198 protein-coding genes, 4 tRNA genes and 1 pseudogene (1 of these 203 cut by a window edge) are annotated in these 210,301 nt (G+C 70.1%); 88 read left to right on the forward strand and 115 right to left on the reverse strand.

The features are described from left to right. A protein-coding gene (locus tag CLV46_RS15585) for a putative RNA methyltransferase (RefSeq protein ID WP_100365619.1) crosses the window boundary here: on the reverse strand, positions 1-764 show its 5' portion. 70 nt of this gene lie to the left of the window's left edge; 764 of the gene's 834 nt are visible here — the first part of the coding sequence; its start codon is at positions 762-764; its stop codon lies beyond the left edge, outside the window. 82 nt (positions 765-846) lie between these two features. On the opposite strand from CLV46_RS15585, the gene CLV46_RS15590 reads away from it, so the two are divergent. Next, a complete protein-coding gene (locus CLV46_RS15590) occupies positions 847-1,464 on the forward strand; it encodes a DnaJ family domain-containing protein (RefSeq protein WP_100365620.1) in 618 nt (205 codons plus the stop codon). 227 nt (positions 1,465-1,691) lie between these two features. Here the strand turns inward: CLV46_RS15590 and CLV46_RS15595 are convergent, their stop codons facing one another. The 13 genes from CLV46_RS15595 to CLV46_RS15655 all read right to left on the reverse strand — a co-directional run bounded on the left by CLV46_RS15595 (position 1,692) and on the right by CLV46_RS15655 (position 13,219). Beyond that, complete coding sequence (locus CLV46_RS15595; RefSeq protein ID WP_100365621.1) at positions 1,692-3,728, reverse strand: hypothetical protein; 2,037 nt, start codon at positions 3,726-3,728, stop codon at positions 1,692-1,694. Between the two features lie 42 nt (positions 3,729-3,770). Beyond that, positions 3,771-4,832 carry a glycoside hydrolase family 130 protein gene (locus CLV46_RS15600; protein ID WP_100365622.1) on the reverse strand — a complete coding sequence of 354 codons (1,062 nt, stop codon included), beginning with the start codon at positions 4,830-4,832 and terminating at the stop codon, positions 3,771-3,773. A gap of 2 nt (positions 4,833-4,834) precedes the next feature. Then, the gene (locus CLV46_RS15605; protein WP_100366108.1) at positions 4,835-5,590 is read right to left on the reverse strand and encodes a carbohydrate ABC transporter permease; all 756 of its coding nucleotides are present in this window, start codon (positions 5,588-5,590) and stop codon (positions 4,835-4,837) included. Positions 5,591-5,682: 92 nt separating this feature from the next. Continuing rightward, a complete protein-coding gene (locus tag CLV46_RS15610) occupies positions 5,683-6,633 on the reverse strand; it encodes a carbohydrate ABC transporter permease (protein ID WP_100365623.1) in 951 nt (316 codons plus the stop codon). Positions 6,634-6,643: 10 nt separating this feature from the next. Beyond that, positions 6,644-7,948 carry an extracellular solute-binding protein gene (locus CLV46_RS15615; protein ID WP_100365624.1) on the reverse strand — a complete coding sequence of 435 codons (1,305 nt, stop codon included), beginning with the start codon at positions 7,946-7,948 and terminating at the stop codon, positions 6,644-6,646. Between the two features lie 37 nt (positions 7,949-7,985). Continuing rightward, a complete protein-coding gene (locus tag CLV46_RS15620; protein ID WP_100365625.1) occupies positions 7,986-9,011 on the reverse strand; it encodes a LacI family DNA-binding transcriptional regulator in 1,026 nt (341 codons plus the stop codon). 227 nt (positions 9,012-9,238) lie between these two features. Further along, entirely contained in the window at positions 9,239-10,165 is a 927-nt protein-coding gene (locus CLV46_RS15625; RefSeq protein WP_100365626.1) for an AEC family transporter, read from the reverse strand. 65 nt (positions 10,166-10,230) lie between these two features. After that, a complete protein-coding gene (locus tag CLV46_RS15630; protein WP_100365627.1) occupies positions 10,231-10,557 on the reverse strand; it encodes a DUF1048 domain-containing protein in 327 nt (108 codons plus the stop codon). Position 10,558: 1 nt separating this feature from the next. After that, positions 10,559-10,915: a DUF1048 domain-containing protein gene (locus tag CLV46_RS15635; RefSeq protein WP_100365628.1), complete on the reverse strand. Its 357-nt coding sequence runs from the start codon at positions 10,913-10,915 to the stop codon at positions 10,559-10,561. Positions 10,916-10,929: 14 nt separating this feature from the next. Further along, positions 10,930-11,691, reverse strand: coding sequence for an ABC transporter permease (locus CLV46_RS15640; protein ID WP_100365629.1), 762 nt, complete (start codon positions 11,689-11,691; stop codon positions 10,930-10,932). Positions 11,692-11,700: 9 nt separating this feature from the next. Further along, complete coding sequence (locus CLV46_RS15645; protein ID WP_425430414.1) at positions 11,701-12,498, reverse strand: ABC transporter ATP-binding protein; 798 nt, start codon at positions 12,496-12,498, stop codon at positions 11,701-11,703. Beyond that, on the reverse strand, positions 12,495-12,875 hold the full coding sequence (locus CLV46_RS15650) for a DUF1048 domain-containing protein (RefSeq protein ID WP_100365630.1): 381 nt from the start codon (positions 12,873-12,875) through the stop codon (positions 12,495-12,497). Before CLV46_RS15650 ends, CLV46_RS15645 begins: the two co-directional genes overlap by 4 nt. A 2-nt stretch (positions 12,876-12,877) precedes the next feature. Then, the gene (locus CLV46_RS15655) at positions 12,878-13,219 is read right to left on the reverse strand and encodes a PadR family transcriptional regulator (protein WP_100365631.1); all 342 of its coding nucleotides are present in this window, start codon (positions 13,217-13,219) and stop codon (positions 12,878-12,880) included. A gap of 116 nt (positions 13,220-13,335) precedes the next feature. On the opposite strand from CLV46_RS15655, the gene CLV46_RS15660 reads away from it, so the two are divergent. From CLV46_RS15660 to CLV46_RS15700, 9 genes are all read left to right on the forward strand, one after another. Next, positions 13,336-13,932, forward strand: coding sequence for a gamma carbonic anhydrase family protein (locus CLV46_RS15660; RefSeq protein ID WP_100365632.1), 597 nt, complete (start codon positions 13,336-13,338; stop codon positions 13,930-13,932). Positions 13,933-14,016: 84 nt separating this feature from the next. After that, on the forward strand, positions 14,017-14,832 hold the full coding sequence (locus CLV46_RS15665) for an alpha/beta fold hydrolase (RefSeq protein WP_100365633.1): 816 nt from the start codon (positions 14,017-14,019) through the stop codon (positions 14,830-14,832). A gap of 103 nt (positions 14,833-14,935) precedes the next feature. Beyond that, the gene (locus CLV46_RS15670; protein WP_100365634.1) at positions 14,936-16,369 is read left to right on the forward strand and encodes a DUF6421 family protein; all 1,434 of its coding nucleotides are present in this window, start codon (positions 14,936-14,938) and stop codon (positions 16,367-16,369) included. A 4-nt stretch (positions 16,370-16,373) separates the two neighbouring features. Beyond that, entirely contained in the window at positions 16,374-17,066 is a 693-nt protein-coding gene (locus CLV46_RS15675) for an SDR family NAD(P)-dependent oxidoreductase (RefSeq protein ID WP_100365635.1), read from the forward strand. Between the two features lie 28 nt (positions 17,067-17,094). Beyond that, entirely contained in the window at positions 17,095-18,366 is a 1,272-nt protein-coding gene (locus CLV46_RS16885; RefSeq protein WP_100365636.1) for a sensor histidine kinase, read from the forward strand. Then, on the forward strand, positions 18,363-19,025 hold the full coding sequence (locus tag CLV46_RS15685) for a response regulator (RefSeq protein WP_100365637.1): 663 nt from the start codon (positions 18,363-18,365) through the stop codon (positions 19,023-19,025). Before CLV46_RS16885 ends, CLV46_RS15685 begins: the two co-directional genes overlap by 4 nt. 274 nt (positions 19,026-19,299) lie before the next feature. Then, positions 19,300-20,181, forward strand: a complete 882-nt coding sequence (locus CLV46_RS15690) for an ABC transporter ATP-binding protein (protein WP_100365638.1) — start codon at positions 19,300-19,302, stop codon at positions 20,179-20,181. Continuing rightward, positions 20,178-21,266: an ABC transporter permease gene (locus CLV46_RS15695; protein ID WP_100365639.1), complete on the forward strand. Its 1,089-nt coding sequence runs from the start codon at positions 20,178-20,180 to the stop codon at positions 21,264-21,266. Before CLV46_RS15690 ends, CLV46_RS15695 begins: the two co-directional genes overlap by 4 nt. A gap of 341 nt (positions 21,267-21,607) precedes the next feature. Beyond that, the gene (locus CLV46_RS15700; RefSeq protein ID WP_100365640.1) at positions 21,608-22,681 is read left to right on the forward strand and encodes a threonine aldolase family protein; all 1,074 of its coding nucleotides are present in this window, start codon (positions 21,608-21,610) and stop codon (positions 22,679-22,681) included. Between the two features lie 47 nt (positions 22,682-22,728). On the opposite strand, the gene CLV46_RS15705 is transcribed toward CLV46_RS15700, so the two are convergent. Genes CLV46_RS15705 through CLV46_RS15715 form a run of 3 tightly spaced genes read right to left on the reverse strand, consistent with a single transcriptional unit; the run spans position 22,729 to position 25,202 of the window. Then, positions 22,729-23,529: an ABC transporter permease subunit gene (locus CLV46_RS15705; protein WP_100365641.1), complete on the reverse strand. Its 801-nt coding sequence runs from the start codon at positions 23,527-23,529 to the stop codon at positions 22,729-22,731. Next, positions 23,522-24,454: an ABC transporter ATP-binding protein gene (locus tag CLV46_RS15710; protein WP_100365642.1), complete on the reverse strand. Its 933-nt coding sequence runs from the start codon at positions 24,452-24,454 to the stop codon at positions 23,522-23,524. The genes CLV46_RS15705 and CLV46_RS15710 overlap by 8 nt, the downstream gene beginning before the upstream one ends. A 37-nt stretch (positions 24,455-24,491) precedes the next feature. Then, positions 24,492-25,202 (reverse strand): TetR/AcrR family transcriptional regulator, encoded by a 711-nt coding sequence (locus CLV46_RS15715; RefSeq protein WP_425430415.1) that lies wholly within the window; start codon positions 25,200-25,202, stop codon positions 24,492-24,494. 117 nt (positions 25,203-25,319) lie between these two features. Here CLV46_RS15715 and CLV46_RS15720 point away from each other — a divergent pair, with 117 nt between their 5' ends. The 4 genes from CLV46_RS15720 (at position 25,320) to CLV46_RS15735 (ending at position 29,065) form a co-directional block, all read left to right on the forward strand. Further along, entirely contained in the window at positions 25,320-25,793 is a 474-nt protein-coding gene (locus tag CLV46_RS15720) for an SRPBCC family protein (protein ID WP_100365643.1), read from the forward strand. 78 nt (positions 25,794-25,871) lie between these two features. After that, complete coding sequence (locus tag CLV46_RS15725; RefSeq protein WP_100365644.1) at positions 25,872-27,554, forward strand: long-chain-fatty-acid--CoA ligase; 1,683 nt, start codon at positions 25,872-25,874, stop codon at positions 27,552-27,554. Positions 27,555-27,624: 70 nt separating this feature from the next. Next, positions 27,625-28,155 (forward strand): MarR family winged helix-turn-helix transcriptional regulator, encoded by a 531-nt coding sequence (locus CLV46_RS15730; protein ID WP_100365645.1) that lies wholly within the window; start codon positions 27,625-27,627, stop codon positions 28,153-28,155. Between the two features lie 124 nt (positions 28,156-28,279). Beyond that, the gene (locus CLV46_RS15735) at positions 28,280-29,065 is read left to right on the forward strand and encodes an SDR family oxidoreductase (protein WP_100365646.1); all 786 of its coding nucleotides are present in this window, start codon (positions 28,280-28,282) and stop codon (positions 29,063-29,065) included. A 62-nt stretch (positions 29,066-29,127) separates the two neighbouring features. Here the strand turns inward: CLV46_RS15735 and CLV46_RS16750 are convergent, their stop codons facing one another. Continuing rightward, a complete protein-coding gene (locus tag CLV46_RS16750; protein ID WP_157802361.1) occupies positions 29,128-29,505 on the reverse strand; it encodes a nuclear transport factor 2 family protein in 378 nt (125 codons plus the stop codon). A gap of 235 nt (positions 29,506-29,740) precedes the next feature. Between CLV46_RS16750 and CLV46_RS15745 the strand changes: the two genes are divergently transcribed. The 3 genes from CLV46_RS15745 to CLV46_RS15755 all read left to right on the forward strand — a co-directional run bounded on the left by CLV46_RS15745 (position 29,741) and on the right by CLV46_RS15755 (position 33,404). Continuing rightward, positions 29,741-30,730 (forward strand): LLM class F420-dependent oxidoreductase, encoded by a 990-nt coding sequence (locus tag CLV46_RS15745; protein WP_100365648.1) that lies wholly within the window; start codon positions 29,741-29,743, stop codon positions 30,728-30,730. Between the two features lie 11 nt (positions 30,731-30,741). After that, positions 30,742-31,332: a TOPRIM nucleotidyl transferase/hydrolase domain-containing protein gene (locus tag CLV46_RS15750; RefSeq protein WP_100365649.1), complete on the forward strand. Its 591-nt coding sequence runs from the start codon at positions 30,742-30,744 to the stop codon at positions 31,330-31,332. Positions 31,333-31,469: 137 nt separating this feature from the next. Beyond that, positions 31,470-33,404: a S16 family serine protease gene (locus CLV46_RS15755; protein ID WP_100365650.1), complete on the forward strand. Its 1,935-nt coding sequence runs from the start codon at positions 31,470-31,472 to the stop codon at positions 33,402-33,404. A 197-nt stretch (positions 33,405-33,601) separates the two neighbouring features. Here the strand turns inward: CLV46_RS15755 and CLV46_RS15760 are convergent, their stop codons facing one another. The 4 genes from CLV46_RS15760 to CLV46_RS15775 form a co-directional block, all read right to left on the reverse strand. Then, a complete protein-coding gene (locus CLV46_RS15760) occupies positions 33,602-36,349 on the reverse strand; it encodes a DUF11 domain-containing protein (protein WP_170028606.1) in 2,748 nt (915 codons plus the stop codon). A gap of 301 nt (positions 36,350-36,650) precedes the next feature. After that, complete coding sequence (locus tag CLV46_RS15765; RefSeq protein ID WP_100365652.1) at positions 36,651-37,904, reverse strand: MFS transporter; 1,254 nt, start codon at positions 37,902-37,904, stop codon at positions 36,651-36,653. Between the two features lie 188 nt (positions 37,905-38,092). After that, complete coding sequence (locus CLV46_RS15770) at positions 38,093-39,142, reverse strand: zinc-dependent alcohol dehydrogenase family protein (RefSeq protein WP_100365653.1); 1,050 nt, start codon at positions 39,140-39,142, stop codon at positions 38,093-38,095. Positions 39,143-39,206: 64 nt separating this feature from the next. After that, complete coding sequence (locus CLV46_RS15775) at positions 39,207-39,899, reverse strand: type 1 glutamine amidotransferase domain-containing protein (RefSeq protein ID WP_100366111.1); 693 nt, start codon at positions 39,897-39,899, stop codon at positions 39,207-39,209. A gap of 115 nt (positions 39,900-40,014) precedes the next feature. Between CLV46_RS15775 and CLV46_RS15780 the strand changes: the two genes are divergently transcribed. Both CLV46_RS15780 and CLV46_RS15785 read left to right on the forward strand, forming a co-directional pair. Beyond that, a complete protein-coding gene (locus CLV46_RS15780; RefSeq protein ID WP_100365654.1) occupies positions 40,015-40,914 on the forward strand; it encodes a LysR family transcriptional regulator in 900 nt (299 codons plus the stop codon). 141 nt (positions 40,915-41,055) lie between these two features. Continuing rightward, positions 41,056-42,657, forward strand: coding sequence for a hypothetical protein (locus tag CLV46_RS15785; protein WP_100365655.1), 1,602 nt, complete (start codon positions 41,056-41,058; stop codon positions 42,655-42,657). An 88-nt stretch (positions 42,658-42,745) separates the two neighbouring features. Here the strand turns inward: CLV46_RS15785 and CLV46_RS15790 are convergent, their stop codons facing one another. Continuing rightward, the gene (locus CLV46_RS15790; protein WP_100365656.1) at positions 42,746-44,212 is read right to left on the reverse strand and encodes a sugar porter family MFS transporter; all 1,467 of its coding nucleotides are present in this window, start codon (positions 44,210-44,212) and stop codon (positions 42,746-42,748) included. 106 nt (positions 44,213-44,318) lie between these two features. On the opposite strand from CLV46_RS15790, the gene CLV46_RS15795 reads away from it, so the two are divergent. Beyond that, complete coding sequence (locus CLV46_RS15795; protein ID WP_157802362.1) at positions 44,319-45,557, forward strand: MFS transporter; 1,239 nt, start codon at positions 44,319-44,321, stop codon at positions 45,555-45,557. Here CLV46_RS15795 and CLV46_RS15800 read toward each other — a convergent pair. Both CLV46_RS15800 and CLV46_RS15805 read right to left on the reverse strand, forming a co-directional pair. After that, positions 45,554-45,958: a GlcG/HbpS family heme-binding protein gene (locus CLV46_RS15800; RefSeq protein WP_100365657.1), complete on the reverse strand. Its 405-nt coding sequence runs from the start codon at positions 45,956-45,958 to the stop codon at positions 45,554-45,556. The genes CLV46_RS15795 and CLV46_RS15800 overlap by 4 nt on opposite strands. Before the next feature lie 49 nt (positions 45,959-46,007). After that, positions 46,008-47,006 (reverse strand): zinc-binding alcohol dehydrogenase family protein, encoded by a 999-nt coding sequence (locus tag CLV46_RS15805; protein WP_100366113.1) that lies wholly within the window; start codon positions 47,004-47,006, stop codon positions 46,008-46,010. A gap of 110 nt (positions 47,007-47,116) precedes the next feature. On the opposite strand from CLV46_RS15805, the gene CLV46_RS15810 reads away from it, so the two are divergent. Next, positions 47,117-48,043, forward strand: coding sequence for a LysR family transcriptional regulator (locus CLV46_RS15810; RefSeq protein ID WP_100365658.1), 927 nt, complete (start codon positions 47,117-47,119; stop codon positions 48,041-48,043). A gap of 7 nt (positions 48,044-48,050) precedes the next feature. On the opposite strand, the gene CLV46_RS15815 is transcribed toward CLV46_RS15810, so the two are convergent. Beyond that, positions 48,051-50,207: an ATP-dependent Clp protease ATP-binding subunit gene (locus CLV46_RS15815; RefSeq protein ID WP_100365659.1), complete on the reverse strand. Its 2,157-nt coding sequence runs from the start codon at positions 50,205-50,207 to the stop codon at positions 48,051-48,053. Positions 50,208-50,414: 207 nt separating this feature from the next. Between CLV46_RS15815 and CLV46_RS15820 the strand changes: the two genes are divergently transcribed. From CLV46_RS15820 to CLV46_RS15835, 4 genes are all read left to right on the forward strand, one after another. Next, positions 50,415-52,262, forward strand: a complete 1,848-nt coding sequence (locus tag CLV46_RS15820; protein WP_100365660.1) for a carboxypeptidase-like regulatory domain-containing protein — start codon at positions 50,415-50,417, stop codon at positions 52,260-52,262. Positions 52,263-52,480: 218 nt separating this feature from the next. Further along, a complete protein-coding gene (locus tag CLV46_RS15825) occupies positions 52,481-53,362 on the forward strand; it encodes an LLM class flavin-dependent oxidoreductase (RefSeq protein WP_100365661.1) in 882 nt (293 codons plus the stop codon). 37 nt (positions 53,363-53,399) lie between these two features. Then, entirely contained in the window at positions 53,400-54,239 is an 840-nt protein-coding gene (locus tag CLV46_RS15830) for a helix-turn-helix transcriptional regulator (protein WP_100365662.1), read from the forward strand. A 175-nt stretch (positions 54,240-54,414) separates the two neighbouring features. After that, complete coding sequence (locus CLV46_RS15835) at positions 54,415-55,260, forward strand: helix-turn-helix transcriptional regulator (protein ID WP_157802363.1); 846 nt, start codon at positions 54,415-54,417, stop codon at positions 55,258-55,260. On the opposite strand, the gene nhaA is transcribed toward CLV46_RS15835, so the two are convergent. The 3 genes from nhaA to CLV46_RS15850 are packed head-to-tail and all read right to left on the reverse strand — an operon-like array spanning position 55,221 to position 58,674. After that, the gene (gene nhaA, locus CLV46_RS15840; RefSeq protein WP_170028608.1) at positions 55,221-57,089 is read right to left on the reverse strand and encodes a Na+/H+ antiporter NhaA; all 1,869 of its coding nucleotides are present in this window, start codon (positions 57,087-57,089) and stop codon (positions 55,221-55,223) included. The genes CLV46_RS15835 and nhaA overlap by 40 nt on opposite strands. Continuing rightward, complete coding sequence (locus tag CLV46_RS15845) at positions 57,086-57,871, reverse strand: SDR family oxidoreductase (RefSeq protein WP_100365665.1); 786 nt, start codon at positions 57,869-57,871, stop codon at positions 57,086-57,088. The genes nhaA and CLV46_RS15845 overlap by 4 nt, the downstream gene beginning before the upstream one ends. Then, positions 57,871-58,674 carry an SDR family oxidoreductase gene (locus CLV46_RS15850; protein WP_100365666.1) on the reverse strand — a complete coding sequence of 268 codons (804 nt, stop codon included), beginning with the start codon at positions 58,672-58,674 and terminating at the stop codon, positions 57,871-57,873. Before CLV46_RS15850 ends, CLV46_RS15845 begins: the two co-directional genes overlap by 1 nt. A 216-nt stretch (positions 58,675-58,890) precedes the next feature. Between CLV46_RS15850 and CLV46_RS15855 the strand changes: the two genes are divergently transcribed. Next, on the forward strand, positions 58,891-59,637 hold the full coding sequence (locus tag CLV46_RS15855; RefSeq protein ID WP_170028610.1) for an ABC transporter ATP-binding protein: 747 nt from the start codon (positions 58,891-58,893) through the stop codon (positions 59,635-59,637). Between the two features lie 3 nt (positions 59,638-59,640). Then, on the forward strand, positions 59,641-61,542 hold the full coding sequence (locus CLV46_RS15860) for an ABC transporter permease (protein ID WP_100365667.1): 1,902 nt from the start codon (positions 59,641-59,643) through the stop codon (positions 61,540-61,542). Positions 61,543-61,551: 9 nt separating this feature from the next. On the opposite strand, the gene CLV46_RS15865 is transcribed toward CLV46_RS15860, so the two are convergent. The 3 genes from CLV46_RS15865 to CLV46_RS15875 all read right to left on the reverse strand — a co-directional run bounded on the left by CLV46_RS15865 (position 61,552) and on the right by CLV46_RS15875 (position 64,153). Beyond that, positions 61,552-62,235, reverse strand: coding sequence for a TetR/AcrR family transcriptional regulator C-terminal domain-containing protein (locus tag CLV46_RS15865; protein WP_211282213.1), 684 nt, complete (start codon positions 62,233-62,235; stop codon positions 61,552-61,554). A gap of 74 nt (positions 62,236-62,309) precedes the next feature. Then, the gene (locus CLV46_RS15870; protein ID WP_100365669.1) at positions 62,310-63,743 is read right to left on the reverse strand and encodes an amidohydrolase family protein; all 1,434 of its coding nucleotides are present in this window, start codon (positions 63,741-63,743) and stop codon (positions 62,310-62,312) included. 113 nt (positions 63,744-63,856) lie between these two features. Next, positions 63,857-64,153 (reverse strand): DUF1330 domain-containing protein, encoded by a 297-nt coding sequence (locus CLV46_RS15875; protein WP_100365670.1) that lies wholly within the window; start codon positions 64,151-64,153, stop codon positions 63,857-63,859. A 66-nt stretch (positions 64,154-64,219) separates the two neighbouring features. On the opposite strand from CLV46_RS15875, the gene CLV46_RS15880 reads away from it, so the two are divergent. The 7 genes from CLV46_RS15880 (at position 64,220) to CLV46_RS15910 (ending at position 69,227) form a co-directional block, all read left to right on the forward strand. After that, on the forward strand, positions 64,220-64,531 hold the full coding sequence (locus tag CLV46_RS15880; protein ID WP_100365671.1) for an ArsR/SmtB family transcription factor: 312 nt from the start codon (positions 64,220-64,222) through the stop codon (positions 64,529-64,531). 102 nt (positions 64,532-64,633) lie between these two features. Next, positions 64,634-65,485: a helix-turn-helix domain-containing protein gene (locus CLV46_RS15885; protein WP_100365672.1), complete on the forward strand. Its 852-nt coding sequence runs from the start codon at positions 64,634-64,636 to the stop codon at positions 65,483-65,485. A 152-nt stretch (positions 65,486-65,637) separates the two neighbouring features. Next, complete coding sequence (locus CLV46_RS15890) at positions 65,638-66,078, forward strand: MmyB family transcriptional regulator (protein WP_157802364.1); 441 nt, start codon at positions 65,638-65,640, stop codon at positions 66,076-66,078. Positions 66,079-66,238: 160 nt separating this feature from the next. Further along, positions 66,239-67,015 carry an SDR family oxidoreductase gene (locus CLV46_RS15895; RefSeq protein WP_100365674.1) on the forward strand — a complete coding sequence of 259 codons (777 nt, stop codon included), beginning with the start codon at positions 66,239-66,241 and terminating at the stop codon, positions 67,013-67,015. Between the two features lie 10 nt (positions 67,016-67,025). Further along, a complete protein-coding gene (locus CLV46_RS15900) occupies positions 67,026-67,592 on the forward strand; it encodes a flavin reductase family protein (protein WP_100365675.1) in 567 nt (188 codons plus the stop codon). 46 nt (positions 67,593-67,638) lie between these two features. Then, the gene (locus tag CLV46_RS15905; protein ID WP_211282214.1) at positions 67,639-68,433 is read left to right on the forward strand and encodes an SDR family NAD(P)-dependent oxidoreductase; all 795 of its coding nucleotides are present in this window, start codon (positions 67,639-67,641) and stop codon (positions 68,431-68,433) included. Positions 68,434-68,492: 59 nt separating this feature from the next. Continuing rightward, the gene (locus CLV46_RS15910) at positions 68,493-69,227 is read left to right on the forward strand and encodes a glucose 1-dehydrogenase (RefSeq protein ID WP_100365676.1); all 735 of its coding nucleotides are present in this window, start codon (positions 68,493-68,495) and stop codon (positions 69,225-69,227) included. Positions 69,228-69,348: 121 nt separating this feature from the next. Here the strand turns inward: CLV46_RS15910 and CLV46_RS15915 are convergent, their stop codons facing one another. Beyond that, the gene (locus CLV46_RS15915) at positions 69,349-70,221 is read right to left on the reverse strand and encodes an enoyl-CoA hydratase/isomerase family protein (protein WP_211282215.1); all 873 of its coding nucleotides are present in this window, start codon (positions 70,219-70,221) and stop codon (positions 69,349-69,351) included. Positions 70,222-70,280: 59 nt separating this feature from the next. On the opposite strand from CLV46_RS15915, the gene CLV46_RS15920 reads away from it, so the two are divergent. Continuing rightward, positions 70,281-70,847 carry a TetR/AcrR family transcriptional regulator gene (locus tag CLV46_RS15920; protein WP_100365677.1) on the forward strand — a complete coding sequence of 189 codons (567 nt, stop codon included), beginning with the start codon at positions 70,281-70,283 and terminating at the stop codon, positions 70,845-70,847. A 214-nt stretch (positions 70,848-71,061) separates the two neighbouring features. After that, positions 71,062-72,432 carry an HNH endonuclease signature motif containing protein gene (locus CLV46_RS15925; RefSeq protein ID WP_100365678.1) on the forward strand — a complete coding sequence of 457 codons (1,371 nt, stop codon included), beginning with the start codon at positions 71,062-71,064 and terminating at the stop codon, positions 72,430-72,432. A gap of 178 nt (positions 72,433-72,610) precedes the next feature. Here CLV46_RS15925 and CLV46_RS15930 read toward each other — a convergent pair whose 3' ends face one another. Continuing rightward, positions 72,611-73,114 (reverse strand): DUF4396 domain-containing protein, encoded by a 504-nt coding sequence (locus CLV46_RS15930; RefSeq protein ID WP_100365679.1) that lies wholly within the window; start codon positions 73,112-73,114, stop codon positions 72,611-72,613. Positions 73,115-73,238: 124 nt separating this feature from the next. Next, positions 73,239-78,479 (reverse strand): lamin tail domain-containing protein, encoded by a 5,241-nt coding sequence (locus CLV46_RS15935; RefSeq protein WP_100365680.1) that lies wholly within the window; start codon positions 78,477-78,479, stop codon positions 73,239-73,241. A 199-nt stretch (positions 78,480-78,678) separates the two neighbouring features. Between CLV46_RS15935 and CLV46_RS15940 the strand changes: the two genes are divergently transcribed. Next, positions 78,679-79,530 (forward strand): alpha/beta fold hydrolase, encoded by an 852-nt coding sequence (locus tag CLV46_RS15940; RefSeq protein WP_100365681.1) that lies wholly within the window; start codon positions 78,679-78,681, stop codon positions 79,528-79,530. Here CLV46_RS15940 and CLV46_RS15945 read toward each other — a convergent pair. From CLV46_RS15945 to CLV46_RS15970, 6 genes are all read right to left on the reverse strand, one after another. After that, positions 79,520-80,134, reverse strand: coding sequence for a hypothetical protein (locus CLV46_RS15945; RefSeq protein WP_100365682.1), 615 nt, complete (start codon positions 80,132-80,134; stop codon positions 79,520-79,522). The two genes, CLV46_RS15940 and CLV46_RS15945, sit on opposite strands and share 11 nt — an antisense overlap. Then, positions 80,134-80,976 (reverse strand): NAD-dependent epimerase/dehydratase family protein, encoded by an 843-nt coding sequence (locus CLV46_RS15950; RefSeq protein WP_100365683.1) that lies wholly within the window; start codon positions 80,974-80,976, stop codon positions 80,134-80,136. Before CLV46_RS15950 ends, CLV46_RS15945 begins: the two co-directional genes overlap by 1 nt. Positions 80,977-80,988: 12 nt before the next feature. Then, a complete protein-coding gene (gene argG, locus CLV46_RS15955) occupies positions 80,989-82,419 on the reverse strand; it encodes an argininosuccinate synthase (RefSeq protein WP_100365684.1) in 1,431 nt (476 codons plus the stop codon). 41 nt (positions 82,420-82,460) lie between these two features. After that, positions 82,461-82,985, reverse strand: a complete 525-nt coding sequence (locus tag CLV46_RS15960) for an isoprenylcysteine carboxyl methyltransferase family protein (protein WP_100365685.1) — start codon at positions 82,983-82,985, stop codon at positions 82,461-82,463. A 36-nt stretch (positions 82,986-83,021) separates the two neighbouring features. Beyond that, positions 83,022-83,675: a GntR family transcriptional regulator gene (locus CLV46_RS15965; protein ID WP_100365686.1), complete on the reverse strand. Its 654-nt coding sequence runs from the start codon at positions 83,673-83,675 to the stop codon at positions 83,022-83,024. A 91-nt stretch (positions 83,676-83,766) separates the two neighbouring features. Beyond that, positions 83,767-84,693 (reverse strand): NAD(P)/FAD-dependent oxidoreductase, encoded by a 927-nt coding sequence (locus CLV46_RS15970; protein WP_157802365.1) that lies wholly within the window; start codon positions 84,691-84,693, stop codon positions 83,767-83,769. A gap of 108 nt (positions 84,694-84,801) precedes the next feature. Here CLV46_RS15970 and CLV46_RS15975 point away from each other — a divergent pair, with 108 nt between their 5' ends. Next, a complete protein-coding gene (locus CLV46_RS15975; protein WP_100365688.1) occupies positions 84,802-85,161 on the forward strand; it encodes a Fe-S protein in 360 nt (119 codons plus the stop codon). A gap of 3 nt (positions 85,162-85,164) precedes the next feature. On the opposite strand, the gene CLV46_RS15980 is transcribed toward CLV46_RS15975, so the two are convergent. The 4 genes from CLV46_RS15980 to dnaK are packed head-to-tail and all read right to left on the reverse strand — an operon-like array spanning position 85,165 to position 89,185. Beyond that, positions 85,165-85,581, reverse strand: a complete 417-nt coding sequence (locus CLV46_RS15980) for a heat shock protein transcriptional repressor HspR (RefSeq protein ID WP_100365689.1) — start codon at positions 85,579-85,581, stop codon at positions 85,165-85,167. A gap of 45 nt (positions 85,582-85,626) precedes the next feature. Then, complete coding sequence (locus CLV46_RS15985) at positions 85,627-86,607, reverse strand: DnaJ C-terminal domain-containing protein (protein WP_100365690.1); 981 nt, start codon at positions 86,605-86,607, stop codon at positions 85,627-85,629. Between the two features lie 36 nt (positions 86,608-86,643). Further along, complete coding sequence (locus CLV46_RS15990; RefSeq protein ID WP_245866957.1) at positions 86,644-87,315, reverse strand: nucleotide exchange factor GrpE; 672 nt, start codon at positions 87,313-87,315, stop codon at positions 86,644-86,646. Positions 87,316-87,319: 4 nt separating this feature from the next. Further along, complete coding sequence (gene dnaK, locus CLV46_RS15995) at positions 87,320-89,185, reverse strand: molecular chaperone DnaK (protein ID WP_100365691.1); 1,866 nt, start codon at positions 89,183-89,185, stop codon at positions 87,320-87,322. A gap of 199 nt (positions 89,186-89,384) precedes the next feature. On the opposite strand from dnaK, the gene CLV46_RS16000 reads away from it, so the two are divergent. Both CLV46_RS16000 and CLV46_RS16005 read left to right on the forward strand, forming a co-directional pair. After that, entirely contained in the window at positions 89,385-90,482 is a 1,098-nt protein-coding gene (locus tag CLV46_RS16000) for a GntR family transcriptional regulator (protein ID WP_100365692.1), read from the forward strand. 340 nt (positions 90,483-90,822) lie between these two features. Further along, positions 90,823-91,206 (forward strand): hypothetical protein, encoded by a 384-nt coding sequence (locus tag CLV46_RS16005; RefSeq protein ID WP_100365693.1) that lies wholly within the window; start codon positions 90,823-90,825, stop codon positions 91,204-91,206. A gap of 218 nt (positions 91,207-91,424) precedes the next feature. On the opposite strand, the gene CLV46_RS16010 is transcribed toward CLV46_RS16005, so the two are convergent. From CLV46_RS16010 to CLV46_RS16030, 5 genes are all read right to left on the reverse strand, one after another. After that, the gene (locus tag CLV46_RS16010; protein ID WP_100365694.1) at positions 91,425-92,489 is read right to left on the reverse strand and encodes a glycoside hydrolase family 76 protein; all 1,065 of its coding nucleotides are present in this window, start codon (positions 92,487-92,489) and stop codon (positions 91,425-91,427) included. A gap of 2 nt (positions 92,490-92,491) precedes the next feature. Next, complete coding sequence (locus CLV46_RS16015; protein WP_100365695.1) at positions 92,492-93,745, reverse strand: ABC transporter substrate-binding protein; 1,254 nt, start codon at positions 93,743-93,745, stop codon at positions 92,492-92,494. Between the two features lie 65 nt (positions 93,746-93,810). Beyond that, positions 93,811-94,743: a carbohydrate ABC transporter permease gene (locus CLV46_RS16020; protein WP_100365696.1), complete on the reverse strand. Its 933-nt coding sequence runs from the start codon at positions 94,741-94,743 to the stop codon at positions 93,811-93,813. Continuing rightward, positions 94,740-95,708 (reverse strand): carbohydrate ABC transporter permease, encoded by a 969-nt coding sequence (locus CLV46_RS16025; RefSeq protein ID WP_100365697.1) that lies wholly within the window; start codon positions 95,706-95,708, stop codon positions 94,740-94,742. The genes CLV46_RS16020 and CLV46_RS16025 overlap by 4 nt, the downstream gene beginning before the upstream one ends. Further along, on the reverse strand, positions 95,705-97,012 hold the full coding sequence (locus tag CLV46_RS16030) for a glycoside hydrolase family 125 protein (protein WP_245866961.1): 1,308 nt from the start codon (positions 97,010-97,012) through the stop codon (positions 95,705-95,707). Before CLV46_RS16030 ends, CLV46_RS16025 begins: the two co-directional genes overlap by 4 nt. A 161-nt stretch (positions 97,013-97,173) precedes the next feature. Here CLV46_RS16030 and CLV46_RS16035 point away from each other — a divergent pair, with 161 nt between their 5' ends. After that, on the forward strand, positions 97,174-98,703 hold the full coding sequence (locus tag CLV46_RS16035) for a glycoside hydrolase family 76 protein (RefSeq protein ID WP_100365699.1): 1,530 nt from the start codon (positions 97,174-97,176) through the stop codon (positions 98,701-98,703). Between the two features lie 145 nt (positions 98,704-98,848). Here CLV46_RS16035 and CLV46_RS16040 read toward each other — a convergent pair whose 3' ends face one another. Then, the gene (locus CLV46_RS16040; protein WP_100365700.1) at positions 98,849-106,978 is read right to left on the reverse strand and encodes an SdrD B-like domain-containing protein; all 8,130 of its coding nucleotides are present in this window, start codon (positions 106,976-106,978) and stop codon (positions 98,849-98,851) included. A gap of 186 nt (positions 106,979-107,164) precedes the next feature. Here CLV46_RS16040 and CLV46_RS16045 point away from each other — a divergent pair, with 186 nt between their 5' ends. Further along, complete coding sequence (locus CLV46_RS16045; RefSeq protein WP_100366119.1) at positions 107,165-108,562, forward strand: MFS transporter; 1,398 nt, start codon at positions 107,165-107,167, stop codon at positions 108,560-108,562. Positions 108,563-108,595: 33 nt separating this feature from the next. Here the strand turns inward: CLV46_RS16045 and CLV46_RS16050 are convergent, their stop codons facing one another. Further along, the gene (locus CLV46_RS16050) at positions 108,596-110,146 is read right to left on the reverse strand and encodes an MFS transporter (protein WP_211282216.1); all 1,551 of its coding nucleotides are present in this window, start codon (positions 110,144-110,146) and stop codon (positions 108,596-108,598) included. Positions 110,147-110,244: 98 nt separating this feature from the next. Further along, a complete protein-coding gene (locus tag CLV46_RS16055) occupies positions 110,245-111,108 on the reverse strand; it encodes a class I SAM-dependent methyltransferase (protein ID WP_211282217.1) in 864 nt (287 codons plus the stop codon). Between the two features lie 47 nt (positions 111,109-111,155). Between CLV46_RS16055 and CLV46_RS16060 the strand changes: the two genes are divergently transcribed. Then, positions 111,156-111,749 (forward strand): helix-turn-helix domain-containing protein, encoded by a 594-nt coding sequence (locus CLV46_RS16060; protein ID WP_100365702.1) that lies wholly within the window; start codon positions 111,156-111,158, stop codon positions 111,747-111,749. An 83-nt stretch (positions 111,750-111,832) separates the two neighbouring features. After that, positions 111,833-112,621, forward strand: coding sequence for an isocitrate lyase/PEP mutase family protein (locus CLV46_RS16065; RefSeq protein WP_100365703.1), 789 nt, complete (start codon positions 111,833-111,835; stop codon positions 112,619-112,621). Here the strand turns inward: CLV46_RS16065 and CLV46_RS16070 are convergent. Then, on the reverse strand, positions 112,615-113,460 hold the full coding sequence (locus CLV46_RS16070) for a helix-turn-helix transcriptional regulator (RefSeq protein ID WP_100365704.1): 846 nt from the start codon (positions 113,458-113,460) through the stop codon (positions 112,615-112,617). The two genes, CLV46_RS16065 and CLV46_RS16070, sit on opposite strands and share 7 nt — an antisense overlap. 101 nt (positions 113,461-113,561) lie before the next feature. Between CLV46_RS16070 and CLV46_RS16075 the strand changes: the two genes are divergently transcribed. Together CLV46_RS16075 and CLV46_RS16080 are read left to right on the forward strand one after the other, a co-directional pair. Then, a complete protein-coding gene (locus tag CLV46_RS16075; protein ID WP_100365705.1) occupies positions 113,562-114,242 on the forward strand; it encodes an SDR family NAD(P)-dependent oxidoreductase in 681 nt (226 codons plus the stop codon). Positions 114,243-114,284: 42 nt separating this feature from the next. Then, entirely contained in the window at positions 114,285-114,713 is a 429-nt protein-coding gene (locus CLV46_RS16080) for a transcriptional regulator (RefSeq protein WP_100365706.1), read from the forward strand. A 27-nt stretch (positions 114,714-114,740) separates the two neighbouring features. On the opposite strand, the gene CLV46_RS16085 is transcribed toward CLV46_RS16080, so the two are convergent. The 7 genes from CLV46_RS16085 to CLV46_RS16110 all read right to left on the reverse strand — a co-directional run bounded on the left by CLV46_RS16085 (position 114,741) and on the right by CLV46_RS16110 (position 120,227). Next, complete coding sequence (locus tag CLV46_RS16085) at positions 114,741-115,118, reverse strand: hypothetical protein (RefSeq protein ID WP_157802366.1); 378 nt, start codon at positions 115,116-115,118, stop codon at positions 114,741-114,743. A gap of 119 nt (positions 115,119-115,237) precedes the next feature. Continuing rightward, the gene (locus CLV46_RS16090) at positions 115,238-116,095 is read right to left on the reverse strand and encodes a prenyltransferase (protein ID WP_100365708.1); all 858 of its coding nucleotides are present in this window, start codon (positions 116,093-116,095) and stop codon (positions 115,238-115,240) included. Further along, positions 116,092-116,412 carry a lycopene cyclase domain-containing protein gene (locus CLV46_RS16095; RefSeq protein ID WP_100365709.1) on the reverse strand — a complete coding sequence of 107 codons (321 nt, stop codon included), beginning with the start codon at positions 116,410-116,412 and terminating at the stop codon, positions 116,092-116,094. Before CLV46_RS16095 ends, CLV46_RS16090 begins: the two co-directional genes overlap by 4 nt. Next, positions 116,409-116,750 (reverse strand): lycopene cyclase domain-containing protein, encoded by a 342-nt coding sequence (locus CLV46_RS16100; RefSeq protein ID WP_100365710.1) that lies wholly within the window; start codon positions 116,748-116,750, stop codon positions 116,409-116,411. The genes CLV46_RS16095 and CLV46_RS16100 overlap by 4 nt, the downstream gene beginning before the upstream one ends. Further along, the gene (crtI, locus tag CLV46_RS16820; protein ID WP_170028612.1) at positions 116,747-118,297 is read right to left on the reverse strand and encodes a phytoene desaturase family protein; all 1,551 of its coding nucleotides are present in this window, start codon (positions 118,295-118,297) and stop codon (positions 116,747-116,749) included. The genes CLV46_RS16100 and crtI overlap by 4 nt, the downstream gene beginning before the upstream one ends. Then, positions 118,294-119,160: a phytoene/squalene synthase family protein gene (locus tag CLV46_RS16825; RefSeq protein ID WP_170028614.1), complete on the reverse strand. Its 867-nt coding sequence runs from the start codon at positions 119,158-119,160 to the stop codon at positions 118,294-118,296. The genes crtI and CLV46_RS16825 overlap by 4 nt, the downstream gene beginning before the upstream one ends. Further along, on the reverse strand, positions 119,157-120,227 hold the full coding sequence (locus CLV46_RS16110) for a polyprenyl synthetase family protein (RefSeq protein WP_100365711.1): 1,071 nt from the start codon (positions 120,225-120,227) through the stop codon (positions 119,157-119,159). Before CLV46_RS16110 ends, CLV46_RS16825 begins: the two co-directional genes overlap by 4 nt. Before the next feature lie 36 nt (positions 120,228-120,263). Here CLV46_RS16110 and idi point away from each other — a divergent pair, with 36 nt between their 5' ends. Further along, complete coding sequence (gene idi, locus CLV46_RS16115) at positions 120,264-120,785, forward strand: isopentenyl-diphosphate Delta-isomerase (RefSeq protein WP_100365712.1); 522 nt, start codon at positions 120,264-120,266, stop codon at positions 120,783-120,785. 18 nt (positions 120,786-120,803) lie between these two features. Here idi and dcd read toward each other — a convergent pair whose 3' ends face one another. Beyond that, the gene (gene dcd, locus CLV46_RS16120; RefSeq protein ID WP_100365713.1) at positions 120,804-121,403 is read right to left on the reverse strand and encodes a dCTP deaminase; all 600 of its coding nucleotides are present in this window, start codon (positions 121,401-121,403) and stop codon (positions 120,804-120,806) included. A 46-nt stretch (positions 121,404-121,449) separates the two neighbouring features. Between dcd and CLV46_RS16125 the strand changes: the two genes are divergently transcribed. Both CLV46_RS16125 and CLV46_RS16130 read left to right on the forward strand, forming a co-directional pair. Continuing rightward, positions 121,450-121,523: transfer RNA gene (locus CLV46_RS16125), tRNA-Gly, on the forward strand. Between the two features lie 180 nt (positions 121,524-121,703). Beyond that, complete coding sequence (locus CLV46_RS16130) at positions 121,704-122,786, forward strand: GDSL-type esterase/lipase family protein (protein ID WP_157802367.1); 1,083 nt, start codon at positions 121,704-121,706, stop codon at positions 122,784-122,786. A 53-nt stretch (positions 122,787-122,839) separates the two neighbouring features. Here the strand turns inward: CLV46_RS16130 and CLV46_RS16135 are convergent, their stop codons facing one another. The 6 genes from CLV46_RS16135 to CLV46_RS16160 all read right to left on the reverse strand — a co-directional run bounded on the left by CLV46_RS16135 (position 122,840) and on the right by CLV46_RS16160 (position 128,564). Beyond that, on the reverse strand, positions 122,840-123,466 hold the full coding sequence (locus CLV46_RS16135; RefSeq protein ID WP_100365715.1) for a TetR/AcrR family transcriptional regulator: 627 nt from the start codon (positions 123,464-123,466) through the stop codon (positions 122,840-122,842). Positions 123,467-123,496: 30 nt separating this feature from the next. Beyond that, positions 123,497-124,162 (reverse strand): hypothetical protein, encoded by a 666-nt coding sequence (locus CLV46_RS16140; RefSeq protein ID WP_100365716.1) that lies wholly within the window; start codon positions 124,160-124,162, stop codon positions 123,497-123,499. A gap of 149 nt (positions 124,163-124,311) precedes the next feature. Continuing rightward, complete coding sequence (locus CLV46_RS16145; RefSeq protein WP_100365717.1) at positions 124,312-125,418, reverse strand: mandelate racemase/muconate lactonizing enzyme family protein; 1,107 nt, start codon at positions 125,416-125,418, stop codon at positions 124,312-124,314. Continuing rightward, complete coding sequence (locus tag CLV46_RS16150; protein WP_170028508.1) at positions 125,415-126,332, reverse strand: 5-dehydro-4-deoxyglucarate dehydratase; 918 nt, start codon at positions 126,330-126,332, stop codon at positions 125,415-125,417. The genes CLV46_RS16145 and CLV46_RS16150 overlap by 4 nt, the downstream gene beginning before the upstream one ends. Beyond that, positions 126,325-127,224: an NAD-dependent epimerase/dehydratase family protein gene (locus CLV46_RS16155; protein WP_100365719.1), complete on the reverse strand. Its 900-nt coding sequence runs from the start codon at positions 127,222-127,224 to the stop codon at positions 126,325-126,327. Before CLV46_RS16155 ends, CLV46_RS16150 begins: the two co-directional genes overlap by 8 nt. Beyond that, positions 127,221-128,564 (reverse strand): Gfo/Idh/MocA family protein, encoded by a 1,344-nt coding sequence (locus CLV46_RS16160; RefSeq protein WP_245866964.1) that lies wholly within the window; start codon positions 128,562-128,564, stop codon positions 127,221-127,223. The genes CLV46_RS16155 and CLV46_RS16160 overlap by 4 nt, the downstream gene beginning before the upstream one ends. 152 nt (positions 128,565-128,716) lie before the next feature. Here CLV46_RS16160 and CLV46_RS16165 point away from each other — a divergent pair, with 152 nt between their 5' ends. Together CLV46_RS16165 and CLV46_RS16170 are read left to right on the forward strand one after the other, a co-directional pair. Beyond that, entirely contained in the window at positions 128,717-129,115 is a 399-nt protein-coding gene (locus CLV46_RS16165) for a RidA family protein (protein ID WP_100365721.1), read from the forward strand. A 64-nt stretch (positions 129,116-129,179) separates the two neighbouring features. After that, positions 129,180-129,668: a DUF1697 domain-containing protein gene (locus tag CLV46_RS16170; RefSeq protein WP_245866967.1), complete on the forward strand. Its 489-nt coding sequence runs from the start codon at positions 129,180-129,182 to the stop codon at positions 129,666-129,668. 6 nt (positions 129,669-129,674) lie between these two features. Here the strand turns inward: CLV46_RS16170 and CLV46_RS16175 are convergent, their stop codons facing one another. Beyond that, positions 129,675-130,310 carry a dihydrofolate reductase family protein gene (locus CLV46_RS16175; RefSeq protein ID WP_100365722.1) on the reverse strand — a complete coding sequence of 212 codons (636 nt, stop codon included), beginning with the start codon at positions 130,308-130,310 and terminating at the stop codon, positions 129,675-129,677. Positions 130,311-130,495: 185 nt separating this feature from the next. Next, positions 130,496-131,560, reverse strand: a complete 1,065-nt coding sequence (locus tag CLV46_RS16180) for an alanine racemase (protein WP_100365723.1) — start codon at positions 131,558-131,560, stop codon at positions 130,496-130,498. Between the two features lie 158 nt (positions 131,561-131,718). Between CLV46_RS16180 and CLV46_RS16185 the strand changes: the two genes are divergently transcribed. Together CLV46_RS16185 and CLV46_RS16190 are read left to right on the forward strand one after the other, a co-directional pair. Next, positions 131,719-132,135, forward strand: a complete 417-nt coding sequence (locus tag CLV46_RS16185) for a DUF4383 domain-containing protein (RefSeq protein WP_100365724.1) — start codon at positions 131,719-131,721, stop codon at positions 132,133-132,135. A gap of 43 nt (positions 132,136-132,178) precedes the next feature. After that, positions 132,179-132,733, forward strand: coding sequence for a hypothetical protein (locus CLV46_RS16190; RefSeq protein WP_157802368.1), 555 nt, complete (start codon positions 132,179-132,181; stop codon positions 132,731-132,733). A gap of 45 nt (positions 132,734-132,778) precedes the next feature. Here the strand turns inward: CLV46_RS16190 and CLV46_RS16195 are convergent, their stop codons facing one another. Further along, complete coding sequence (locus CLV46_RS16195) at positions 132,779-134,065, reverse strand: ATP-dependent DNA helicase (protein ID WP_100365726.1); 1,287 nt, start codon at positions 134,063-134,065, stop codon at positions 132,779-132,781. 79 nt (positions 134,066-134,144) lie between these two features. Here CLV46_RS16195 and CLV46_RS16200 point away from each other — a divergent pair, with 79 nt between their 5' ends. Then, entirely contained in the window at positions 134,145-135,104 is a 960-nt protein-coding gene (locus CLV46_RS16200) for a hypothetical protein (protein ID WP_100365727.1), read from the forward strand. 27 nt (positions 135,105-135,131) lie between these two features. Here the strand turns inward: CLV46_RS16200 and CLV46_RS16205 are convergent, their stop codons facing one another. The 13 genes from CLV46_RS16205 to CLV46_RS16265 all read right to left on the reverse strand — a co-directional run bounded on the left by CLV46_RS16205 (position 135,132) and on the right by CLV46_RS16265 (position 146,442). Continuing rightward, complete coding sequence (locus tag CLV46_RS16205) at positions 135,132-137,111, reverse strand: bifunctional copper resistance protein CopD/cytochrome c oxidase assembly protein (protein WP_211282219.1); 1,980 nt, start codon at positions 137,109-137,111, stop codon at positions 135,132-135,134. A 108-nt stretch (positions 137,112-137,219) separates the two neighbouring features. Next, positions 137,220-137,492 (reverse strand): HU family DNA-binding protein, encoded by a 273-nt coding sequence (locus CLV46_RS16210; RefSeq protein ID WP_100365728.1) that lies wholly within the window; start codon positions 137,490-137,492, stop codon positions 137,220-137,222. Positions 137,493-137,564: 72 nt separating this feature from the next. Next, positions 137,565-137,870 (reverse strand): 30S ribosomal protein S14, encoded by a 306-nt coding sequence (rpsN, locus tag CLV46_RS16215; protein ID WP_100365729.1) that lies wholly within the window; start codon positions 137,868-137,870, stop codon positions 137,565-137,567. A gap of 4 nt (positions 137,871-137,874) precedes the next feature. Next, the gene (gene rpmG / locus CLV46_RS16220; protein WP_018188987.1) at positions 137,875-138,042 is read right to left on the reverse strand and encodes a 50S ribosomal protein L33; all 168 of its coding nucleotides are present in this window, start codon (positions 138,040-138,042) and stop codon (positions 137,875-137,877) included. After that, positions 138,042-138,278, reverse strand: coding sequence for a 50S ribosomal protein L28 (rpmB, locus tag CLV46_RS16225; protein WP_027464952.1), 237 nt, complete (start codon positions 138,276-138,278; stop codon positions 138,042-138,044). Before rpmB ends, rpmG begins: the two co-directional genes overlap by 1 nt. Positions 138,279-138,547: 269 nt before the next feature. Continuing rightward, positions 138,548-138,943 carry a Fur family transcriptional regulator gene (locus CLV46_RS16230; RefSeq protein WP_100366121.1) on the reverse strand — a complete coding sequence of 132 codons (396 nt, stop codon included), beginning with the start codon at positions 138,941-138,943 and terminating at the stop codon, positions 138,548-138,550. Positions 138,944-138,954: 11 nt separating this feature from the next. Beyond that, a complete protein-coding gene (locus CLV46_RS16235; protein WP_170028642.1) occupies positions 138,955-139,806 on the reverse strand; it encodes a metal ABC transporter permease in 852 nt (283 codons plus the stop codon). Between the two features lie 23 nt (positions 139,807-139,829). After that, positions 139,830-140,669, reverse strand: a complete 840-nt coding sequence (locus tag CLV46_RS16240; RefSeq protein ID WP_100365731.1) for a metal ABC transporter ATP-binding protein — start codon at positions 140,667-140,669, stop codon at positions 139,830-139,832. Beyond that, a complete protein-coding gene (locus CLV46_RS16245) occupies positions 140,669-141,655 on the reverse strand; it encodes a metal ABC transporter solute-binding protein, Zn/Mn family (RefSeq protein WP_100365732.1) in 987 nt (328 codons plus the stop codon). The genes CLV46_RS16240 and CLV46_RS16245 overlap by 1 nt, the downstream gene beginning before the upstream one ends. 85 nt (positions 141,656-141,740) lie before the next feature. Then, entirely contained in the window at positions 141,741-143,213 is a 1,473-nt protein-coding gene (locus CLV46_RS16250; RefSeq protein WP_100365733.1) for a dihydrolipoamide acetyltransferase family protein, read from the reverse strand. A 12-nt stretch (positions 143,214-143,225) separates the two neighbouring features. After that, positions 143,226-144,185, reverse strand: coding sequence for an alpha-ketoacid dehydrogenase subunit beta (locus CLV46_RS16255; protein WP_100366122.1), 960 nt, complete (start codon positions 144,183-144,185; stop codon positions 143,226-143,228). A gap of 14 nt (positions 144,186-144,199) precedes the next feature. Beyond that, positions 144,200-145,342 (reverse strand): thiamine pyrophosphate-dependent dehydrogenase E1 component subunit alpha, encoded by a 1,143-nt coding sequence (locus CLV46_RS16260; protein WP_100365734.1) that lies wholly within the window; start codon positions 145,340-145,342, stop codon positions 144,200-144,202. 5 nt (positions 145,343-145,347) lie between these two features. Then, the gene (locus tag CLV46_RS16265) at positions 145,348-146,442 is read right to left on the reverse strand and encodes a histidinol-phosphate transaminase (RefSeq protein WP_100365735.1); all 1,095 of its coding nucleotides are present in this window, start codon (positions 146,440-146,442) and stop codon (positions 145,348-145,350) included. Between the two features lie 156 nt (positions 146,443-146,598). On the opposite strand from CLV46_RS16265, the gene CLV46_RS16270 reads away from it, so the two are divergent. After that, on the forward strand, positions 146,599-147,024 hold the full coding sequence (locus CLV46_RS16270; RefSeq protein ID WP_100365736.1) for a phage holin family protein: 426 nt from the start codon (positions 146,599-146,601) through the stop codon (positions 147,022-147,024). Here the strand turns inward: CLV46_RS16270 and CLV46_RS16275 are convergent. Together CLV46_RS16275 and CLV46_RS16280 are read right to left on the reverse strand one after the other, a co-directional pair. Next, positions 146,987-148,420: a hypothetical protein gene (locus tag CLV46_RS16275; protein WP_100365737.1), complete on the reverse strand. Its 1,434-nt coding sequence runs from the start codon at positions 148,418-148,420 to the stop codon at positions 146,987-146,989. The two genes, CLV46_RS16270 and CLV46_RS16275, sit on opposite strands and share 38 nt — an antisense overlap. Continuing rightward, positions 148,410-148,667, reverse strand: a complete 258-nt coding sequence (locus CLV46_RS16280) for a hypothetical protein (protein WP_100365738.1) — start codon at positions 148,665-148,667, stop codon at positions 148,410-148,412. The genes CLV46_RS16275 and CLV46_RS16280 overlap by 11 nt, the downstream gene beginning before the upstream one ends. A gap of 127 nt (positions 148,668-148,794) precedes the next feature. Here CLV46_RS16280 and CLV46_RS16285 point away from each other — a divergent pair, with 127 nt between their 5' ends. After that, positions 148,795-149,316: a low molecular weight protein-tyrosine-phosphatase gene (locus CLV46_RS16285; RefSeq protein ID WP_100365739.1), complete on the forward strand. Its 522-nt coding sequence runs from the start codon at positions 148,795-148,797 to the stop codon at positions 149,314-149,316. After that, entirely contained in the window at positions 149,313-150,698 is a 1,386-nt protein-coding gene (gene purB, locus CLV46_RS16290) for an adenylosuccinate lyase (RefSeq protein ID WP_100365740.1), read from the forward strand. The genes CLV46_RS16285 and purB overlap by 4 nt, the downstream gene beginning before the upstream one ends. Positions 150,699-151,004: 306 nt before the next feature. Here the strand turns inward: purB and CLV46_RS16295 are convergent, their stop codons facing one another. Next, positions 151,005-151,241, reverse strand: a complete 237-nt coding sequence (locus tag CLV46_RS16295) for a hypothetical protein (RefSeq protein ID WP_100365741.1) — start codon at positions 151,239-151,241, stop codon at positions 151,005-151,007. After that, the gene (locus CLV46_RS16300; RefSeq protein WP_100365742.1) at positions 151,238-151,864 is read right to left on the reverse strand and encodes a hypothetical protein; all 627 of its coding nucleotides are present in this window, start codon (positions 151,862-151,864) and stop codon (positions 151,238-151,240) included. Before CLV46_RS16300 ends, CLV46_RS16295 begins: the two co-directional genes overlap by 4 nt. Positions 151,865-152,002: 138 nt before the next feature. Between CLV46_RS16300 and CLV46_RS16305 the strand changes: the two genes are divergently transcribed. From CLV46_RS16305 to CLV46_RS16325, 5 genes are all read left to right on the forward strand, one after another. Further along, entirely contained in the window at positions 152,003-152,773 is a 771-nt protein-coding gene (locus CLV46_RS16305; protein WP_100366123.1) for a GntR family transcriptional regulator, read from the forward strand. Further along, complete coding sequence (locus CLV46_RS16310; RefSeq protein ID WP_100365743.1) at positions 152,770-153,789, forward strand: ADP-ribosylglycohydrolase family protein; 1,020 nt, start codon at positions 152,770-152,772, stop codon at positions 153,787-153,789. The genes CLV46_RS16305 and CLV46_RS16310 overlap by 4 nt, the downstream gene beginning before the upstream one ends. A gap of 61 nt (positions 153,790-153,850) precedes the next feature. Continuing rightward, on the forward strand, positions 153,851-155,320 hold the full coding sequence (locus CLV46_RS16315) for a purine-cytosine permease family protein (RefSeq protein WP_100365744.1): 1,470 nt from the start codon (positions 153,851-153,853) through the stop codon (positions 155,318-155,320). Positions 155,321-155,345: 25 nt separating this feature from the next. Further along, the gene (locus CLV46_RS16320; RefSeq protein WP_100365745.1) at positions 155,346-156,287 is read left to right on the forward strand and encodes a PfkB family carbohydrate kinase; all 942 of its coding nucleotides are present in this window, start codon (positions 155,346-155,348) and stop codon (positions 156,285-156,287) included. 90 nt (positions 156,288-156,377) lie between these two features. Beyond that, on the forward strand, positions 156,378-157,466 hold the full coding sequence (locus CLV46_RS16325; RefSeq protein ID WP_100365746.1) for an epoxide hydrolase family protein: 1,089 nt from the start codon (positions 156,378-156,380) through the stop codon (positions 157,464-157,466). Positions 157,467-157,559: 93 nt separating this feature from the next. On the opposite strand, the gene CLV46_RS16330 is transcribed toward CLV46_RS16325, so the two are convergent. The 7 genes and pseudogenes from CLV46_RS16330 to CLV46_RS16360 form a co-directional block, all read right to left on the reverse strand. Next, entirely contained in the window at positions 157,560-158,936 is a 1,377-nt protein-coding gene (locus CLV46_RS16330; RefSeq protein WP_157802369.1) for a PQQ-binding-like beta-propeller repeat protein, read from the reverse strand. Between the two features lie 194 nt (positions 158,937-159,130). After that, the gene (gene dnaB, locus CLV46_RS16335; RefSeq protein ID WP_100365748.1) at positions 159,131-160,501 is read right to left on the reverse strand and encodes a replicative DNA helicase; all 1,371 of its coding nucleotides are present in this window, start codon (positions 160,499-160,501) and stop codon (positions 159,131-159,133) included. Between the two features lie 437 nt (positions 160,502-160,938). After that, entirely contained in the window at positions 160,939-161,391 is a 453-nt protein-coding gene (gene rplI / locus CLV46_RS16340; RefSeq protein WP_100365749.1) for a 50S ribosomal protein L9, read from the reverse strand. An 11-nt stretch (positions 161,392-161,402) separates the two neighbouring features. Further along, complete coding sequence (rpsR, locus tag CLV46_RS16345; RefSeq protein WP_100365750.1) at positions 161,403-161,666, reverse strand: 30S ribosomal protein S18; 264 nt, start codon at positions 161,664-161,666, stop codon at positions 161,403-161,405. 27 nt (positions 161,667-161,693) lie between these two features. After that, positions 161,694-162,209, reverse strand: a complete 516-nt coding sequence (locus CLV46_RS16350) for a single-stranded DNA-binding protein (RefSeq protein WP_100365751.1) — start codon at positions 162,207-162,209, stop codon at positions 161,694-161,696. 119 nt (positions 162,210-162,328) lie between these two features. Then, a pseudogene (gene rpsF, locus CLV46_RS16355) lies at positions 162,329-162,598 on the reverse strand (30S ribosomal protein S6); the annotation flags it as partial. A 351-nt stretch (positions 162,599-162,949) separates the two neighbouring features. After that, positions 162,950-164,374, reverse strand: a complete 1,425-nt coding sequence (locus CLV46_RS16360; RefSeq protein WP_100365753.1) for a CCA tRNA nucleotidyltransferase — start codon at positions 164,372-164,374, stop codon at positions 162,950-162,952. A 114-nt stretch (positions 164,375-164,488) separates the two neighbouring features. Between CLV46_RS16360 and CLV46_RS16365 the strand changes: the two genes are divergently transcribed. The 7 genes from CLV46_RS16365 (at position 164,489) to CLV46_RS16395 (ending at position 173,031) form a co-directional block, all read left to right on the forward strand. Next, positions 164,489-166,594, forward strand: coding sequence for a DUF6049 family protein (locus CLV46_RS16365; RefSeq protein ID WP_157802370.1), 2,106 nt, complete (start codon positions 164,489-164,491; stop codon positions 166,592-166,594). Beyond that, on the forward strand, positions 166,587-168,215 hold the full coding sequence (murJ, locus tag CLV46_RS16370; protein ID WP_100366124.1) for a murein biosynthesis integral membrane protein MurJ: 1,629 nt from the start codon (positions 166,587-166,589) through the stop codon (positions 168,213-168,215). The genes CLV46_RS16365 and murJ overlap by 8 nt, the downstream gene beginning before the upstream one ends. 70 nt (positions 168,216-168,285) lie before the next feature. Continuing rightward, a complete protein-coding gene (gene trxB / locus CLV46_RS16375) occupies positions 168,286-169,257 on the forward strand; it encodes a thioredoxin-disulfide reductase (protein WP_100365755.1) in 972 nt (323 codons plus the stop codon). A gap of 29 nt (positions 169,258-169,286) precedes the next feature. Continuing rightward, positions 169,287-169,610, forward strand: coding sequence for a thioredoxin (gene trxA / locus CLV46_RS16380; protein ID WP_100365756.1), 324 nt, complete (start codon positions 169,287-169,289; stop codon positions 169,608-169,610). A 95-nt stretch (positions 169,611-169,705) separates the two neighbouring features. Continuing rightward, positions 169,706-171,022 (forward strand): aminotransferase-like domain-containing protein, encoded by a 1,317-nt coding sequence (locus CLV46_RS16385; protein WP_100365757.1) that lies wholly within the window; start codon positions 169,706-169,708, stop codon positions 171,020-171,022. Between the two features lie 6 nt (positions 171,023-171,028). Next, positions 171,029-171,985, forward strand: coding sequence for a D-alanine--D-alanine ligase family protein (locus CLV46_RS16390; protein WP_100365758.1), 957 nt, complete (start codon positions 171,029-171,031; stop codon positions 171,983-171,985). Between the two features lie 149 nt (positions 171,986-172,134). Further along, a complete protein-coding gene (locus tag CLV46_RS16395) occupies positions 172,135-173,031 on the forward strand; it encodes an NYN domain-containing protein (RefSeq protein WP_100365759.1) in 897 nt (298 codons plus the stop codon). A gap of 59 nt (positions 173,032-173,090) precedes the next feature. Here CLV46_RS16395 and CLV46_RS16400 read toward each other — a convergent pair whose 3' ends face one another. Genes CLV46_RS16400 through rpmH form a run of 8 tightly spaced genes read right to left on the reverse strand, consistent with a single transcriptional unit; the run spans position 173,091 to position 177,918 of the window. Beyond that, on the reverse strand, positions 173,091-174,035 hold the full coding sequence (locus CLV46_RS16400; protein WP_100365760.1) for a ParB/RepB/Spo0J family partition protein: 945 nt from the start codon (positions 174,033-174,035) through the stop codon (positions 173,091-173,093). Next, positions 174,035-174,967: a ParA family protein gene (locus CLV46_RS16405; protein ID WP_100365761.1), complete on the reverse strand. Its 933-nt coding sequence runs from the start codon at positions 174,965-174,967 to the stop codon at positions 174,035-174,037. Before CLV46_RS16405 ends, CLV46_RS16400 begins: the two co-directional genes overlap by 1 nt. A 54-nt stretch (positions 174,968-175,021) precedes the next feature. Next, positions 175,022-175,648 (reverse strand): 16S rRNA (guanine(527)-N(7))-methyltransferase RsmG, encoded by a 627-nt coding sequence (rsmG, locus tag CLV46_RS16410; RefSeq protein WP_100366125.1) that lies wholly within the window; start codon positions 175,646-175,648, stop codon positions 175,022-175,024. A gap of 17 nt (positions 175,649-175,665) precedes the next feature. Further along, entirely contained in the window at positions 175,666-176,166 is a 501-nt protein-coding gene (locus CLV46_RS16415; RefSeq protein WP_100365762.1) for a Jag family protein, read from the reverse strand. Then, positions 176,163-177,122, reverse strand: a complete 960-nt coding sequence (gene yidC / locus CLV46_RS16420) for a membrane protein insertase YidC (RefSeq protein ID WP_100365763.1) — start codon at positions 177,120-177,122, stop codon at positions 176,163-176,165. Before yidC ends, CLV46_RS16415 begins: the two co-directional genes overlap by 4 nt. Positions 177,123-177,129: 7 nt before the next feature. Then, complete coding sequence (gene yidD / locus CLV46_RS16425; protein ID WP_100366126.1) at positions 177,130-177,414, reverse strand: membrane protein insertion efficiency factor YidD; 285 nt, start codon at positions 177,412-177,414, stop codon at positions 177,130-177,132. Positions 177,415-177,434: 20 nt separating this feature from the next. After that, positions 177,435-177,773 carry a ribonuclease P protein component gene (gene rnpA, locus CLV46_RS16430; protein ID WP_100365764.1) on the reverse strand — a complete coding sequence of 113 codons (339 nt, stop codon included), beginning with the start codon at positions 177,771-177,773 and terminating at the stop codon, positions 177,435-177,437. A gap of 7 nt (positions 177,774-177,780) precedes the next feature. After that, positions 177,781-177,918, reverse strand: a complete 138-nt coding sequence (gene rpmH / locus CLV46_RS16435) for a 50S ribosomal protein L34 (RefSeq protein WP_022881903.1) — start codon at positions 177,916-177,918, stop codon at positions 177,781-177,783. A 289-nt stretch (positions 177,919-178,207) separates the two neighbouring features. On the opposite strand from rpmH, the gene dnaA reads away from it, so the two are divergent. From dnaA to CLV46_RS16490, 11 genes are all read left to right on the forward strand, one after another. Continuing rightward, positions 178,208-179,626, forward strand: a complete 1,419-nt coding sequence (gene dnaA, locus CLV46_RS16440; RefSeq protein ID WP_100366127.1) for a chromosomal replication initiator protein DnaA — start codon at positions 178,208-178,210, stop codon at positions 179,624-179,626. An 802-nt stretch (positions 179,627-180,428) separates the two neighbouring features. Then, positions 180,429-180,878: a hypothetical protein gene (locus tag CLV46_RS16445; RefSeq protein WP_157802372.1), complete on the forward strand. Its 450-nt coding sequence runs from the start codon at positions 180,429-180,431 to the stop codon at positions 180,876-180,878. A 228-nt stretch (positions 180,879-181,106) separates the two neighbouring features. After that, a complete protein-coding gene (dnaN, locus tag CLV46_RS16450) occupies positions 181,107-182,252 on the forward strand; it encodes a DNA polymerase III subunit beta (protein ID WP_100365766.1) in 1,146 nt (381 codons plus the stop codon). Between the two features lie 20 nt (positions 182,253-182,272). After that, positions 182,273-183,157, forward strand: a complete 885-nt coding sequence (gene gnd / locus CLV46_RS16455) for a phosphogluconate dehydrogenase (NAD(+)-dependent, decarboxylating) (RefSeq protein WP_100365767.1) — start codon at positions 182,273-182,275, stop codon at positions 183,155-183,157. Position 183,158: 1 nt separating this feature from the next. Further along, entirely contained in the window at positions 183,159-184,313 is a 1,155-nt protein-coding gene (recF, locus tag CLV46_RS16460; RefSeq protein WP_100365768.1) for a DNA replication/repair protein RecF, read from the forward strand. Beyond that, a complete protein-coding gene (locus tag CLV46_RS16465) occupies positions 184,310-184,813 on the forward strand; it encodes a DciA family protein (protein ID WP_100365769.1) in 504 nt (167 codons plus the stop codon). The genes recF and CLV46_RS16465 overlap by 4 nt, the downstream gene beginning before the upstream one ends. A 159-nt stretch (positions 184,814-184,972) precedes the next feature. Next, positions 184,973-186,952: a DNA topoisomerase (ATP-hydrolyzing) subunit B gene (gyrB, locus tag CLV46_RS16470; RefSeq protein WP_100365770.1), complete on the forward strand. Its 1,980-nt coding sequence runs from the start codon at positions 184,973-184,975 to the stop codon at positions 186,950-186,952. An 83-nt stretch (positions 186,953-187,035) separates the two neighbouring features. Beyond that, positions 187,036-189,600: a DNA gyrase subunit A gene (gene gyrA / locus CLV46_RS16475; protein WP_100365771.1), complete on the forward strand. Its 2,565-nt coding sequence runs from the start codon at positions 187,036-187,038 to the stop codon at positions 189,598-189,600. Beyond that, the gene (locus CLV46_RS16480) at positions 189,593-189,997 is read left to right on the forward strand and encodes a DUF3566 domain-containing protein (RefSeq protein WP_100365772.1); all 405 of its coding nucleotides are present in this window, start codon (positions 189,593-189,595) and stop codon (positions 189,995-189,997) included. The genes gyrA and CLV46_RS16480 overlap by 8 nt, the downstream gene beginning before the upstream one ends. Before the next feature lie 45 nt (positions 189,998-190,042). Then, a tRNA-Ile gene (locus CLV46_RS16485) sits at positions 190,043-190,119 on the forward strand. A gap of 69 nt (positions 190,120-190,188) precedes the next feature. Further along, a tRNA-Ala gene (locus tag CLV46_RS16490) sits at positions 190,189-190,261 on the forward strand. Between the two features lie 27 nt (positions 190,262-190,288). Here CLV46_RS16490 and CLV46_RS16495 read toward each other — a convergent pair. Together CLV46_RS16495 and CLV46_RS16500 are read right to left on the reverse strand one after the other, a co-directional pair. Then, positions 190,289-191,662 carry an NtaA/DmoA family FMN-dependent monooxygenase gene (locus CLV46_RS16495; RefSeq protein ID WP_100365773.1) on the reverse strand — a complete coding sequence of 458 codons (1,374 nt, stop codon included), beginning with the start codon at positions 191,660-191,662 and terminating at the stop codon, positions 190,289-190,291. A 117-nt stretch (positions 191,663-191,779) separates the two neighbouring features. Then, positions 191,780-192,382, reverse strand: coding sequence for a hypothetical protein (locus CLV46_RS16500; RefSeq protein WP_100365774.1), 603 nt, complete (start codon positions 192,380-192,382; stop codon positions 191,780-191,782). 134 nt (positions 192,383-192,516) lie between these two features. On the opposite strand from CLV46_RS16500, the gene CLV46_RS16505 reads away from it, so the two are divergent. Next, entirely contained in the window at positions 192,517-193,062 is a 546-nt protein-coding gene (locus tag CLV46_RS16505) for a peptidylprolyl isomerase (RefSeq protein WP_100365775.1), read from the forward strand. Positions 193,063-193,072: 10 nt separating this feature from the next. Next, positions 193,073-193,909, forward strand: coding sequence for a rhomboid family intramembrane serine protease (locus CLV46_RS16510; protein ID WP_100365776.1), 837 nt, complete (start codon positions 193,073-193,075; stop codon positions 193,907-193,909). Between the two features lie 143 nt (positions 193,910-194,052). Here the strand turns inward: CLV46_RS16510 and CLV46_RS16515 are convergent, their stop codons facing one another. Continuing rightward, positions 194,053-194,292 carry a cell division protein CrgA gene (locus CLV46_RS16515; RefSeq protein WP_100365777.1) on the reverse strand — a complete coding sequence of 80 codons (240 nt, stop codon included), beginning with the start codon at positions 194,290-194,292 and terminating at the stop codon, positions 194,053-194,055. Positions 194,293-194,386: 94 nt separating this feature from the next. Here CLV46_RS16515 and CLV46_RS16520 point away from each other — a divergent pair, with 94 nt between their 5' ends. Genes CLV46_RS16520 through CLV46_RS16525 form a run of 3 tightly spaced genes read left to right on the forward strand, consistent with a single transcriptional unit; the run spans position 194,387 to position 195,965 of the window. Then, complete coding sequence (locus CLV46_RS16520) at positions 194,387-195,172, forward strand: class E sortase (protein ID WP_100365778.1); 786 nt, start codon at positions 194,387-194,389, stop codon at positions 195,170-195,172. Beyond that, on the forward strand, positions 195,172-195,327 hold the full coding sequence (locus tag CLV46_RS16830) for a hypothetical protein (protein WP_170028616.1): 156 nt from the start codon (positions 195,172-195,174) through the stop codon (positions 195,325-195,327). The genes CLV46_RS16520 and CLV46_RS16830 overlap by 1 nt, the downstream gene beginning before the upstream one ends. After that, positions 195,327-195,965, forward strand: coding sequence for an anthranilate synthase component II (locus tag CLV46_RS16525; RefSeq protein WP_100365779.1), 639 nt, complete (start codon positions 195,327-195,329; stop codon positions 195,963-195,965). Before CLV46_RS16830 ends, CLV46_RS16525 begins: the two co-directional genes overlap by 1 nt. Before the next feature lie 160 nt (positions 195,966-196,125). On the opposite strand, the gene pknB is transcribed toward CLV46_RS16525, so the two are convergent. The 7 genes from pknB to CLV46_RS16560 all read right to left on the reverse strand — a co-directional run bounded on the left by pknB (position 196,126) and on the right by CLV46_RS16560 (position 205,011). Continuing rightward, positions 196,126-197,838 (reverse strand): Stk1 family PASTA domain-containing Ser/Thr kinase, encoded by a 1,713-nt coding sequence (gene pknB, locus CLV46_RS16530; protein WP_157802373.1) that lies wholly within the window; start codon positions 197,836-197,838, stop codon positions 196,126-196,128. Positions 197,839-197,913: 75 nt separating this feature from the next. Continuing rightward, entirely contained in the window at positions 197,914-199,644 is a 1,731-nt protein-coding gene (locus CLV46_RS16535; RefSeq protein ID WP_100365780.1) for a protein kinase domain-containing protein, read from the reverse strand. After that, positions 199,641-201,101, reverse strand: a complete 1,461-nt coding sequence (locus CLV46_RS16540) for a peptidoglycan D,D-transpeptidase FtsI family protein (RefSeq protein WP_100365781.1) — start codon at positions 201,099-201,101, stop codon at positions 199,641-199,643. The genes CLV46_RS16535 and CLV46_RS16540 overlap by 4 nt, the downstream gene beginning before the upstream one ends. Continuing rightward, positions 201,098-202,513, reverse strand: coding sequence for an FtsW/RodA/SpoVE family cell cycle protein (locus CLV46_RS16545; RefSeq protein ID WP_425430416.1), 1,416 nt, complete (start codon positions 202,511-202,513; stop codon positions 201,098-201,100). Before CLV46_RS16545 ends, CLV46_RS16540 begins: the two co-directional genes overlap by 4 nt. After that, the gene (locus tag CLV46_RS16550; protein ID WP_100365782.1) at positions 202,510-203,739 is read right to left on the reverse strand and encodes a PP2C family protein-serine/threonine phosphatase; all 1,230 of its coding nucleotides are present in this window, start codon (positions 203,737-203,739) and stop codon (positions 202,510-202,512) included. The genes CLV46_RS16545 and CLV46_RS16550 overlap by 4 nt, the downstream gene beginning before the upstream one ends. Positions 203,740-203,743: 4 nt before the next feature. Further along, the gene (locus CLV46_RS16555; protein ID WP_100365783.1) at positions 203,744-204,301 is read right to left on the reverse strand and encodes an FHA domain-containing protein FhaB/FipA; all 558 of its coding nucleotides are present in this window, start codon (positions 204,299-204,301) and stop codon (positions 203,744-203,746) included. Beyond that, on the reverse strand, positions 204,301-205,011 hold the full coding sequence (locus tag CLV46_RS16560) for an FHA domain-containing protein (protein WP_100365784.1): 711 nt from the start codon (positions 205,009-205,011) through the stop codon (positions 204,301-204,303). The genes CLV46_RS16555 and CLV46_RS16560 overlap by 1 nt, the downstream gene beginning before the upstream one ends. 212 nt (positions 205,012-205,223) lie before the next feature. Between CLV46_RS16560 and CLV46_RS16565 the strand changes: the two genes are divergently transcribed. From CLV46_RS16565 to CLV46_RS16575, 3 genes are all read left to right on the forward strand, one after another. Continuing rightward, positions 205,224-207,224, forward strand: coding sequence for an aldo/keto reductase (locus CLV46_RS16565; protein ID WP_100365785.1), 2,001 nt, complete (start codon positions 205,224-205,226; stop codon positions 207,222-207,224). After that, the gene (locus tag CLV46_RS16570) at positions 207,221-208,204 is read left to right on the forward strand and encodes a LacI family DNA-binding transcriptional regulator (protein ID WP_245866973.1); all 984 of its coding nucleotides are present in this window, start codon (positions 207,221-207,223) and stop codon (positions 208,202-208,204) included. Before CLV46_RS16565 ends, CLV46_RS16570 begins: the two co-directional genes overlap by 4 nt. Positions 208,205-208,256: 52 nt before the next feature. Then, positions 208,257-208,340 (forward strand) — tRNA-Leu (locus CLV46_RS16575). A 109-nt stretch (positions 208,341-208,449) separates the two neighbouring features. Here the strand turns inward: CLV46_RS16575 and CLV46_RS16580 are convergent. Together CLV46_RS16580 and atpD are read right to left on the reverse strand one after the other, a co-directional pair. Beyond that, on the reverse strand, positions 208,450-208,914 hold the full coding sequence (locus tag CLV46_RS16580; protein ID WP_100365786.1) for a MarR family winged helix-turn-helix transcriptional regulator: 465 nt from the start codon (positions 208,912-208,914) through the stop codon (positions 208,450-208,452). Between the two features lie 4 nt (positions 208,915-208,918). Then, a partial coding sequence (atpD, locus tag CLV46_RS16585; protein ID WP_100365787.1) for a F0F1 ATP synthase subunit beta occupies positions 208,919-210,301 on the reverse strand: 1,383 nt, incomplete at its 5' end.

The raw sequence follows: 210,301 nt of genomic DNA on the forward strand, positions 1-210,301 counted from the left end.
GCCACGCGCTCCTGCGTCTGCTCCCGCGTGGCGTGATGCGCGCTCGGACCCATCCGGGCGAGCGAGAAGGCGGATGCCCGGTCGAGGGTCAGCTCGCGCACGACGCGCTCCTCCGCCACGAGATCGAACCCCGCGAGGGTCGCGCGCAGGCGGTCCTCTTTCGTCTCGTCGACCGCGACGAGGCCGAGCGGCTCGACGAGCTCGCGCAGGTGCTCCGGCGTCGGCGTGACCACGAGGTAGGGCGCGCCGCGTTCGAGCACCCGCGCCACCTCATCCGCGTTGCGTGGACCGAACACCGTCATCGCCACGCCGACCGACCCGTCGGCGAGCGGCAACCCGTCCCACACGTCCGCCCCGATCGCGGTGACCCGCGGATGCGCCCGGGCCGCTCGTTTGAGCGCCGGCGTGGAGAGGTCGAGGCACACGCCCCGCGGGGCGGGCAGCGCGTCGAGCACCCGCGTGAGGTAGTAGCCGGTGCCGCCGGCGATGTCGAGCACGACCCCGTCGGTCCGCGGCGCGTGCTCGGCGGCGAGCCGCGCGAGCGCCTCCGCGATCGGCGCGTAATGCCCGGCACCGAGGAACGCGTCGCGCTCCTGCACCATCTCGGCGGTGTCGGCCGCGAGTCCGGCCGGGCGGCTCGGACGCAGGTTCACGTACCCCTGTCGCGCGACGTCGAAGGAGTGCCCCGACGCGCACACCCAGCTGCCGGCCCCCGCGTCGAGTGCGGCACCGCAGCGCGGACACACCACCGCTTCGACCCGCATCCGGTCATGCTAGCGATGGTCGCCGCGCCTTCAGCGGGCACGGAGACAGGCTGCTTAGCCTGGATGCGCTCGGAGGTGGCCCATGGTGCAGGATGCGCGACGCAACGCGTGGCGGTACCGCCTCGACCAGCTCGACCGGGAGATGCGCGGCGACGCCGCTCCCGAGCCGGACACCGACGAGGAGGACGCGTCGCCCACCGTGCCGAACGCGGCACAGCGCGCCGCCTACGTGGAGACGGCGATCGACCAGGCGATCCGGCGCGGCGAGTTCGACGACTTGCCGGGGGCGGGCAAGCCCCTCACCGGACTCGGCGGCACGCACGACCCGGACTGGTGGATCCGCCGCAAGATCGAGCGGGAGCAGCTCACGGGGCTCGGTCCGCCCGCGGTGACGCTCCGCGTCGAGAACGCCGCGCTCGAGGGACGGCTCGACGCGATCCATCACGAGGATCAGGTGCGCGAGGCGCTCGAGGACTTCAACAAGCGCATCATCGAGGCCCGACGGCAACTGCAGGGCGGCCCCCCGGTCGTCACGCCGCTGCGCGACGTCGACGCCGAAGTGGCCGCCTGGCGCGCACGTCGCGATGCCCGGCACCTCGCCCACGCGGAAGCCCTGCGCCGCGAGAAGGAGGCGTTCGACGCGCTCTCGCCGCGTGAGCGCCGGCGCCTGCGCCGCGAGCAGCGCCGCGCCGGTCGCTGATCGGGACCCGTCGCCGACGCATCCGCCCCACCCACCTCGTGAGTTGCGGACTTCTGCGGTGATCCGAGTCGCCATTCCCGCACTTCTCCGCAACTCACCGAGACGGCATCCGGCGGGGTCTCGATACGGCGGGCTCCGCCGCGCCTACTCGACCAGCGGGCCCCACCGTCCTCTGCTGACCTCGCGGGTCTCCACCGCGATCGGGACGCGGCGGAGACCCGGAGGCGTCAGCGGGTCACGAGGGCGAACCCACCCGGCCGCAGCAGCACGCGCCCCGTTCCCGAGAGCGACCGCTCGGTCACGAGCTCCCCGGAGGCGTCGTACACGCGCACGGTCGACGGGCTCCCCGAGGCGCCGACCGTCACCGGCAGCGGCAGCGGACCGGCCGGATGCAGCAGCTGCGTCGACCCGCCGGCACCCTCGAGCACGAGCCGCGAGACGGCCGGGCGCAGGATGAGCGCGTCGAGGTCGGTGGTCCCGTTCGTCGAGGTGACGGTCACGGTCGGCCGACTGGACAGCGCCGGCAGGGTGAGCGTCTGCGGCAGCAGCACACCCGGCGCCCCGCTGATGCCCTGCGGCGGACCGTTGTGGGTGAGCGCGCCGATCGGGATGCGACCCGACTTCCACAACGTGCGCGAGTTCTGCCCTTCGCGCAGCCACGTCACCGGCTCGATCTGTCGCGCCTGATCGGCGGCGCCGAGGTCGATCGTCGCCGTCTCACCGCGCTCGAGCCGCAGGTACGCGCCGCCGCCGAACGCCGACTCGCCCGTCCAGGCGGAGGGTGGCGTCACGACCGCGCCGGTCGTCGACGTGGCCGACTCGGCCTCGACCGCGACGAGTCCCTCCCGATCCGTCACCGTCGCGACCGAGCGGGCCCGCTCGGCGACGTCCGGATGCGCGTCGAGCGCGAGCATCGACAGCAGGCCGTGGATCGTGCTCTCGGCCCCGCTGTTGCGGTTGATCGACCCGTCGGGCTGCAGACCGTCGAAGGTGACGCCGGTCGCCGGGTCGTACATGGCCTCACCGGCGCGGTTGGCGCCGAAGTACCACGCCGCCTGCACGGCGGCGAGCTCCCGCAGTCCGTCGAGGTCGCGGGCGTCGGCGACGGCGAGCAGCGACTGCACCCGAGAGTCGACGCCGTACGCGATCTGCACGCGATCGCCGGGGGTGGGCATCCAGCCGTTGTCCGGTCCGCCCGCGGTCAGCAGCGTCGGGGTGAGGCCGGTGTTGTCGCGCACCGCCGGGTCTGCGAGTTCCGGATCGTCGAGGGCCACGGATGCCTCGGCGAGCGCCGCGGGCATCTGCGAACCCCACGCGTGCCAGAAGGAGCGGGACTGCGTCCAGGGCAGGATGCCGCCGTAGGGCCAGGACCGTTCGTCACCGAGCCCCATCGCCGCGATGCCCTCAGCGAGCTTCGCGAGGGTGTCGCGGGCCGCCGCGTCATCCTCGGCCGCCTCGACGTAGGCGGAGAGGCCGAGCACCGCCTCCGCGGTCGCATCCGCCCCGCCGACGATGAGCCAGTCGGGCACGCGCCAGCCGTCGGATTCGACGAAGACGCCGTACCGGTCGAGGGCCTGGCGGTCGACCGCGGCGCGGGCGAGTTCGAGCCGGTCGGCGAGGAACGCCGCGAAATCGGCATCGTCGTCGGCGAACGCCGCGAAGCCCTCGCCGAACGCCCACAGGGTGCGGGCGAGCCAGTAGCTCTGGTCGGAGTCCGAGGGGTCGGGCAGTTCGACCGGCTCGGCGCTCGGGTTCAGCTCACCGTCGGGCTGCATCCACAACACGACGTTGCCGGCGTTCGGGCCCTCCACGGTCTGCAGGTAGGCCAGGGAACGCAGCAGCTCGTACGCCGTGTCGCGGCTCGCCGCATCCCCCGTCTGCTGCCAGTGGCGGATGTAGACCACCGCCGCGCGGGAGACGTCGTCGGCGTTGTACGCGCCCTGACCCCAGTCGCCGGTCGCGGGGTCGAGCGGTCCGCCGCCGACCCGTTCGAAGGTGCCGCCGTCACGCGCGTCGGCGTAGGTCCACGGCAGCGTCAGCTCGGGTTCGACCTCGAGCCGGTAGGTGGTGTGCCCGGGCTGCTCGGGAGGAGTCGCCGTGTCGAGCAGGAAGTCGAGGTGGGCGAGGTTGGTGAGGGCTCCGGATGGGGGCGGGGCGGCGGATGCGGACGGCGCAGCCGCCGGGGCGGTGAGGCCCACGCCGGTGAGGGCGAGCGTCGCCGCCGCGAGTGCGGCGACTCCGCCGCGAGGTCGTGAGTTCTTCATCGAACTGCTCCTTGCTGGGGGGTGGGTGTTGCGGGGTACCTATCAGGTGTGGTCGAGGCGGGCGACGCCGATCTTCGAGTCCGCCATGCCGTAGAACACGTAGTGCGCGCCCTCGATCTCCTCGATCGCGGTGGGGAAGACCACGTTCGGCACGATGCCGCTGCGCTCCTCCTCGGTCTCGGGCGCGAGCAGTGGCTCCGGCGTGCGGGCCAGCACGCGCCACGGCTCCTGAGCGTCGAGCAGCATCGCGCCCGCCGCGTAGTTCACCTTCTGCTGCTGATCGGTACCCCGGGCGAGCACGCCCGTGACCCCGTGGTGCAGCAACAGCCAACCCTCGGGCACCCGCAGCGGTGCGGGGCCGCCGCCGATCTTGACCTCTTCGAACGGGAACTCGGGGCCGGCGAGCAGCCGGCTGCCGCGCCAGTGCACGAGGTTCGCGAGGTCCTTCTCGACGTCGGCGACCGGCACGAACGCGATCCAGATGCTCTGGCGCGTGTCGGTGATGCCGGCGGGCACCCGGATGCCCTCACTCGGCCGGATCTCGCCGAGGTCCCACATCGGCCGGTGCAGCACGGCGAAGCTCTCCACCCCGTCCGGTGCCGTCACCGGCTCGGGGAAGAAGACCGTGTCCTTGTTGTGGAACAGGTTGAGGTCCGCATCCAGCGCGTCGTCGTACGCGAACAGCGCGGGGCCGAGCCGACGCCAGGCGCGCAGGTCCTCCGAGACGGCGAGCGCCGTGCGCGGTCCGAGCGGACCGTACGCGACGTAGGTCATCACGTGCAGGCCCAGCCGCGGCACGAACGTCACCCGGGGGTCTTCGACGCCCGCGTTGTTCTCGCCGCGCTCCCATCCGCGATCCGGTTCGAGCACGATGCCCTCGCGCTCCACGCCGACCGGCACGCCGTTCTCGATGACGAGGCGACCGAGGCCCACCCGCGACACGTTGCCGCGCGCGACGAGCCGCGGCAGCAGGTACAGCTCGTCGCCGACACGACCGGTCGCGGGGTTGAGCACCCCCTCCGCCTCGAGCTCGTTGCCGGGCTCCGGCGTCATGATCACGCCCATGCGGGTGAGTGTGTAGGGCACGTTGGGGGTCGTCGACATGGTCAACCTTTCACTCCGGATCCGAGGTTCGTCGAGGTGAAGTACCGCTGGAAGACGATGAACAGGGTCACCGCCGGAACGGCCAGCACGAACGCGCCCGCGAGCGTCGCCCCGAAGGGGTTGCTCGCGGTCGCCGCGACATTGCTGATGTAGTTGGCGAGCGAGACGGCGAGCGGCTGCATCGACGCCTCCTTGGTGATGAGGAACGGCCAGAGGAACTCGTTCCACGGACCGATGAAGGTGAGCAGGATGACCGTCAGCATTGCGGGCCGCACGAGCGGGAGCGCGATGCGCCACAACAGCGCCAGCTCGCCCGCACCGTCGATCCGGGCGGCCTCGAACAGCTCCTTCGGCACCTGGATGAAGTACTGCCGGAAGATGATGACCGCCGACGAGTTGATCGCGAACGGCAGGATCATGCCGAGGTGCGTGTCGGCGAGACCGTAGTCGCGGGCGATCATCACGTACAGCGGGATCATCAGCAGCTGGAACGGCACCACCTGCACGAGCAGCGCGAGGGCGAAGGTCGCCTCGCGTCCGCGCCACTGCAGCACGGCGAGCGAGTAGCCGGCGAGCACCCCGAACACGACGGTGCACAGGATGACGCCCCCGGTGAAGATGCCCGAGTTCAGCAGTCCTTGGAACAGGTTGATGCGCTCGTTGATGTCGGCGTAGTTCTGCGTCGTGAGGTTGCCCGGGTTCGGGAAGGCGCCCGCGACGGTCGGGTCGGGTTCGGTCTGCAGCGACCCGATGAACATGTAATAGAAGGGGAACAGGAACGCGATCGCGCCGAGCGCGAGCACGATGTTCCGCACGATCCCGCCGGCAGGGGAGATGCCGCGACGCCGTCTCACGACTCGTCACCTCCCACGAGGCGCCGCTGCAGCAGCGCGATGCCCAGCACGAGGATGACGAGGATCACGCCGATCGCCGCCGCCGTGTCGGGGGTGCCCTGCTCGAGGCCCTTCTGGTACATGAGCAGCACGGGCGAGGTCGACGCCCCGTTCGGCCCGCCCCCGCCGGTGAGCAGGTAGGGCTCCGTGAACAGGTTGGCGCCGGTGATCGTGGACAGCAGCACCACGAGCAGCGTCGCGGGACGCACGCCCGGCACCGTCACGCTGAAGAAGCTGCGGATGCGCCCGGCCCCGTCGGTCGAGGCGGATTCGTACAGCTCCTTCGGCACGTTCTGCAGCGCCGCGAGGTACAGCAGGATGTAGAAGCCGAGCTGCTTCCAGGTGACGAACAGCGCGATCGTCGGCATGGCGAGCGAGGAGTTCACGAGCCACGAGGGGTCCGGCGCGAGCGGGCCGAGGATCTGGTTGACGAGCCCGTTGCCGTTGAAGAGGAACAGCCACACGCCGACCACGGCGACGCTCGCCGTGACGTACGGCACGTAGTAGCTCACCCGCAGGAACGTGCGTCCGCGCACCGCCTTGTCGAGCGCCGAGGCGAGCACGAGGCTCAACACGACCGTGAGCGGCACGTTGATGATGAGGAAGATGCCGACGTTGCCGAACGACCGCCAGACGGCGGGGTCGGAGAGCACCTGCTCGTAGTTCGCGAGTCCGACGAACGGCCGATCGACCTGCGCTCCCGGTGCGGAGAAGAAGTAGTCCTGGAACGACATCCACACCGAGAAGATCAGCGGATACGCGAAGACGGCGAGCACGAACACGATGTACGGCGCGCTGAACAGCAGCCCGAGCGGGTTGCGGCCGAACGGCCTCCCGCGGGCGCCGCGCGAGCGGCGGGGGCGGGACCCCGGGTCCGTCACCGGACCCGGGGTCGCGACGGCGGTCACGACGGACCGCCTACTGCTGACCGGCGAGGTCGTCGACCTTCTCGGCGGCACCCTCGAGTGCGGACTGGATGTCCTCCTCGCCGAAGATGACCGACTTCGAGTACGCGTCGCGGAAGGCCTGCAGCATCGCGACGGCGTTCGGCGAGTTCGGCACCTCGACGGTGCGGGCGTTCTGCGCGCCGAACATCTCGTAGGCGGGGTTCTCGGTGAAGTAGTCGGCGTAGGTCTCCGACAGGTTCTGGCGCAACGGCATCTGCCCCGTCATCTCGAGCAGCATCCCGTCCTGCTCCTCACTCGTCGAGAACTTGAGCACGTCCCAGGCGGTCTCCGGGTTCTCGCACGCCGAGTAGAGACCGATGTTCTTCGCGTCGCTGAAGGTGTAGACCTCGTCGGCGGCGACCCCGGTCGAGGTCGGCACGGGCACCGAGCCCCAGTTCACGTCCTTGTAGACCGAGATGGCCCACGGTCCGACGATCGCCATCGCGGCCTGCCCGTCGGCGAACGAGTCGCCCTGGTACTGCTCGTTGCTCGCGAGGCCCTCGTCGTACAGGGTGCGCCAGAACTCCGCGACCGTCACGCCGGCCTCATCCGCGAAGGTCGCGGCGCCGTCCTCGACGAGCGGGGTGCCGCCGGTCTCGGCCGCGTACAGCGGGTAGAAGTCGAACAGGCTCTGGTAGAACTCGTTCGTCGGCGAGGGGTAGATCGCGTTCGGCGCCGCGCCGGACTGCACGAGGGTGCGCGCGGTGGCGAGGAACTCGTCGTAACTGCCGAGCGGCGGGTTCTCGGGGTCGAGTCCCGCGGCGGCGAACATGTCCTTGTTGTAGAAGATCATGACGGGATTCGACTTCCACGGCATCTGGAAGTAGTCGCCGTCGGCGTTCTGGTACTGCTGGGCCGCGTCGCCGGTGCGCTCCTCGATGTAGCTCGCGCCGTCGTCGAATTCGGAGAGGTTCACGAGACCGCCCTGCTTCTCGAACTGGGCGACCGCGACCGGCGCGGTGTTGTAGATGAGGCACGGTGCGTTACCGGCGGCGATGGCGGCGCCGATGACCTCTTCGCTGCTGGATCCGGCGGGGATCTCCTGCGCCTTGATCTGTTCATCCGGATTCTCGGCGTTCCATGCCTCGACCATCTGCTTGCCCCAGGCCACCTCCTGCTCGTTGTTCGAGTACCAGATGGTGATGTCGCCGCGTCCGCCGTCGGATTCGCCGCCGCCTCCCGACGAACAGGCGGCGAGGGCGAGGCCGGCCGTCACGAGGGCGGCCACGGTGGTGAGACGTCGGGTTCGGGATGTGCGGGTGCGGGTGGTGCTCATGCTTCGATGCACGGTCTTCTCCTTCTGTGGGTTCCGGCTACGTCGCCGGGTGGGGTGCCGGTGCTGTGGAGGATCGGACGACGAGCCGCGCCGGCGGCAGCTCGAGGTCGTCGGGGTGTTCGCCGGTGACGAGCTGGAGCAGCACGCGTGCGCTCGCGCGCCCCCACTCCACGACGTCGGTGGCGACGGTGGTCAGCGCCGGGTAGACGTGCTCGCCCACCTCGGTGCCGTCGAACCCGGTGATGGAGAGGTCGCGCGGCACCACCACGCCGGCGGACTGGGCGACGGCGAGGCCGGCGACGGCCATGTGGTCGTTCGCGTAGACGATCGCGGTCGGCGGCTCGTCGAGGGCGAGGAGGTGCCGCGTCGCGGCGGCGCCTTCGGCGGCGCTGAAGTCGGTGGAGACCGAGAGCGTGCTCTCGAGTCCCGCGGACTGCAGGGCCGCGGCGAAGCTCTCGCGACGGCGGGTGCCGTGCAGCATCCGATCGGGACCGCCGACGTGCGCGATGCGTCGGTGGCCGAGTTCGACGAGGTGGTCCACGGCCGCGCGGATGCCGGGGTCGTCGTCGAGGGTGACGGCCGGATGCGGGCTGGTGCTGTCGGGGCGGCCGAGCGTCACGGCGGGCAGACCGAGCTCGGTCGCGAGGGCGATGCGTGGGTCGTCGGCGCGCAGGTCGGTGATGAACACCCCGTCGACGCGACGGTCGCGCGCGAGGGACCGGTAGGCGGCGAGTTCGGCGTCTTCGCCGGGGACGATGCTGAGCACGAGTGCCTGACCCGCGGGCCCGAGCTCGCTCTCGACGCCCGCGATGAACATCGGGAAGAAGGCGTCGGCGCTCATCACGCTCGGTTCGCGGGCGATGATGAGCCCGAGGGCGAAGGCGCGGTTCGTGCTGAGCGAGCGGGCGCGCATGCTGGGCTGCCAGCCGAGTTCGTCGGCCGCTTCGAGGATGCGCCGGCGAGTGCCGTCGGCGACCCCGGGGCGGTTGTTGAGCGCGAACGAGACGAGACCCTTGCTGACGCCCGCGCGGCGGGCGACATCGGCGATGGTGGGGCCGCGCATCGGGTCTCCTCGTCGTCGAGTCCGTCTGGTCCGTACGCGCCTTAACCGGTTTAGACGGGGTGCGATGGCAGGCAATCTATACCGGTTTAGGCCGAAAGGGAAGAAGGTGGCCGACCGTCCCAGCCAGTTCCCCGAGTCGAGTTGCGGAGAAGTGCGGGAACGGGCCCCGGGATAGCCGCAGATGTCCGCAACTCACCACCGGGGTGGGGGTGGAGCGCGGCGCGGGGTCAGTGCGGCGCGAGGAGGGCGGCGACGACGACGAGCGCGGGGATGGACCCGACCGTCGTGATGAGCACCGTGTCGCGGGCGAGGATCTCGCCGCGGTCGTAGCGCTGGGCGTAGTTGAACACGTTCTGCGCGCTCGGGAGCGCGGCGAGCACGGTCACCGCGAAGAGCCCCTGCCCCTCGAGCCCGAAGAGGAAGCGGCCGACCGCCCACGCGATGACGGGCATCGCGGCGAGCTTGAGCGCCGTCGCGAGCACCACGTCGCGGCGCCCGGAGCCGGCGGCGAGCACGCGCTGCCCCGAGAGCGACATGCCGAACGAGATGAGCACCACCGGCACCGCGGCGGCCCCGATCATCCGGAACGGCTCCATCACCGCATCCGCCGGTTCGATGCCGGTGACCGACACGAGCACGCCGAGCGCGCTGCCGATGATGAGCGGGTTGCGCAGCGGCTGCAGCAGGATGCGTCTGATCGAGACCCGGCCCGTGGTCGACACGTCGAGCAGCGTCAACGCGATCGGGGTGAAGACGAGCAGTTGCAGCAGCACGACCGGCGCCGAGTAGGCGGGATCGCCCAGCACGTAGAAGGCGACCGGGATGCCGATGTTGTTCGCGTTGACGTAGCCGGAGGCGAGGGATCCGACGACCGTGCGTGCGAGGTCGCGCCGCCACAGCAGGGCGGCGATGAGCGCGAACACGAGGAAGCACGAGACCGCGGCGATGAGCGACACGGTCAGCAGCGAGGAGAACAGCAGGTGCACGTCGGCGTCGGCGAGCACGGTGAAGAGCAGGCACGGCGAGAGCACGAAGAACACGAGCCGGCTCAGCACCTCCCGCGAGTGCGGTCCGAGGATGCCGGTGCGGCCGACGATGTAGCCGATCAGGATGACGGCGCCGATGACCGCGAACCCGATCAGCACCCCCGTCATCCGGCCAGTCTCGCAGTGTTGCGGCGCTGTGTGCGCCGCAACACTGCGTGACGGGTCCGGGGTGGTCAGCCCTTCGCCGCTGCGGGTCCTCCGCCGAGGGACCGCTGGTGCAGGTCCGCGTAGGTGGGGGCGTCGCGGATGAGCTCGTCGCAGAACGCGGCGACGTCGTCGCCGATGAGCTCGAGCACGTCCTTCCCGTCCGCCGCCCCCTGCTCGAAGAAGTCCAGCAGGTCCGGCAGCAGGGGTCCGTCGCCGATACCGACCGGTCCGACCTTGAAGAAGTACCGCTGGATCTCCTCGTACACGATCCGGTAGTCCCGCGGCAGGGCCTTCACCCGTGCGACGTGGGCTCGCCACTGCTTCTTGCCTTCGATGATGTCGTGGATGCCCATGTCAGTGTCCCCGTCGTCCCAGTCTCTTCGCGACGTTCCGATTCAGTTGCGCGCGCCAGCGCGCGCGGTAGCCCGCGGCGGCCTCGCCGCCGGCGATCGCCGCGCAGAATCCCTCGATGTCGCCACCGAGCGCCTCGTCGATGCTCAGTCCGTCCGCCGCGGTCTGCTCGAGCAGGCCGAGGGCGTTGTCCATGATCGGCGTCAGGTTGCCCGCGGTGAAGCTCCCGTAGGGCAGGAGGTGGGCCTTCATCTGCTCCCATGCCTCCCGGTGGTCCGGCGGCAGCTCCTCGGCTCTGACCTCGAACGCCTTCCACGCGTTCGAGATGTCGCTCCCGGTGAGGGTCTCCCAGATGTTCATTGCGCGACCTCCGTTCAGGCCGTCTTGCGCCGGTAGGAGAGGGTCGCGAAGACGTACGCGACCAGGAGGATCCCGGTCATCCACGCCAGCGCGATCCAGATGCCGCTCCCCGCCGGCTGGCCGGCGAAGAGGTCGCGGATCGTGTTGACGATCGAGGTGACCGGCTGGTTCTCGGCGAACCAGCGCACCGGTCCCGGCATGGTGTCGGTGGGCACGAACGCCGAACTGATGAACGGCAGGAAGATCAGCGGATACGAGAACGCACTCGCCCCGTCGACGGTCTTCGCCGAGAGCCCTGCGATCACGGCGACCCAGGTGAGCGCGAGCGTGAACAGCACGAGGATGCCGGCGACGGCGAGCCAGTCGAGCACGTCGGCTCCCGTACGGAACCCCATGATGAAGCTGACGCCGATCACGACGGCGAGGGAGACGAGGTTCGCGACGACCGAGGTCAGCACGTGCGCCCAGAGCACCGACGATCGGGCGATCGGCATCGACTGGAATCGTTCGAAGATGCCGCCCTGCATGTCGAGGAAGAGCCGGTACGCGGTGTAGGCGATCCCCGAGGCGATCGTGATGAGCAGGATGCCCGGCAGCAGGTAGTTCACATACGACTCGGTGCCGGTGTCGATGGCTCCGCCGAAGACGTAGACGAAGAGGAGCATCATCGCGATCGGGGTGACGGCGGTGGTGATGATCGTGTCGGGACTCCGGGCGATGTGACGCAGGGAGCGGCCGGTGAGCACGGCGGTGTCGCCGAGGAAGTGGGTGGTCATCATCGTTCCTTACCTGTCCGAGCGGTCGCCGACCGCGCCCGTGTTGTCGTTGCCGCCGACGACGGCGAAGAAGATCTCCTCGAGCGTCGGCTGCTTCTCCACGTATTCGACCTGCGCGGGAGGCAGCAGCCGCTTGAGTTCCGCGAGGGTGCCGTTCACGATGATCCGGCCCTCGTGGAGGATGCCGATCCGGTCGGCGAGCTGCTCCGCCTCGTCGAGGTACTGCGTGGTGAGCAGCACGGTCGTGCCGCTCGCGGCGAGTTCCTCCACCGCATCCCACACCTCGATGCGCGCCTGCGGGTCGAGACCGGTGGTCGGCTCGTCGAGGAAGATCACCGGCGGATCGCCGATCAGGCTCATCGCGATGTCGAGGCGGCGACGCATGCCGCCGGAGTAGGTGGCCGCCTTGCGTCCGCCGGCCTCGGTGAGCGAGAACCGCTCGAGCAGGTCGTCGGCGATCTTCTGCGGGTTCTTGAGGTGCCGCAGCTTGGCGACGAGCACCAGGTTCTCCCGGCCGGTGAGCACTTCGTCCACCGCCGCGAACTGCCCGGTGAGGCTGATCGACTGGCGCACGTCGTCGGCTTGGGTCGTGATGTCGTATCCGTTCACGCGGGCGCTGCCGGCGTCGGCCGTGAGCAACGTCGAGAGGATGCGCACCGCGGTCGTCTTGCCGGCCCCGTTCGAGCCGAGCAGGGCGAAGATGCTGCCCCGCGCCACGTCGAAGTCCACTCCGCGCAGCACCTTGAGGTCCTTGTACGACTTCTCCAGCCCGGTGACCTGGATGGCCGTGGTCATCGCGGTGTTCATGCGTCCGCTCCCTTCGCACCCTCGGCCTCGGCGGCGTCGATCGCCTTCCGCAGGCGCTCGCGCTCCTTGTTGATCCAGTGCTTGCCGGTGTACGCCTGCGTGAAGTTCTGGGCGAACTCGACCGGGTCGTCGCCCACGATCTCGCGGACCGGCGTGCCGTCCACGGCGGCGCGCTCCCACAGGTCGGCGAAGTCGTCGAACATGCGGAGCATGGTGGCGCCGTCCTCCGGTGCGCCCTCGTGCCAGAAGTACCGCTGAAGCGCCTTCGCGGCGCCGGCATACGGCTGCGGGAGGGCTTCGATGCGGGCTTCGTACTTCTTGAATCGCTTCTTCTGCTCGATCGACCCGGCGAGGGCCTCGATCCATTTCGCTGCCATGATCAGTTCTTCCCTTCGAGGTTCTGCTGGTGGAGCTGTTCGATGCGTTCGGCGAGGAAGCCCCATGTGCTCCAGAACTCCTCGAGCTGGGTGCGGCCCTGCGTGTTGAGGGAGTAGACCTTGCGCGGCGGGCCCTTCTCGGAGGGCACCTTCTCGACGTCCACGAGTCCGCGCTGCTCGATGCGCACGAGCAACGCGTAGACGGTGCCCTCGGCGAGATCCGAGAAACCGTGCTCCCGCAGACGCGCGGTGATCTCGTATCCGTACGCCGGATTCGCGGCGAGGATCGCGAGCACGATCCCCTCGAGGGTGCCCTTGAGCATCTCCGTCATCTGATTGCCCATGCATCACCCGATCTACTCAGCGTTACTGACTACTGGTAGAAAGTAACACTAGGTACTGGTACTTAGCAATAGCGAGTTCTGCCGGATAGCCTGACCCGCGAGAGGGAGGTCACCGCATGCTGATCCGTCACCGTGGTGCTGCACCGGACATCCACCCGTCGGCGTATGTCGCACCGTCAGCGGTGCTGGTCGGGAACGTGCGGATCGGCGCCGGCGCCCGCATCCTGCACGGCGCCGTGCTGAACGCGGAGGACGGGGTCGTCGTCGTGGGCGACGACACGGTGGTCATGGAGAACGCCCTCATCCGCGGGCGCGACGGGCACGCCGCGAGCATCGGCTCCGCGGTGATGGTCGGACCGCACGCCCACGTCAACGGCAGCACCGTCGAGGACGAGGCGTTCATCGCGACCGGCGCCGCTCTGTTCCCCGGCAGCATCATCGGCACCGGCGCGGAAGTGCGCATCAACGCCGTCGTGCAGGTGAACACCGTCGTCGCGGCAGGCGCGGTCGTGCCGATCGGCTGGGTCGCCGTCGGCGACCCGGCGGCCATCCTGCCGCCCGAACGGCACGACGACATCTGGGCGATCCAGCGAGAGCTCGACTTCACCGGCACCGTCTATGGAGCGGACTCCTCGGTGGGCATGCGGGAACTGATGCGCCGGCAGTCCGCCTACTACGGCGCCCACCGCGACGATGAGGTCATCGACCGCTGAGCTGCGTCGCGCGCTGCCCTTCCCGCCTGGGACCGCCCAGCGTGCTCTGTCGTGAATCGCGACGGCTCGCCTAGGGTCGAGGACATGCCGCATCTCGACGTCGACGGGGCCTCGCTGTACTACGAGACCGCCGGGGATCCCGCCGCGCCCGCTCTGCTCCTCATCCACGCCGGGATCGCGAACCTGCGGATGTGGGACCCGATCGTGCCGGCGCTCGCCGCCGACCACCACGTCATCCGCTTCGACACCCGCGGCTTCGGGCAGACCGCGACGCAGAACGTCGGCTTCTCCGACCGCGCCGACGCCCTGTCGGTGCTCGACGCGCTCGACGTGCACAAGGCGACGGTCATCGGCGCCTCCCGCGGCGGTGGCATCGCGATCGACCTCGCGCTCGAATCGCCCGGCCGCGTACGCGGGCTCGTCACCGTCGGCTCCGGACCGAGCGGATTCCCCGAGCTCGACATGACCGACCGCGAGGACGAGCTGTTCGACGAGATCGACGTCGCGTTCGAAGCGCGCGACTGGGAACGGATGCTCCGCCTCGAAGCGGCCGTGTGGGACTTCGGCCCGGAACGCGACCCCGCCACCCTCGACCCCGCGTTCGTCGAGACGGCGTACGCGCTCAACCTCGCGAACCTGCCGCACGTCGAGGAGAACCCCACGCCCGTGCGGCTCGATCCGCCCGCGTACGACCGGCTCAGCGACATCACCGTGCCGGCGCTCGTGATCGTCGGCGAGTACGACCTCTCGCCGGTGCTCGCGGAGAGCGAGTTCCTCGCGAGCAACCTGCCCGACGCCGACACCGTGCGGTTCCGCAACGCGGCCCACCTGCCGAGCGTCGAGCATCCGGGGGAGTTCACGCGGGTCGTGCGCGATTGGCTGGGTCAGCGGGGGCTCTAGAGCTGCGCACGTGCGCGGATCGTGCGTCGACGCAAGATCCGTGCGCCGAACGCAACTTCCCCGGGTGACGTCGTCCGTAGGCTCGGGAGTGAAAGGAGGCGTCATGACATCGCTCACCCCCGCCCCGTCCATCATCGGAGAACCGGAGGTCGTCGAGGACGCCTCCACGACCGTCGCCCTCACCGCCGCCGAGCTCTCGACCCACCCGGCCTGGCTCGACCTCAAGGCCGCTGCGGTCGCCATCCGCCCCCTGCAGCAGAAGGACGGTGCGATCCCGGATGCGGCGACCCACGTCGAGGCCGAGGCGCTCGTCGTACGGATCGCCGCCGCCCTGCGCACCCTCGCGCCGCTGCTGCAGCACGACACCGAGTACCTCGAGGCGGCCGGGACCGACTTCGAGCGCTGGGCCGCCGACGGGTTCGGCGTGCCCGACTTCCACGACGCGCTCGTCGCGTTCCGCCCCGAGCTCACCCGCGCCGACGGCATCCCGCACGTCGTCGTCTTCCCGATGTACACGCAGAACGGCAGCACCGATCGGCTCGTCGAGGCCGTGCTGATCGAGGTCATCTGGCCGGAGTTCGTCGCCGGTCTCGAGGCGGGCGACTACTCGAACCCGATGTTCGTACCCATCCGTTTCGTCGACTTCACCCCCGGCTACGACACCAACTCGGCGGTGCTGTTCCCCGAGACCGTCGCGGTGCGCGAGATCCCGCCGTTCACGTGGGGCGCGATCTTCGCCGACCGCGAGGCCGCCCGGTTCCGCCGTGTCGTGCGGGCCGCCGCCGAGATCACGCGGCTCGAGCTGCCGGAGGACGCCGCGCGCATGCTCGACGACCAGCAGCTCACCGAGCAGACGTTCGTGATGTGGGACCTCATCCACGACCGCACCCACATGCGCGGCGACCTGCCGTTCGACCCGTTCATGATCAAGCAGCGGATGCCGTTCTTCCTCTACTCGCTCGAGGAACTGCGCTGCGACCTGACCGCGTTCCGCGAGGCCGTCGCGATCGAACGCCGGCTCGCGGCATCCGAGACCCCGCTCGACGACGCCGACACCGTGCTGCTCGAACGGGCGAAGCTCGTGCAGTACGCCGTGATCTTCGACCGCATCTTCCGCTTCGCGATCACCGGCTCCCGCGTGCGCAACTACGACGGGCTCGGCGGGCAGCTGCTGTTCGCGTGGCTGCACCAGCACCACGTGCTGCACTGGACCGACACGAAGCTCACCTTCGACTGGCCCGAGGTGGCGGATGTCGTGATCGCCCTCGGCGAGCGGATCGAGGAACTGTACTGGCGCTCGATCGACCGGCCGAAGACCGCCCACTGGCTCGCCGCGTACGAACTCGTGTCGTCGACGCTCACCCCGCACCCGGCGTCCCGCTGGGCCGTGCGCGACCTGCCCCTCGACGGGCCGCCGAAGGGATTGACCGACGCCGTGCTCGACGACGAGTTCCCGTTGTCGATGTTCTACGAGGCGCTGAGCAAGAAGATGGCCGACGTGATCGCCTCGACCGCGGGCATCACCGGTCGGAGCTGAGGTCGTGACGACCGGCGCCGAAAGCCCCGTATCGGGCCCCGATGCGGGGCCTTCGGCGCCCCTCGCTGCGGGCCGCGTCGTCGTCGTCACCGGCGCGACCGGCGACGCCGGCCGCGCGGTGTGCGCGCGACTCGTCGCGGCGGGCGCGCGCGTCGTCGCGGTCGGCACGGATGCGGGCCGACTCGCGTCCGTGCCGGCCGAGGCGCGCTTCGTCGCCGATCTCACCGATGCGGATGCGGCGGGCACCCTCGCGAGCCGGGTCGCCTCCGAGGTGGGCCCCGCCGATGGGCTCGTGCACCTCGTCGGCGGCTGGCGCTCGGGCAACGACGAGGCCGCCTGGAGCGACCTCGAACCGCGCCTGCTCGGGACCCTGCGTCACGCGACCCTCGCCTTCCACGACCAGCTCACCGCATCCGAGGCCGGTCGACTGGTGATCGTCGGCAGCACCGCGGCGGAGCGGCCCACCTGGAGCGGCGCCGCCTACGGCGTGCTGAAGGCAGCGGCGGCCTCGTGGGTGTCGGCCGTCGCCTCCGGGTGGCGCAAGGCGGAACGCGCCGCGGCCGTCACGTTCGTGGTGCGCTCGCTCGGTGACGGCGGCACGCCGCACGCCGCCCTCGCCGACGCGGTCGCCGCGCTGTGGGACACCCCCGCGACGGAGTCGAACGGACGCAGCATCCCCCTCGTGACGGATCACTGACGCGCGCATCCCCGGATACCGTGGCGGGGTGAGCACTTCCGCGACCGACGCACCCGGCGACGACTGGCGCCGCCCCGCGCCGGATCGCGCCGCGCTCCGCACCGACGCCCTCGTCGCGGCGCTGCTCGCGGTGGGCACGACGGTGAGCTGCCTGCTGTACGCCCGCGCCGGCTTCTACGAAGACGAAATCGCCCCGGTGTGGATGTGGGCGGTCTACGTCGTCGTGATGAACGCACCGCTCATCCTGCGCCGCCGGTTCCCGCTCACGGTCGTGCTCGTGCTCGCCGTCGGGTTCTACCTGTCGCAGGCGCTGCGGGTGCCGGAGCTGCTGTTCTCCAACATCTGCCTGTTCCTGGCGTTCTACTCCGCGGGCGCGTGGTCGAATCAGCGCCGCCTGTCGCACGTGACCCGCGCCGCGATCATCGTCGGGATGTTCGCGTGGCTCTTCGTCGCGCTCATCGCGGAGGCGCCGGAGGCGCTGCTCACCGCGGACGGACTCATCTCGCCGTACGCGTCGTTCGGACTCGTGCAGATCGTGATGAACGTGCTCTATTTCGGCGCGGCGTACGTGTTCGGCGAGCGCGCGTGGAACACCGCTCGGGACCGCGAGGCTCTCGAGCTGCGGACCGCGGAACTCGCCGCGGAACGCGAGCGCACGGCGGCGCAGGCCGTGGCGCTGGAACGGGTTCGGATCGCGCGCGAACTGCACGACGTCGTCGCCCACCACGTGTCGGTGATGGGTGTGCAGGCGGGCGCCGCGCGACGCCTGCTCGCGACCGACAGCGACCGCGCCGCCGAGGCGCTCACGGCCATCGAGGGCAGCGCCCGCGAGGCGGTCGACGAACTGCACCGCATGCTCACGACCCTGCGCGACGACGGCACGGACGCGGCACCGATCGCGCCGAGCACGCGCGGGGTCGACCAGCTCGGTGAACTCGTGCACGACGCGGAATCGGCGGGACTCCCGGTGCGGTTCACCGTCGTCGGCGAGCCGCGCCCGGTGCCCGGGACGATCGGCGTCACCGTCTTCCGCATCGCGCAGGAGGCCATCACGAACACGCTCAAGCACGCCGGCGCCGGCGCGGAGGTCGACATGCGACTACGGTTCCTGCCCGACTCGATCGAGATCGAGGTGGTCGACGACGGCACCGGTTCGCGCACGCGCTCGAACGGCTCCGGTCTCGGGCACATCGGGATGCGGGAGCGCGTCGCCGCGGTCGGCGGCGCCCTCGAGATCGGCCCGCGCAGCCGCGGCGGTTTCCTCGTGCGGGCGCGACTGCCGTTGGGAGCGCAGTCGTGACCGACATCCGGGTGCTGCTCGCCGACGACCAGGATCTCGTCCGCGGTGGATTCCGGGTGATCCTCGAGACGGAGCCCGGTATCGCGGTCGTCGGCGAGGCACGCGACGGGGTCGAGGCGGTGCGTCTCGCCGACGAGCTGCGCCCCGACGTGATCTGCATGGACGTGCAGATGCCGAACCTCGACGGGCTCGAGGCGACCCGCCGCATCCGCGACTCCGGCAACCCGGCCGCGGTCGCCATCCTCACCACCTTCGACCGCGACGACTACCTGTTCGAGGCGCTGAGCGCGGGCGCGAGCGGCTTCCTGCTCAAGAACGCGTCACCCGAGAAGCTCATCGAGGCGGTGCAGTCGCTCGCGGCGGGCGACGCCCTCCTGGCGCCGGATGTGACACGGCGCGTGATCGAGCGGTTCGCGGGCGGCCCGATCAGCGGCGCCGTGCCGAGTCCGGCGGTCGACGACCTCACCGACCGCGAACTCGAGGTGCTCGGACTCGTCGCGCGCGGCATGAGCAACGCCGAGATCGCGAAGCACCTGTTCCTCGGCGAGGCGACCGTGAAGACGCACGTGTCGAAGGTGCTCATGAAGCTCGGCCTGCGCGACCGCATCCAGGCCGTCGTGTTCGCCTACGAGCACGGCATCGTCGTTCCCGGCGCCTGAGCGCCCCTGCTGGACCCCGCTGGTCGAGTAGACGCGCGAAGCCGCCGTATCGAGACCCGGCCGCGGGAAACCCGACAGCGGGATCCCTGATGGAGGTCTCGATACGGGCGCCAGGGCGCCCTACTCGACCGGCGACCTCCACCCGCACGGCGGACGCCACCCGCGCGCCGCTCCCCCGTGCGGCGGAGGCGGGGAACACCCGCCAGGCGGATGCCCGCCGCGCCGGGCATCCGTAGCGTCGTTGTCGTACGCGAGGTCCGACGAAGGAGCACCCATGCTGCAACTGGACGGAATCAACAAGAGGTTCGGCGATCGCGCCGTGCTGAAGGACGTGAGTTTCACCGTCGGCCCCGGCCGCCTCACGGGATTCGTGGGCGGCAACGGTGCCGGCAAGACGACGACGATGCGCATCGTCCTCGGCGTGCTCAACGCCGACAGCGGCACCGTCACCCTGGACGGCAGCCGCCTCGGCCCCGCCGACCGGCGCCGGTTCGGCTACATGCCGGAGGAGCGCGGGCTGTACCCGAAGATGAAGGTGCTCGAACAGATCGTCTACCTCGGCCGCCTGCACGGCATGGCGCAGCGCGACGCGACCGACAGCGCGAACGCGCTGCTCGAGCGGCTCGGGCTCGCCGAGCGCCTGAACGACACCGTCGAGAGCCTGTCGCTCGGCAACCAGCAACGCGCTCAGATCGCGGCGGCACTCGTGCACCGGCCCGAGGTGCTCGTGCTCGACGAGCCGTTCTCCGGCCTCGATCCGATGGCGGTCGAGACGGTGCTCTCGGTGCTGCAGGATGTCGCCGCATCCGGTTCGCCCGTGCTGTTCTCGAGCCACCAGCTCGAGGTGGTCGAGCGCCTCTGCGACGACCTCGTCGTGATCGCCGACGGTGCCATCCGGGCGAGCGGGTCGCGCGAGAAGCTCCGCGCCGACAACTCCCGGTCGCAGTGGGAGCTGCTCACCGGGACCGACGCGGCGTGGGTGCGGGATGTGCCCGGCGTGACCGTGGTCGAGTTCGACGGCGGCTACGCCGTCTTCGAGGCCGACGAGACCGTCGCCCAGACCGTGCTGCGCCGTGCGATCGAGAACGGACCGGTGGCGAGCTTCGCCCCGCGCCGCCCCACGCTCACCCAGATCTTCAAGGAGGTCGTGTCATGACCGACACCAACGTCGGATTCCGTCAGACGGTCGCGCTGGTCGCCGGCCGCGAGATCCGCATGCGGCTGCGCAGCAAGGCGTTCGTCATCTCGGCGGGCATCCTCATGCTCGTCGTGCTCGGCTCGATCATCCTCAGCAGCGTGCTCTCGCGGAACGCGTCCGACACGTCCGTCGCGGTCGTCGGCGCGGCGCAGGAGGTCGTGACGGATGCGCCGGGTCTGGATGTCACGGAGGCGGCCGACGTCGAGGAGGCCGAACAGCTCGTGCGTGACGGCGACGTCGAGGCGGCGATAGTGCCGAACGAGGAATCACCGGTCGGCGTGCGGATCATCGCGCTCGACGACGCCCCCGGCGGCGTCGTGCAGGCGCTGAGCATCAGCCCCGAGGTGGAGCTGCTCGTCACCGACGGACCGAATCCGCTGCTCGCCTACTTCGTCGCGTTCGGGTTCGGCATCGTGTTCTTCATGTCCGCGCTGACGTTCGGTTCGACGATCGCGCAGAGCGTCGTGGAGGAGAAGTCGACCCGCGTGGTCGAGATCCTCATGTCGGCGATCTCGTCCCGCGCGCTGCTCGCCGGCAAGGTGCTCGGCAACAGCGTGCTCGCCTTCGGTCAGGTGATCCTGATCGCCCTCGTCGCGATGATCGGCTTCATGGTGACGGGCCAGTCGGTGATCGTCGACGGCCTCGGGCCGGCCATCGCCTGGTTCGTCGTGTTCTTCGCGATCGGGTTCGTGCTGCTCGCGGCACTGTTCGCGGCGAGCGCCGCCCTCGTCTCCCGTCAGGAGGACATCGGCTCGGTCACCTCGCCGGTCACGACGCTCATCATGCTGCCGTACTTCGCCGTCATCTTCTTCAACGACAACCCGGTGGTGATGAGCGTGATGTCGTACATCCCGTTCTCCGCCCCCGTCGGCATGCCGGTGCGGATCTTCCTCGAGCAGGCGCAGTGGTGGGAGCCGCTCGTGTCGCTCGTGATCATGGTGGTCACCACGGTGGTCGTCGTCATCATCGGCTCGCGGATCTACGGCAACTCGTTGCTGCGGATGGGCGGCCGCGTGAAGCTCGGCGAGGCGCTCAAGAGCTGACCGCATCCGCCCGTAACGGCGCCCCGGACCCGCGTGGTCCGGGGCGCCGTCGCGTTGGGGGGCGGTCGCGGTGCGCTCGGCCGCGTCGGGGCCGCGTTCCGCTACTGGTTCGTGCTCGCGCGCCGGTTCTTCGTGGCGCGCGAGCACGTTTCTGCAGCTCGACGCGCGACGATGGCGCCAGTTGCAGGAGGTGGCGCCCGTCGCGCCAGGCGCCGTCCCTGGAAGTGGCGCCGAGGCGGACGCGCGAGGCGGGGCGGGGCGGATGCGCGGGCGCCGTCGGGCGCGAACCGTGCCGCGCCCTCGTGCGCGAACCGGGTCGCGCGGTCGGGGAGGATGGGAGGGTGACCGAACGCCTGCACGATCCCGCCCGCAAGGGCTTCGCCTCCGACAACTACGCGGGGGTGCACCCCGAGGTGCTCGCCGCACTCGCCGCGGCCAACGAGGGGCACCAGATCGCGTACGGCGAAGACGTGTACACCGCCCGGATGCACGAGGTCGTGCGCGCCGAGTTCGGGGACCGTGCCGACGTGTTCCCGGTGTTCAACGGCACCGGCGCGAACGTGCTCTCACTCACCGCGCTCATGCCGCGCTGGGGTGCCGTCATCGCCACCGGAACGGCGCACATCCACACCGACGAGGCGGGCGCGCCCGAGCGGGTGAGCGGGCTCAAGCTGCTCACGGTGCCGACCCCCGACGGCAAGCTCACGCCCGAACTCATCGCCACCGAGGCATGGGGATGGGGCGACGAGCACCGCGCCCAACCCCTCGCGGTGAGCATCACCCAGACGACCGAACTCGGCACCCTGTACACACCGGATGAGGTGCGCGCGATCGCCGACTACGCGCACGAGCACGGCATGGCGCTGCACATGGACGGCGCCCGCATCTGGAACGCGGCCGCCGCGCTCGGCGTGCCGCTGCGCGCATTCACGGCGGACGCCGGCGTGGACATCCTGAGCCTCGGCGGCACGAAGAACGGGCTGCTCGGGGCGGAGGCCATCGTCGTCATCGAGCCGGACCGCGCCCCGGGGCTGCTGTACCTGCGCAAGCTCAGCATGCAACTCGCGAGCAAGATGCGGTTCATGAGCGCGCAACTGCTCACCCTGTTCGACGACGGGCTCGGCATCCGCTCGGCCGCGCACGCGAACGCGATGGCCGCCCGGCTGCGCGACGCGCTCGAACGGCTCGTCGCCGACGGCGCGATCGACGGGCTGTCGTTCTCGCAGCCGACGCAGGCGAACGCCGTGTTCGCCGTGCTCGCGAACGACGTCGCCGACCGCATCCGCGAGCGGGTGCGCTTCTACGACTGGGATCGCGCGGCCGGCGAGGTGCGCTGGATGTGCGCGTTCGACACGACCGAGGCCGACGTCGACGGATTCGTCGAGATCGTGCGCGAGGAACTCACCCGCGCCTGAACGCCGGCGCGAAGGGCGAGCGCGGCGTGCACTCGCCCTTCGCGTGCTCAGCCCGTGATGTCGCGCACTCGCAGCACCACGGCGGATGCGGCGACGAGCAGGGCGCTCGATCCCCAGAGCAGCACGAGCCCGGGTCCGTCGGCGCCGTTCGTCAGCGGCTGCTCCTGGTAGGCCCACGAGTACGGCGACGCGGCCCGCACCCATTCCGCATCCGCCACCTGGTTGGCGATCGCGTTGAGCACGTAGCCCACGACCGCCACGCCGGCGCCCGCGGCGGTGGCGAGGATGCGGCGACCGGTCGACGCCCCGACCAGCAGCGCGACCGCGCCGGAGAGGAACGTCAGCCCGAGGAGAGCCGCCACGGCGGCGAGCAGGGCGCCCGGATCGATGTCGAGTTGGGACGGATCATCCAGCGCGAGCACGATGACGAAGGCGACGAGGCCGAGCCAGAGCAGGCGCGCGAGCACGGCGAGCGCCGACTCGAGCGCGTACTGGGCGCGCCCGACGCCGTGGGCGAGCGTGAGCTCCAGCCGCCCCGACTCCTCGGCGCCGGCGATCGCGCCCGACCCCCACGAGGTCGCCGCGATGACGAGCAGCAGGAACCCGATGAGCCCGAAGAAGGTGCCCTGCACGTATCCGGGACCCGAGGAGATCTGTTCGTAGCCGAGCGTCTTCACGAGCTCACGCGGCATGCTGTCGATGATCTGCTGCATCTCGCCGTTGCCGCCGATGCTCGGGAAGAGCGGCAGATACAGCAAGAGTGCCGCCGCGACGCCGAGGGTCCACGCGATCAGGGAGCGCCAGCTGTCGCCGAGGGCGCGGCGGAACACGGGAAGCGCCTCACGCACGGCGCACCTCCTCCCGTCCCTCGGAGGGACCGTAGAGCTGCAGCACCGACTCCTCGAGGTCGCGGGACTCGAGGTCGAGGTCGAGCACCCGGAGGGCCGCGAGCGCCTTGACGAGCGGGTCGATGTCGCCGTCGATCGTCGCCGAGACGTGGAGCGAGGTGTCCGCGGGATGGATCGCGAGCTCGCGGAGCGCGGGCACCCGCTGCAGGGTCGTCCTCACGCCCTCCTCCGTACCCGCGATCCGTGCCCGCACGTGCCGGACCCGGCCGAGTCGCAACGACGACACGTCACCCTCGGCGACGATGCGGCCGGAGCTGAGCACCGCCACCTGGTCGGCGGTCTGCTGGATCTCGCTCAACACGTGGGAGCTCAACAGCACGGCCTGTCCGTTCGCGCGCGCCTCGCGCACCATGCTGAGGAACTCGCGCTGCACGAGCGGATCGAGTCCACTCGTCGGCTCGTCGAGCACGAGCAGTTCCGGGCGGTGCATGAACGCCTGGATGAGTCCGAGCTTCTGCTTGTTGCCCTTCGAGAGCGTGCGCACCGGGCGGTTCAGGTCGAGCCCGAGCCGCTCCGCGAGCGCGTCGATGGTTCCCGGGGCGACGGGGCCGCTGATCCGGGCGTAATGCCGCAGGAGGCTGCGGCCGCGCACCCGCCCCTCGAGACGGAGTTCGCCGGGAACGTACCCGATCCGGCGCCGCAGTGCCGGGCCTCCATCGCGGGGAGATCGCCCGAGCACTCTGGCCGTGCCGGAGGTCGGCCGGATGATGTCGAGCAGCATTCGGAGGGTGGTCGTCTTTCCGGCGCCGTTGGGTCCGATGAGACCGAAGACGGTGCCGGGTTCGACCGTGAGGGACACGCCGCGCACCGCGTGATGTGCGCCGTAGCGTTTCGTCACGTCGACGAGTTCGATTGCAGGGGACATCCCTGCTCCTTTCAGGTGGAGAAGTGGTTCCGAAGGTTCAGACCGCCGCGCCCGCGGGCGGGTCGGGGTCTTGGTTCGGATCGTTCTCGCCCTTGTCGGAGCGGGGTCCGCTCGTGCGCTGGAGCGCGTCGCGCGCGCCGTCGAGGTAGCGGTCGTCGGTGTACAGGCCGTGTGTGTAGAGATCGAGGATGGGCAGGGTCGCGCGGCGCAGGGCCGCGCCGTCGAGCCGGCTGACGTCGAACGCGCGGGCCAGCTGACGCTGCATGACGAGCGGTGCGACGCCGTACAGCGTCAGGAACAGGGCGATGACGTCGCGGTCGAGGGGTTCCCGCATGATCCCGGCCTCGACCTGCTCGTCGACCATCGACCTCGTGAGGCCGAGCAGCTTGTCGAACAGCTCGTCGGCGCTTTCGGACGGTGCCGTGAGCATGCGCGCGAGGTAGTCGATGAGCGGCGCGAACCTCTCGGTGTCGCCGAACCAGCGGGCGATGGCACCGGCCGTGTCGCTGTGCAGCAGTTCCTCTTTGCGGCCGAGGAACTCCTCGACGACGAAGCCGTCGCACGCCCGACGCAGCCCTTCTTTGGATTCGAAGTGGTGGAGGACGAGCGCGGGGCTCACTCCCGCCTCCGCCGCGATGGCGCGCACCGACGTCGCCGCGAACCCGTCGCGCCCGAAGAGCCGCACTGCGGCGTCCCGGATGCGGGCCCGGGTCGTTCGGTCGTCGGATGCTGAACGCACGTTCAGCATGCTAAACGCTCGTTCAGTTGCCCGCAAGAGCACTCGCAACCGCAACGCAGGGGTTGCGTATTGGTCGTACTTGCGCAACCATCGAGTTGCACTACCGGACCACTCAAGGAGAACGACATGATCCTCAACCAGCCCTCCGTCGCGGACGAGACCGAACTGACCGTGCGGCGCACCATCGACATCCATGTCCCGCTCGAGAAGGTGTGGGCCGCCATCACCGAACCGGAGCACCTCGCCCGATGGTTCGGGCAGCGCGCAACCCTCGACGACCTCGCCGTCGGTGCTCGCGGCACGATGTCGTTCGACGGGTACGGCGACTTCCCGCTGCGCGTCGAGGAACTCGACCCTCCGCGGACGATCGCCTACCGGTGGACCTCCGAGAGCACGCGCGCCGAGGATTACGCCCAAGAGGACTTCGCACAGTCGACGGTGTTCCGCTTCACGCTCGAACCGGTCGCCGACGGCACCCGCCTCACTGTCGACGAGAGCGGCTTCGAATCCCTCGTCAACCCCACCGCGAGCCTCGAGGGCAACCGCCTCGGGTGGGACTCCGAACTCGACGAGCTCGTCGCATACCTGCAGGCGGAGTGAGCGGCCCGGGCACACCGGCGTCGAATGCGGAGGCCGTGCTTGCGCGGGCGCGCCACCCGCGTTGCCTAGGCTGTGCGGGTGAGTACTGACGCTCCCCGCCCCTGGGTCTCCAGCTACGCCGCCGGCGTTCCCGACGACCTCGCCCCCTCATCCGATTCGCTCGTCGACCTCATCGAGGGCTCGGTACGCGACTGGGGCAGGCACACCGCCCTCGAGTTCTTCGGGTCGACGATGCGGTACAGCGAACTCGGCGACCAGATCTCCCGCGTCGCGCAAGGGCTGCGCAAGCTCGGCGTGCGCAAGGGCGACCCTGTCGCCATCGTGCTGCCGAACTGCCCGCAGCACGTCGTCGCGTTCTACGCGGTGCTGCGCCTCGGTGCGATCGTGGTGGAGCACAACCCGCTCTACACCGCGCGCGAGATGCGGCACCAGTTCGAGGATCACGGCGCCAAGGTCGTGATCGCGTGGGACAAGGTCGTCGCGACGCTGCAGGAGTTCCCGGCCGATGTGGCGGTCGACACCATCGTCTCGGTCGACATCACGCGGGCGATGCCGCTGCGGTTGCGCGCCGCGCTCGCCCTGCCGATCCCGAAGGCGCGGCGCTCGCGCTCGGACCTCACCGCGAAGGTGCGCGGCACCGTGCCGTGGAAGAAGCTCGTCGAGGGGTCGCACCTGCGCAAGTCGGTGCCGGCGCCGACCGCCGACGACGTCGCCCTCATCCAGTACACGAGCGGCACGACCGGAACCCCGAAGGGCGCGACCCTCACCCACCGCAACCTCGTCGCGAACGCCGCGCAGTCGCGCGCGTGGGTGCCCGAGATCGAGCGCGGCACCGCCGTCGTCTACGCGGTGCTGCCGCTCTTCCACGCCTACGGGCTCACCCTCTGCCTCACCTTCGCGATGAGCATGGGGGCGCGGCTAGTGCTGTTCCCGAAGTTCGACCCCGACCTCGTGCTGCCGGTGATCAAGAAGCGCCCGCCGACGTTCCTGCCCGCCGTGCCGCCGATCTACGAGCGGCTGACCGCCGCCGCGGCGAAGAAGAAGGTGTCGCTCGAGGGCATCCGCATCGCCATCTCGGGCGCGATGCCGTTGCAGGAATCCGTCGTCGAACCGTGGGAGGCCGCGACCGGCGGCTACCTCGTCGAGGGCTACGGCCTCTCGGAGACCTCCCCCGTGCTCATGGCGAACCCGGTCGCCGACCACCGCGTGCCCGGCACGGTCGGACTCCCGCTGCCCGGCACCGAGGTGCGCGTCGTCGACCCCGAGGATCCGACCCGCGACCTGCCGATCGGCGAGGCGGGAGAGCTCATCGTGCGCGGACCGCAGGTGTTCTCCGGGTACTGGAAGAAGCCCGACGAGACCGCGGAGGTGTTCGTCGACGGATGGTTCCGCACGGGCGACATCGTGACCCTCGACGAACGCGGATTCGTGCGCATCGTCGACCGCATCAAGGAGCTCATCATCACCGGCGGCTTCAACGTGGCGCCGAGCGAGGTCGAGGATGCCCTGCGCGGCTACGAAGGCGTCGCGGATGTGGCGGTCGTCGGCATGCCGGGCGCCCATAGCGGCGAGGAGGTCGTCGCCGCCGTCGTCGTGGCGCCGGGCGCCACGGTCGATGGCGAGAGCCTGCGCGCGTGGGCACGCGAGAAGCTCACGCCTTACAAGGTGCCCCGCCGCGTCGTGATCGTCGAGGAGCTGCCGAAGTCGCTCATCGGCAAGGTGCTGCGCCGAAAGGTGCGCGATCAGCTGCTCGAGCAGTAGTCAGCGGGCTCTCGGCACGGCGATGCCTTCGCCGACGCCGGCTCGCGAGTGCGCTCAGTAGAGTCGTGGAATGGGCGACAGTGCAGACTCGGCGGTGGCGCGACCGCGCCGCGCGAGTGACTTCCCGTACCGCTCCGAGTTGCTCGCCAACCTCAGTGCGCTGATCCTGCTGTGGGACTCGCCCGCCCTTCAGGGTGAGATCCTCGCGAAGAGCGGGGAGAGCATCGACCAGCAGTCGCACGCGACCCTCAGGCATCTGCTCGCCTGGGGCCCGATGCGGCCGTCCGCCCTCTCCGAGGTGCTGTCGACCGGGGCGTCGCACGTGAGCAAGATCGTGCGTCGGCTCGAGGCGGACGGCTTGGTGCAGCGGAGCACCGACCCCTCCGACCGCCGGGCCACCCTCATCAGCCTCACGGAAGCCGGCGAGAACGCGGCCCGCGGCGTGTACGCCCTGGGCGATCGCATGATCGCCGAGGTGCTCGATGGGTGGACCGCCGGCGACATCGCCACCTACACCGATCTGACGAAGAGGTTCGTCAAAGACGCGATCACTTCGGCCGAGAAGATGCTCGAACGGGGCCTCCTGCCACCCGAGGAGTGAGCCCTCACCCGCCGCTTTTGATGTCCATTCGGACACTAATGATGATACTGTCCTAGAAGACAGGTTCTTTCGGCCGCGACGTCGCGTCGGGCCGGAAGACTTCATCGAGCGACGGGAAGCACACATGGCAAGCACGGATCGCGATCGACTGGACGGCCGCCGAACCCTGGTCACCGGAGGAACCAAGGGCACCGGCGTCGCGGTCGTGGAGAGACTCCGGGAACTCGGCGCCGACGTCTACGTGTCGGCCCGTTCGATGCCCGACGGATACGGGTACCCCGACCGGTTCATCGCCGCCGACACCTCCACGCAAGAGGGCACCGATCTCGTCGCCGCACAGATGCAGCAGGCCGGCGGAATCGACATCCTCGTGCATGTCGTCGGCGGATCATCGACCCCAGCGGGTGGCTTCGCGGTCATCTCCGACGAGCAATGGATCGCGGAGCTCCAGCTGAACCTTCTCGGCGCCGTGCGACTCGACCGCGCTCTCATCCCCGGCATGATCGCGAAGGGATCCGGTGTCGTCCTCCATTTCACCTCGATCCAGCGCCAGCTGCCGCAGTGGGAAGCAACGCTCCCCTATGCGGCGGCGAAGGGCGCGCTCCGCACCTACAGCAAGGGACTCGCCACCGAACTCGCGCCGAAGGGCGTGCGCGTCAACGCGATCAGCCCCGGCGGCATCCGGACCGAGGGTGCCGAGGCGTTCTACGACCGGATCGCCGACGCGAACGGGATCACCCGCGAAGACGCTGCACAGCGGGTGATGGACTCGCTCGGCGGCGTCCCTCTCGGCCGCTTCGCCGAAACGGAAGAAGTGGCCGACCTGGTCGGCTTCCTGGTCTCCGACCGAGCGTCCTCCATCGTGGGTGCGGAGTTCGTGATCGACGGCGGAACAGTCCCGACCACCTGAGGACTCCGACGACGAGAAGAGGCCGCCCCCGGCTGGGGGCGGCCTCTCCTCGTATCCGCCAGCTAAGCGGCCTGCGCCGGGGCGAAATCGAGCTGGACGATGCGTCCGTCCTCGTCGAGATGGAACTGGTACTCCAGCTCCGCGACGCCGCCGGGGAAGTCCCCCTCGAGGCGGTACGACGCGCCCACCATCCCATCGACCTCGCGCGCCCGGAGGAACGTGAGCGTGGTGGTGTAGAGGTCGATCTCCTTCTGGATCCACGCGCGGATCTCGTCCCGACCGCGATGGGTCTCGCCTTGGTCCGAGACCACGGCGTGCTGGGCGAACAGTCCTTCGACCCTGTCCGCTTCGCGCCCCTGCCATGCATCGACGAAACCCTCCACCGCGGCCGGTAGTTCGTTGCTTTCCAATTTCCTGCCCATCACCTGTTCCCTTGTCATGACGAGGTCTCTCGTGCGCTTGGCGAGGCGGACCTCCTGCGGCCCCACAAGGCGTGAAACCGTCCTGAAAGACAGTATCATTTTACTGTCCGCAGGGACAGTACTTCGGAGCGAACTGCCGTGCGCCCTGCGTCGACACGGCGGCTTCGCGCGCCTGCTCGACCAGCGGAACGTTCCCTGAGCCTGTCGAAGGGAACCGGGCCACCGGATGCATCCGACCCCTAGGCTCGGATCCATGCGATTCGGGATGTTCGTTCCTCAGGGTTGGCGCCACGATCTGATCGGCATCGAGCCGGCCGATCATTGGCGGGTCATGTCCGATCTGGCCCGCGCGGCCGACGCCGGACCGTGGGAGTCGATCTGGGTGTACGACCACTTCCACCCCACCCCCGTTCCGACGAACGAGGCGACGCACGAGGCGTGGAGCCTCATGGCCGCCTTCGCCGCCTCCACGGAGCGCGTGCGACTCGGGCAGATGTGCACGTGCATGAGCTACCGCAACCCCGCCTACCTCGCGAAGGTCGCCGCGACCGTCGACATCGTGTCGGGCGGACGCACCGAGATGGGCATCGGCGGCGGCTGGTACGAGCACGAATGGCGGGCCTACGGATACGGTTTCCCCGCGATCGGCGAGCGCCTCGGCCGACTGCGCGAGGGCGTCGAGATCATGCACCAGGCGTGGACGACGGGTTCCGCGACACTCGACGGCAAGTACTACCAGGTCGACGGCGCCCTCGTGAACCCGCAGCCGCTGCAGCAGGGCGGCATCCCGTTCTGGATCGCGGGCGGCGGCGAGAAGGTCACCCTGCGCATAGCCGCGCAGTACGCCGGCTACACGAACTTCGCGGGCACGCCGGAGGAGTTCACACACAAGAGCGAGGTGCTGCGCGGCCACACCGACGACCTCGGCCGCGACTTCGACAGCATCGTGCGCAGCTCGAACTTCAACACCATCCTGGCCACGAGCGAGGCGGAGGTCGCGGAGCGGATCGACGCGATCGAGGCGCGCGTGACGCCCGCGCTCGGCGCGGACGGCGCCGCGAAGTTCGTCGCGGAGTACCGCAACGGCGCTCCCGCCGTGGGCACGCCCGAGCAGGTCGTCGAACGGCTGCGCGAGCGCGAGGCGCTCGGCCTCGGCTACTCCATCCACTACTTCCCCGAGGCGGCGTACGACCGCAGCTCGATCGAGTTGTTCGAGCGCGAGGTCGTGCCGGCGCTGCAGTAGGCGAGGGCAGGATGGGCGCGTCGAGCCGGGCGCGCACCGTCGTGCTCGTCGAGGGCGAGAGCGATCGGCTCGCGCTCGCCGCTGCCGCCCGCCGGCTCGGCGTCGACCTCGGGGCGTCGTCGGTCGAGGTGCTCTCGATGCGGGGGATCACCAACCTGCGCGCACACCTGCTCGCGCATGCCGCGGGGCCCGACCGGACGCGCATCCTCGGCCTCTACGACACCAACGAGGTGGGGCAGGTCGTGCGTGCGCTCGCGGCGGTCGGGATGCTGCGGACGGTTCCGGTCGACCCGGCGGCACTCGAGTCGCTCGGCTTCTACGGGTGCGTCGGCGACCTCGAAGACGAGGTCATCCGCGCCGCCGGATCGGCGGAGGTGGAGCGCTCGCTCGCCGCGTCGGGCGATCTCGCCAAGTTCCGGACCTTCCAGAGTCAACCGGCGCAGCGCGAGCGGACGATCGAGGCGCAACTGCACCGCTTCGCCGGCACCGCGAGCGGTCGCAAGGCGGGGTTCGCCGTCGACATCATCTTGCGCATCCCGGCGGAGCGGATGCCCGGTCCGCTCGTGCGGCTCATCGCCGACGCCGTGGGCGAACCGAGCTGAGGACATCCGTCGCCCGAACGTTGACAGGGATTCACTCCCTGCTGTTACAGTGCCATGCACGTCGTGCCCCGAACGGGGGTCAGGGCGTCGCTCGCCACAAGCGAGGCCCCCGCCCGCATCCCGCCCGGAGTCCCCCTGTGCGTTCCCGTTCCCTCGCCCTCACCACCATCGCCGCCGCGATCACCGCGTCGCTCGCCGGCTGCACGCTCATCCCGAACCTCACCGGAGGCGGAGGCGGCGAAACCTCCGCGACCGGGTACCGCGCCGACTCGGTGGAGCTGCAGGTGCTGTACGCGGCCGGCGACACCGGCGGCGTCGCCACCCAGCACATCTCCGTACGCCCGTCGGATGACGGCGACATCAGCGTCGACATCAGCGAAGACGAGGTCTCCGGCGTGGGCGACATGACGCGCGCCGCATCCTGGAACGCCCTCTCGGTGACGACGCTGCTCACGGGCGCGCCGCTCGACGTGAACTACCGCTTCGCGTTCGACGGCCGCATCGACGGACCGAGTGCCGGCGCGCTGACCACCGTGGGACTGCTGTCGATGTACTACGGCACCGAGATCGACCCGACCAAGACGATGACGGGCACGATCAACCCGACCGGCACGGTCGGCACGGTCGGCGGCATCCCCGAGAAGATCCAGGGCGTCATCGACGCGGGCGAGATCGAGACGGTGCTCATCCCCGCAGGGCAGCGCAACGTTCCCGACAACGCGGGCACCCTCGTCGACGTCGTCGAGCTCGGCGCCGACAACGACCTCGAGGTGATCGAGGTCGCCGACGTGTACGACGCGTACGAACGGCTCACCGGCGAGCAGCTCCCGGTGCCCCAGCAGGGCAGCGATCTGCAGGTCACCGGTCGCGCGTACGACAAGTTCAAGAGCGCGACGGATGCGACCCTCGCCCGCTTCGATCGCGCGTTCGCGGAGTTCTCCGGCCTCGACCCGGTCGTCCAGGCCGGGGCGCAGCCGAACGTCGACGAGGCGGTCGGGTTCGCCGACCGTGCTCGCAGCCTGCAGCAGCAGGGACTGCAGGGCGGGGCGTTCTTCGAGGCGGGCAGCGCGGCGATCCTGATGGAGGCGGTCAACAACTCGTTCCGCACCGTGCAGAACCTCCTGCTCGGCGACATCAACGCGATCAGCACGCGCCTCGACGCGGCGGCGAGCGTCGAGGCCGAGGTGAACGCGTTCCTCGACCAGCTGAGCACGTATCAGCCGAAGACCCTGAACGACGCGGACGCGCTGATCAGTGCATACGGCGGCACGTTCGACTCGTTCTCGTTGCTGCAGTTCGCGCGCTCCGCGTTGCAGAACATCTTCGACAAGGCGGCGAACGGCGAGTACACCGACCCGCAGCAGCTCATCACCGACGCCCTCATCAACCTGCTGTACTTCGACTTCGCGCAGGGCCAACTCGAGTTCGTGCGCTCCGGTTTCGACGTGGGCCGCGACAACGACGGCGCCCCGATCGCGAAGGACGCCGACCTGGATGCGATCGGCTCGTTCCTGCGCCGAGCCGCGGATGCGAACGCGGCCGCCTTCGAGAGCGGCGTCATCCAGCCCGCAGCCGAGGGACGCGGCTGGTCGAACGACGTGTTCCGCAACGCGCTCGGCGGGGTGGATCTCGACGTCGCACTCGCCTTCACGGCGCAGCAGTCGCTGCCCGCGATCGAGCAGTACATCGACGACAGCGACAACGCGGCCTTCGCGGCGATGGGCTACGGCAGCGTCAACTTCGCCCGCAACGCGGTGCTGCTCGAGAAGTACTACAACAACGGCGTGCTCGACGAGAACCTGATGCTCGTGGGTGTCAACTCCGAGACGATCCTCACGCGGGCTCTCGACCTCGGCCGTTCACAAGCGGGCGCATCCGCATCCATCCTCGTCGACAACGGCACCGACCCCGTGCTCGCGACGGGCTCGTTCGAGCAGGCGAACGTGCTGCGGGAGGGCGACGTGCTGCAGAAGTTCCAGGCGATCGCGCAGTACTCGTCGATCTTCGTCACCGCGCGGGTGCTCGCCTACGCCGGCGGCTTCGAGCGCGACGGTTACGACGCGGCCGACTGACGCGCCGCATGCGCGGGCCTCGCGCGCTGCGCGGGCACCCGATGCCACGAGTTGGCGAAACCCACCCGAAACCGGGTGCCCATAGGGATGGATTCGACAACTCGCGAACCGAGTCCGGGCAAATCGCGGGTAGCCGTCACTGAGACGCGATCGGGGCCGGTCCCGAAGGAACCGGCCCCGCGCTATCGCGCCTCAGTTCAGGCGTCGCCCTCCCGACGCGCGGCCTGGCGACGGACCATCAGCGTGGCCCCACCGAGCAGGAGAAGGAGGAATCCGACGCCCACAGCGGGACCGGCGAACTCGGCACCCGTCGCGACCAGACCGCGCCCACCGGCACCGCTGCCGCCGGTGGTCGGCGGCGTGGTCACGACGGCGCCCACCTCGATCGTCGCGGTCGACGGCGCGGAGACCGTCGGGTCACCGGCGGGAGTGGTGCCCGTCGCGGCGGCCGTGTTCGTCAACTCGCCGGCGTCGACATCCTCGGCCGTCACCGTGTACGTCGCGGTGCAGGTGAGGGAATCGCCGGGGGCGAGCGGGTCGGTCGCGGGACACGTCACAGCGGAGAGCTCACCGGATCCGGAGAACTCGACCTCGTTGACGGCCGGAGCCGCGATCGTCACGTTGCCGGTGTTGGTGAGGAGGAACGAGTACTCGATCACCTGGCCGGCGACGGCGACGTCCGCATCCGCGGTCTTGACGAGGGTCAGCGCCGGGGCCGGATCAATCGTCACCTGGGCCGTCGAGGGGTCCGAGCCGATCGGGACCCCCGACGGCGGCGTTCCGCCGACGGCCGCGGTGTTCGTGATCCCGCCGGCGTCGACGTCGGCCTGCGTCACTTCGTAGGTGGCGGTGCAGGTGATGAACTGGCCCGCGAAGATCGTCGTCGTCGGGCAGTCGATCGCAGAGACTTCACCCGTTCCGGAGAAGTCGCCCTCGTCGATCACCACGTCGGTCAGCGTCACATTGCCGGTGTTCGTCACCAGGAACGAGTACTCGACGACCTGCCCGGCCTCGCTGATGTCGCCTTCGGCGGTCTTCACGACGCTGATCCCCGGCTCCTCGGGGGTCGGGATGGTGACCTCGGAGGGCGCGGAGGTGATCGGCGTGCCGTCGGCGGGAGTGCCGGATGCGGTCGCCGAGTTCGTGACCTCACCCGCGTCGACGTCCTCCGGAGTGAGCGTGTAGGTCGCCTCGCAGATCACCTGCGCGTCGACGGCGAGGGTGGTCGCGGGGCAGGTGACTGCGGAGAGTTCGCCGGTGCCCGAGAACGTGCCCTCGTCGACCGTGATGTCCGAGAGCGGCACGTTCCCCGTGTTGGTGACGACGAAATGGTAGGTGATCTCCTGACCGGGCTCGAGCGTGCCGGAGGACGGGTCGGCGGACTTGACGAGCGTCAGAGCCGGCGCCGGTGCCTCGGTGGGCGTCGACGTGGTCGACGGGGTGGAGGTGAACTCCTGGCCGTCCGGCGTGCTGGCGGAGACGGTCGCGGTGTTGATCACGGCGCCCGCGGTGACGTCGTCCGCGGTGACCGTGTACACGGACTCCGCGGAACACGTCGTGGTGCCGCCGACGGCGAGCGTCGTCACCGGGCACGTCACGTCGCCCACCTTCGGGTCGTCGACCGCGATGTCGGAGAGGTCGAGCTGCCCCGTGTTGGCGACATCGAAGGTGTACTGGATCGTGTCGCCGGCGTCGGTGATGCCGTTCTCGTTGACGTCGACCGGCACGCCCGCGTGCTTGGTCAGCGACATGCCCGCCAGCGGAGCGGTGCTCGTCGACGTGTTGTTGCCGGGGGTCGGGTCCTCCTCGTTCGACGTCACCGTTGCGGTGTTCGCAACGGCCGAGGTGACGTTGGCGGGAACGTCGGCGGTGATCGTGTACGTCGCCGAGCTGCCGGCGATGAGGCGGCCGCCGACGCAGCGGACGTCGTTGCCGGTCACCGTGCACGCGTCATCCGTGCTCTGCACGTTCGTCAGCGGTGCGGGAACGGCGTCGTTGACGACGAAGCCGCTCGAGTTGCCCGGTCCGTTGTTCGTCACGGTGAGCGTGTAGCTGGCGGTGCCGCCGGCCGGCACGACCGATGCGGGACCGGTCTTGACGACCGAGAGGTCGGTCGGCAGACCCCCCACTGCGGCGCCGTCGTTGTTCCCGCTCGCGGGACCCGCGCTGACCGCCACGAGCGTGAAGGTGGGCGTGGCGGCGGCAGGGTCGGTCACCCCGACCTGGAGCACGTCACCGGTGGTATTGACCGAGAAGCCCAGGTTGCCGTTGCCGAAGGTCCACGCGGCCCCTGCGAAGCCGGAGGCTTGGAAGGAGGTCGTGAAGGTGTCGACCACGCCCGTCGTGGGGTGGATGCGCTGGATCACGGCCGTCGTGCCAGAAGTCAGGAGTCCCCAGAAGTAGCCGTCCGCATAGGCGAGGTCGGCTACGAGGTTCGGGGCGTTCAGCGTGAGGGTGCGCACGACAGCGCCGGTGGTCACATTGATGACGTTCATCAACCTCTCGCTGCCGGCACCGCTGCTGCCGATGTAGAGGTAGCCGTCAGGGCCGAACACGCCCACGTTCCAGTTCGTCGCGGTGGGGTAGGTGGCCGTGCCGACGCGCGTGAGCTGCCCCGACTGCCCGATCCGCACGAGGGAGTTGTCGGGGAACGCGGCGTTTCCGCCACCCGTCACGACGATGCCGTACAGGTAGTTGTCGGCGGTGTTGTAGGAGATCGCGTTGTAGGTGATCGGCGACGCCGCACCCTCCGGGGCGAAGCTCACGGTGCCACTGTCGTCGGTGGTCGCCCGGGACAGCGCCGTCGGCTGACCCTGAGCGACGAAGACCAGCGGATCGACGGCCGAGAACGGGTCGCCGGGTGCCGCATGCGCGGGCGTCACGGTGAGCAGCGATCCGGCGAGCGCCGACGCCGCGAGCGCCAATGCGCCGACCGAAGCGAGCACCCGGGTCCTCCGGGAACGAATCGCCGGCAGCACCCCGGCCCCGGCCGCGGAGCGCTCGCGCCCCGCTCGACGATACGACTCCATCAGATCCCCCTCGTTCACGGACTACTCCCCCGGTGCCGTGCAGGCACCTATGCCTCCCGCAATCATGTCGGACGTTTCACATCCGATCCAGTCGCACGACGGGATTGCAGGCGAGCGCACCCGCCATCCGCCGAAGTCGCAGCTGGGCACGGTCACGTGCGCGAGCACTGTGCACGAGTGCGACTTCGACGTACGGGGCGACGACGGACGCCACGGGTCACGCGGCCGGGCGCTCCCAGGCGGGCACGTCCTCGACGTCGCGCACCCCGCGGAGGGCGAGGAACAGCACGACCGGGCACAGCACGAGCAGCACGCCGGAGAGCAGCACCGTCTCGCGCGCGCCGATGAGCTCGCCGAGCACGCCGCCGACGATCGCGCCGAGCGGGAACAGGAACATGATGAGCACCCGCATGGTGGCGTTCACCCGGCCCAGCAGTTCGTCCGGGCAGAGCTGCTGACGGAGACTGACGTTCGTGATCGAGTAGACGATCTGCCCGAACTCGCCGGCGGCGATCCCGGCGACGAGCAGCAGCACACCCCATCCGGGCTGGGCGAACGCGCCGAGCACGCTCAGCGGGGCCGTCACCGCGAGCGACACCCACACGATGCGCGCCGACCCCACCCACCGCGCGAACCTCGGGGTCAGCGCCGCGCCGGCCATCACCGTGACCGAGCCGACGGCGATGACGAGCCCGATGCCGGCGGCCGGCAGGTTGAGGATGCGCGACATGAAGATCACGTTCACGGCCGAGGCGATCGCGAATGAGAAGTTGATAGCCGCGCTCGCGATGGCCGTCGCCCGCAGGATGCGGTTGTGGACGACGAAACGCAGCCCCTCCACGATCTGCGACCGCATCGAGGGACGGCGCTCCGGCACCGGGATCGCCTCCTCACGGGTGCGGATCGCGACGAGGGTCCAGGCCGAGAGCGCGAAGGTGACCGCCTGCACGAGCACGACGTTCGCGGCGCCGAGCAGCCCGACGAGCACACCACCGAGCCCCGGACCGGCCACCTGACCGGATGCCCGCACGAACTCCATCGAGGAGTTCCCGGCGAGCACGCGGTCCTTGCCGACGACCGAGGGGATGTAACTCTGGTAGCCGACGTCGAAGAACACGCGGGCGACGCCGACGAGCAGCGAGACGATCACGAGCTGCAGGATCGTCAGCACCCCGAACCACGCGGCGATGGGGATGGTGGCGAGCAGGATCGCGCGCGCGAGATCGCTCGCGATGAGGATGCCGCGGCGGTGCATCCGGTCGAGCCAGGCGCCCGCCTGCAGTCCGATGAGCGCGAAGGCGATCGTCGACGACGCGTTGATGATGCCGACCTCGAGCGACGAGGCGTGCAGGGTGAGCACCGCGAGCAGCGGGATGGCGACCGAGCTGACCTGGGTGCCGAGCTGGCTGGTGGTCTGACCGAGCAGCAGCAGCCGGAAGTCGCGGTGCGCGAAAAGGGAAGGGTGCGACATGTGTTGGAGCCTCACGAGTAGTGGATGGGATTCGATCCCCACCCACCAGCTCCACGAGAAGCGTCGCTAGGGGGGGTCAACTTTAGTCGCGCAACTTCGACGGGTCAACCGCGGGTGCGTCCGCTCCCTGAGCCTGTCGAAGGGAGCCGCCGCACGACCCGCTTCGACAAGCTCAGCGAGCTACCGGGTCAGGGGCGCACGAGCACCTTGATGGCGCGACGCTCGTCCATGGCGGCGTACGCCTCGGCGATGTCGTCGAGCGGCAGCTCGAGGTCGAACACGCGGCCCGGCTGCAGCGAGCCGTCCCACACCTCGGGCAGCAGCTCCTCGACATAGTTGCGCACCGGCGCGACACCACCGCGCACGCTCACGTTCGTCTGGAACATGCGCCGGATCGGCAGCTCGGCTCCGCCGTTCGGCACGCCGACGAAGCCGACGCGGCCGCCGGGGCGCGCGGAGCGCAGGGCCTGGTCCATCGACTCCGCGGTGCCGACGCACTCGAGCACGCAGTCCGGGCCGATGCCGTCGAAGAGCTCGTGGATGCGCGCGATGCCCTCCTCTCCGCGCTCGGCGACCACCTCATCCGCACCGAACTCGCGGGCGAGCGCCTGACGCTCGGGGTTGCGCGACATGGCGACGACGCGCTCCGCGCCGAGTCGCTTGGCGGCGAGCACGGCGCACAGCCCGACGGCGCCGTCGCCCACCACGACGACAGTGCTGCCGGGGCCGACCTCGGCCGCGACCGCGGCGTGGTGTCCGGTGCCCATCACATCCGAGAGCGTGAGCAGGTGCGGCACGAGCTCCGGCGCCGGCATCGACGGGGTGGCGACGAGGGTGCCGTCGGCGAGCGGAACACGCACCCGCTCGCCCTGACCGCCGTCCGCGAATCCGCCGAACCGGTCGTCTTCGCCCCACCAGCCGCCGTGCAGGCAGGAGGTGCTGACACCGTTGCGGCAATTGGCGCACGTCATGTCGCACACGTAGAACGGGGCGATGACGAAGTCGCCGACCCGAATGCGCTGCACGTCGGGCCCGACCTCCTCGACGACACCGACGAACTCGTGGCCGATGCGGTGCGGCTCCTCCGTGGGCGTGACACCCCGGTAGGGCCACAGGTCGGAACCGCACACGCACGCGGCGACGACGCGCACGATGGCGTCGGCTCCGGTGGAGAGCACGGGGTCGGGAACGGTTTCGAGGCGCACGTCGCGGGCGGCGTGGATGACGGTGGCACGCATACCGGCAGGTTAGCCCGACCCGAATGGGCTGTCAGCCGCTACCAAGATGCCGCGTGGTCCGCGCTCAGCGCCGGGCGAGCTCCTGCACGATCCGCTCCGCGGTCGCGACGCTCGACTGCGGGTTCTGCCCGCTGATGAGGCTGCCGTCGGCGACGACGGTGCTGCTCCACGGCGCGCCGGACTGCACGTCGACGCCGAGCTCACGCAGGCGCGACTCGACGAGGTACGGGGTCCGCTCCCCGAGCCCGCCGATCCGCTCCTCCTCGTCGGTGAACACGGCGAGGTGACGTCCCGCGAGCGCGAACGCGCCGTCGGATCGCACGGCGCTGAGGAGCCCGGCCGGTCCGTGGCAGAGCACCCCGACGACCGCGTTCCGGTCGACCGCATCGACCAGAAGGCGTCCGAGGTGCTCGTCGGTGGCGAGGTCGGCCATCGGCCCGTGACCGCCGGGGAGCACGATCGCGTCGTAGTCGCCGTCCCCGATGCCGCTCAAGTCGAGCGGGGTGCCGAGCGCGGCGTCGATCGAGTCGAGGTACTCCCGCAGGGCGGCGCCCTCGGTGGTCGTGTCGTCCAGGCTCCCGGGGTCCACCGCGGGGCGTCGACCGCCGGGTGTCGCGATGTCGACCCGGTGACCGGCCGCGGTGAGTCCGCGGTGCAGTTCGACGAGCTCTTCGGCCCAGAAGCCGGTCGGGTGAGCGGTCCCGTCGGTCAGCGTGATCCGGTCCGCGCCGGTCACGACCATGAGTACGTCAGCCATCGTCATCTTCTCCTTCTCGTGGTTCCGGCTCGGTCGAGCCACGGAGGGGAACCCTGTCGGTATCGGTGCGATTCCATGCCAGACTTGGCTGCAATAGATTTCTTGATGGGATGGAATGCGGGACCTCGATCTGCTCGGCACCTTTCTCGAGGTGCACCGGCGCCGCTCCATCACCGCGGCGGCCGCCGCGCTCGGCTTGAGTCAGCCGGCCGTGAGCGAGCGATTGGCGCGGCTCGAGGCGCAACTGGGAGCCCCGCTGTTCACGAGGTCGTCCCGAGGAGTCACAGCGACGCTGGAAGGTGATCGACTCGCCGCGCGGGTGGGCGAGCCGGTGGACCGACTGCGGGAGGTGTGGGCGCAGGATGACGACGGCACTGTCGGCGTGGTCCGCATCGGCGGCGCCAGCGACGTCGTCGCGAGCCGCGTCGTCCCCGCCCTCGCCCCGCTCACAAGGCGGGGTGTCGTGCTGCGCTTCACGCTCGGACTCGCGCCCGATCTACTCGACGCCCTGGGTCGCGGCGAACTCGACCTCGTCGTCTCCTCCATCCGACCCACCTCCGCCACGATCCGTTCCCGCGGGCTGATCGACGAGGAGTTCGTGCTCGTCGGGGCACCCTCGCTCGCGGCGACAGTCGACCGAGACCTCCTCCAGACGTCGCCCGCCACGGCACTCGCCCACCTTCCGCTCGTCGCCTACGACGAACAGCTGTCGATCGTCCGGCGGTACTGGCGCAGCCAGTTCGGGCATCGCCCTGCGAACACCCTCAGCGTCGTCGTGCCCGATCTCCGTGGCGTGCTCGCGGGCGTCATCGCCGGCGCGGGCATCTCGGCCGTGCCCCGCTACCTCGCCGACCCGGCCGTCGCCAACGGGAGCGTCGAGGTGCTCCACCGCCCCCTCGAGGCGCCGATCAACACCCTGCACCTCGCCATCGCCGCCGACCGCGCCCCGGATGCGCCGACCACGGCAGTCATCGACCGTCTGCTCGAGCAGGCGCGCACGTGGGACGTCTTCTGACTCCATCCCGGCTCGTGGATGAGGCGCGGCGCAGATCGGGACGCCGGATGACGTCGTGAGACGCCACCCTTCCGCACCGAGTGTTCTACCCCCTAGATTAGCGACGTATATTCACGCCCACTCCCCCAACTGAGGAGCAGCATGCGCACGAGGCACAAATTCTGGTCGGCGGTCACCGCCGCGCTCATGGTCGGTGGGGGTGTCCTCCTGCCGGCGACGGCGGCCTCGGCCGCACCCACCGGCGAGATCACCGTCGCGGACGACTACTTCGTCCCGGGAAGCTGGGGTGACGGCATCGACTACACGATCTCGGGGTTCACGCCCGACTCGCAGGTTCAGCTGCTGCTCAGCAGGATCGAGCAGAACAGCTCGATCGCCGACTTCACATTCGTCACCGTCGACAGCACAGGAAGCTTCACGGGGAAGTGGGCCTCCGGCGCCATCTCGCCCGAGCTTCCTGGGGAGAGCGGCTACCCCCGCTACACGATCAGCGCCAACAGCACCTCCGGCGATCCCATCGAGGCGCCGGCAGTGCCGCTCGTGATCCAGGAAGCACCGGCGGGCCCGCGCGAGGCCGTGCTCGAGATCGCGGACACGACGTTCCCCGAGACCGCCAACTGGACCGAGCCCATCGTCTTCACCGGCTCCGGCTTCACCCCCGGCGCCACGGTGACGGTCACCCTCAACGTGTCGAGTTCCCCGAGTGGCGGTGACAGCGTGCCTTTCCAGGTCACCGCTAACGAGCAGGGCGAGATCACGGGCGAGCTTGTCCCGGGCGCCGGCTTCGCCGCGACCCCGCCCGGCGACTCCGGCTACCCGCAGTACTCGGTCGGTGCGACCGAGTACCCCGAGGGCGGCGGAGATCCCGTCGCGCAGTCCGAATGGGTGAACCTGACCATCGAGCCCGCGCCCGAGCCGGAGCCGGAGCCCGTCACGCCGGTCATCGTCGTGACCGACACCGTGTTCACCGCCGGCAGCTGGGGCACGGGCATCGCCTATCGCGGAACCGGATTCAGCCCGAACGCCGAGGTGTTCGTCGTGCTCGAAGCAACCCGCGTCGGTTCGCCGGAGTACGAGTTCATCACGGTGACTGCGGACGCGAACGGCAATGTAAGCGGCACCTTCCTGCCGCAGGAGATAGCGGCCGAGCTGCCCGACGACTCGGGGAACCCGCAGTACTACTTCTACCTCGGTCAAGAGGAACCGACCTTCGGGATCAGCAACGAGATCCGGCTCTCCGTCGTCGAGGACGCGGCCACCGCACCCCGCGTCGGCGGACCGGAGCTCGTGCAGATCAGCGACCTCGCCGACGGCGTGCAGTTCCCCTTCGCGAACTTCGGCCCTGAAGAGGAGGTGGCGTTCGTGGTGTACCGCTACGAGAACGGAGAGCGCGTCAACGTGGCCACCGGCACCGCAACCAGCAACGCCGATGGCGCGGGCGTGGTCGAGTTCTCGGTCGACGGACTGACCGCGGACACGGCGCTGTTCATCTCGCTCGAGGGCCTCGACAGCGGTCTCACCGCCGAGCGGTCGTTCACGGCGGTCGTCGCTCTTCCGACCGATCCGGGCACCGGCGGCCCCGCCGCGCCGGCTCCGGCCGCTCAGAGCCCCGCCCGCCTCGTGAACACCGGCATGGACCTCGCCACGGCGAACACGGCCGGCCTCGCGGCTCTGGTGCTGCTCCTCGTGGGCGGCGGCGCGTTCGTCGCAGCCCGTCAGGTGCGACGCAGCGAGCAGAAGTAGCGCGAAAAACACGAACGCGAAGGGCGCCCGGAGCGATCCGGGCGCCCTTCGTCGTTTCGTCGACCGGCGGCGACGCCGCCCTTACGACTCAGCCGCGGCGGTCGATCCCCGCGCCGCCGGCCTTCGCCGACTTGCGGGGCGGAAGCAGCGTGTCGGCGTCCTCGAGCGACATGCCGTTCGTCTCGGGCACCTTGACGAGCACGAAGACGAACGAGAGGGCGGCGAACACCGCGTACATGCCGTAGGTGAAGACGAGGGAGAACTCCGACAGGGGCGGGAACGACACGGTGATGAGGAAGTTCGCGATCCACTGCGCCATGGCCGCGACGCCGAGCGCGCGGGCGCGGATGCGGTTGGGGAAGATCTCGCCGAGCAGCACCCACACGAGCGGGCCCCACGACGCGCCGAACGAGACGACGAAGACGTTCGCGGCGACGAGCGCGACCGGACCCCAGCCGCCGGGCAGGCTCGGGGCACCGTCCACGACCTCCGCCTGGCTGAAGGCGAGGGCCATCGTGCCGAGCGACAGGGCCATGCCGATCGAGCCGGTGAGCAGGATGGGGCGGCGGCCGATGCGGTCGACGAGCGCGATCGCGATGAGGGTCACGAGCACGTTGGTGACCGAGGTGATCACCGAGACGGTGAAGGAGTCCTTCTCCTCGAACCCGACGGAGCGCCACAGCGTCGTCGAGTAGTAGAAGATCACGTTGATTCCGACGAACTGCTGGAAGACCGAGAGGATGATGCCCATCCACACGATCGGTTTCAGCCCGAACCGGTCACCGCGCAGGCTGACACCCTTGGTCTTCTCGTCCTCCTTCACCGACTTGCGGATGTCGAGCATCCACTGTCCGGTGTCGGTGCCCGGCGCGATCGAGCTGAGCACGCGTTCGGCGTCCTTCTCCTTGTCGTGCATGACGAGGAAGCGGGGCGACTCGGGCAGGGCGAGAGCGATGAGGCCGTAGACGATGGCGGGGATCGCGGCCGCCGCGAACATCAGCCGCCACGCAGCGATCCCGAGGAGGGAGGGCTCGCCGGCGCCGCCCGCGGTGTTGGCGAAGAGGGCGTCGCTCAGCAGCGCCGCGAAGATTCCGAGCGTGATGGCCAACTGCTGCAGCGAGGCGAGCCGGCCGCGCACGTGCTTCGGCGCGATCTCGGCGATGTACGCGGGGGCGATGACCGACGCGATGCCGATGCCGAGGCCGCCGATGACGCGCCACAGGATGAGGTCCCACACGGCGAACGCGGCGGCGGAGCCGACGGCGCTCACGAAGAACAGGATCGCGCCGACGAGCATGGTCGGGATGCGGCCGTATCGGTCGCCGATGCGTCCGGCGAAGTAGGCACCGGCGGCGCACCCGAGCAGGGCCGAGGCCACCGCGAAGCCGGCGAGCGTCGGACCGAGATCGAACTCGGTCGTGATCGCGTCGACGGCGCCGTTGATGACCGACGAGTCGAAACCGAACAAAAAGCCGCCGACGGCTCCGGCGATCGAGAGCCCGATCACCTTGGCGTTGGTCTTCGGATTCGGCTCGTTCTGTGTCGTCTTGGTCACCGCAGAACCCTACGCCGATCCATACGGCGCGCAGCGCGAGCACGGCTCGCTTTCAGGCAGCGTGGGGTACTCCGCCATGTCGGCGTCAGACGCGAGAATCGGTCGAATGGATGAACGTGCATCCCGCCGCCCGTTCGCGGCACTCCTGCTCTCGGTGACCGGGGCGAATCTCGGCGACGGCATCATGATCACCGCGGGCGCTCTGCTCGCCGCGACGCTCACCCGGGATCCGGTGCTCGTCGCGGGGGTGGTGACGGCACAGCGGTTGCCGTGGTTCCTGCTCACGCTCGTCGCCGGGGTGATCGTCGACCGCGCCGACCGGCGCCTCCTCATGATGGCGGGCAACGGAGCGCGCGCCGTCGCCCTCGCGGCCCTCGCCGTCACGGTGGCGACCGACACCGCATCCCTGCCTCTGCTGTATGCGGTCGCGTTCGTGCTCGGGGCGGCGGAGACGGTGATCGACAACGCCTCGCTCGCGCTCATGCCGGCGATCGTGCCGCGCCAGCGCTACAACCAGGCGAACGGCCGGATCGCTTCCGCTCAGTCCCTGTTCAACGAGCTCATCGGTCCGCCGATCGGCAGCGTGCTGTTCGCCGTCGCGGCCGTCGCCGCGTTCGCGACCGGGAGCGTCGCCTTCGTGCTCGGTGCGATCGTGCTGCTCGCGGTCCCGCGGCAGCCGCGCCCCGCGGCGGCGCCGGCCCGGTTCATCGCCTCGCTCGGTGAAGGGCTGCGGGTGTACTGGTCGACGCCGCTGCTGCCCCTCATGTCGGCGATGGCCGGCGTGAGCAACCTGTGCTTCTCGGCCGCCACCGGCATCATGGTGCTCGTCGCGCAGGACCGGCTCGGCATCGACGGTGCCGGGTTCGGGGTGCTGATCGCGGCCGGCTCCGTCGGCGGAGTGCTGGGCGGCCTGTGCGGGCCGTGGTTCGTGCGCCGGATCGGCGAGGGTCCGACGATCTTCATCGCCAACCTGACCCCGGCGATCGGCTTCGCCGCGTTCGTCGTCACCGACTCCCCCGTGATCGCCGGCGCGGCCCTCGCCCTGTGGTCGTTCGCGGCGATGACCGGCAACGTCGTCGTCATGACGTTCCGGCAGTCGTCCGTGCCCGATCACCTGCTCGGACGGGTCACGAGCGCCTATCGGCTTGTCGCCATGGGCGCACTGCCGCTCGGCGCGATCGTCGGCGGAGCACTGGCGAGCTGGTTCGGGCTCACGGCGCCGTTCGTCTTCGGCGCGGTGGCGATGGCCGTCATGGCGTTCGCGCTGCTGCCGGTCATGACGACGCGACGACTGCGCGCCGTCATGACCGGGAAGCACCGCGACGAGGAGGACGTCGCCGGTTAGAGCGCCGCGATCGCGGCCTCGGCGACCTGCACATCCTGGTCGGGCGTGCCGCCGCCCACGCCGATCGCACCGATGACGGCGCCGTCGGCATCGTTGATCGGCACACCGCCGGCGACGAACGTGAGCTGCTCGGCGGTGGCGCCGTCGAGCGTGTAGAGCGGTGCACCCGGCTGGACCGCGCCGACGAGGTCCCGCGTCGGCGTCATGAAGAAGACGGCCGTGCGGGCCTTCGCGAAGCTCGAGTCGATCGACACGAGCGGGGCGCCGTCCTGGCGCACGGACGCGACCATTCGCGCGCCGCCGTCGAGCACGGTGAGCGTCGACGGCGCGCCGAGCTCGGCAGCACGCGCGGCGCCGGCGGCGAGGATGCGCTGGGCCTGGTCGAGGGTGATGTTCGTCATGGTGTTCTCCTTCGGTTGGGGGTGGGGATGGATGGATGGATGGACGGATTCAGTGGCGGACGAGCACGACTTTCCCGATGGTGGTGCCCGATGCGACGAGCCGGTGCGCCTCGCGCAGCCCCTCGGCGTCGAGTCGGGGGATGACCGTGGTCGCAGTCGTGCGCAGCTCCCCCGCGTCGACCAGGCGGCTCACCTCGTCTAGGAGCCGCCCCTGCTCGCCCATGTCGGGCGTCTCGAACATCGGCCGGGTGAACATGAGCTCCCAGTGCCAGGCGATCGACTTGCGCTTGAGGGGCATGAGGTCGAGGCCGCGTGGGTCGTCGATCGCGGTGATGTGCCCGAACGGCCGCACGATCTCGGCGAACGCCGGTACGTTGCCCGCGGAGTGTGCGGTGAACAGGTAGTCGACCCCGCGGGGCGCGATCGCCGTCACCTGGGCGACGAGGTCACGGTGGTCGACGACGTGGTCCGCGCCGAGCGCCTGCACCCATTCGCGGCTCTCGGGCCGCCCGGCCGTGGCGATCACGGTGAGGCCGGTGAGCTTCTTGGCGAGCTGGACGAGGATCGACCCCACTCCGCCGGGGGCACCGACGACGACGAGCGTGCCCGTGCTCTCCGCGGTGAGTCGGAACCGGTCGAAGAGCGTCTCCCACGCGGTGATCGCGGTGAGCGGCAGCGCTGCCGCCTCCGCGTGGGTGAGCGAAGCCGGCTTGCGGCCGACGATCCGCTCGTCGACGGCGTGCAGTTCGGCGTTCGTGCCCGGACGCCCGAGGTCGCCGGCGTACCAGACCTCGTCGCCGGGCGCGAAACGCTCGACCCGGTCGCCCACGGCTTCGACGACGCCGGACGCGTCCCAGCCGAGCTGCCGGGTTCCGGTGCGCAGTCCCGCGCGGGACTTGGTGTCGACCGGGTTCACCGACACGGCGTGCACGCGCACCAGCACGTCGTGCGAGCGCAAGGCGGGCACGGGCACCTCCTCGGCGACGAACACGTCGGATGCGTCGAGGTCGCGTCCGGATCGGGCGAGATAGGCGGTGGTGGTCGGCATGACGGGTTCCTTCCGGTCGGCGCTGCGGTCATCGGTCACAACCGCATGCGTCTCCTCGGCCATGCCCACAACAACATCGAAGTTCCACCCGACTGCGATAGAACTTCTCTATGCCTTCGCTTCGCGCCCTGGAGTGCTTCGTCGCCGTGCTCGACCACGGCTCGCTCGCCGTCGCCGCCCGTCACCTCCATCTGTCGCAACCCGCGCTGTCGCACCACCTGGCGTCACTCGAGCGCGAACTGGGCACCACCTTGTTCGACCGTCATCCGCGAGGCGTCACCCCGACGCCCGCCGCGACCGCGATCGATCCGGATGCTCGAGCCGTCGTCGAGGGGAGCCGTCGGCTGGTGCGCATGGGGCGCAGCGCCGCAGCCGGGCGCACCGGACGGTTGCGGATCGGCACGGCGGAGAGCATGACCGCACCACTCGTCGCCCCACTCGCGCGCCGGTGGTTCTCGGACCGACCCCAGGTGACGCTCGAGGTGAGCGAGGCCTCGAGTGCCGACGCCCTCGTCGCGGCACTGGAAGCCGGCGAGCTCGACGTGGCCGTGTGTCCTCGACCCACCTCGTGGACGGGCGCGATCGAGGTGATCGGGGCCGAGGAGGTGCTCGTCGTCTGCTGCCACAGCCACGCGTTCGCCGGACGCGCGACGGTCGCGTTCGAGGAGCTGCACGACCAGCGTTTCGTGCACTACGCCGCCGAGAACGGGCTCGCCGGGTGGATCGACGCGCTCGCCTTGCGCCGGGGCGTCGCGCTCGATCCGGTGACGCGCGTGCGGCACGCCGCGTCCGCGGCGGGACTCGCCACCGCGGGTCTCGGCGTCGCCCTCGTGCCGCGCACCGCCCTGCCCGAGGATCCTGCGTCCATCGTGATCCCCCTCGACCCGCCCCTGTCGCGGGACGTCGTCGCCCTCGTGCGCAGCGGGCATGACCCGCTCGCGACCGCATTCGCCCGGGATCTCGTGGCCCGCGGTCTGCCGCGCAGCGGCATCGATGACGACGCCCCGTCCTCCGCACGGGAGGACGGGGCGTCGTGACGGCGGGCTACGGCACGGCGAGCTCGAACGGGGCGACAGTGAGCCCGTCGTCGCCGAGATCGACCCGCACGGTGTCGCCGTCGCGGATCTCGCCGGAGATGAGGGCGCGGGCGAGGCGGTCGTCGATCTCCCGCTGCATGAGCCGGCGCAGCGGACGCGCGCCGTACACCGGGTCGTAGCCGCGCTCGGCGAGCCAACGTCGCGCCTGCGGGGTGACCGCGAGGTCGAGCCGGCGGTCCTCGAGACGGCGGGACAGCCGGTCGATGTAGAGCTCGACGATCGCGCCGAGATCCTCGGTGGTGAGCGGGGCGAACACCACGATGTCGTCGAGGCGGTTCACGAACTCGGGCTTGAACGCCTGACGCACCATCTCCTGCACGGCGCTCTCCTTCTGCTCCCACGGCAGGGTCGGATCGATGAGCACCTGGCTGCCGAGGTTGCTGGTCAGGATGAGGATCGTGTTGCGGAAGTCGACCGTGCGGCCCTGGCCATCGGTCAGGCGTCCGTCATCCAGCACCTGCAGCAGCAGGTCGAACACCTCCGGGTGCGCCTTCTCGACCTCGTCGAGCAGGATCACCGAGTACGGGCGTCGCCGCACCGCTTCGGTGAGCTGGCCGCCCTGCTCGTAGCCGATGTAGCCGGGAGGGGCGCCGACGAGACGGGACACCGCGAACTTCTCGCCGTACTCGCTCATGTCGATGCGCACGAGCGCTTTCTCGTCGTCGAACAGGTAGGCGGCGAGCGCCTTCGCGAGCTCGGTCTTGCCGACACCGGTCGGTCCGAGGAACATGAACGAACCGGTCGGACGGTCCGGGTCGGAGATGCCGGCGCGGGTGCGGCGCACGGCCTCGCTGACCGCGCGCACGGCATCCTTCTGACCGATGAGGCGGCGGCCGAGCTCACCCTCGAGGTGCAGGAGCTTCTCGCTCTCGCCCTGCCGCAGGCGGTCGACCGGGATGCCCGTCCACGCGGCGACGACGGAGGCGATGTCCTCGTCGGTGACCTGGTCGTTGACCATCCGCGGGCCGGTCTGCTCGGCGGACTCCGCCTCGGCGAGGGCGCGTTCGATCATCGGGATGACCTCGTAGTTGATCTTCGAGGCGTCCTGGTAGCGCTGCTCGCGCATGGCGCGGTCGAGTTGGATGCGCGCGTCGTTGAGTCGGCTCTTGAGGTCGCCGACGTCGTGCAACGACGCCTTCTCGGCGGCCCAGCGCTGTTCGAGCTCGTCGAGTTCCGCCTGCCGCTCGGCCATGTCGGCGCGCAGCTTCTCGAGGCGCTCCCGCGAGGCGTCGTCCTTCTCCTTCTTGAGGGCGAGCTCCTCGATGCGCATCCGGTCGACCGCGCGCTTGAGCTCGTCGATCTCGACGGGCGACGAGTCGATCTCCATCTTGAGGCGGCTCGCGGCCTCGTCCACGAGGTCGATGGCTTTGTCGGGCAGCTGCCGGGCGCTGATGTACCGGTTGCTCAGGGTCGCGGCGGCGACGAGCGCGCTGTCGGCGATCGTCACCTTGTGGTGCGCCTCGTAGCGTTCCTTGAGCCCGCGCAGGATCGCGATCGTGTCCTCGACGCTCGGCTCGCCGACGTAGACCTGCTGGAAGCGGCGCTCGAGCGCGGCATCCTTCTCGATGTACTCGCGGTACTCGTTGAGCGTGGTCGCTCCGATGAGGCGCAGCTCGCCTCGGGCGAGCATCGGCTTGAGCATGTTCGCCGCCGCGACGGACCCCTCGCCGCCGCCGGCGCCCATGAGGGTGTGCAGCTCGTCGATGAACGTGATGATGCGCCCGTCGGAATCGTTGATCTCCTTGAGCACGGCCTTCAGGCGCTCCTCGAACTCGCCGCGGTACTTCGCACCCGCGACGAGCGCCGCGAGATCGAGCGACACGAGCTGCTTGTCTTTGAGGGAGTCGGCGACGTCGCCGGCGACGATGCGCTGGGCGAGTCCCTCGACGACGGCCGTCTTGCCGACACCGGGCTCCCCGATGAGCACCGGGTTGTTCTTCGTGCGCCGCGTGAGCACCTGGCTGATGCGGCGGATCTCGGCGTCGCGCCCGATCACCGGGTCGAGCTTGCCGCTCCGGGCGATCTCGGTGAGGTTGATGCCGTACTGCTCCAGGGCGGTCTTCTGCTTCTCCTGGGTGGAGGGTGCGCCCTGCATGTTCGCCATTCGCGTCTCCTCGAAGTTGAGTAGGTCTGACTCAAGTTTAGATCAACGATCGGGCGTGACGCAGTCTTCCCGCGCATCCGCCGTCCGCCTCCGGCGAACGGTCGGTGAACACTCGTGGAACTCGGCTGGGCGGCCGAAACGGGCTCAGTACCGTGAAGGAAACCCGCCCGAACGATGCCGAAGCCCGGCACGAACAGGAGTACCCGCGTGCGCACCGCACTGACCCGAGGGGGAGTCGGCGTCGCCGCACTCGCCGTCGCCGCCTCGACCGTCTTCATCGCCTCGCCCGCCTCGGCGGCGCCCGGCGAAGGAACCCTCACCGTCACCTGGTTCGAGGACCGCTACACCGACGGCATCTACGACACGACGCCCACCAACCCGGCTGGCGAGAAGGATCAGCTCCGGCAGTCCGGAAGCTACCTCTACCTGCAGACCGCAGACGACGCGTGGTTCGGCGCCCCGCAGCGCGCCGACGGCAGCTACGTCTTCCCCGACGTGCCCATCGGCGAGGCGGACCTGTACGTCGTCGACCCGACCGGCACGAATCAGAACGCCTTCTGGGACGCCACCGAAGGCGCCCCGGAGTTCATGCCGCAGAGCAACGTGTCCTTCACCGACGGCACGTTCCTGCACGAGGACGGCACCCGCACGACGGGCCTCAGCGGCCCCAGCTCGAGCGCCGGCCGCCTGACGGTGAACATCGCCGAAGAGGCGACCACCACCCGCCTCGTCGGCATGGCCGGCATCGGCGCGAACGCCGAGGTCACCGTCGACGGCGAGCGCACGACCGGTGTGGCCGAGCTGAGCTTCCTCTCGAACGGCACGGCGCTCCCCGCCACCGAGTGGGACACCGGCCGATTCTTCGCCGCGCGCGGCACCGACCTCGCCAAGCTCGTGCCCGGCGAGATCGGCATCGCGGTTGACGTGGACCCGCGCCGCTACCGCATCGAGAGCGTCACCGCCGGATCGAACATCGACACCACCCTGTCCATCCCGCTGACGCAGACGGATGGCGTGTGGACGATGGAGACCTCGGCGCTCGTCCGCTACTTCGACAGTGTCGTGTTCAAGGTCGCACTCGCGCCGGTGGCGCTCACCGACTTGACCGTGACGTACTTCGCCGACAACGTGCTCGACGGCGTCTACGACCCGACCCTCGAGTCGTCGACGGGCTACTCGGACGAGAAGCGCACGACCGACTACCTGTACCTGCACGACTCGCAGGGTCAGTGGTGGGCCACCACCGCGAACGCCGACGGCGACTTCGTCTTCACCGACGTGCCGGCGGGCGCCGCGACGCTGCATCTCACGGTGCCGGACCCCTACGTCTCCACGTCCGTCTGGGACGCGACCGACGTCACCTCCCTCACCGAGGTGCGCCCGGTTCCGCAGGCACCGATCACCTTCACGGGCGGCACCTACCTCGCCCCGGACGGCACCGAGGCACCCATCATCGCCACCGACCGCCTCACCGCGGCAGTGCCGCTCAACCTGGTCGAGGGTGAGGATGCGGTCGAGGCCGGTCTCGCGTCGGCCGACCAGAGCGCCGTCGTCGTCGACGCATCGGGCGAACCGGTCACCGGCGCGACGGTCGAGCTGCTCGCGAACGGCACCCCGCTCGAGAGCACGCTGCTCGATGGCGTGTACTACTCGGCGAACCTCGCCGCCGGTGTCTACGGCGTGCGCGTGACGGCACCCGCGGGCTTCCAGGTGACGTCGGTGCGGGCGCTCTCGGCGCTCACCGGCGAGGAGCTGATCGTCGAGGGCCCCGCCGCAGCGCCCACCGGCGTCTGGACCGTCTCGTCGGACCAGCTCGCACGCAACTTCGACGGCGTGGAGTGGGAGGTGGCCGTGGCCGCCCTCCCGGTCGTGATCCCGGGTGACGGCGCGCAGCCGGGCACCGGCGCGGGCACCGGCACGGCCGGTTCCGTCAAGGGCTCGCTCGCATCCACGGGTGCCGACGCGATCGGCGCCTCGATCGCCGGCGGGAGCGCGCTCCTGCTGCTGCTCGCCGGAGCCGCCGCGCTGCTCATCCGCCGCCGCGCCGCCCAGTAGTACCCCACTCGATGCGCCGGTCCCCTCGGGGGCCGGCGCATCGTCGTTCCCGCTCGGCCGGTCGCGAGGTCCGTTTCCCGTCAGTAGTTGCCCTTATCCACCCGCAGTAAGGGCAACTGCTGACGGGAAACCGACCGGCCTCGGGCGGCGCGACGGTCGGCGCCACCGCGTCGCGAGTTCGCGCCCGCGGCGTCAGCGGGATGCGCCACGATGGGCTCATGACCGTGCGATTGGGCTTCATCTTCGTTCCGACTCAGCCGCCGGAGCGGCTCCCGGCGCTCGCCCGCACCGTCGAGGCCGCCGGCTTCGACGACCTCTGGGTGTGGGAGGACTGCTTCAAAGAGAGCGGCGTCGCCTCGGCCGCGATCGCGCTCGCCGTCACCGAACGCATCCACGTCGGCATCGGACTGCTGCCGGCGCCGCTGCGCAACGTCGCCCTCACCGCGATGGAGGCGGCGACGATCGCACGTACCTTCCCCGGTCGTTTCACCCTCGGCGTCGGGCACGGCGTGCAGTCCTGGATGGGACAGGCCGGCGCGCGCGTCGCGTCGCCGCTCACCCTGCTGCGCGAGTACACCGTCGCCTTGCGCGCCCTCCTCGCGGGCGAGCGTGTCACCACCGAGGGCCGTTACGTGCGCCTGGACGACGTGATGCTCGACTGGCCGCCCACGCCGGCCCCGCCGATCATGCTCGGCGGCGGCGGACCGAAGTCGATCGCCCTCACCGGCGAGATCGGCGACGGCACGCTCCTCGCTGCGGCGCTCACCGTCGACGAGATCGCGGATGCGGCTCAGCGATCCCGCGCGGCCCGCCCCGCCGACGCGACCGGGGAGCACCCGGTCGTCGCCGCCCTCATCGTCGCCACCGGTGACGACGGCGCCCAGCGCGCGCGGCGCGACCTGCACCTGTGGCGGGAGACGGATCACGACGGCAGCGGCGCGGCGGGCGGCAGCGCCGAGGCGATCGCGGAGGCGGTGCGCCGTTTCGTCGCGGCCGGCGCGACGACCGTCGCCTTCCAGCCCACGACGGACGAGGAGGATCTCGACGGGCTCGTGGAGTTTCTCACCACCGAGGTGCGGCCCTTGCTGCGCGATCTCTAGTCCGCCCGCTCCGATACGCTCCCGAGCAGGAGGGCGGATGACACTCGAACATCTGGCGTCGTTCCTGCGCGCCGCACGGCAGTCCGCCACCCCGACCGGGGCGGAACTCTTCCGCTCGGGCGGAGGCCGGCGCGTGTCCGGCCTGCGCCGCGAAGAAGTCGCCCGTCGCGCGTCCCTGAGCCTGCCGTACTACGTGCGCCTCGAGCAGGGACGGGGAGGAGTACCCTCCGACGCGGCGCTCAACTCGCTCGCGCGCGCCCTGCAGCTCGACGCCGACCAGCGGGCCCACCTCAAAGCGCTCGCCACCGGCGGCGCGCTCTTCCCGCAGTGGCCGGTGAGACCGCGGGAGCGACCGCGGTTCCGCGACATCCTCGCCACCATCCGCACGCCGGCGTTCATCATGGATGAGTACACGACGACCCTCGGCGCGACCCGCAGCGGGTGGCTCGCGCTCGCCGAGATCGGGGCGACGGGCACACCGGAACGCAACTGGGTCTCGTGGATGCTCGACTCCCCCTCGAGCGCTCGGCTGTGGGACGACTGGGATATCGTCATGCGGCTGACCGTGTCGAACCTGATCCGGATGTGCGCCTTGCGCCCGGGCGACGCGGCACTCCGGTCGTTCGTGGACGACTGGGCGCAGCGGCATCCGCTCTTCCGGCAGTACCACGACGCGCCGCCGGTGAACGTGCCGGCGAGCGGCACCTTGCGCGTCCACCACCCGGAGGGCTGGTCAGCCGATCTCGGGTACGACTTCTTCACGCTCTCGAGCGATCCGGTGCGCTTCCTCTTGCTGTGGTCCGCGGCCCGGGGCACACCCGGGGAGCGCCGCCTCCACGAGCTGGAACGGCGCGCCGCGCCAACCACGCGAGGGTGACCGTGATGCGACCACCCTCCTGCATGGGTGCGCTCCCATGCCTGCCTGCATACTGGGCTCCCGATTGGAATCCGAGGTGACAGTGAGCGCGGACCCGACCGCTCGACCCCACTCAGCCCCACCCCCGAGCGCAACGCCTCCGGAGACGACGTCGCCTGCGACGACCACGCCGGGCATGCCCCTTCCGATGAGTCCCGACGTCGGCGATCTGGGCGCGTTCCTCCGCAGCCGCCGCAACCGGCTGCTTCCCGAGCACAGCCCATACCCGCACGGCACCAGGCGGGTTCCGGGCCTGCGTCGTCAAGAGGTTGCGGCGAGCGCGGGCGTGAGCGTCGACTACTACATCCGACTCGAGCAGGGGCGCGAACCCCACCCGTCGCCGCAGGTCGTCGACGCACTGTCGCGAGCGCTACGGCTGGGCGACGACGAGCGCACCTTCCTGCATCGGCTCGCCGGTCACCACGCGACGGTGCGCCGAGCCGACACCCCGCCGTCGGCCGAACTGCCGTCGCCCCTCATCGACATGGTGCAGAGCTGGCAGATGCCCGCGTTCATCGTCGATCCGCTGCTGAACATCGTCGTCACCAGCGCGGCGACCGGGGAGATGTTCCGCGGATTCACGCACACCGGCAACTTCGCCGAGATGCTGTTCCTCGATGCGCGCGCCCGTACGTTCTTCGCCGGTTGGGACGGCTGCGCCCGGTGGGCCGTCGGCACGATGCGACTGCTCTCCACCTACTACCCGTCGTCGGCCGACCGTGAGGCGTTCATCGCCTCATTGCGCACGGGGAGCGCGGATTTCTCCGCGATGTGGGACGGGTTCGACATCGCGGTGTCTGCCGGGCACACGGCAGTGCTGCACCACGACGTGCGTGGCCCGATGACGGTCGACGCGCTCGGCTTCGAGGTGCCGAGCCATCCCGGCTACCGCCTGGTCATCTGCCACATCCGCACCGAGGCTCCGGATGCCGCAGCCGTCGCTCACCCCGCGGCGACCGAGGTGGCGGACCTGACCCGCTGAACCGCCGCGATGAGGGTCTCCGTGTCGGTCGGCCCGTCGTGCAGCACACCCTGGAGGAAGATGCTCGGCGCGCGCGAGAGCCGCATCGCCGCCGCGTCAGCCTCGTCCTCGTCGAGACGCTCGCTGCCCGCGCGATCGCGCACATCCCGCTCGAAGAGCCGGAGGTTCATGCCCGCGGCGACCGCCGCCCTGCGCACGCGGTCGTCGCCGTCCGGGTCGTCGAAGAGCGCGTCGTGGAACGCCCAGAAGCGCCCCTGACGGGCAGCGGCCTCGGCGGCGAGCGCCGCGTGCCGGGCCGCCTCCCCTTCGATCGGGAGGTGGCGATAGACGAAGCGCAGGTCGGCGCCGAACCGTTCCCGCAGCTCGGCGATCACCGCACTCGTCACGACGCACGTCTCGCTCGCGAAGCTCCCGTACTCGACCACCGTGATCGGCGCCTCCGCGGGGCCGCGCAGGTGATCGCGCTGGGGGTCGACCGGGCGAGACAGGCGGGTTCCGCCTGAGGCCCGGCGCCTCTCGGCCCGCCCGAGCAGGGCGAACGCGATCGAGCCGGCGGTGGCCGCGAGCACCGTCGCACCCAGGATGCCGATCCGCGCGTTGCTGAGCATGACAGGATCGGAGAACGCGAGCTCGGCGATGAAGAGCGACAGGGTGAAGCCGATGCCCGAGACCACGCTCACCGCGGCGATGTGGCGCACGAGCAGGCCGGGGCCGAGCGCGTCGCGACGGATGGCCACCGCGATGAGCGCCGTGCCCGCGATCCCGACCGCCTTGCCGAGAAGGAGCGCCACGATGATGCCCCACGTCACCGACGACCCGAACGCCGTCACGAGCGTCTGCGGCGTGATGTGCACGCCCGCGTTCGCGAGCGCGAACGCCGGCAGCACGAGGAAGGTCACGTAGGGCGACAGCGCGCCGTGTGCGCGCTCGTTGATCGACACCGCCCGCTGGAGCCGCTCCTCCACATCGCGCGCGTACTCCGGCGACGGCCACTGCTCGAACCTCCGCATCCGCCGACTGGCGTCGCGCACGTCGACGACTCTCGTGGGGAAGATCGGCAGCAACAGCGCGATCGCGACACCCGCCAGCGTCGCGTGGACGCCCGAGGAGTACACCGCGGCCCAGATCACGAGGGAGGCGACGACGTATCCCATCGGTCGCCACACGCCCAGATACCGCAGCCCCGCGACGACCGCGAGCCCGACGACAGCCACGGCGAGGGGCATCCACCGGATCTCGTCGGTGTAGACGAGGGCGATGATGGCGAGCGCGCCGACGTCGTCGGCGACCGACAGCGTGACGAGGAACACACGCAGCTGCGGGGGCATGAACCTGCCTACGAGCGCGAGCAGACCGAGCACGAAAGCGGTGTCGGTCGAGACGACGACGCCCCACCCCGCGGCCTCCTCGGTGCCGGCGGTGAAGGCGACGAAGACGAGTGCCGGCACCGCGAGGCCCATGATCGCGGCTACCACGGGAACCACCGCGCGGCGCCGGTTGCGCAGCTCACCGAGCTCGATCTCCCGACGCACCTCGAGTGCGAGGAGCGCGAAGAAGAACGCCATGAGTCCATCGTTGATGAGGTGACGCAGGTCGAGCTCGAGAACGGCCTCCCCAACCGCGAGCCGCAGCGGCGTGTGCCAGAACTCGTCGTATGCGGCACCCGCGAGGTTCGCCCAGATGAGCGCGACGCCCGTGGCGACGAGGAGGGCGATCGCGCCGGCCGCCTCCCCCGCACCCGCTCCCGCGGGGAGCGCACGCCGGACACCGCTCGTCAGCGCGTGCCGTATCCGCGAACGCGTCGGAGCGTGCCCCCGCACGTGGATCACCCCTGCTCCGTCGGCACGACCACCATCTCCGCGAGGTTGAGCCCGAACGGCAGGGCCGCCGTCATCGCGACGAGCGCGCCGACGTCGTTGGAGTCGACCCGCGAGGTGATCGACTCCTCGGTCTCCCGCCACACGCGCTGCGCCTCGTCGTTGGAGAGGTGGCGACCGAAGCTGCTCGTCGTGTAGCCCGGCTCGATGTTGTGCACCCGCAGGCCGCGTCGGCCGTACTCGAGACGCAGCGTGCGGGACAGCTGCGCGATCGCGGCCGAGACCGCGTTGAACACCGAGAAGTTGGGGTACAGCACGTGCCCGGCGATCGCCCCGATGAAGATCAGGTCGCTCGGACGGCCGTCCTCTCCTGCTTGCACGAGGTCGTCGGCGAAGGTCTGGGCGGTGAACAGCAGTCCGTGCAGGTTCACATCGATCATGGAGACCCAGTCGTTCGGGATCGCGTCCTCGAACGGGGCACCGAGCATCACGCCGGCGCCCACCACCACGAGGTCCGGAGGGCCGAAGGTCTCGAGCACGGCGTCCCGGGCGCGGGCGAGCTGAAGCCGGTCGGTGACGTCGGCGGTCACCAGCAGCGTGCGGTCCTGGTCGCCGAGCTCCTCGGACGCGGCCTCGAGACCGGCCTGGTCGCGCGCGATCATGACCACGCTGGCACCGGCCCGCAACAGCGCCCGGCTGGTGCCGCGTCCGATGCCCCCGGAGGCGCCGGTGACCACTGCCACCCGGCCGTGCAGGTTCGCGAAGGACTGGTCCGAGCCGGCGAGCCGGCCCATCAGACCGCTCCGAGCCGACCGTGACCGGTCGGGATGACCGTCAACTCGGCGAGATTGACGTGGGCCGGCAGCGAAGCGGCGAACGTCACCGCGTGCGCCACGTCGTCCGGGGTGAGCGGAAGCTCGAACGAGCGGAGCGCGTCGACCTCCCGCCGGGCCTCGGCGCTCGAGATGCGTGCACCGAGGTCGGTGAGCGTCACCCCCGGCTCCAGGTGCTTCACGCGCACGCCCGATCCGCTCTCCTCCGCCCTGAGCGTACGGGCCAGCTGTCGGATGGCCGCCTGGGTGGCCGAGTAGGCGGCGAATCCGGGGAAGACGATGCTGCCGGCGATCGAACCGACCAGCACGAGGTCGGCCGGCCCGCCGGCTTCCGCCGCCGCGCGCAGCCCCGGCAGGAACTCACGGGCTGTCGTGATCATGCCCCCGACGTTGACGGCGAGCATGTCGGAGGACTCGTGGTCGTCGGAGTCGATCAGGTCGCCGCCGAACATGACTCCGGCATTGACCACGACCAGATCGGGCTCGCCGAGCTCCGCGTGGACGCGCCGCCGAGCAGCGTCGATGGTGTGACGGTCGCGCACGTCGGCGACGAGGGAGATCGCCGGCCCGTCGCCCGCCATGTCGTCCAGTGTGCGCCGCAGGTCGTGCCGGCTCTTGTCGATGAGCGCGACCGCCGCTCCCGCGAGGTGGAGCGACTGGGCGATGGCGGCCCCGATACCCGCCGCTCCGCCGGTGACCACGGCCACGCGGCGCCGCAACGGGAATCGGACGTCCTCCAACCGCACCGATTCGACGAAGTCCATGGGGTCTCCTCTCGTACAGCGATCCGTGAGTACGTCGCGGATCCACCTTCGCCCGACCGCCGTTCGCGAACCAGGTCGTGATACGGCCAGGCACCGCGGGCCCGCCGCCGCGAGGGTCGAGGGGTCGGCTCGCCACGGGCGGGGGAATACTCCCCTACGCCGTAGGGTTCAGACCTACAGTGTCGGATGCTCGTATCCGGCGGGAACGGAATCATGATGATCGACAGCACCCCCCGGGCGATCGCCCCGGCCCTCGCCTTGCACGGCGTGGAGCGCACCTACGGTCGCGGGGAGACCGCCGTCCGCGCTCTCGACGGCGTCGACGTCGAGTTCGCGCGCGGCACATGGACGGCCGTGATGGGACCGTCGGGCTCCGGCAAGTCGACGCTCCTGCACATCGCCGCGGGACTCGAACGCGCCGACAGTGGCCGCGTGATGCTCGCGGATTCCGATCTGTCGCAGCTCGACGAAGACGCGCTGACCGCTCTGCGCCGCTCGCGCATCGGCTTCATCTTCCAGAGCTTCAACCTGCTGCCGGCCCTGACCGCCGAGGAGAACGTGCTGCTCCCCTTGCGCCTGGCCGGCCAGCGACCGTCGTCCGCCGACGCGCGGCGCGTGCTCGAGCAGGTCGGGCTCGGCGGTCGCGCGACGCACCGACCGCGCCAGCTCTCCGGCGGTCAACAGCAGCGCGTCGCAATCGCGCGCGCACTCATCACCCGCCCGGAGGTACTCTTCGCCGACGAACCCACGGGCGCCCTCGACTCGGGAGCCGCGCGGGCGGTGCTCGACCTCCTGCGCGCGGCGGTCGATGCGGGCCAGACCGTCATCATGGTCACCCACGATCCCGCCGCCGCGGCCCGCGCCGACGTCACGCTGTTCCTGCGCGACGGCCGCATCGTCGACCGATTGACCTCCCCGTCCACCGCTCGCGTCGCCGAGCGCCTCGTCGCCCTGGAGCGCTGACCGATGCTCCGTCTCGCCCTCCGCAACGTCGTCGAACGACGCGTTCTGTTCATCGGGTCGCTGCTGAGCGTGGTACTCGGTGTGGCGCTCGTGCAGTCGTCGCTCCAGATCCTGCTCGCGCTTGTCGCCACCCCCGCTCCCGTCGAGCCGGCGATCGCGCGACTCACCTTCGAGGAGAGCCGCGTGGTGGGCATCACGGTGGTCGCCACGACCCTGGGGCTGGCGGCCCTGCTCGCGGTGTTCATCATCGCGTCCACGTTCGCCTTCGCCGTCGACCAGCGCCGACGAGAGCTGGCGCTGCTCGGCCTCGCCGGCTCGAGCCGGGCACAGCTCCGCCGCCTGCTCGTGGGCGAGGCCGTGGTGCTCGGCACCGCGGGCGCCCTCCTGGGCGCCCCGCTCGGAGTGCTCGCCGAGCGCGTGCAGTCCTGGATGATGCGCGAGCGCGGCTTCCTGCCCGACGGCATGACCTCCGGATGGCCGTTCTGGCTCGCAGGTGTGTCGCTCGGCGTCGGGGTGGGTCTCGCCGTGGCCGGAGTGCTGCTCGCGGCCCGGCGCGCTTCGCGGGTCCGTCCACTCGAAGCCCTGCGCGAAGAGGAACCGGACGCGGCCTCCGGACCCCCCGTCCGATTCCTCGCCGGCGGAGCCGTCGCCGTGATCGCGGTGGTGCTCGCCGCCATCGCGCCGGTCGGGGGGCCCGCGGGCGGGCAGGCCATGTCGATGTCGGCGTCGATCGCCGCGGTCATCGCCGCCGCCGCGCTCGCACCGGCGATCGTGCCGCTGGCCGCTCGCGCCGTGCCGATCGGGCGCGGTCCCCTCGCGCGCCTGGCGCGCGCCGCGCTGCGGCACGACCGCCGTCGCAGCGCCTCGATGGCCGCCCCGGTGATCGTTCTCGTCGGCCTCGTAGCGGGCCAGACGACCGCGCTCCTCTCATTCAGCGCCGCTGGAGCGGAGGAGCAGCGGCGCAGCACGGTCGCCGACCTCGTCGTCACCGGCAGCCACCCGTTCGCGATCGATCCCGCCACCGTCGCGGGCGTGCGCAGCGTCTCGACCGAGGTCGTCGTGCCCGGCGAAATCACGGTCGGTCCTGACGACGTGCCCCTCACCGAGGTGCGCCGCGTCGCGCTCGTCGACCCCGCCGCGTACGCCGCGACCCACCGCGGCTCCGAGGCCGTGCTCGCGCTCGAGCGCGGCGACGCGGTCGCCGGACCCGGAGCGCTCGGCGCCGGCGCCGGCGGCCAGGTGCGCCTCGGTGTCGCGGGCGTGGACCTCGGAACGGTGTCCGTGGTCGGCGCGGTGCCCGAATCGCTCGCCGCGGGACCGGCGCTGCTGCTCCGCGCGGATGCGGTGCCGCAGGCCGCCCTGCAGGGGGCCGACGCCATCGCCTTCGTTGAACTCGAGGCGGGAGCCGACCCCGACGCGACGGCTGAAGCGCTCGCCGCCGCGGGGGAGGTGAGCACCCACGGTGCCTGGGCGCGCGCCGCCGCGACCGCCTCGAGCGGCACATCGGCCGACATCCTCGTGGTCGTGCTCGGCCTCGGAGCCCTCTACGCGCTGCTCGCCGTCGTCAACGCGGCGGTGATCGGCACGAGCGCGCGGAAAGCTGAGTTCGCCGCGGCGCGGGCGACCGGACTCACCCGGTCGCAGGTTCTCGGAACGACCGCCCTCGAGGGCCTCATCGTCGCCGGCGTCGGCGTCGCGCTCGGCACGCTGGCATCCGCCGTGTCCGTTGTGGGCGTCGTCAGCTCGACCGTCTCGGCGACCGGCGGGCCCACGGTCGTGATCGCCTGGACCGTGCTGCTGCCGCTGCTCGGCGTCGCGGTGCTGGCCTCCACGGTGGCCACGGTGGCGACGGCGCACGCGGCCACCCGGCTCGCACCCGTGATGCTGCTGCGGGGCCGGGAGTAGCGGGCGGACCTAGCGACCGAGGCGAGCGGCGACGCCCTCGAGCAGCACGGCGAGAGCGTCCTCGAAGCGGGGCTGCCACTCGAGCACCGGCAGCGAGGGCACGCCCGCTCCCGTGGCGGCGGCGACCACTTCGCGAGTGAGCGCGGTGTCGCGGTCGAGGCCGAGTGCCCGCGCACTCGCGGCCGTGACGGCCGCGCCGAGCACCAGGTTCGAGATCGCCGTCGCCGCGACCGCCCGCTGTCGCACATCCGCCCCGGTGCTCTCGAGACCCCGCAGGATGCGCCGCGAGAGCTCGAGGGCGTTCGGCCCCACGAGCGGGCGCGAACCGGCGAAGGACGCGGCCCAGGGATGCGCGGCGAGCGCGGTGTACATGGCGGTCGCCGCCGAACGGACCGCCTCGGTCCAGGGTCCGTGCGGCGCCGGCGCAACCGCGGCGCCCGCGAAGATCGCGTCGACGGCGAGGTCGACGAGGTCTTCGCGACGCTCCACGTGCCAGTAGAGGCTCGTCGCGTGCACGTCGAGTTCCGCGGCGACCTTGCGCATGGTGAGCGCGGCAGCCCCCTCGCGGTCGAGGAGCGCCACGCACGCCTCGACGATGCGTTCGCGGCTGAGTCCGTCGGCCGTCTTGGAGCGTCGCTGCGGCCGGTAGAAGACGCTCCCGCCCGACGGCGCCGCGTCGCGGGGGGTGTCCACGAGGCCAGCGTAGCCCCGCGGCATCGTGCCCGGGCCGCCGCATCGCGACGACCCGGGCGTGAACGGTCGCCGGTCTAGCGGCCGCGGATGACCGACAGGGCCTCCGCCCCGGCGCCGGCCCGCGCGATGATGCCGTCGCGGGAGGCGTGCACCGACCGGCGGAGCTCCTCGAGGTCGACCCCGACGAGTTCGCCGTCCCACTTGCGCACGCGGCCGGCGACGAACACCCCCGAGACGTTGCGGGGGTCGGTTCCGAGCACGATCGTGCCGACCGCGTCGTTGAGCGGCATGTTGTTGACTGCCTCGGCGTCGATGAGCAGCAGGTCCGCCTGCTTGCCGGGCGTGATGGAGCCGGTCACCCCGTCGAGCCCATTGGTGCGGGCCCCCTGCAGGGTGGCGAAGTCGAGCACGTCGCGCGCGGTGATGCGCTGGACGTCCGCCGTCGTTCCATACGCCGCATTGACCGCGCGCATCCGCTGGATGGCCAGCAGCGCGCGCATCTGGGTGAACATGTCGCTGACGAGCGCGACCTCGACGTCGATGCTGAGGCCGGGGCGGATGCCCGCGGCGAGAGCTTCGTCGACCGCCGGGATCGCGGTCTCGAGCCCGATCTGGGCATCCGAGGTGGGGGCGAGGGCGACGGTCACCCCGGCCTCGCCCATCGCCTTCCACGCGTCGGCCGTGAGCCCGGTGCTGTGGATGAGCGTGGTGCGCGCGTCGAGGATGCCGGCTCGGGCCCACTCGAGCACCGCGCGCGACGACGATTCCCCGAACACGGCGTCGATGCTCACGCCGACGCCGAGCTCGCGCGCCACGGCCGCCAGCCGGGGACCGTAGGCGATCTCGGGGCCGGCGATCTCGTCGGTGGCGAGGGCGGCGATCCGCAGGGTGAGCAGCTGGTCGTCGCTCGCGAAGTACGTCGACCGCAGCCGGGCGAGGTCCGCCGGCCACTGGTGGTCCCACTCGCCGAAGTGCGGTCCCATCGACGCGTGCACACCGCGGATCCCGGTCTCCGCGAGCGCCGCGATGGCCCGGTCCGAATGCTCGGCCGTTCGCGAGTTGTGCGAGAAGTCGAGCATGCAGGTGATGCCGCTGTCGAGCGCCGTGAGGGCGGCCAGCCGCGTGCCGACGTAGACGTCGTCCGGGGTGAGCACGGGGGCGACACCGCTGAGCGTGGACACGACGTACTCGCCGAGGTCGTTGACGTCGGGGATGCTGCGGCGCAGGGTGGCCTCCCATGCGTGCCGATGGGTGTCGACAAGGCCGGGGGCGACGATCGCGCCCTCCGCATCGATCACGACCGCGTCGGTCGCCGCTCCGTGCGCGCCGAGGTCGGCACCGACGGCGGCGATGCGGCTGCCTTCGATGAGCACGTCGCCGCGCGGCAGGTCGGGCTGCGTGGGGTCCATCGTGACGACGTAGGCGCCTCGGATGAGGATGCGGCGGTCCTCCTCGTCCGCGGTCTTGAGGACGAGGTCGGACACGGTGTTCGCGGGGCGGGCGTTCATGGGGTTCCTTCCGGTCGAGGGTGGACGGCCTCATGCTGGTCGTCGCCCTCCGCGCCGAGCCAGGCCGCCGCATGCCTGGGTGCGGTGTACCCAGGCACGGGGCGTCGGGGGCGCTACACGCCGTCCGGGCCGTCGAGCACGATGGCGTCTTCGCTGGCGTTGCGCATGCGGAACTCCTTCCACGGCGCGTACTCGTCGGAGTCGTAGAAGCGACGGAACGCCGCCTTGTCCGCGAATCGGATGAGCACCGCGAGCCGCGGGCTGCGTCCGCCCTCGGCGATGATCGGGGCTTCGTCCCTGGCGATCACCCGCCCGCCGTAGCTCTCGAGGATCGGCTGCACGTTGCGTTCGTACTCCGCGATCGCGTCGCGGTCGTGCGGGGTCATGTCGATGCTGATGTAGGCCGCCATACGGCTCCTTTCATTGTTCGGAATGATTCGAACAGAGAAGATACACGGTTCGAGTAGAGTCGAACCATGCCCCAGCTCACCCACCCTGAGGTGGACCGGATCCGGCTCGACCACGTTCTCGCCGCCCTCGGGAACCCCGTCCGGCTAGGTGTGATCGCACGACTGGCGGCCGGTGAACACCTCAACTGCACGACCGCATTGCCGGACGTCCCCAAGTCGTCGGCGAGCCACCATTGGCGCGTGCTGCGTGAAAGCGGGCTTCTGCACCAACAGCGGGAGGGTCGCTTCATCACGATGACCCTCCGTCGCCGTGAACTCGACGAGCGGTTTCCCGGCCTGCTCGACGCCGTGCTCACCGCAGCCGCCGAGACGGCATGACCCTCGTCGGGCACTGTTGAGGATCGACCTAGCAGCGGTGGGGCCACCCTCCGGGCCGACTCGGTCGCCACGGCGACCGCCGCGGCGGGTAGCCTCCTGGCCATGGGAGCGATCGTGAGCGAGCTGGGTGATTTCCTTCGAGCGAAGCGTGCGGCGGCCTCCGTCGATGCGCTGCCCTTCCCCGCCTCGGGACGGCGGCGGGTGCCGGGACTGCGTCGCGACGAAGTCGCGCTGCTCGCCGGCGTCAGCGTCGACTACTACACCCGACTCGAGCAGGGTCGGGAGAGGAATCCCTCAGCCCAGGTGCTCGACGCCCTCGCGCACGCGCTCGATCTGAACCTGCACGAACGACGGTACGCCTACGGTCTCGCGCAGATCGCCTGGGTGCCCGAGCTTGCCGAGACGGACCCACCCGTCGACGCGACTTTGACGCGCCTCATGGACGGGTGGCCCGGAGCCGCCTGTTTCGTGCTCGATCCCTTGCTCGACATCGTGGCGATGAACGCGCTCGCGACCGCGCTGTTCCGCCCCTTCGTCTCCACCCGGAACCTCGTCGAGATGGTCTTCCTCGACCCCGAGGGCCGCGCCTTCTACGTCGACTGGGAGCGCGCGGCGAAGGGGTGCGTGGCGAACCTCCGCGCCACGTCGGGGCTCTACGCCGGTACCGCGCGTCGCCGCGAGCTGCTCGATCGACTCACCGGCGGAAGCCCGTACTTCGCCGAACTGTGGGCCGCGCACGACGTCGAACCGAAGACGCACGATCAGAAGGTGCTGCGGCACCCCGAGGCCGGCGAGTTCGCCATCGCCTTCGACGCGTTCGAGGTCTCCGCCATGCCCGGGCACCAGCTCGTCGTCTACCGCGCGGAACCGGCGAGTGCGAGCGAGCGCGCGCTGCGGATGCTGTCGAAGGATGAGGTGGCGTCGCCGGTCGGCGACAGCGCTCTGGCGGGCTGAGCCCCGGCCGTCCACCACGCGCTCCAGGGTGGAGCAGGGCCAGGCTGCCGCACTCCGAGCGTGCCTAGCGTACGAGGGTGCACCATCCGACCGTCCGCGCCCCGTCGATGCGCGCTCGCGCCCCCTGGCCCTTGCCGGAGCGCGATCCGACCGTGGTTTTGACCAGCGGCCTGCTCGTCGTCGACGCGAACCGCCGGTGGAGAGCCTTGCACCTGCCGTTCGCCGAACGCGGTGATCTCGCGCAGATGGTGTTCACCGACCCCGCCGCGGCGTCGTTCTATGCCGACCTACGCCACGAGGAGTACGACGTCGTGGCGCTGCTCCTCGACGCCGTCGCCGACGAGCGCACCCGATCCGAGGCCGAGGCGGCGGTGGATCGGCTCCGGGAGCGGAGCGCTCGCTTCGACCGTCTGTGGGCCGGGCCCCGGGTGCGCCCGCGACTGCTCGACACCTACGCGGTGCGCCATCCGGATCTCGGTGACGTGGCCTTCGCCCGTCGCACGGTGCGTGGCGACGGTCTTGTGGTGCGCGTCTCCACACCACACCCGGCCTCCGCCCGGCTGCTGCCGCTGCTCGACCACCTGCCCGTGTGAGCGCGGGCGCATCCCGACGACGCCTGAACCGCTCGAACCGCTCAGCCTGGCCCTGCCGCGGCTAGGAAACCGGCGGCCTGTGTCGCGACGTCTCCACGCGTGACGCTGGATCCGACCCCGGACGAGGGGCCGGAACCACGACACAGAGGAGACGAAGCACATGACCGGAATCATCACCCCGGGCGCACTCGACGGCCGCGTCGCCGTCGTCACCGGAGCGTCGAGCGGCATCGGCGAGGCCACCGCAGAGACCTTCGCCGCACTCGGCGCCAAGGTCGCACTGCTGGCGCGTCGCGCCGAGCGACTGGATGCCGTGGTGGCCCGCATCGAGCAGAACGGCGGCACGGCGATCGCGGTGCCGACCGACGTGACCGACCGCGCTCAGGTGCTCGCCGCGGCGGAGCGGATCGCCACCGAGCTCGGCGAGGTCGACCTCGTGTTCGCGAACGCGGGCGTGCAGCTCATCTCCACGATCACCGACCTGAAGGTCGAGGACTGGGACGCGCAGATCGACCTGAACATCAAGGGCGTCATGAACACCATCCAGGCGTTCGTGCCGAGCCTCGAGTCCGCTGCCGCCGCCGGTCGCACGGCCGACCTGGTGACGACCTCGTCGATCGCCGCGACGAGGATCCTCGAGAAGTTCCAGGTGTACTCGGGCACGAAGGCCTACATCAGCCACATCACGCGGCTGCTGCGTACCGAGCTCGGACGCAAGAACGTCCGGGTGTCGACGGTCGAGCCGGGCATGGTCGACACGGAGCTCCCCGACCACGTCACCGATCCCGACGCGAGCCGCCTCATGGCCGACCTCATCGAGCAGATCGACGTGCTGCAGTCGCGGGACGTCGCCGAGACGGTCGCGTTCGTCGCGGGCCTGCCGAAGCACGTGAACCTCACCGAGATCACGATCCTGCCGACGCAGCAGATCATCTGAGCGGCCCGTCATGTCCGACCGATTCACGGAATACCCGCTCGACAAGGTGCACCGCCTCTTCGAGCCCGGCCCCGTCGTGCTCGTCTCTACCGCGGACGAACAGGGGCGTGCCAACCTCATGACGAACGGGTTCAACATGACGGTGCGGCACTCCAGCACGATCGCGCTCGTCGTCGGCCCGTGGGACCACTCCTTCTCGGCGCTGCGCGCGACCGGGGAGTGCGTGATCGGGCTCCCCGGTCGGGACATCCTCGAGACCGTCGTCGACATCGGCAACGTGTCGGGCGCGGACACGGACAAATGGGAGCGCTTCGGCCTGACACCGGCCCCCGCGGCGACGGTGCGCGCACCCCTCGTGTCCGAGTGCTTCGCAAACGTCGAGTGCACCGTCGCCGACGACCGGCTCGTCGGCGACTACGACCTGTGGCTGCTGCGGATCGAGAAGGCGTGGATCGACCCGGCCGCGCCCGCGGCGAGCGAGGTGCACCACCGCGGCGACGGCACCTTCTCGACGAACGGCGACCTGATCGACCTGCGGCGTCGGATGACCAAGTGGGAAGCGCTCACGCGCGACTGACACCGGTCGGCGGGCAGTCGGCCACCACATTCGGAAGGAGAAGACAGTGGAGATCGAAGGCAGAACCGTCGTGCTCACCGGCGCGACGAGCGGGATCGGGGCTGCAGCGGCACGACGGCTGGCAGCCGAGGCCGGTCACCTGATCGTGCAAGGCCCTGAGTCGGAGGCGGAGGTCGGCGAGCTGCTCGCGGAACTGCGGTCCGCCGGCCGGGCATCCGTCGACTACGTGAGCGCCGACTTCACCTCCTTCGCCGAGGTGCGCAGCGCCGCACGGCGCGTGCTCGACCTCGCCGACGGGATCGACGTGCTCGTGAACAACGCGGGCGTGCCGGGCAGCAGGCGCCGGCAGCTCACCGCCGACGGGCACGAGCGCACCATCCAGGTCAACTACCTCGCGCTGACCCTGTGGTCGGAGCTGCTGATCCCCGGGATGAGCGACGGCGGGCGGATCGTCAACGTCGGATCGACGACCCACCGGATGACCTCGCTCGCCCTCGACGATCTCGACCTGGAGCACGGGTACGACCCGGTGCGCGCCTACGCCCAGTCGAAGCTCGCCATCGTCACCTACTCCGCGTGGCTCGCGAGCCGGCTCCCGCGCGACATCAGCGTCGTCGCGATCAGCCCCGGCGTGATCAGCACCTCGCTGCTCCACTCCATGTTCGGCGGCGGCGGGGCTCCGGTCGAGCACGGAGGCGCACGCATCCGCGAGGCGGTGCTCGCCGACGTGCCGTCCGGCACCTACATCGACGACGGGGAGGTCATCGCGGCCAGCGACGACGCCCTCGATGAGCACACCCAGGCCGGGCTCGCGGACCTCACGCGACGCCTGACCTCCTGAACCAGGACGGCACGTCCGCTCCTGATCCGAGAAACAACGACGCAGAAGGGAAGACACTCATGGGAAAGCTGGATGGGAAGGTCGCCATCATCACGGGCGCCGCTCGGGGGATGGGCGCCGCGCACGCGCGTCTGTTCGTCGCCGAGGGGGCGAAGGTGGTGCTCGCCGACGTGCTCACGGAGCAGGGCGAGAAGGTGGCGGAGGAACTCGGCGACAGCGCGCGCTTCGTTCCGCTCGACGTGCGCGACCGGGAGCAGTGGACGGTGGTGGTCGACACCGCCGCGCGCGAGTTCGGTCGCGTCGACATCCTCGTCAACAACGCCGGGATCTTCCGGCGCGAGCCGATCGAGACCCACAGCCACGAGATGTGGGACGAGGTGATCGGCGTGAACCTCACCGGGGTGTGGAACGGCACCAAGGCCGTCATCGACGAGATGCGCAAGGCCGGCGGAGGCTCCATCATCAACGTCTCGTCGACGGCGGGCATCACGGGCTACGCGTACCTGCCCGCGTACTCGGCGTCGAAGTGGGCGCTGCGCGGGCTGACGAAGGCGACGGCGCTCGACCTCGGCGGATTCGGCATCCGGGCCAACACCGTGCACCCCGGATTCGTGCGCACCCCGATGACCGAGGAGCTCGGCGACAACACGGCCAACGTCGCGCTGCACCGTCAGGCGGAGGACACGGAGCTGTCGCCCCTCGTGCTCTTCCTGGCGAGCGACGACTCCGCTTTCGCGACCGGCGGCGAGTTCATCGCCGACGGCGGCGAGTCGGCGGGCATCCCGGCGCGCTGACACATCGGCCATGAGGCACCGGGTGCCCACCGCGCACCACGTGAAGGGCCGGTCCCCGTGACCGGCCCTTCATGACGTAGCCGCGCTACTGCGTAACCATCCGCTCAGCCCGAACGGGCGATCACTCGGCTGAGGGCCAGGGGATGGAGCGCAGAGACTCCTCGAGGTTCAGCTCCGCGACCCGCTGTTGCCCGCCGTGGCTCATGAGCACCTCGACCCGGTCGACCACGGCCTGCGGCGAGGGGTACACCTTGGCGTGCGCGCGAGCCTCTTCGGCCAGGTCGGGGACCGGTCCGCTCGCCTCCGCCGCGTCGAAGGCCTCCTTGGCCGCAGCCGCGACGCCCTTCGGGAGGAGCGCGATGCGGCGCGCGATCGAGTCGACCCACACGTCCAGGTACTGGCCGGGGATCTCGCGGTTGATCCATCCGTAGCGCTCGGCGGTTGCGCTGTCGTAGAGCTCGCCGCTCAAGGCGATCTCCAGCCCCCGCGCCCGCCCGACCAGTCGGTTGAGGTACTGAGTGCCACCACCGCCGGGGAAGATGCCCATCAACGATTCCGGCTGCGAGAGCCAGGTCTCGCCGGCGGCCGCGAAACGCATGTCGGCGGTCATGGCGAATTCGGCTCCCCCTGCACGCAGTCGGCCCCGGAGCTTCGCGATCGTGATTTGAGGGAGGTTGCGGAGCCGTTCGTGAAGCTGTTGCAGCGGGTTGAGAGCCGGGTCTGCTTCGGGGTCGGCAAGCGCCATGAGGCCGGCCGGGTCGAACATCCAGTTGTTGTCCGCGTGCGCCGCGAAGAATTCCGGGTTGGCGCTCTGGAACACGATCACCCGCACTCCCTCATCGCTCTGCACGACGCGGGCGAAGCGGGAGAGATCCGCGACCAGGCGCGCGTCCTCGACATTCACCGGCGCGTTGTCGATCGTGACGTACGCCACCCCCTCCCTGATGTTGACCCGAATCGCCTCGAAGTCCTCGTACTGCATCGTCCACTCCATTCTGTATTGGTCACTACAGATCGTAGCACGTTCTGTAGTGATTGATATAGAATGGGCTCATGGCCGGACGACCTCGCTCTTTCGACAGAGCCGCTGCCCTGGAAACCGCGATGCGCGAGTTCTGGGGGCGCGGCTACGCGGGCGTGACGACGGCGCAGCTCGCGAGCGCCATCGGCATCAATCAGCCCAGCCTGTATGCGGCATTCGGCGACAAGGCGACCCTCTTCGCGGAGGCGTCCGATCTGTACGCGACGAACCTGGACCGCTCGCTCGGCGAAGCCCTCGCCGCGCGACACGTGCGAGCGGCCATGGCGGCGTTGCTTCGTTCCGCCGTTCTCAACTTCACTCGGGAGGACGCGCCGCACGGATGTCTCATCATGCGGGAACCGTTGCTCGCCGAGCGTCGCAGAGCCACCCGGGAGGCGATTCTTCGCCGCTTCGAAGCTGCCGTCGCGGATGGGGAGGTTCGCAACACCGACGAGGCTCGGGCTCTCGCCGACTACGTGAACGGTGTGTTGGCCGGCATCGCTGCGCGAGCACTCGACGGAGCCAAGCGCGACGAGTTGCAGCGCATCGCCGATCTTGCGCTCGAGGCGCTCCCCCGCACCAACGTCGTCACGCCCTGACCCTGTCCACGCGCGAGCGATGGGGCGTCGCCTCCCTCCGATCAGCGACGCGCGCTGAGCCCGCCGGACCGCGCCTCGCTCCCGGCGCCGATCTCGGCGTGCCGGCTGGCTGCGCCACTCCTCCACAGCGGATCATCGGGACTGCCCATCCACAGCGGAACAGCCCTCTGGCCAGGAGAAACGTATTGTCGGTGGTGAGGTTCACGATCGGAGTATGGACAGAGCGGTGGCCCTTCTCGAGCAGGCGGAACACCTGCTGCGCGAGGCCGCCGCGCTGGCGGTCCAGCCGCTGACCGACGCGGAGCTGTGCGACCTCACTCGACGCGGCGAGGTCGTCGGTCGGCTCGCCGACGCGGTGCGCGTGGCCACCGCGGGCGAGGTCGCGGAGCGGTCCCGTCACGAGCTCGGCACCGCGGGTCTCGCCTACCGGAACGGATGCACGCGACCGGCACACCTCATCGAGCGGATCGCCCTCGTCTCGCAGCGGGAGGCGCACGCCCGGATCCGCCTCGCCGGGGCCCTGCGTGGTCGGGTGACGCTCACCGGGGACCCGTTGCCCGCATCCCACCCGGCGGTGGCGGATGCGGTGCGGGATGGGCGGGTGGGAGTCGAGTCGGCGATCCGGATCATCGACATGCTCGACTCCGTGGCCGCTCGCGGCCAGGTGCACCCCGACGAGCTGGATGCCGCGGAACTCGAACTGGTCACCCTCGCGGTCACCACCTCCGCGGATGCGTTGAAGCACTCCATCGCGGTGTGGCAGGCGCACCTCGATCAAGACGGCGCCCGGCCCCGAGAGGAGGTGCTGCGAGCTCAGCGTCGATTCACGATCGGACGGGAGGTGGACGGGATGACTCCGTTCTCCGGCCTCGCCGACCCTCTCTCCGCTGGGCTCTTGCGCGCCGCCATGGCCGAGAGCACCGCACCGGGCCGCTCTCCGCGTTTCCTCGGTCCCGGTGACCTCGACCCCAGCGACCCGGACTCGGACCCGCGCACCCGTGGGCAACGGCAGTTCGACACCCTGCTGGGACTCGTCACGGCCGGCCTGAGGTCGCCGGATGGCGGGTCGCTGCGGCCGACCGCGCTGGTGAGCATCGTCGTCTCCGCACAAGACCTCGCCGCCGGGTCGGGGTCGGCGTGGATCGACGACGTCGACACCCCGATCAGCGCCTTCACCGCCAAGGCGCTCACCTGCGACGCCGACACGTCGACCATCGTCCTCGGCGACAACGGCGAAGTGCTCCACCTCGGACGCAAAGAGCGCCTGTTCACTGCGGCGCAACGCCGTGCGCTCGCAATCCGGTACGGCGGATGCATCTGGCCCGGGTGCACGGCACCGCCCTCGTGGTGTCACGCGCACCACCTCGTCGAGTGGAGGCACAACGGACCCACCGACATCGACAACGGCGTGCTGTTGTGCACGGCACACCACTACATGCTCCACAACAGCGACTACCGGTTACGGATGATCCGCGGCAAACCCCACATGCTCGCCCCGCCGCACATCGACGCCGCCCGACAGTGGCGCGCCCTCGGTCGACAACGCGCCACCGCGAAAGCCATCCCGGCAGCACGGTCGGGGTGAGAGGCACGGGCGGGTGGCCCAACCGCAAGCTCAGCCTGTCGAAGCGGGTGACACAACAGTTCCCTTCGACAGGCTCAGGGAACGGACGGTCGCTGAGCCTGTCGAAGCGGGTTGCACAACGGTTCCCTTCGACAAGCTCAGGGAACGGGACCCCGACCACTCAGGGAACGGGCGCGGGTCAGTGGTGGTACGCGTGGACGACCGCGTGGCCCTTGCCGCGCGCGATCATCCAGCGGTTCACCGGGGTGGTCACCACGAACGCGAGCGCGAGCGCACCGGCGAGCGAGACCCAGAACACCCACGACGTGACGCCCGCCTCCATCGCGCCCGGGATCGAGAGCATCGCCGCGTTGTCGACGACCTCCATGACGGCGATCGAGATGGTGTCCGCCGCGAGCGCGATCTTGAGGGCGTTGCGGAACGGCACGCCGGCGCGCAGTACACCGCGCATCGTCAGCGCGTAGCCGAACACGAACGCGAGAGCGATGGCGAGGGCCACGGTGGCCAGGTCGTGCAGACCGAGGCTCGTTCCGATCACCATGCCGAGCACCTCGCCGATGGCGCATCCGATCAGACAGTGCAGCGTCGCCTGCGCCGCCATCCCCCACGACACCGAGCGCCATCCGGCCGCCTCGTCATGGCCGTGGTGTTCGTGCCCCGTGTGCATCGCGTGATCCGACATGATGACCTCCTGACGATGAGCATACCCCTAGGGGGTATAATCGCAAGCCCCGGCCGCACATTCCACCCGCACGCCGAAGTGCCCCGTCGACTCGAGGCCGACGGGGCGCTGAGAACGAGGGGTGTCAGCTCTCCCGACGGCGACGGATGCCGAACAGCACGGCTCCGCCGAGCAGCAGCATCCCGGCACCCAGCGCGAGCGGCAGCGCGTCGCCCGCTCCCGTCGCCGCGAGCGCGCCGCCGACCGGACGCACCGGTGCACCGGCGGCCGGCGAGGTCGGATCGACCGCGACGAGTGCCGGCAGCACCTCGAGCGGCGTCCATCCGATCACCGCACCGTCCGCATCCTGCACCGCGAGCCGGTAGTCGCCCACCGGAGCGGATGCGGGGATCACCGCGAAGATGCGGCCGTCGGCACCGACGCGGGTCCACCCGCCGAGCGCGATGGGCCCGTCGCCGTGCAACCACGCCTGCACCCACTGACCGGCGAACTGCGTTCCCACCGTGATCGCGATCGCGTCACCCTGACGCGCGCTGTCGGGCGCGTCGATCGCGTTCTCGCCGGCCGGATCGAGCTGGTCGCCCGGAACGGGGACCGACGGCTGCGCGGGAGCACCGTCGCCCGGCTCCTCGCCACCCGGCTCCTCGTCGTCGCCGAGCAGCGTGAACGCGCGCACCTCCGAGTAGGCGACCGCACCGTGCGGGTCCGTCGACTGCACGTACCAGGCGTGCGTGCCCTCACCCGCGGCCCACTCGGTCTCGAGTTCCGCCCCGCTCTCGACATCCGAGAACGAGCCGAGAACATCCGCCGTCAGCACGTCCGCCTGGAACGCGTCCGCCGCGAGCGTCTTCGCACGGGGCACGATGCCGGCCTGCGCGTAGGGGATCGTGAACTCCTGGTGCTGCTGCTCGAGCGTCGGGTCCTCGGAGTCGTAGTCGTGCTCGTAGGGCGAGAACGTACGCACCGTGATCGCCTGACCGACGTTGTCGAAGTGCATGAGGCGCAGGTACCCCTGACCGCCCTCCGGCAGACCCTGGTAGTCGAACAGCATCGCCGTGACCGTGCGATCGGGCGTGCCGTCGCCGTCGTCGTCGTACTCGAACAGGCGCGTGTACGCGTCGTGGTAGTGCCCCGACGACACGAACCTGACGTTCGGGTTGACGGCGATGACCTCGTCGAGGATGCGCTGCGGCACCGGTCCGAGGCCGCCGGTCGTGAGCATGAACTCGTGCAGGGCGACGATCGCGGTGCGCTCGGGGTACTGCGCGAGCACCTCGTTCATCCACGCGATCTGCTCGTCGCCGGGCGCCCATCCCATGTAGAGCACGATGAAGTCGAGCCCGCCCATGGTCATGAGGTCGTAGTGCCCGCGGTTGTCGAGGTGCGTGCCGCCGTACCAGGGGTTGTCGGCGTACCGCGCCTCGCCGAAGTACTGGCTGTACTTCGTGTAGTCGTTCGTCTGCTGGTTGACGTCGTGGTTGCCGGCGAGCACGCCGTACGGCAGATCCGCGTCGTCGAGCAGGCGGTACGCCGGGTCGGCGCGCAGCCACTGGGCCGGGTCCTCCGACTGGTCGACGATGTCGCCCGTGTGCATGAGGTACTGCAGGTTGAGGTCGCTGCGCTCGCGCAACAGGTACTGGTGGATGGCCACCTGGCGGTCGTAGATGTCGTCGTTCGCGTTGTAGTACTGCGTGTCCGACTCCCACGCGAACGTGAAGTCGTACGCCGAACGCGGGGTGTCCTCCGGGTGGTTCGGCTCGACCGGGGTCTGCCGCGTCGACAGGTCGTCGCCGGCGAAGCCCTCCGAATGCTGCACGAGCACCGTCACCACGCCGTCGCGGGCGTAGGCGTCCGCAGCCACGAGCGCGTCGAGCGTGAACGTCGTCGGCGCGCCGCCGGTGGTGAGGTGCCGGTCGACCTCGGTCCACGCGCCCGCGGCCGGGTCGAGCACGTACATGAGCACCTTGGCGTCGGCGTTCGCCGATCCGTCCCAGCGGATGCGCACCTGGGCGCCCTCGCCGGCGTCGGCCGGCACGGCCACCTCGAAGAGCTGGTACGGCAGCTTGCTCGAGCTCTCGACACTGCCGATCGTCTCGTCGAAGGCGGCCATCGCACGCGCCTGGTCCTCGGTCACGGGCGTCGCCTCGGGGCGGTCCACGGCGAGGGCGTCCGTCGCGGTACCGCTCGACACCTGGACGCCGGCGCCCGGCGTCAGCTCGTAGCCGCGGCGGAACGACACGTCGAGCCGGTCGCCGCTCGGGTCCGTCGCGCGAGCGCGCAGGTCGACGGAGTCGCCCTCGAGCTCAGCGCCGTCCTCCGGCGACAGCAACTCGTTGCCGGGCTCCTCGACCGGGGTCGTGAAGCGCACCTCCCGCGTGCCGACGTTGCCGAGGGCATCCGTCGCCGTGAACACCGCGACGTGCTCCGCCGCGGCGAGCTGCAGCGAGGAGGTGCGGAACGGGAGGGTGATCGCCTCGCCGTCGAGCGTCGCGGTGAGGCTCTCAAGACCCGAGCCCCCATCCGTGGCCTCTGCGTCGATGACGAACTCGCCCTGGTAGAGACGCTCCTCGAGGTCGGTGGTCACCGCGGGCGCAGTGTTGTCGACCCTGACCGTCACGGTCGACGACCCGGCGGCGCCGACCGCCGAGACCGTGTGCGATCCGTCCGACACCTTCGTCGTGTCCCACTCGTGGGCCACGGAGGTGAAGGCGTCGTCGGGCAGCGTGAACGTCGTCTCGAAGTAGTCGACCGATCCGCCGCTGTCACCCATCGCGATGATCTTCGTCGGGTCGGTGTACTCGGGGGCGCGCAGCGTGCGGCCGTCCGGCAGCACGAGGCGCATGTTGTACACGGAGAAGTTGTCGTTGTTCTCGTTCGGGTCGATCTCCGGCGCCGCCTTCGTGCCGGCGTAGATCCGCACGGCGAAGGGGCGCCCGGGCTCGACCTCGTCGAGCGGGATGGCGGACTGCACGGTCTCGACGCCGCCGTAGACGCCGCGGTCGAAGATGGTGAGCACCTCGTCGCCCATGCGCACGCCGTTGCGGAAGTACGCGTCGGTCGCGGTCGCCTCGAACGCGAACACCGGTTCGCGCTCGACTTCGATGCGCGTCTGGACCCGGGTGGAGTCGATCAGGAGATCGAGCGCCGGCGGGGCGGTCTCGCCCGTCGCCCGCAGATCCTGCACGCCGGAGAGGAACGCGCCGTTCTCGACGGAGAGTCGCACGGGGGCGGGCGTCGTGTCGCTCACGACGGCCGCCGCGCCGGTGTCGGCGAGGTTGTCGCCGTCGGATGCGGTGAGGCGGTAGTCGTACCGTCCCTTGCCGATCGTGTCGACGGCGGGCAGCGAGAAGCGGAACACGCCGTCCTCGTCGGGCAGCAGGTTGTAGCTGCCCATCGGCCCGTCGACGTCGTTCGAGAGCTCGAGGGTCACGGTGCGCACGAGGGTCTCGTCGGTCACGCGCGCGGCGAAGTCGATCGCCGCGGCGCCCGGCGTGAACGTCGCCGGGGTGCGGTTCTCGATGACGGGCGCGACGGTGTCGACGGGCGACGGCATGAGAGCGACCGGCACTTGCGTGTCGCCGACGCGACCGGGCGTCGCGGGCGAGATGCCGCTCTTGGTCTGGATGTTCGTGTCGTCGGGGTTCGCGGTGTACTGGATGCCCGCATCCGCGACGGTGTCGTCGACACCGCCGAGGTTGTAGTACGCGCGGTTCAGGGAGACGCCGGAGTTCGTGATGATCTCCAGTCCACGGGGAGAGCCGTTCGCCATACCGCCGGAGAAGACCTCGACGAGGTCGACGCCGAGCTCGAGGTCGGTGCCGAACCGGGCGTTGAAGTCGGCCGCGGTGAGGGCGTCGTTCGCACCGTTCTTGATCCAGAAGACGAGCGTTCCGCCCGGCTCGACCACCGCATCCCGCGGCGTCGACGGCCACAGCGCGGTCGAGCTGTTGCTCAGGTCGGCGAGGGGGTACAGGTAGCGGAGCGTGTAGTCCGAGAAGTCGACCGGCCGGTTCGTGGCGTTGTAGACCTCGACGAACTCGTACCCGTCGGCGCTGCCGACATTCGTCGAGTCCGGGAGCAGCTCGGTGATCTGCAGCGGAGCCGTCACCAGAACCGGGTCCTCCGGGCGCTCGAGCGCGCTGTGCAGCACGGCCGGGTCGACGACGCCGGGCGTGGGGCCGACGAGGCTGCGGTGCAGCGGCATCGAAGGGGTACCGATGACGTCGGGCACGCGGTACTCGGCACCGAGCCCGCCGCTCACCGACCCGGCCGGGTAGAACGACCACCCGATCGCCGTGCCGTCGGCGTCGACGATCCGCACGCCGCGGTCGCCGCCGTTCGCGAACGCGCCCTGCCCGGTCGCGCGCACGACCTCGACGTCGGCGGGCAGCGACGGGTAGAACGTGCGGAACTGCGCCTCGGTGATCGCCTCGTTCGGGGTGGAGGTCCAGAACACCGTGACGCCGCGCGCCGGCACGACCGTGCCCTCGGGCACGGTGAGCACGACGTCGCGGTCGCGCACGTCGCTGTCGGTGTAGATGTAGTGGAAGCGGATGCCCGCGGCGCCGAGTGCGATCGGCTCGTCGGTGGTGTTCGCGACCTCGAAGTACTCGAAGTTGTCGGCCCCCGTGTTGTCGGCGGCGATCTCGGTGACGACGAGCGGCCAGTGGGCGCCGGCGTTGCTCCACTCCTCCGGTTCCTCGGTCGGCGGCAACGGCTGCAGGAGGGCGGCATCGATCGTGCCGGGAGTGGGCGCGACGCGCTGCTCGCGCGGTTGCATGAGCACACCGGTCTCGTCGGCCGGCACCCCGAAGGTGACGCCCGCGTTCTCGGCCGCGGACCCGCCCGGGTAGAACGAGTCGGAGATCGTGCCGCCGTCGGCGTCGAGCACGCGGATGCCGCGGGCGCCGCCGTTGGCCATGCCCGCCTGGCCGGTCACGCGCACGATGTCGTAGGTGTTCGCCTGCGTCGCGGGGAAGCTCGCGCGGAACTCGTCCTCCGTACGCGCGAAGCTGTCGATCGTTCCCGTGTCGTTGCGGTAGCTCAGCCAGAACACCGTCGTCGCACCCCCGGGGATGACCGTCGGCTCTTCGACGGTGAGGGCCACGGGGCTGGTACCGCCGTAGTAGGCGAACCCGATGCCCTCGGCCGCGAGGTCGATCGGGGCGTCCGTGGTGTTGGTCACCTCGAAGAACTCGAACTCGTCGCCGCCGGTCGTGTCGGGCACGATCTCGGTGACGATGAGCGGCCAGCGGTCGGCGACGGCGGCCTGGGCGGGAGCGGCGACGAGTACGGATGCGGCGACGGCGCCGATCACGAGGGCCGCAGCGGCGGCGCGGGTGGAGCGGAGGGCGGAATCGGGCACGACGAACCGTTTCTTTCGAGGGGGAACCTCGCGAACGTTACGGAGCGCCACCCAACCGGGGATGGACGACGAGACGACCCGCCGGTGACCGCCGGGTGAACGGACGGTGGACCGCCGGCCCGCACCTGCTGCCGCTCCATGCCCGCCCCCGCTCACGCGATTCCAGCGACATCCCAGCGCGCGTGGGCAGGCTGACCGGATGTTCGAGGGCTTCGAAGAGGACACGTTCGATCTCGGCGACTCGCGCGTCTTCGCGCGGTGGGGTGGGTCCGGCCCGCCCGTCGTGCTCCTGCACGGGCATCCGCGCACCTCGAGCACGTGGCATCGCGTGGCCCCGCTGGTCGTCGACGCAGGATTCACGGTCGTGTGCCCCGACCTGCGCGGCTACGGAAGGTCGAGCGGTCCAGCGACCACCGCCGATCACGCCCCGTACTCGAAGCGCGCGATGGCCGGCGACATCCTCGGCCTCATGGACCGTCTCGGCCACGAGCGGTTCCACCTCGTCGGCCACGACCGCGGCAGCTATGTGGCACTGCGGCTCGCTCTCGACTCCCCCTCGCGCGTCGAACGCCTCGTGCTCATGGACTGCATCCCGATCAGCGAGCACCTGGAGAACCTCACGCCGGAGTTCGCGACCGAGTGGTTCCACTGGTTCTTCTTCGCTCAGTCGCACGTACCGGAACGGGTCATCACCGCCGATCCGGAGGCCTGGTACGGCGCGGATCCGAACAGTATGGGTGCCGAGAACCACGCCGAGTGGCTGAACGCCGTGCGGAACCCGGCGACCGTGCACGCGATGCTGGAGGACTATCGCGCCGGACTCACCGTGGATCGTGCCGACGAGTTGCGGGACCGGTCATCCGGCCGACGCGTCGAGCCTCCATTGCTCGTGCTGCAGGCGTCGGAGGAGAACCTCCACGCGGACGTCGCGAAGGTGTGGGGGCGGTGGGCCACCGACGTGAGGCACGCCGTCATCGAGTCGGGACACCACAGCGCCGAGGAGGCCCCCGAGCCGTTGAGTCGCGCGATCGTCGAGTTCCTCAGGGCGTGACGGCGGCGCGGCCGCGATCGAGGAGCACGACGGCGAGTGCACCACCGGCGAGCAGCAGTGCTCCGATCGGCAGCAGCACCGTGGCGCCCGCGACCGGCGGCCCGACGAGGCCCGCCAGCACGGCGAGCGTGCGCCGAGCGGCGGGGTCGAGGTGCGACCTCCGCCAGGCGGCGTGCCCGAGCAGGGCGAGCGCCGTCGCGATGCACAGCCACGCGATCAGGAGGCCCGCCACGATGATCTCGCCCTCGAGCGGGTGCGTGGGCCGGCCCGCGTCCACCGCGTCGAATCCCGCACTCCACGTCACGACGACCGCGAGCCCGGCGGCCCCGCCGACGACGGAGGACGACACCACGAGCGCGTACCGCCGGCTGGAGAGGGCGCCGCGTGAGCGCAGGGACGCCGCGACGGCCGCCACCATGAGCGGTGAGGCGAGCACGAGGTTCACGGCCCACGGCAGCCAGGTGGCCCCGACCGCGCTCAGTTCGATGAGGAACAGCACCGTGAGCACGGTGGACGCGAGCGCGCACGCCGCGGCGGCGGCCGCGCTCACGAGCGCGATTCGAGCCCACCGTCGCGGTGCCGCCGCGCGCGTCGCGTCGGTCATCAGTCGAGCAGGCTCTCGCGCCAGGTCGGATGCTCGGGTGCCCAGCCGCGGGAACGCGCGAGGGCGTTGGATGCGGCGCGGCCGGGGGCGGGTGCGGGCGAGAGCTCGCGAAGCTCTGCGCCGAAGCCGCGGCAGAAGATCGGCGCCCACTCCGCGGCGGGAGCCGGGTCGTCGTCGACGACGTTGACGGCGCCGGCGGGCCACTCGACCGCGAGCACCGTGGCGGCGACGGCGTCGTCGACGTGCACCCAGGAGGTCATGTCGGTCGTCGGCGTCACCCGACCCTGTCGCGCCTGCTCGGCGAGCGCCCCGTCGGGCGCGTACCAGGTGCCCGGACCGTAGAACAGCCCGTAGCGGAGCACGACGCCCACGGGCATCCGCGCCACCTGCGCCTCGAGTCCCGCGATCGACGGGTAGGTGCGGCGGCCTGTGCCCTCGTCGTCCAGGTCGAGCGGAGTGGACTCGTCGGCCGGTGTCGCGCCCGGCCGGTACGCCCACGCGATGCTCTGCGCGACCATCCGTTCCACGCCCACGGCGAGCGCCGCGTCGACGAGGTGCCGCGTGCCGTCGGTGCGTACGCGCGCGTTGCCGGCGAAGTCGAGCTGCGCGAGGTCGGTCAGCTGGTGGATGACGACGTCGGGGTGCACCTCGCGCACGGCCGCGTGGACGGCGTCACCGTCGAGGGCGTCGAGCAGCATCCCGTGGGCGCCGCTCGCCTGGATGCGCTCGATCCGCTCCTCACGGCGGGTGGTGCCGTGCACCTCGTGCCCGGCGAGCACGAGCGCGGGCAGCAGCCGGCGCCCGATGACGCCGCTCGCTCCGGCGACGAGGATGCGCGCCACGGTCGGCTCCGGTCAGTCGGTTCCGGCGTCGAACGCGGCGCGTTCCGACGCGGCGTCGGTCGCCCGCTCGAGCGCGTCCGCGTGCTCGGTGCGGTCGAGGATGTCGTCGGCGGCGCCCGCCTCGAGCTGGCCGACGAGTTCCGCCGTCGTGCCGCCGATGAGGCCGGCCGCCGCGTAGCGCTCGAGGCGTGCACGCGAGTCGGCGATGTCGAGGTTGCGCATGGTGAGCTGCCCGATGCGGTCGTCGGGACCGAACGCGGAGTCGCCCACGCGCTCCATCGACAGCTTCTCGGGGTGGTAGCTGAGGGCCGGCCCGGTCGTGTCGAGGATCGTGTAGTCGTCGCCGCGACGCAGTCGCAAGGTGACCTCGCCCGTCACGGCGGAGCCGACCCAGCGCTGGATGGACTCGCGCAGCATGAGCGACTGCGGGTCGAGCCAGCGTCCCTCGTACATGAGGCGTCCGAGTCGGCGGCCCTCGGAGTGGTAGTTCGCGATCGTGTCCTCGTTGTGGATCGCGTTCAGCAGGCGCTCGTAGGTGATGTGCAGCAGCGCCATGCCGGGAGCCTCGTAGATGCCGCGGCTCTTCGCCTCGATGATGCGGTTCTCGATCTGGTCGGAGACGCCGAGCCCGTGGCGTCCGCCGATCGCGTTCGCCTCGAGCACGAGGGCGACCGGGTCGTCGAACTCGACGCCGTTGATGGCGACGGGCCGCCCGTCTTCGAAGCGCACCGACACCTCCTCGGTCGCGATCTCGACGTCGTCGCGCCAGGCGGCGACACCCATGATCGGCTCGACGATGTCGAGGCTCGCGTCGAGCTCCTCGAGCCGCTTGGCCTCGTGGGTGGCTCCCCAGATGTTCGCGTCGGTGCTGTACGCCTTCTCGGTCGCATCGCGGTAGGGGAAGCCGCGGGCGACGAGCCACTCGCTCATCTCGGTGCGGCCGCCGAGCTCGCCGACGAACGACGCGTCGAGCCAGGGCTTGTAGATGCGCAGGCGCGGGTTGGCCATGAGGCCGTAGCGGTAGAACCGCTCGATGTCGTTGCCCTTGTAGGTGGAGCCGTCGCCCCAGATGTCGACGCCGTCCTCCTTCATCGCGCGCACGAGCAGCGTGCCGGTCACCGCGCGGCCGAGGGGCGTCGTGTTGAAGTACGTCTTGCCGCCCGAGCGGATGTGGAACGCGCCGCACTGCAGGGCGACGAGGCCCTCCTCGACGAGCGCGGTCTTCGCGTCGACGAGACGCGCGATCTCGGCGCCGTACTCCTTCGCACGCGCGGGCACCGCATCGATGTCGGGCTCGTCGTACTGCCCGATGTCGGCGGTGTAGGTGCAGGGCACGGCGCCCTTCTCGCGCATCCACGCCACCGCGCAGGAGGTGTCGAGACCTCCCGAGAAGGCGATTCCGACTCGCTCACCGATCGGCAGACTGCTCAAGACCTTGGACACACCACAACCTTACGGCGAGACCGGTACTCCCTCGTCCGCGCTCACGCGGCGCGGAGCGCGCGTTCCTCGGCCGGGATCCGGAACTTCAGCAGCAGGATCGCGTTCAGCACGGTGAACACGACCGCGGTGATCCACGAGGTGTGCACGAGGGGCAACGCGATGCCCTCCACGGCGACGATCACGTAGTTGGGGTGCCGCAGCCAGGCGAATCGGTAGGGCCCGCGACGTTCGACGAGTCCCATCCCCGGCACGACGATGATGCGCGTGTTCCACTGGCTGCCGAGTGCCCAGATCACCCAGTAGCGGCCCGCTTGGCAGAGCAGCGCGAGAGCGAGCATCGCCCACCCCAGCGCGGGGATGAACGGACGGTCCAGAAGCCACGCCTCGAGGAACGCCCCGATGAGGAGCGCGGTGTGCAGGGCGACCATCGCCGGGAAGTGCCCACGACCGGACTCCACCCCGCCACGCTCGAACGCCCACGCCGCGTTCCGCTTCGAGATCACGAGTTCGACGATGCGCTCCGCGCCGGTGATCAGGATGAGGACGCCGTACCAGAGGATGCTCATGTCGTTCCGTTCCGTTCCGTTCGGGTCGAGGGCCGGTCAGGCGCCGGGGTGGCCGACCGGGAGGCTGTGCCAGGTGTCGAACGCGACGGCGGCCGCCCCGTCCTTGTCGCCTGCCGCGCACAGCGCGATGAGCCGGTCGTGCAGTTCGATGGATGCCCGACCGTCGTGGCCGAATCGCAGGCGTTCCGCCCGACGCACGACCGGTCCGAACTGATCGAGGACCGTGTCGACGGCGCGATTGCCGAGCGCGGCCACGGGGACCGAGTGCAGTCGCTCGTCCGCTTCGAGGGCGGCCGCGACGTCGCCCGCCTCGACCGCGTCGGCGAAGCGGCGGTTCGCCTCGCGCATGCGGTCCAGCTGCGCCTCGTCGAGCGTGCCGGCGGTCTGGAAGACGGCGAGGTGGTGCATCGCCGCGACGACGTCCCGGGCGTCACGGAGGGCCTTCTCGTCGATGGCACTCACGGTGGTGGAGCGCCCGGGTTGCGCCACGACGAGCCCGCTCCCGGCCAACCGCAGCAGCGCCTCCCGCACGGGCGTGCGACTGACGCCCAACCACTCCGCCAGCTCCATGTCCTTCAGCTGCTCACCGGGGGCGAAGGTGCAGTCCACGATGGCGTCGCGCAGGCGCCGGTACACGTCGTCGCGCAGGAGCGTTCGATCGACGGCGGGCACATCGCGGGGAATAGGCACGCGATATATTGCACACACGACGTGCCCGCGCGGCAAATCCGAGGCAGCGGTGCAGCGATCCGCGTGGATGCGTCCGGCCCCCGCGCCTTAGTCACACGACGACCTTGGCGATCTCCTCCTCGAGCAACGAGATGTTGATCTGCGTCGCCGCGTGGGTGCCGGCGCCGAGCGAGATCGGAACGAGCGCCTTCATGTCGGCGACATTGCCGATCGCCCACACTCCGTCGACACTCGTCTGACCGCTCGGATCGGTGCTCACGAAGGGACCTGCGGGGGTGTCGAGGGTCGCGCAGCCGAGCGAGGTCAGCAGGGCATCCGAGGGACGGGGCCGCGCACCTACGAACACACGGGACACCCGGTGCGTTCCGTCCCCCGTGCGCACCTCGAGCTCGCCGAGCGAGCCGCTCACCTCGAGCGCGGCCGGGGCGAGCCGGATCCCCCGGGCACGGAGACCGGCGAGTTCGACCTCCGGGATCCCGGCCTCGGCCGCGCCGAACACCGTGAGCTCGGAGGTCCACTGGCGCAGCAGGTGGGCCTGGTTCCTGCTCATCGGCGAGGTGGCGATCACGCCGAGCGGCTGGTCGCGCACCTCCCATCCGTCGCAATACGGGCAGACCACCGCGGCGGTGCCCCACAACTGCTGCACACCGGGCACGTCGGGCAGTACGTCGACGAGGCCCGTGGCGACGACCACGCGACGGGCGGAGATCGACTCGGGGCCGTGCACCCGGAATCCGCCGTCGATGCGGTCGATCCCGGTCACGACTCCCTCGGCGAACTGCACCCCGTACCGGCTCGCCTCGAGGCGGCCGCGTTCGAGGAGCTCGAGCGGGGACATCCCGTCGCGGCTCAAGAGTCCGTGCATGTGTGCGGCGGCGCGGTTGCGCGGCTGCCCGGCGTCGATGACGAGAACCGATCGTCGCGCCCTGCCGAGCATCAGAGCGGCACTCAGACCGGCGGGGCCCCCTCCCACGATCACGACGTCGAACTGCCGGGTACCCGCCTCGGTCGTCTGCACGATGGTCTCCTTCACTGCTCGGGATGCGCGCCGCAGTGCGGGCGCGGCACCCCAATATATTGCATTTCGCATGACGGTGGGCCGATGTCGTCCAATACTGTGCCGTGCATGGATGCTCTCGAGACTCTGCGCGGTGTGGTCCTGCTCGTCCACCTGGTCGGCTTCGCCGTCATGTTCGGCGGGTGGGTCGTCGAAGCGGCCGCTCGGCGCTATCAGGCGACCCGGCTCATGGACTTCGGCGTGCTCATCGCCGGCGCCGCGGGTCTCGTTCTCGCGGCGCCGTGGGGCATCGACGGCGAGCTGAACTATGTGAAGATCGGCACCAAGCTCGTGGTGCTGATCGTCGTGGGCGCGCTCATCGGAGCGAGCACGAGTCGCCGCAAGAAGGGCACACCGCTGCCGGCGTGGGTCTTCTGGCTCATCGGCGTGCTCATCCTCTTCAACGCCGCGATCGCCATCCTCTGGTAGCGCTCAGCCGCGTTCGAGCGGGCGCCACACCACGACGGCGTTGCTGCGCTTCACGCGCGTGCCGGCGCGCAACGTCACGACGTCGCCGGACTCGCCCGCGGCGAACACGCGGCGGCCGGAGCGGCTGAGCAGCTCGTCGGCGAGCGCCGACTCGAGTTCGCGCACGCGGGAGCGGAGTTCGGCGGCCTCGTTCTCGAGCTGCAGGATGCGCCGGATGCCCTCGAGGTTCAGTCCCTCGGCGCTGAGCTTGGCGATCTCCCGCAACTGCACGACATCGCGCATCGAGTAGCGCCGCGACTTGCCGGCCGTGCGGGTGGGGCTCACGAGCCCCAGCCGGTCGTACTGCCGCAGCGTCTGCGGGTGCATGCCGGCGAGCTCGGCGGCGACGGCGATCGCGAAGATCGGGCTCGACTCGTCCATCCGGCTCTCCTTCCGCATCCGTCGTTCTCGCGCGCCGCAGCTCCGCTAGTGCGCCGCGCTCCGCGCGGTGTCGAGCAGGTCGGTGCGCGGGTTCTCGTCGGGCATCGCGGCGGCGAACTCCTCGAGCAGCCGTCGCGCGTCGCCCGTCAGGTGGTTGGGTACCGCGACCTGGACGGTCGCGAGCAGGTCGCCCGTGCCCTTCGCGGTCGTGATGCCGCGGCCCTTGACGCGCAGCACCCGGCCGCTCGGAGTGCCCGGGGTGACGCGCAGGCGCACGACGTCGCCCTCGAGGGTCGGCACCTCGATCGTCGCGCCGAGGGTCGCCTCGACGAAGGTCACCGGCACGTCGACGCGCAGGTTGAGCCCGTCGCGCTCGAACACCGGGTGCGGTCGCACGGTGACGGTGAGCACGAGGTCGCCGGCCTCGCCGCCGTCCGGGCTCGGTTCGCCCTTGCCCTTGAGGCGAATCTTCTGCCCGTCGCTCACCCCGGCCGGGATCCGCACACGGAGCGGCTTCGCGCCGACCTGCAGCGTGACCGTGTCGCCGCGGATCGCGGTGAGGAAGTCGACGGTCGTCGTCGCGGCGACGTCGCGGCCCTTCGTCGGTCCGCCGAAGCCGCGGAAGCCGCCGCTCGTGCGTCCGAAGCCGCCGTTGCCGAACATCCCGCCGAGCAGGTCGTCGAAGTCGCTCTGCTGGTAGCGGGTTCCGCCGCGCGGCTGACCGAACATGCCGCCGAACACGTCGTCGAACCCGCCCGCGCCCTGACCTCCGGCGGTGAAACGCGCGCCGGATCCCATCGCACGGATCTGGTCGTACTCCTGCCGCAGCTCCTTGTCGGAGAGCACGGAGTACGCCTCGCTGATGTTCTTGAACCGCGCCTCGGCGGCGGCATCACCCGGATTCGAATCCGGGTGATACTGCCGCGCGAGCTTGCGGTACGTCTTCTTCAACTCCGCGTCGGAGACGTCCTTCGAGACGCCGAGCACGGCGTAGAAGTCCTTGTCGAACCAGTCCTGGCTCGCCATGAACGGCACCTCCTCCCAGTACTGCCGATGCCCGCGCTAGGCGGGGACCGAGACCGCGACCTTGGCCGCACGGATGAGGCGGTCGCCGAGGGCGTAACCGATCTCGATCACGTCGGCCACGATCGGCTTCTCGACATCCGCACTCGGCAACTGGGCGAGCGCCTCGTGGAAGTGCGGGTCGAACTCCTCGCCCTTCACCCCCACCTGACGCAGGCCGTACTTCTCGAACCCGGCGCGCAGCTTCTGCGCGATCAGCGCGAGGGCGCTGCCCTCGGGCAGATCGCCGTGCTGCTCGGCGCGGGCGAGGTCGTCGACCGCCGGCAGCAGCGAGCGGATGACCTCGGCGATGACCGCTTCGCGATTCGCGGCGCGGTCGCGCTCGACCCGGGTGCGGAAGTTCACGAGCTCCGCCTGCGCGCGCAGCATGTCGTTGCGCATCTCGGCCACGAGGTCGCGCTGGGCGTCGTCGAGGATCTGCTGATCCTCGGTCGACAGCTCGACATCCGGACCCTCGGCCTGGATCAGGTCGTCGGCCGACTGCACGTCGGCCGTGTCGCCGTCTTCCGACGCCTGCTCGGCGGAGGGCTGGCCGGGGGCGGCGGCGTCCGACGCCGCCGCCTCCGGGCGAACCTCTCCGGTCTCGGGATCGATGCGGCGCTTGTCGCGCACGACCGGTTCCTCGTTCTCTTCGGGGTTCATGTCCACCATCTCGTTACTTCTTGTCGGTCTCGTCGTCGACGACCTCGGCGTCGACGATGTCCTCGTCGTCGTTCGACGCGGTCGGCTGCTCGGCGTTCGGCTGTTCGCCGCCGCCGGCCGGGGCACCCGCGTCCTGCGAGTAGAGCGCCTGCCCGAGCTTGGTCTGGCTCTCGTTGAGCTTGTCGAACGCGGTCTTCACGGCCGCGTCGTCGTCACCCGAGAGGGCCGTCTTCAGCGCGTCCACGTCGCCCTGCACGTCGCTCTTCACGTCGGCGGGGAGCTTCTCGTCGTTCTCCTTGATGAGCTTCTCGATCGAGTAGACGAGCTGCTCGGCGTTGTTGCGCACCTCGGCGGCCTCGCGACGCGCCTTGTCCTCTGCTGCGTGCTCCTCGGCCTCGCGCACCATGCGCTCGATGTCGTCCTTCGGCAGCGACGAGCCGCCGGTGATCGTCATCGACTGCTCCTTGCCGGTGCCCTTGTCCTTCGCCGAGACGTGCACGATGCCGTTCGCGTCGATGTCGAAGGTGACCTCGATCTGCGGGATGCCGCGCGGTGCCGGCGCGATGCCGGTGAGCTCGAACGTGCCGAGGTTCTTGTTGTCGCGGGTGAACTCGCGCTCGCCCTGGAACACCTGGATCGCGACCGACGGCTGGTTGTCGTCGGCGGTCGTGAAGGTCTCGCTGCGCTTCGTGGGGATCGCGGTGTTGCGCTCGATGAGCTTCGTCATGATGCCGCCCTTGGTCTCGATGCCGAGGCTCAGGGGGGTCACGTCGATGAGCAGCACGTCCTTGCGCTCACCCTTCAGCACGCCGGCCTGGAGGGCCGCGCCGACGGCGACGACCTCATCCGGGTTGACGCCCTTGTTCGGGTCCTTGCCGCCGGTGAGCTTCTTCACGAGCTCGGTCACGGCGGGCATGCGGGTCGAGCCGCCGACGAGCACGACGTGCGCGATGTCGTTCACCGAGATGCCGGCCTCGCGGATGACGTCGTCGAACGGCTTGCGGGTGCGCTCGAGCAGGTCGGAGGTCATCTGCTCGAACTGCGCGCGGCTGAGGGTCTCGTCGAGGTTCGCCGGGCCGTTCTCGGTGAGCGAGAGGTACGGCAGCTGGATGCTCGTCGAGGTCGAGGAGCTGAGCTCCTTCTTCGCCTGCTCGGCGGCCTCCTTGAGGCGCTGCTTCGCGATCTTGTCGTTCGAGACGTCGACGCCGGTCGAGTCCTTGAAGCGCTTGATGAGGTGGTCGACGACGCGCTGGTCCCAGTCGTCACCACCGAGGCGGTTGTCACCGGCGGTCGCCCGCACCTGGATGGTCGAGAAGTCGTCGTCCTTGCCCACCTCGAGCAGGGAGACGTCGAAGGTTCCGCCACCGAGGTCGAAGACGAGGATGAGCTCGTCCTCCTTGCCGCGGTCGAGCCCGTAGGCGAGCGCAGCGGCGGTCGGCTCGTTGATGATGCGCAGCACGTTGAGGCCGGCGATCTCACCGGCGTCCTTCGTGGCCTGACGCTCGGCGTCGTTGAAGTATGCGGGAACGGTGATGACGGCATCCGTCACCGGCTCGCCGAGGTACTGCTCGGCGTCGCGCTTGAGCTTGCCGAGGATGCGGGCCGAGATCTCCTGCGGCGTGTACTGCTTGCCGTCGATCTCCTGCTTCCAACCGGTGCCCATGTGGCGCTTGACCGACGCGATGGTGCGGTCGACGTTGGTGACGGCCTGGCGCTTCGCGGTCTCTCCGACGAGCACCTCGCCGTCCTTGGTGAAGGCGACGACCGACGGGGTCGTGCGGAAGCCTTCGGCGTTCGCGATGACGGTGGGTTCGCCGCCCTCGAGTACCGCGACCACGGAGTTGGTGGTTCCGAGGTCGATGCCTACTGCTCGAGCCATGTGGTATTCGCTCCTAACGAAGTTGAGTCTGTCGGTAGCAAGTTTGCTACGGGGCTCAGCTTGCGTCAAGTCGACTCAGCGAAACCTGAGCCGCCTCGACTCAGCTTCCGTCCATGTTCGCGATGCTACGAGCATCCGGTCTCGGGCCAACTAATGTGTATATTCATTCGGCTCGAATCCGACGAGCGAGAGGGAGCGGATGCTGTACAAGCATGTGCACGAGACGTTGCGGCAGGAGATCCGCGACGGCGTGCACCCGGTGGGCGAGCGGCTCCCCTCCGAGGCGGAACTCACGTCCCGCTTCGCGGTGAGCAGCATCACCCTGCGTCGCGCGCTCGACCTTCTGCGCACGGAGGGCTACGTCATCCGGCGCCCCCGGCTCGGGACCGTCGTGGTGAGCACCGACCCGGTGACCGCGACCGAGACCCCGGAGACGGGGCAGCTGCTCATCGGCTGCGTCATCACGAACTTCGACGAGACGTTCGGCTCCCGGGTGCTCGAGGGGTTGCTCGACGACGCCGCATCCGATGCGAACCTCGTGCTCAAGCGCTCGCGCGGCAGCGCCGAGATCGAGAACGAGCATGTGCGCACGCTGGTGCAGGCCGGCGTGCACGGGCTCATCGTGCTGCCGAGCTCCACTGAGTTCATCCCGCCCGCCGTGCTCGAGCTCGTCACCCAGCAGTTCCCGGTCGTCGTGCTCGACCGCCGGTACGAGGGCGTGCCGCTCTCGGCGGTGCACTCCGACAACTTCGGCGGCGCCAAGCTCGCGACCGAACACCTCTTCGAGCTCGGTCATCGCCGGGTGGGCTTCGTCGCCTCCGACATCCACCTGACCACGACCGACGACCGCCGCAACGGGTGGGTGCACGCCCACGCGGCCGCTCACATCCCGCTGCCGCATGGGGCGGAGTACCGCGCCGTCGAGTCCACCGTGCCCGGTCGCGACGTGCCGCCGGAGGAGGACATCGAGCGGTTGAAGGAGTTCGTCGCCTCCGACCCCGACACGACCGCCTACGTCGCCGCGGAGTACAACATCGCCGTGATGCTGCGCGAGGCGTGCCGCCGGCTCGGCCGCGACGTGCCCGGCGACGTGTCGATCGTGTGCTTCGACCATCCGGATGCCGTGTTCGATCGCGGGCTCTTCCGCTTCACCCACGTCGCCCAGGACCAGTACGGCATGGGCGCGCACGCCCTGCGCCAGGTGCGGGTGCAGATCGCCGACCGCGGCGCGATCCGCAAGGACGTGCTGTCGACCACGCTCGTGCGCGGCGCCTCCGCCGCCGCCCCCCGCGCCTGACGGCGCCCGCGCGGCTGACCCCGGCTGCGCCGCCGTCCCCCGAGCCCTCGTCCCTGAGCACGTCGAAGGGCCGCCGAGCGTGCCTTCATCCGACGTTTCGACACCTCTCCGCCCCCCGAAACGTCGGATCGAGGCACGTTCGACGGGGAAGACCGCCGAGCGTGCCCGTTCCGGACGCGGAAGGGCCGGAATCGACGGAAATCGGTCCGCAACGGGCACGGTCGGCGATGCGAGCCGAGTCTGAGGGTGGATCGCGGAGTGGTGGTGACGGGGTCCGCGGTCGCGATTGTCGCTCCGCGGGAGGACGCGCGCCGGGCATCCGCACGAATAACGTCGGGCGATGGACTACGACACCGCGACGCAGATCTGGTTCTGGGCCCTCGTGATGGTCGCGCCCATCGTCGTCGCCGGGGCCGCCGTGATCGTCGGGAAGCGCGGCGCACTCCCGCGGGCGCGGATGCTGCACTTCGCGGGCGGGGTCGTCGCCGCCATCCTGCTCGCGATCGTTGGGCCGTGGATCGCGCACGCGCTCAACCCGCCGCCGTACGATCCCGCCTTCGCCGGCGGTCGCGGACTCGACCTCCGCGGGTTCAGCGACGTGATCGGGGCGTGGGCGGGCGCCGCGCTCACCTTCGCGGTGACCGTCGTGGCCGCGGCCGCCTTCGCCCTGCAGGCGGCGCTGCGCACCCGGCGCCTGCGGCGCGCGGTCGACGCGGAGGGCTGAGCGGGCTCGCGCGCGCCGGCCGGGTGTCGACGCGGCAACGCCGAACGTGCCCGTTGGCGACGTTTTCAGCCCCGAATCGGGCCGGATGTGTCGCGAACGGGCACGCTCGGCGGATGAGGTCGTACGGGGTCGGGCCCTTCGACAGGCTCAGGGACCGAAGCCGCTCAGGGACCGGGGCCGCTCAGGGACCGGGGCCGCTTCGGCCCACCCACGGCGGGTCAGGCGGAGCGCTGCGCCTCGAGGGTCGCGCGCAGCTCTGTCGCCATCACGGCGCTGAGCATCGTCGAGTAGGCGATCTTGCCCGACTCCACCTGCGACCAGTCGTTGCCCGGACGCAGCACGCCGTCGCGCTCCGCGTTGCGCCACAGCGCATCCGTGCTGGACTCGACGAACGACTCGAGCTCCGCCCGCTCGGCGCCGTCGAGGAACGGCAGCAGCACACCCAGATAGCGGTAGAACACTCCCTTGAACAGGCCCTCGTCGCCGCCGTCGCCCTCGCGGGTGAACACCGTGCCGTCGCCGAGCTCGCGGATCGCGGTGCGGGCGGTGCGGGCGGCGACCGCGATGAGGTCGCCGCCCACCCCCTCCCGATGCAGCTCGACCGCGGCCCCGATGTACAGGCCCTGGTTGTAGGTGAAGCGCCAGTGCCGGTCGACCTCGCCGTCCTGCTCGCGGTTCACGCCGTCCTCGACGAAGCCCGTGTCGGGGTCGACGAGGGTGCGGGTGATCCAGTCGAACGAGCGGCGTGCGTAGTCGAGGTACCGCTCCTCGCCCGTCACCCGGTGCAAGCGGGCGCCGAGGATGACGAGCGGTCCGTTCGCGGGCGTGTTCTTGTAGTACAGCTGCTGCTTGCGCCACGCCAGGCTCTCGCCGAGCTCGTTGTTCCAGCCGAACTCGATCACGTGATCGAAGATCGCCACCGCTTCGCCGAGCCACCGGCCGTCGCCGGTGGCGTCGTGCAGCCGCAGCGTCGCGAGCGCGAACCACAGCATGTCGTCGAAGTAGTCGTTGAACAGCGAGCCGTCGTTGCGCTCGACGATGTTGTCGTGCGCTTCGATCGCGCGGTCGATCCATCCCCCGGCGGGGTCGCGCTCGGCGGCGTCGAGTCGGGCGTCCATCAGGTGGGCGAGCCACCAGTAGTTGAACACCTCGTCGTCACCGTCGTCGAACGGATGCCGGTTGTGCAGCAGCTGCGGGGCGGGCGCCCCGAACAGCGTGTCGATGCTGCGCTGCGAGAGATCGGCGCGCTCCGACCAGAGCGTGGATGTGGCGGTGAGGGTCATGCCTACCTGTTCTCCTCGAGGATGCGGTTGCCCTGCTGTTCGGCGTCGTCGAGCGCGGTCTGCGCGTCGATCTCACCCGAGAGGTACTTCTCGAGGGCGGGGATGAGGGCCTTGCCCTCGACGTCGGAGTAGCCGCTCACGCTCGGGCGCACCCGGGCGTATTCGAGCGTCTGGATGAAGCCGGCGAGGTGCTCGTCCTCGGTGAAGTACGGATCGTTCGCCGCCTCGATGTTGGCGGGGATCCAGCCGGCGATCTTGGCGAAGTTCACGCCGTTCTCGGGCTGGGTGGCCCACCACTTCATGAACTCCCACGCGCCTTCGGCGTTCTTGGCACCCTGCGGGATGACGAGACCGAAGCCGCCCATGCCCGCGCCCTTGTCGCCGTTCGGTCCGGCGGGGGGCTGCACGACGCCGTACTCGAGTCCTTCGACCTTGTCGTAGGTCGACAGCTGCCACGGACCGTCGAGGCGCATCGCGGTGCGACCCTCGGCGAACGCGTCGATGCCGTCGCCGAAGCCCTGCTCGTACACGCCGGCGTCGAGCAGACGCTGCCAGAAGTCGAGCACCTGGAGGCCCTGCTCGCTGTTGAACTCGACCTTCGTCTCGTCGTCGTTGAGCAGGTCGCCGCCGGCCTGCCACAGGTACATGTTGAACAGGCCCGGGTCGTCGAGCATGAAGCCGGCGCGCTGCAGCTTGCCGCCCTCGCGCACCGTGAGCGCCTCCGCGGCGGTGAGCAGCTCATCCCACGTGGTGGGGGGCGTCACGCCCGCCTCGGCGAGGATCTGCTTGTTGTAGTACAGCGAGCGGTTGTCGACCAGCAGCGGCAGGCCGTACAGCTCGCCGTCGACCTCGAGCTCGCCGAGCGCCTCCTGGTAGAAGGCGTCGAGGTCGACGCTGTCCTCTTCCACGAGCTCGTCGATCGGCTGCAGGGCGCCCTTGGGCGCGTAGAGCGAGGTGTTGTAGCGATCCCACAGCACGACGTCGGGCACCTGGCCGCCGGCGATGGCGGTGAGCAGCTTCTCTTCGACGAGCTCCTGGGCGACGTACTTGACGCGGTATTCGTCCTGCGAGTCGTTGAACGCGCCGGCCTGCTCGTTGAGCTGTGCGACCTGGTCGCCCGACCAGGATCCCCACATCACCACCTCCTCGCGGCCGTCGGCGGATGCGCCGCCGTCGCCGGAGGCGCAGGCGGTGAGCCCCACGCCGATCGCGGCGATGCCCGCGATCGTGGTGAGGGTGCGTCGGATGGTCTTCATCGATCTCTCCTTGCTGTGAACGGTGGGTAGGGGGTGGAGAAGGGAACGGGGATGCGGGGGCGCGGTCACTTGGATCCGACGTGGGCGATGCCCTCGATGATGTAGCGCTGGGCGAAGACGAACAGCAGCAGCACGGGCAGGCTCGCGACGATGGTTCCCGCCATGAGCGGTCCGTAGCTCGTCTCGTAGTTGTTGACGAACGCGGCGAGGCCCACCTGCACGGTCATCATCGACTGGTCGTTGAGCACGATGAGCGGCCAGACGAAGTTGTTCCAGCCGGCCTGGAAGCTCAGGATGGCGAGAACCGCGAGCCCCGCCTTCGCGAGCGGCAGGTACACCTGGGCGAAGATGCGGAACTCGCTCGCCCCGTCGATGCGGGCCGCCTCGCCGAGCTCGGCGGGCAGCGACTCGAAGAACTGCTTCATGAAGAACACCGCGAACGCGCCGGCGGCGCCGGGGATGATGACCGCCCAGTAGGTGTTGATGAAGCCGATGCCGCCCTGGCCGAGCACGTCGTTGCCGCCCACGAAGGGGAAGTGCCGCAACACGAGGAACGACGGGATCATCGTGACGATGCCGGGGATCATGAGCGACGACACGAACACGGCGAACACCGCGTTGCGACCGCGGAACCGCAACCGGGCGAGCGCGTAACCGCCGAGCGAGCCGAAGAACAGGTTGGTGAGCGCACCGCCGACGCTCAGCACCATCGAGTTGAAGAAGTACCGCCCGAACGGCACCGTCGTGAGGGCGGTGACGTAGTTCTCGAGGGTCGGGGTGCTCGGCAGCAGGTCGAGTGCGCCGCTTAGCACCTCGCCCGCCGGCTTGAGGGATGTGGCGATCGTCCAGATGAGCGGCGTCACCGTGACGAGGCTCACGAGGATGACGGCGATGTACCAGATGAACCGCAGCGCACCGCGGCGCTGGCGGGCGCGCTTGCGGGCCGGTGACACGGTCGCGGATGCGCGGGGCTGGGTTTTGGTGGCGATGGCGGTCATGCGCGGCCTCCCCGGTTCGTGATGCGGGCATTGGCGAGCGAGAAGACGATGATGATCGCGAACAGCACGAACGAGAGCGCGGAGGCGTACCCCATCTCGAGCGAGGCGAAGCCCCGGTTGTAGATGTAGTAGACCATCGTGATCGTCGAGTTGCCGGGCCCGCCCTTGGTGAGCACGTAGGCCTGGTCGAAGACCTGGAACGCGCCGATGATGAGCAGCGTGGAGACGAGGAACGTCGTGCGCGACAGCGACGGCATCGTCACGAACCGGAACACCTGCCAGCCGTTCGCTCCGTCGAGCCGGGCGGCCTCGTAGAGGTCGGAGGGCACGCCCTGCAGACCGCCGAGGAAGATCATCATGTTGGCGCCGAACCCGGCCCACACGCTCATGATGACGATCGCGATCATCGCCCACTGCGAGTCGTAGAGCCACGCCGGTCCGTTGATGCCGAACCACCCGAGCACGACGTTGAGCAGGCCGTACTGCGGGTTGAGCAGCCAGTACCAGATGGTCGCGGTGGCGACCGTGGACGAGACGACGGGGATGTAGAAGAGGGTGCGGAAGAGCTTCACCGTCTTCGCGCTGCGGTTGAGCAGCAGGGCCGTGCCGAGGGCGACGAGCAGGCCGAGCGGCACGTAGAGGAGCGTGTACCAGGCCGTGTTGCGCAGGGCGATCCAGAAGAACGGGTCGCTCACGATGCGGTTGTAGTTCTCGCCGCCCACCCATTCGGCCTCGCCGACGACGGCGTAGTCGGTGAAGCTGACCACCCCGGCGATTCCGATGGGCAGCAGGGTGAAGAGCACGAAGAGCGCGACGGGCACGAGCAGGAAGATCCACGCGTTCACGGCCTGCTGCCGCCGCGTGGGGTCGATGCCCCGCGGTCGTCGGACGCGCTTCGGCGCGCGTCCGCGCACGGTCTCCGCCGCGACGGTCGCCTGCGCCTCGGGGGTCACGAGTGCGGTCATCCGGTCACCTCCGATCCGATCGGTGCGCGGCGGTGGGTGCGGAGTCCGCACGCGTCGAGCACGAGTTCGCAGAACATGGCGTTCGCCCACGAGAACCACGGGCGGGTGTACACGGTCGGGTCGTCCGGGTGGAACGACTCGTGCATGAGCCCCGTGCCGGCGTCGGTCGCGACGAGGGTCTCGATGATGCGCATCCGCTCGCTCTCCTCCGTGGCGGTGAGGCCCTCCACGGCGAGCGCAATCGGCCACACGTGACCGGGCGGGGTGTGCGGACTGCCGATGCCGTACGCGTGCTCGCCCCGCGCCCAGTGCGGGTTGTGCGGGCCGAGGATCGCGCGGCGGGTCGCGAGGTAGAGGGGGTCGTCGGATGCGCACCAGCCGAGCATCGGAAGCGACAGCAGCGACGGCACGTTCGCGTCGTCCATGACGAGCGTCGCTCCGCGTCCGTCGACCTCGTAGGCGTAGATCGGGTCGCCGTCCGGGCCGGCGACGACGCCGTGCTCGGCGATCGCCGCGGCGATCTCGGCGCGGAGGGCCTCGGCGTCGTCGGCGAGCGCCGCGTCGTCGAGCACCTCGCGGGCGAGCTCGGCGATGTGCGCGAGTTCGACGGCGGCGAAGGCGTTGCCCGGGATGTTGTAGCCGTGCTCGGTGGCATCGTCGCTCGGGCGGAAGCCGCTCCAGGTGAGCCCGGTCGGTTCGGTGAGCGGACCAAGGCCGTCACGCACGAGCGTGTCGCTCTGCGGGGCGTCGAAGCGCTGGAACCGGTAGTCGGAGTCGGTCTCGTGCCGCTGCTCCACCCGCCAGAGGGCGATGATCGCGCGCGCCGCCTCGGCGAAACGGTCGAGGTGGTCGGTGCGACCGGTGATGCGCCAGAGGTCGTGGGCGAGCTGCACGGGGTAGCAGAGGGAGTCGACCTCGTACTTGCGCTCCCAGACCCACGGCGACTGCTCGGTCGCATCCGACTGGTGGCCGGCCGCGTCGGGACCCGCGTTGAACGCGTTGGCGTAGGGGTCGAGCAGCACGTAGTCGAGCTGCCGGCGCGACACGCGCGAGATGGTGTCGGCGAGCAGCGGATCGCGATCGGCGAAGTGCAGGTAGGGCGTCAGCTGCGCGGTCGAGTCGCGCAACCACATCGCCGGGATGTCGCCGGTGAGCAGGAAGAGCGTGCCGTCGGGCAGCTCCCGCATCGTGGTGCTGAGCGTGTTGCGGAAGCACGACTCGAAGGTCGTGCCGATCCGCTCCCCCACCCGTTTCCGCACCGCGTCGGCGATGCCGCGCACGAGTTCCTCGTCGATCCGAGCCACGTCGCTCCTTCTCGTCCACATCACTGTGTCGATCGTTCGTTCCACCCCGGCGTCGGTGCCGCGGTGGATATGAGCATATTCATACTCTTGCTTTTCGCAATAGTAGGGGTTCAATATACATATTGCCGACCGGCACGAAATCGACTCGACGGAGAGACACGATGAAACGACGGATGCTCCTGGCCGCCTCACTCGCCCTCGCCACCGCGACAGCGGTCGGCGTGAGTGTTCCAGCCACGGCCCTCACCACCGACCAGGCGACCGACGCGTTCGAGTCGTTCGTCGACGTGTACTGGGATCCGCAGAAGCAGTACTTCTACACCTACAGCGACCGGGTCGTCCACCCGGAGCACGCGCACGGACCGGAGGGCGGGCTCTACACCGACTACTGGTGGGAGGCGCAGCTCTGGCACACCGTGATGGACCGCTACGAGCGGGCCGGCGACGCGCAGAGCCGGGCGATGATCGACCAGGTCTTCGACGGGTTCCAGGCCGCCTACCCCAAGTGGAACGAGAACGACTGGAACGACGACATCGGCTGGTGGGCGCAGGGCGCCATCCGCGCCTACGACCTCACCGGTGACAAGGAGTACCTGAAGTTCGCGCGCAAGGCGTTCGACTTCATCGCCAAGTACGAGGACTCCACCTACGGCGGCGGCATCTGGTGGAAGAACGTCGACATCGGCAACGGGTCGCTCAACCAGAAGAACGTCGCCACCAACGGCGCCGCGATCGAGACGGCCGTGCGCCTGTACGAGGAGACCGGCAAGAAGAAGTATCTCGAGACCGCGCAGCGGCTCTTCGCCTGGCTCGACTCGAGCTTCGTGCGTGAGGACGGCAAGGTGAGCGACCACTTCGCGGGAGCCGGCGAGCTCACCGGATGGGAGTTCACGTACAACCAGGGCAACTTCGCCGGCGCCGCGCTCGCCCTCTACCGGGCGACGGGCGAGGAGCGCTACCTCGACCGTGCGGTGCTCGCCGTCGACTGGGCCGTCGACAATCTCACCAACTCGGGTGTGTTCCTCAACGAGGGCGACAACGACACCGGGGGGTTCAAGGCGGTACTGACCCGCGTCATGCGCGACCTCATCGACGACGGCGGCCAGGAGCAGTACGAAGCGGTGCTCACGCTCAACGCGTCGGCGGCCGCGCACTCCGTCAACTCGCAGGGCATCGGCTCGATCGACTGGGCTTCGCCCGCTCCGGAGCCCGAGCAGGGTGCCATCCAGAGCCTCGCCGCCGGCGGCGTCGCGGCGATCACCAACCAGGCCGAGCCCGACGGCGACGCCGGGATCGCCGAGGGCACCGGGGTGTACGAGCCGGAGAACTCGGCCCGCGACCGCGTGAACACCGAGTCGTCGAACCCCGGCTTCACCGGCCGCGGCTACCTCGCGGGATGGATCGCGGACGGCAGCAAGGTCACGTTCCACGTCAATGTGGCGGCATCCGGCGAGCGCGACGTCACGCTGCGCTACGCCGCGGGAGCGGGCGACGCCACCCGCCACCTGCGGGTGAACGGCGAGCTGCTGCCCGTCGTGACCCTGCCGGGCACGAACGGATGGGGGAACTGGCAGCAGGTGACGGTGCCGCTCACGCTCGACGAGGGCCACAACTCGATCGAGGTGATCGCCCCCATCGGCGGCGGCAACTACGTCAACCTCGACTCCCTCACGGTCGAGCTGACCGAGTAACAGGCTCAGCGCAGGCGCTTCGACAGGCTCAGCGCACGGTCCCTGAGCCTGTCGAAGGGACCGGACCGGTCCCTGAGTCTGTCGACGGCACGACGGAGGGCCGGTCACCGCACGGTGACCGGCCCTCCGTTCTTCGCGCCTCGCGTCAGGCGCGACGCGTGCGGCGCGCTCGCATCATCAGCACCGCTCCCCCGAGCAGGGTGAGCAGCGCGAGCGCGACGCTCAGCTCCGGCGTCGTGCCGGTCGCGGCGAGCGCGAACGACGTGACGCCCATGATCACCGAGCGCTCCTGGCCGACCGGCAGGTCGACCGTGACGATGCCGACGGTGCTCACGCGGTAGCCGTCGGGCACCGTGTTCGGGTCGATCGTGACCGTCCACGTGCCGCTCGGGAGGCGCTCGAGCGACCAGGCGCCGTCCGCATCCGTCGTGACCTTGATGGCGACCGGTCCGTCCGGGCCGCTCCACACCACGGTCAGCGTGACGCCGGGCACTCCGCGCTCGCCGGGCTGGCGCACGCCGTCGCCGTTCACGTCGTCGAACACGACACCCGAGAGCGCGGAGGTGCCGGCGATCACGAAGTTGACATCGTCGATCGCGTCACCCGACGCGAGCGTCAGTTCGGTCGTCACGGCGTCGCCGCCGTCGCGGTCCGAGGCCGGCTGGTATCCGGCGTCGAGCGCGTCCCGGTCGTAAGCGACCCGCACAGCCCCGGCGGGGAGACCCGACACGCGGTATCCGCCGTGCTCATCCGTCACCGTCACGATCACGATGTCGTCGTCGGTGCCCAGCACGCCGTCGTCGCCCGCGAGCTCCACGGTCACCGGCACGCCTCCGACGCCCGGCTCGTTGCCCGAGCGTTCGCCGTCGCCGTCCACGTCGAGCCAGACGAGGTCGCCGAGCGACGCGCTGCCGGTGTAGCCGAAGTCCTGGTCGTCGACCTCGGCACCGGCCTCGAGCTCGAGGCTCGATGCGTCGGCCTCACCGCCATCGGGATCGGCGGTGGCCGTCAGGTCGGCGGGCACACCGTCGAGCTGGAGGGAGTAGCCGCCGGCGGGAAGCCTCGGGAAGAGGTAGCCGCCGTCCGCGTCGGTCGTCGTCGTGCTCTGCACGTCATCGGCGTTCCCGGCGATGCCGTCGGGTCCGCTCCAGGTCAGCGTGACGGTCACGCCGGGGATGCCGGGCTCGCCCTCGTCGAGGGTGCCGTCGCCGTCGAGGTCGAGCCAGACCGTGTCTCCGATGGAGCCGCTGCCGACGAACCCGAAGTCGAGGTCGAGCCGTTCGACGCCGCCTTCGAGGGTGACGTCGGCCGGGTCGGTCGTCGGCTCGAGGCCCGGATACACACCGGATGCGACGTCGACGCGGTACGCACCGTCGGGAAGTCCGGGCACGAGGTAGGCACCGTCCGCGTCGGTCGTAGCCGGCTGGGCGATGTCGTCGTCCGTGCCGAACTCTCCGTCGGGGCCGGCCCAGGTCACGGTGAGCTCGACGCCCGGCGATCCCGGTTCGCCGTCGGCGCGCACGCCGTCGCCGTCGAGGTCCCACCACACCAGGTCGCCGAGCGTGTTGTCGCCCACGAACCCGAAGTCCTGCTCGAGGTCGGTCGCGCCGGCGGCGAGGGCGAGTTCGGCGGTCGCGTCGGCGCCGCCATCGGGGTCGCCGGTCGCCGTCGCCGCGTTCGCGATCCCGCCGTCGACCGTCACGCGGTAGGCGCCGGCGGGGAGGTTCGGGAACGCGTAGGCGCCCTGCTCGTCGGTGCGTGTGGTCCACGACTCGTCGTCGTCGGTTCCGAGCGCACCGTCGACGCCGGCCCACACGAGGGTCACCGGCTGCTCGGGCACGCCCGGCTCGCCGCCGTCCTGTACGCCGTCGCCGTCGCGGTCGAACCAGATCCGGTCGCCGAGGGCGCCGACACCGCGGAAGCCGAAGTCGGCGCTGCGGTGCTCGGCACCGTCGGCGAGGGTGACCGGCGTGCGCGCGTCGAGCGTGCCGTCCTCCTCGAACGTCGCGGTCATCCCGGCGGGCACGGTGGCGGCGTCCACGGCGACGGTGAAGTCGCCCGCGGGCAGCCCCTCGACGAGGTAACGGCCGTCCGTGTCGGTGGTCGTCGTGAAGACGGCGTCGTCGGCCGTGCCGAGATCGCCGTCGGCGCCGGCCCAGGTGACGCGCACCTGCACGCCCGGGATGCCGTTCTCGCCGTCGTCGATCGTGCCGTCCGCGTCGCGGTCGTGCCAGATGTTGTCGCCGATGGAGCCGGTCCCGCGGTAGCCGAAGTCGGCGTCGGTCACCGTCGCGGGGGCGGCGATCGTGACGGTCGTCGTGTTCGGGGAGTCATCGCCGTCACGGTCGGAGACGGGCTCCATCCCCTCGGGCAGCGTGTCGGACTCGACGGCGACCGTGAAGCTGCCGGTGGGCAGCCCGTCGAACCGGTAGGCGCCGGATTCGTCGGTCGTCGCGGTGTACACGACGTCGTCTCCGCCGCCGGCGACGCCGTCGCGGCCGAGCCAGGTGAGGGTGACGGTCACGCCGGGGATGCCGGCCTCGTCGGTTCCCTGAGCGCCGTCGCCGTCGCGGTCGAACCAGACGAGGTCGCCGATCGACGAGTCGCCCGAAAACCCGAAGTCCTGCGCGAGGTTGCCGCCGTCGCCGAGGTCGAGCACGTTGACGCCGTCGGCGCCGGCGAGTCCGTCGGGGTCGGAGACGTTGACGAAGCCGGCGGGGGCGCCGGTGACGGTCACCCGGTAGCGGCCCTCGGGGAGTTCGCCGATCGACCACGCGCCATCCGCGGAGGTGGTCGCAGGGAACACGAGGTCGTCCGCGGTGTTCTCGAGGCCGTCCGCTCCGAAGAACCGGGCCTGGACGTCCACGCCGCCGATGCCGGGCTCGCCCGCCTCCTGCACGCCGTCGCGGTCGCGGTCCCACCACACGACGTCGCCGAGGCCGGTGTCGCCGTAGTAGCCGAAGTCGAAGGTGGTGTCGGATGCGGTGACCTCGGCGGTCACGACCGAGTCGCGGTCGCCGTCGCGGTCATAGGTGTTCTGCACGCCGGCCGGCAGCGAGCCGGTGACGCTCACGCGGTACTCGCCCGCGGGCAGGTTGCCGACGGCGTACGCGCCCGTGTCGTCCGTCGTCGTCGGGAAGACGCCGTCGTCGGCCGTGCCGAACTCGCCGTCGAGGCCGCTCCAGCGCACCTCGACTCCGGCCCCGTCGATGCCGGGCTCGGTCGCCTCGTCGACGCCGTCGCCGTCGCGGTCGAGCCACACGCGGTCGCCGACCGTCAGGTCGCCGAGCAGCGGGAAGTCCGCGTCGAGCAGCGTCTGACCGACGCCGAGCGTGCGGTTCAGGGTCGCCGAGGCGCCGCTGCCGAAGCCGAAGCCCCCGGGGGTGTCGGTGAGCTCCACGGTGTACGCGCCGGGCGCGAGGCGCGGCACGGTGTAGCGGCCCTGCGCGTCCGTCGTCGTCGTGTAGACGACGTCGTCGGCCGTGCCGGGCCCGCCGAGCAGGATGACGCGGATGGGCTGGTCGGCCAGTCCCGGTTCGCCGGGCTGCTGCACGCCGTCGTCGTTCCGGTCGAACCAGACGAGGTCGCCGAGCGCGCCCGTGCCGGTGTAGCCGAAGTCCACGTCGGTGCGGGCGCCGTTCTGTGCGAGTGCGCCCTGCCACTGACCGTTCGGCGTCACCGTGGTGCCGTCGAGGTCGTAGCTGGGCACGTAGCCGGCGGGCGTGCCGGTCACCGTGGCGCGGTAGGTGCCGCCGGGCAGGCGGGTCACCGACCAGTCGCCCTCGGCGTCCGTCATCGTGGTGTGGGTCTCGTCGTCGCCGTTGCCGAGCACGCCATCGGCGCCCGCGAAGACGACGGTCACCGTGGCCCCGGCGATGCCGGGCTCGCCGGTCTCCTGCTCCCCATCGGTGTCGGCGTCGAACCAGACGCGGTCGCCGATCGTTGCGAGGTCGAGCTCGACGTTCACCGTGTCGTCGACGACGTCGGTGTAGATGCGGTACCGGTCGGGGTTGCCGCCCGTGTCGGGCACGCCGGCGTAGGTGGGGATGTCGACCGTGTTGACGATCTCCGGCCCGTCGATCTCGTCGGCCGCACCCAGGCCGGCGGGAACCGTGGCGGAGTAGGCGATCTCCACCGTCGCGCCGGGGGCGATCGGGCCGTCGATGCTCCACCGCAGGGTGCCGTCGCTCGGGTCGGCGTCGACCGCGACGACGCCGGCGGGCAGCGTCGCGAGGTAGCCCGTCAGGCGACGGTCGGGGGTGTCGGTCACGACGACGTCGTACGCCGGGGAGGTGCCGGTGTTGGTGACGGCGACGCGGTAGGTGAGCGTGTCACCGGGAACCGCGCGGCGCGCATCCGCATCCCCGACCTGGCCGTCGACGCTCTTACCGACCACGAGCCGCGGCTCGACGAGCGTCACGGTCGCGGTGCCGCTGTCGGCGGGCGTGTCGAAGCCGCCGGGCGCCGGGACGGTCGTCGGCGTGCCGGTGATCGTGTCGTCGGTGTTGAAGTACACGCGGGCCGTGTTGGTCTGCGTCTCGCCCGCGGTGCCGCCGCCGGTCACGACGCCGCCGTACATGAGGGTGACGGTGCGCGCCTGCGTGCCGGCGGGGTCGAGGTCACCGAGGAAGAAGCCGATCGAGCGGGCGTCGGCCGCCGGGGTGCCGATCACCGTCGGGGTGATAGCGGGGGCGCACGGCTGACCGCCTTGCGTGCAGGTCGCCGAGTCGAGTCCGTCGAAGCGGATGTCGGCGGGGAGCGCGTCGATCACGGTCGTGTCGTAGGCGATCACGGCGGCCGGGATGGTGACCGTGACGGTGTACTGCACGCGCTCGCCGATGGTGGCGGTCGTCGGGGTCACGGCCTTGTCGAGGGTGATCTCCGGGGCGCGCACCGACGACGAGGAGGTGGAGACGTAGCCGGATCCGGTCTTGCCGTTCAGCGACGCGTTGGTGCGCTCCCCGGTCGGCTCGCCGGCGAGGGAGGTGGTCGTGGCGGTCACGTCGTTGACGATGGTGCCGTTGCTGACGGTGGGGTTGAGCACTTGCGCGTCGTATCCGAGGGTCACGGTCTGACTGGGAACGAGGGCCGGCACGGTCCAGGTGAGGGTGCGCGCGCCCGCGTTCCAGACGCCGCCTCCCACGGTGTCGCCGTCCTCGGCGGGGTCGTCCGTGGCCTCGAGCGGGGTCAGGTCGATCGGAACCCGGTCGACGACGACGGTGTCGTGGGCCGTCGACGCCGGGGCGGCGCCGTTCGACACGGTCACGGTGTAGTGAACCGTCTGACCGGGTGCCACGCGGCCGTCCGGAGCATTGTTGGTCTTCGCGACGGCGATGAGCGGCTCGACGACGGTGACGGGAGCCTGGTTGCTCTGCACCGAGCGGTCGGCGCCGTCGACGCTCGACCACACGAACGTCGCGTTGTTCGGCACGCTCGCCCCGCGGACCGCGGCGGGCACGTCGAGCACGCGGGCCTGGATCGTGAGCACCACGAGGTCGTCACCCGAGTCCGGCGCGTTCACATAGCCGACTGGGAGCGGCGCGACGACCTGCTGGCCGTTGACGGTCGCGTTCTGCGCGGCACCGCCTCCGATCGTGTACGTCGGCGTGCCGATGATCTGCAGCCGGCTGTCGAGCGTGTCGCGCACCTCAACGGTCTCGTACAGGGTCGTCCCCTCGGGCACCGTGGCGGTGACGGTGTAGGTGACGTTCTCGCCGATGGTCGCCTGGCTCGCGGTGTTGCCGGCCTCGGCCGGCGAGGTGACGCCCTTGACGATGGTCGGCTGCTCGAGCGAGACCGTGGCGTCGTCACGGGCCCGGTCGGTGTTCTCGCGGTCGACGAGGGTCGGGTCGATGTTGTCGTCGGGGAAGTAGTCGAACGGGGTACCCGTGTTCGTCGCGCCCTGGTAGGTGCGCACACCGGCCGTATTGGCGAAGGAGTCGCCCGGCGACGAGTCACCCGGGACCGTCGCGACGTACTCGAGCGTGATGCTCGAGTCGGCGGGGACGGTCAGGCCGTCCCACTGCAGGTGGTCACGGCCGGCGGTCTCGACGCAGGTGAAGTCGGCGGCGGCGGCGATGTCGTCGCACGACCACCGCGCCGGCAGCACGTCACGCACCGAGGTGCCGATCGCATCCTGACCGCCGCTGTTGGTCACGGTGACGCGGTAGGTGACCTCGTCGGCGGCCTGGATGGTGGCCGACGCGACGGGCGCGCCGGGCAGCGGAGTGCCGTTCACGGCGACGATGCCCTTGTCGAGCGCGAGCTGCGGTTCCTCCCACAGCACGTCGGCCTGGTCGCGCAGCTGGAAGGTCTCGCCGAGGGCGTTCTTGTGCGCCATCTTGAACAGGTTGGCGGTGATGTCGCCCTCGCGCGCGGCGGCCGGGTCGACGATGCGCGCCTGCACCACGACCTCGAAGTGCTGTCCGACGTCGGCGTCGTCGAAGGTCCAGTTGATCTCCTGCTGGCCCTCTTCGCCCGAGAAGTCGAATTCGACGTCGTTCGCGGCGGTCGGGACGACGCTCTCGAACGCGAAGCCCTCGGGCAGGAAGTCGGTCAGTTCGCTGTCGATCGTGTCGAGCGAACCGGGGAAGTCGACCGTGAGCCGGAAGCAGACGCGGTCGCCGGGGTGGAAGGGCCCGGCGACGTCGTCGGAGAAGCTGAGCGCGGTGCCGTCGCCGCACTGCAGCACACCGGCGACCGGCTGGGCGACCTCCTTGGTGAGGGTCACCGGCTCGGCCTCCTGCCGCGCCGAGGACTCGTCGACGAGCGCCCGTTCGCCCGTGGTACCGGAGCGGTCCGTGATGACCGTTCCGGTGGTGGAGAGGTCGTTGATGTTGGTCCAGTGGTCCTCCGAGCTGACCGGCACCCCGGAGGCGCGGTAGTCCGGCAGTGTGACGGTCTCGTAGGTCACCTCGGTGAGCTGCTGCTCCTCGGTGAAGCCCGTGAGCTCCCAGGTGACCTCGGTCGTCCCCTCGGCCGGGTCGATGACGACGCTCGCGGCGGCGGGCACCGCCGAGGTCGCGTCGAACTCGAGGCCATCCGGGATGGTGTCGACGATGCGGATGGTGGAGGTCGAGCCGGCGTACTCGCTCGACTCGATCGTCAGGGTCCAATGGCTGCGCTGCCCCTGCCGGATGGTCCCCTCGTCGACGGCCTTGTGCACGGAGACGTCTTCGGCGACGACCTCCTCCGTGTCGTCGACGGCGTACGGCCTGCCCTGGTAGGTGCCGCTCGCGACGGCGTAGTTGACGAGCGACTGCTCGTCGGCGGTGAGCGGGCCGGTGTTGTTGTCGAGGTTCGCGGTGGCGGGCCCGGCGGACTGCACGTTGGCCTGCAGCGGGATGGCGGCGGCGTACTGGATCTCGAGCTCGGCACCGGCGGCGAGCGTGCCGAGGCCCGTCCACTCGACGCGCGTGTACACGCCGGAGTGCCGGTCGCCCGCGCCGTCGGGGTCGGTCGTGACGGTCGTGACGCTCGAGGGCGCGAGGCAGTCGGTCATCGCGGGCAGCGGGGTGCCGTCGATGCGCCCCGCGCCGGGGTACTCCTCGGTGCCCGCGGCGCTGTTGTCGACGTTCGCGCAGCCGAGGAACTCGAGGCCGGCGGGCAGGTAGTCGACGACGCTGAAGCCGGTCGTCGAGTTGACGGTGTTGTTGGTGATCGTGAGCGTGTAGACCGTCTTGTTGCGGTGCACGCCGCGCAGCAGCTCCGCCTCGGCGTTCGGCTCCTCCTTCTCGAGCAGGAAGGGCACCAGTGTCGTCTGAGCGGCTGCCGAACTGGAGCCGCTGTAGCTGCCGGCGACGGCGTTGCCGGTCGCGGGGTCGAAGTCGGGGATCTCGCGCTCGTCGGTGTTGACGAAGGCACCGGCCGTGCCGCCGAGCACCGCGCCGACGTCGTGCACGGCACGGTCGTAGCGCAGCGTGTAGTGGAAGGTGGACACGGCGCCGGTGAGCAGGTCGGAGACGTTCGTCCACACGACGCGCTTCGAGCCGTCGGGGAGTGTGATCGTCGAGGTGACGGGGGCGTCGCTCGCGGCGATCGAGGTGCCCGGCGGGATGACGTCGCTGAAACTGAGGTTGTAGGCGGCGGGTCCGGTCGTCTGGGTGGCGCGCAGCTCCACTGCGACGTCGTCGCCGTAGAGCGTCTCCCCGTCGACGGTCTTCGTGAGCTGCACGTCGGGGGTTCCTGCAGCCATCGCCGCAGAGATCCCGAACGGGGCCACGAGCGAGGCGGCCACGAGAGCGAGCACGGTGGAGATGCGGACGGCAGCAGACACGCGGGTACGACCTTCGACGAAGCGACTCGGCCGCGGAGGGGCCGACGGCGCGTTTCCGAACTCGCGCCGCGGTCAGCATATTGGGGGACAACGACCCGCCGATATAGGTGAGGATGTTTTGCTCCCCGTTCTGGGGGCATGCGTGCGAGACCCCGGCGTTCGATCGTGCGGACTACGCTGCGCACCATGCGCGACGACCAGCCCGCCCCCCGATCCGTGCCCGTGACGGCGAACACCGGCGCGGTCGCCGCCGTCGGCCTCGACCTGCAGGAGGGACGGGAGATCCCCCGCTCGCAGGTGTTCGCATGGGCGCTGTGGGACTGGGCGACGCAGCCGTTCAACACGGTCATCCTGACCTTCATCTTCACCGCGCTGTACCTCACGACCGATGTGTTCCTGCCGCCCGAGGTCGCGGCGCTCGGCGAGGGCGACCCGGTCTACGAGGCGGGTCTCGCCGACCTCGCGAGCGGGTTCGGCTGGGCGTCGTTCGCCGCCGGGCTGCTCATCGCGATCGTCGCCCCGGTGCTCGGTCAGCGGTCGGATGCGACGGGTCACCGCAAGCGCTGGCTCGCGGTCAACACCGCTCTCGTCGTGGTCTGCATGGCGCTGCTGTTCTTCGTCGAGGCCGAGCCCGCGTTCTTCCTGCTCGGCGTCTCGCTCGTCGCGCTCGGCAGCGTGTTCAACGAGATCGCCGGCGTGAACTACAACGCGATGCTCGTGCAGGTGTCGACGCGGTCGACCGTCGGTCGGGTGAGCGGGCTCGGCTGGGGTTTCGGGTACCTCGGCGGGATCGTCGCGCTCGTGCTCGTCGTCATCGCCTACTCGTTCGACTGGTTCGGGCTGCCGCAGGACGACGGGCTTCCGTTCCGCCTGGTCGCCGTCGGATGCGCGCTGTGGACCACCCTGTTCGCGCTCCCCATCCTGTTCAAGGTGCCCGAGCTCCCCGCCGGACGACCCGAGCGGCGGGTCGGCTTCTTCGCGAGCTACGGCCTGCTTCTGCGCGACGTGGTGGCGTTGTATCGCGACAGCCGTCCGACGTTCTGGTTCCTGCTCGCGAGCGCGGTGTTCCGCGATGGACTCGCCGGCGTGTTCGCCTTCGGCGCCGTCATCGCGAACCAGGTCTTCGGATTCGGGTTCCTCGAGGTCGTCGCGTTCGGCATCGCGGCGAACCTAGTCGCCGGGGTGTCGACGATCGTCTCCGGCCGCTTCGACGACCGCTTCGGCGCGCGGGCGGTCATCCTCACCGCCCTCGCCGGACTCGTGGTCGCCGGCACCGCCGTGTTCCTGCTGCGCGACGGGGGCGACATCGTCTTCTGGGTCGGCGGGCTCATCCTGTGCCTCTTCGTCGGCCCGGCGCAGGCCGCGAGCCGTTCCTTCCTCGCGCGGGTCACGCCGGCCGGCCGCGAGGGCGAGATCTTCGGGCTCTACGCCACCACCGGTCGTGCCGCGTCGTTCCTCTCCCCCGGTCTGTGGGCGCTGTTCATCGGCATCTTCGGCGCGACGGCGTTCGGCATCCTCGGCATCGTGCTCGTGACCCTCGTCGGATTCGTGCTGCTGCTGCTCGTGAAGGAACCCGCCCGCTGAGTCGGAGCCGCCGGCAGCGGCGTCGGGCCCGGATCAGCCGCGCCTCGCCGGCCGCGGCCCCACGCCGCGCAGGGCGACGTAGACGAACAACAGCACCATCACGGCGACCCCGGCCCACATCGCCTGCTGCCAGCCGCTGACGAAGGACTCCTGCGCGATGCGGACGAGGGAGTCCGCCGCAGCTCCGGCGCCGTGCGCGGCGGCGATCGCGTTCGCGATCCCCTCCCGGGCGGCGTCGGCGGTGTCGGCGGGGATCCCCTCGAGACGCGGTTCGATCGCGCTGCGGTAGCCGGCCGACAGCACGGCCCCGAGGAGCGCGACCCCCATCGCGGTACCGAGCTCTCGCGTGACGTCGTTGAGAGCGGACGCCACCCCCTGCTGCGCGCGGGGAAGCGCACCCGTGATGGCCTCGGTCGCCGGCGTCATCGCGAGACCCATCCCGACTCCCATGATCAGCATGCCGGGCAGCACCGAAAGGTAGCCGCCGTCGGCGGAGGCCATGAGCGCCAGCGACGCCAGGCCGCCGGCGAACATCAGGATCCCGCCGAGCATCGTCGACCGCAGGCCGACGCCGGCGGACAGCCGCGGGGCGAGTCCGGCCGACGCCATCATGAGGATCGCCATCGGCATGAATCCCAGCGTCGACACGAGGCCGGACCAGCCGAGCACCGCTTGGAAGTACGGGAACAGCACGACGAGGATGCCCGCCTGCACGCCGAACACCCCGAGCAACGAGAGCGAGCCGCTCGACAGGGCCCGCGAACGGAACATGCGCAGATCGAGCAGCGGCCCGCGCCGGCGGAGCTGCCAGGCGGCGAAGACGCCGATCCCGACCACGCCGGCCCCCGCGCCGGCGACGGTCAGCGGGGCGAGCCAGCCGTGCACCGGCCCCTCGTGCAGGGCCGTCACGAGCCCCACGATCCCGACGGCCGACGCGAGGGACCCCACCGCATCGAAGCCGTGCTCGGGCCGCTCCCGCGAGTCGGGCACCGCACGCCGGGCGACGACGAACGCGATCGCGACGAGCGCGAGGGGGAGCACGAACAGCAGGCGCCAGCTGCCGAGGTCGACGAGCGCGGCGGAGAGGAACATGCCGAGGATGCCGCCACCTCCTCCGACCGCCGTCCAGACTCCGATGCCCTTCGCCCGTTCCTCCTCGGGGAAGGTCGAGGTGATCACGGCGAGGGTGATCGGCATGATGACGGCGGCTCCGACGCCGCTGAGCACCCGAGCGAGCAGCAGCACCTCGACGGACGGAGCGGCGACGGCGACGACGTTCGCGACGGCGAAGACCGCGAGACCGGTGAGCAGCATCGGCTTACGCCCCCATCGGTCACCCGCGGCGCCCAGCGGCAGCAGCAGGGCCGCGAGGGTCACCGTGTAGGCGTTGATGATCCACAGCACGGTGCTCTGAGATGCGCCGAGTTCGACCGCGACCTGCGACTGCGCCACGTTGAGACCGGAGACGGACGCTATGACCGCCATGAGGGCGACGCACACGGCCATGAGGATCTGCCGCCTCTGGCGAGGGTCGTCGACGGTCGCGGGAGCGGTGTCGGCACGGTCGGATGCGGGAGTGCTCAATGTTCTCTTCTCTCGTCGGTGGGGAGGCGGCAGCGACGGTCGGCGCCGTGCCGCCGTGTCATGGCGGGGTGATCGAGCCGTGGACTGGCGGGTCGAGGTCAGCCGCGCCGCGCCAGCCAGATCGTGCGTGCACTGCGCACGACGAGGTCGCGACGCTGCGCGAGCGACCCGGGTGCCCGGTCGTCGAGCAGTTCGTCGATCGCCTCGAGGTCGTGCGGCGCCAGCCGGTCGGCGAGGTGGGCGCGCACGTTCGTGAACACGCGTTCGGCGTAGCGCCACGCGAGCGGCGGCGCCGGGGCCCGCAGGTAGGAGAAGGTGCGCTGCTCGACCAGATCGAATCCCGCGCTCCGCAGGTGCCCGCTCCAGTCGGGGTGGGCGTTCCAGCCGGCCCCCGCCATCGCGGCCCGACAGCGTTCCTCGAGACCTGGCCGGCCGCTGCCGCTCTCCGGAGGCAGGAATCGCGGCAATCCGTCCATCTCGACGACCGCGAGCACGCCGTCGACTGCCAGGGCCGCGCGGGCCGAACGCAGCACCCGGTCGGGGTTCCGCATGTGATGGAGGGATGACGAGGCCCAGGCCAGATCGAACGTGCCGATCGCGGGCCAGTCCTCGTCGGCGTCGGCCCGCACGGTGCGGATGCGGTCGGCGAGCCCGGAGGCGGACGCGGCCCGCTCGAGGTGGTCGATCATCTGCGCGGACTCGTCGAGGGCGACGATCTCGGCACGCGGAAAGCGCTCGGCGAGCGCGAGGGTGCCCGACCCGCTGCCCGCGCCGATGTCGAGCACCGCCGTCGGCTCGTCACGCAGATGTGCCCCGACCCACGCGGTGAGCTCCTCGAGGTGACCGACCACATCGGCGTCGAGATCGAGCACCTCCGCATGGTCTCGGGCGTGAGCCGCCTCGGCGCCGACCATGTGGTGGGCGGGTCGATGATGTCTGCTCGGGTCGCTCGGATGGGGCATGACTTCACGCTAGACCGGCGATGCGCCTCGGACATACCATATTGCTTATGGAGCAAGAACTGCGGATGGACCGGCTCGTCGGTCAGCGGATCCGGGCCATGCGGGTGGCGAGGGGATGGACGCTCGACGCGCTCTCGAGCCGGTGCCACATCAGCCCCTCCAACCTCAGTCGTATCGAGACCGGGGATCGCCGCATCGCCCTCGATCAACTCGTTCCGATCGCGAAGGCGCTGGGAACGACCCTGGACGCTCTCATCCATTCGGACGACGACGAAGACGTCATCATCCGCCCGCACGCGACGGCAGCGGGCGCGGTGACCATCTGGTTGCTCTCGAACGGACGGACCGGGAACGGGGTGACGGTGGCGAAGATGCGGATCACCCCCGAACGCCCGACCGGCCCGGAGGACATGGTCGTCCACCCCGGAAGGGACTGGTTCACGGTGCTCTCCGGCACCGCGAGGCTGCGCCTGGGCGACCGCGTACTGCTCGTGCACGAGGGGGATGCTGCCGAGTTCTCCACCATGACGCCGCACGTCATCGGTGCGCACGACGGCCCGGTCGAGATCCTGACGATCATCGACCACGAGGGCGAGCGCAGCCACCTGCCGGGGGCTCGCGACGCGACGCTCGTGTCCTGACCGGACCCCGGATGGGCCCGAGCGGGCCGGTAATGTCCGAATGGCGCTGGCGGATGCGGTGGACGACCCGCCAGGCTCGGAGCATGACCACGACTTCGCAGGCTGAGCGCGCCGAGCTGCTCCGCAGCCTCCACGTGCCCGGTGACCCGCTCATCCTCGTCAACGTCTGGGACGCCGTCTCGGCGTCCGTCGTCGCGAGGGCCCCGGGCGTGCGGGCGATCGCGACGGCGAGCCATGCGGTGTCGGCCGCGCACGGGGTGCCCGACGGCGAGGGCCTCACGCTCGAGCAGGCGCTCGGCGCGGCCGAGCGCGTCGTCGCGGCGACGGACCTGCCCGTCACCGTCGACTTCGAACGGGGTTACGCCCGCGACACCGCCGAGCTGCACGACAACGTCGGCCGGCTCATCGCGACCGGCGCAGTGGGGCTCAACCTCGAGGACTCGACCGGCGACGGCCTCTACTCGATCGACGAGCAGACGGCACGCATCGCGGCCGTGCGCGACGCGGCGACCGCCTCCGGCGTGCCGCTCGTCATCAACGCCCGTCTCGACGCGCTCTCGCTCGCCCCCGAAGGATGGGACGACGCCGCGCTGCGCGCGCAGGCCTACCTCGCCGCGGGCGCCGACTCGGTGTTCGTGCTGGGCCTCACCGACGAGCAGCGGGTGCGCCGCGCCGTCGAACTCGTCGCGGGGCCGGTCGCGGTGATCGCGTCCCCCGGTGCGCCGCCCATCCGCCGTCTCGCCGAGCTCGGCGTCGCGCGTGTGAGTCTCGGCCCTTACGCGCTCGCGATCGCGCTCGCCGGGCTGGCGGATGCGGCGGAGACGCTCACGAGCGGGGGGTCGTACCCTGCCGGGATGTCGTTCGCCTACTGAGCGACGACGGGGGCGGCGAGCTGCTGCGTGCCCGTGACCCGGAGCAGCGCGAGCCTCTCCTCGTCGACGCTGCCCGGCGCGACGGTGTAGACGACGATGCGCAGGTCGTTGTCGGGCACGGCGAGCACGTCGCAATCCATCGTGATCGGACCGACCGTCGTCGCGAAGGTCTTGCGACTCGTGCGATGCTGCGCGAGATGCGCCGACGACCAGCGACGTGCGAAGTCGGGCGACACGTCGCGCAGCCGCGAGACGAGTTCCGCGAGGTGCGGATCGGCAGGGTAGCGCCCGACCGCGGTGCGCAGGTCGCCGACGAGATCGCTCGAGAACTCCTCGTGGTGCGCTTCGTCGAAAGTCACCTGGTCGTGGCCGATCGTGAAGTGCCGCCACGCGACGTTTCGTTCGATGCCGCGGTAACGCGTCCACTCGTCGCTCAGGGCGGCCGCGAGCGCGTTGAGCTGCAGCACGTCCCAGGTGGCCGTGAACACCAGCATCGGCACGTCGCCCAGCCGGTCGAGGATGCGCTGCACGCCGGGGGTGATGTGCCGCGGCACCATCCCGCTCGACGGCGGCGCGACGCCCGCTGCCCGGTACAAGTGGTCCCGCTCCTGCTCTGTCAGTCGTAACGCACGGGCGAGAGCACCGAGCAGCTGCGGTGACGGGTTCTCGGCGCGGCCCTGCTCGAGTCGCACGATGTAGTCGACGCTGACTCCGGCGAGCGCCGCGACCTCTTCGCGCCGCAGTCCCGCCGCGCGACGGCCCGGGCCCGCCGGCAACCCGACGTCCTCCGGCGAGACGCGGTCGCGCCACGACCGCAGCACTGTCGCGAACTCACTCACCGCTCCATCCTCCTCCCGTATGCACTGTCCGTGGTGGTACTGCCAGTCCTCCCGTCGACCGGCACCTGGGGAACCCGCCGCGGCGGGCGCACAGTGGGCCCATGACCACCACACTCATCACCGGAGCCAACCGCAGCCTCGGACTCGAGACCACCCGCCGCCTCATCGAGGCCGGCCACACCGTCTACGCCGGCATGCGCGACCCCGACACCGGCGACGCCGCCCGCGACCTCGGCGCGCACGTCGTCGCTCTCGACGTCACCGACCAGGCGAGCGTCGACGCCGCGATCGCCGCCCTTCCCGAGCTCGACGTGCTCGTGAACAACGCCGGCATCCTCGGCACCGTGCTCACGACGGACGGCCTCGACGCCGACGAGATGCGCACAGTGCTGGAGACGAACGTCGTGGGCCTCGTCCGCGTCACGCAGGCCGCGCTTCCGCTGCTCGAGCGCTCGGCGAACCCCGTGATCGTCAACGTCGCATCCGGGGTGGGCTCCCCGCGTCTGCTCTCGACCCCGGGCACCGACGAGCACCCGGTGCCCGCGATCCCCTACGCGGCGTCGAAGGCGGCGGTGATCGCGCTGACCGTGCAGTACGCGAAGAACCTGCCCGGCATGCGGGTGAACGCGAGTGACCCGGGCTACACGGCGACCGACTTCAACGGGCACAGCGGCCACCAGACGACGACCGAGGGCACGGATGCGACCGTCGCCCTGGCGACGATCGGCCAGGACGGCCCGACCGGCGAGTTCCACAACCGGCACGGGCGCATCGAGTACTGAGCACCTCTATCCGCACGGCACCACCGCCCGTAGTGTGGGCGCATGGCTGATCAGCGTCCGATCGGATACTGGCTGAAGCTCGTCGACGGCCTCATCGAGGGGCGGTTCGCCGACCTGCTCGAGGAGCACGGGGTGACCCGTCGGCAGTGGCAGCTGCTCAACCTGCTGCGCCGCGGCCCGGCCGACGTGCACCGCCTCGATGCGGCCATCGCGCCCTTCCTCGCGGCGGGAGCCGGCGAGTCGTCGGCGGAGCACCTCACCGAACTCATCGAGAGCGGGTGGGTCGCGGCGACCCCGGCCGGATACGAGCTCACCGACCGCGGGTCGGTCGCCGTCACGCGCCTCGGCGAGGTCGTCGACGGGATGCGCGACTCGATCGGTCGCGACGTCGCCGACGAGGACTACGCGCGCACGGTCACGACGCTCGAACGGATGGCCCGCAATCTCGGCTGGACCGGCGCCGACGACTGACCTCGGACCGGCGGAGCGACGGGTCGTTCAGCGCAATCCGTCGACCGACACGGCGCCGTCGACCGACATCAGGTAGGCGTGCGTGAGCACCGCCCGACGCACCTGACTCGCCGTCGGCACCGCGGCCCACGGGGTGCGGGTGATCGTGGGCGTGCCGTCGCCGGCCGTCGCGATCTGCCGGGGACCCGCCGTCACGCCGTACTCGGTGTGCTGCAGGAGCGCCTGCCACAGGGTCACGTTGCGCGAGAGCGAGACGCCGTGGGCCGCGTCCCACAGCTCTTCGCACGGCCGCTGGATGAGATCGAGCACGAGCCGGCGGGCGAACCGCGGCATCGGGTCGCCGAGCGCGTTCGTGCACGCGTCGAGCGCCGAATCGAGAAGCCGCAACTCGCGGTAGGCCGCCATGTCGGTCACCTCCGGCACCCCGCGACGGAGCGCAGGGCGGGAGGAATGCACGGCGGGCTGGTGGGATCTCACACCTGAGAAGAGCGCGTTCGGCGCCGATCGTGACGCGATGCGCGGCATCAATCCAGGATCGAGAACCAGATGAGCAGCATCGTGGTGAGGAAGCCGGTGACGAAGTTGAGCGCGAGGAATCGCTTCCAGCCGCGGTTCGCCGACTCCGCGTCGGCGTCGGGCACCCCCCACCAGGGCGCGATCGCGACGATGTACGGCAGCGCGAGCAGCCCGCCGAGCGGGCCCGGCCACTCCGAGAACAGCATCAAGACGCCCGCCGCGGAGTAGAGCGCGATCGCGAGACGGACCGTCGTTCGCGCTCCGAACACGGTCGCGATCGACGCGATGCCCGCCTCGCGGTCGGCCACCACATCCTGCACCGCACCGAAGGCGTGCGACGCCATCCCCCACGCGAAGAACGCGGCGAGCACCGCCCACAGCGCCCCCGTGAACTCGGCGCCGCCGAGGACGAGGCCGTAGACCGCAGGTGAGACGAAGTGCGTGCTCGAGGTGATCGAGTCGAGCACCGGGCGCTCCTTGAACCGCAGTCCGGCGGCGCTGTACGCGACCACGGCGAACAGGCTCGCCGCGAGCACGAGCCAGCTGAGCGGGTGGCCGAGCGCGACGAGCGCGATCACGAACGGGACCGTCGTCACGATCGCGGCGACGATCGTCGGGCGATGCATCGACGGGGCGAGCAGGGCCCCCTCGACACCGCCCTTGCGCGGGTTGCGCAGGTCGGACTCGTAGTCGAACACGTCGTTGATGCCGTACATCGCGAGGTTGTACGGGATGAGGAAGAACAGCGTGCCGATGAGGAACGCCGCGTCGATCCGGCCGGTCGCCAGAAGGTAGACAGCGGCGAACGGGAACGCCGTGTTCACCCAGCTGAGCGGTCGCGACGAGACGAACAACGTGCGGATCATGCGCCGCGCTCCCCCGCATCACCGGCACGTCGGCCGAGCAGCACCCACAGGCTCGGGAGCAGCACGACCGCGGCGACCGCGTAGGCGAAGTCCTCGATCGGCGCGATCCCCACGAAGGCGCCGCTCAGGTGGCGCGGGTCGTAGGCCACGAGGCCCACCCCGATCATGAGGTTGTCGAACACGGCGGTGAGGGCGAGCAGCACGAAGGCCGCGAGCCCGACCGCCCGCCAGCGGAGGCCGCGCCGCGACCGCGTCGCGGCGATCGCGACCACCCCGACGACGGCGAGGAACACCGCGTTGAGCGCCCAGTACGTCACGACGCCACCCCCGGATGCCGGGACCGTCGGTGCTCGAGCCACCGGACTGCCCCGCCGTACAGGTTCATGGTGAGGTAGCAGAGGAAGGTGAGGAACACGAGTTCCTCGACCGGCAGTTCGGGTGCCAGCAGCAATCCGGTCATGAACGCCGTCTGCCCGCGGAAGAACACCCCGAGCCCGATGCCCGCGAGATCCCACGCGAGGAAGAACACGACACCGGTGACGAGCACGATCGTCGCACGGCGCGCATCCGCCCAGAAGAACAACCGGAACCGGCGGTCGAGCATCACCATGCCGAACAGCGGGACGGCGAGGGCCGCGAGGTAGACGACGCTCATCGCAGCGGGGTCGGCAGCGGTCCCGCCGACGTGTCACCCCGCATCCGCTTCACCAGCACCTCGGCGCTGATCAGACACATCGGCAGCCCGATGCCGGGGATCGTCGACCCGCCGGCGTAGTAGAGGCCGCGCACCTTGCGGCTCGCGTTGCCCGCACGGAAGAACGCGCTCTGACCGAGGGTGTGCGACGGGCCGAGCGCGGTGCCGCGCCACGCGTTCAGGTCGGCCTCGAAGTCCCCCGGGCCGAGGGTGCGGCGCACCACGATGCGCTCGGCGAGATCCGGGATGCCCGTCCACGACGCCAGTTGGGCGATCACCCGGTCGGCGAGCGCCTCGAGCCGCGGATCGCCGTCGCCGTCGACCTCGCCCCGACCGAGCGAGGGGTCCGCGGGAACCGGCACGAGCACGAAGACGTTCTCGTGTCCCTCCGGCGCGACCGACGGGTCGATGCCGCTCGGTTTGCAGATGTAGATCGACGCCGGATCCGGGATGCGCGGGGTCTTGCCGAAGATGTCGTCGAAGTTGCGCTTCCAGTCGCGCGCGAACAGCAGGGTGTGGTGCTCGAGCTGGGGCAGCTCTCCGCGCACGCCGAGGTAGAGGAGGAGGGCGCTCGGTCCGGGGGTGCGCTTGTCCCAGTACGACTGCGGGTAGGTGCGGTGCGGCGCGTCGAGCAGTTTCGTCTCGATGTGGTGCAGGTCCGCCGCGCCGACCACGACGTCGGCGTCGATCCGCTGGGTCGTCCCCGCCGCATCCGTGTAGTCGACCCCAGTCGCCCGCCCGCCCTCGACGACGATGCGGGTGACGGTGGCGCTCGTGCGCACGTCGACCTGCTCGGATCGCGCCAACCGCACGATCGATTCGATCACGCGCGTGATGCCGCCCACCGGGTACAGCACGCCGTCCGCGAGGTCGAGGTGGCTCATCAGGTGGTACATGCTCGGGGCGAGCGACGGGGCGGTGCCGAGGAACACCGCCGGGTAACCGAGGATCTGCCGCAGGCGCGGGTCCGTGAAGCGGGCCGCCACGAAGCGGTCGAGGGGCTGGGTGAGCAGTTGCGCGAGCCGACCGCCGCGCGCAAGCACCTCGCGGGTGAACAGCGGGGTCTTCGCCGCGAAGGTCGTGTAGAGGAAGTACTTCTTCGCGAGCTCGTACACCTCCTTCGCCGACGTGAGGTAATCGTCGAGGGCGCGTCCGGCGCCCTTCTCGAGGCTCTCGAAGAGCCGCAGGTTCTCGTCGCGATCCGCCGACACGTCGAGCGGCGCGCGCTCGCCCTCGAAGTACACCCGGTAGCCCGGGTCGAGCGTGATGAGTTCGAGCTGCTCCTCCGCGCTCGTGTCGAGCAGCCGGTAGAAGTGGTCGAACACCTCGGGCATGAGGTACCAGGAGGGGCCGGTGTCGAAGCGGAACCCGTCGCGCGCCCAGGTGCCGGCCCGGCCACCGAGTTCTGCCCGCTGTTCGAGCAGGGTGACGTCGTGCCCGTCGCGGGAGAGCAGCGCGGCGGATGCCAGTCCGGCGATCCCTCCGCCGATGACGACGACGCGGCTCATGCTGGAGGGGTCCTTCCGAGGGCCGCCGCGGCGGCGATGCGCAGCTTGACGGGGTTGGGCACGCGCACGCGAGCGCGCACGAGGCGGGACGCCGGTGTCGCGCGCAGCCGCGCCGCGAGTTCGGCGAAGAGTCCCTGCGCGAGGCACACCGCTCGACGGGACGACGGCGGCAGGTCGGCCAGCACGGCGGCCGAGGCCCGCAGGTCCGCGTCGATGTCGTCGAGCAGCCGGGTCTTGTCGGTCTCGGTGAACGTCGGCACGTCGACGCCGGGGAAGTAGCTGCGGCCGAGGGACTCGTAGTCCGCCGCCAGGTCACGGAGGAAGTTGACCTTCTGGAACGCGGCGCCGAGCCGGCGGGCACCGTGCACGAGTCGTTCCTCTGTGGCCGCATCCACCGCATGCCCGATCAGGAATATGCGCAGGCACATGAGCCCGACGACCTCGGCGGAGCCGTAGACGTACGCGTCGAAGCTCGCCTCGTCGTGCACGGTCTGATCGAGGTCCATGCGCATGGACGCGAAGAAGGGCCGCGTGAGGTCGGCGCCGAAGCCGGCGGCGAGCGCCGAGCGGGCGAACGCGTGCACCACCAGGTTGCTGCTGTAGCCGACCCGCAACGCGTGCTCGGTCTCGCGCTCCAGGGTGTCGAGCGCGGTCCGCGCACCCTCCCGGTCGAGCCCGGCCTCCTCCGACGCCCCGTCGACGATCTCGTCGGCTATGCGCACGAGGGCATACACGTTCTCGACGGGCTGGCGCACGCCGGGTCCGAGCAGTCGGGAGGCGAGGCCGAACGAGGTGGAGTAGCGCCGGATGACGGTGCTCGCGGTCTCCTCGGCCACCCTGTCGTAGAGCGCGAGCCGGTTCATCGCACCCGCCTCAGCACGGCATCAGCCACCGGGTGCAGCTCCTCCCGGAGGGCCGAGGGGATGTGCGGCTCGGCGAGGCGCGCGAGCCCGCGGTTGCCGTAATAGCGGGCGAGACCCTCGGCGAAAGCGCGTGCGCCGCAACCGTCGAGCAGTGCCCGCACATGCTCCGCCTCGGCTCCGTCGAGATCCGGCTTGCCGAGCAGCGGGGCGATCTCCGCCCACTCGCGGGTGCTCCTCGCATAGGCGATGAGCACCGTGCGCTTTCCCTCGCGCAGGTCGCCGACGGTCGTCTTGCCAGTCATCGACTCCGACCCGAACACCCCGAGCACGTCGTCGACGATCTGGTACGCGATGCCGATGTCGCGGCCGAAGTCGGCGAGCGTCGTCACCGTCTGCTCCGACGCACCGGCAAGGATCGCTCCCGCTTGCAACGGGCACTCGAAGGAGTACACCGCCGTCTTGAGGCGCTCCATGGTGAGGATGTCGTCGACACGCGGCACTCCGCCGTCGACCGCGAAGTCGACGTCGATGAGCTCGCCGGCAGCGCTCGCGAAGAGCGCCTCGTCCATGACCTCGAGCAGCCGCGAGCGGACGACGTCGCTCACCCCGCTGCGATCGATCAGACGATAGGAGTTGAACAGGGCGAGGTCGCCCGCGATGACGGCCGCCGAGGTGCCGAAGTGCTCGGCGAGGCGCTCATCCGCCCCGCGCGTCGCCGCCTCGTCACGGAAGGTGCCCGAGATGTTGGGGACCCCGCGGCGCACGAAGTCGTGGTCGATCACGTCGTCGTGCACGATGAGGGCGGTGTGCAGCAGCTCGAACGCGGCTCCCACGCACGCCGCCGCCTCGGTGTCGCGGCCGCCGAGGGCGAGATATGCCGACATCACCATACGAGGACGGAAGCGCTTGCCGCCGCGGGTGTTGCTCTCGAGCACGCGCCACAGCGACGTGTAGCGATCACCCAGCGGTTCTGCACGTCGGATGGCTAGGGTGAAGAACCTTTCCAGCACGGCGTCGACCTGGGCCTGCCGCTCCTGAGCGGCAGCCAGCAGGTCGGCCTCGTCCATCTCGGCAGACTATCGGGCGCTATGAACACCTCTCCTGTGAGTTCCACGACCGAATTGGTCGTGCTCCTGAACGACGACGGCACCCCGATCGGCACCGCCGACAAGGCCACCGTGCACACCCTCGAGACTCCCCTGCACCTCGCGTTCTCGTGTCACGTGTTCGACGAGTCGGGACGCACGCTCGTCACCCGCCGCGCGCTGACGAAGTCCGCCTGGCCCGGGGTGTGGACGAACTCGTTCTGCGGACATCCGGCCCCGGGCGAGCGGGGTCCGGATGCGCTCCGCCGGCGCGCGGAGCATGAGTTGGGCATCCGGCTCGATGACATCGAGGTGCTGCTGCCCGACTTCCGCTATCGCGCGGTCGACGCGTCGGGCGTGGTCGAGAACGAGATCTGCCCGGTCTACCGGGCCACCACGAGTGACGCGGTCGATCCGCGCGCCGACGAGGTCGCCGAATACGCGTGGCTGACGCCGGAGGAACTGCGCACCGCGGTCGCCGCGGCGCCGTTCGCATTCAGCCCGTGGCTCGTGCTGCAGCTGCAGGAGTGGACCGACTGATCCACGCCTGACGGCTCGCTACTGCGCGAGCGAGGGTGCCGCCGAGACGTCGGTGCGGTGGAAGTTCTGGAACGAACGCGACGCGGTCGGTCCGCGCTGCCCCTGGTAGCGCGAGGAGTATTCGCTCGAACCGTAGGGCCGCTCCGTCGGCGAGGTGAGCCGGAAGAAGCACAACTGCCCGATCTTCATGCCCGGCCAGAGCTTGATCGGCAGCGTCGCGACGTTGCTCAGCTCGAGCGTCACGTGCCCGGAGAAGCCCGGGTCGATGAAGCCGGCGGTCGAGTGGGTGAGCAGTCCCAGCCGCCCGAGGGAGCTCTTGCCCTCCAGGCGCGCGGCCACGTCATCCGGCAGGGTGATCAGCTCGTAGGTCGAACCGAGCACGAACTCCCCCGGGTGCAGGATGAACGGCTCGTCGCCCTTCGTCTCGACCAGACGGGTCAGCTCGGGCTGATCCTCGGCAGGGTCGATGAACGGGTACTTGTGGTTGTCGAACAGCCGGAAGAAGCGGTCGAGCCGCACGTCGACGCTCGACGGCTGCACCATGCCGAGCTCGAGGGGATCGAGACCGATGCGACCCGCGTGCAGTTCAGCCCTGATGTCCCGATCGCTGAGAAGCATGGCTCGAGGCTACTAGAATGGGGAACAGTCGCGTTCGCGCGGCGACGCGAGTGTAGTTCAATGGTAGAACTTCAGCTTCCCAAGCTGATAGCGCGGGTTCGATTCCCGTCACTCGCTCCATCCGAGCCCGGGTAACCCACACCGAGTGCCCCCAGTTCGCGACGGCATGCGCCGCCGTCGCGGGGTTCGATTCCCGTCACTCGCTCCATCCGAGCCCGGGTCTCACCCCGAGTGCCACCAGTTCGCCAAGCGCCTCGGGTACGCTGACCACCGATGCGGCTAGAAAGCGGTTTCAGAGGCGTGGCCGAGGTCGTCGAGACGGAAGGCGGTCTGCGCCCGCTGCGCCTCACGGCCGAGCAGCACCGCCGGGCGCCGGAGTCGCTTCAGTTGATGGCCGAGTTCACCTCTGGCGTGCGTCTCGTGCTCCGCACCGCCGCCTCTCGGCTCGACCTCGACGTGATCATCGAGCGCTACGTCATGCGTCACCTCGGGCGGCCGACCCGGGATGCCGAGTTCCTCGCCGAGGCCGGCGGGGAGGTGATCGCCCGCGCCGTGGCGACACCCACCGGCTCGCGGATCGAACGCGGTCGAGGGGAGCCGTACGGGCGCGAGCCCGGGCCCGTCGTGCGGGTGACACTCGATCTCGGTGCGGCCTCCGCGCGCCGGGACGTCGTCGTGTGGTTCCCGCACGACGCGGGTGTGACGCTCGCGGGGGTGAGCGGCGACGCGCCCGTCGAGCCCGTGCCCGACAGCGCCCGTCCGCACTGGGTGCATCACGGCAGCTCCATCAGTCACGGCGGGAACGCCCACGATCCGCGCGAGACCTGGCCTGCGCAGGTCGGTCGGGCGCTCGGCATCCGCTGGTCGAACCTCGGCTTCGGCGGCAACGCGATGCTCGACCCGATGACGGCGCGCAGCATCGCCGCGATGGATGCCGACGTCGTCACGCTCGAACTCGGCATCAACATCGTGGGCGCCGACGCCATGCGGCCGCGCGCCCTCACCTCCGCGACGCACGCGTTTCTCGACGCCCTCCGCGACCGCCACCCCGACGCGCCGATCGTGCTCATCGGCGCCTTCGCCTGCCCGGCACTCGAGACCACGCCGGGTCCGATGGTGGCGACGCCGAACGGCCCCCGGGGCACCGAGCGCGGCCAGGACGCGGACGTGCTCACCCTGCAGCGCTCCCGGGAGGTGCTGCGCGCGGTCGCCGCCGTCCGCGACGATCCTGCGCTGCACTATCTGGACGGGCTGGAGCTCTTCGGTACGGCTGATGCCCATCTGCTCGAAGACGGACTGCATCCCTCGCAGTGCGGTCTCGACCTCATCGCGCGACGGTTCCTCGAGCGCGAGGTGATCGGGCCCGTCAGGGCCGATCGGTGAAGCGGATGCCGAGCCCGCGCGTCGGCCCAGGCTCAGAGGACGACCGCGATCCTTCAGATCGCCGGACCGATACGGCCGTTGCTCGCGTCGCGCACGACGGCAGCGAGAGTGCGCAACACGTCGGGGGATTCGGGTACCACGCCGTTCTCGACGTACTCGATGCTCATCCCGTCGGTGAGCGCGCGGATCGCCCCCGACACGGATGCCGCGACACGGCGCACCTCCGCCGCGTCCCGCGGCAGGTTCAGTCGGGGAGCGAAGACGGGCGTCGAGCGCTGCTCGGCCGCGTCGCACACCATGAGCCACGCGCTGCGAAGCGCCGGCTCGGTGTAGCCGAGCACGATCATCCGCATCGCCGCGACGTCGTCGGAGGAGAACACGACAGGTCCCGGCGTGGCCGCCTTCTCGAGATACTCCTCGATCGAGCGGTCGAGAGGCCAGCCGTGCAGCACCGATTCGAACACGCGGCCCGATTCGACGAGCACCGGCTCCACGCACGCCTCTTTGGAGCGGAAGTACCTCCACAGCGTGCGCGTCGCGATGCCCGCCTCACGCGCGATGTCCTCGCCGCGGGTGGCGGCGAGACCGTCACGCCAGAAGAGCTCGGCGGCGATCCGTGACACCTGCAGGCGAGCGTCCGACCGGCGACGCAGGTCGATCGGCACCCGGGCTTCTGTCACGCAGTGACCCTAACAGCGGGACAAGCGGGCTCAGGCGATGAGGAAGATCACAGTGATCGCCTCGTACAGGGCACCGATGATCAGGAGGGCGACGACGAGCGCATAGAGCTTCGCCGTCGCCAGCAGGCCGCCGACGTACCCGGCGCGCCGAGTCGCGAAGCCGTGCCGTTGCGGCTGCAGCAAGAACCGCCCATGCACCCACGCCGCGAAGCCGACCACGACATACGCCGCGCCCTCGATCGCGAGAGTCACCCAGTGAACGAGGAAGAGGGCGTCGTGCGCGCCGACCGGAGTGAACAGCACCCCCCAGGAGAGTCCGCGGACGAGGGTCGAAACGACGCCGAGGAAAGGCACGATGAGCGTCGGCAGCGTCGTCTGCAGCAACGACGCCGAGAGCAGGTTCACGCCGAGAGTGACGACCGCGGCGAGGGCGACGTTCCCGCTGCGGTAAGAGTCCGCGATGAGCCCACCCAGGCCGCCGGCGCCGGGATCACCGACGGCGCCGAGTCCGCCGGGGCGCAGTTCGGGCACGAGGGCGGTTGCGAGGATGCCAAGCCCGAACATGCCGAGATAGCCGAGGTTCAGGGCGACGAAGGCACGCCGGTGCGAACGGATGAGGGCCACGACGTCGCGGACGACGCGCGCGCCGTAGTGGAGGGCGGATGCGGAGGTGTGGATCGAGTGCCGAGTTGTCACGATATGACACTAGTCACTAAGTGACATCACTGGAAGGCTGTTCGCTGTGGGAGAAGAGCGCCCGCCTGCCTACGCGACCGGAGTTGAGCGATCGCATCCAACTCCCACGATGACGCCGGCGTCTGCAAGCGCGGTCGGCCGGACGAAGGTCACGAGCCGGACCGACCTCGATCCGCCGGTGGAAGGCTCGGCCGATCGGTGAAGCGGATGCCGAGCCCGCGCGTCGGACCGCCGCGCACGTGCCCGGCACCGAACTCGAGCCCGGTCGACTCCGCGAGCACGCCGAGGTCGGCGAAGCGGGCGTCCTCGACGTCCTCGATCCACGTCTGCTCCGGCAGCGCGAACGACAGCTGAGCGGAGAGTTCGGGCAGCAGGTGTGCGGCGAGCCGCGCGCCCCGCTCCCGCGCGAGATCGGCGATCGCGAGGAACGGCGTAATGCCCCCGACCCGGATGACGTTCGGCTGCACGACGTCGACGACGCCCGCGTCGAGGAAGTCGCGGAAGCGGTGGATCGTGTGCAGATTCTCGCCGAGGGCGATCGGCAGGTCGGTGCGCCGGCGCAGTTCCCGGTGCGCCGCGAGATCGTCGGCGCGGAGCGGTTCCTCGATCCACGCGGGCCGCACGGCGGTGAACAGCTCGAGGGCGTGCGCGGCGCGGTCGACGTCCCAGCGCTGATTGGCGTCGATCATCAGGTCGCGGTCGGCGCCGAGCACCTCCCGCACGGCAGCGAGCCGGTCCGCATCCTCGGCCGGGTCCGGCTTGCCGACCTTCACCTTGACCGCGCGGTGCCCGGCGGCCACCCAGCGCTCGACCTGCGCGACGAGCTCCTCGAGCGGATAGTGCAGATTGACCCCGCTGCCGTACACCGGAAGCTCGTCGTGACGGCGGCCGAGCACTCCGGTGACGCTCGTTCCCTCGCGACGGGCCCGGGCATCCCACAGCGCGAGGTCGATGCCGGCGAGGGCGATCGTCGAGATGCCGCCGCCCCCCGCCTCGTGCACCCGTTCCCAGGCCTGCTGCCAGAGAGCGGGATCCGCGGCGCGCCCGGTCCACCAGGGAGCGAGCTCCTCGGTGAGGAACGCGGCGACCGCGCCGGCGCCGATCGTCGGGGTCCAACTGAACCCGTGGCCGACCGTGCCGTCGTCGCAGCGCACCTCCACCGGCAGCACCGTGACGGTCGTGACGTCGGGCGCCCAGGGTCGCGCGAGCGGGATCTCGAGGCGCCGCACCTCGACGGACTCGACGGTGGCCGTCATGCCGCGATGAGGGAGCGACCGGCGGCGAGGATGTCGGCGAGGCGCTGCTCCTGGGCGGCGGTCGGGTCGACGAGGGGGGCGCGCACCGATCCGACGGGCACGCCCGCGAGCCGCAGTCCGGCCTTGATGAGCGACACGGCGAATCCGGGCGTCTCGTCGCGCAAGGCGACGAGGGGCCGGTAGAAGCCGTCGAGCAGCCGGCGTTGCGTGTCGGCGTCGTCGGCGCGATACGCGCGGTAGAACGCCGTCGCGATGTCGGGGGCCATCGCGAAGACGGCGGAGGAGTACAGCGGCATGCCGATCGCCTTGTAGGCGGCCTGGCTGAGTTCCGCGGTGAGCAGCCCGTTGAAGAACCGCAGGTCGGTGCGGCCGGTGCGCTGCCCGGCGAGCACGATCTGCTGCGCCACGGCGATGTCGCCGACGCCGTCCTTGATGCCCGCGACGCCCGGGAGTGACAGCAGGTGCTCGGCGGTCGCCGCGGTGAGGGTCGACCCGCCCCGGTGGTAGACGATCACCGGCAGGTCGGTCTCGGCGAGCACGGCCTCGACGTAGCGCACGATCCCCGTCTGCGGACCCTGCACGAGGTAGGGCGGCAGCAGCAACAGGCCGTCGGCCCCCGCCTCGGACGCCGCACGCGCGCAGCCGATCGCGTGCCCGAGCGGGCCGCCCGCACCGGCGATGACCGGCACGCGGCCCGCCGTCGCCTCGATGCTCGCGGCGACGACCGCGGTGAACTCCGCGAGCGAGAGCGCGTGGAATTCGCCCGTGCCGCACGCGGCGAACACCCCACCCGGCCCGGCCGTCACCCCCGCGGCGACGTGCGAACGCGTCGTCTCGAGGTCGAGCCGCCCGGCCGCGTCGAACGCGGTGACCGGGAAGAACAGGACGCCGTCGGCGAAGGTGAGCTCAGACAACGTCGACCCCCGCGAGTTGTTCGCGCCAGGTGCGGCGGGCGCGCCAGCCGAGCAGCCGCTCCGCTTTCGCGCTCGAGAAGAGCGACTCGGTGTCGCCCAGCTTCGCCGCGGCATCCGCGAGCGACGGCAACCAGGTCTCCACCGCGGCGGGGACAGAGTCGCGCACGAGCGCGTCGCGCGCCCCGACGAAGAACGTCTCCCCGTTGGGGGCGCGGTCACCCGCATCCAGCCAGGCCACGACGAACTCCCCCGCGTCGCGGGCGTCGACGTAGTTGAACAGCGCGACGGCCGAGAGCTCCGGATGCTGCAACCGCTCGGCGACCGTGTGGCCCTGCTGGGTGGGAGCGCCGCTCCACTCCTCCGGCGCGATCACGTAGCAGGGGCGGAACGCTCCGGTGCGGATGCGATCGCCGGCCGAACGCGCGGCCATCGCGACGAGTCCCTCGATCGCGACCTTCGAGAGCGCGTAGCCGTTCCATGGACGGGTCGGGTGCGCCTCGTCGAGCGGCAGGTACTCGGGCTGCCAGCCGATCGGCGCGCCGTAGCCGATCACGGTCGGGCTGCTCGCGATGAGGAGCGAGCCGGTGCCCGCGGCGAGCGCCGCGTTCAGCACCCCGAACGCGAGCCCCGTGTTGACGGCGAAGGTCTCGTCGTCGGGTGCCGCTCCGGGGAAGGGGATGGCCGCGAGGTGCACCACCTCGTCCGGGCGGTACCGCTCGAACAGGTCGGTGCGGGCGCCCGCGTCGGCGAGGTCCGCCTGCACCTGCACGGCCGGCAGATCGGCGTGGGTGACGAGGTCCACCGAGACGACGTCGCGACCGGCGTCGGCCAGTGCGCGCACGACGCTGCGGCCGAGACGCCCGGCGCCGCCGGTGACGAGTGTGCGTGTCATGCCCCCACCCCCGGGAGGTCGCGGGCGGCGAGCCCGAGGTCGAGGTCGGCGATGCGCACCACCTGCTCGCTCTCGAGCGACCGGTTCCCGGCGAGCCCGACCACGACGGCGCGCACGCCGTCGCGCCACGTCGCCGAGCGGCCCAGCTCATCCGTCTCCCCGCCGACGAAGACCTCGCGCAGCAGCAACGCGTCGCCGCCGCCGTGTCCGCCGTCCGCCGCAGGGATCTCCACCTCGCGTGCCGGTTCCCAGTGCCGCTGCACGACGAGCCGCTCGCCGACCGGGCGGGCGCCCTCGTCGACCACGAGGTCGGGGCGCGCGCTCGGGTCGACCACGACGCGACCCTCCTCGTCGAAGAGCACGGCACCGCGCTCGATGACGGTGAGCTCGGCACGCCCCTCCGTGCCGTTGACGGTCACGGTGTAGCCCTCCCAGGGCGAGTGCGCGTTGAGCGAGTAGGCCATCGACGGTCCACCGGCGTAGTCGACGACGAGCGAGAGGTTGTCCTCGATCGTGATGCCCGCATCGAAGACGTCGCGATCGCGCAGGTAGCCGTCGTGCTGTTCCTGGTCGAAGTAGAGCCCCTTGAGCACCGGGTCGCGGCGCAGGTCGAGGCTGAAGGCGTCGCGCAGCTCCGAGTCGGTCGTGCCGCGCTCGGGGCGAGGGCCGAGCCCGCGCGTTCGCGCGTTCTCGGCGCCGTAGAACCGCAGCCCGCCGCTCGCGAACACGCGCACGGGCGAGTCGGAGATCCACCAGTTGACGAGGTCGAAGTGGTGCGACGCCTTGTGGATGAGCAGTCCGCCCGAGTTCGCCTTGTCGCGATGCCAGCGGCGGAAGTAGTCGGCCCCGTGCGCCGTGTCGAGCACCCATTCGAAGTGCACGCTCGTCACCCGGCCGACGGCACCCGACGCGATGACCTGCTTGAGGGCGGTGTTCCGCGGGGCGTACCGGTAGTTGAAGGTGATGGTCACCGATCGCCCGGTGCGCTCGACCGCCTCCGCGATCGCCCGCACGCCCTCCGAGGTGGTCGTGAGCGGCTTCTCGACCACGACGTCCGCCCCGGCGTCGAGGGCGGCCACGACGTACGCGGCGTGCGTGGCATCCGGGGTCGTGACGATCACCACGTCGACGGACTCCTCGCGCACGACCGTCGCGAGCTCGGCCGGGTCGAAACGCCGCGGGCTGCCGAGCTGCGGCAGCCGCTGCGCCGACCAGTCGAGCCGGCCCGGGTTCGCGTCACCCCAGGCGACGAGTCGGGCGGCATCCGAATGGGTGCCGGCGATGGCGTCGAGGTACATCTGGGCGCGGGAACCGACACCCACCAGTGCGTAATTGCGCATGCTCACTCCTTGGGACACCGGCGGCCGTGAAGCCCCGTCGCACGCTGTCATGCGTCGCCGATACGGAGTCCTCGCCCGCCACGCTACTCGAGAAAGCGTTTTCCTGCACCCGTCGTGTTCCGCGTTGTCGGCGGATCGTGCCACGGTTGCTCATGGCCAGGATCGACCGCATCCGTCCCGAGGGACTCGTGCACAGCCCCGCCTTCAGTCATGTCGCCGTCGTGCCGCCGGGCGCCACGACCATCTACATCGGCGGGCAGAACGGCGTCGACGACACCGGCGCCGTCGTCGGGGACGACATCGCGGTCCAATCCGCGCGAGCCCTCGACAACGCGGAGGTGGCGCTCGCGGCCGCCGGTGCCGCCTTGGCCGACGTCATCCAGTGGACGGTGCTCATCGTCGACGGTGCCGACCTCGGCGCCGGCTACGGCACCATCGCGACGCGGCTGGCGTCCGACGAGCCCGCCCTCGTGACCGCCGCGCGCGTCGCCGGCCTGGGAGTGCCCGGGGCACTCGTCGAGATCAGCGCCGTCGCTGCGGTCTTCCGCTGACGACCATGCCGACATCCGTGGCGCTGCTCCGGGGTATCAACGTCGGGGGGCACAACAAGTCGGCATGGCCGACCTCGCCGCGTGCTTCCGCGATGCCGGCTACGCCGACGTGCGCACCTACATCCAGAGCGGCAACGTCGTGTTCACCGCCGACCCAGCCACCGGCCCGGAGCTCGAAGAAAGCCTGGAACGGCTGCTCGAGGAGCGGTTCGGGATCCCGATCCTGGTCGTGGTGCGGTCGCGGCAGGAGCTCGCCGCCACGATCACGGCCGCGCCCGCCGACCACGGTTCGGCGGAGCTGCGCAGCGACGTGTTCTTCCTCAAGCACCCGCTGACCCCTGAGGAGGCGTTCGCCGAATTGCCGCCGCTGCGCGAGGGCGTGGACTCAGTGTCGATCGGGCCGGGCGTCCTGTACTTCTCCCGTGTCGCGGCGCGGGCCCGCGAGACCCGCATCACGGGCTTCATGAGCAAGGCGGTGTTCCGGCGCATCACGGTGCGCAACTGGCGCACCACGACGACCCTGCTCGCGATGCTCGACGGACCGGCCGGATGAGGGAGGTCAGTCCGTGAGCACCTCGCGGCCGTCTTCGATCGCGATGCCTCCCGCGCGGAACGGGATCGGACGCAGCACCTGGTAGACGATGCCGCTACCGGTGGCCTCCGTGTGGGCGAGCTTGAACGCCGACGGCGCCGCGCCCTCGCCGAAGAGTCGCTTGCCTGCGCCGACCACGACGGGGAAGACGAGCAGCCGGAACTCGTCGACGAGCCCCGCATCGTGCAGCGAGCGGGCGAGCGCACCGCTGCCGTGCACCTGCAGCTCGCGACCGGGCTGGGCCTTGAGTTCCCGGATGCGGTGGATCGCATCGGTCGAGATCACGGTCGTGTTCGCCCAGTCCGCACCGGAGGTCCTGCTCGACACGAGGTACTTCGGCACGGTATTCAGCAGGGCGGCTCCCTCGTCGTCGGGGTCGGTGACGTTCGGCCAGTGGGCGGCCATCACGTCGTAGGTGTAGCGGCCGAGCAGCATGGCTTCGGTGTGCTCGAACCATCCGCTCACGATGCGGTTGAAATCGTCGTCGACGTGGGGCGGGAGCCAGCCGCCGAGCTCGAAACCGTCGCGCGGGTCCTCGTCGCGGGCCCCGGGGGACTGGTAGACGCCGTCTTGCGTGATGAACAGGTTCACGGTGAGTCGCATGGTCGCTTCCTTTCGATCCGGCGTCGGAGTGACGCTCTCACTATCGCGTCGATCGGACGGGCGGGGAATCGACATCGCGGCGGGATGTGTTCGCTCGCTGAGCCTGTCGAAGCGGGCCGCACGGGCGGTTCCCTTCGACGCGCTCAGGGAACGACAGGCTTTGGGAACGTGACGGATCCGGGCGGTCAGGAGTTGCGGCCGCGCGCGTCGACCGGCCAGAGTTCCGCGCGACCGCCGTCGAACGCGACGAAGGAGTCGACGAGGTTGACCGCGCTGCAGACGTGGTTCGGGACGACCCGCACCGTCGCGCCGAGCGACGGAGCCGGCGAGCCGTCGAGCTCCACGACGGCGTGGTGCTCCGACAGCGACGTGATGCGGGCGTCCGGCAGGTCGAGCAGGCGGCCGAAGCCGGTCGAGTACGCGGCGCGATCGGCACCGAGGATCTTGCTGCCGGCGTCGACCACGATCCGATCCGCGCGACGACTGACCACCGTCGCGTGCACCGTGAGCGCGATCTGTTCGCGAGCGTAGGTGCCCAGTTCCCACTGCTGCGCGTCACCGAAGACGTACACACCGGGACGCAGCTCGGTGAGCGTACCGGCGGCAGCGAAGTCGGCGCTCGGCGTCGATCCGCCGCTCACGACGAGCGGCTCGATGTCGGAACCCCGCAGCGACGCCGCCGCCTCGGCGAGAGCCGCCGCCTCCTGCTCCGCCGCCGTGCGCCGACCGTCCGGCGAGTACGAGTGCCCCGGGAAGGTGAAGACGCCGATCGCCGGGAGTCCCGCGTCGGCGGCCGCGCGAGCGATCCGTCCCGCATCCGACGCCGCGACGCCGGTGCGGTGGTGCCCGGAGTCGACTTCGACGAGCACCCGCACTCCCGTGCCCCGCAGCTCCTCGGCGGCGCGGGCCGCGCTCTCGATCGACTCGACGCCGATGCGCACCTCCGCGCGTTCGGCGAGGGCGCGCAGCCGGGTTCCGCGATCCGGATCCACCCACAACGGGTAGGCGATGAACACGTCGTCCACTCCGCCCGCCACGAACGCCTCCGCCTCGCCGATGGTCGCGACGGTGATCCCGCGCGCGCCCGCGTCGAGCTGCATGCGCGCGATGCGCGACGACTTGTGCGTCTTCGCATGCGGACGAGTCTCGATGCCGAGCTCACCGATCGAGCGGGCGCGTGCCGCGATGTTCCGCTCGAGCACGGGTACCTCGACGGCGACGAACGGCGTGGGCGGCGGGGCGAGGGTCATCCTCATACCGTAGTTCTCCACAGGTTTATCCACCGGGGGAGGGTTCGCTGACCGCTCTCTGATAGCCACCTGGGCGATTCACCCCATCCGGATGGCGTACGGGTACGAATGACTCACGTACGGCAGACCGTCGTGCTCTTTACAAGGAGGCAACACTCATGACCAAGTCCCCGAACCGTCTGCTGGGGGTCGTCTTCGGCGCGGTCTACATCCTCGTCGGAATCCTCGGCTTCTTCGTCGACGCTCCGGGCGGGTTCTTCGCCCAGGGCGGAGAGGGCGGACTGCTGCTCGGCATCTTCGAGGTGAACCCGTTCCACAACGTGGCGCACCTCCTGATCGGTGCCGCGCTGCTGATCGCCGGCCTGTCCAACGTCCGTGCGGCGAAGGCCACCAACACCGTCGTCGGTGCCGCCTACCTGCTGCTCGGCCTCATCGGTCTGTTCATCATCGACAGCCCGGCCAACATCCTCGCGATCAACGCGGCGGACAACGTGCTGCACTTCCTGAGCGCGGCGCTGCTCCTCGCGGTGGGTCTGGGCGTCGAGCGCGACGTCCGCACCACCCGCACCGTCTGATCCTCCGAACGATGAGCTCGACGGGAGCCGACCGATGACCCAGGTGACGAGATTGCTGATCGCGCTGGCCGCAGTCTGCGCCGGCCTGATCCACCTCGCCCTGGTGGTCGGTTCCCCCGTGCCGATCGCGGTCTTCGCGGCCGCGATCGGCACGGCAGAACTCGCGTGGGGGCTCATCACCTTCGTGCGCGACCGCATCGAAGCGCCCGTCGTGGTGCTCTCGGTCGCGCTCTTCCCCCTCGTCGGCTGGGCGGCGATCGTCGCCGCCGGAGCCGTGTCGGGTGCGACAGAGGCGGCGGCGCTCCCCGTGCTGCCGCTCGGGATCGCCGCCGTGTTCGACCTCGCGATCGCCCTCGTGATCGCGCGTCGGCTGCGGGACGGCGAACGGAAGGTCATCCGCACCACCGGCGCGGAGCCGAGCGCACCCCGGCTGCTCATCCCCCTGTTCATCGGATCCCTCGCCGCGGCGTTGCTCGTCACCCCCGCCCTCGCGGCGACGGAGGCGGGTGCGTACGCGCAACCGCACGGTGAGCACGACGCCGACTTCGTGCCTCAGAAGGGTGACCCGATCCAGCTGCCCGACGAGCACGGTCACTGACCGCTCCGTCATCAACGGCCCGCTTCGGCGGGCCGTTTCGTCGTCTCAGATCGCGGCGATCCCGGGGATCGGTGTCGCCCTCTCCATGAAGCGCACGACGTTCTGGTCGACGATGATGTCGGATGGGCGCAGCGGCCGCGTGAGATACAGCCCCTCGAGCGCCGTGATGCGGCTCAGGGCGACGTAGGTCTGACCCGGGGCGAACGAACGCTGACCGAGGTCGACGATCGCCGCGTCGTAGGTCTTGCCCTGCGACTTGTGGATGGTGACCGCCCACGCGAGCCGCAGCGGGAACTGCGTGAACTCGGCCACGACGTCCTTACGCAGCTGCTTCGTCTCGGCGGAGTAGCTGTAGCGGTACCGCTCCCAGATCGCCGGTTGCACCTCGTGCCGGTCACCGTCGATCTCGACCCACACCGTGTCGGCGATCTTCGTGACGACCCCGATCGATCCGTTCACCCAGCGCTGGTCGGGGTCGTTGCGCAAGAACATCACCTGCGCGCCGACCTTGAGCTCGAGCGCCTCGTCGGCCGGGTAGGCGCGGCCGCCGAACTCCCCGTTGATCTCCGCCTTCGCGGTGAGCACCCGGCCCGGCAGCCGTCCGAGCGCGAGCCCGTTGATGCGGTTCACCGTCGCGTTCGTCGTCGCGAGGGTGATGGCGCCCTCCTCGGGGGCCGGTCGCGAACCGACGGAGTTGAGCCGCTGGGCCATCTCGGCCGTCACCTGCCCGTGCCGCACGCCGGTGAGCAGGTACTTGAACTCGTCCTCGTGCTGGCGGTGGATGGTCGACAACTCGAAGATCTTGAGCTCCGCCTCGTCCCACACCTTCGCGTCGAAGAACCACATCGACCGGTAGTGGTCGGCGAAGTACGCGCGCTCCTCGCCGTCCCCGGGTACGGGGGCGAGCTGGTACGGATCGCCGAAGAGCACCACCTGCACACCGCCGAACGGCTCCTGCCGCTGACGCGCCTGGCGCAGGCTGCGATCCACCGCATCCAGCAGGTCGGCGTTCACCATCGACACCTCGTCGATCACGAGCGTGTCGATCGTGCCGAGCAGCTTGCGCACCTCGGGGCCCTGGTCGATGTCGTGGTCGGCGATGACGCCGATCGGCAGCCGGAACAGGGAGTGGATGGTCTGCCCGCCGACATTGAGCGCGGCGACACCCGTGGGCGCGCTGATCACGAGCTGCTTCGACGTGTTCCACGACAGGTGGTTGAGCAGGGTCGACTTTCCGGTGCCGGCGCGGCCGGTCACGAACACGTGCTCGCGCGTGGTCTCGATCGCGTCGAACACGGCCTGCTGTTCGGGTGAGAGAGGTGTGCCGATCACCGAACCTCCCGGGGCGTTCGCAACCTCCTCAATCTAACGCGAACGGCGACGGGGGCGCGCCGCGCCTTAAGATGAGGGAATGCGCCGCGCCCTCGTGACCTGGGGAGTCGTGGTCGCAGTCCTGGCCGCCGGCTTCATCGTGGCCGTCGTCGCCCTCAACGCGACCGTGTACGGCGCCGGGGGATACGTGAAGTCGTACCTCGATGCGCTCGCCCGTCACGACGGGGCGCGGGCGCTCGAACTCGCCCGCACCGCGCCGCTCCCGGAAGGGTCGGATGCGCTGCTGTCGTCATCCACGCTCGGCCGCCTCGAGGCGATCCGACAGGTCGCCGACGAGGACCTCGGCGGGGGAGTGCACCGCGTCGGGTTCGCGTTCGAGGTCGGCGGGGAGCCGGCGGAAGCGGCGTTCACCGTGCGCGGCGTCGCTCCGCGGTTCGGGCTGTTCTCGTCGTGGGAGTTCGTCGAGAGTCCGCTCGCCCGGGTCGACCTCACCGTGACCGGCGATCGTCGTTTCGAGGTGAACGGAGCACGAGCGGTCACCCCGTCGGAGACGAACGGCCCGAGCCCGTTCGTGATGTTCGCCCCGTCGAGCTACGAGTTCGCCCACGAGAGCCGGTACCTCACCGCCGACCCGGTGCGGGCGTCCGTTCTGCCGGGGATCAACGAGGTGCAGCTCGCCGTCATCGCGAACCCCGCGTTCGTCGACGAGGTGCAGGGGGAATTGAACGCGTTCCTCGACGAGTGCGCGACCCAGGAGGTGCTGCAGCCGACCGGATGCCCGTTCGGCAAGCAGATCGAGGACCGCGTCGACGGACCGATCGAGTGGTCGATGTCGACCTACCCCGAAGTGACGATCGTGCCGAGCGATCGGCCCGGGATCTGGCGGATGCCCGAGACGGCGGCCGCCGCGCACCTGCGAGTGCCGGTGCGCTCGATCTTCGACGGCGACGAATCGCTGCTCGACGAGGACGTGCCGTTCCTCATCTCGTTCTCGATCACCCTGCAGGACGACGGCGGACTGTTCATCCAGATCGAGTGATCCGCCTCGACCGCCGAGGCGCTGCCGTCAGCGGCGGTCGGAGCGGGCGGCCAGCATGTCGTTGTAGGCGTTGAGCTCCGCGTCCCCGTCGCGCTCCGCCGCGCGGTCGCGCCGCTTCGCCTCCTTCGAGTCGTCGCGGCTCCACATCACCGCGACGACGAAGGCGAGGATGACGGTCGGGATCTCCCCGACGCTCCAGGCGATGCCGCCACCGGCCTGCTGGTCGGCGAGGGCGCTCGGGCCCCACTCGCGGCCCATCGCGCCGTACCAGTCGGCGAGCAGCAGACCGGTTCCGCTCATGATCGCGAGACCGAAGAAGGCGTGGAACGCCATCGTGCCGAGCAGCAGCAGCAGCCGCAGGGGGTAGGGAGCGCGGTAGGGGACCGGGTCGACGCCGATGAGGGCCTGAACGAAGAGGTACCCGCTGATGAGGAAGTGCGTCACCATCCACCAGTGACCGACGTGGTCGGTCGTCGCCCAGCTGAACAGCGGCGAGTAGTAGAAGACCCAGAGGGATCCGGCGAAGATGACCGCCGCGACGATCGGGTTGGCGAGCACCCCGGCGACCTTGGAGTGCACGGCCCACATGATCCACTCGCGGGCTCCGCGCGAGCCGTCCTGCCGCTTGCGGATCGCCCGCAACGCGAGCGTGACCGGCGCGCCGGGCACGAGCAGCACGGGCACCATCATTCCGAGCATCATGTGCGCGAGCATGTGCGCGCTGAAGAGGTAGTGCTCGTAGGCGTTGACGCCGCCGTTGGTGATCCAGAAGAGCAGCAGGATGCCGGCGACCCAGAGCACGGTGCGGTGCACGGGCCAGCGGTCACCGCGACGATGCAGCCGCCAGACGCCCGCGAGGTAGAAGAAGAGCCCGAACCCGCAGAGGATCGTGAAGAGCAGGTCGAAGTCCCACGTGGTCAGGTAGCGCTCGAGGGTGAGCTCCGGCGGGAGCGGGCGTCCGGTGAGCAGCTCCGCCGGCGTCGGATCGGTGAGCTCGCTCGCGGGGGTGTCGGGGATCGGGGTGCGGGTGCGCGCGAGTCCCGACGCGACACCGCTCGCGAGCCCCATGAACGCCAGTTCCGCCACGACGAGCAGAGCGAAGCGGCGTCCCTCGGCACCGGCGGGCGCATCCGCCATGCGCCGGATGACGATGCGGCGCTGCACGGCGCCGAACAGTCCGAGGGCGAGCAGCGCCGCGGACTTCACGAGCACGAGCACGCCGTAGGTGCTCAGCAGGTACTCCCACGAACCGATGCGGATCTGCGCGCTCACGACACCGGAGACCGCGACCACGACGAAGCACGCGAGGGCGAGCGACGAGTAGCGCTCCACGAGGCGCACGAGCCGCTCCTTCGCGACGACGTTGCGCACGAGCGCGAGGGTGATGAGCCCGCCGAGCCAGACCGCCGCCCCGACCATGTGCAGCCAGATCGCCGTGACCGCCGCGTCGTGATCGGCGCTGCCCGCGGCGTGCCCCTGCTGCGAGATGGGGATGAGCGCGAGCACCCCGACGATCGCGGTGACGAGGATGACGACCTGATTGCGGGCGCCGAAGCAGACGACGGTGATCGCCGCGGCGAGCAGGGTGGTGCCGAGCCACGCCTGACCCGATTCGATGCTCGTGAGGTACGCGGCGTAGGCGTCGCCGAACCGGTCGTCGAGGGTGAGGGACGCACCGAGGGAGAGGAACGAGAACAGGCTCGAGGCGAGCGACGCGACGGCCCAGAGCGCGGCGGAGCCCGCGGCGACGTCGAGCGCGCGTCCGTATCCGGCTTCGTCGCGCGAGAACGCGAAGACCGCGAGGGCGAGGGCGCCGATCGTGCCCGCGGCGCCGATGTTGAACAGCAGCTTCGCCGTCGGCAACCCGTACCGCACGAGAGCGCCCGGGTCGCGGGTGAGTTCGGGGGCGGCGGCGCCTCCGCCGTAGGCGAGGGTCGCGAAGAGAGCGATGAGGGCCACGAGGAGCAGGACCGCAGGCCCCAGCACGCGTACCGCCCGATTCACCATGTCACTCTATTCGTTGCCCCCTGCGCATCCGCTCGGTTCGGATGCCCGCGCATCCGTGCCCGGAAATGACGAAAGGCCCGGCCGAAGCCGGGCCTTCCGTGAGAGGGACTACTTGACAGCAGCCTTCAGCTTGCTACCGGCCGAGAGCTTGACGCCGTTGCTCGCAGCGATCTCGATCGCCTCACCGGTCTGCGGGTTGCGTCCGGTGCGGGCAGCACGGCTGGTGCGCTCGACAGCGAGGTACCCGGGGATGCTGACCTTGGTGCCTTCGGCAACCTGCTTCGAGATCACCGAGAAGAAGGCGTCGATGACGCCGTTCACGGCGGACTGGCTCTGACCGGACTCAGCTGCGACAGCAGCGACCAGTTCGGTGCGGTTCATGTTGTGCCCTCCTCGGACATCGTTGGTAATGAGGTTCCCCCTGTGCCGAGGCCAGCGGGACCGACTCGAAACTTACCAGCTGGACTTCGTGATACCGGGCAACTCGCCCCGGTGCGCCATATCGCGGAAACGAACGCGCGAGATGCCGTAGTTGGCGAGGACACCACGCGGGCGGCCGTCGATGGAGTCGCGGTTGCGCAGACGCACCGGCGACGCGTTGCGCGGGAGCTTCTGCAGACCGATGCGGGCGGCCTCACGGGACTCGTCGGTGCCGTTCGGGTCGACGAGCGCCTTCTTCAGCTCGAGGCGCTTCGCGGCGTAGCGCTCCACGATGACCTTGCGCTGGTCGTTACGGGCGATCTTGCTCTTCTTGGCCATGTGTTTACCGCTCCTCGCGGAAGTCAACGTGCTTGCGCACTACGGGGTCGTACTTCTTGAGCACGAGACGGTCGGGGTCGTTACGACGGTTCTTGCGGGTCACGTAGGTGTACCCGGTGCCGGCCGTCGAACGGAGCTTGATGATGGGACGGACGTCCTGCTGCTTCGCCATCAGATCTTCTCCCCGCGAGCCAGGAGGTCCTTGACCACGGACTCGATTCCACGGGCGTCGATCACCTTGATGCCCTTAGCCGACAGCGTCAGCGTCACGTTGCGACGCAGCGACGGCACGTAATAGGTCTTCTTCTGCACATTCGGGTCGAACCGACGCTTGGTGCGTCGGTGCGAGTGCGAGATGTTGTGTCCGAAGCCGGGAACGGCTCCAGTCACCTGGCACACTGCGGCCATGGTTCCTCCAGGTCTACCGTAGGACGACGGTCGTCCTACCCAAGGTCACTTGTCGGCACGCACGAACCGCCGACTCGGTGAGGAGAAGAGGGATCTGCGCACAGGGCACGTCCTTCGAAGGACGGCCAAGGGAACATCCTACGCGACACGCCCATCCGCCGCCACCCCGCGTGCTCGCCCGCGCATCCGGGCCCCGCCACTCACGCCGCGCCGCGCATCCTCCGCGCCGCCCGGTGGATTCCGCGCGCGCTCGGAAATGCGGGCGGCAGCTACTTGTCCTTGCGGAGGCGGAAGCAGTCGACGCAGTAGCCGAACACGTCGACGACGTGACTGGCCTCGGAGAAACCGTTGTCGTAGGCGACCTGGTTCGCCCACTTCTCCACCGCATCCGCCTCGATCTCGACGGTCTTGCCGCAGTTGCGGCAGATGAGGTGGTGGTGGTGACTGCCGGGGGTGCACGCGCGGTAGAGGCTCTCGCCGTCCTGCTGCAGCGAGTCGGCCTCGCCCTCCTGCGCGAGATCGGCGAGCGCCCGGTACACGGTCGCGAGTCCGATGGGGGAGCCCGCGTTGCGCAGGCTCGAGTGCAGCGCTTGCGCGCTGACGAACCCGCGCGAGCCCCCGAGCGCTTCGCGCACGGCCTCCCGCTGCCAGGTGTTCCGCTTCATGGCCATGGATGCTACCTCCGCACTCCGAGCGCCGGCCTCGACCCGACCCGGCGTTCGCGCCGGGCGCCGAGGATGCGGCACACCAGGTAGATGAGGAACGAGATGGTGGTGACGTAGGGGCTGATCGGCAGGGATCCGCCGATCGCGAGCAGCGTGCCGCCGAGCATCGAGACGAGGGCGAACACCACGCTGAGCAGGGGAGTGAGCAGCGGGCTCGCCGTCACCCGCATCGCGGCGGCGGCCGGCGTGACGAGCAGGGCGAGCACGAGCAGCGCGCCGATGATCTGCACGGAGACCGCGACGGTGAGTCCGAGGAGCACCATGAACACGACCGACAACGCACCGGTGGGCACTCCGCGGGCGCGGGCGACGTCGGAGTCGACGCTCGCGAAGGCGAGCGGTCGCCACACGACGATGAGCACCGCGAGCACGAGCACCGAGATGCCGATCAACAGTCCGAGCTGCGGGGTGTCGACCGCGACGATCTGGCCGGTGAGCAGGCCGAACTTGTTCGCGCTGCGACCGGGGTAGAGGGCGAGGAACAGGATGCCGAGCCCGAGTCCGAACGGCATGAGCACGCCCACGATCGAGTTGCGTTCCTTCGCGCGTTGCCCGAGCGCCCCGATGAGCAGGGCCGCGATGAGCGACCCGACTACGGAACCCCCGACGACGTTCACCCCGACGAGCAGGGCGAACGCGGCACCGGCGAACGACAGCTCGCTGATCCCGTGCACGGCGAACGCCATGTCGCGGGTCATCACGAACGTGCCGATGAGACCACCGACGATGCCGAGCACGGCGCCGGCGATGAGGGAGTTCTGCACGAGGGCGAGCAGCGCCCCGTAGTCGTCGAATGCGAACATCCGCGACCAGATGTCGTCGAAGTTCACGAGTAGAGCCCGCCTCGCACGTGGTGCTCGAGGTGGTCGTGCACGCCGTAGCCCTCCGGGCTCTGGATGACGACGACCCGGCCGCGGGTGCGGATGACCTCGACGGGGGTGTTGTACATGTACGACAGCACCTCGCTGCGCAGCACCTCGTCGGGCGGACCCACGCGGAATCGCCCGCCGGCGAGGTAGAGCACCCGGTCGACCATGTCGAGGATGGGGTTCACGTCGTGGGTGACGAACACGACCGCGGAGTTCAGACGCTTGCGCTGCTGGTCGATCAGCTCGCTCACCTCGCGCTGATGCTGCAGGTCGAGGGAGATGAGCGGCTCGTCGCACAGCAGCAGCTGCGGGTCGCCGGCGATCGCCTGCCCGACGCGCACCCGCTGCTGCTCGCCGCCGGAGAGGGTGGCGACCGGCGCGTCGGCGAACGACGTGGCGCCGACCGCCTCGAGCACCTCGTCGACGCGGCGTCGGGTGGCGCGGGAGGGCACGGGCAGTCCCCAGCGCGTGCCGTCGACACCGAACGTCACGAGGTCGCGGGCGCGCACGGGCGTGCCGCGCTCCATGAGCTTCTGCTGCGGCACGTAGCCGACGCCGCGGCTGCCGCGCTCGACGGGGCGTCCGAGCACCTTGATGCGCCCGGAGGTGAGTTTCTGCTGGCCGAGCACGCTGCGCAGCAGGCTCGTCTTGCCCGTGCCGTTCGGGCCGAGCACGGCGAGGAACTCGCCCGGCCGCACCTTGAGGTTCAGGCCGCTCCACAGGGTGCGGTCGCCGAACGCCAACGCCCCGCCCTCGAGTTCGAGGACGGGGTCGCCAGTCGGTGCGGCTGCTGCCACTAGCTGAGGGCCTCCGTGAGAGCGTCGATGTTGTCGGACATCCACCCGATGTAGTCGGTGTCGTCGGGCAGGGTCTCGGTGAAGTCGACGACGGGTACGGATGCCGCCTCGGCGGCTTCTCGCACTCGTTCCGTCTCCGGTCCGGCGGTCTGCTCATTGTAGGCGAGCACCGCCACCTCGCCCGAGGCGATCACGTCGAGGGTCTCCTGCAGCACGGCGGGCGCGACGTCGGTGCCCTCTTCGATCGCCTCGGAGTACTGCTCGGGCGTGAGGTTCTCGAGCCCGGCCGCCTCGAGAAGGTACAGCGGCACCGGTTCGGTGATGGCGGCACCCGTCCCCTCGTGAGCGGTGTGCAGCTCCTCGACGCGCTGCGTCAGCCCGTCGAGCCCGGCGGCGAACTCCTCGTAACGCTCGTGGTAGGCCTCGGCGTTCGCGGCGTCGACCTCCTCGAGCACGTGCGAAATCTCGTGGGCGAGCTCGTCCATCGCCGCGAAGCTGTACCAGACGTGCTCGTTGAAGCCCTCGATGTGCTCGTGGGCGTGCTCCTCGCCCTCTTCGGCGTGCGGCTCCTCCGAGTGCTCCTCTTCGGCCGCGGCTTCGTCGTCGTGGTGGTCGTGCGGCTCGGTGCCCTCGATGAGTCCGGACGCCTCGGACGCGTTGATGACCTCGACGCCCTCGACACCCTCGAGCAGCTCGTCGATGAACGGGTCGTAGCCGCCGCCGTTCTCGATGACGATGTCGGCGCGGCTCACGGCGAGTCGGTCCTGCGCGGTTGCCTCGTAGCTGTGCGGGTCCTGCGCCGCACCGTCGATGATGCTCGACACCTCGATGTCGTCCCCGGCGACGGCGCGGGCGATGTCGCCGTAGACGTCGGTCGAGGCGACGATCGTGATGGTGTCGTCGTCGGCAGATTGTGCCGGACCGGCGGCGCAGCCGGCGAGGGCGAGCGCGGCGATGGCGGTGATCGGGAGGACGACTGATCGCATGACGGGCCTGTTCGACGGGGTAGGGATGCGGGCGAGCGCCCGGATCGCCACGCTAGTCGCTATTGATAACCGTTGTCAAAGCGGTTCAGTCGAGCAGGAGCGCCGGCTCCTCGATGATGCTCGCGACGTCCGCGAGGAAGCGGCTCGCCACATCCCCGTCGACGATGCGGTGATCGAAGCTCGCCCCGATCGTCGTCACGTAGCGCGCTCGCACCTCGCCGTCGACGACCCACGGCTTCTGCTTGATCGTGCCGAGCGCGACGATCGCCACCTCGCCCGGGTTCAGGATCGGAGTACCGGTGTCCATGCCGAAGGATCCGAGGTTGGTGATCGTGATCGTGCCGTCGGCCATCTGGGCCGGCTGCGTCTTGCCCTCACGAGCGGTGATGGTGAGCTGTTCGAGGGCCGTCGCGAGCTGCAGCAGGCTCATCGCCTGCGCGTCCTTCACGTTCGGCACGATGAGCCCGCGCGGGGTGGCCGCGGCCACGCCGAGGTTCACGAAGTGGTGCACGATGATCTCCTCATCGGTCCACGTCGAGTTGACGGTCGGGTTGCGCCGCACGGCCCAGATCATCGCCTTGGCCATGATGAGCAGCGGCGAGATGCGCACTCCTGCGAAATCGGCCGAGTTCTTCAGCCGCTTGACGAACTCCATCGTGCGCGTGGCGTCGACGTCGACGAAGACGCTCACGTGCGGGGCGGTGAAGGCGCTGCGCACCATCGCCTTCGCGATCGCCTTGCGCACACCCTTGACGGGGATGCGCTCCTCGCGCTCGGCCGGCCACTCGGGCGTCTGGATGTTGCGGAAGACGCTCGCCTGCTGCGCCTGGCGGATGACGTCGTCACGGGTGATGTCGCCGGAGACTCCGGTCGGGGTGACGACACCGAGCTCGACGCCGAGGTCCTTGGCGAGCTTGCGCACCGGCGGCTTCGCGAGCACGGACGATCCGGATGCGGCCGGGACCGCGCGCGGACGCACGGCCGGCTTCGCGGCTCCGGCGACGCGACGGCGCCGGGATGCCCCGTGCCCCTTGGCGCCGTAGCCGACGAGGTTGGCGGGGGTGGCCGGCGTGGCCGCGGGTTCGGCGGCGATGGTCGAGGCGACGTCCGCCACCTCCTCCTCGGCGGTCGCATCGGCGACCACGGCCGGGGCCGGCGTCTCGGCGGGTTCGGTGACGGCGGAGTCCTGCAGCCCGGGGGACGGGGTGACCGCGGGCGCCGCGGCCGGCGCGGTCGCGGTCGGCGCTGCGGCGGGCTGGGCGGGCGCGGTGGCGGCCGTCGCGGGGGCGACCGGAGCCGCGGGAGTCGTGGCATCCGCCCCGCTCGTCACCGTGATGATGGGCGTGCCGACCTCGACCGTGTCGCCCTCCTGCACGAGGAGCTCCGACACGGTGCCGACGAACGGCGAGGGCAGTTCGACGAGCGATTTCGCCGTCTCGATCTCGACGATCACCTGGTTGAGCGCGACGGCGTCGCCGGGCTGCACCTTCCACGCGACGATCTCGGCCTCGGTGAGACCTTCGCCGACGTCGGGCAGCGGGAATTCGGAGGTGGCCACGGCGGCTCCTTCTCAGTAGGCGAGCGCGCGGTCGACCGCATCGAGGATGCGGTCGGCGTCGGGCAGGTAGTTGCCCTCGAGCTTGGCGGGCGGGAAGGGGGTGTCGAAGCCCGAGACGCGGATGACCGGGGCCTCGAGCGTGTAGAACGCCTGCTCGGCGACGGTCGCCGCGATCTCGGAGCCGACGGAGACGTTGCCGGGCGCCTCCTGAGCCACCACGAGGCGTCCGGTCTTCTGCACGGAACTCAGCAGCGGGCCGTAGTCGATGGGGGAGATCGAGCGCAGGTCGACGACCTCGATGCTCGTGCCCTCGCCGGCGGCGATCTCCGCGGCCTGCAGCAGCATCGCCACCATCGCGCCGTGTCCGACGACGGTGATGTCGCTGCCCTCTCGGGCGACGACGGAGGAGTGCAGGTCGGTCGTCGGGTTCTCGGTGTCGACCTCGCCGCGCACCCAGTAGCGGCTCTTCGGCTCGAAGAACAGCACCGGGTCGAGCGAACGGATGGACTGCTGGATCATCCAGTACGCGTCGTGCGGGGTGCTCGGGCTCACCACACGCAGGCCCGGGGTGTGCGCGAAGTACGTCTCCGGGCTCTCCTGGTGGTGCTCGATGGCGCCGACGTGTCCGCCGTAGGGCACGCGGATGACGATGGGGAGGCTGAGCGCGCCCTCGTGGCGGTAGGTGAGCTTCGCGAGCTGCGACGTGATCTGGTCGAAGGCGGGGTAGATGAACCCGTCGAACTGGATTTCGCACACCGGACGGTAGCCGCGCATGGCGAGACCGATGGCCGACCCGACGATCCCGGATTCGGCGAGCGGGGTGTCGAGCACGCGCTGCTCGCCGAACTCCGCCTTCAAGCCTTCGGTGACGCGGAACACGCCGCCGAGCGAGCCGATGTCCTCGCCCATCATGAGCACCTTGGGGTCGTCGAGCATCGCGCGACGCAGGCCGCTGTTGATGGCCTTCGACATGGTGAGCTTCTCGGTCACGCGCTCGCCTCCCCCTGCTGCTCGTCCTGCTGGTCGGCGAACTGCGCCTCGTACTGCTCGAGCCAGGCCCGCTGCTCGTCGACGCGCGGATGCGGTTCGCTGTAGACGTTGGCGAACACGTTGCTCATCGGCGGGCTCTCGAGCGCGAGCGTGCCGCGTCGCACATCCGCCGCGGCGTCGAGCGCCTCGGTGCGCACGTCGTCGAAGAAGGCGTCGCCCTCACCGCGGGAGCGCAGGTACGCCTCGAAGCGCTCGATCGGGTCGCGCGCGGTCCACCACGCCATCTGCTCGTCGTCGCGGTACTTGGTGGGGTCGTCGCTCGTGGTGTGGGCGCCGATGCGGTAGGTGAGCGCTTCGATGAAGCGCGGTCCGGCGCCCGAGCGGGCGGCATCGAGGTCGCGGGCGCTGACCGCATAGCTCGCGAGCACGTCGTTACCGTCGATCTGCGTGCTCGGGATGCCGAACCCGGCGGGCCGCAGGTACAGCGGGGTGCGCGACTGGCGGGTCACCGGCACGGAGATCGCCCACTGGTTGTTCTGCAGGAAGAACACCTGGGGCGTCTGGTAGCTCGCGGCGAAGACGAACGCCTCGCTCACGTCGCCCTGGCTCGTGGCCCCGTCGCCGAAGTAGACGAGCACGGCCGCGTCGCGCTCCGGGTCGCCGGTGCCGGTCGCCCCGTCGAAGGTGAGGCCCATCGCGTAGCCGGTGGCGTGGAGGGTCTGCGACCCGATCACGAGCGTGTAGAGGTGGAAGTTCTGGTGCTCCGCCGGATCCCATCCGCCGTGGCTGACGCCGCGGAGCATCGCGATGATCTTGATCGGGTCGACGCCGCGGATGCGCGCGACGACGTGCTCGCGGTAGGCGGGGAAGATGTGGTCCTGCGGGCGCGCGGCGTATCCGGAGCCCACCTGTGCGGCCTCCTGGCCGACACTCGGCACCCACAGTGCGAGCTGCCCCTGCCGCTGCAGGTTGGCCGCTTCGAGGTCGATGCCGCGGATGACGACCATCTGGCGGTGGAACTCGCGCAGTCGATCGTCGTCGAGCCGGTTGATGTACGGCCAGAGCTCGGCGTTCGCGTCGTTCTCGACCGGCCTGCCCTCGGGCGACAGCAGTTGGATCGTCGCCTCGGTGTAAGACATGCCGTCTAATCTAGCCCGGGGTCCGCGGGCTTCTTTCGGAGGTTCTGAACAACCTCTTGAGCAGATCGCAGTAGCGCCTCCACAGACTCCCGCTCGCCGATGCTGATCCGGATGCCCTCCGGCGCGAAGGGTCGCACCACGATCCCGTTGCGTGCGAACACCTCGGCGGCCTCTTCTGTCGCGGCCCCGGTGGGCAGCCAGACGAAGTTGCCCTGGGCCTCCGGGATCCGCCAGCCCTGCTGGCGGAGGTCGTTCGCGATCCGCTCCCGCCGCACCGCGATGTCGGCCACCCGCTCGAGGAGTTCGAGCTCGTGGTCGAGCGAGATCAGCGCCGCCCGCTGCGCGTGGTCGATGACCGAGAGCGGGATCGCGGCGGATCGCGCGGCGTTCAGGATGTACTCCGCGCCGAGGGCGAAGCCGATCCGCAGGCCGGCGAGGCCCCACGCCTTGGAGAAGGTGCGCAGCACCACGAGGTTGGGGTAGCGGCCGAGCAGGTCGACGCCTTCGACGGCGAACGGGTCGGTGACGAACTCCTGGTAGGCCTCGTCGAGCACGACGAGCACCGTCGGTGGCACCTTCGCCATGAACGCCTCGAAGTCCGACGCGGTGACGATCGTGCCGGTCGGGTTGTTCGGCGTGCACACGATCACCATGCGGGTGCGCTCCGTGATCGCCGCGGCCATCGCGTCGAGGTCGTGGCTGCCGTCCTCGCGCAACGCGACGGGCACCCCGGTCGACCCGGAGACGAGGATCATGCTCGGGTACGCCTCGAAGCTGCGCCACGCGTGCACGACCTCGGTGCCGTGCCCGCCGACCGCTCCGAGCAATTGCGCGAGCACCGCGATCGAGCCCGATCCGAGCTGCACCTCGCCGGGGGCGACGCCGTAGCGCTTGGCGATCTTCGTGCGGAGGGCGATGCCCGAACCATCGGGGTACCGGTTGATCGGCACGTCGGCGAGCGCCTCGACCACCGAGGGCAGCGGGGGGAACGGGTTCTCGTTCGACGACAGCTTGAATCCGTCGGGCGCGGCGGCGCGGCCCTGCGAGTAGGCGGCGAGCGCGGCGATCTCGGGACGGATGGTGACGCGGGTCTCGGACACGGTCCCAGCCTACGAGCGCGTGCGGAGTCCGCCGTCCGGTCGCGGAGACACCGCCAGCGCGGGTGCTGACATACGTCGCCGTCCCCCGTCTTGCACGTCTCCGCCCGCGCTGAGCGCGCATTGCGGCGCACATGCCCGCGCGGGCATAGTGGGGCCATGGGCCGATTCCTGCTGCGTCTCCTCGTCAACGCCATCGCGTTGTGGCTCACGACGCTGATCGTCGCCGGGGTGACGGTCGTCGCGTTCCCGCCGATCGGCAGTGCGCCCGGCACCACTCCGGGCACCGTCGAGACGGTGCTTACGTACCTCATCGTGGCGCTCATCTTCGGCGTGGTGAACGGCGTGATCGGCAACATGATCCGCATCGTCGCGTTCCCGCTGTACATCCTCACGCTCGGGCTCATCGCCCTCATCGTGAACGGCCTGCTGCTGCTCCTGGTCGCCTGGATCTCGAGCCTGATCGGCTTCGGTCTGCACGTCGACGGCTTCTGGTGGGGTGTGCTCGGAGCGCTCGTGCTCGCGCTGCTCAGCTGGCTGATCGGCATCATCCTGCGTCCGCTCGTCGGTCGCCAGCAGCGCTGATCCGCTCCGCTCGGTACTCGTAGACGGTCACCGGGCCCCCCCGGTCGCCCTCCCACGCGGCGCGGTGCTGCGCGAGCGGCGGCGCCTGCGCCGCATCCATGAGCTCGGCGGTGTGGCGGTATTCGTCGCGCGCGTGCGCGGGGAACCACTCCTCGGGCACCTCCCGCCCGGCGAAGGCCTGACGCTCGACGAGAACCGTCTCGCCGGACTCCCGGCGCCCGCCGGCGGCCGGCACGAGATCGTCGGTGTGCTCCACCGCCACGGCGGGCACCGAGGCGGGCACGTCGATCTGCGCGGTCGGCGCCCCGAAGGTGATGAGCCCCTCGGTCGCGTAATCGCCGGAGGCCGCCAGTCGCGCGGCGACGAGTCCGCCTTGCGAGTACCCGGTGAACTCGACCGGAGTCTGGGCGGTGACGCCCGCATCCGCCATCGCCTGCCGCACGGCCCGCTCGGACCCGGACGGAAGATCCGCGGAGCCCCACAGATTGCTCGTCGAGTCGAACGGCTCGTCGCCCGCCACGGCGGAGAAATCGGCCGTCGCGCCGATGTAGACCGAGAACCGGTCGGGCGCGCCGTGCACCGACTGCCGTTCGATCCGGATCTGCTCGGCGCCGGCCGGGATGCGCGAGAAACGGTCGGCGAAGCCGGTCGGCTGCGCGGCGTGCGCGGTCGCGGTGCGCCGGGTCTCGATCGGCGTCTCCCGGTACAGGCCGACGGCAGATCCCAGACCGACGGCGAGCGCCGAGGAACTCGCGATGCCGAGCACGCCGAGTCCCCGCTCCCCGAGCATCTCGATCACCGGCGCGGGCACCCCGAGAGCACCCGCGATCGTCTCGTCGAGATCGCTGACGAGGCTGCGCAGCACCCACGCCGTCACCGGGTGCGTCAGCAGGGACCGCTCCTCGGCGAGCGCCCCCGCGGCGGCATCCAGGGTCTGCTGGGCACCACGGCGTTCGAGAAGCGCTCCGACGAGCCAGCCGGCCACGACGCCGGCCGTTCCGGGGAAGAGCGTGAGGAGGATCAGGGGCAGGATGCGCCCGATGTTCTGCGCCACCCACGCCTGCGCGCGTTCGATGACCCGGTTCGCTGCGGCATCCGCCGCGCCGTACGCCTCGAGGGCCGCACCGACGGCGCGCTCGAGCAGTCGCGCCTCGGTCACGAGCCGCCCGAGCGCGGCGAGGGAATGCTGCATGTCCGCTTCCGCCCGGCTTGCGGAGATCGGCGCGTCGGCGCGCGTGAGTCCCGCGTCGGTGACGTAGCGATCGGCCTCCAGCACGTGCACGCGGGCCTGCTCGAAGCACTCGGTGGCGCGCCGCAAGCGCAGGACCTGTTGCCACACCGTCTCGGTGGCGACCGCGAAGAATCCCCCACCCGAGACGATCAGCTCATCCGGCACGGCCGGCCAGGGTCGTGATCGCCGCGTCGGTGTTCGCCCGCGCATCGGACACCCGCGCCCGCGCCTCGACGGCGTGCCCGCGCACGGTGTGCCGAGCGCCGTCGAACGCGTCGCGTGCCGGTCCCCGCCAGTCCGCCGGGGAGTCGCGCGCGAGCAGCGCCGCACCCTCCTCGAGCGCGTCGAGAGCACGATCCAGCCGGGAGCGCTGCGCCTGCAGGCCGCCGGTGACGTCGGGAATGCCGATCATGGTCCACCTCTCTGCCGCTTCCGATCGTCGTCGTGCGTCCGCATCCGCGGTTCGGCTCCACCCACATCCGTGCACGGCTCCAGATCTCGGACAGTTGGGGAGGACGGGGGTGCGCCACAATGGGCGCATGAGTCTGGGGCGCACCTTCGATACGACGGCGCGCTTCCGACTCTGCTTCGTCTGCACCGGGAACATCTGCCGATCGCCGATGGCGGAGGCCGTGTTCCTCGACCTCGTGCGACGCAGCGGGCGCGAGGGGGCCATCGCCGTGACCTCCGCCGCGACCGGCGACTGGCACGTGGGGGAGAGCGCCGATCGACGCACGGTCGACGCCCTCGCGCGCCGCGGACTCGATGGGGCCGCGCACCGCGCGAAACAGTTCGATGCCGACTGGTTCGACGACCTCGACCTCGTGATCGTGTTCGACCGCAGTCAGGAACGCACCCTCAAGTCGTGGGCGACCACCGAACAGGACCGCTCGAAGGTGCAGCTGCTGCTCGACTTCGATCCGGAGTCGGCCGCCTCCGAAGTGCCCGACCCGTACTATTCCGATGCCGCCCTCTTCGACACCGTGCTCGGGATGATCGAGCGCGCGTGTACCGCCCTCTACCGGCAGATCGAGCCGGGAATCCGACAAGGAGCCTCATGAGCCCCCTCCCCCCTCAGCCCCTGAGCCCGCTCGACGGCCGCTACCGCCGCGCGGTCGGCGCGCTCGGCGAGTACCTCTCCGAGGCCGGTCTCAACCGCGCCCGGGTGCAGGTCGAGGTGGAGTGGCTCATCTTCCTCACCGACCGCGAGCTGTTCGGATCCCGCCGCCTCGACCCCGAGCAGCAGCGGCGCCTGCGCCTGCTCGTCACCGAGTTCGGGCAGGCGGAGATCGACGAGCTCGCCGAACTCGAGGGGACCACCCGCCACGACGTGAAGGCCGTCGAGTACCTCGTGCGCCGGCGCCTCGACGCCCTCGGACTCACCGACGTCGCCGAGCTCACCCACTTCGCGTGCACGAGCGAGGACATCAACAACCTCTCCTACGGCCTCACCGTCGGCCAGGCCGTACGCGAGGTGTGGCTGCCGCGTCTGCGCGAGGTCGTCGCCGCGCTCGAGGAGCGCGCGAAGGCGCACCGCGACGTGCCGATGCTCGCGCACACCCACGGGCAGCCCGCCACCCCGACCACGTTCGGCAAGGAGCTCGCGGTCACCGTGCACCGCCTGCGCGGCGTCATTCGGCGCATCGAGTCGGTGGAGGTGCTCGGCAAGTTCAGCGGAGCGACCGGCACGTTCTCGGCTCACCTCGCCGCCGGTCCGGATGTGGACTGGCCCACGCTGTCGCGGGAGTTCGTCACATCGCTCGGCCTCGTCTGGAACCCGCTCACCACGCAGATCGAGTCGCACGACTGGCAGGTCGAGCTGTTCCAGGCGGCGTCGCACGCCGGTCGCATCCTGCACAACCTGTGCACGGACGTGTGGACCTACATCTCGATGGGCTACCTGACGCAGATCCCGCAGGCGGGCGCGACCGGGTCGTCGACGATGCCGCACAAGATCAACCCGATCCGCTTCGAGAACGCGGAGGCGAACCTCGAGCTCGCGAGCGCCCTGTTCGACTCGCTCGCGCAGACGCTCGTCACCTCGCGGCTGCAGCGCGACCTCACCGACTCGACGACGCAGCGGAACATCGGCGTCGCGTTCGGGCACTCGCTGCTCGCGCTCGACAACATCGCGCGTGGACTCGACGAGGTCGCGGTGGACGAGGAGAAGCTCGCTGCAGATCTCGACGGCAACTGGGAGGTGCTCGGCGAGGCGATCCAGACCGTCATCCGCGCCGAGGTCACCGCCGGCCGCAGCTCGATCGCCGACCCCTACGCGCTGCTCAAGGAGCTCACGCGCGGCAAGCGCGTCGGCGCCGCCGAGTTGCGCGACTTCGTCGAGGGACTCGACCTGACGGATGAGGCGAAGGCGCGCCTGGTCGCCCTCACCCCGGGTGGGTACACGGGTCTGGCGAGCGCGCTCGTCGACCACCTCGACGACTGAAGTTCGCCCGCCGCGGTCTCGGGTCGCGGGCGGCGGCCGGGGCGGCGGCGAAACGGATGTGGGCGCCACTTCCAGGAGATGGCGCCAGTCGAAACGGACGCCATCTCCTGTAACTCGCGCCGACGACGGGGACTGCCGCCGTCGCGGCGCATGATCAGCGGGTCGGGCTACACCTTCGCGCCCGCGCGGCAGTTCTTTCCGTAACGCGGACGAGATTCTGTAGCGCGACGGTCCTATTGCCCGGACGGCCGCGCGAGGACGGGGCGCGGTGACGGGCGCCCGCACCGCTAGAGCGCAGTCGGCGGGTCAGTGCCCGTCGCCGGGCGGACGGCGGGTGTCCTCGTCGCCGCGCGGGGTCGTCGCGAGCGCGAGCATCGCGAAGACGACGAGCACGACGATGAACGACACCCCCGTGAACACGAAGGTGAGGTCCCACTGGCGGGTGGACATCAGCACCACCAGGCCGATGAAGAGGGCCATGCCGGCCGCGAGGCCGACGAGTTCGGCCGGGCGCGTGCGGTCACGTCGATTCGGAGCCGTCATCGCGGCGTCACCTCCGCGGAAGTCGGGGCGGCGGACGACACCCAACGCAGGGAGAGCCCGCCGATGATGAGGAACACCGCGAGCACCGCGGCGTAGGCGCCGATGACGCCGACGGCGACGATCGACGAGGTGAGGGTGCCCGAGACGCCTTCGATGCCGCTGAACTCGACGACGAGGTCGGGCGGAAGGAACACGAGCACGGCGGCGAGCGCGAGGGTGAGGATGCCGGCGAACAGGCTGTCGCGGGTGCCGTCGATCCGGCGGCGGCCGCGGAGCGCGAAGGCGAGTTCCAGCACGCCGGTCAGGACGGCCCAGGTCACCACGAGGCCGAGCAGGTAGGCGACGCCCGCGGTCATCCCGACCAGGGCGCCGACACCGGCGAGCGCCGTGAGCACCCCGTGCGCAAGCACGAGCCGGGCGGAGGTGCGTTCCGGCACGGCGCGCGTGGCGAGCGCGGCGATGAGGGCGCCGGACACGAGCGCGAAGACCCCGAACGCCACGAGACCGAACGAGGCGGAGTGGTTCGGCGAGAAGGTGATCACGGCGGCGAGGACGGCTGACGGGATCGCCCGCGCGATGGGGAGCGACCAGTGGAGCGCGCGGGGCGCGGCCTCGACAGACACAGGGCCCTCTCTGGTGGATTGCCCTCCGATTCTACGGCGTACCCGCTGCATGCCCGCCGCGGGCGCCGGCTCGCGGCGGTCGAGCAGCGGATGCCCGCCTCTTGTCATCCGTACCGGCGGTGCTGTACAAGTATGTACATGTCCACACGAGACGACGGCGTCATCGGCCCCGCCCGCTCTGCGCTGCGCTCCTTCGGCAAGCGCTCGTCGATCGTCAAGGAACTCGAGACAGCGATCCGCCGCGGCGAACTCAAGGCCGGCGCGCAGCTCGACGGCGAGAACGCCCTCGCCCGCCGGTTCTCCGTCTCGCGCGGCACGGTCCGGCAGGCGCTCGAAGACCTGAAGGACCAGGGCCTCATCACCACCGTGGGCGGCATCGGCTCCTTCGTCACGTTCGACGGCGTCGCGCTCGACCAGTCGCTCGGCTGGGCCCGCGCCCTGCAGCAGGCCGGGGGCGACGTCGACACCCGCGTCGTCGACATCGAGCTCGTCGAGTGGACACACGTGCCCCAGGTGGACGCCGCCGACGCCGACCGAACGGGCGCCGCTCGCGCGGTGCGGATCCGTCGACTGCGCTCCCTCGCAGGCGAAGGTCCCATCTCGTTCGAGGTCTCGGTGCTTCCCGCGGTGAATGGATTGGAACGGCTGCCCGACACCGGGCTCGTCGACGGCTCCATCTGGGCGACCTTGCACTCCGCGGGACTGCGCGCGGTTCGGGGCACGCAGGATGCCCGACTCGGGCGCCTCGAACCGGAGGCGGCGACCCTGCTCGGCCGCGCCCCCGGAGAGCCGTTCCTGTGCACCGACCGGTGGTCGTACGGACCGGACGGCCGCCTCGTCGAGTACGTCGCGGCACAGCTCCACCCCGACCACTTCCGCCTCACCGTCACGTTCGGAGATCCCGCATGACCGCCTCGCCCACGCTCGTCGACCGCGCGACGGCGGCCCTGCTCGGGCTCGCGATCGGCGACGCGCTCGGCATGCCCACGCAGTCGATGAGCCGTGAGCGGATCGCCCGCACCTACGGCTCCATCGAGACGCTGCGGGATGCGGATGCCGAGCAGCCGATCGCCCCGTCGATGCCGGCGGGCAGCATCACCGACGACACCGAGCAGGCGCTCCTGCTGGGTGACCTGCTCGTCGCCGGAGGCGGACGCCTCGACCCGCGGACCTTCGCCGACGCCCTCTCCGAGTGGGAGCGCATCATGGCCGCCAAGGGCTCGCGCGACCTGCTCGGTCCCTCGACGAAGGCGGCGATCGCGGCGATCCAGCACGGGGCGACGCCGGAGGACGATCCGGGTCGGTTCGGCACGACGAACGGCGCCGCGATGCGCATCGCCCCCGTCGGCGTCGCGTTCCGATCGGACCACGCGGTGCTGCTGCCGGCGGTCGCCGAGGCGTCCCGCCTGACGCACAACACCGGTCTCGGACTCTCGGGCGCCGCGGCCGTCGCGGCCGCCGTCTCCCACGCGCTCGACGACGCCGCCGCGACGAGCCACTCCGTCATCGCGGCAGCCGCGACGGCGGCCGACGCCCTCCGGACTTCGGGGAACTGGGTCGCCGGGGGTGCGATCGGCCCCCGCATCCGATGGGCGAGTGCGACGATCGTGCCGCTCGACGAGGCCGACGCCCTCGACTTCGTGGCCGACGTCGTCGGCACGTCCGTCGCGTCGCAGGAGTCCGTGCCCGCCGCATTCGCGCTCATCGCACGCTTCGGCGACGATCCCTACGCCGTGCTGCGTCACGCGGCCGCCCTCGGCGGCGACACCGATACGGTCGCCGCGATGGCCGGAGCCGTGTTGGGCGCCCTCCACGGCATGACGGCGTGGCCGGATGACGTCGTCACCCGGGTCGTCGAGGTCAACGACCTCGATGTCGGCCCGCTCGTGAACGGACTCCTCGACCTGCGTCTCGCCGCCGCCTGACGCATCCAGCGCCCGGCCGCGGGCGACAGCTCAGCCTCACGAACTCAAAGGAGAGAAGACAATGGCCCACACCGTGAACGCGTCGGAGTCCGACGCGAGCCCGACGACCGACACCCAGCGACTCGGCGCGCTCGAGCAGCGCGGGATCGAGCCCGTACCGCCGGGGGAGCGCACCGGCCGCCCGATGCAGCTGTTCTGGGCGTGGTTCGCCGCGAACATCTCGATCCTCGGGCTGCCGTTGGGCATCTCGCTCATCCAGGGCGGCCTGAACCTGTGGCAGGCCGTGCTCGCGGCGGCGATCGGAGCGGTCGGCTCCTTCGCCATCGTCGGCGTCATCTCGATCGCGGGCCGCCGCGGCCACGCCCCGAGCCTCACCCTCTCCCGCGCGGTCTTCGGAGTGCGCGGCAACATCGGACCCACCCTGGTCTCCCTGCTCTCCCGGCTCGGCTGGGAGACGGTCAACACCGCCACGGCGGCGTTCGCGCTCGTCGCGCTCAGCTCCGTGCTGTTCGGCACGAGCACGGACCCGCACCAGGTGCCGGTCATCGCCCTGGCCAGCATCGCGGTCTTCGTCATCTGCACCGTGATCGTGTCGGGCCTCGGGCACGCGACGCTCATGGTCATCCAGAAGTGGGCGACGTGGATCTTCGGCGGGTTGAACATCGTCGTCGGCGTGTTCCTGCTCACCCAGATCGACTGGGCCGCCGTGTTCGCGGTGCCCGCCGGCTCGACCGCCGCTCTCATCGTCGGCATCGGCACGATCGCGGGCGGAACGGGCATCGGATGGGCGAACGCCGGGGCCGACATGTCGCGGTACCAGGGCGACCGGGTCCCGGCCGGGCGGATCGTCATGTCGGCCGCGGCCGGCGCCGGCATCCCGCTCGTGCTGCTCATCGCCCTGGGCAGCATGCTCGGCGCGGGCGACGCGGAGCTCGCCGCGGCCGCGAACGGACCGGTGAGCGCCCTCACCGAGGTGATGCCGTCCTGGCTCGCCGTCGTCTACCTCGTGACGGCCTTCGGCGGACTGCTCGTGAGCAACCACATGTCGGTCTACTCGGCGGGCCTCAGCACCCTCACCCTGGGCATCCGGATCAAGCGCGTCTACGCCGTCATCGTCGACGTCATCGTCACGACCATCGGCGCCATCTACTTCGTGCTCATCGCCGACAACTTCTACGTTCCGTTCATCTCCTTCATCGTGCTGCTCGCCGTGCCGATCACCGCGTGGGTGGGGGTGTTCATCGCCGACATGATCCGACGCCGCGACTACGGCGGCGACGATCTGCTCGACCTGTCGCCCCGGTCGCGCTTCTGGTACCGCGGCGGCGTCGAGTGGGGCGCGACGGGCGTGTGGGCGCTGGCCATCGTCATCGGCTACCTCTTCGTGCAGGCCGGGCCGTCCGACGCCCCGTGGTTCACCGGACCGCTGCACGGCACGTGGTTCGGCGAGAGCGGTCTCGGCTGGGCGATCACGCTCACCGTCTCGTTCCTCGGCCAGCTCGCGCTCGGCGCCCGCACGCGCCGCGCCTGACCGACCCTTCCCGGAGGAGCACCCGATGACCGCGTCGCCCATCCCGCGTCGGATCCTGCACACGGGGCAGGCGATCGTCGACATCGTCATGCAGATCCCCGCGCTGCCCCCGCTGGGCGGCGACGTCTACGCGACGGCGACGAAGATCACGGCCGGCGGCGGCTTCAACGTCATGGCCGCCGCCGCCCGTGACGGCGGCGACGTCGTCTACCTCGGCGTCGTGGGGGACGGCCCGTTCGCCCGTGTCGTGACGGATGCGCTGACGAGCGAAGGCGTGGCCGTCCCCAACGATCCGGTCGCGGGCATCGACACGGGGTTCAGTGTCGCGATGGTCGACGGCAGCGCCGAGCGCACCTTCGTCACGAGCCTCGGAGCCGAGGGTCGTCTCGACGCGGCGCATCTGCGGGCGGTCCCCGTGCGCGGCGGAGACGTCGTGTACGTGACCGGGTACTCGCTGCTGCACGAGCGCAACCGCGCCGCGCTCACCGCGTGGCTGCCGACCGTGCCCGCGGACGCGGTCGTCGTGTTCGACCCGTCGCCCATGATCGGCAGCATCCCGGATGCGGCCTGGCACCTGATGGCCGAGAGGGCGACGCTCTGGTCGCTCAACGCGAGGGAGGCGCGCCTCGCCGCCGAGCGGTTCGGCGACCGTCCGGGTGATCCGTCCGCCCTGACGGTCGGCCTCGCCGCGCGGGTGGCCGGCACTGTGGTGCTGCGCGACGGCTCGGCCGGCGTCTGGATCTCGGGCGCCGAGGCCACGCACATCCCCGGCCATCCCGTGCACGCCGTCGACTCGAACGGCGCGGGGGACGCGCACACGGGGGTGCTCGCGGCGGCCCTCGCGGCCGGGGCGCCGCTCGCGGACGCCGTCCGGCGCGCCAACGTCGCCGCCGCCATCGCGGTCACCCGGCTCGGACCGGCGACCTCGCCGACCGCCGCCGAGATCGAGGCGGCTCTCTCCGCCTGACCCGGCGTGCTCGGCCACGCGGGGCCGCGTTCCTGTCGGGGGCGCATCGTACGGTGAGATGGCGCCCAGAGTGCCCGGGAAGGAGCCGAAGTGACCACTCCAGCTGCACCCGACGCGGTGTCCGACGCCGCGATCGACGACCTCAAGACCCGGCTGGCCGCATTCCGCCCACCCGCGGTCGCGCGCGGTCACGGATGGGCCCGCGGCGTCGATCCGGACTACCTCGCCGACCTCCTCGGCACCTGGGCGAACGGGTACGACTGGCGTGAACACGAGACGCGCATCCGCAACCTCCCGTGGCGCCTCGCCGGACGCCGGCGCCCCGTGCGACTCGTCCAGCAGCGCGCGGCCGACCCCACGCACACCGTGCTGCTGCTGCACGGCTGGCCGGATTCCGTGCTCCGATTCGAACGCCTCCTGCCCCTGCTGCCCGACGTGGACGTCGTCGTGCCCGCATTGCCCGGGTTCCCCTTCGCCGCGCCCGTTCCCGAGGGCGGGCTCTCCGCCGCGGCGATGGCGGATGCGGTCGCCGAGGCGATGAGCGATCTGGGTTACTCGCGGTACGTCGTGTCGGCCGGGGACGTCGGCTGCGACGTCGCCGAAGCCCTCGCGGCCCGTCATCCCGACGCGGTGGCGGCGCTGCACCTGACCGACATCTCGCAGTACCACTTCCTCGTCGATCTGCCGGAGGACCTCTCGCCGGACGAGCGCGCCTACGTCGAACGCGGGCACCAGTGGCAGGCCGCCGAGGGCGGCTACATGCACGAGCAGTCGACGAAGCCGCAGACCATCGCCGCCGCCCTGAACGACTCCCCGGCCGGCCTCGCCGCCTGGCTGCTGGAGAAGCTGCGTTCCTGGACGGACTGCGGCGGTGACGTGGAATCCGTCTTCACCCGCGACGAGCTGCTCACCTGGATCTCCGCGTACTGGTTCAGCGGATGCATCGGCACCTCGTTCACCCCGTACGCCGAGAGCGGCGCCAAGCCGTGGCCGCGCATCGAGATCCCCACCGCCGTCACGATCTTCCCCGCAGACCTCGTGAACGCGCCCCGCGAGTTCGCGGAACGCTGGTTCGACGTGCGGTCCTGGGAGGAGCCCGACGCGGGCGGCCACTTCGCCGCCTGGGAGCGGCCGGCCGACTACCTCCGCGGAGTCCGCGCGGCGCTCGCCCTCGCCTGACGCGCCGCCTCCCGCCGGTCACCCCCGGCGGCGGGGGTCATGGCGGCGGCCGCCCGCATGGTCACGGATCTTCGAGCACCGCCACCGCGCTTACTACCCCTCGGTCTCGTCGCCGATCCTGAGGAAGGTGAGCGCGGGCACCGGTACGCTCGCGGGGATGTCACCGACATAGGCGATCAGCACAGTGTCGTCGACCACCTGCACGCTCATCGCGGCCTCGAGGAGCACCCCTTCCGGGATGTCCCATCGCTCTCTGGGCTTGCCGGAGCCGAGATCGATTCGGCTGAGAGTTGCAGCCCCTTCGTAGATGTCAGCGGTGGTGACGTAAAGCTCGCCATCGGTGCCACGGCTGATGTCCGCGATCTCGGCGTCGTCATTCGGCAGCTCTGGAGTGAGGCGCCAAAGTTCCTCGCCCGATTCGAGGTCGTAGGCGGCGAGGATCGTCTTGTTCTCGTCGGGGGCCTCTGCGGCCGCGGTGAAGAGGGTGTCTCCGATCACCTCATACAGGTTGTAGCCGGTGACCGGGTTGTCTTGCACGTCGAGATGAAGGTCGGGTGCGAGAGCGGCGCGTATCGCGCCGGTCTGTGAGTCCAGCTGCCCGACAACGCGCGGCGCGCCGTTCACGCGGTTGACAGCGACGATGGCACCAGGTTTCTGATCGCGCACGAAGATGCCGATGCTGGATGTGTCGAGACCCTCGACATCGAGACCTGCGCCCTGGTCGATGTCCTCTCCGAGGCTCCACGACACGGTGGCGGACGTGCCGTCGACCTGGATGCCGTAGTAGTCGGTCAGGAGTTCGTCACTGCCGTGGTGCAGTAAGGCCGTGACGAGAAGGTTGCGCTCGGGGTCCGCGGCGAGCCGAAAGATCGACGCCCACCCGGGATCCTCGGAACTCACGACGCCGAGTTCTGCTCCGTCCAGCACACTGACCGGCGACCCATCCTCGGGATCGATGTAACCGACTGCGTCCTCCGTGGCGAACCAGAGGCGGCCGTCGATCCGTTCGGCCCCGATGATCTCCTTGTACGTGGTCGTCGTGCCGAAAGTGCCGCTGACGAAGTCGTTCTGGCGAACGACCTCCCCGGTGCGTGCGTCGTAGATCACCATGCGGCGGCAGCCGAAGTCGTCGGGAAACGACTCCAAGACCGCGATCAGGTCATCCGATACGAATTTCGGCGCACCGCACGGGCCCCAGCTGTTCGTGTTCTCTGCTTCCCAGGCCTGTTCGAGGCTGTTCCGGTCATAGACCGACACCGTGCCCTCCGGCATGGTCACGGCGGCGATCCACTTCTTGCCGATCGTCACTCCCGGAACCACGTCCGCGGCGAGTTCTTCGGATTCTTCACCGGGTTCGCGTTGACCGACGACCTCGAGGTTCCCCGCTTCCAGGGTCGGAGGCGACTGCGGCGCGGTTGCCTCCGGACCCGCTGCCGTGCAGCCGGTGATGACCAGCAGCGCGACGAACAACCCGCCAGCGATGAACGCTCCGCGACCTCCAGGCATGCCGTCCTCTCCCCCGACCGCCACGGTACGTGTTGGCGACCTGAGCATACCTTCGATCCGTCCGCCATACAGGAGCGCGGTTGTGGACCCGCCGACGCGGGAAGTGCCGGAGCACGGCCGGATCGACGGACGGACTCGTCCTCCGCCCATCAACCGGGTCAGATCGCGGGCATGTCCACGAAGCGCGAGAAGTGGCCGTGGAAGCCGACCGTGACGGTCGCCGTGGGGCCGTTGCGGTGCTTGGCGACGATGAGGTCGGCCTCGCCCTGACGCGGGTTGTCCTTCTCGTAGGCGGCCTCGCGGTGCAGCAGGATGACCATGTCGGCGTCCTGCTCGAGCGAACCGGATTCGCGGAGGTCCGAGATGGCGGGCTTCTTGTCGGCACGCTGTTCCGGGCCACGGTTGAGCTGCGAGATCGCGATCACCGGCACCTCGAGTTCCTTTGCGAGCAGTTTGAGCGCTCGCGAGAACTCGCTGACCTCCTGCTGACGCGACTCGACGCGCTTGCCCGAGGTCATGAGCTGCAGGTAGTCGATGACGACCATGCGCAGCCCGACGCGCTGCTTGAGTCGGCGGCACTTGGCGCGGATCTCGACGAGCGTCATGTTGGGGCTGTCGTCGATGTAGAGCGGAGCGTCGGCGATGCGGCCGCGGGTCGCGGCGAGGGTCGTCCAGTCGCGGCTGTCGACCGTTCCCTTGCGCATGCTCTGCAGGGGGATGCTCGCCTCGGCGGAGAGCAGTCGCATCGCGATCTCGCTCTTGCCCATCTCGAGGGAGAAGATGATCGTCGGCTGGTCGTGCTTGATCGCCGCCGCGCGCGCGAAGTCGAGCGCGAGGGTCGACTTACCGATCGCCGGTCGGGCGGCGACGATGATCATCTGGCCCGGGTGCAGCCCGTTGGTGAGGGTGTCGAGTTCGGCGAAGCCGGTGGGGACTCCCACCATCTGGCCGTCGCGGCCCTTCGCCGCCTCGATCTCGTCGATCGCGACCGTCACCGCATCCGTCAACGGCACGTAGTCCTCGACCTCGACACCGCCGGTGACGCCGTAGATCTCCGCCTGGGCGTTGTTGACGAGGTCGGTGACCTCGCCCTCGCTCGCGTAGCCCATCTGCACGATGCGCGTGCCGGCCTCGACGAGGCGACGCAGCACCGCCTTCTCGGCGACGATGCCCGCGTAGAAGCCGGCGTTCGCGGCGGTCGGCACGAGGGCCGTCAGCGTGTGCAGGTACTCGGCGCCGCCGGCGCGCGCGAGCTCGCCGCTCTTGGTCAGCTCGTCGGTGACGGCGATGACGTCGGTCGGCTCGCCGTGGGAGTACAGCGACAGCACGGCGTCGAAGATCACCTCGTGCTTGGGGATGTAGAAGTCCGCCCCGCGCACCGTCTCGACGACATCCGCCACCGCGTCTTTGCTCAGCAGCATGCCGCCGATCGCGCTCTGCTCGGCGAGCAGGTCGTGCGGGGGAACCCGGTCACCCTGCCGGCCACCCTGCCGTTCGTCGCCGGCGAGACCGAGATGGGCGATCGACATGCAGTGCCTCCTGGACGTCACAGATCGGGTCGTGCGTTGACATAGCTGTACCGCGCACGACCGACAGTCGGGATGAGCGTCGGTCCCCCGGGGGTGATCCGGCCACCCCGATCCCGACGCCGCACTCACGTTAGGGAAGGGTGTTCCGGGGCTTCAAGCCAGTCTGTGGACAGGACTGTGGAAACTGTGCGCGAAACGCCGAGTCGAATGTGCAGAAGGTGTGGGGAGAATTGTGGAAAGTCCGTCCCCCGTTAGGGCTAACCGCTATCCGACCGGGCGTTTCGTGTTCCACACCATGTGTGGGGAAAACTGTTTGAAGTGGTGGTTGAGGGTTGCCGTGCCCGGACAAGCTCCTGTGTACAAAGGCCTTGACAAGCACCCTTAAACGCCGATAGCGGCGGACCCGGAGGTCCACCGCTATCGAACGGATCGAGCGACTACTTGGCCGCCACGACCTGCAACGTGATCGTCGCGACGAGGTCGTCACGCAGACGCACCGAGGCCTCGTGCTCGCCGACCGTCTTGATCGGGGAGAGGATCTCGATCTTGCGCTTGTCGAGCGAACCGATGCCGGCCGCCGACACGGCGTCCGCCACGTCCTGCGCCTTCACGGAGCCGAACAGGCGACCCTCGTTGCCGGCCTTGACCGACAGCTTGACCTTGGTGGCCTCGAGCTTCGCCTTGACGTCGCGGGCCTCCTCGATCGTGGCGTGCTCGCGCGCGGCGCGGGCTGCCTTGATCGACTCGACCTGCTTCTCGCCGCCACGGGTCCACGCGACCGCGTAGCCCTGCGGGATGAGGTAGTTGCGGGCGTACCCGTTCTTGACCTCGACGACGTCACCGGCCGAACCGAGACCCGACACCTCGTTGGTGAGGATGAGCTTCGACATTCCAGTGCCTCCTAGCGGCCCGAGCCCGAGTACGGGAGGAGCGCCATCTCGCGCGCGTTCTTGACGGCGCGGGCGATGAGGCGCTGCTCCTGCACGGAGACACCGGTGATGCGGCGAGCGCGGATCTTGCCACGCTCGGAGATGAACTTGCGGAGCGTGGCGACATCCTTGTAATCGATGACGCCGACGCGGATGGACTTCGCGGGGGCGGCGTTCTTACCGCCCTTGGCTCCGCGGAGCGGCTTGCGGCGGTCGCCGCTGCTCTTTCCTGCCATGGTTGTTCGTTTCCTTTGAGATGAGTCTTAGAAGGGAGTGTCGTCGCTGTAGGAGCCCGGAGTGTTCCAGACGTCCCCACCCGACGCCGCGGGACCCGTGGCCGACCACGGCTCGTCCGCGACCTGGTTCTGGCCGCCGCCGCCACCGACGCCGCCGCCGCGCGATCCACCGCCGCCGCCCGCGGCGCGCGTGACCTGTGCGGTCGCGTACCGGAGCGAGGGGCCGATCTCGTCGACCTCGAGCTCGATGGTCGTGCGCTTCTCGCCTTCCTTCGTCTCGTAGGAGCGCTGCTTGAGACGCCCCTGCGCGACGACGCGCATGCCCTTGGTGAGCGAACCGGCCACGTGCTCGGCGAATTCACGCCAGCACGAGGCACGCAGGAAGAGGGCTTCGCCGTCCTTCCAGTCGTTGCTCGCGCGGTCGAAGGTGCGCGGGGTGGAGGCGATCGTGAAGTTCGCCACCGCGAGCCCGTTCTGCGTGTACCGCAGCTCCGGGTCGGCGGTGAGGTTGCCCACCACCGTGATGACGGTGTCGCCGGCCATGACTACTCGGCGTCCTTCGCGGCGTCCTTCGAGGCGGCCTTGGCGCTGGTGCGCTGGGCCTTCTCGTCGGCGCGCTTCGTGGCGGCCGCCACCTGGGCGATGGCCTCCTCCGCACGCAGCACCTTGGTGCGCATGACGGCTTCGCTGAGCTTGAGCTGGCGGTCCAGCTCGACGGTCGCGTCGGAGTTCGCCGTGAAGTTCACGACGGCGTAGATGCCTTCGCTCTTCTTGTTGATCTCGTAGGCGAGACGACGACGGCCCCACACGTCGACCTTGTCGATCGTGCCGCCGTCGTTACGGATGACCCCGAGGAACTTGTCGAGGCTCGGAGCAACGGTGCGCTCATCGACCTCCGGGTCGAGGATCACCATCAACTCGTACTGATGCATGCTTCACCCACCTCCTCTGGACTAGAACGGCTGCAGACGGTCTGCAGCAGGAGGGTTATCGCATCGTGTCCGCGCCGCAAGGCGGCCGGACAACCTCGTCAGTCTACCGGAGCGGCGGCCGCGCGGGCAACGGTGGCCTCCGGCGCCGGCGTGACTGTGCCGGATGGGCGCGGGCGGGTGCACGGAGAGCGGATCCCCGCCACGACACCCCGTGGCAGGGCACCCCCCGAACGGCGCGTCGCCCGCACATCCGCTCTCACTGCCGCAGGGAGCGCCGCGACCGCCCCTTCGACGGGCCCAGGGACCGAGGGTCGCCAGCACGGGCTCAGTGACCGCGGTGCTGACGCGGGATCAGGCGCGGGCGTCCCACCAGGCGCGAAGCCGGCGTTCCGCCTCATCCGGCCCGAGCGGTCCCTCGTCGAGGCGCAGCTCCATGAGGAAGCGGTACGCCTCGCCCACCTCGCGCCCCGGCCTGATGCCGAGCACGCGCTGGATGTCGTCGCCGTTGAGGTCCGGACGGATGGCGGCGAGCTCCTCCTCCTTCTGCAGGTGCTCGATGCGCTGCTCGAGGTCGTCGTAGGCGAACGCGAGCCGGTCGGCCTTGCGCCGGTTGCGGGTGGTCACGTCGGCCCGGGTGAGGATGTGCAGCCGTTCCAACAGGGGACCGGCGTCGCGCACGTAGCGCCGCACGGCGGAATCGGTCCAGGCGCCCTCGGTGTAGCCGAAGAAGCGCAGGTGCAGCTCGATCAGTCGGGCGACGGAGGCGACGGTGTCGTTGTCGAAACGCAGGGCCTTGAGCCGCTTGGTCGCGAGCTTCGACCCGACCACGTCGTGATGGTGGAACGACACGGCACCACCGGGCTCGACCCGCTTCGTGGCGGGCTTTCCGATGTCGTGCAGCAGCGCGGCGAGCCGCAGCACCAGATCCGGCGCTTCGTGCCCTCGGGACCGCTCGAGGTCGATCGCCTGGTCGAGCACGGTGAGCGAGTGCTCGTAGACGTCCTTGTGGTGCGCGTGCTCGTCGATCTCGAGTCGCAGGGCGGGGATCTCGGGCAGCACGCGTTCGGCGAGCCCGGTCTCGACGAGCAGCTCGATGCCCCGACGCGGCCGGTCCGCGCGCAGCAGCTTGGTGAGCTCGTCGGTGATGCGCTCGACCGACACGATCGCGAGGCGGTCGCCCATCGCGGTCATCGCCTGCATGACGTCCTCGTCGACGTCGAAACCGAGTTGCGCCGAGAAGCGCGCGGCGCGCAGCATGCGCAGCGGGTCGTCGCCGAACGACTGCTCCGGGGTGCCCGGGGTGGTCAGGCGCGCGGCGAGGAGATGTTCCACACCGTTGGAGGGGTCGACCAGCCGACGCTGCGGCAGGGCGAGCGCCATCGCGTTGACGGTGAAGTCCCGCCGCGCGAGGTCGTCGTCGAGGGAGTCGCCGAAGCGCACCTCCGGCTTGCGGGTGCTGCCGTCGTAGCTGTCGGCACGGTAGGTGGTGATCTCGACCGTCTCACCGCGTACTCGGGCGGCGATCGTGCCGAACGCGCGGCCGACATCCCACTGCGCGCTCGAGATCGGCGTGACGAGTTCGAGGATGCGGTCGGGTCGCGCATCCGTCGTGAAGTCGAGGTCGGTCACCGGGCGGCCGAGGAACGCGTCGCGCACCGGCCCGCCGACGATCGCCAGCTCGTGTCCCGCATCGGCGAACACCCGCGCGAGCTCCGCCACGACGGGGGAGTCGGCCAGTTCGTCGAGTCGGGCGACGGCCGCGGCGACGCTCTGCATGGTCCCCGAGTCTAGATCGGCCGCCGGTCCCCGGCTCGCGTCGCTCAGGGCCGCGCCGGGACCATCTCCTAGACTCGTGCTCATGTCGGCCGCGAGGTTCCCGGAGGCCGACCCGTGCCCCTGAGACCCCTGCGTGCCGTGCTCGCGCTCGTCGTCGGGCTGGTGGGGGTCGGCGCAACACCCGTCGCCGCGGCAGGGTCCGGCAAGGCCCCCGTCGCGCCGTCGGTCATCGTCGCGCCCGCCGACGCCGGCCGCCTCGCGCCGACGAGCGACCTCTCCGTGCAGGTCGCCGTCGAGAACCCGCGGGAGGAACCGCTCACCGACCTGACCGCGGTCGTGCGCCTCGTACGCACACCCTTCGTCGGTGCCGGCGGCCTCGAACAGTGGCTCGCCGCCGACGCGGACGACGAATCGGATGCCGCCGCCGGCCAGTCCCTCCGTGAGGTGCCGATCGACGACGTCGAGGCGGATTCGACCGGCGCGGCGGTGAGCGTCACGGTGCCTGCGGCCGAGTTGGGCATCCTCTCGCCGGAGACCCCCGGGCCGCGCGGGCTCGCGGTGGAGCTCCTGTCGGGGGGCGAGCTGCTCGCCACGACCCGCACCGCCGTGGTCTGGAACACCGGTGTGCCCGTGACGCCCACAACGCTCGTCTCGGTCGCCGCGATCACCGTGCCGCCGCAGCCGAGCGGCGTCATCCCCGCCGACCGGCTCGAGGAGTACACCGGTGCCGGCGGCCTGCTGAGCCGCCAGCTCAACGCCGCCGTCGGCAAGCCCGTCGCGCTCGCCATCGACCCGATGATCATCGCCTCCATCCGGGTGCTCGGCAGCGCCGCCCCCGAGTCGGCGACGACGTGGCTCGAGCGCTTGCGTCAGGCGCCGAACGAGACCTTCGCGCTCCCCTACGCCGATCAGGATGTCGCGATGGTGGCGCAGACGGGTGCGGTGCCGTTCCTCGGTGTGCAGTCGTTCGTCGGGCGGATCGACGAGGGCGCGTTCCCGCAGCCGACGCCGTCCGCGGCCGACCCGGAGCCGACGGCCGAGCCCGTCGAGCCCGTGCTCCCCACGACGGAGGAGCTGCTCGCCTGGGGCTACGCACTCGCCGGCATCGCGTGGCCCGCTGACGACGCCGTCATCCCGACCGACCCCGCCGCGTTCGCCGCGAACGGCTGGACCACCTCCATCCTCGGCGAGGCCGACCTCGAGGGGGAGCCCGGAACGGTCGCGCAGCTCGGTGATCAGCGTGCGCTCGTCGCCGACACCGCCGTCACGCGGCTGTTGCGGGAGGCGGTGCACGCGCCGACGCCGCTCGAGTGGTCCGATGCGATCGCGCGTCTCTCCGCGGTGCTCGCCGCTCAGCCGGGCGGCACCCTGCTCGGCGCCCTCGACCGGTCGTGGCCCGACAGCGCCTACCGGCTGGGGGAGACCCTCGACGCGCTCGCGGCCGGGGGTACCGCATCCGCTCCGCTCGGCTCGCTGCTCACCGCGGCCGCCACCCCCGCCACGGTCGTCGCCCGCGATGCCGACGTCGACCGTCGCGACCGGGCGCTCAGGATGCTCGCCTCCGACGGGGCCGAGGCGCAGTTCGCGACCGTGTCCGTCGATCCGGAGGCCGTCACCTCACCGCGTCGGCTGCGGATGCTGTCGCTGCTGTCGACCGGATGGCGTCAGGATCCGGACGGCTGGCAGGCGGAGGTCGCCGAATACCAGGAGGAATCGCTCGACCTCCGCGAAGCGGTGCGCATCGACAACCAGAGCGCGTTCACCGTCGGCGCGGACCCGGGCGAGCTGCCGATCTCGGTGCGCAACGACCTGCAGGTCGACGCGACCGTCGTGGTGACCGCGACCTCGAACCGCGGCCAGCTGCGGGTGCGCGAGAGCACGTTCACGATCGAACTCCCCGCCGGGCAGGTGACCCGGGCTCCCGTGAAGGTGGCGACGCTCGGTAACGGCGAGGCGACGCTCACCGTGCGCATCGCGACGGTGGGCGGGCTGCCCGTCGGCGAGGCCGCCGTTCCGGTCAGCATCCAGGCCGCGTGGGAGACCGTCGGCACGGGCGTCATCGCCGGGTCGGTCGCGCTGCTGTTCGCGGTGGGACTCGTGCGCAGCATCCTGCGCCGCCGCGGCTCGCGCCGCGCCGCGGCGTCCGCCTCGTCGATCGACGGGTCGGATGACGCGGACCGGTCGGGCGGCACCGCGGACGCGGGCCGGTCGGATGGCTGACGGCGTCGGCCGCGCGAGCGCGCTGCTCGCCTCCGGCACGCTCGTCTCGCGGGTGCTGGGCTTCATCAAGCTCATCGTGCTCGCGAACACGCTCGGTGTCGTCGCCAGCCCCGCGGCGAACGCCTTCGGTCTCGCGAACCAGTTGCCGAACAACGTGTACGCGCTCATCGCGGGCGGTCTGCTGGGCGCCGTGCTCGTGCCGCAGATCGTGCGCGCGAGCAAGGACCCGGAGGCGGGGGAGCGGTTCATCAACAAGCTCGTCACGCTCGGGGTCGTCGGGTTCGCCGCCCTGACCGTGGTGGCGACGCTGCTCGCGTATCCGCTCGTGCACCTCTACGCCCGGGCGACGGAGGACGACAGCGACGGCTTCGGGCCGACCACGATGGCGCTCGCGATCGCGTTCGCCTGGTGGTGCCTGCCGCAGATCTTCTTCTACGCGCTCTACAGCCTGCTCGGTGAGGTGCTCAACGCCCGGGGCATGTTCGGCCCGTTCACCTGGGCACCGGTCGTCAACAACGTCGTCGCGATCATCGGGCTCATCGTCGTGGCCGGTGCCGTCGGCGACGCCGCGAGCGACCCGGATACGTGGAATCCGGGCCTCATCGCCCTGCTCGGCGGCAGCGCGACAGCCGGCGTCGCAGCGCAGGCGCTCGTGCTCACCCTCTTCTGGCGTCGAGCGGGCCTGCGATTCCGGCCGGACTTCGCGTGGCGGGGCGTCGGGCTCGGGCGCACCGGCAAGGCGGCCGGGTGGGTCTTCGGCATGGTGCTCGTCACCCAGGTCTCGGGTGTCGTGCAGTCGCAGGTCGCGTCGATCGCGAACGACGACGCGTCCATCGCCGCCCTGCAGGCCGCGTGGCTCGTCTTCATGCTTCCGCACTCCGTCGTCGCCGTGTCGATCGCGACGGCGTACTTCACGGGGATGAGCGGACACGCCGACCGCGGGGATCTCGCCGCCGTCCGCGCCGACGTCTCGGCCTCCGTGCGCTCCATCTCGCTCATCGTCGTGTTCGCCTCCGTCGCCCTGAGCGTGGTCGCGCTCCCGCTCGCCTATCTCTTCGAGCAGAGGCCGGCCGGAACGGTCGCCCTCGCGACGGTGCTCATCGCGTATCTCGTGGGGCTCGCCCCGTTCTCGGTGCAGTTCGTGCTGCAGCGCGCGTTCTACGCGCTCCACGACACGCGCACGCCGTTCTTCATCCAGCTCGCCCAGGTGGGCGTGTTCCTCGTCGGGGCGCTCGTCTGCACGACGCTCCCGGTCGCCTGGATCGGCCCGGGTCTCGCGCTCGTAACCTCCTTGGCCGGTGTCACGCAGACCGTCGTCACGGCGGTCGTGCTCCGTCGCCGCCTGGGCGGGCTCGACGGCGCGCTCCTCGTGCGCCGCCTCGTGCAGTTCACGGTCTTCTCGCTCGCCGCCGGCGCGGTCGGCGTCGCCGCCATCGCGCTCCTCGGCGCCTTCTCGGGAGGTTTCCCCGTGTCGGGATTCGTCGGGGCGATCGTGTCGATCGTGCTCGTCGGTGTCGTCATGGCGGCCGCGTACGGAGGCCTCCTGCTGCTCGCCCGCAATCCGGAGGCGGCATCGCTGACGAACCCCATCCTGAACCGATTCCGCCGCAACGGGCGCTGACCGGTCGGGCGGAATAGCCGCTCCCTAGGATGTGTTGTACCGCTCGAGGGAACCAGGAAGAGGTATGCCAGTGCGTCAGGTGATCATCATCGGCTCCGGCCCGGCGGGCTACACGGCCGCCATCTATGCGGCCAGAGCCAACCTCGAACCGCTCGTCATCGCGAGCTCGGTCGAGTTCGGCGGCGAGCTGATGAAGACGACGGAGGTCGAGAACTTCCCCGGCTTCCCCGAGGGCATCATGGGCCCCGACCTCATGATGAAGATGCAGCAGCAGGCCGAGCGGTTCGGCGCCGAGATCGTCTACGACGACGTCGTGAAGCTCGAGCTCGAGGGCCCGGTCAAGCGCGTGCACCTCGGCGGCGGAGACGTGCACGAGGCGCTCACGGTCATCTATGCGACCGGTTCCGCGTACCGCAAGCTCGGCCTCGAGGATGAAACCCGCTTGAGTGGTTACGGCGTCTCGTGGTGTGCCACGTGCGACGGCGCGTTCTTCCGTCAGAAGCACGTCGCGGTCGTCGGCGGCGGCGACTCGGCGATGGAGGAGGCCACGTTCCTCACCAAGTTCGCCGACAAGGTCACCGTCATCCACCGCAAGGACAGCCTGCGCGCGTCGAAGACGATGCAGGACCGCGCTCTCTCGAACCCCAAGATCGAGTTCGCCTGGAACAGCGAGGTCGCGCACATCTACGGCGACGAGCACGTGCGGGGCGTCGGCCTCAAGAACACGGTCGACGGCACCGAGACGACGCTCGACCTCGACGGGCTGTTCATCGCGATCGGATCCGACCCGCGCACCCACCTCATCCACGGCCAGCTCGACCTGACCGACCAGGGCACGGTCGCGGTCGACGGACGCAGCTCGCGCACGAGCCTCCCGGGCGTGTTCGCCGCGGGCGACGTGCTCGACATCACCTACCGTCAGGCCGTCACGGCCGCCGGCTCGGGCACGGTCGCCGCGCTCGACGCGGAGCACTACCTCGCCGCGCTGCCGCACGACACCGAGACCCAGACCGCTCAGCCGGTCGCCGCAGTCACCGTCTGATCGACGGAACAAGAGAGAAGGAAAGAGCAATGGCAACCAGGGAAGTCACCGACGCCACGTTCGAGGCCGAGGTGCTCAAGTCCGAGAAGACGATCATGGTCGACTTCTGGGCCGAGTGGTGCGGCCCGTGTCGCGCCGTGTCGCCCATCCTCGACAAGATCGCGGAGGAGAACGCCGACAAGATCGAGATCGTCAAGCTCAACGTCGACGACAACCCGCAGACCGCGATGAAGTACATGATCACGTCGATCCCGGCGATGAAGGTGTACCGCGGTGGCGAGGTCGTGAAGACCGTCATCGGCGCCAAGCCCAAGCCGGCCCTCGAGGCCGACCTGGCGGAGTTCCTGGCCTGATCTCAGCGCCTCGAGAGCCCCGCCCGACACCCGTCGGGCGGGGCTCTTCTCGTACACGCGCATATTCTGGAAGAACGAAGCGAACGGACGCCGTCATGACGACTCAGGGTTCACCAGCACGGGGCAACAACCTCGACCCGTGGTACCACCACTACGCCGACCGCACGTCGGGTCTCGCCGCCTCCGAGGTGCGCGCCCTGTTCGCCGTCGCCTCGCGCCCCGAGGTGGTCTCGCTCGCCGGCGGCATGCCGTACGTGTCCGCCCTGCCGCCCGAGCTCGTCACCGCCGCCATGGAGCGCGCGATGACCGACCACGGACCGACGGCGCTGCAGTACGGATCGGGACAGGGGTCCCCCGCGTTGCGCGAGCAGATCCTGGAGGTGATGGCCCTCGAGGGCATCAGCGGCAGCGTCGACGACGTGGTCGTCACGACCGGCTCCCAGCACGCGCTCGAACTCGTCGCCAAGCTCTTCCTCGACCCGGGCGATGTCGTCATCGCGGAGGGTCCGAGTTATGTCACCGCCCTGGTCGTCTTCCGCTCGTTCCAGGCGGAAGTCGCCCATGTCGCCATGGACGACCTCGGTATGATCCCGCAGTCCCTGCGCGAGACGATCGCCCGGCTGCGCGAGCAGGGCCGGCGGCTGAAGTTCCTCTACACGATCCCGTCGTTCCAGAATCCGGCCGGTGTGACGCTCAGCTGGGAGCGGCGCATGGAGATCCTCGAGATCGCGCGGGAGAACGACATCCTCGTCGTGGAGGACAACCCCTACGGGCTGCTGTACTTCGACGCGCCGCCGCCACAGGCGATGCGCTCGGTCGACGACGAGGGCGTCATCTACCTCGGCACCTTCTCGAAGACGCTCGCGCCCGGCCTGCGGGTCGGATGGGCTCTCGCACCGCACGCCATCCGCGAGAAGCTCGTGCTCGCCAACGAGGCGGCCGTGCTCTCGCCGAGCTCGTTCACCCAGACCGTCATCTCGCAATACCTCGCGGTCGCCGACTGGAAGGCCCAGATCGACACCTTCCGCGGGGTCTACCGCGAGCGGCGCGACGCGATGCTCGCCGCGCTCGGGGAGCGCCTGCCCGGCCTCGAATGGACCGTGCCGACCGGCGGGTTCTACGTGTGGCTCACCCTGCCGGAGAACCTCGACTCGAAGGCGATGCTGCCGCGCGCGGTCAAGGAACTCGTCGCCTACACCCCCGGCACGGCGTTCTACGGCGATGGGGGAGGCCGCAACAAGATGCGCCTGTCGTTCTGCTACCCCTCCCCGGAGTTCATCCGCGAGGGGATCCGCCGCCTCGCCAACGTCATCGACGGGGAACTCGAACTGCTCGGCGAGTTCTCGCAGACCGGTCCGCTGCAGGTGCGCCGCGAACGCGGCGTGATGACCCCGCCCGCCAACATCGGCTAGGAGAGCATGAACACCCCCACCCGCATCGTCGTTCTCGCGGGCGGCATCTCGCACGAGCGCGACGTGTCGCTGCGTTCGGGACGCCGCGTCGCCGACAGCCTCTCCGGTCACGGGGTCGAGGTCGAACTACGGGACCCGGATGCGACGCTCATCCCGTTCCTGCGCGAATCGAGACCGGATGTGGTCTGGCCGGCGCTGCACGGAGCGAGCGGGGAGGACGGCGCCCTACGCGGGCTGCTCGAGTTCGCCGGCATCCCGTTCGTCGGCTCCCGCTCCGAGTCCGCCCGGCTGGCGTGGGACAAGCCCACCGCGAAGACCCTCGCCCACCGCGCGGGTGTCGCCACGCCGCCCGGGATCGCCCTTCCCCGGGAGGCGTTCCGTGAGCTCGGCGCGGCGAGCGTGCTCGAGTCGATCGCGGATGAGCTTCCCGTGCCTTTGGTGGTGAAGCCCGCGAAGGGCGGATCGGCCCAGGGGGTGACGATCGTCGACGACCTCGCGGAGCTGCCTCGGGCGATGGTCGACGCCTACACCTATGGCGATGTCGCCCTCATCGAACGACGCATCCTCGGCACCGAGATCGCGATCGGCATCATCGACACGGGCGACGGTCCCGTCGCGCTGCCCGCCGTCGAGATCGTGCCGAACTCCGGCGTCTACAGCTTCGAGGCCCGCTACAACGCGGGGGAGACGAGCTTCTTCGTGCCCGCCCGGCTCGACGTCTCGGTCGCGGCCCGAGCCGCGGAGTGCGCGGTCGCCGCCCATTCCGCGCTCGGACTGCGTCACATCTCGCGCGTCGACATGATCGTCGACGCCGACGGCACCCCGTGGTTCCTCGAGGCGAACGTGCTCCCCGGTCTCACCGAGACGTCGCTGCTCCCGCAGGCGCTCGAGGCCGCCGGACACGACCTGGGATGGGTGTACGCGGCGCTCGCGCACGCCGCGATCCGCGACGCGAGCCGGTGAGCCGCAGCGGGGGCCCGTGCCCGGCTCGCCGGGGCCGGCTTTCCTCGCCGGGAATCGAATAACGTCCTGACCTGGGATTTCATACGCGGGGCCGATCGCATCCGACGTTCGACGACCGGCCGCATCCGTCTCAGTGCCAGACTGGCCGCATGGCGGAGACCGCAGAGGCCCGGGTCGGGGTCTACATCGACTTCGACAACATCGTCATCTCGCGCTACGACCAGCGCAACGGACGCAGCAGTTGGCAACGAGACCACGCGCGGGATTTCGACCCCCGATCCGATGGCGAGTCCCCGGTCGCCAAGCGCCTCGAGGAGTCGACGGTCGACCTCGGCGCCATCCTCGACTTCGCGTCGTCGTTCGGCCCGATCGCCGTCAGCCGCGCCTACGCGGACTGGTCCGTGCCGATCAACGCCAGCTACCGCGCGCAGTTGATCGCCCGGGCCGTCGAACTCGTGCAGCTTTTCCCGCTCACGGCGGGCATGAAGAACGGCGCCGACATCCGGCTCGCCGTCGACGTCGTCGAGGATCTCTTCCGACTCTCCGACCTCACCCATGTGGTCATCGTCGCCGGGGACTCGGACTACGTCGCCCTCGCCCAACGGTGCCGGATGCTCGGACGGTACGTCGTGGGCGTCGGTGTGGCCGGCTCCACGAGTTCCGCCCTCGCCAACGCGTGCGACCGGTTCGCCGACTACGACGCCATCCCCGGCGTCGCCGCCGCGAGCCGCCGACGCGAAGCCGACGAAGCGGCCGCCGCCGCTGAACCCGCGCAGCCCACGCGCCGACGCAGGGCGCGCTCCCGCACTCCTCACGAACTGGCATCGGACCTGCTCGTGCGCGCCATCGAACTGCTGCAGGACAAGAACGACGACGAGTGGCAGGGCAGCGGGGCCGTCAAGAATCAGATGCTGCGCATGGACCCGAGCTTCCAGGAGAGGGCACTCGGGTTCCGCTCCTTCGGCGATTTCGTGCAATCGCTCGACGCCGTCGAACTCGACGAGTCGCATCCCTCGCGCCGCCTGCGAGTGAAGAGCCGACCATAAAACCCCCGGTCAGAGCCGATAATTGCGGTCTGACTGCTCCGCCCCTGTGTTCCCGACGCCTAGAGGAATCCCGGGTCGCCGAGCTCGTCGAGGATCCTCTTGAGGTCCCCCACCGTCGCGAAGTCGATGACGATGGAGCCCTTGCGCGCACCGAGCGACACCTTCACGCGGGTGTTGAGCCGGTCGCCCAGCCGCTCGGCGATCTCGTCGAGCTGACCCTGCCGCCCGCCGGCCTTCGTCGTGGGCCTCGCCTTGCGCGGCGCATCGTGCCCCGCGGCGGCTTCGGCGGCGCGCACGGAGAGATCTTCGTTGACGATCTTGTCGGCGAGCCGTTCCATCCCGGCCTCGTCACCCACCGACAGGATCGCCCGCGCATGTCCGGCGCTCAGCACGCCGGCCGCCACGCGGCGCTGCACCGTCGCGGGCAGCTTGAGAAGGCGCAGCGTGTTGGTGATTTGCGGCCGTGACCGGCCGATTCTCTCGCCGAGCTGCTCCTGGGTGATCCCGAAATCGGCGAGCAGTTGCTGGTAGGCCGACGCCTCCTCGAGCGGATTGAGCTCGGCGCGGTGGAGGTTCTCGAGCAGCGCATCGCGCAGCATGTCCTCGTCCGCCGTGTCGCGGATGACCGCCGGGATCGACTCGAGGCCGACGGCCTTGCTCGCGCGGAGGCGCCGCTCGCCCATGATGAGCTCGTAGCGCCCCTCGTCGCCGGCGAGAGGGCGCACCACGATCGGCTGGAGCACTCCGAACTCGCGGATCGACACCATGAGCTCCTCGAGCTCCTCCTGGCGGAACTCCTTACGGGGCTGCTGCGGGTTCGGCACGATCGCATCGGGGGAGATGCTCGCGAGTCGAGCACCCGGCACGCTGACGAGGTCGGGTTGCTCCGGCGTCCGCTCGCTTCCGCCTTCGGGGAAGAAGACGTCGACGGGACGGCTGCTGTTGTCGCCTGTAGGGATGAGTGCGCCGATTCCTCGGCCCAATCCTGTTCTCTTCGTTGCCATTATTCGGGTGCTCCGCGTCGTGCGATCTCGGCGGCCGCCTCCGAGTAGGAGAGCGAGCCGGCCGACTGGGGGTCGTAACTGATGACGCTCTGGCCGTAGCTCGGGGCCTCCGAGATGCGAACAGAGCGGGGGATGAGGGTGTCGAGGGTCTGCACGGGGAAGTGCTCGCGCACCTCTTGCGCCACCTGGTTCGCCAGGTTGGTGCGTCCGTCGTACATCGTGAGCAGGATCGTCGAGACTGCGAGCTCGGGGTTGAGGTGCCGCTCGATGAGCTGGATGTTGTTGAGCAGCTGACTCAGGCCCTCGAGCGCGTAGTACTCGCACTGGATGGGGATGAGCACCTCGCGTGCGGCCACGAACGCGTTGATCGTGAGCAGCCCCAGGGACGGCGGGCAGTCGATGAACACGTAGTGGAACGCCTCCCCGACACCGGCGGACTCCTCGAGGTACGCGTCGAGTGCGCGCCGGAGGCGCTGTTCGCGCGCGACGAGCGACACCAGCTCGATCTCCGCACCGGCGAGATGGATCGTCGCGGGCACGCAGTACAGGTTCGGCGACTCGGGGGAGACCTGCACGACCGTCGACATCGCACGGTCGTTGATGATGACGTCGTAGACACTCGGCGTCTCCGACCGGTGTTCGGCTCCGAGCGCCGTCGAGGCGTTCCCCTGCGGATCGAGGTCGATCACGAGTACCCGTGCGCCCGTGCGCGCGAGTGCGGCAGCGAGATTGACGGTCGTGGTGGTCTTCCCGACGCCGCCCTTCTGGTTCGCGATCGTGAAGACGCGGGGCGACGGGGGCAGAGGCAGCGCGGCGGTCCGCAGGGCCTCGCGGCGCCGCGTCATGTCGGCGATCTCGCGGGCCAACGGCGAATCGGCGGAGTCGTTGGGGCTCACAGAGAGCGGTCCCTTCTGGTGTTTCACGTGAAACATCCCGAGGCGGTCGACTATCGATGTTTCACGTGAAACATCGGGTACGTCCGGGGATCAGTCCACTGTAGCCCGGAACACGAACGTCTCCTCCGGCGCGACGCCGGTGCCGAGGGTCTCGACCCGGATATCGCTCAGCCGCGCCTTCCGGATCGCTTTAGCGGCGGCGTCGATCTCGTCCTGCACGCGCCGGCCTTTCATGAACAGCATCTCGCCGCCACTGCGGACCAGAGGAGCGGTGATCGGGATGAGCTTGCTCAGAGAGCTCACCGCGCGTGCGGTGACCTGGTCGAGGCGCTCACCGAGGAACGCGTCCTCTGCACGGTCACGCACGATGCGCACGTTCGCGAGCCCGAGACGCTCGGTCTCGGCCGCGAGCCACTCCACCCGGCGCTCCATGGGCTCGATGAGCACGAACTGCACATCGGGACGCGCGAGCGCGAGAACCAGACCCGGCAGGCCGGCGCCGCTGCCGATGTCGCCCACGAGCCCGGGGTTCAACAGAGGAGCGACCAGTCCGCAGTTGACGACATGCCGGCTCCACAAGCGCTCACGCTCGAGCGGGCCGATGAGACCCAGCGTCTCGCCATGTTCCGCCAGGTGCGCCGTATAGGCACGCGCGGCGTCGAGCGTCTTACCGAACACCGCGGCAGCGTAGGGCGGTTCCGCCTCGAGATCGTCGATCAATGTTTCACGTGAAACTATGCGCGACGGATGACCGTATGACGGTCCCGTCCCTCGCCCTCGGACTCCGAGGTGTAGCCGCGCTCGGCAACGATGTCGTGCACGAGCTTGCGCTCGTAGCTCGACATCGGGGGCAGCGACGCCGACGTGGCGCCCGCTTCGATGCGCTCGACCGCACGGTCGACGAGGTTGGCGAGCTCCGTCGCCCGCGCGTCGCGCGATCCTCCGACGTCGAGGATGAGCCGCGAGAAGGATCCGGTCTTCGCCTGCACGGCGAGACGGGTGAGCTCCTGCAGCGCGGAGACCGTCTCCGGCTTCGACAGCACACGCAGGTCGTCGCTCGCGGAATCCACCGCGAGGTACGCGCGGCCGGCCTTGACGGTGATGTCGATGTCGCCGTCGAGGTCGGCGATGTCGAGGAGCTCCTCGATGTAGTCGGCGGCGAGGTCACCTTCGCGCTCGAGCTCGTCGACCGACGGCGCGGTCTCCTGGTCCGTGATCTGCGTGGCCTCGGTCATCGTCGGTTCCCCTGCTTCTTGGCGCGGTTCTTACTCACGGGCTGGCTGCGCTGCGCCTTCTTCGGCGCCTCCACCTCGGCCGGCTTGGTGGCATCCGCCTCGGGCTCGACCTCACCGCGACGGCGGCGCTTCTTGGCGAGACGCGCCTCGCGGGCGAGGGCCGCCTCGGATCCGGGAGTGGGCATGCTGCGGATGACGACGAACTGCTGCACCATCGTCCAGAAGTTCGAGGTGAGCCAGTAGAACATCACGCCGAGCGGGAACGCGAATCCCGAGAAGGCGAAGACCAGCGGGAGGATGTAGAGCAGCACCTTCTGCTGCTTGAACATCGGGCTGTTCTTCATCTCGGGGGACTGGTTCTTCGACATGATCTGCAGCTGCGTGATGAACTGCGATCCGGTCATGAGCACGATCATCACTGCGGCGATGATCGTCACCGAGACGTGCGACGCGGTGGAGATGCTCTCGTGCAGGGGCGCGATACCGAAGAGTTCCGCCTCGCCGAACTGGTTGGCCAGCTCCCGGTTGAGCAGCCCCACGCCGGGCTTGCTGTGCTGGGCGTCGTTGAGCACCGAGAACAGACCGAAGAAGATCGGCATCTGCAGCAGCAGCGGAAGACACGACGCGAAGGGGCTCGTGCCGGCCTTCTTATAGGCCTCCATCGTCTCGCGCGACATCGCCTCACGCGAGAACTGGTCGCGCTTGCCGCGGTACTTGTCCTGGATCTTCTTGAGCTGCGGGGAGATCTCGAGCATCCGGCGCTGGCTCTTGATCTGGCGCACGAAGATCGGGATGAGCGCAGCGCGCACGACGAGCACGAGCCCGACGATCGACAGCACCCAGGTCAGGCCGGCCGCCGGGTCGAGGCCGATGGCACTGAAGATCGCGTGGAAGCCGACCAGCAGGGCCTCGATGACCCATTTGATCGGCCACAGGATGGTGCCTAGGAAGTCCATGTTCGGGTCAGCCCTTTCCGTGGCCGAGAGTGACGAAGCCGAAGCGGGTGACCTCGTACCGTCTGGTGCGAGGTTCCGGAACATCGTCGACGCCGCCAGCCGACCATGGATGGCAGCGCGCGATGCGACGGGTTCCGAGCCAGATCCCGCGGATCACGCCGTGGGTCTGGATCGCCTCAAGAGTGTAGGCGGAGCAGCTGGGATAGAACCGGCACACGTCTCCGTACAGCGGGGAGATGACGGCGCGGTAGATCCGCAGGATCACGACGCAGATGTTGCGGGGGAGCAGCATCAGGAACACGAGCACTGCTCTCACGAGGCGGCCCCTGAGCGCTGGAGGAGCGACGCGAAGTCTTCCGAAAGCTGAGTCCAACTCGCCTCTGCCGACGGTGGCAGGGCGCGCACGACCACTCCGGTGTGCTCAGGCAACGCGGGCAGCGCGTGACGACCGAGTTCTCGTAGGCGTCGACGCACTCGATTGCGGGTCACCGCGTTGCCGACCATCTTGCCGACCACGAAGCCCATGCGTGCGGGACCGTCGTCGAGCTGCCGCGCGTGCACGACGATGCGGTCGGAGGCGACACGTCGCCCGCGCCGCATCACGGCGCGGAACTCGTCGCCCCGGTTGATCCGGTTGCCCCGCGGGAGCACCGGCGGATCAGGCGGAGAGTTCGGTGCGACCCTTGCGACGACGCGCGGCCAGGATGGCGCGGCCGGCGCGGGTGCGCATACGCAGACGGAAGCCGTGCACCTTGGCGCGGCGGCGGTTGTTCGGCTGGAAGGTTCGCTTGCTCATAGTCGTATCTCCACGGCCCAGCGGCATGCGCCGGGAAAGAAGGAAGGCAGCCTCAAGGGCTGGGGTCAACTGATTTAACCTAGGCCGTTCTCGTCACCTGGTCAAACCCTGACACCGCAAAGGGTTCATTATCCACATGGGGAGAACTCCTGGTTGGTAACGACACGATGGGGAGAACTATGGTGGGGGATTGCCGAGCCAGGGGGGCAACGGCAAGGATCTACGCGAGATCCGCTCTTTACCCAGGGTGGATAACCGTGTGGACAACTCGACCCGGGAAGTGAAACGCATGGCAGATTCCCTCGACGCGACGCGCGAGATCTGGAACTCCGTGCTCGGTCAGTTGATGACCGACGACCGCATCACCCCGCAGCTGCAGGGATTCGTGAGCCTCGTCGAGCCACGCGGCGTCATGGCGGGCACCCTCTACCTCGAGGTGCCCAACGAGCTGACCCGCGGAATGCTCGAGCAGCGCATCCGGGTGCCACTGCAGAACGCGATCGCCGCGGTCGGCACCGATCACGAGGTGTCGAACTTCGCCATCGTGGTCAATCCCGAAATCACGCAGGACAGTTACGACCAGCCCACCGACGGCTCGGCCGACCTGCCCTACATCGAGCCCGCGCCGGTCGCACCCCCGGTCGAGACGCCCGGCCGCCGTGCCGATTCGCGCCTCAACCCCAAGTACAGCTTCGACAACTTCGTCATTGGCGGCTCGAACCGCTTCGCCCACGCCGCGGCGGTCGCCGTGGCCGAGGCGCCGGCGAAGGCGTACAACCCGCTGTTCATCTACGGCGAGTCCGGACTCGGCAAGACCCACCTCCTGCACGCGATCGGCCACTACGCCGAAAGCCTCTACCCGGGCATCCGGGTGCGCTACGTGAGCAGCGAGGAGTTCACGAACGACTTCATCAACTCGATCGCGAACAACCGGGCGTCGGTGTTCCAGTCGCGCTACCGCGAGATCGACATCCTGCTGATCGACGACATCCAGTTCCTGCAGGGCAAGGACTCGACGCAAGAGGCCTTCTTCCACACCTTCAACACGCTGCACGACCACAACAAGCAGGTCGTCATCACGAGCGACCTGGCGCCGAAGCAGCTGACCGGCTTCGAAGACCGGATGCGGTCGCGCTTCGAGTGGGGTCTGATCACCGATGTGCAGGCTCCCGATTTGGAGACCCGCATCGCGATCCTGCGCAAGAAGGCGCAGAGCGACCGACTTCAGGTGCCCGACGACATCCTCGAGTTCATGGCGTCGAAGGTGTCGAGCAACATCCGCGAACTCGAGGGCACGCTCATCCGCGTGACCGCGTTCGCGAACCTCAACCGCACCCCGGTCGACATGCAGCTCGTGCAGACGGTGTTGAAGGACATCATCACGCTCGACGAAGACAACGTGATCTCGCCGGTCGACATCATCAATCACACCGCGGACTACTTCAAGCTCACGGTCGACGACCTCTACGGCTCGAGCCGGTCGCAAGCGGTCGCGACGGCGCGGCAGATCGCCATGTACCTGTGCCGTGAGATGACGAACCTCTCCCTGCCGAAGATCGGCCAGCTGTTCGGCAACCGCGACCACACGACCGTCATGTACGCGAACAAGAAGATCAGCGAGCTCATGAAGGAGCGGCGCTCGATCTACAACCAGGTCACCGAGCTCACGAGCCGGATCAAGCAGAACCACCGCTACACGAACCGCTGACCCGCGCGATACACCACCCGGTAGGGGTTAATCCACACATGTGGATAACTTGTGGAAAGCCGTGGAAAACGCCGTCGGACGATGTTGATGGATTCGAGCGTTCTGTGGAACGGGAATGACAGGAAATCCGGCCGCTCGGACTACACACACCCCGTTCGAACATCCCGCCCACATCTCACACGGTTGTAGTTCCCGCCCGATCAGCGGCATCGACGCCGTTGTCCACATTCCCCACAGCGGTTAACACTGTTATCCCTGATTTCTTGTAATGACTCGAGGAAAGAACCTTGACGGTCGGCCTCGACGGCCCCGTCGGGGCCGCGGATGACCGCTCGAGATAGCAGCCGTCCGTCGCACCGGGCCAACGACGGCCGCGACGCTAAGGCTCAGCGAGAAGCCAACGCGGCGCACGAGAACCGGAACTGCCCGTCGGCACATTGGGGGACAGATCTTGATTGAAAATCAAAACTGTACCCTTGCCGCCTCCTTGGTAGTGGGCCACGCTGTGCGTAGTCGTCCAGGCAAAGACGCTTGCACGCGAACCGCGGGGATCACAGATGAAGCTCAAACACCGCATCGCCGCGGTTCTGGGAGCCGGCTGCCTTATTGCGGCTGGGCTGGTGGGAGCCGTGGCCGCGCCGGCAGCAGCAGGAACCGCTGGGATCTGCGCGTACGAATATCAGGGGCGATGTGTCACCTGGGTGACAACCTGGGCGAGCTGCGAGAACATATTCCAGATCACCACCGACACGCGAAAGCACCGCGCGTGCAGCATCTTCCGCGTTCAAAGCATCGTGACGGTGTGGCCGTAAGCAGCAACAGTCTGTCCACGGTCAGGAGCGTCCTCTCGGGGATGCTCCTGACCGCTGTTCTGGCCACCGTTCTCGCCGGGTGTGCCGCGGACTTGGAGCCCACCTCAGAGTTCTGCGAAGGTTTCGAGTCGGCGTGGACAGACTTCCACGAAGAACGCGACGAGATCGACAGCAGGAGCGAGGTGACGATCGCCGCACGCACGACGCTTCTCGAGGAATGGCGCCGACTGAGCGAGCTTCACGACCAACCGGAGGACGTGACGGACATGCTCGTGGTCGTCTCTGCCAGCTTTCTGGAGACTTGGAACGCGACCTCGGACGCCGATCGAAGCTCCGGCATGCGCAGTTTGCGCAACGGGATGGAGTACATCTCTCGAAGCTGCGCTCAGGCGGGCCATGAGGTCGTTCTCAACGAGGTCCCAGTAGAGGGCGAAGGATGAATATCGCTCCGGTCTGGCCCCGCGCAGCGCGTTGAATACGTTCGAGATTCCCACGTCACTAACCCCTCGCCACCCGCCGCGAGACTCAGCCGTCAGCTTTTCGCGTGGCGCCCGCGGGTGCGCTTCGCCCGTATCGTCGCACCGGCCTCGACGGCCCCGTCGGGGCCGCGGATGGGCTGTGCCAGTATTAACCGGCCAATGCACGGTGAGCGATAGGGGTGACACCTCGTGAAGTTCCAGGTCAATCGCGACGTCTTCAGCGAGGCCGTCTCCTTCGCGGTGAAGCTGCTCCCGCAGCGCACCACGTTGCCGATCCTCAGCGGAGTGCTGATCGAGACGGTCGACGACGGACTGCGTCTGTCGTCGTTCGACTACGAGGTCTCGGCGCAGACGCACATCGCCGCCGATGTGCAGGAGGAGGGCACGATCCTCGTCTCCGGCCGACTGCTCGCCGACATCGCGAGCCGCCTACCGAACGCACCCGTGCAGTTCTCGACGGATGAGGGCAAGATCGCGGTCCGCTGCGGCTCCGCCAACTTCACGCTCCTGAGCATGCCGGTCGAGGAGTACCCGAGCCTGCCGCAGGTCGAGGGACGCACCGGTCTGCTGCCGGCCGACGAGTTCTCGACCGCCGTGTCGCAGGTCGCCGTCGCCGCCTCCCGTGACGACGTGACCCCGGTCATCACGGGTGTGCAGCTCGAGATCGCCGAGAACTCCCTCTCGCTCGTCGCGACCGACCGCTACCGCGTGGCGATCCGCGAGGTGCCCTGGGACGGTGGCGAGGATGCGAGCGAGACGGTCACCGCGCTCGTCCCGGCCCGCACGCTCAACGAGATCGGCAAGACCTTCGGTCACAGCGGCACCATCACGGTCGCCCTGTCGCGCACCGACGACCGCGAGCTGATCGCGTTCACCGCCGACCGCAAGACGGTCACGTCGCTGCTCATCAAGGGCAACTTCCCGCCCGTGCGCCGGTTGTTCCCCGACACCGTCGACAACTACGCGGTGATGAACACCGCCGAGCTCATCGAGGCGGTGCGTCGTGTGTCGCTCGTGCTCGAGCGCGAGGCCGCGCTGCGCTTCACGTTCACGATCGACGGTGTGACCCTCGAGGCGATCGGATCCGAGCAGGCGCAGGCGTCCGAGTCGATCGACGCGTTCCTGACCGGCGTCGACACCGTCGTGTCGCTCAAGCCCCAGTTCCTGCTCGACGGCCTCAGCGCCGTGCACTCGGAGTTCGTGCGTATCTCGTTCACGAAGACCGACAACCCGAACAAGCCCGGTCCTGTGCTGATCACCAGCCAGTCGTCGAAGGACCAGCCGGGCGCGGACAATTACAAGTACCTGCTGCAGCCGAACCTCCTGCTGCGCTGACTTCCCGGAAGGGGCGGAACATGCACATCGGTCTCGTCGGTCTCGGACGCATGGGCAACAACATGCGCGGCCGTCTGCGTGACAAGGGCCTCGAGGTCACCGGGTACGACCCGAATCCGGAGGTCTCCGACGTCGCGTCGCTCGCGGAACTCGCCGCGGCCATCCCGGCGCCGCGCGTCGTGTGGGTGATGGTGCCCTCCGGGGTCCCGACGACGAGTGTCGTCGAGGGACTCGCGGGCGTGCTCGAGGAGGGCGACCTCGTGATCGAGGGCGGCAACTCGCGCTTCACCGAAGACACCAAGCACGCCGGGCTGCTCGCGCCGAAGGGCATCCATTACGTGGATGTCGGCGTTTCCGGCGGTGTCTGGGGTCGCGAGAACGGCTACGGCCTCATGGCCGGCGGTGACGCCGCCGACATCGAGCGCGCGATGCCGGTCTTCGACGCACTGCGCCCCGAGGGTCCCCGCGAGGAGGGCTTCGTGCACGCCGGCAGCACCGGCGCCGGGCACTACGCGAAGATGGTGCACAACGGCATCGAGTACGCGATCATGCAGGCGTGGGCCGAGGGCTACGAGCTGCTCAACTCCGAGAAGAACCCGGTGCAGGATGTGACGGGCACCTTCAAGGCGTGGCAGCGCGGCACGGTCGTGCGGTCGTGGCTGCTCGAGCTGCTCGTGCGGGCGCTCGAGGAGGACCCGGGCTTCGACGACATCGAGGGGTACGTCGAGGATTCGGGCGAGGGTCGCTGGACGGTCGAGGAGGCGCTCAACAACGCCGTGCCCGTGCCGACGATCAGCGCCTCGATCTTCGCGCGCTTCGTCTCCCGCCAGGAGGACTCGCCGTCGATGAAGGCGGTCGCGGCCCTGCGCAAGCAGTTCGGGGGCCACGCCGTCCGACCGCGCTGACGTGATCGTCACGCGCCTCAACCTCAGCGATTTCCGCAACTACGAAGCGGCGGACATCGAGCTCGTCGCGGGCGCGAACCTCTTCGTCGGCAGCAACGGCCAAGGCAAGACCAACCTCGTCGAGTCGCTCGGGTACCTGAGCACGCTCGGATCGCACCGCGTTCCGACGGATCAGGCGCTCGTGCGGGCCGGCGCCGACAGTGCGATCGTGCGCGCCCGGTTGCAGCACGGCGACCGCTCGGTGCTCGTCGAGGTGCAGATCAACCGTTCGTCGGCGAACCGCGCGCAGGTGAACCGGTCGCCGATCAAGACGCGTGATCTGCCGCGGTACTTCTCGAGCGTGCTGTTCGCGCCGGAGGATCTCGCCCTCGTGCGGGCGGAGCCCTCCGGCCGGCGGCGCTTCCTCGACGAGCTGCTCGTGCTGCTCTCCCCGCGCATGAGCGGCGTGATCGCGGACTACGAGCGGGTGCTCAAGCAGCGCAACACCCTGCTGAAGTCCGCCCGTGCGACCGGCGTGAAGGGCGACCGGTTGAGCACGCTCGAGATCTGGGATGACCGTCTCGTGCAGCTCGGATCCGAACTCGTCGCCGCCCGGTCGGAACTCGTCGAACGGCTCATCCCCGAGGTCGCGGCCGCCTACCGGTCGATCGCCGGCGACGACCACGCCGCATCCCTCGCCCTCAGCCTCACGGTGCTGGGCGCCGACCCGGAGGAGGGCGTCGCGGATGCGGTGGGCACCGGTGCGGTCGCGGCCGAGCAGGTGGCGGGCTGGTTCCGGTCGTCGCTCGAGCGGCTGCGCCGCGCGGAGCTCGAGCGTGGCGTGACGCTCGCCGGGCCGCATCGCGACGACCTCGTGCTCACCCTCAACGGATTGCCGGCGCGCGGATACGCCAGTCACGGGGAATCGTGGTCGTTCGCGCTCGCCCTCAAGCTCGCCTCGGCCCACGTGCTGCGCGAGGACGCGCCGGGTGGGGATCCGGTGCTCATGCTCGACGACGTCTTCGCCGAACTCGACGAGAGCCGGCGGGGCCGGCTCGCGCAGGCCGTCGCCGGTTACGAGCAGGTGCTCATCACCGCCGCGGTCTACGACGACGTGCCCGACGAGCTGACCGGCAACACCGTGCGCATCCGAGCCGGACGGGTGGTGGAGGAGTGACCCCCCGCGACGAGCGGCCGACCGAGTCGAGCAACGTCTACCTCCGGTTCCGCCGGGTCTTCGGCGACCCGTCGGTGCGTTCGCGCGATGCACGGCGCCGGTCCCGCTCGGCGGAGGCCCCGTCGAGCGTGCCGTTCGGCGCCGGCCGCGATCCGTCGGGGATCGCCGACGTGCTCACCGATCTGACGAGCCGACTCGGGTGGAACTCCTCGCTCGCGCGGTCGGAGCTCATCGCGGACTGGGCGGAACTCGCCGGCGCGGAGACGGCGGAGCATGCGACGCCGGTCGGGATCGAGGAGGGCGTGCTCACGGTGCGCTGCGACTCCACCGCGTGGGCGACCCAGTTGCGGATGATGCGCGCGCAGATCACGACGCGGATCGCCGAGCGGTTCCCCGAGGCGGGCATCGAATCGGTGCGTTTCGAGGGGCCGGGTGTCCCGAGCTGGAAACGGGGCCCCAGATCGATCCCAGGGCGTGGCCCGCGCGATACCTACGGCTGACAAGGCAAATCCGGTCACCCTCGCCGCGATCTCTTCTCAGAGAGGCGTGTATGCCCGCACGCGGTGCCGCAGTCAGGTAGAATCGAGAGGTCGTCGGTAGGCCTCCCTTCGGGATATCCCCTCCGGATGGCGTCACATCTCGAGACTGGCAGGAGCACTATGTCCATGACCCCGAATTCCACTGAGGACCTGCCGGACAACTCGTACGGTGCCGATCAGATCCAGGTGCTCGAGGGTCTCGAGGCGGTGCGCAAGCGCCCCGGCATGTACATCGGTTCGACCGGTCCGCGCGGTCTCCACCACCTCGTGTACGAGATCGTCGACAACGCCGTGGACGAGGCGCTCGCCGGCTACTGCGACACGATCGAGGTGCTCATCCGCCGTGACGGCGGACTCCGCGTCGCCGACAACGGCCGCGGCATCCCCGTCGGCATGCACAAGACCGAGGGCAAGTCGACCGTCGAGGTCGTGCTCACCATCCTGCACGCGGGCGGTAAGTTCGGCGGCGGCGGATACGCGGTCTCCGGTGGTCTGCACGGCGTCGGCAGCTCCGTCGTCAACGCGCTGTCGAAGGAGCTCGACGTCGAGGTGCGCCGCGAGGGCCACGTCTGGCGGCAGAGCTACAAGAACGGCGTGCCCGAGGCTCCGCTGTCGCAGGACGAGTCGTCGGATGAGACCGGCACCATCATCACCTTCTGGCCGAACGACGAGATCTTCGAGACCGTCGTCTTCGACTACGAGACGCTGCGCACCCGGTTCCAGCAGTACGCGTTCCTCAACAAGGGACTGAAGATCACGCTCACCGACGAGCGCGAGCACGAGGGCGAAGACGAGCCGCGTCACGACACGTTCCTCTACGAGCGCGGTCTGGTCGACTACGTCGAGTACCTCAACTCGGCGAAGAAGGTCGAGGTCGTGCACCCCGAGGTCATCTCGTTCGAGTCGGAGGACAAGGAGCGCCGCATCGCGCTCGAGGTCGCGATGCAGTGGACGACCGCCTACAGCGAGAGCGTGCACACCTACGCGAACACGATCAACACCCACGAGGGCGGCACCCACGAGGAGGGCTTCCGTGCGGCGCTCACCACGCTGGTGAACAAGTACGCCCGCGAGAAGACGATCCTCAAGGAGAAGGACGAGAACCTCACCGGCGACGACGTCCGCGAGGGACTGACCGCCGTCATCTCCGTGAAGCTCGGCGAGCCGCAGTTCGAGGGTCAGACCAAGACGAAACTCGGCAACACCGAGGCGAAGTCGTACGTGCAACGCGTGGTCGGCGAGCAGCTCGCCGATTGGTTCGACCGCAACCCGACGCTCGCGCGCGACGTCATCCGCAAGGCCATCCAGGCGTCGCAGGCCCGCATGGCGGCGCGGAAGGCGCGTGAGCAGACCCGTCGCAAGGGCCTGCTCGAGTCGGGCGGCATGCCCGGCAAGCTCAAGGACTGCCAGAGCAAGGACCCGGCGCGCAGCGAGATCTTCCTCGTCGAGGGCGACTCGGCCGGCGGATCCGCGGTGCAGGGGCGCAACCCCGAGACGCAGGCGATCCTGCCGCTGCGCGGCAAGATCCTCAACGTCGAGAAGGCGCGACTCGACCGGGCGCTCGGCAACAACGAGGTTCAGTCGATGATCACCGCGTTCGGTGCGGGCATCGGCGACGACTTCAACCCCGAGAAGGCCCGCTACCACAAGATCGTGCTCATGGCCGATGCCGACGTCGACGGCCAGCACATCACGACGCTCCTGCTGACGCTGCTGTTCCGCTACATGCGGCCGCTCATCGAGATGGGGTACGTCTACCTCGCCCAGCCGCCGCTGTACCGCCTCAAGTGGACCAACGCCGAGCACGAGTACGTCTACAGCGACCGCGAGCGCGACGCGCTGCTCACCGAGGGGATCGCCGCCGGCAAGCGGATCCCCAAGGAGAACGGCATCCAGCGCTACAAGGGTCTCGGCGAGATGGACTACAAGGAGCTGTGGGAGACCACGATGAACCCGGAGACCCGCACGCTGCTGCAGGTCACGCTCGAGGACGCCGCCGTGGCCGACGGGGTGTTCGCGACGCTCATGGGTGAAGACGTGGATGCGCGCCGCACCTTCATCCAGCAGAACGCCAAGGACGTCCGGTTCCTCGACATCTGATCGACTGCCTGGCGCCGGTGCGCGCCGGGCACCCCACCGCATCCGGTGCCCTGGGGCACCCCGCACGACGAGACGAAGAGTAGATGGCAGACGAGACCACCCCCACCACCGAGGGCACCCCGGGCGACAAGATCGAGCAGGTCGACCTGCAGCTCGAGATGCAGCGCTCCTACCTGGACTACGCGATGAGCGTCATCGTCGGGCGCGCGCTGCCCGAGGTGCGTGACGGCCTCAAGCCGGTGCACCGCCGCGTGATCTACGCGATGTACGACGGCGGCTACCGGCCCGATCGCGCGTTCTCGAAGTGCTCGCGTGTGGTCGGCGACGTCATGGGGCAGTTCCACCCGCACGGCGACTCCCCGATCTACGACGCGCTCGTGCGCCTCGTGCAGCCGTGGAGCCTCCGCTACCCGCTCGCGCTCGGGCAGGGCAACTTCGGGTCGCCCGGAAACGACGGCGCCGCGGCCCCGCGGTACACCGAGACGAAGATGGCCCCGCTCGCGCTCGAGATGGTGCGGGACATCGGCGAAGACACCGTCGACTTCCAGGACAACTACGACGGCCGCACTCAGGAGCCGACGATCCTGCCGAGCCGGTTCCCGAACCTGCTCGTCAACGGCTCGGTCGGCATCGCGGTTGGCATGGCCACCAACATCCCGCCGCACAACCTGCGTGAGGTCGCCGACGCGGCCCTCTGGCACCTCGCCAACCCCGAGGCGCCCCGCGAGGAGCTGCTCGAGGCGATCATGCAGCGGATCAAGGGACCGGACTTCCCGACCGGGGCCCAGATCCTCGGCGTGAAGGGCATCCACGACGCGTACCGCACCGGCCGCGGCTCGATCACGATGCGCGCGGTCGTCAACGTCGAGGAGATCCAGGGCCGCACCTGCCTCGTCGTCACCGAGCTGCCGTACCAGGTCAACCCCGACAACCTCGCGATCAAGATCGCCGACCTCGTCAAGGACGGACGACTCGGCGGCATCGCCGACATCCGCGACGAGACCTCTGGACGCACCGGTCAGCGCCTGGTCATCGTGCTCAAGCGCGACGCCGTCGCGAAGGTCGTGCTCAACAACCTGTACAAGCACACGCAGCTGCAGGAGAACTTCGGCGCGAACATGCTCGCGATCGTCGACGGCATCCCGCGCACCCTGCCGATCGACGGGTTCATCACGCACTGGGTCGACCACCAGATCGACGTCATCGTGCGCCGCACCCGGTACCGCCTCAACGAGGCCGAGGCCCGTGCCCACATCCTGCGCGGCTACCTCAAGGCGCTCGACGCCCTCGACGAGGTCATCGCCCTCATCCGCCGTTCGCCGGCCGTCGACGACGCCCGATCCGGCCTCATCGAGCTGCTCGGCATCGACGAGCTGCAGGCGAACGCGATCCTCGACCTGCAGCTGCGCCGCCTCGCCGCGCTCGAGCGTCAGAAGATCATCGACGAGCACGACGCGATCGAGGCGAAGATCGCCGACCTGCAGGACATCCTCGACACCCCGGCGCGTCAGCGCGCCATCGTGTCGGAGGAGCTCACCGACATCGTGACGAAGTTCGGCGACGACCGCCGCACCGAGATCATGTTCGGCTTCGACGGCGACGTGAGCGTCGAGGACCTCATCCCCGAAGAGGAGATGGTGGTCACGATCACCCGTGGCGGCTACATCAAGCGCACCCGCAGCGACAACTACCGCAGCCAGCGCCGCGGCGGCAAGGGCGTGCGCGGGGCCGCGCTGCGTGCGGACGACGTGGTGGAGCACTTCTTCGTCACCACCACGCACCACTGGCTGCTGTTCTTCACCAACACCGGCCGGGTCTACCGCGCCAAGACGTACGAACTGCCCGAGGGCGGTCGCGACGCGAAGGGTCAGCACGTCGCGAATGTGCTCGCCCTGCAGCCGGACGAGCAGATCGCACAGGTGCTCGACATCCGTGACTACGGCGTGGCACAGTACCTCGCCCTCGCGACCCGCGGCGGTCTCATCAAGAAGACCGCGCTACGCGAGTACGACACGAACCGCACCGGCGGCATCATCGCGATCAACCTGCGCGAGGGCGACGAGCTCGTCGCCGCGATGCTCGTGGACGACGACAGCGACCTGCTGCTCGTGTCGCGCAAGGGCATGTCGCTGCGCTTCACGGCGACGGATGCGGCGCTGCGCCCGATGGGCCGATCCACCTCCGGCGTCATCGGCATGCACTTCCGCGACGGCGACGAACTGCTCTCCGCCTCAGTCGTGTCGCACACCGGATACGTGTTCGTGGTGACCGAGGGCGGCTTCGCCAAGCGCACCGCCGTCGACCAGTACCGCGTGCAGGGCCGTGGCGGTCTGGGCATCAAGGTGGCCAAGCTCGAGGAGCGTCGCGGCGATCTCGCGGGCGCGCTCATCGTGGACGAGGACGACGAGGTGCTCGTGGTTCTCGCCGGAGGCAAGGTGGTACGCTCTGCCGTGGCCGAGGTCCCGGCCAAGGGTCGGGACACGATGGGGGTCGTGTTCGCCCGTTTCGACGAGGATGACCGCATCATCGCGGTCGCCCGGAACAGCGAACGCAACCTCGAAGTGGCGATCGCCGAGGGCGAGACCCCCGAGAACGACGCACCCGCTGAGGACGCGGAGAGCGGGAAGGACCTGACCGGCAATGAGTAGCGTCGCGGAGAAACTCCAGCGCAAGAGCCCGCGCCCGGCGAGCACGAAGCAGGTTCGCCTGAAGCTCGTCTACATCGACTTCTGGTCGGCGGTGAAGCTCTCGTTCCTGATCGCCCTCACGCTCGGGATCGTGCTCGTCGTCGTGGCCTTCCTGGTCTGGGTGGTGCTCAACCAGACGGGCATCTTCACTGACCTCGACGGCCTGCTGAGCGACATCATCGGCGACAGCTTCAGCCTCGCGGAGAGCTTCTCGCTCGCCCAGGTGATGACGTTCGCGCTCATCATCGCCGTGCTCAACACGGTGGTCGGCACGGCGCTCGGAGCGATCGCGAGCGTGCTGTACAACCTCAGCGTGCGCCTCACCGGCGGCCTGCTGGTCGGTTTCACCAACAGCTGATTACAAGAAAGCGTGGCCGGTAAGGTACCCTCTTACTCGGTCCACGGGGCTATAGCTCAGGCGGTTAGAGCGCTTCGCTGATAACGAAGAGGTCCCAGGTTCAAGTCCTGGTAGCCCCACCACCGACGGACCCCGTCCGCCGGACATCCGGCCCACTCGTCCACGACGGGTGAGGCCGGACCGCAGTCCCCGGGGCCTTAGCTCAGTTGGTAGAGCGCCTGCTTTGCAAGCAGGATGTCAGGAGTTCGATTCTCCTAGGCTCCACATCCTTGGTCAGCGGCCACCGCGCCGTCACAGGTTCCGGCCCCCGCGATACCGGGCGGCTGGGTGGCGCTCGGGAAGACGGGCGCCCGCGCCGAAGATGCGCTCCCGCAGCGTCTCGCCCGGGACGTAGGCCTCACGCATCCGTCCGCGCCGGCGCAATACGGGCACGACGAGTTCGCCGAAGTCGCGGATGGTCTCGAACGAGTGGTACTGACGCAGGTTGATGCCGTCGATGCCGTCGTCGTCGAGCCAGCTCTCGATCGTGTCGGCGACCTCCTCCGGACGACCGACGGCGAAGAACCGGGAATCCCACGACTGATCGGCGGCGCGGATGAACTGGCCGACGGTCAGATGCAACGGAAGGCCGCCCGCCGCGATCACGTCATGCCGGTCCTCCCGCTCGAGGGCTTCGCGCACGGTGATGGTCTCCGGATGCTCCAGCGGGTTGAAGGGCACGCTCATGTGGATGAACGCCCCCTCCGCGCTCGCCTTCGCCCGGTAACGCGCGAGCTTGTCGGCCACCTCGTCGTCGGTGGGTGCCGTGATCACGGTGGCCATGACGAGGAAGCGCAGGTCGTCGGCCCGACGTCCCTCCGCCACCGCCGCATCGCGCAGGGTGGCCATGTTGCGGTCGAGGGCACCCGGCGGCCGGTCGGCGGTGAAGAGCACCTCGGCGTGCTTGGCGGCGAACGCGATGCCGGCCTTCGATGCGCTCGCCTGGAACAGCAGGGGGGTGCGCTGCGGCGACGGTTCGGAGAGGTGGGGTCCCGCGACCTTGAAGTGCGTGCCGACGTGGTCGATGGGTCGCACCTTGAACGGGTCGGTGTAGACGCCGCGCTCGCGGTCGACGAGCACCGCGTCGTCATCCCACGAGCCCTCCCACAGCTTGTAGAGCACGTCGACGTACTCGTCGGCGATCTCGTAGCGGGTGTCGTGGGGGATCTCGGCGTCGAGGCCGAAGTTGCGGGCGGCGCTCGGCAGGTACGAGGTGACGATGTTCCAGCCGATGCGCCCCCTCGTGAGGTGGTCGAGCGTGCTCATCCGGCGAGCGAAGGCGAAGGGCGGTTCGTAGCTCGTCGAGAAGGTGACACCGAATCCGACGTGCTCGGTGACGGCGGCCATCGCGGGCACGACGAGCATCGGATCGTTGTTGGGGATCTGCAGACCCTCGCGCAGCGCCGGCTCGAGGCTCGACTTGTACACGTCGTAGCCGCCGATCACGTCCGCGATGAAGATCGCGTCGACACCGGCCGCCTCCGCCAGGCGCGCGAGTTCGGTCCAATAGCGGATGTCGGTGTACCGCTCGCGGTTGTTGCCGGGCAGCCGCCACAGGCCGTGCGTGATGTGGCCCGGGGTGTTCATCTCGAAGAGGTTCACCACGAGGCGCTTGGGATCGCTCATCGTCGCCCAGTCTGCCCGCACGCGCGCAGGATCGGATGCACGGGGTAATACCGCGCAATGTGCCGGGAGAACGCGAAAGGCCGGACCCCGCGGGGCCCGGCCTTCTCGCGAAGCGGATCAGATCTGGTTGGCGGGGGCCTCGTCGCCCGCGTCGGTGCGCGGCTCGAGCGGTTCCGGCTCGTCCTCGATCCAGAGGTCGTCGTCGGCCCGCAGGGTCTGCCAGATGGCGTACCCGACACCGGCGGCGGCGACCAGCCCGAGGGCGATCAGGATGAAGCGGCCGGGTCCCGGGGAGGGCTGCGGCTTGGCCTTGGCCAGGTGCGCGGCGACGGCGGCCTTCTTGCCGGTCTTCGCCACCTCGCGGCCGGCCTCGGCGGTGCGCTTGGCGAGCTCGACCTTCGACGACTCGATGAGGGCGAGGGTCGTGCCGAGTGCGGTCGCCAGCGCGGGGATGACGTCGTCGGTCACCTTGCTGCGGGCCGCGGTGGCCACCTTCTGCGTCGCGCCGATGCCGGTGGCGACGACGGGCACGACGCGTCCGTCGATCGTCTCGCGCAGCCGCGGCGACACCTCGTCGCGCGCGTAGGTGCTGAGGTGCTCCCTCGCCTGCTTGGCGACGGCGCTCGCGTGCTCGAGCACTTCGCGCTGCTCGTGCCAGACATCATTCGCCCGGCTCTTCAGCTTCTTGATCTCGCGTTGACGCTTTCGTGCCGATCCCATGGAAAGTCCTCCGTCGGTGAGTCGTGGCGAATCTGCTCAATCCTGCCACGCATGCCCTGTGCCACCCCTAGAGAATCGGTCCATCCTGTATGCCGCCTGACAGCGCGCGGTATGCGCTATGCGAGAATCGAGCAATGCCTCACCACACCGCGCTCGCGACCCTGCACACCAACCTCGGCGACATCCGCCTCGAGCTGTTCGGGGACCACGCGCCGAAGACCGTCAAGAACTTCGTCGGCCTCGCCACGGGCGAGATCGAGTGGACCCACCCCCAGTCGGGTGAGAAGTCCACCAAGCCCCTCTACGACGGTGTGATCTTCCACCGCATCATCAAGGACTTCATGCTCCAGGGCGGCGACCCCCTCGGCCAGGGCATCGGCGGACCGGGATACCAGTTCGACGACGAGATCCACCCCGAGCTCGATTTCTCGCAGCCCTACGTGCTCGCGATGGCGAACGCCGGCATCGACCGCGTCACCGGCGGCGGCACCAACGGTTCGCAGTTCTTCATCACGACCGTGCCCACGCCGTGGCTGCAGGGCAAGCACACGATCTTCGGTGTCGTCGCCGACGAGGAGTCCAAGCGCGTCGTCGACGCGATCGAGGCGGTGCCGACCGACGGTCGCGACCGTCCGCGCGAGGATGTCGTGATCTCGAGCGTCACCGTCGAACAGGTCTGACGACCCGAAGGTGAGTCAGCCAGCCGAGACCGCGGCCAACTACTGCTACCGGCACCCGGACCGGCAGAGCTGGGTGCTGTGCCAGCGCTGCGGGCGCACGATCTGCCCGGAGTGCCAGACGCAGGCGGCGGTCGGGGTGCACTGCCCCGAGTGCACCCGCGAAGCGCAGCAGAGCGTGCCGCGCACGAAGCCGCGCTGGACCGCGGCGGTGCGCCGGGGCTCCGGCACGCCCGTCGTCACCTACTCGCTCATGGGCGTGAGCGTCGTCGTGTTCGTGCTCATGTTCATCACCGGCGGCACCGGCGGTCTCGTAGGGCAGCAGGTGGCATACCTGCCCGTCCTGACGCTCACCGAACCGTGGCGGCTCATCACGTCGATGTTCGCGCACGCATCGATCTTCCACCTGCTGTTCAACATGTACGCCCTGTTCCTCTTCGGGCGTGAACTCGAGGTGCTCCTCGGCCGGGCGAGGTTCGCGGCGCTGTATCTCATCGCCGGACTCGGCGGCTCGGCCGCGGTCATGGTGCTCGCTCCGGCCTCGGCCGTGGTCGGAGCATCCGGCGCGATCTTCGGGCTCTTCGGCGCCTATTTCGTGATCACCCGGCACTTCGGCGGCAACGCCGTGCAGTTGCTCATCGTGATCGGGTTGAACTTCGCCCTCGCGTTCGTGTTCCCGAACATCTCGTGGCAGGCGCACGTGGGCGGGGCGATCTTCGGTGCCCTCGCGGCGCTCGTGCTGGTCAACACCCGCCGTCGTCAGCAGCGGCCGATCCAGATCGCCGGCCTCATCGGCCTCGGCGTCGTGGCGATCCTGCTGCTCGTCTCGCGGTTCTTCGTCAGCTACTGACGGCTGCCCCGACTTGTCGTGGGTCCAGGGTCGCCGAGCGTCCCCTCCCCGGACCGGCCGGGAAGTTATCCACAGGCCGTCCACAGTGGGGATGGATTACACGGCTGTGATTCTGCCCCCGCTCGGGGGGTGGGCACTGCAGGTCAGCGCCACCTCGTGGTCATGAGGAATCCGATGAACATGATGCCGAAGCCGACCAGGATGTTCCACGGGCCGAGGCTCGGCACGGGCAGCTGGCTGTTGCTCAGGTAGAAGACGATGATCCAGACGAGCCCGAGCAGCATGAACCCGAACATGACGGGCTTGAACCACACCGGGTTGGGAGCGTCCTCAGCGGAGCGACCGTTCGAGTCGCCGGTGGGGCGGGGAGTGCTTCGGGCCATGCGGGCCAGTGTACCGGGAACGCCGTGGACACCGCCCGATACGAAGCATGTCCTCGTCACCGACCGTCCATCCGCGCCGCCTAGAATCGACGGCATGTCCGAGCAGTTGCGTCCGCGCGAGCGATCGGCCCGACGGCGGACGCGACCGCGTCAGCGGGTCTCGATCGTCGGCGTGCTCGGCGAGCTGCTCATCACCGCGGGTGTGTTCGTGATGCTGTTCCTCGGCTGGCAGCTGTGGTTGAACGACATCATCGTGGGCGACCAGCAGGAGCAGGCCGCACAGGAGCTCGTCGAGAGCTGGCCGCGAGCCGAAGGCGGCACGGCCGTGCCGCCCGCGGTGCAGCCCTCGGACGAGGCACCCGCGGTCGTCGCGGCGCCGGATGACGGCACCGCGTTCGCGACGCTCATCGTGCCGCGTCTCGGTGCGGACTACATGCGTCCGATCGCGCAGGGTGTGGGACACAACGTGCTGAACAGCACGCGACTCGGCATCGGCCACTACCCGTCGACGCAGATGCCCGGCGAGGTCGGCAACTTCGTGCTCGCCGCGCACCGCAAGGCGTACGGCGGCGGCTTCGAGAACATCAACTCGCTGCACGTGGGCGACCACATCTACGTCGCCACGCCGGAGGGCTGGTACCAGTACGCGTACCGCAGCAGCGAGTACGTGCGTCCGACCGGCGTCGGCGTGCTCGCCCCGGTGCCGCAGATGCCGGACGCGGCACCCACCGACCGCATCATCACGCTCACCACCTGCAACCCTCTGTTCTCCACGGCGGAGCGCATCGCGGCATACGGGGTGTTCGAGGGCTGGTATCCCGCGGCCGGCGGACCTCCCGAGGAGATCGCGGAGCTCGTGAACACGGCGGGAGGCGCCTGATGTACGCGGCCCTGTGGCGCATCCTGCCCGGACCCTGGTGGGTTCGGCTGTTCCTGCTGCTCGTGCTCGTGGCGCTCGTGCTCACGGCGTGCGTACTCTGGGTGTTCCCCTGGGTCAACGAGATCGTGGCCCCGACCGAAGCGACGGTGGAGTGATGGCCCGCATCCTCGTGATCGACAACTACGACAGCTTCGTCTACACGCTCAACGGCTACCTGCTGCAGCTCGGCGCGGAGACCGAGGTCGTACGCAACGACGCCTTCACCGCGGCCGACGCACCCTCGGTGGTCGGTGAGTACGACGCGGTGCTGCTCTCGCCCGGCCCCGGCGCTCCGGCGGATGCGGGCGTCTCGATCCGACTCGTGCACCACGCGCTCGAGGCGGACGTGCCGTTGCTCGGGGTGTGCCTCGGACACCAGGCGATCGCGGAGGCGCTCGGCGCCACGGTCACCCACGCCGAAGAGCTCATGCACGGTAAGACCTCGCGCATCGAACACGACGGCAGTGACTTCTACGACGGCGTGCCGCAGCCGTTCACGGCGACGCGGTACCACTCGCTCGCCGTCGTCGACTCGACCGTACCCGCCGAGCTCGTCGTCACGTCGCGCACGAGCGGCGGCGTCATCATGGGCGTGCGGCACGAATCGGCCGAGGTGTACGGCGTGCAGTTCCACCCGGAGTCCGTGCTCACCGAGGGCGGCTACCGGATGCTCGGCAACTGGCTCGCGCGAGTCGGGATGCCCGAGGCGGCGGAGAAGGCCAAGGGCCTGACCCCGCTCATGACGGGCGCCTGAGCGCCGCGCTACCCGCCGGTCGAGTAGGCGCGGCGGAGCCCGCCGTATCGAGACCTCGATGCGGGGACGCGGCCACGGGTGATTCTGAGGGAGATCTCGATACGAGCGCGGGGCGCCCTACTCGATCAGCGGATGGCGGGGGTCGCGGCGGAGCAGCGGGTCAGTCGGCGGAGCAGACCGTGATGGTGATGGGCGACTTCTGCGGGTGCTTGCCGGGCGGCAGCGACTGGGTGCTGACCGAACCTCCGGAGCATCCGGTGTCGACCTCGACCTCGACGACGAGCTGCAGCTGACTGAGCGCCGCGCTCGCGACATCCGAGGGCTGGTTCACGACATTCGGCACCTCGACCGTGCCACTGCTGACGAACAGGATGAACTCCTGCCCGGTCGGCGCGGTGGCGCCCTCCGGCTCGGTGCGGATGAGCGCCCCCTCGGGCACATCCGGCGAGTCGATCGTGCGCGTCTCGCCGACCTTGAACCCGGCATCGAGCAGGGCCTGGCTGGCCTGATCGGCCGGCAGTCCGGCGATGGCGGGCACCGGCTCCTGCTGCGGACCGGTCGAGACCCACACCTTGATGAGTTGCCCGGGGGTGACGCGCACCGATTCGTCCGACGGTGGATCGGTGCGGATGATCTGCCCGGACGGCACATCGCCGCTCGCCTCGGCGAACTGCTTCGGCTCCAGTTCGGCGTTGATGAGCGCCTCGGAGCCCTCCTCCCATGTCTGCCCGGTGACATCCGGCACGACGATCGAGGCCGAGGGCTCGAGTTGCGGTCCGCTGAGGTTGAACACCCAGAAGACGACGGCGACGACGACCATCGCCATCGTCAGCACACCGGCCCAGATCCACACCGCCGGCGGACGGGTCTGGGTGCGCACGATGCGGTCGTCTTCATCGACCGTGAGCTGCCGCACCGTCGCCTCGGCGCCGGAGACCCGGTTCGGGTTCACCCCGAAGAGGGTGGACTGGAAGTCGGTGTCGGTGGGCTCCGGCCGCTGGGGAACCTTGCCCTCGGCGGCGCTTTCGGCGTCGGTGCGGAACTCGGAGGCGTTCTGGTAGCGGTCGAAACGGTCCTTCGACAGCGCACGGAGCACGACCGCGTCGATCGCGGGTGAGACCTTCGGGTTGAACCGGCTCGGGGGCACGGGCGCTTCGCTCACGTGCTGGTAGGCGACGGCGACCGGGCTGTCGGCCTGGAACGGCGGACGACCGGTGAGCATCTCGAAGAGCACGACGCCGGCCGAGTACAGGTCGGTGCGCGCGTCGACGGGTTCGCCGCGGGCCTGCTCGGGCGAGAAGTACTGGGCGGTGCCGAGGATGGCGCTCGTCTGCGCGACGTTCGCGCTCGAGTCGGAGATGGCCCGGGCGATGCCGAAGTCCATCACCTTCACCTGGCCGGTGGGCGTCACCATGATGTTGCCCGGCTTGATGTCGCGGTGCACCACGCCGGCCCGGTGCGAGTACTCGAGGGCGGTGAGCACCCCGGCGATGATGCGGATGGCCTCGGCCGGGTCGAGCGGACCGTCCTCGATGATGTCGCGCAGCAGTCGGCCCTGCACGTGCTCCATCACGATGAACGGCAGCTGCAGCTCGTGCCCGTTCGCGTCGGTGATGGTCTCCTCGCCCGCGTCATAGACGCGCACGATCGTCGGATGCGCCATGCGGGCGGCGGCCTGCGCCTCCTGGCGGAAGCGCGTGCGGAACGCGGGATCGTTGGCGAGCGCTGGTCGCAGCAGCTTGATCGCGACGCGACGGCCGAGTCGTGCATCCGTGCCCGCGTGCACCTCGGCCATGCCACCCCGACCGAGCAGCTCGCCGATCTGGTAGCGCCCCGCGAGAGTGCGCACGGTCTCGGTCACGCCGTCGACCATGCGGTGCCTCCCGTAGCTGTGTAGTGCGCTGCCAGTGTAACCGCCGCGATCGACCCGAGCGGATCTCAGCAGTGCTTAGCCGTCGCCCTCGCCCTCGCCGGGGTCGACGGCCGGATTGCTGGTGATGACGGTCTCGTCGGAGGGGGCGGAGACGAGGTCACCGCAGTTCGCGACGTAGGTGATCGTCGTCTGCCCGCCCTCGACCGGCGGCGTGACCTGCATCGAGGTGACGCCCGCGCCGACGGGGTTGGGCTGGCTCGCGATGCCGTTGTTGACGGTGAAGGTGTAGCCGCTGAGGCTCGTGCCCGCGGGGCATCCGGCGTACTGCGGCCAGCTGATGTTCACGGGCACGCCGCCGGGCTTCGTCGGGCCGCCGGGCACGGTGACCGCGACGGGCGCGGCGGGAGTGGCGAGGGGTCCGTAGATCGTGCCGGTGATGGTGGTGCCCTCTTGCACGTTGCCGGTCGGGTTCACCGAGTACACGGTGCCCACCTGGTCCGCGCTCTCCGCGGCGTTGCCGGTCTGCACGTCGGCGACGAGCCCGAGGTTCGCGATCTCGGCGCGGAACTCCTCCTCGGTCATGCCGATGAACTGCGAGCCGTTGCCGAGCGGGACCGCCTCGGGCTCCGGCTCCGCCGACGGCGACGAGGGTGCCGGCGGCGTGCTCGGCGCGCTCGCGCTCGGCGAGCGCGAGGCGTCGCCTCCGCCGTCGCGGGCGTTGTTCTGCTGCACCACGAGGGCGATGATGCCGCCCACGACGATGATGGCGAGCAGCACGACGAGGGCGATGAGCGGCCACGTCCAGGCGCTGCGCTTGCGCGTCTCCGTCGGGGTGGTCTCGGCCGGCGGCTCGTCGAGCGGGGTCGCCGACAGCACGCGCGTCGCGCTCGTCATTCCACCGGGGATCGCGGTGGTCGCCGCGGTGGCGCCGCCGATGACGGCGGCGGCTCCGAGTACTGCCGGCACGCTCGCGGCGGCGCCGTTCACGTCTCCGCGACGCAGCGCCTGGGCCGCGCGCGCGAGATGCTGCGCCGAGGCGGGCCGTTCCTCCGGCCGCTTGGCGATGCACGAGAGCACGAGGTTTCGTACCGGCTCCGAGACGGTTGCGGGCAGGTCCGGCGGCGTCTCGTTGATCTGCGCCATCGCGATGGCGACCTGCGATTCGCCGGTGAACGGACGACGACCGGCGAGGGCTTCGTACGCGACGATGCCGAGCGAGTAGATGTCGGTGCTCGGCGAGGCGGGGTGTCCGCTCGCCTGCTCCGGCGAGAGGTACTGCACCGTGCCCATGACCTGACCGGTGGCGGTCAGCGGCACCTGGTCGGCGATGCGGGCGATGCCGAAGTCGGTGATCTTGACGCGACCGTCGGGGGTGATGAGCAGGTTGCCGGGCTTGATGTCGCGGTGCACGAGCCCGGCCGCGTGGGCGGCCTGCAGGGCGGATGCGGTCTGCGCGACGATGTCGAGCACGCGGTCGGTCGAGAGGATGCGCTCCCGCTCGAGTACCGCCGAGAGCGCCTCACCGGGCACGAGCTCCATGACGAGGAAGGCGCTGCCCTCCTCCTCGCCGTAGTCGAAGACGTTCGCGATGCCCTCGTGGTTCACCAGTGCGGCGTGACGTGCCTCCGAGCGGAACCGCTCGAGGAAGTTCGGGTCGCCGAGGTACTCGTCCTTGAGGATCTTGATCGCGACGGTACGGCCGATGACGAGGTCGGTGGCCTGCCACACCTCGCCCATGCCGCCGATCGCGACACGAGACGACAGTTGGTATCGACCACCGAAGGTGAGGCCGCTGGTGGGTCTCATCTGTTAAGCACCGCCTCTATGACTCTCTTGGCGATCGGCGCGGCGACCTGGTTTCCGAAGGCCGACTGCCCGCGCCCACCCCCGTTCTCGACTACCACCGCGATGGCGATCTCGGGGTCGGTCGCGGGGGCGAATCCGGTGAACCAGAGCGTGTACGGATCGTCAGCTCCGTTCTCCGCCGTTCCGGTCTTACCCGCCACGTCGACGCCACCAATTCTGGCATTGCTGGCCGCCCCGTTCGCGACGCTCGCGACCATCATTTGCGTAACTGTTGCCGCCGTCTGCTCCGAGATCGGGGTGTTGTACACGCTCGGCTGATGCGTCTGCAGCTCCGACAGGTCGGGGGCGATGACCTTCTCGACGAGGGTCGGCTCCATGAGCTTGCCCTTGTTGCCGATCGCGGCGCTCATGAGCGCGACCTGCAGGGGGGTGACCCGGTCGTCCTCCTGGCCGAACGAGGCGAGCATGAGCCGGTCTTCGCTGAGGTCGTTCGGGAACACGCTCGGGGTCACCGGCATCGGCACCTCGAAGCGGTGACCGAATCCGAAGGCCTCGGTGTACCGGTTCAGGGTGTCCTGTCCGATGGTGACGCCGAACTGCGCCATCGGGATGTTGCAGCTGAGGCGCAGCGCATCCGCGAGACTCACCGTCTCGCCCGGCCCGCACGCGCCGCCGTCGGCGTTGTGGATGTTCGTCGAGGTGCCCGGCAGTTGGAACGTCGCGGGGTTCTGCGCCTGGCTGTCGGGCGTGAGCGCTCCGCTGTCGATGCCGGCGGCGGCGAGCAGCGGCTTGAACGTCGAACCGGGGTGGTAGAGACCGCCGCCGATCGCGCGGTTCACGAGCGGGTTGTCGGCCGCCTCGTCGAGCGCCTTGTAGTTCGCGATGACCGCATCGGTGTCGTGGCCGGCGAGCAGGTTCGGGTCGTAGGTGGGCTTGGAGACCATGGCGATGATCTCGCCCGTCTTGGGGCGCACCGCGACGATCGCGCCGCGCTGATCCCCGAGGGCGTCCCACGCCGCCTGCTGGGCGACCGGGTCGATGGTGAGCTCGACGGAGGCGCCCTTCGGGTCCTGCCCGGTGATGATGCCGTTGATCTGGTCGAGGAACTGGCTGTTCGCCGTGCCGCTCAGCACGTCGTTGAGCTCGTCCTCGATGCCGGCGTTTCCCTGGTTGAGGGTGAAGTAGCCGGTGATGGGGGCGTACAGCTGCGCCGTCTCGGGCGGGTACACGCGTTGGAACTTGTACTCGTCGTCGACCGGCACCGACTGCGCGATCGGCTGACCGTCGACGAGGATCTGCCCGCGTTCGGCGGAATAGCTCTCGAAGAGGGTGCGCCGGTTGCGGTCGTCGGCGCGCAGCGAATCCGCCTGCACGACCTGGATGACACTCGTGGAGAGGAAGAGCGCGACGAACATGCCGAGCACGACCATGCTGACGCGCTTGAGTTCCTTGTTCATTCGATCACCGCCCGGGGTTGGTGGCGCACCGTGTCGGAGAGCCGCAGCAGCAGCGCCACGATGATCCAGTTCGCGACGAGGCTCGAGCCGCCCGCGGCGAGGAACGGGGTCGTGAGTCCGGTAAGCGGGATCACGCGGGTGACGCCGCCGATGACGACGAACACCTGCAGCGCGATCACGAACGACAGACCCACCGCGAGCAGCCGGCCGAAGTCGTCCTGCCCGTTGAACCCGATGCGGAACCCGCGGGCGACCAGCAGGAGGTACAGCGCGAGCAGCGCGAAGAGACCGATCAGACCGAGCTCTTCGCCGAGCGCGGTGACGATGTAGTCGCTCTCGGCGAGCGGGGTGAGGTCGGGTCGGCCCTCGCCGAGCCCGGTGCCGAGCAGGCCGCCGTCGGCCATGCCGAACAGGCCCTGCACGAGCTGGAAGCTGCCGCCGCGCGCGTCGTACAGCGCGGGGTCGAAGGGGTTGAGCCACGCGTTGACGCGGCCCTCGACGTAGTCGAGCGTGCGCGAGGCGATGAGGGCACCGCCGAAGAACAGCCCCAGGCCGAGCACGATCCAGCTGCCGCGGCCGGTGGCGGTGTAGATCATCACGAGGAACAGCCCGAAGTAGAGCAACGAGGTTCCGAGGTCGCGCTGCACGACGAGCACGACCATCGCGACGGCCCAGATGACGAGGATGGGGCCGAGATCGCGGGCACGCGGGAAGCGCATCCAGAGGATCTTGCGACCCATCATCGACAAGGACTCGCGGGCCGTCATGAGGTAGCCGGCGAAGAACACGGCCAGCGCGATCTTGGCGAGCTCGCCGGGCTGGAACGACGCGACGCCGAGGTTCACCCACAGGCGAGCACCGTTGATGGTCTGCCCGATCACCGGCAGCATCGGCAGCAGCAGCAGCGCGATGCCCGTGAACATGGCGATGTACCGGTAGCGGGCGAGCACGCGGTGGTTGCGGATGCCGAGCAGCACCGCTCCGGCGATCACCATCGCGATCGTCGTCCACACGATCTGCCGCACGCTGAACGACGCCCAGCCGGAGAAGCCCTCGGCGATGTCGAGCCGGTAGATCATCGCGATGCCGACCATGTTGAGCGTGAGCGCGATCGGCAGCACGAACGGGTCGGCGTCGCGCGCGGTGACCCGCAGCACGACGTGGATGATGAGGGCGAGCACCGCCGGCATCGAGGCGAGCACGACGATCGGGCTGTCGATCGCGTCGAGGGCCCCGAGCTGCACGAGCAGCATCGCCGAGACGCCGATGCCCGCGGCGAGCACGAGCAGTGCGAGCTCGAGGTTGCGCAGCTTCGCGGGTTCGCGCAGCTTCACGCGGATCGTCTCGGTGAGCGCCGGGCGCCCGCGCGGCGGCGTGCGCGCGTCGGAGGGGATGGGGCTGGTCGCGGTCACTCGGGCAGCCTCTCCACGATCTCGCGAGCCTCACGGAGGTTGTCGGCGTTGATCGTGCGTTCGATCTGCTCGCGGCTGAACGTGGGCAGGTCGTCGACTCGGATGTCGGTGACCTCGTGCACGCTCGAGAGCCCGATCGGGCCGATGGTCTGCTGCACGCCGCGGAAGATGGCGACCCGGCCGTCGGTCGCGCCGACGTAGTAGTGCGACTGGGTCCACTGGTATCCGGCGATCGCGGCGATTACGACGGCGATCGCGGCGAGGGCGATGAGCCCGAGCCAGGTGATGCGGCGGCGGCGTGCGCGGCGCTTGTCCTCCGCGATGAGCTCGGCGAGGTACTCGTCGGACTCGGGTTCGAAGTGGCTGTCCTCGGCCGTCGCCTTGAGCGGATGCAGCAGCAGGGTGGGCAGACGCAGCGAGCGGCGCGCGGGCTCGTTCTCGAACGAGAGCGGCGCGGCCGCGGATCCGACCATCACCGGAGGATCGGTGGCGGAGTCGCCCGACTCGTCGACATCGACGACGACGACGGTCACGTTGTCGGGGGCGCCGACGTCGAGGCTCTCCTTGATGAGCCGTTCGGCGGCGTGCGCGACGACGGGAGTGGAGGCGAGCACCGTGTGGATGCGCTCCTCGCTCACATAGCTGCTGAGCCCATCCGAGCACAGCAGCCAGCGGTCGCCGGGCCGCGTGTCGATCACCGTCGTGTCGATCTCCGGGGCCGCGTCGACGTCGCCGAGCACGCGCATGAGCACGGAGCGGCGCGGGTGCACCGCCGCCTCCTCGGGGGTGATGCGGCCGCTGTCGACGAGTCGTTGCACGAACGTGTGGTCGGCGGTGATCTGCTTGAGCTCGCCGTCGCGGAACAGGTAGATGCGCGAGTCGCCGATGTGGGCGAGGGCGAGCCGGTTGCCGACGCGCAGGATGCCGCTCACCGTCGTGCCCATGCCGGTGAGTTCCGGATGCTCGAACACCGTCTCGGCGAGCAGCTGGTTCGCCGCGATGAGTGCCGACTGCAGGGCGAACTCGGCGTCCGGTGCCGACGGGTACTCGTGGTCGATCTCGGAGATGCGCTTGATCGCGATCGCGGAGGCGACGTCGCCGCCGGCATGGCCGCCCATCCCGTCGGCGACGACGAAGAGGTGCCGGCCCGCGTATCCGGAGTCCTGGTTGTTGGACCGGATCTTCCCGACGTGGGAGGCGGCCGCGCTCTTGCCCGAGGTCGTCATGGCCCTACCGTCGGAGCTCGAAGCTCGTGGTACCGATCGTCACGGGAGTGTTGAAGGGGATCTTGGTCGGCACCGTCACCCGCTTGCCCTGCAGGAAGGTGCCGTTGGTCGAGTCGAGGTCCTGCACGACCCACTCGTCGTTCCAGAGCATGAGTCGGGCGTGGTGGGTGGAGGTGTAGTCGTCGCGGATCACGAGGCCCGACTCGCTCGAGCGGCCGATCGTGAGCTGTTCGCCCGGGAGGTCGATCTCGAGGCCCTGTTTCGGCCCCGACGTGATGACGAGGCGCGTGGCGCGACCGCCGCCGGTCGGCACCGGGGTGCTGGGGGAGCGCGGGGCGCTCTGCTGCTGCGAGATGCGCTCGGTCACGGTGGCGGCGCCGCCGACCGGGCTCTGCGGGAACTGCTGCACCTGCGGGCCCTGACCCTCGGGCATCCGACGCACCCGGGAGCCGAACAGGTCGGAGCGCAGTGCGTAGACGATGGCGAAGACGAAGACCCACAGCAGCGCGAGGAACCCGATGCGCAGCAGGAGCAGGGTCAGCTCGCTCGTGCCGTCACCCATCAACGCCCCCCGTCACGGGCGGGCCGGACGTCGGCGTACGGGTCGGAGGACTGGGCGAGCACTCGGAACACGATACGGGTGCGGCCGATGTCGATGACCGAATCCGGCGGGAGTGGCGCCTTCGTGACGGGTGCTCCGTTGAGCTTCGAGCCGTTCGTGGAGCCCAGGTCGTTGACCTGCGCCCGCTCGCCGTCCCAGATGATCTCGACGTGTTTGCGGGAGATGCCGGTGTCGTCGACGGTGATGTCGGCCTCGGATCCGCGGCCGATGACCGTGCGGGACCGGGTGATCGGGTGACGCTTGCCGGCGATGTCGAGCACGGGGGTCCAGGCGACCGAGCCCTTCACGTTCTCGGAGCTGACCTCGATCATCCCCTGGCTCAGGTGCGGGTGTTCGACCAGCTGGATCGAGATGCCGCCCGCGAACGAGTAGTGCTGGGCGGTCGCGTGGCGCTGCACGAGCTGCACGAGCTCGTCGTTGAGCGAGGGTCCGAGCTGCGACATCCGCTGGTAGTCGACGCTGCTGAGACCCACGGTGAAGCGGTTGGGCACGAGGATGCGGTCGCGCGAGACGACGGCGGCCTTCGTGTCGAGCTCGCGCCGCAGGGCGCTCGTGATCTCGAGAGGCTGGAGACCACTCTTGAAGGTCTTGGCGAACGCGCCGTTGACGGCACGTTCGAGACCCCGCTCGAAGTTGTCGAGAAGCCCCAAGGTTTCTCCCTCTCAGCCTGCTGAACTTCCGACATGTTAGCCGTGCGGCGTGCTGCCCCCCTGTTAAGCGGGATGAGCAGGGGTGCGGCGCTCGCCGCGGCGGGACGGCGCAGACCATCCACCGTTGACGAGTGCGGCGTCACGCGCCTAGGCTCGGACGCGGCCGTGAACGTTCACGGCCCACACGCTTCCGAGCCGAAGGAGTCCTCCGGATGACCGACGACAACGCCACCCCCGCCGCCTCGATGGGCTGGGCCGTTCTGGGCCCGGGCGGCATCGCCCGGCGCTTCGCCTCCCAGCTGCCCGCATCCGGCGGCCGCCTCGTGGCGGTCGGATCGAGCGACCGGGCGCGTGCCGCGGCGTTCGCGCAGGAGTTCGGCGCGGACGACGCCACCGTGGGCGACTACGCCGCCGCGCTCGCCGATCCCGCCGTCGAGGCGGTGTACGTCGCGACGGTGCACACGGGACACGCGCGACTGGTGCTGCAGGCGATCGAGGCGGGTAAGCACGTGCTGTGCGAGAAGCCGCTCGCGCCGAACGCGGGCACCGTGATGGCCATGGTCGACGCGGCCCGATCGGCCGGCGTCACGCTCGTCGAGGCGTACATGTACCGCTTCCACCCGCAGACCCGCCGCGTACTCGAGCTCGTGCGCGAGGGCGCGATCGGCGACCTGGTGCACATCGACGCCTCGTTCTCGTTCCACGCGCAGGGCGCGGAGGGACGGCTCTTCGATCCGGCGACGGCGGGTGGCGGCATCCTCGACGTCGGCGGCTACCCGATGTCGTTCGCGCGGGCCGTCGCGGGCGCGGCGGTCGGCAAGGGGTTCGTCGAGCCGACGGGCCTCACCGCCCGCGGCGCCCTCGCGAACGGCATCGACGAGTGGTCCGTGGCATCCGTCACCTTCGCCGGCGGGGTCACCGCGTCGCTGCGCACCGGTGTGCGGCTCGACGACCCGGCGACGGCGACCGTGTACGGCACGCGCGGCACCATCCGCCTCGACGACCCGTGGACGATCGCCGAGCGGTCGGAGCTGATCCTCTCGGTCGTCGGCGAGAGCCCGCAGACGATCACGTTCGGCGACGCGAAGCCGTATGCGCTCGAGGCGGCGGGTCTCGTCGACGCCGCCCGCGCCGGCACCGAACCGGTCGAGATGACCACCGACGACTCGCTCGGCAACGCCGTCGCGCTCGACCGGTGGCGCGCCGAGCTCGGACTCCGCTACCCCTTCGAGACCGAGGATGCCGACATCCCGACGGTGTCCGGGGCGCCGTTGCGCGTCGCCGCGGACGCGCCCATGCCGTACGGGCAGCTGCCCGGGCTCGACAAGAAGGTGTCGCGGCTCATCATGGGCGTCGACAACCAGCCGGATCTCGCGCATGCGTCGGCGTTGTTCGACGCGTTCTTCGAAGCGGGCGGCAACACGTTCGACACCGCCTACATCTACGGGGACGGCGAGCTGGAGGGCCGCCTGGGCACGTGGATCCAGAACCGCGGCGTGCGCGACGACGTCGTGGTGATCACGAAGGGCGCCCACACGCCGCACTGCGATCCGGAATCCCTCACCCGTCAGCTGCTGGAATCCCTCGAGCGGCAGGGCACCGATCACGCCGACATCTATCTGATGCACCGCGACAATCCCGAGGTGCCGGTCGGCGAGTTCGTCGACGTGCTCGACGAGCACGCCCGCGCCGGGCGCATCACGGTCTTCGGCGTCTCGAACTGGACGCCGGAACGGTTCGATGCGGCGAACGAGTACGCCGCCGCCAACGGGCGGCAGTCGTTCGCGGCGTTGAGCAACCACTTCGGTCTCGCCGAGGCGTACGACGTGCCGTGGGCCGGTTGCGAGCACGTGACCGACCGCGAGTCGAAGCGCTGGCTCGAGGAGCGCGACGTGCCGCTGCTGCCGTGGAGCTCGCAGGCGCGCGGGTTCTTCACCGGGCGGGCGCGACCGGATGACCGCAGCGACGCCGAACTCGTGCGCTGCTACTACAGCGACGAGAACTTCGAGCGCCTGCGTCGCGCGGAGACCGTCGGCGCGGAGTTCGGGGTGGCGCCGACGGCGGTCGCGCTCGCGTACGTGCTGCACCAGCCGTTCCCCACGTTCCCGCTCTTCGGTCCGCGCTCGATCGCCGAGATGCGTTCCTCCATGGCGGGCCTCGGCGTCGAGCTGACGCCGCAGCAGGTGGCCTGGCTCGACCTGCGCACCGAGTGAGCCGCCGCGAGGACGCACCGGCGACCATCCTCGACGTCGCGGCGGCGGCGGGGGTGTCGCGGCAGACGGTGACGCGCGCGATGAACGACATGCCCGGCATCAGCGCGCAGACGCGGCAGCGGGTGCTCGACGCGGCACGCGACCTGCGGTACCGCCCGTCCCGATTCGGGCGCGGGCTCGTGAAGAGCGACCACCGGATGCTCGGACTGGTGATCGACGATCTCACCAACCCGTACTACCCGGAGCTCGCGTCGGCCGTCGTCGGCAATGCGGCGCGGCACGGATGGAACGTGTTGCTCGTCGACACCGTGCACGCGACCGACACGTCCGCCCTGCTGGTCGAACTGCGGGGGCAAGTGGACGCCGTGCTCGGCTACCTCAGCCAGGTGGGTCCGGATGAGGAGCAGCTGCTCGACGGCATGCCCGTCGTCGAGATCGACCCTCACGTGGTGCGCGCGGGATGGGCATCCGTCTCCCTCGATCCGGCGCCCGCCGCGCGCGAGCTCGCCGCCCACCTCGCGGCGGCCGGTGTGCGCCGGGCGGTCGTGGTCGATGTGGCGGATCGCCCGGAACCCGGTCGACGGGCCGGGATGCTGCTGTCGGCGCTCGCCGAGGTCGGCGTCGACGCCGGGCTCGTTCAGGCGCCGCTCGCGACCGCGGAGGCCGGGCTGGAAACGGTGGGCGCCGTGCTCGCCGCGGAGCCGACCCCGGACGCGATCATCGCCTTCAACGACCTCGTCGCGCTCGGCGCGCTCATGGCCTGCCGGCGGGCGGGCGTCGACGTGCCGGGGCAGGTGAGGGTCGTCGGCATCGACGGACTCAGTGCCGGCAACTGGGTCGCACCGCGGCTCACGACCCTCGCCGTGGACATGGCCGAGGTCGCCGCCCAGGCGGTCGAGCTCGCTCTCGGGCTGGTCGGGGGAGACCCGGTCGAGCACCGCACCGTCGAGCACCGACTCGTGCTGCGGGAGTCGGCCTGACCGCGCCGCTGTGGTAGTCTCGCTGGACTGGTCGCGCACTGCGCGGCCACACGCGCGAGTGGCGGAATTGGCAGACGCGCTGGCTTCAGGTGCCAGTGCCCGCAAGGGCGTGGGGGTTCAAGTCCCCCCTCGCGCACACACAGGGGTTCGTCGGTGGACGGGCCCCTTTTCGCGTTCCCGGGAGCACGCCGAAGGGCCGGCCCGCGGTGCAGCTCGCGCCGACGGGAACCACTCGACGAGTGGGCTCAACCGGGTGGCTGGGCCGCGCGTCGTGAAACGCGGTCCGTCGCGCCGGCGAGGCTCAGCACTTCGAGCAGCACGCGACGTGTCGCCGCCAGTTCTGAGGGGGTCACCCGATCCGCGAGTGCGGCGTCGATGTCGGCCCGTACCGAGCGGGCGGCATCCACGAGTTCGTTCCCCCGGTAGGTGAGCCGCACGCGCCGCACCCGATTGTCGGCGGAGTCCGGCACGCGCTCGACGTACCCGAGGCGTTCCAGTTCGGACACGTGCTTGGATGCGCCCTGCTGGGTCATGCCGAGCGTCGAGGCGAGCTCGCCGATGGTCGGCTGCTCCACCAGGAGGCGCTGGATGATGTATCCGTGGGACCGACGGGCGTCGTGACCTCGATCGCGGAGTCGGGTCATGACGAGCGACGCAGACGCGTCACCGGCGAGGCCGACGAGAGTCGCGAAGTCGAGCTGGATGTCCATGCCCTCAGTGTCTCGCGGCGAGTGCCACCCCCGAGGTCTTCTGGATCTGTGCCCACTTCTCCTCGACGTCGGAGATCGATCCGACGTTGAAGAAGGCCTGCTCGGCCACGTGGTCGAAGTCACCGCGCACGATCGCGTCGAACGACTCGATCGTGTCCTTGAGGGGGACCGTCGAGCCCTCGACACCGGTGAACTTCTTCGCCATGTAGGTGTTCTGCGAGAGGAACTGCTGGATGCGGCGCGCACGCGACACCGTGATCTTGTCCTCTTCGCTCAGCTCGTCGACACCGAGGATCGCGATGATCTCCTGCAGCTCCTTGTTCTTCTGCAGGATCTGCTTCACGCTCGTCGCGACGCGGTAGTGGTCCTCACCGATGTATCGCGGGTCGAGCAGTCGACTGCTGGATGCGAGTGGGTCGACAGCGGGGTACAGGCCCTTGGCGGCGATGTCTCTACTCAATTCGGTCGTCGCGTCGAGGTGGGCGAACGCGGTCGCCGGCGCAGGGTCGGTGTAATCGTCCGCGGGGACGAAGACGGCTTGGATGCTCGTGATGGAGTGACCGCGGGTCGAGGTGATGCGTTCCTGGAGCACACCCATCTCGTCGGCGAGGTTCGGCTGGTAGCCCACTGCGGACGGCATCCGGCCGAGCAGCGTGGAGACCTCGGAACCGGCCTGCGTGAAGCGGAAGATGTTGTCGATGAACAGCAGCACGTCCTGCTTCTGCACGTCGCGGAAGTACTCCGCCATCGTCAGCGCCGACAGGGCGACGCGCAGTCGCGTTCCCGGCGGCTCGTCCATCTGGCCGAAGACGAGGGCGGTCTTGTCGAAGACGCCCGCCTCCTCCATCTCCTGGATGAGGTCGTTGCCCTCACGGGTACGCTCGCCGACACCGGCGAACACCGACACACCACCGTGGTCCTGCGCGACGCGCTGGATCATCTCCTGGATGAGCACCGTCTTGCCGACGCCCGCACCACCGAAGAGGCCGATCTTGCCGCCGAGCACGTACGGGGTGAGCAAGTCGATGACCTTGATGCCGGTCTCGAACAGCTGGGTCTTCGACTCGAGCTGGTCGAACGCCGGGGGCTTGCGGTGGATGGGCCAGCGCTCGGTGACCTCGAGCGTCTCGCCCGGAGTGCCGTTCAGCACCTCGCCGATGACGTTGAAGACCTTGCCCTTGGTGACGTCGCCGACGGGCACCGAGATGGCCTCGCCGAGGTCGCGCACCTCCTGGCCGCGCACGAGCCCGTCGGTGGGCTTCAGCGCGATGGCGCGGACGAGGTCGTCACCCAGGTGCTGGGCGACCTCGAGCACGAGGCGCGTGCTCTGCTCGCCGATCGTGATCGTCGTCTCGAGCGCGTTGTAGATCTCGGGGATCGAGTCGTG

This window comes from Diaminobutyricimonas aerilata (assembly GCF_002797715.1).
Taxonomy (GTDB): domain Bacteria; phylum Actinomycetota; class Actinomycetes; order Actinomycetales; family Microbacteriaceae; genus Diaminobutyricimonas; species Diaminobutyricimonas aerilata.

Coding starts and splice junctions, on each gene's coding strand:
- CLV46_RS15590 (WP_100365620.1), top strand. CDS start 847: ATGGTGCAGGATGCGCGACGCAACGCGTGGCGGTACCGCCTCGACCAG.
- CLV46_RS15595 (WP_100365621.1), bottom strand. CDS start 3,728: ATGAAGAACTCACGACCTCGCGGCGGAGTCGCCGCACTCGCGGCGGCG.
- CLV46_RS15600 (WP_100365622.1), bottom strand. CDS start 4,832: ATGTCGACGACCCCCAACGTGCCCTACACACTCACCCGCATGGGCGTG.
- CLV46_RS15605 (WP_100366108.1), bottom strand. CDS start 5,590: ATGTTCATCGGGTCGCTGCAGACCGAACCCGACCCGACCGTCGCGGGC.
- CLV46_RS15615 (WP_100365624.1), bottom strand. CDS start 7,948: ATGAGCACCACCCGCACCCGCACATCCCGAACCCGACGTCTCACCACC.
- CLV46_RS15620 (WP_100365625.1), bottom strand. CDS start 9,011: ATGCGCGGCCCCACCATCGCCGATGTCGCCCGCCGCGCGGGCGTCAGC.
- CLV46_RS15625 (WP_100365626.1), bottom strand. CDS start 10,165: ATGACGGGGGTGCTGATCGGGTTCGCGGTCATCGGCGCCGTCATCCTG.
- CLV46_RS15630 (WP_100365627.1), bottom strand. CDS start 10,557: ATGGGCATCCACGACATCATCGAAGGCAAGAAGCAGTGGCGAGCCCAC.
- CLV46_RS15635 (WP_100365628.1), bottom strand. CDS start 10,915: ATGAACATCTGGGAGACCCTCACCGGGAGCGACATCTCGAACGCGTGG.
- CLV46_RS15640 (WP_100365629.1), bottom strand. CDS start 11,691: ATGACCACCCACTTCCTCGGCGACACCGCCGTGCTCACCGGCCGCTCC.
- CLV46_RS15645 (WP_425430414.1), bottom strand. CDS start 12,498: ATGAACACCGCGATGACCACGGCCATCCAGGTCACCGGGCTGGAGAAG.
- CLV46_RS15650 (WP_100365630.1), bottom strand. CDS start 12,875: ATGGCAGCGAAATGGATCGAGGCCCTCGCCGGGTCGATCGAGCAGAAG.
- CLV46_RS15655 (WP_100365631.1), bottom strand. CDS start 13,219: ATGGGCAATCAGATGACGGAGATGCTCAAGGGCACCCTCGAGGGGATC.
- CLV46_RS15660 (WP_100365632.1), top strand. CDS start 13,336: ATGCTGATCCGTCACCGTGGTGCTGCACCGGACATCCACCCGTCGGCG.
- CLV46_RS15665 (WP_100365633.1), top strand. CDS start 14,017: ATGCCGCATCTCGACGTCGACGGGGCCTCGCTGTACTACGAGACCGCC.
- CLV46_RS15670 (WP_100365634.1), top strand. CDS start 14,936: ATGACATCGCTCACCCCCGCCCCGTCCATCATCGGAGAACCGGAGGTC.
- CLV46_RS15690 (WP_100365638.1), top strand. CDS start 19,300: ATGCTGCAACTGGACGGAATCAACAAGAGGTTCGGCGATCGCGCCGTG.
- CLV46_RS15695 (WP_100365639.1), top strand. CDS start 20,178: ATGACCGACACCAACGTCGGATTCCGTCAGACGGTCGCGCTGGTCGCC.
- CLV46_RS15710 (WP_100365642.1), bottom strand. CDS start 24,454: ATGTCCCCTGCAATCGAACTCGTCGACGTGACGAAACGCTACGGCGCA.
- CLV46_RS15715 (WP_425430415.1), bottom strand. CDS start 25,202: ATGCTGAACGTGCGTTCAGCATCCGACGACCGAACGACCCGGGCCCGC.
- CLV46_RS15720 (WP_100365643.1), top strand. CDS start 25,320: ATGATCCTCAACCAGCCCTCCGTCGCGGACGAGACCGAACTGACCGTG.
- CLV46_RS15730 (WP_100365645.1), top strand. CDS start 27,625: ATGGGCGACAGTGCAGACTCGGCGGTGGCGCGACCGCGCCGCGCGAGT.
- CLV46_RS15735 (WP_100365646.1), top strand. CDS start 28,280: ATGGCAAGCACGGATCGCGATCGACTGGACGGCCGCCGAACCCTGGTC.
- CLV46_RS16750 (WP_157802361.1), bottom strand. CDS start 29,505: ATGACAAGGGAACAGGTGATGGGCAGGAAATTGGAAAGCAACGAACTA.
- CLV46_RS15745 (WP_100365648.1), top strand. CDS start 29,741: ATGCGATTCGGGATGTTCGTTCCTCAGGGTTGGCGCCACGATCTGATC.
- CLV46_RS15750 (WP_100365649.1), top strand. CDS start 30,742: ATGGGCGCGTCGAGCCGGGCGCGCACCGTCGTGCTCGTCGAGGGCGAG.
- CLV46_RS15765 (WP_100365652.1), bottom strand. CDS start 37,904: ATGTCGCACCCTTCCCTTTTCGCGCACCGCGACTTCCGGCTGCTGCTG.
- CLV46_RS15770 (WP_100365653.1), bottom strand. CDS start 39,142: ATGCGTGCCACCGTCATCCACGCCGCCCGCGACGTGCGCCTCGAAACC.
- CLV46_RS15775 (WP_100366111.1), bottom strand. CDS start 39,899: ATGGCTGACGTACTCATGGTCGTGACCGGCGCGGACCGGATCACGCTG.
- CLV46_RS15780 (WP_100365654.1), top strand. CDS start 40,015: ATGCGGGACCTCGATCTGCTCGGCACCTTTCTCGAGGTGCACCGGCGC.
- CLV46_RS15785 (WP_100365655.1), top strand. CDS start 41,056: ATGCGCACGAGGCACAAATTCTGGTCGGCGGTCACCGCCGCGCTCATG.
- CLV46_RS15795 (WP_157802362.1), top strand. CDS start 44,319: ATGGATGAACGTGCATCCCGCCGCCCGTTCGCGGCACTCCTGCTCTCG.
- CLV46_RS15800 (WP_100365657.1), bottom strand. CDS start 45,958: ATGACGAACATCACCCTCGACCAGGCCCAGCGCATCCTCGCCGCCGGC.
- CLV46_RS15805 (WP_100366113.1), bottom strand. CDS start 47,006: ATGCCGACCACCACCGCCTATCTCGCCCGATCCGGACGCGACCTCGAC.
- CLV46_RS15810 (WP_100365658.1), top strand. CDS start 47,117: ATGCCTTCGCTTCGCGCCCTGGAGTGCTTCGTCGCCGTGCTCGACCAC.
- CLV46_RS15815 (WP_100365659.1), bottom strand. CDS start 50,207: ATGGCGAACATGCAGGGCGCACCCTCCACCCAGGAGAAGCAGAAGACC.
- CLV46_RS15825 (WP_100365661.1), top strand. CDS start 52,481: ATGACCGTGCGATTGGGCTTCATCTTCGTTCCGACTCAGCCGCCGGAG.
- CLV46_RS15830 (WP_100365662.1), top strand. CDS start 53,400: ATGACACTCGAACATCTGGCGTCGTTCCTGCGCGCCGCACGGCAGTCC.
- CLV46_RS15835 (WP_157802363.1), top strand. CDS start 54,415: ATGCCCCTTCCGATGAGTCCCGACGTCGGCGATCTGGGCGCGTTCCTC.
- CLV46_RS15845 (WP_100365665.1), bottom strand. CDS start 57,871: ATGGGCCGGCTCGCCGGCTCGGACCAGTCCTTCGCGAACCTGCACGGC.
- CLV46_RS15850 (WP_100365666.1), bottom strand. CDS start 58,674: ATGGACTTCGTCGAATCGGTGCGGTTGGAGGACGTCCGATTCCCGTTG.
- CLV46_RS15855 (WP_170028610.1), top strand. CDS start 58,891: ATGATCGACAGCACCCCCCGGGCGATCGCCCCGGCCCTCGCCTTGCAC.
- CLV46_RS15860 (WP_100365667.1), top strand. CDS start 59,641: ATGCTCCGTCTCGCCCTCCGCAACGTCGTCGAACGACGCGTTCTGTTC.
- CLV46_RS15870 (WP_100365669.1), bottom strand. CDS start 63,743: ATGAACGCCCGCCCCGCGAACACCGTGTCCGACCTCGTCCTCAAGACC.
- CLV46_RS15875 (WP_100365670.1), bottom strand. CDS start 64,153: ATGGCGGCCTACATCAGCATCGACATGACCCCGCACGACCGCGACGCG.
- CLV46_RS15880 (WP_100365671.1), top strand. CDS start 64,220: ATGCCCCAGCTCACCCACCCTGAGGTGGACCGGATCCGGCTCGACCAC.
- CLV46_RS15885 (WP_100365672.1), top strand. CDS start 64,634: ATGGGAGCGATCGTGAGCGAGCTGGGTGATTTCCTTCGAGCGAAGCGT.
- CLV46_RS15895 (WP_100365674.1), top strand. CDS start 66,239: ATGACCGGAATCATCACCCCGGGCGCACTCGACGGCCGCGTCGCCGTC.
- CLV46_RS15900 (WP_100365675.1), top strand. CDS start 67,026: ATGTCCGACCGATTCACGGAATACCCGCTCGACAAGGTGCACCGCCTC.
- CLV46_RS15910 (WP_100365676.1), top strand. CDS start 68,493: ATGGGAAAGCTGGATGGGAAGGTCGCCATCATCACGGGCGCCGCTCGG.
- CLV46_RS15915 (WP_211282215.1), bottom strand. CDS start 70,221: ATGGAGTGGACGATGCAGTACGAGGACTTCGAGGCGATTCGGGTCAAC.
- CLV46_RS15920 (WP_100365677.1), top strand. CDS start 70,281: ATGGCCGGACGACCTCGCTCTTTCGACAGAGCCGCTGCCCTGGAAACC.
- CLV46_RS15925 (WP_100365678.1), top strand. CDS start 71,062: ATGGACAGAGCGGTGGCCCTTCTCGAGCAGGCGGAACACCTGCTGCGC.
- CLV46_RS15930 (WP_100365679.1), bottom strand. CDS start 73,114: ATGTCGGATCACGCGATGCACACGGGGCACGAACACCACGGCCATGAC.
- CLV46_RS15940 (WP_100365681.1), top strand. CDS start 78,679: ATGTTCGAGGGCTTCGAAGAGGACACGTTCGATCTCGGCGACTCGCGC.
- CLV46_RS15945 (WP_100365682.1), bottom strand. CDS start 80,134: ATGACCGACGCGACGCGCGCGGCGGCACCGCGACGGTGGGCTCGAATC.
- CLV46_RS15960 (WP_100365685.1), bottom strand. CDS start 82,985: ATGAGCATCCTCTGGTACGGCGTCCTCATCCTGATCACCGGCGCGGAG.
- CLV46_RS15975 (WP_100365688.1), top strand. CDS start 84,802: ATGGATGCTCTCGAGACTCTGCGCGGTGTGGTCCTGCTCGTCCACCTG.
- CLV46_RS15980 (WP_100365689.1), bottom strand. CDS start 85,581: ATGGACGAGTCGAGCCCGATCTTCGCGATCGCCGTCGCCGCCGAGCTC.
- CLV46_RS15985 (WP_100365690.1), bottom strand. CDS start 86,607: ATGGCGAGCCAGGACTGGTTCGACAAGGACTTCTACGCCGTGCTCGGC.
- CLV46_RS15990 (WP_245866957.1), bottom strand. CDS start 87,315: ATGGTGGACATGAACCCCGAAGAGAACGAGGAACCGGTCGTGCGCGAC.
- dnaK (WP_100365691.1), bottom strand. CDS start 89,185: ATGGCTCGAGCAGTAGGCATCGACCTCGGAACCACCAACTCCGTGGTC.
- CLV46_RS16000 (WP_100365692.1), top strand. CDS start 89,385: ATGCTGTACAAGCATGTGCACGAGACGTTGCGGCAGGAGATCCGCGAC.
- CLV46_RS16005 (WP_100365693.1), top strand. CDS start 90,823: ATGGACTACGACACCGCGACGCAGATCTGGTTCTGGGCCCTCGTGATG.
- CLV46_RS16010 (WP_100365694.1), bottom strand. CDS start 92,489: ATGACCCTCACCGCCACATCCACGCTCTGGTCGGAGCGCGCCGATCTC.
- CLV46_RS16015 (WP_100365695.1), bottom strand. CDS start 93,745: ATGAAGACCATCCGACGCACCCTCACCACGATCGCGGGCATCGCCGCG.
- CLV46_RS16020 (WP_100365696.1), bottom strand. CDS start 94,743: ATGACCGCCATCGCCACCAAAACCCAGCCCCGCGCATCCGCGACCGTG.
- CLV46_RS16025 (WP_100365697.1), bottom strand. CDS start 95,708: ATGACCGCACTCGTGACCCCCGAGGCGCAGGCGACCGTCGCGGCGGAG.
- CLV46_RS16035 (WP_100365699.1), top strand. CDS start 97,174: ATGAAACGACGGATGCTCCTGGCCGCCTCACTCGCCCTCGCCACCGCG.
- CLV46_RS16045 (WP_100366119.1), top strand. CDS start 107,165: ATGCGCGACGACCAGCCCGCCCCCCGATCCGTGCCCGTGACGGCGAAC.
- CLV46_RS16055 (WP_211282217.1), bottom strand. CDS start 111,108: ATGCCCCATCCGAGCGACCCGAGCAGACATCATCGACCCGCCCACCAC.
- CLV46_RS16060 (WP_100365702.1), top strand. CDS start 111,156: ATGGAGCAAGAACTGCGGATGGACCGGCTCGTCGGTCAGCGGATCCGG.
- CLV46_RS16065 (WP_100365703.1), top strand. CDS start 111,833: ATGACCACGACTTCGCAGGCTGAGCGCGCCGAGCTGCTCCGCAGCCTC.
- CLV46_RS16075 (WP_100365705.1), top strand. CDS start 113,562: ATGACCACCACACTCATCACCGGAGCCAACCGCAGCCTCGGACTCGAG.
- CLV46_RS16080 (WP_100365706.1), top strand. CDS start 114,285: ATGGCTGATCAGCGTCCGATCGGATACTGGCTGAAGCTCGTCGACGGC.
- CLV46_RS16085 (WP_157802366.1), bottom strand. CDS start 115,118: ATGGCGGCCTACCGCGAGTTGCGGCTTCTCGATTCGGCGCTCGACGCG.
- CLV46_RS16090 (WP_100365708.1), bottom strand. CDS start 116,095: ATGATCCGCACGTTGTTCGTCTCGTCGCGACCGCTCAGCTGGGTGAAC.
- CLV46_RS16100 (WP_100365710.1), bottom strand. CDS start 116,750: ATGAGCGTCGTCTACCTCGCGGCCCTCGCCGTCCCGCTGTTCGGCATG.
- crtI (WP_170028612.1), bottom strand. CDS start 118,297: ATGAGCCGCGTCGTCGTCATCGGCGGAGGGATCGCCGGACTGGCATCC.
- CLV46_RS16825 (WP_170028614.1), bottom strand. CDS start 119,160: ATGAACCGGCTCGCGCTCTACGACAGGGTGGCCGAGGAGACCGCGAGC.
- CLV46_RS16110 (WP_100365711.1), bottom strand. CDS start 120,227: ATGGACGAGGCCGACCTGCTGGCTGCCGCTCAGGAGCGGCAGGCCCAG.
- dcd (WP_100365713.1), bottom strand. CDS start 121,403: ATGCTTCTCAGCGATCGGGACATCAGGGCTGAACTGCACGCGGGTCGC.
- CLV46_RS16145 (WP_100365717.1), bottom strand. CDS start 125,418: ATGACGGCCACCGTCGAGTCCGTCGAGGTGCGGCGCCTCGAGATCCCG.
- CLV46_RS16155 (WP_100365719.1), bottom strand. CDS start 127,224: ATGACACGCACACTCGTCACCGGCGGCGCCGGGCGTCTCGGCCGCAGC.
- CLV46_RS16160 (WP_245866964.1), bottom strand. CDS start 128,564: ATGCGCAATTACGCACTGGTGGGTGTCGGTTCCCGCGCCCAGATGTAC.
- CLV46_RS16165 (WP_100365721.1), top strand. CDS start 128,717: ATGGCCAGGATCGACCGCATCCGTCCCGAGGGACTCGTGCACAGCCCC.
- CLV46_RS16170 (WP_245866967.1), top strand. CDS start 129,180: ATGGCCGACCTCGCCGCGTGCTTCCGCGATGCCGGCTACGCCGACGTG.
- CLV46_RS16175 (WP_100365722.1), bottom strand. CDS start 130,310: ATGCGACTCACCGTGAACCTGTTCATCACGCAAGACGGCGTCTACCAG.
- CLV46_RS16180 (WP_100365723.1), bottom strand. CDS start 131,560: ATGACCCTCGCCCCGCCGCCCACGCCGTTCGTCGCCGTCGAGGTACCC.
- CLV46_RS16185 (WP_100365724.1), top strand. CDS start 131,719: ATGACCAAGTCCCCGAACCGTCTGCTGGGGGTCGTCTTCGGCGCGGTC.
- CLV46_RS16200 (WP_100365727.1), top strand. CDS start 134,145: ATGCGCCGCGCCCTCGTGACCTGGGGAGTCGTGGTCGCAGTCCTGGCC.
- CLV46_RS16205 (WP_211282219.1), bottom strand. CDS start 137,111: ATGGTGAATCGGGCGGTACGCGTGCTGGGGCCTGCGGTCCTGCTCCTC.
- CLV46_RS16210 (WP_100365728.1), bottom strand. CDS start 137,492: ATGAACCGCACCGAACTGGTCGCTGCTGTCGCAGCTGAGTCCGGTCAG.
- rpsN (WP_100365729.1), bottom strand. CDS start 137,870: ATGGCCAAGAAGAGCAAGATCGCCCGTAACGACCAGCGCAAGGTCATC.
- rpmG (WP_018188987.1), bottom strand. CDS start 138,042: ATGGCGAAGCAGCAGGACGTCCGTCCCATCATCAAGCTCCGTTCGACG.
- rpmB (WP_027464952.1), bottom strand. CDS start 138,278: ATGGCCGCAGTGTGCCAGGTGACTGGAGCCGTTCCCGGCTTCGGACAC.
- CLV46_RS16230 (WP_100366121.1), bottom strand. CDS start 138,943: ATGAAGCGGAACACCTGGCAGCGGGAGGCCGTGCGCGAAGCGCTCGGG.
- CLV46_RS16235 (WP_170028642.1), bottom strand. CDS start 139,806: ATGTTCGCATTCGACGACTACGGGGCGCTGCTCGCCCTCGTGCAGAAC.
- CLV46_RS16245 (WP_100365732.1), bottom strand. CDS start 141,655: ATGCGATCAGTCGTCCTCCCGATCACCGCCATCGCCGCGCTCGCCCTC.
- CLV46_RS16255 (WP_100366122.1), bottom strand. CDS start 144,185: ATGTCGAAGGCCATCAACAGCGGCCTGCGTCGCGCGATGCTCGACGAC.
- CLV46_RS16260 (WP_100365734.1), bottom strand. CDS start 145,342: ATGTCTTACACCGAGGCGACGATCCAACTGCTGTCGCCCGAGGGCAGG.
- CLV46_RS16270 (WP_100365736.1), top strand. CDS start 146,599: ATGGGCCGATTCCTGCTGCGTCTCCTCGTCAACGCCATCGCGTTGTGG.
- CLV46_RS16280 (WP_100365738.1), bottom strand. CDS start 148,667: ATGATCGGCATTCCCGACGTCACCGGCGGCCTGCAGGCGCAGCGCTCC.
- CLV46_RS16285 (WP_100365739.1), top strand. CDS start 148,795: ATGAGTCTGGGGCGCACCTTCGATACGACGGCGCGCTTCCGACTCTGC.
- purB (WP_100365740.1), top strand. CDS start 149,313: ATGAGCCCCCTCCCCCCTCAGCCCCTGAGCCCGCTCGACGGCCGCTAC.
- CLV46_RS16295 (WP_100365741.1), bottom strand. CDS start 151,241: ATGACGGCTCCGAATCGACGTGACCGCACGCGCCCGGCCGAACTCGTC.
- CLV46_RS16305 (WP_100366123.1), top strand. CDS start 152,003: ATGTCCACACGAGACGACGGCGTCATCGGCCCCGCCCGCTCTGCGCTG.
- CLV46_RS16310 (WP_100365743.1), top strand. CDS start 152,770: ATGACCGCCTCGCCCACGCTCGTCGACCGCGCGACGGCGGCCCTGCTC.
- CLV46_RS16315 (WP_100365744.1), top strand. CDS start 153,851: ATGGCCCACACCGTGAACGCGTCGGAGTCCGACGCGAGCCCGACGACC.
- CLV46_RS16320 (WP_100365745.1), top strand. CDS start 155,346: ATGACCGCGTCGCCCATCCCGCGTCGGATCCTGCACACGGGGCAGGCG.
- dnaB (WP_100365748.1), bottom strand. CDS start 160,501: ATGTCGATCGCCCATCTCGGTCTCGCCGGCGACGAACGGCAGGGTGGC.
- rplI (WP_100365749.1), bottom strand. CDS start 161,391: ATGTCGAAGCTCATCCTCACCAACGAGGTGTCGGGTCTCGGTTCGGCC.
- rpsR (WP_100365750.1), bottom strand. CDS start 161,666: ATGGCAGGAAAGAGCAGCGGCGACCGCCGCAAGCCGCTCCGCGGAGCC.
- CLV46_RS16350 (WP_100365751.1), bottom strand. CDS start 162,209: ATGGCCGGCGACACCGTCATCACGGTGGTGGGCAACCTCACCGCCGAC.
- CLV46_RS16360 (WP_100365753.1), bottom strand. CDS start 164,374: ATGCAGAGCGTCGCCGCGGCCGTCGCCCGACTCGACGAACTGGCCGAC.
- murJ (WP_100366124.1), top strand. CDS start 166,587: ATGGCTGACGGCGTCGGCCGCGCGAGCGCGCTGCTCGCCTCCGGCACG.
- trxA (WP_100365756.1), top strand. CDS start 169,287: ATGGCAACCAGGGAAGTCACCGACGCCACGTTCGAGGCCGAGGTGCTC.
- CLV46_RS16385 (WP_100365757.1), top strand. CDS start 169,706: ATGACGACTCAGGGTTCACCAGCACGGGGCAACAACCTCGACCCGTGG.
- CLV46_RS16390 (WP_100365758.1), top strand. CDS start 171,029: ATGAACACCCCCACCCGCATCGTCGTTCTCGCGGGCGGCATCTCGCAC.
- CLV46_RS16395 (WP_100365759.1), top strand. CDS start 172,135: ATGGCGGAGACCGCAGAGGCCCGGGTCGGGGTCTACATCGACTTCGAC.
- CLV46_RS16400 (WP_100365760.1), bottom strand. CDS start 174,035: ATGGCAACGAAGAGAACAGGATTGGGCCGAGGAATCGGCGCACTCATC.
- CLV46_RS16405 (WP_100365761.1), bottom strand. CDS start 174,967: ATGTTTCACGTGAAACACCAGAAGGGACCGCTCTCTGTGAGCCCCAAC.
- CLV46_RS16415 (WP_100365762.1), bottom strand. CDS start 176,166: ATGACCGAGGCCACGCAGATCACGGACCAGGAGACCGCGCCGTCGGTC.
- yidC (WP_100365763.1), bottom strand. CDS start 177,122: ATGGACTTCCTAGGCACCATCCTGTGGCCGATCAAATGGGTCATCGAG.
- yidD (WP_100366126.1), bottom strand. CDS start 177,414: ATGCTGCTCCCCCGCAACATCTGCGTCGTGATCCTGCGGATCTACCGC.
- rpmH (WP_022881903.1), bottom strand. CDS start 177,918: ATGAGCAAGCGAACCTTCCAGCCGAACAACCGCCGCCGCGCCAAGGTG.
- dnaA (WP_100366127.1), top strand. CDS start 178,208: ATGGCAGATTCCCTCGACGCGACGCGCGAGATCTGGAACTCCGTGCTC.
- gnd (WP_100365767.1), top strand. CDS start 182,273: ATGCACATCGGTCTCGTCGGTCTCGGACGCATGGGCAACAACATGCGC.
- gyrB (WP_100365770.1), top strand. CDS start 184,973: ATGTCCATGACCCCGAATTCCACTGAGGACCTGCCGGACAACTCGTAC.
- gyrA (WP_100365771.1), top strand. CDS start 187,036: ATGGCAGACGAGACCACCCCCACCACCGAGGGCACCCCGGGCGACAAG.
- CLV46_RS16480 (WP_100365772.1), top strand. CDS start 189,593: ATGAGTAGCGTCGCGGAGAAACTCCAGCGCAAGAGCCCGCGCCCGGCG.
- CLV46_RS16495 (WP_100365773.1), bottom strand. CDS start 191,662: ATGAGCGATCCCAAGCGCCTCGTGGTGAACCTCTTCGAGATGAACACC.
- CLV46_RS16500 (WP_100365774.1), bottom strand. CDS start 192,382: ATGGGATCGGCACGAAAGCGTCAACGCGAGATCAAGAAGCTGAAGAGC.
- CLV46_RS16505 (WP_100365775.1), top strand. CDS start 192,517: ATGCCTCACCACACCGCGCTCGCGACCCTGCACACCAACCTCGGCGAC.
- CLV46_RS16515 (WP_100365777.1), bottom strand. CDS start 194,292: ATGGCCCGAAGCACTCCCCGCCCCACCGGCGACTCGAACGGTCGCTCC.
- CLV46_RS16520 (WP_100365778.1), top strand. CDS start 194,387: ATGTCCGAGCAGTTGCGTCCGCGCGAGCGATCGGCCCGACGGCGGACG.
- CLV46_RS16830 (WP_170028616.1), top strand. CDS start 195,172: ATGTACGCGGCCCTGTGGCGCATCCTGCCCGGACCCTGGTGGGTTCGG.
- CLV46_RS16525 (WP_100365779.1), top strand. CDS start 195,327: ATGGCCCGCATCCTCGTGATCGACAACTACGACAGCTTCGTCTACACG.
- pknB (WP_157802373.1), bottom strand. CDS start 197,838: ATGGTCGACGGCGTGACCGAGACCGTGCGCACTCTCGCGGGGCGCTAC.
- CLV46_RS16535 (WP_100365780.1), bottom strand. CDS start 199,644: ATGAGACCCACCAGCGGCCTCACCTTCGGTGGTCGATACCAACTGTCG.
- CLV46_RS16540 (WP_100365781.1), bottom strand. CDS start 201,101: ATGAACAAGGAACTCAAGCGCGTCAGCATGGTCGTGCTCGGCATGTTC.
- CLV46_RS16550 (WP_100365782.1), bottom strand. CDS start 203,739: ATGACGACCTCGGGCAAGAGCGCGGCCGCCTCCCACGTCGGGAAGATC.
- CLV46_RS16555 (WP_100365783.1), bottom strand. CDS start 204,301: ATGGGTGACGGCACGAGCGAGCTGACCCTGCTCCTGCTGCGCATCGGG.
- CLV46_RS16565 (WP_100365785.1), top strand. CDS start 205,224: ATGACCGACGACAACGCCACCCCCGCCGCCTCGATGGGCTGGGCCGTT.
- CLV46_RS16580 (WP_100365786.1), bottom strand. CDS start 208,914: ATGGACATCCAGCTCGACTTCGCGACTCTCGTCGGCCTCGCCGGTGAC.